Raw genomic sequence first — 230,686 nt, forward strand, 5'->3', positions numbered from 1 at the left:
TTTCAACACCCCGGAAGCCTACTCGGTGCTGTTCGACATGGCGCGTGAAGTCAACCGTCTGAAAAGTGAAGATGGTGCTTCAGCACATGCGCTGGCGTCTAAACTGCGCGAAATGGCTAACGTGCTGGGTATCCTGCAGCAGGATCCTGAGCTCTTCCTGCAAAGCGGCGCGCAGGTGAATGACGAAGAAGTTGCCGAGATTGAGCATTGGGTGAAGGCTCGTGCCGATGCACGCGCTGCCAAAGCCTGGGCAGAAGCGGATATCGCGCGTGACAAACTTAACGCGCTGGGTGTCATCGTCGAAGATGGGCCACAAGGGTCCAACTGGCGTCGAAAATAAACCGGAGAGGGCGAGCAATCGCCCTTTTTTATTATGGCGATTGAACAGATTCAGATCCGCGGCTTCCGCTCAATACGGAACCTGACGCTATCGCTTCAGCAGCTGAATGTGGTGAGCGGTCCCAACGGCTGCGGTAAATCCAACCTCTATAAAGCGGTGCGGTTGCTGCATGAGGCTGCCAGCGGTCGTCTGGCGCTGGCGCTGGCTGAAGAAGGCGGCATCCAGAAAGCGATGTGGGCAGGCGGTTTGCGCCGGGGCGATCGCCGACACGATCCAAAGCGACTGGAGCTGGCGGTGGTAATGGATGACATGGATTACCAGCTGGAGATTGGTTTTCCCGAGCCACTGTCGACCAGCCTGTTCAATCTGGATCCGCTGGTGAAGCAGGAACGGCTCTGGCTCAGCGGCCAGCGACGTCGTCCTTCTGCCTGCATCATGCAGCGCGAAAACCAGACCGCCTTTCTGCACAACGTTGAAGGTGAGCGCGTCGCCTATCCGGCGGTGTTGCATCCGGAGGAGTCGCTGTTTGGTCAGCTTGGCGAACCCCATCTTTATCCGGAGCTTTCGCAACTGCGCGAACGTCTGCAGCAGTGGCGCTTCTACCACGAGTTCGCGGTCTGGCCCGGCTCACCGATTCGTGCGCCGCAGATTGGCGTGCGTGCGCCGGTGCTCGCTCATGATGGCCGCAATCTGGCAGCGGCCTGGGCGACCATCGTGGAGCGTGGTCATTCAGAACTGTTGTTTGAGGTTATGGCGCAGGCGTTTCCCGACTGCCAGTTTGACGTCGAGGTGCAGAACGGCCGTTTTCAGATGCTGATGTCCCGTCATGGCATTCTGCGTCCGCTGGAGAGCGCGGAGTTTTCTGATGGCACGTTGCGGTTTCTTTGTCTGGTTGTGGCGCTGCTCAGCCCGCGTCCACCCGCCTTTATGGCACTGAATGAACCGGAAAACAGTCTGCATGAGGATTTGTTGCCTGCGCTGGCGCGGTTAATCGCCGAAGCCAGCGAGTACAGTCAGCTCTGGATCACCAGCCATTCACCCCGACTCGCAACGCTGATTGCGCAGCATACGGCGGTGAATCATATTGCACTGGAGCAACGGGAAGGGGAGACGCGTGTGAAGGAGGATGAACCGCTGTAATAGCGTCCCCGCAGGGACGCTCCGGAATTACTCGACCACAGTGATGCGGAAACCGGCAAATTCCACGGTCTGACCGGCTACGATCTTGCAGCGCTTACGGGTTTCAACCGCGCCATTCACCTTCACTTCACCCTCGGCAATCACGACTTTCGCCTGTGCACCGCTCTGAACCCAGCCTTCCAGCTTTAACAGGTCACACAGATCGACATGCGGGAATTTACCCAGTGAAAAACTTGTCATTTAAAAAACCTCTTTATCATGAAACTCTTCGCACGCCTGCAGCGTGTTTTGAATCAATGTTGCTACTGTCATTGGACCCACACCGCCTGGCACCGGGGTAATGTAAGATGCGCGCGCTGATGCGCTGTCATAGTCAACGTCGCCTACGACTTTGCCGCTCTCCAGACGGTTAATGCCCACGTCGATAACGATGGCACCGGGTTTGATCCAGTCGCCCGGAATAAAGCCTGGCTTGCCCACAGCAACGACCAGCAGATCGGCGTGCTCAATGTGATGACGCAGATCTTTGGTAAAGCGATGGGTAACCGTTGTCGTACAGCCCGCGAGCAAGAGCTCCATGCTCATCGGACGACCAACGATGTTGGATGCCCCGACCACCACAGCGTTCAGGCCATAAGTGTCAATGTTGTAGCGCTCCAGCAGCGTGACGATACCGCGTGGCGTGCAGGGACGCAGGGTTGGTGCACGCTGACACAGGCGGCCGACGTTATAAGGGTGGAACCCATCGACATCTTTGTCAGGCGTAATCCGCTCCAGCACTTTCACGTTATCGATGCCCGCTGGCAGCGGCAGCTGTACCAGAATGCCATCGATTTCATCATCCTGATTGAGCTTATCGATCAGCTCCAGCAGCTCAGCCTCGCGGGTGGTGGCAGGCAGATCGTAAGAGCGGGAGTGGAAACCAACCTCTTCACAGGCGCGGCGTTTGCTGGCCACATAGATCTGCGAAGCCGGATTTTCACCCACCAGAACCACTGCCAGACCTGGGGCACGTTTTCCGGCCGCCAGACGCTGCTTCACTTTTTCCGCAACCTCAACGCGCACCTGCTGCGCAATCGTTTTACCGTCAATAATTTTTGCTGCCATCAGAGAGGAAATCCACTGTGTTGTGTTGAATCGGGGAAGGGCGCTATTTTGTCAGAAGCGTGGGCTGCTGTCAGTTACAGTTTCAGCCGTGTATGCGCTTTCCGATGTTTTCGTCGCGACGATACCAGCCTGCATGCGTATGATATCTGCAGGACAATCCGGGGACGATGTAATGATTTGGATAATGCTTGCGACTCTGGCGGTGGTATTTGTCGCTGGATTTCAGCTGCTCACCGCGGGCTCACGCCACGCCGCCCAGCGGCTCAGCAAACGACTGCAGCTGCCACCGGTACAGGTGGAATCAATGATCTCTATGATGGGAAAAGAGGCCGCGAAAGAGTTTACCGACTATCTCAGCCACGATAATGAAACGCATCTGCATAATGGCGCAGCGGTACTGCTGATCTGGCAGGTGTTGATTGTTGATGGCAGCGAGGAGAACAGCCAGCGCTGGCATACGATTCTCAGTCGCGCCGGTTTTTCACCGCTTATCAGCCGCCAGCAGCTGCTACTCGCGCTGGGCTTTCTGCGCCAGCTGGAACCGGACAGTCAGGAACTGCACGCACTTCGTGAGCAATACAACGCGCGCTTCACATCACAAGGGATTGAGCTGGAAGGAGAATTGACCGGCAGCAGTAAACTCGTGTCGCTCAGCGAATGGCGCAGTCGTCACTGACGCCAATTGGTTATTCCCGCAGCACTTCGCTGCGGTGAAACGGCAAAAACGTTGACGTACCCGCTTCCCGACGTATAATCCGTGCCATCTCCATGCGCCCTTAGCTCAGTTGGATAGAGCACCGGCCTTCTAAGCCGTAGGTCACAGGTTCGAATCCTGTAGGGCGTACCAAATTCTCTCCTATTTTTTGCATACTGAGACTCTTTTTTCTCTATTGTCAGTTTGATACCTCAACATTTTACTCTTATTTATGTTCAAAAAACGAATTGCCCGCATTACTCGCATGGCTGTTTGGATAGGTTAGTATTTTTCTGTGCTTACGATCTGCTTATTGTGCATGCTGTTTTTTGCATATAGCATTTTAATATCATGCGCAATTGCATGGATATGATGTTTAGGCAGAGCCTTCTGAGGTGAGGAAACGTTGATACCAGTGCTGGCCAGGTAAGCAGGTTGGTTAGCATGTGTCTCGTTCACTGTGCTATATTTCGCACGTATCGCAACGTTATTCAGGATGAATCAGATGAACGAATTTGAGCAAGAACTCTATAATAACGGCTTCTCTGCTAAAGATATCGGTAAGCTCAAGAGCATCATTAAAAAAGACGAATCAAAAAAAGATACACTACAAAGCCTCGTTATTGATTTGAGTAAACGCTTCTGGGGCGGTGTCATTGCTCTTGTTATTTTGCTACTGATTGGACTGGATGGCATTTTCAATGCGGATGCTTCAAATGCCATTCCATATATTATTGTTCTGACGTTTGCATTTCTTGTGGTCTATTTTGTGACTCCTCTGAACCTCTCCTGGAAAGCTAACAGGTTTATCAGAAAAACCAGAGGTTAGTTTTGTGCAGGGCTATTTTGCATTTGGTATAGGTTCAAACCTACTCCAGCCCCCTTATAGGCTGCTCCAGCGCCTTTTAAGGCAAGTGCTGGTTTACTCATAACCTGAACCTTGCGGTAATAGTCTGTTGGCAGATATTTGTATAGCCGCCATGCTTCTGGCTTTAAAGTCAGTTTGAAAATGCCATAGTATGATGTTGTCAAATCAACTACCTGATAGGCTAACAAGCCGAGTCGCTTATCAAAACCAAAAAAATCTGCAACATTTTCATATTTATCTCTTATTGGGTTCGATGGGTGAGGCACACCGCTGAGTTTTCCTATGCTCTCAATCCCTGATCCCACTCCATTCATCACCAGGGTCGAACCCGCTACAACACCTAAAATATTACCTGTAGTGACAGAACCTACAATCAGACCGACACCAGCCACGATTTGCAAGCCACTTAACACCACGCCGATCCCATTGATGACATATCCAATGACCTTTTCATGGTCATGATAAAACTGCACGGAAGACGATACGACAGCTTCACCGGTCCTAAGCATTCTGTCCTGAATCTTGAGATGCTGACTTTCCTGCTTAAGATTCTGAATGCACTCCTGACACTGATCGTCAGAATTTGAAGTACGAATGGTATGGATCTGTAAACGAGCGAACTCGCGCACCTCATCCTGGAATTTCAGTTTTACAAGAGCATCCTTGAGGTGAAATTGAGAAAGTGAAGTAGCTATGTTAACTAAATGATTAGCTTCAAGATTTGCCATCGTCAGAAAGTAGTTTGAGAGTCTTTTTGTGTCCCAGTAGTTGTCCATAACAGTACCTCTGTAAAAACGTGGTCTCACTAAACGTGATTTTCAGATCCTAAAATAGCTGGAGTTGTATGGGATCACAAATTGAGGTGTGCAAGTTTTGCAATGCTGAGCAATTTATCGATGATTGACCTGCTGACCTGCTGACCTGCTGACCTGCTGACCTGCTGACCTGCTGACCTGCTGACCTGCTGACCTGCTGACCTGCTGACCTGCTGACCTGCTGACCATGAATAGTGATGTATTCATAAGTCACTGGAGAAGATCCTTTGAAGAAGTATTTTTCCTGCACACCAATCTTCAGTATTCTCCGCGAGACAGAAGCCGGTGTTTTGGCCCGGGAGCGCTGCCACAGGCTGTATACCGGAAGTCTCATCAGCTGCTAACCGTACTCAGGATTTCGGTCAACACACCATCAATATGTAGCCTGCATAAATTTATAAGGCAGAAGCTATTATAATCAGGGGTTAAAACTATTTTTTAAAATATACGAATATTTTTTAACGTGATTTTGTTCATTTTTATTCAGGAGCTGGCTGTAAAAATAACATATTCTTTTCATGTTGTATGATTTTCAATTCTTTGTTGCTGGTCATTTTTTCTGTGTAATCTGATTATACATGCTCGAAAGCTGTTCTTCAGTGAGTGATGCGCCAACCTTTATTTAACATTAATTTAAAGTTGGTTCATTTTTGATTGTGTCTTTGTTTAAGGTTCCTGAACTTAAAGGTGGTGTCAGGAAAAAAATTTAGTTACATTAGTTTCGCATTAACGAGATGATGAATGAAATTACATAATATGGATCCGGCTGGTAATAATGATTTTTTGGGTGGATGGCTGGTTTTTTATTAGGGCGTTTAAAGGAAGGTAATAAGCAGGTGATTTTTTTAATTATTCCTTTTATTCTTGCTCGCAGTGTGAAATTGCTTCGCTTAATACGATAGGTGAAGGTTTTGACGTTAACATGCTTTTTCAGGGCGAAGTGAGCTATTAAAGTTATCTGTTTAATTTTATCCTCTGGCTTGCGGGCATGATAAATGTCAGAGAACTAATACATGCTGGGACACCCACTGCAGTGGAACCAAATGTCCTCTTCAGGAATCTGATCATGTTAATAAACCAGAGCAAAGTGACAGCGAGGATTATGAACGTCAACACTGAGCGTGGGTAAAATTCAAAAGCGAGGTTAATACGCCGAATTCAACTTATTTGAGATGTCACCAAATTCCATTGTCTTTTCTATGGGGCTGTTTTTAGCTTGCTACCGATTTTGCTGGTGAACTGAGCGGATTTTTTAAATATTAAAAATCTAATTTTCTCTTGAGATCTTAATGTCTGTGAGTTTAATTCATGTCAGAAACCCAAAGTAAACTGGGCAAGGCCCGGCCGCCACGCGTGCATATTACCTATGACGTTGAAGTTGGTGGCGCGGAAACCCAGAAAGAGTTGCCACTGGTTATTGGTGTGATGGGCGAATTTTCGGATGAAAAAAAGCCCCTTCGTGAGCGACGCTTTGTTCAGATTGATAAAGACAATTTTAATGAAGTGATGCAGGGCATGAAGCCTGAAATCGAAATGCTGGTTGATAATGAACTGAATAATGACGATGGAAAGCTGTCGGTCGCACTGCGTTTCAATTCTATTGAGGATTTCGCTCCTGAAAATATAGCTCTACAGGTGGAGCCTCTGAAAAAACTACTTGAGCTGCGGGAGCAACTGAGTGATTTACGCAACCGTACAGCCAGTAATGATCGCCTGAAAGAACAACTGGCGGAACTGCTGGCCAATCAGCCTTCAGAAACGAAAGTTGATAATGTGGGAGAAGAGGCAGAATGAGTGCTGAGGAAATGCAGGCTGCAGTCACAGAGGCGGTCAGTGCCGATTACCTTGATCAGATAATTGACAATACCCAGGCTATCAGGCGTGAGTCTGATCGCAGCAAGCTGAGGTCTCAGCTTGACAGTTTCCTCAGTGAGGTGGCAACAGGCGCTGTTGTTGTAAGTAATGACCTGGTGGGTAGCATTGAGGAGCGCATCACAGTCATTGATGCCCTTCTTTCGGCGCAGATCAGCAAAATCATGCAGGCGCCAGCGTTTCAGAAAATGGAATCTTCGTGGCGGGGTCTGCAGAAGCTGGTTCAGAGCAGCGTTACGGAAAACACGAAAGTCCGGGTGTTGAATTGTACCAAAAAAGAGCTGATCCGCGATTTTAAATCTGCCTCTGATTTTGACCAGTCAGTCCTGTTCAAAAGCGTCTATGAGAGCGAATACGGCACTTTTGGTGGAGAGCCGTACTCCGCATTTGTGGGCGATTTTGAATTCGACGCCATGCCGGAAGATTTATATCTGCTGGAGCAGATTTCTCATGTTGCGGCGGCGGCTCACGCCCCTTTCCTCACGGCAGCGGATGCCGGCATGTTTGGTATGAATAACTTTCAGGAGATGCCGCGTCCCCGGGATCTCGGCAAGCTTTTTGACACGTCAGACTATATCCGCTGGCGTTCTTTCCGACAGAGCGACGACGCCCGCTACGTTGGACTCACACTTCCCCGGGTTATAGGTCGCCTGCCTTATGGTGCCAAAACAACACCAGTAGAGATGTTCAATTTCGAAGAGAAAATCGACGAGAGCCGTGAGGGAGCCTGCTATCTGTGGATCAATGCCGCCTATGAACTGGCCGGCCGAATGATTTCTGCTTTTGAAGATCATGGATGGTGTGCGGCTATTCGCGGTGTTGAAGGTGGTGGTCTGGTGAAGTCGATGCCGGTGTATAACTACATTTCGCATACCGGCGAGAAGGTATTGCAGTGTCCAACGGAAGTGGCTATCTCCGACCGCCGTGAAAAAGAGTTAGCAGACCTCGGGTTCATTCCTCTGGTGTACTGCAAAGGAACGGATTATGCCGCCTTTTTCGCTGTGCAGTCGGCAAATAAACCGCGGAAATATGACTCCAACCTTGCAAACGCGAATGCGCGGTTATCAAACCAGCTGCAGTACATTATGACCACATCAAGGTTTGCTCATTACCTTAAATCGATTGTGCGGGATAAAGTCGGCAGTTTTATGTCCAGAACAGAATGTCAGAACTTCCTGCAAAACTGGATTAATCAATATGTGGTGGGCTCTGACAATGTCGGCCTGCATATTAAGGCCAGCCATCCGCTGCGCGAAGCCCGGATTGAGGTAGTGGATGTCCCGGGATGTCCCGGAAGCTATCGTGCCGTGGCCTATCTGAGGCCTCACTTCCAGCTTGAGGGACTGACGATGTCGCTTCGGCTTGTAGCTGAATTACCTGCATCGGCAGGCTGATAAAAAACGTATTATAACCAGGAGAAGATATGTCCAGTGCAAGTAATCTATTTATGCAAATCGACGGTGTAAAAGGAATTGTAACTGATAAACAGTATAAACAGTGGATTGCTATCGGTCATGCATCAATGGGCGTGCATAGCCAGGCCAGTATTGATAATGGCAGTGGGCAACTGAATAGCAGCGGCGTGCATTTTGAAGATATTTCTATTGCGAAGGCGCTGGATGCCACATCAACCCAACTGGTTGATATGGTTGCGCAGGGAACCAACGTTAAAAAAGTGATTATTGCGCTGAACGTCAAAACTGACAATAAAGATAATGAAATTTGCCGCTGGGAATTTGAGAATTGCATTTTTACCAGCCATAACATCAGCCTGCATAATTCAAACGGTATACCTGATGAGCAGCTTGCCATGGTATTTGGCTCGGTTAAGTTCCAGACCAGTATGATTACGTCTGAAGGTTCAACCAGTAAACAGGGTCCTGTTGGCTGGAATCAAGTCACTAATACCAAACTTTAAGTTAAGCGGCAGCGCGCTTTATAGCGTGCTGCTTATGGGAACATTATGCTTTTACAGCTGCTGTCTGATGATAATCCTGTCGCCCAGGATGAAATCCCGGAAATTATTTCGGATGACGGGGTGCTCGCAGCGGAGCTATTGATGCTGCTCTCATCCAGGCCTCGGCACTACCACGTTTCAGACATGCCTGAAATATGTCAGTCGGTCATTAACTACGGTATCAGCGATGTGTTTCCGGGAGGGATATCCAGAAGTGATAGAAATATTATTCTTGAATCCCGCATTTTACGTGCGCTTCAGCTTTTCGAACCGCGTTTAAAAGACGTCATGGTGTCCGCCGGAAACGAAAGTTATGGATGCAGTTCCTTTATTATTGAGGCTGAAAAAAATAATGCTCCCATCCGTTTTTATCTGGAATGGGATGACGTCCTCAGCCATTTCTCATTACGTTAACAGTGGTTTCTGACATGCTGTCAAAGAAGTTGCTTTCTTATTATCAGAATGAGTTGAGCTATCTCAGAAAATACGGAAAACGGTTTTCCCGTCATTTTCCGAAGGTTGCCCGACGTCTTGGCATGTCAGATGGACTGTCCGAGGATCCGCACGTTGAGCGGATCATCGAGTCTTTTGCACTTGTTACTGCGCAAATTCAGCAGCGTCTGGATGAGGATATGCCTGAAGTAACCGAAGCTCTGCTGACCGTTCTGGCTCCTCAGTTTCTCCGGCCGTACCCGTCGGTATGTATTGTACAGATGCAGCCTGACAAAAGAATCAGCGGACTGACCACTGGCTGTGAGGTTGAGGCCGGGACAATGCTCTATACCCGACAATCAGAGGAGCATGTCTGCCATTTCAGGACGCTTTACCCGGTCATTATGGAGCCCATGACGCTTGAGGAAACAAGTCTCAGGTTTGATAACAGCACTCTGCGCTGGCAACTGGAATTACGGCTTCAGGTCTGGCCGGGAGCAATCCTGAATTCACCCTCACTGCGCTTTTATCTTAATGGCAGCAGTCTGGCAGTGAATATACTTTACACACTGATAAATGATGAGATTGAAGCCTTTTCACTGGTTTGCGGAGAAAAGCATTATTTACTTTCTGAATCTGATATTCAGGTCGTGGGATTTAACCGTGCAGAGAGTATTCTCGAATGCGATCCCCGTATATCACCGGTCTATGCTCTGCTTCAGGATTATTTTTATTTCCCTCAGAAGTTCCATTTTATTGATTTCAGCCTGCCCGCAGGACTCACTGTGACATCGAATGAGGTCATGTTGTTCAGGCTGCGTTTTCGCCAGTGCGCGATGGTTGCAATGCTGGATAAAATTGCTTGCTCGGTTGACCGACATTTTTTCCGGCTGCACTGTACGCCGGCAGTAAACCTTTTTCCAATGCGCGCTGAACCTCTGGTTCCGCACGATGATACTGCGGAATATCCTGTGAGACCCGATATCCGTCATGGTGATGCTATAGGAATATGGTCAGTGAACCGCGTTTGTGCCACGCACAAAACGGGTAATGAAATCAGCACAAGGGATATCGCGCCGCTGTTTGGTCTGTCGCATTCCGTTACAGGGGGAGAGCAGGGGACATACTGGCAGTGTATGCAGCGTGAAACCGTTGATGAAAGTGGCCCTGCAAACCGCCTGTTTATTGCTTTTTCCGACCGCGGTGAAAAGCCTCTGACGCCGAAGAATGACTTGATTAATATAGAACTGACCTGCTATGACCGGGATATACCCTCCAGCATACGCAATGGTAATCCTGAAGGGGATTTCGAGTCGGATCTGGCAGTAGCGGGAGTGACCATTACGGCACTCACGCGGCCCACGCGAACCGTCTCTCAGCAGGTAAAACAGGCTTCACGCTGGCGGCTCATCTCGCATTTATCCCTCAATCATATGCTCATCAGCGGCGATAACGGGGTTCAGGTCCTTAAAGAAACATTTGCGCTATATAACATTAATGATAATCCCGCTATTCAGCAGCTGATCGGATTAATCAAACATGTCGTTGTAACACCTGTGACCGCTCGTCTGGTGAGCAACGATCCCCTGTCAATGGCGCGTGGGGTTGAGATCTGTGTGACTTTCCAAAGTTCCGCCGCAGAAGAACCTGAGTATTTTCTATTCTGTCGTTTTATTGAGCACTTTCTTTCGCTTTATGCACCAGTAAACAGCTTTTCACAGGTCGTAACCTGCATCGAATTTCATCAGGAAAGCCGGCGAGTGTGGCCTGTGCGGAGCGGGAGGCTGTCGTGGATTTAAGTACGATTTTCAGCCGATATAACTTTTTCCAGCAGGTTCGCCTGATGTTGCGGCGCCTGAAGGAACGACCTGAGAGTAACGGAACAAAATCGCTGACCAGTGATATCAGTTTTGTATCGCCTCTTTCACTTGACGCTCCAGCAGGCGAAGTGGGTCAAATTATCAGAACGGAAGAGGGAGTATGGCAGGTTGAGGTTCTGATGTATGGAATGACGGGTGCTCTGGGAGCACTACCCACGACGTATACAGAATGGATGCTGGAGCGCTATTACCGATACGGTGATAAAACGGCGAAAGCATTTATTGATATCTTTAATAACAGATTGCATGCCCTGCGTTATCTGGCCTGGCTTAAATATCACTATTACGCCTCGTATGAGTTGAACAGTCAACGCCCTCTCAGCGAGGCGTTGCTGGGGCTGGCTGGCGTCATGCAGTCTGCTCCTGCGCTTCAGAATGAAGCCTTCGCAGGTCTTTTTATGCACCCTGTGCGGTCAGCCCTGAACCTTGAAACATGGCTGGAAAACCTTTTTTCCGTTCCCGCCCGAGTGCGTTCTTTCACCGGAGGATGGCTGAAGGTTCCTTCTGAGCAGTGTTGTCATCTTGGTCATGTCAGGCTGACTCTGGGACAGGCCCCTATGCTGGGTCAGATGCGCAGAGACAGGGCTTCCGGCTTTACAGTGGAATTGGGCCCGTTGCCATTAAGTCATGCGCCACAGTATCTGCCTGGCGGAAAATTCTATGCCGACCTGTTAAAACGCATTCGCGAATATGTTGGTCCCGGACTGGCATTCTCGGTCGAAATAATTACAAAACATGATCGCCACGGCGTCCCGGGGGGATGTCTCGGTGTGGATCTTTGTCTCGGGCAGCCCGGACCAGGTTTTCATCGTGTTTATTTACCCGTGTGCCGTGAACAGGAATAAATAAATGTTATCAGGTCAGGAAAAACGCTTTATCCGTTTTGTCGGACAGTCTGCATCGTCTCTGGTTCTGTTGTCCCTGGAAGGTAAAGAACAGTTGTCTGCGCCGTACGACTTCACAATCCGCTTTCGTTCAACACTGACATCGTCAGAAACGGCGAGTTTGCTGGGTGAGGAACTTGCCTGCCATGTTGGTTCAGGACAGCGCTCGCGTTATGTGCAGGGGGTCGTAACAGAAATGGAAGAAGAAAGCGATGACAGGGGGATCTGTACCTGGCACGCACGGTTACAGCCTCGCCTGGCTCTGCTGAAAATGGGCCGTAATCTGTCCGTATATCAGAATATAACGGTACCCGACCTGGTGTGTCGTTTGTTACGCGGGAATAACATCACCGATATTGACCTGCGGTTACATGGCAGTTATGCACCGCATGAATACTGTATTCAATACCGTGAATCGGACTTTGATTTTATCAGCCGACTTCTTGAGCAGGAAGGAATTTACTATTTCTTCTGCCAGACCAAAGATCGACATACGCTTGTCCTGGCCGATCATCCATCCGGTCACTACCGTGCAATAACACCTGAGCTGGCCTATCAGCCTGAAGCGGGAAAGGGTGAGGATGGCGGCATTTCGAGCTGGTCATCCCGTGTAAGTCTGGCAGTGTCTTCTGTTCATTATAAAGCGTTCAGTTTCGAACAGGCGGCTACCGCAGAGGGCGAATGTCTGTGTAATAACCTGGAATACAGTGCTCAGGGGATCAGTTTCGTTGATGCGTATGACCTGAGTGACCGGGAGACGCTGCAAAGCGCTGCACGGCTGAAAATGGAGCAGCTTGAAGCGCAGACCCGCTATGCGCATGCCCGCATTCAGGCATGGTGGCTAAGTTGCGGCGAGACGTTCTGTCTCACGTCGCTGCCTGATCAGGCAGGCGAATATATTATGCATTCCCTGACATTTCAGGCTGTCAGCAACCTGGATGATGGTTTACCCGATTTTAAGTGTAACGCGTCAGTTTTTGATACCGCCAGAGTGTGGCGGCCTGAGTGTGTCACGCCCGTACCTGACATACCCGGAGTACTTACGGCGACTGTGGTCGGTCCTGCCTCTGAAGATGTGCATACGGATGAGTACGGCCGCATAAAAATACAGTTCCCCTGGGACAGCGAAAATAAGAATGATGACAGCAGTTCCTGCTGGGTCAGGGTATCTCAGCCCTGGAGCGGCGCGCGCTTCGGTGCCATGTTCATCCCCCGCATCGGCAGTGAGGTGGTGGTTAGTTTCCTGCTCGGCAATCCTGACAATCCGCTTGTTACCGGCACCGTCTCCAACGGCAGGAACCTTCCTTTGCTTAACCTGCCCGGTGAGAAAGAACAGGCGGGATTTGTATCAAGAAGTTCTCTCAATGGTTCAGTGGAAGAGGGGCATCAGCTCCGTTTTGACGACAAAAAAGGAGAAGAAAAGCTAACTCTCGTCGCCCAAAAAGATATGGATGTGGTGGTCAAAAATAATCTGACGACGGCCGTTACTTCTGCGGTTAAAGAGACCATCGGCTCTGATCGCTCCACGGAAATCACCAAAGGAAACGATGCGCTCATTCTGCATCAGGGAAATTGTAACCTGACCCTGGAACAGGGAGATTTTAACACCCTCCTTCAACAGGGAAACATGGCGCTGGGTCTGCAGCAGGGGAATTACAGCCTGAAAATTAATGGTCACCTGCAGCAAAATCTGAAAGACGGAAGCCATTCACTCAGCATATCCGGGGGAGGCAGCACAATAAAGGCAGATAAGCGCTGTGTTATCGAGTCAACCCAGGCGGTTGAGCTGAAAGTGGGCAGCAGCAAAATCTCCATTACCCCGGCCGGAATAACGCTGAGCGGCACCACCATCAAAATTGAAGGGACAGCCACGGCAGAACTGGGTGGTGCAATGGTCACGATCAAAGGAAGCGGCATGACCCAGGTCAAAGGTGGCGTGGTCATGATTGGCTGAGGATGACAAAAATGACTGTGTCTAAGATTTTATCCCCGGAAGGGGTTGCAAAGATTCGGGATTCGGCGTCCTGGCATGAAAACATGCATAGCCTGCTGACCGCTTTGCACTGGGAAGACGCGCTTGGGTACTGGGTAAACGCGTGTACGGCTGAGAAATTGATTGCCTGGCTGCTACCGCATTCAGTCAGCACGCTGCCGCCGGGTGAATCCACCCATGCATTTGAAGCCGATATCAGTAACTGGCTTAAAACCTACGAGGATAACTACCGCTGGCGTATTTTTCATCAGGCTGAATCGCTGGGTTTTTCCACACCTGCAGGTGCTCTTGGCCTGGCGATTTTCTGGACGGGAAGCCTGACGCAGCCGGAATATGAAGCTGTATATGCTGACGAACATCTTACGCCCCTGATGCTCTGTACCGTGTTGCGACTCCTGAGCATCAGGCTTGCCGGACCCGATACGCCGGATTTTGGCGCACGGCAACTCTATTCTCTTTGGCTTCCGGTGCAGGAGAACGAATGATGGGACAGCCAGCAGCACGAGTCGGCGATATGCATATCTGCCCGATGGTCACTCCGGGAGTGCCGCCAATTCCTCATGTGGGAGGGGCGGTATCAACGCCCGGTACACCCACGGTGCTGATAGGCGGCGTGCCTGCAGCGACAGTGGGATCGCTTGCCATCTGTGTGGGGCCACCAGACAGTTTAGTGGCGGGAAGTACCTGCGTATTCATTGGTGGTAAGCCAGCGGCGCGTATGGGGGACATCTGTGCCCATGGTGGAACGGTTGTCGCAGGTTGCGTCACAGTGCTGATTTCATGAAAGGGCATAGGGATGAAAATTGATTTAGACGAGCTTCTCTTGCCCCTGCCCGGAGGGCAGCCAGCGGGCAGATGCATGGAATATGAATCTGTATATGAAGAGATCCGTCAGGCGCGTGAGAGCGATCCGGACTTTCTGCCACAGGACGAATGGCGGACACCCCTGCGTAAAGCCGACTGGCCAAAAGTAATACGTCTTAGCGCATCAATACTGCGTGAAACCAGTAAAGACTTGCAGGTCGCCTGTTGGCTGGTTGAAGGGACCAGCCAGCAATACGGGATTGTCGGTATCAGGGAAGGCCTTGCTTTTCTGCATCGTTTTGTTGCCCGTTACTGGGACAGTGGCTGGCCCAGGAAAGACGATGACGATGGCCTGTTGATTAGTCATGCCATCGTCAGCCGGCTTGATCGGCAACTGTCTGATCTGATTATTCAGCTTCCTTTGCTCAGTCAGCCTGAAAGCACGCTCGAATACTGGCGGAAGGTACTGGCTTATGAACATCAGGCGTCAATGGCTCCGGGTGAACGCGGCAGCGAGGATTTTTCAGCCGAAACGTTTCACCTTTGGGCCTCCCGGCAGTCAGCGGAAAAGTTAGCACGACTGTCTGATGAATTGTTACTGCTGTCAGTATGTCTTACAGATTTTGAAGCCACATATCAGACGCTGAATCCGCAAAAAGAAGGACCAGCACTAGGGCAGACAGCTCAGGGAATTAAAGACCTGCAGGCATTTTCACAACGACTGGCCGGGTTAGTGACACCAACCAGCGAAGATGTCATGTCGCTTAATGTTCTCGCACGGAATGACGAACAGCCTGTGTTAAAAACCAATGAGCTGGCTTCAGGATCAGGCAATCAGCAAATGTCTCGCGATCTGGCGATCACCCAGATGTTAACGATTGCTCATTTTTTTCGTCAGTCTGAGCCCTCGAGTCCGGTTCCATTTTTAATGGAGCGAGCTGCCCGCTGGGCTGACATGACGCTGACGGAATGGCTGGAAGAGATGCTGAGTGATAACAACACTCTTCAGGATATTAATAACGTGCTAACGGGGCCAGGGAAGGAATGATTATAAAAGGGAAAAATCTGTGCTGTTTCAGCCTGATATGGATGTTGTCAGGTTGTGCGGGACATCAGAGCAGTTTGCAAAATTCAGCGAAACCAGATCTGTCAGCGCCGTTTTCAGCTGGAGCCATTAGCGTAACGCTAAATGCCAGGCCTGACCTGAATCTGGTCAACGGCATGGCCAACAGTTGCACTATTTTAGTGCTTCAGGCTGCAAAAGCCGAAACGCTTGAACAGATACTCATCAATCCTGTGAAAGTAAAGAGCCTGTTTGCGGGGGCAGGAGTCGGGACGGATGCGGCAAACGGCCACGCAGTTTTACAGATTGATCGTTACACCATGATGCCGGGACAGACAACCACGTTGCATGTCGACAGGGCAATGCACACGCGATACATGGCGCTGATTGCAGGGTACTACCCATTCCCGGGTAAACAGCACCAGATCCAGGAAGATATTCCTGTAAGGAAATACAAGACAGGATGGCTGAATCCCGTCTGGCATCGCGAACTTTCACCATTATCTCTGGCAATCACGCTGGGAAGTGAGGGAATTATCAGCACACAGAAAAACGTTCAGAAAAGCCAGGCTCCGGATGTCAGCCTGCCTGACATTGATCTGACTGAGACAAAAAATAGCGGAGCAGATAAACAATGAACGCTGAAGAACAACAGATCTATTGGCATTCTGGACTTTATCTGCAACCTCAACATTTCCAGTCGCTCGATCTCCATTATGCATGGTTGCATGCCCGTCATCGGCAGCAGGCGCAACCTTATAACTACGGGATTAGTGAGATGTCTGTGAACAGGGCTGCTCTGAACGATTATGTCATGAGTGTTGATAGTATTCGTTTCTTTCTTCCGGGTGGAGATTATCTGACGTACCCCGGAAACTGTCGTATTCAAAAAAGAAACTTTCGTGATGCCTGGAAACTTCGCGATCATCCTTTAACGTTATGGCTGGCATTACCGCGGTTTGACGCTGCCCACTGTAATGTGACGTTGCCAGAAAAGGAAAACAGCCATGTGGTAACTCGCTGGCTGAGTATGGCAAACGCTCCTCTGATGAAAGACGTGCATGGTAGCGGTCCTGAAACTGAAGTAAACCGTATCTTATATAATGTTTTGTTGCTGACGAGCGAGGAAAAAGAGGCCGCAACCAACTGTGAATGCATCCCATTGGTAAGGTTGTGTCATGAGGGTGAGCAAGTGGTCTTTGATTCAATGTTTTCACCTCCTGCCGTTACGCTCTGTGGCAGCCCCTCACTGCATAAGCTCATTGAGAGCCTTGTGTTCGAAATCGGAGCCAGAACCCGGAAACTCGAAGAATATAAGCGTCCGGAACAGCTGGTCAGCCGTCAGGAACGGAGCGATCAGCTAATTCAACTGATGACTATGCGCTCTCTTAATCGCGCATTACCCGTGCTGAAAAATTACATGGCGGCTGCTCAGGTACATCCCTGGAGTATTTATAATTTACTGAGTCAGCTTGTCGGCGAACTTTCCTCATTCAGTGATTGTTGTAATTGTCTGGGAGAATGGAAAGGGGAGGAAAATATCGCCCTGTATTATGATCATGAAAAACTATTTGACTCATTTTATCGTCTGAGAACGACGTTAACTATGCTTATGAACAGCCTGGTGCTTGAAGACAGCACGTATATAAAGCTGAAAAATGAGAATGGCATATTTTGTGGAGAGATAACGAAAAATCAGGAACTGAAGAAAGGCGATGTTTTATTGTTATTACATACTTCGGAAAAAATCCTGAGCCAAAGTGGTCAGTTCAGTGCGGCAGGCTTTAAGCTTGCCTCGGGTAATACGATTGACGGATTGATTCGACATGCTTTGCCAGGGGTAGCGCTCACCGCCTGCGAAAATCCACCTCGGGGAGTGCCTGTTCGCAACGATTATTATTATTTTCACATACACCACAATTCTGACCAGTGGCGTTCTGTAGCTGAAAATGGGGAGGTTGCGTTTTATTTTCCTGAAATGCCGGATGACCTGGAAGTGCAGCTGGTTTTTACGGGGGCAGAATGAATTCTCTGTTAAATCATTATCTACCTGTGTTCAGTATGGGAATAAAGTTCAGTCTGACGCCCGAGGATTATCCTGACTGTAATCATTTCAGAAATGAGTGCATTACATTGCTGGATAAGGCTATGCTGAACTCAGAATTATTATACAGCCTGCAGGACTGTGAGGATTCACATTTTGCGGTGATTGTATGGCTTGATGAAATGGTATTAAAAACGTCACCGGACTGGGTAAATGAATGGCGCACCAGCATGCTGCAAAGTCAAAGGTTCCGGACGGCGATCGGGGGCGAGGAATTTTACACCCGTCTTGATAGAATTGATTTAGTGAATAAGGACCTGAGGCAGGTTTACCTTTTTTGTTTGCTCATGGGTTTCCAGGGGAAGTATGCTCATAAGAGGAGCGATGAATTACAGTTGCGTATCAGTGATGAAAGGAAATGTCTTCCAGATGAATGGCAGTCCTGGCCCGGTGTTGCGAGAATTATAGCAACGGACGTCGAATTAAATTCGCGCCAGTCTTTTCAGAGGTTGCGTTTTTTTCATAACAAAACATCATTGTTTTTATTTGGTGCTATTTTTTATCTGACAACTCTTTCAGGACTGCATCTGTTAATCCGGAACTAATATGTTAAAAAAGATAATTCCCGTTATAATCTGGGCGGTTTTGCTGTGCATTCTTTTCATCTTTTGCCTTTTCCTGTCAGTATGGATGGAAATATCTCTTGTTTACGCCATTGTTTTATGGTTTTTTTTTATTTTTTCTGTTTGTCTGGTTAGTCTGCTTCGGAAATCGTTATCCGCCTTGCAAAAACAGGATTATTTTCAGAAGCTTTTTTCCCGCCATGTATTTTCCCGTACAGAACGGATCCTGTATACACACTGGAGATCGGGCGTACGTAGATTAAAAAAAGCCAAAAGAATAAATAAGGTCTATCCCTGGTTTTTTATTACCGCAGCAGGCAACAGTCATTCAACCCTGCTGTCGGGGTCAGAGATGATGCCAGCTTCGGGATGTCGGGAAAATCGGGAGATCACGCCAGCCCGAACCCTGCGGTGGTGGTTTTTCCAGCCACTGTCATTTCTGGAACTGCCCGGACTATTTTCTGAGTCCGGATGTGTGAAAAAAGTCTGGAAACGAACTGCGAGCTGGTTTCATGCGGCTCCGCCGCCGGCCGGCGTTGTCGTCTGCATTTCTGTTACCGAATTGCTGAATCTTCGCGATGAGCCGCCTGTCATCAGGGGGAGGCGTATACGTGCTTGCCTGGAGCCGTTGCTGAATAAAACCAGAAGACGTTTGCCGGTTTATGTCCTGGTGACAGAGTGTGAAAATATCCCGGGATTCAGCCGCTGGATAAGTGCGCTATCACCAGAACAACAGCACCAGCCTCTGGGATATTTCTGGCTCACGCCTCCCGCGATTGATAGCCGTGATCCCTCATTCCTCAGTCCCCTTTTCGATGCCATGAGAGAGGGGCTAAATAACGTGCGTATCAGCATGTTTTCCGGAGCAAAGCCTGATGCTGATACACTTTTTCTGCTGGACATGCCTGAGCAGATGCAGTCGCTTCAGCCTGTATTGCATCAATATATTGCGTCCATCTGTGGGGATGATGTCAGTTCAGACTCTACGGTCCCGGCATTAGGCGGGATCTGGTTTACGGCAACAGAACCTGTTAGCAACACATCAAATGAGAGAAAGAGTTATTTTACAGGAGAGTTGTTTTCCAGAACGCTGCCATTTATCAGTAGCAACAGCAAAATATTATACACATGCCCTGTCCGCGGCTTTTTGAGCCGCTGGGGAACGCTTTTTATCGCGAGCATAGTTACATTTCTGCTGTTGATTAGCGCGACAATGACCTTTCATGTTGTTGATACCGATAAAAGCAGTGATGTAATTAGCTCTCTTTCTCAGCTGGAATCGATTGATGCTGCTCTTCAGCATCCGGTCCGCTATTTACCTTTCATAAGTGTGCTTTATTCCCGCCAGGCCGAGATTGAGGATAGGATATTATCCTATTCGGTGATTCATTATCAGGATGATCGCGAGGTTATCAGCCGTTACCACCAGGATTTCAAACTGGCCGTTCCGGAAAAACAACGTGAACTCATCATGGAACTTGCTCGTGCTGTTGTGGCAAAAGAAAGCCTTCTGAACGGCAACGCACTGGCTTCGTCATCAGGAAAGTCACCGATATCTCCTGCCCTGACAATGATGACTAGCGATATTTCCCTGACTCCACGCCAGAGTTTGCTGCTCCAGCGTGCACTTTTGTTGCGTAATGGAGGAGAACAACAGATATCCCGTTTAAGACGTTTACTGGGTGAACTTGTCAGTGACGATCCACAGTGGCGATGGCTGCTGGCATCAACTCAGCAGATTTCGCCTGTACGTTCGGGAAGCTTTTTTCCAGGAAGTGGTGACAAAGTTAGCATTGATGGCATCTGGACAGCGGAGGGGACGCAACAAATTTACCGCTGGCTGAAAGAGATTCACTACGCAGCAGGTAAAAAAATAGACTTACCCGCCTTGGCACGGTTTGAACAACGCCTGCCTGCACTACGTCAGTCGGCCTGGATTAAGTTTATTATACAGCTGAACAGACTGCCTGTTTCGGATCTGAGTGAGCAACAGTGGTCTGATATCTTGCTCAATATTGCCCAGGGAAACAGTCCTGCAACAGGCCTTGCGCGTATGGTAAATCAGCAGCTTGCAGACATCAGTCATGCTGACGCTTCGCCCTGGCTGTTACAGCTGCGAAAGCTGGTTGAATTGCAGACGAACAGTGTTTCAGGAACGCTGGTTCGACAGTTCAGTCAGCGCAAGCAGGAGCTGGATTTTGTCTTCGGGGAGTGGCTTAAAAAGGGCAAGGGCGCTCAGGTTATTACTGACGCGGGCTTACAGGCACAGTCGTGGACGGATTGGCAGAGCAGTTTACATTCTGCCGTATCAGATGCACTTAATTCGCCATCAGATACTCCCTTGCTGACGTCAGGTCTGTTTGCCCCTGTTCAGGGAAACGAAAACAATCCACTTCCTGCACTGAGTAAGCGTTTCACAGCATTGCGTAAAAACCTGATCTCTGTGACGCCAGATGCCGGTGTTGACGCGGTCTGGACACTGTATGGGCAGGATAAAAAATTGATAATCGCTCATGCCATGCAACAGAGTGGATGCTGGTTACAGCATCAATGGCAAAGCACGGTGCTATGGCCACTGGAGCAGAACGCCAGGCGAATAGACTATCCGGCACAACAGGCTCTCGCACACCAATATATTTCCTCCTTTATGCGTGATTCAGCAAAACATGTTCTCGCTATCGGTAAGAACGGTGCTGAAGCAGGCAAATTTGAAGGCCAGCATATAAAGCTGAGCCAATCGTTTATCTCCCTGATAAACGCGGAACTCAATCCCGATGATTTGCTGCCCATGCCTGAGCGGGATAAAACCCGTAAGGATGACAAATTAGCCCTGCTCAGAGCCCAGCAGAAAAGTCTCGAAGATAAGCAGAAACAGCTGGAGAGCACGCCCAGAGAACTGAGCCTGCATAGCCTGCCAGCCACAGTACCTGGTGGTGCCGGGCTAATGCCTGTCGGCACAAAACTTACTCTTTTTTGTGACGATCAACGCTGGGTACTGAAGAGTATGAACTTCGATGAACAGGCGCTTTTCAGATGGCGGCCGGGTCATTGCGGCCGGGTGGCACAGCTTATTCAGTTTCCCGGCTTCAGCCTTGAATATAACTACACAGGAGAGAGTGCCTGGCCAGATTTCCTCAACGATATAGCAGAAGGGCAGCACACTTATCAGGCGGAGGATTTTTCCGACCAGGCTGCATTATTGCGTGCGCAGGGTATTAAACAAATTATGGTTCGCTATCAGCCAGCCAGCCAGGCTGATGTTCAGGAGACCTGGCGGCAATGGCAGGCGCTTGAACACGCACTTGATGAGAATAATAGCGCGCAGCAAGCGTCTCTCATTCAATCCGGCGATGGACGCTTTTCTGAACCGCAAAAACACCTGCTTTCCCGCCTTCCTGCAAAAATTGCAAGTTGCCCCTGACCAGCTGTCGGATGAACTGTTCATTTAGTATAAAAATCAGGAAAAAAACATGAGTCAGTATTTGAAAAAAATTACGGAAGTCTTTTCTGCCGATGCGCGGCACTGCCTGAATGCGGCAGTGAGTCAGGCCGTTAGCCGGACTCACCATGAGGTGAGTGTTGAGCATTTACTGCTGGCGCTAATCACTACTCAGACGGTATTGCTTGAACAGCTGTGTCTGGGGGCGGGGCTCAGAGGGGACCAACTGGCAGACGCGCTGACGCATAGTCTGAACCAGCAGCGCAGCGGCAATACCTGTGGACCCGTACTGTCTGAGTCCCTTGTCCGGCATCTTGAGAAAGCATGGCTGCATGCCAGCATTTGCTGGCATCAGCGGCATCTTCCTGCCACGGCGTTTATTGGTTGTCTGCTTGCTGACCCGGACGATGTTACGTTGCCTCTTCCGACAGAGGTTCGTCAGGCACTGCATTGTGACGTGCTGAAGGCTGACGCACTCATGTCTGAATACTCAGGTACGGGCCAGAAAAAAGATAACACGGAAGAAGGTGTGCCATCTGGTGGGCCTGCATTGCTGAAATACACCCATAATCTGACTCAGAAAGCGCGCCGGGGAGAGCTGGATCCCGCTACAGGGCGTGAGAATGAAATCCGCCAGATGATAGATGTATTACTTCGTCGGCGTCAGAACAATCCAATCCTGACGGGTGAACCTGGCGTCGGTAAAACAGCACTGGTTGAGGGATTAGCGCAGCGCATCGTCAGCGGTACCGTACCAGACGCACTGAAAAAAATGGATATCATGTCACTTGATCTCAGCCTGTTACAGGCTGGAGCCAGCGTAAAAGGTGAATTTGAAAATCGGCTGCAAAGCCTGCTCTGTGACATTCAGTCACACCCCGTGCCGATCATTCTTTTTATTGATGAGGCACATATGCTGGTTGGAGCAGGAGGGACTGCGGGCCAGAACGATGCGGCCAACCTGCTAAAACCCGCCCTGGCAAGGGGAGAGTTACGCATGATCGGTGCTACCACGTGGTCTGAGTACAAAAAATATTTTGAAAAGGATGCTGCGCTTGCCCGCCGCTTTCAGATAGTCAGGGTGACGGAACCCGACCGGGACACGGCAATTAACATGCTGCGGTCGATTGTACCCGCCATCAGCAGTCATCATGGTATTCCAGTCCCTGATTCGGCAATCGTGGCTGCTGTTGAATTCTCTGCCCGTTATCTTCCGGGCCGGCAGTTGCCTGATAAGTCAGTCACGCTGCTGGATACGGCATGTGCCAGGGTGGCTTTATCCCAGAGCGACGAGCCACGAGAGATTGAAGATCTGAATGTCATGCTGAGGAATATCTCACTTGAGCGCCGTAGCCTCTCTCTGGACAGTGGATGTGCAACACGTATTGCCTGGCTGGATCAACGTAAAGCTGAAATCAAACAAGACCTGACCATTCTGACTCCGGTATGGAAAGAACAGCAGAGCCTGGTTGCCCGGATTGCTCAATGCCAAAATTCTGAGCAGCAAGCAAGCCTGCGGCAGAAACTGTCTGTAATGCACAAACAGCAACCTATGGTCTTCGAGCGTGTTGATGCGGCATGCGTTGCAGAAATTATTGCCGGGTGGACGGGGATTCCGGTGGAACAAATCCTGGAGCAAAAACAGGGGCCGCTGAATACTCTGTATGAACGTTTGTGCGAACGGGTTACCGGACAATCACATGCGCTTGAGGCAATTGTCCGGCAGATTCGAACCAGTCGGGCGGGTCTTGCCGATCCGTTAAAGCCAATGGGCGTCTTTATGCTGGCCGGACCTTCCGGGACAGGTAAAACAGAAACAGCACTGGCCCTGGCAGAAATGTTGTACGGCGGAAGTAGAGGGCTGATAACGCTGAATATGTCTGAGTACCAGGAGGCACACTCTGTCGCCGGCCTGAAAGGCTCTCCCCCTGGCTATGTCGGCTATGGACAGGGTGGCGTACTGACTGAGGCTGTGCGTCGACAACCCTATAGCGTTGTTCTGATTGATGAAGTTGAAAAAGCACACAGAGATGTGATCGAACTTTTCTATCAGGTATTTGACAAAGGGGTCATGGAGGACAGTGAAGGGCAAACTATCGACTTTCGCAACACCTTCATCATTCTGACCAGTAATCTGGCTGATGATGTAATTATGGCGGCAGGAGAAAAGGAATCTCCTGATATCAATGCATTAGTCCGCCAGATACGACCTGAATTCAGCCGCGTATTTCCAGCGGCGTTTATGGGGCGTCTGACCCTGCTCCCTTACTTACCGCTCAGTGCCCAGGCGCTTAATAATATTATCAACGCTAAGCTCAGAAAAATCAGCCTGCGCTTTTCTGGCAGAGACGGTGAGAAGAGATCTCTCAGTTACAGTCCTGCAGTAGTGAGGTATATCGCTGACCGCTGTCATGTCAGGCAAAGTGGCGCGCGTGATGTTGATACTGTAATCAATCAAAGCCTGTTGCCTTTGGTGACCGATTATTTGCTCGAAGCTGACGGCAGCGGAAACCTGCATATCCGGGTGCAGGTTACGGGAAAAGATCTTGCCATCGTTACAGATCGACAGAGTAAAAGAAAATGAACTCAGGCACTGGTTTTCAGGCGCTAAAAGTTAATAAAAAAGATCCGAGACAGAGCCCGGAGTTTCTTGAAATCAACTGGTCCATGCAGAATGCAGATATTCGCAGGATGAGTGAAAGTGAATGGAAAACGCTGGATAGCCAGTGCCGGGCATACTGGCGTAAGTATGGGTATGATTTGCAGAGTGGGTGTTGGTTCTGTCTGATGAGCTTAAAGCTGGACGGCTGGAGAGGTCTGGCGCAGGGACTCAATATCCTGGTTAGAGTATGGCGCGGCAAGGCATCCGAATATTGCTGGCCTCCGGTCGTCGATTCGGATCGACGACGATATCTGCTTGAATGGCTGAATACACACGTAGTGACCAGTATTTACCAGCTTGACTGTGATGATAATTTTACGGCCGTGGCCAGTAGTATTGCTGAAAGCATTGCACTGCTTTATGACGAAGCGGTGAAAACGGATGCGCGTTGCAGAAACTCTTTAAAAAATATGCATTATTTTCTTCAGGTTCGCAGTAAAGCATCTTCTTCTTTGATTTTAAGCCTTGCACATTTAAAAATTGATAAAGATATACGGCCAGAATTATCTCCGATCAATATTAAAACCAATTCCTCTGTCCAGGGGAGCAGCATAAAAAGAAAGCATCTTATTCAGGCTGGATGTGCAGGTATTATTGGCGGTATGTTGGCGACCATGCTGTTAATGTCCGGCATCAGATACATGGAAAAACCAGGAGTTACCGAAAAGCTTGCTGGGGTACTTCAGGATTTTCCGGGTGACGATGCACTGACAGCATTAGCATGGCAGGGGATAGATAAGGAAGAACTGGAAAGTCATCGTGATGAAATATTGCATAAGTCGGCGTCATTATTGACATGGATTGCGGATCGTCCAAACGATGAATTACTTCGCAAGGGCGATATTCTTGCTCAGCGTCTTGAAAATGCATGGCCTGATAATTCAGTCAGTCAGAAATGGAAGTATAAACTGCAGGCTAAGGCTAACATTTTACCCTCAACGTGGAACTACAAAGAGGTTACTGCCGATCTGGACGAATTTGATTTAAAACTGGCCAATGCAGAACAGAAAAAAGGAGGATATTTAACGATTTCTGAACTGAAAAGCTTTTCCTGGAAAATACGCAGAAAACTGGAAAGTTCAGGCGTACCACCAGAAGAACTGCTTAGATATTCAGCAGAGGATAAAGAAGGCAGCCGTAAAGAAATTCTGGAGTCTGTTGCAAAAACCTTGTCTGCTTTAAATGCTTTGTATGTATTGTCAGTGAACCAAAATGATAAGCCAGCACAAGAAAATCATTAAGTCCCAAAAGGATTATGCTCTTTAATGAACGTAATGTTTTTTCTGAAAAAATAAAGCTGATTTGATTTTGTTATTTTGAGGTGGCTGGCAACGCTAAGCTAGCATCACCCGTGTAAAATTATACTAAACATGAGATTTAAAATGATAAACTTTGATAGAAGTATTTCAAAGAAATGTTTAAAAAAATTCAGTGAGAGAACTCAGGTTAGAAACGAAAGAGAAAAGATTAATAGCGATATATTACGGGCGTGGGATTATGAATTAAATAAAAAAGCAAGACCAGATTTAATGATCGCACACTGTATCTCTTCCCGCGGAAGCGTTTCTGCCATTGGAAAAAAGAACACAAACTCACCTTTTTTAACAAAGACTGTAGAAGCGGTTCTATCATCATGGGATGTTATATCTGCCTGTTGTACAGGTGCAGTGACGAATTCTAACGGTATTATGAAAGGTCGGGTGCCTCTGGATATTCAACTCAATCTTCGTGTTCCGGTACAAAATATTTTGGGTACGCATCATAGTGATGTGAGATTCAATAATTTTTCAGGGCTTGAAGGTAATGTTCCGCATGGACGTGTTCTGGATAAAGCGGCATTGACCGAAAGTATTTTTAAAGGGATAGAAAGACCTAATGATCATGGTTTCAAAATGTCTGGTCCTTATAATATTTTACGTCATCCAAATGAATTCTTGAGAAAAATTTTTTCCAGTGCGGGTAATTATAACGAAATACTTCTTGTGGGGAAGACAGGCGTACGGATGTATATGGACTTCCCATGTACTGAAATGATAAAGCTAAGAGGGGTTTCATTCAGACCAAATTATCTTATAAAGCTTTTGATCAAAGGGGAATATGACGAAGAAACACTGTCAAAATTTGAAGAGGACATGGAGTTTATAAAAAAAATCCTCAGGGTTAATGCTAGTAACAGACTTCTATTTCCGATGGGAAGACATCCTGGGTTAAGAAGGCTTAATTTTTCATATCACATTGAAAAAGAAGGGTTTATAACAGTTGATGGTAGCTCTTATGTGCTTAGATGAAAGCTAAATTTTTAACATTTTACTGATTATTCGTAAGGTGCCGGGAGAATGTTCCTGCCAGCCCTGTTATCCGTTAATTAGTAAGGAGATACGTATGGATAAAAAAAAGTGTGTGGCCAGCAATCCATTGCAGGTAAACAAGGCATTGGAACTACAGGCATTGATTATGTGTTATTTCCCAAAATATACTAACTGCGAAGTTGAGTTTGAAGAATACAACTGGGATTTCGGGGGTAGTGATAATGTTATTCAGTCAAAAATAAGAAGTATGGCTATATCAAAAGGGTATTGTAAAAAGGATTTTATAGTGCGAAACCGGATGGTTGTAAAAAAAGAAAAAGCAATCAGCCCCATAAAAACCCTTCACAGGGCATTGGTAGCAACCTATGTTACTTCAGGTAATTACTATAATACGCCCTTAAGACGACGTCTCAATCCAGTTCAGCGGCTTGTGTCTGAACCACTTACCATGAGTATGGAGGATGTCATTGAAAAGTTCAGGCGTGAAAGCGAAGAAGCTGCCAGAGGTTATGGGTTTAGCCTTGATTTTACTGTAAGAAGCATGAGATTACAGGGCAGGTTGTCTGCGGGCTTTTCAACATTACTGCTTAAAAATCTGCTATTGGAAAGAAAAAGAAAAGGGACAACGTTTCGTGGCGTTCTGGCGTCATCACAGTTTGTGACTTTGCTCGATTATTACAGTCAGCATTCTACCGTTGTAACCACAGATCAATTTCTTTCCACTACCACATATCAGCTTGTTGCCAGAGAGTTTTCCGCAGGAAAATATGATTCCCGATCTGTTTCTGAAGGAGATAAAAAAGTTGTCTTTATCGTGGAGGGATACTCTGGTGCAGAAATATCAGCCTGGATTGATGAAGGTGAAGTGTTATATCCGCCAGAAGTTTATTTTCAGGTCTGTCCAGTAAATACTTATGAAAAAATACGTTATCTGGGTGCTACATACGGCGCGTTTATCTATAAATTAAAAGAGGTTCCTGCGCCAGATACCGATAAGGAAATACCCTTTTTAACAGATGTTCATAAATTGCAACGTTAAGGCATAATTTTAATAACATGTTTGATATCACACCTGAAAATGCTGGGGTTAAAACATACACTCCATAAATATCTTCTTTTGGTTTTTTAGCTTTTAAGAAGAATATGGCGGTGTTTTCAGGGTGAGGTTTCTCTTATTTTTTTCTGGTGGATGCTTTTATTTTTCTATAATATAAAAGGTAATGTTTATGTTAACAAGCACTCAATGTGATAAGTTAAAAAATATATTTAATCATCGTGCTAAAATGAAGACAATCAATTCATTTTTATCCTTACAAGAACCTGCTGGCCCAGAGCAAATCCTTGAGCTAAGGAGGTTGTCTGACAATGATTATTTTTTTGTCCCTGTGATGCCTGAAAGGAAAGTTAATATCCCGAAACCTCATGGGCGATTTTTATTTGTTATTCCCTCTTTCTCGCCAGGAAAGGTCTTCTGTGGCGTACCTGATGGTTACCGGACGTTTGCTTCTGATATTATCAAACCAATACAGGGCCATACTTCAATATGTCTTGATAAAGATGTGTTTTTTGCGGGTGAAGTGGATTTTATTAATGGTGTATTGAAAAGCTGGTCGAATAACAGTGGTCATTATATGCCAAAAGCAGAACTCATTGATATTAATTTTATTCCGGCAGTAAAATTACTCTTGCCTAAAAGTAAGTTTAATGAGATTTTTTGAAGTAATTTTTTGTTAATAATAGACATGTAATTTTTTAGACTACTGTTTTTTTTGAAAAGCAGGATGTCCAGGAGTGCCAGAAAGATTCATTCACTACAGAATCTGGCAAATGCCTGCAAATACCTCAGAATTGGTAAAGGAAATAGATCGTTCATTACGGTCTGGAAGAATGCGTTAGCAAAGATACCTGAACTCTAAAATTTTATGAACAAGGAGCACCCCATCATGGAAAGTCAGAGTCTTGTTGATATCGCTGAGGCCTTTCCTCAGTCAGCCATCGATCTCAAATATGCCACCGCTGACAACCTCACCGGTAAGCCGATCTATCGCGACGCGCGTTGTCTGCTGCACGTTGATGCGGCGAAAGCGCTGGCAAAATGTATCAATATCGCCGGTGTGGCGGGCTATAAGATGCTGATCCTCGATGCATATCGGCCACCTGCTGCGCAGGCTATTTTATGGCAGGCCTGTCCGAATCCTGACTATGTTGTGCCGCTTTCGCGTGGATCAAACCACAGTCGCGGAACGGCGGTAGACGTGACGCTGATCGATGAGCGCGGTGAGATCGTGGATATGGGCACCGGCTTTGATGAGATGAGTGAGCACTCTCATCCTTATCATCCTGCAGTGCCTGTTCCGGCACAGCGCAACCGACTGATGCTTAATGCCATCATGCTGGGCGGTGGCTTTAGCGGTATTGCAACCGAATGGTGGCATTTTGAATTGCCCGGTTCAGAGAACTATCCTCTGATTGACGGTGCGTTTCACTGTTATTCCTCGTCTCATGCTGAAAATATCAACATCTGAAGCGTTATAAACAGACGGGGTATAATGAGTGCAGGGAAATGCGTATCGCGCTGTTTAATATAAGCAGAGTGATTAAATAAAGGAGTTCGGGCAGGGCGGAATGACGTTTTCATTTACAGCGGTTTTCTGGAGTAATAAAAATAAGCCGTGGCAGGCGCCACGGCTAACGATTTATGCAGACTGCCACTCGCTTTCAACATCCGCTTTGGCTTTAGAGAGAATGACTTTATTGTCATCCACTTCTTTAACCCAGCTGAATGGGATAATGTGGTGCTTGCCGCCTGCTTCAGGGTCGCTTTTCGCCAGTTTAATTTTGTCGTCGCCTTCAAAATGGTCGACAATACCGACATGTTCGCCGTTTACATCAACAACCTGTGCGTGATCCAGAATCTCTGATTTATCTACCATGGTGGCTTAATCCTTATATTTGATGAGTTAAGTTGCCCTCAGACAAAACAAGCCTGGTAGTTAAATACGTTTTTAGCCAGGCGATTAACAAAATGAAATAGTTAAGTGCACTGGTCCTGGTCGATATTATTTCCCCTCATAAGTGTGTGAAAGAAAAATAAGCGAAACCGCAGATAAGGCGGATTTGTCTGTTGCATCAGGCATTCTGACCTGTTCATCTGCCACATCACTTTAATCAGATTAGCTGCGTGAGTCTGCCGCGCGTTTAACAACAAGGCTATGATAATCAGACCCATCGCCTTGCGGTAGAGCAACCTGATCGCGGGCGGTTTAACGTACAGAAAGGAGTCCCTATGACAGCAGTCAGTTCATTGACCACCGAAGGCGGCGTCTGGATTAATCAGCCGCCGGTACACAGTCTGGATGGCAATACGTTGCAGTTCGAAACCGCATTAAACAGTGATTTCTGGCAGCGCACCTGGTACGGCTTCGAACGGCACAGCGGCCACGCCTTTGGCTTCTGGGTAGAAAACGACTTCACCGTTCAGGTGCAGGTGAGGGCAGAATTCAGTCAGCTCTATGATCAGGCTGGTCTGTTCATTCAGGACAGTGAAACGCATTGGGTTAAAGCGGGTATTGAGTTCAACGATGACCAGCCCGCCATTGGCAGCGTGGTCACGCGTGAGTTTTCTGACTGGTCTACCGGCGTTTTTCCAGGCGATGCGCGTCAGTTCTGGATGCGAGCCACGCTGGAAAATGCCGCGCTGAGGATCCAGTACTCCACTGATGGAGAGATATGGCCGCTGTTGCGACTCTGCCCGTGGCCGGGTCAGGGGCGGCGTTTTGTCGGCGTGATGGGCTGCTCGCCCGAACGCGAAGGGCTGGCGGTTAGCTTTATGGATTTCGCGCTGACTCCGCCGCTCGGTAAAGCACTGCACGACCTGTCATAACCCTGGGCAGATTGCTTATCATCGCAGAATCGGCTTAATTGTCGGGTCAGAATTTGCGGTGACGCGTCGTCCATGCAGGACAACGCTTTTACAGGGAAAGCCATGCGTTGTTCCAACTTGTTGACCAGACTGCTGGTCATCTTCTGCTGTGCCGGATGGGCAGAGCAGGCCGCAGCCGATACCGTCTGGCTGAATAATGGCGACCGGCTGACGGGCACGATTCGTTATCTCAGTGACGGCAAGCTGGGTATAGAGACACAGTATGCCGGGACCGTCACGCTGGACTGGAATGCGGTCAGCACGCTCGCCAGCGAGAATCCGGTCAATGTCGAAAACAAACAGACCGGTGAGCATTATCAGGTGCGGCTCAGCTCGTCCGATCCCGGCTATGTCTGGGTTGAGCGCAACGAGCAGGAGCAGCAGGTCTCCCTCAGGCGTATTGACGAGTTTATGAAAGCCAAAGTACGCACCGATCAGCTCGCCTGGACCGGCAACATCGATGCGGGCGTCAAAGTCAAAAAAGCCTCGACCAAAACGGATGACTACAGTTTTGCGCTTAACACCAAACTCAACCAGGGAAAATGGCGGCATGACATCGGCGCGACCTTCAATCGCGAGCAGGAAAACGACAGCATCAACACCAGTAACTACAGCCTGCGCTATGCCTTTGATTACCTGGTCAGGGAGCAGTATTTCTGGCAGACCCGCGCGACCTACAAGCGCGACTGGGTTGAGAATCTCTCCCGGCAGGCGCTGATCGGGACCGGGCCAGGCTATCAGCTGTGGGACACTGAACTCAGCGCGTTCTCACTCTCATTGCTGGGCGGTGCCTTTGAGTATGGCTACAGCGATGACAGGGAAGAGCGACATTTTGGCGGCTCAGTACGCTGGAACTATCAGCGCTATTTGCTGGGCAAGTCGGTCACGCTTTACAGCAATGGCGACATCGGCCATTCGCTGGACGATGACGGGGTATTTATGCTGGATGCGGAAGTCGGAATGCGCTATAGCCTGACTTCCTGGTCAACCCTGCATATTGGCTATCATCGCAACCTGGTCAGCGGCATACCGGATACCCTGAATGAAGGCATCTTCTCCACCGGGCTTGGGCTAAAGTGGTAATCCGCAGATTGCGCAACGCCGCAGCAAATCCTTACGGTTTTTATCCGGTTACAGGCCCGGCATTAGCTAAGCTCCATGTACTGTCACAACAGGAATGCAGAAGATGATCGTAAGTAGCATGGTGTATCGTCCGGGATGCGCGGGCGAAGAGGTCCAGGTCGATGATATCAGTGAAGTGATTAAAGAGCCGGAGGCGTTTATCTGGCTTGGGCTGTGGCAGCCAGACGCTGAGTTTATGGCGAAGATTAAAGAGGAGTTTGGACTCCACGAACTGGCGGTTGAGGATGCGCTTAATGCCCATCAGCGACCTAAAATCGAACATTATGGCGACTCACTGTTTATTGTCGTGAAGACGGTGTGCGCTAAGGATGATACCTGCGAGCTGGGTGAGTCCCATTTCTTTGTTGGGAAAAAATTCCTGATCAGCATCCGTCACGGCGCATCGGAAAGCTACACCCCGGTGCGACAGCGGGCGTCTGAAAACCCGGCGCTGCTAAAATTTGGTCCGGCCTATCCGCTTTACTGCCTGCTCGATTTTGTCGTGGATCGGTATGCTCAACTCTCCACCTCACTGAATGAGCGGGTCGGGCAGATGGAGAACGATCTCTTTACCAGCGAATTCGACCGCAAGTCGGTGCAATCGGTTTACACCATGCGTCGTCATCTGCTGTCGCTGCGCAATGTGGCGCTACCGGTTGAAGAGATCTGCAATCAGCTGATTCACCTGCATGAAGATTTGATACCCCGTCCGCTGCGTGCCTATATCCGTGACGTACAGGACCATGCCCGCCATGTGGTAACTGACGCGGAAGATATGCGCGAGATGCTGACCAGCGCCATGCAGGTCAATCTGGCGCTGGTCACGGTGCAGCAGAATGAAGTGGTGAAAAAGCTGGCCGGCTGGGGCGCGATTCTGGTGATCCCGACAGTTGTATTCAGCATGTATGGCATGAACTTCGAGCACATGCCAGAGCTGAAGTCGCTGTATGGTTATCCGCTGGCTGTCGGGCTGACGCTGGTGGCCTGCGGCGGGCTGTGGGCCAGGCTGCGCCGCTCTGGCTGGTTGTAATCGTGACGGGTCAGGAGAGGGTGCATAAACGGTCATCCTGTTCCTGACCCGTGTTCTTTCGCTGTACCTGACGCAACTGCCCGTTTTTGCTGCGGGTCCACATGAAGATGCGCGGGATTGGTCCGGCAGAACAGGCAACAGACACCGCCACAAAGCGAACCCTTTGACGCTGCGCTTATTCTGCCGCTGCCCTTGTAATCCTGTCGATTTAGTTCAGACTCACTACTCCACTCATGTTTTATCATCAGAGCTGGCCTGACTATCAATCAGCGTTATGCTTTTACAGTCAGGATTAATGTGAATGAATTTACACGTTTTACCTTCTACCCCATCACCGGCTGGCATATCGGTCCTCTGAGTTCGCATCAGGCACTCGTCCTCAAATTCGGTTATATCGATCCCGACGCCCCGCGTGAACAGGGCCCGCAGGAGACGCTGTTCCTGGGGCTGACCATTGAAATGGCCAAAAAACTGGTTGCCAGTCTTTCCGAACATATCGACTACGCCGAAAAAATGGGCAACCAGCACTAGTTTCCATCCGGGAAGACGCCTGGCGGTTGGCATTCAGTAATCCATCGTCGGGTGCGCACACCGTTACGCTGCCGCCGCATTTAACCTACTGGCACCACCGCCGACAATAACGCTATCCACGCCACTCTACGCGACTGGCCTACGCTACGATTCACTGGCTGTCGCTGCGGGGTTCGTTTTCGTCTGATTGCAGCATAATGAGTCCTGTTTGAGTCAGCAGCGTCTGTGCCCGACGGGCCTCCACGCCTCTTTTGGACTATTGGTGATTAATCAGCAATAGTCCTGTTCTTTCATGGTGAACACACTTTTTTGTCATCCTGATGTCAAACCAGCGACAATAAGAAAGCAGGAACAGCATCCGACTGACCGGTCAACAACGTTGCCTGCGCGACGGTACGTAACCCGTTGAGTGCCATAAGTAACCATAAAGATCGTCTACACTGCTTAGGGTCTGTTCCACATTGAGGTGTTGCCATGACCGAACATGAATTCAGAAAATTGTTAGCCGAACAGGGCTTTGATGAGCCGCTGCTGGTTGAACGAGCAGCGTCAGCCCAGCTTGATAATCACGTCCATCCCTTTGAGGCGCTGGCACTGATTCTCAGTGGTGACATCACTATCAGTACTGAACAGGGCGACACGACGTATCATCCCGGTGAGACATTTCACCTGCAGCCGAATGAGCTGCATCGCGAGGCGTTTGGTCTGCAGGGCGTCAGTTATCTGGCGGGACGTAAATATGAGTAACGAGTATTAGCATGAAGGTTTCAGACGATCTCTTTATCCGGCTGGCGCGCTCACCGTTCCGCCAGCGTTTTCGCCTTGGACGCGCTGAATATGATTACGCCAACAGCAAAGGCGAGTCGGTAGTGAGGCAGCACGCCGCAGAGTTTGTGGAACAGCGCCTTGCGCCTGCCCAGCCTGAGAATGATGGCAAACAGACACCCATGCGCGGCCATCCGGTGTTTATCGCCCAGCACGCCACCGCGACATGCTGTCGTGGCTGTCTGAGTAAATGGCACAATATCGGACAGCATCAGCCGCTGAGTGCTGAGCAGCAGGTGTATGTGGTAACGGTGTTACTGGCGTGGATTACGCGACAGCTGGAACAGTCTGCGCCGCCTGTTCGCGTGACCCGAAATCAGCCTGAAAAAGACGACGATCCGCAGCTCGCGCTTTGGTAGTGGGCGAAAAATCTACAATCAATCACTTTTTCTGGTGAAAACTGGCCCTTTTTCATTCCTGGTTTATTCTTAAATCTTTCCTGGGAAGGCTATGCCAGGATTAAAACCTACACGGCAACGATGAATACAGAGGGAATTATGAAGAAATCAATTATTGCACTGTCTGCTATTTTGCTGGCCTCGCCAGTATTTGCTGCTACTACTACAGACAACACCGTTGCAGAAGCGCATAAAGGCGCTGATACCGCGAAAGAAAAACTGCATCAGACCCAGAACGAAGGCGAAGAGCTGAAGCTGAAGTCTGAGCACGACGCTGAAGGCAAGAGCCACACCACCGGTAGCAAAATCACCGAAGGTACACAGAAGGGCTGGCACAAAACCAAAGAAGGCACTGAGAAAGGCTGGGATAAAACCAAGCAGGGTGCTGAAGATCTGAAAAACAAAGCGACCAACTAATTCGCTGCTGTTTCAGAGTTAAAAAAAACCCACCGAAAGGTGGGTTTTTTTATGGCCTGACGCTGTCAGGGCTTATTCAAGGCTGCTTTCTCTCTCTGCGAGGCGACTAATGCTGAGACTTTGCTTTCCGTTTCTGCAGCCGCTTCCGCTGATGCCGCAGCCGCTTCTGCCGCGGCTTCTGCTGCTGCCTCGGCGGCGTCATCGGACTGTTTCTTGCCTTCTTCGATAAACTCTTCGTCGATGGCTTCGATATTCTCGCGGTTGTCGCGTCCGGAGAGGAGATTCCAGCAGGCGATAAACAGAGCAGCAATCACCGGACCGATAACAAAACCGTTAATGCCGTAGATTTCCATACCGCCCAGCGTGGCGATCAGGATCATGTAGTCAGGCATTTTGGTGTCTTTGCCGACCAGCAGCGGACGCAGGATATTATCCACCAGACCGACAATCACCACGAAGAAACCCACCAGGAACAGCCCTTTCCACAGTGCGCCAGTGGCGAAGAAGAAGATCGCCGCAGGCACCCAGATAATGGCGGAACCGACGGCCGGAATCAGGGAGAGGAAGGCCATCAGCGCACCCCACAGCAGGCTGCCGTCGATGCCGGTAAACCAGAAGGCCAACCCGCCGAGAATACCCTGAACGATACCGACTACCACCGTGCCTTTCACCGTCGCGCGCGCCACGGCGGCAAACTTCACCATCAGGTGATGCTTCACGTAGGTTGAAAGCGGCAGCGCTTCCAGAATCAGATGTACCAGATAGGAGCCATCTTTCAGCAGGAAGAACAGCAGATAAAGCATGATGCCAAAGCCGACGGTGAAGCTGAACGTCCCTTTACCGATGATAAAGGCGCTGCCCGCGACATACTGACCGCCCTTAAGGGCAAACGAGGAGAGCTTCTGCTGAATCTGCCCGGCGTTATCCAGATTGTTTTCAGCCAGAAAATGCTTCGCCCAGCGCGGCAGATGCTGCAACAGATCGGCGAAGACCACCGGGAACTGCGACGAGTTGGTCTGCAGCTTGTGATAGACGGCGTTGGTTTCAACCACCAGTGAGGAGGCAATGATCGCCAGCGGCGTAAACACAATCAGGCAAATACAGAGCAGGGTAATTAACGCCGCTACGCCATTACGATCACCCAGTCGATTACGAAGCCAGGTTTTCAGCGGATGGAAAATGACCGCCAGAATCGCTGCCCATAAAATCGACGAGAAATAGGGCGAAAGGACGTCAAAAAAAGCGACGGTGGCGATAGCCAGAATCAAAATGAAAAACCCGATGTTCAATCCTTTAAAACGCATGGAAAAACCTCATCTGGAACAAACGCTGATAAACCCGACGCGCAAATTTTCTGTGCCTGTCTTCGCCTATGCGAGGGCCTGGGACGCATTAACGGTCTGGCTTTGTTCTTAACACGCTGCTGGTGGCAGCATCATACTGGCTAACTATCTGAAAGGTCTGGCAGAAGTGATGAACGGATAATGTTCGTTCGCTGCGTGACTTCCGGTCGGTAGCAGGCTGCTTATGACTGCAGCGCGCTGAATCCTACATTAGCGTAGCGGTTTCGACCATTATTGGTAGGTCAGAGACTCATGTTCTCTGTGTATGCTGCCGATAATAGCGTTGACTGAGCAAAAAACAGGCAATAAGAAATGGGTAAACCGAGCGTTTTAACGGTGCTGCTGGCGCTGGCACTAACCGGCTGTGCCACCAAACAGTATCCTCAGGCGGCGGCGGTAACGCCGGAAGAGACGGCGACACTTAACTGCAGTGCACTGGATCAGGAACTCGTGAAAGCGCACAGCGTGCAGAGTGACATTGAGCAAACCGGCCAGTTTGATGCACTGACCGTACTGGGGTTTGTCGGCGATTTCGGGCTGGGTAATGGCATTGCGAAATACAATGCCAGCCAGAAGGCAGAACGGCGACTGAATCAGTTACAGTCGCTGAAAGCCGCGAAGTGCAGCCAGCGACTGTCGTAGCGGGCGGCTTAAAATCAGCCAACGGTTCCTGCGCGGACATGCTGCAGCCGGACATTTTCGGCTGCACGTTTACCTGCCAGAAACGCGTGATCCGAATTGTAATATTCCCACTCGCTGTAGCGACCCGACAGATGAATATCCTGAGTCAGCAGCCACTGACGGATCAGCGCCACGTTATCGCTTCGTGCATGGTCATAGACCACGTAGGCATAGGGCATATCAACCTCTGAAGCACAAAGCAGCGGATCGTCCGCAGTGATCATGCCGACCCTGATGCAATCCTGACGGCAGCGCTCAATCAGCGCATCGCCCTCCAGCGGCAGTGGGTTGGCCGCATTGTAGGTGATTTCGCAGGTTAAGCCGAATCCGCCCGGCGGATTGCAGTGTGGGCTGGCATTACCCTGCACAAAGATGCGGTGGAACAGCGTATCGCCAGGATAGTAAATCCAGTGCTTTTCGGTCAGATCAGCGCGACCAATGCCCAGATTCACACAGCGCACCGAAACAAACTGCAGCTGCTGCGCCGCCCGTTGCACACTCTCCGGCACCTCATCGCCCATCAGTTTAATCAGCTCAGGTAGCGGCATGGTGCTAATCAACTGCTCATAACGGTAGTGGCGACCATCCGCCAGCAGCGCAACATGCGCCTGCGAATAGATGCGGGTCAGCGTCGTATCCGTTTCCAGCGTACATTTCAGATGCGGCAGGAAGCCGGACATCAGTGCCTGGAAACCGCCGCGCAGCGGATAGCCAAATCGGGCGTTAGGGCCGACCGGTTTCGCCAGTGGTTGTAGTGCGCCATCGATGATCTGCGACAGATCGGGCAGTGGGACGCGTCCGCCCAGCCAGGAGGTTTCCATATCTGTCAGCGGCACTTTCCACAGCTTCTGGTTGTAGGGCAGGGCAAAGTGACGTGCGATGCCTTTACCCCAGGTTCGCATAATGAAGTGCTGGAAATCCTCTTCGCCTTCCACCATGCCGCTGCTGCTGCCCTCATCAGGAATCGCGCCATCCGCACAGCAATCCCGCCGCGCCCGCGCGCGATCCAGCGGCACGGCAGCTGTCGCCGTTGCGCCATAACGCGCCTCGATAGCCCCCAGCACGCACTCTTTTACCACCTCGACCGGCAAGCCGTGCAGCGCAGACTGGAACGGATAGCGGGTATACACGCCGTCACTGTAGACCCAGGCTTCACGTGCCTGCCAGTGCAGATTGTCGCCCAGCAGCATTTCATAGAGCTGCAACACATATGGGTCCTGCGAGAACATAATGTGACCAGCATAATCGAAGGTGAACCCCTGATCGTCAATCGAGCGGCACCAGCCGCCTGGGGTGCTATTTTTCTCCAGCAGTACGGCACCTTCGCCATAGTGATAACCGGCGCTCAGCCCGGTGGGTCCGGCTCCGATAATCAGGCACGGCACCGCATCGCTCTCCAGCATGGCCGGCGTTAAAGGTGTGACGTTAGCCTGTGCGCTGGCCTGACTGGCTGACTTCAGGGCAGGCTGACGTTGCGCGAGCGCCTGCTGGATCAGCCCATGTATCTGCTCAGCGGTGCGATCCCATGAGGTGGCATCCACTTTTGTCTGCATCCGTCCCATCAGCGCCAGCCGCTCAGCGGCACCCATCGCCATTGCCTGTTCACAAGCGGCAATAAACGCCGGGTGAGTTTCTGCTACTGCCACCTCCTCTGCGTAGTGGCGCGCCACATCGACAATCGCGGTACTGACAATCGGCAGCTGCGCCGCCATATATTCCAGCACCTTGGTAGGCGAGATGAAGCGGGTGGAGGCATTAATGGCGAACGGCATCAGACAAACATCCCAGCCTGCCAGAAATTGCGGCAGTGCCTGGTAGGGCTGCTGGCCGAGCCAGTGAATATTGTCGCGCTGTGGCAGGCTGGCGGGATCAATTTTTACTACCGGCCCAACCATAATGATCTGCCATTCGGGGTGGGTGTCTGCCAGCGTCGCAATCAGCGACAGGTCGATGCGCTCATCAAGCACGCCGTAGTATCCCAGACGCTGCGGTGGAATCGTATCCTGCAACGGATGACGATTAGTGCGATCGCGTGCCTGCTCAAAATGAACAGCATCGACACTGCTGGGAAAGCAATAGACCTGAGAATGTTTGTCACGCTTCGCTTCGTAAAGACTGGTGCCGCCGGTAAAGACCAGATCGGCGCGGGTCATCAGTGCCGATTCGCGCTGTTGCAACTGGCGCGGCGCATTCTGGAAGGCGGAAAGCTCATCCATACAGTCGTAAATTACCAGCGAGGGATCAAACGGCGTCAGCAGCGGCAGCGCCATCGGCGTATAGAACCAGATCAGCGGCTGTTCATCTTCCTCAAGAAGTGGCGCCAGCAGCAGCAACAGTGGCGCGATCTGGCTGTCATGAAAACCGGGCGCGTCGCTGTCGGTATGTGGCTGGATGACCGTGATGTTAGCGGCAGGTGAACTCTGATGCAGACCCGGTGGCCCCGACTGCCGGACCGGCTCCTCGACAAACAGCACGCGATAGTGCTGCGCCAGGCGTGTCAGAAGCTGCTGCGGACGCTGGAAAACAAATCCCCAGCGTAAATGGCTGAAAACAATGAGAACAGGTGGTTTCATGGTGTGCTCCTGACGTTGTAGTGGGGACTGAATATGCTGCAAAAAGCGCTGCGCCTGCCGTAAAGCGTCGGCATAAGGCTGCTGTAACTGGCGGGCGTAAGGATCCGGCCCCAGCAGATCGAGATCCCATAAACCGCTGCGGGTCCAGAAGGTTGTCTCTTCCCACAAGGGACGATCGAGGATCGGATAGAGGCAGATGCCGATCAGATCAACGCCTGCCAGCTGTGCCTGCGCTACCTGGGCGGTGATTTCGCTGATCCAGGCTCCACGTCCGCTGCCAACATGACTCGTTTCCGCCAGCAGAATGGGCCGCTGGTAACGCTGCCAGACTTGCTGCAGCATCTGATGCAGTGGCTGGCGGCGGTTGTCGCCCAGATGCCAGTAAAGGCGGAGGTTTGAGCCCTGTTCCCACTGGTTATCGTGGTAGTAATTCACGCCAATCAGATCGAGATAGCGGGGTGTGCCACCCAGCTCCGGGTTACGCCTGCCGCTAAGCATGTCCCACGCCTGATACTGGGTATCGCACATCTCACGTGCCAGCACGTCACTGGTGGGATCGGCAGGATCGGGCACGATATGGATCAGCGGATCGCAGTGCAGCAGACGGGCGCGCGGATCGGCCAGCCAGATCGCATCACAGGCGGCCAGAGTGGCGCGAACCAGTTGCTGCTTGGCAGCATCCGCCCGATCCGGCGCCGGAATCGCCTCACAGGCGAACAGCCCGACCGAGATGCCCCAACTGACAAAGGAGATTTCATTCATTGGGGAGTAGACCGGCGGCTGCTGATACCAGGGCGCCAGAAAGCGGGCCAGCGCACCGCAGAACGCAGCAAAGCGACTGATAAAATCGTGATCAAACAGGCTGACGCCAGCGGGCCAGCCGTAATGGCAGATTGTCCAGCTCAGCTGGATGCCCTGCTGCTCTGCGGCCCGCATCCGCGCAGCGACCGTCGAAAAGTCATAATGCCCATCGCGTTCACATAAGCGCCAGCCGACGCTTTCGCGTACCGTGCGAATAGAAAAGGGGGACAGCGCGGCATAATCCTCTGCTACACGTGCCTGATGCTGATTAAGATCGTTCATCGACAGCGCAATCCCGGCAGGATTGATATGGTCGGCACCTTCATAGCCGGCCTGCCAGAAACTGGTAAAAGGCGTCATGGCATCTCCCGAAAAAAAAGCAACACGTTTCTCTCTGACGAGCCGTCGTGAAACGGGTCAGGGCGTTACAGGTATGCATTGCAGACTGGTCGTTATGACCAGTCTGAACAGATGGGCGATCCTTGCCATAAGGCACAACCACTGAAGGACAGGCATCAGGTCCTGTGGCGGTCTGGACGAGAGATAGCAGGTATCTATGTGCGGCGCTATCGACAGGAAAAAGACTGACTTCTCTGAATGTTATCGGGTTTACGGAAGCCTTACTGGAAAGTATAGATGCGAGAGTGTGGTAATCAACTCATTGAAGTAAAAAGAAAAAAGCGTAGCGGTAAAAGAATTCCAGTCAGAAACAGGATGTTTTTTGGTTAAGTTTCATAATCTGTTTGATAAGCGCAACGTGAACAGCGTCAGCGCTATTTTCAGCTTTATTAACCTTTTCCTTCACATGCAGAGAGGTCAGACTCACCCGCTTTTACGTTACAGCTTCGCTTGCCTTTTGGCGGGCTGGCGACAAGATTTACTTATCACTGGCCTGAATCTGCGGGTCATCAACGGAGGGCTGCGATAATGCGCGTTCCCTTAAAACAGGATGTTTAGCAGACTATGTTCTCATTCGACTGGCACCGTTTCTTACTCAACGATCAACCGGCCACTTTTTTATTTGAGGTGGTGGCGCGGGTCCTGATCGCATATCTGGTGGTATTCACCTTTTTGAAAGTGTCTGGACGACGCGGCGTGCGCCAGCTGTCCCTGTTCGAACTGGTGGTCATCCTGACACTGGGCTCGGCATCGGGTGACGTCACATTTTACGATGATGTACCGGTGTTGCCGGTCATTATGGTGTTTGTGGTGCTTCTGGCCCTCTACCGCCTGACGACCTGGCTGACGGCACACAGCCCGCGCTTTTCACGATTTATTCAGGGCGACGTCATTACGCTGATTAAAGATGGGTTGTATGTGCTGGAAAGTCTGGATCGGCTGAATATTTCCGAAGATGAGTTCTTTATGGAGTTGCGGCAGAGCGGCGTGGAGCATTTGGGACAGGTCCGGCTGGCGCTGGTGGAGGTCGACGGTCAGCTTAGCCTCTATTTCTATGATGATAATGAGATGCGCGCCGGGCTAAGCATACTGCCGCCGGAGCATCGGCAGGATTACAGTACGGTGCCGATCAGCGCCCTTTACGCCTGCACGCATTGCGGGCAAACACAGAGGATAGAAGCCGGGCAGCCGGCCGTCTGTCCGCGCTGTCAGCGGCAGCGCTGGTCTGCGGCACTGAGCGTGCGTCGGCTGCATTAATGGCCCGTGCCTGCTTAACCTTTCCGGCTTGTCGCGTCAGTATCGCCCCGATGAGCACCGGCGAAACAGGCGCTGAGTGAGCGCTTTTGCTCTCCTTCGGCGGTGAAATTATCCGCGCTCAACCAGGCGTTCAGGGCGCGCTGAACGTCTGGCCATTCCCGATCAATCATCGACAGCCAGTCGGTATCCCGATTACGCTGTTTTCGCGTCATGACCTGACGAAAACGGCCCTCAAATCGAAACCCCAGCCGTTCTGCTGCGCGTCGTGACGCCACATTGGTTGAATCACAGCGCCACGCGACTCGCCGATACCCCAGCGAGAAAGCCTGTTGCAGCAGCAGAAAAATCGCCTCGCTGCCGATAACACTACGCTGCATCAGCGGCGACCAGGTGACGTGACCGATTTCAAGGGTGCCATGTTCGGGTTCAATGCTGGCGAAGCAGACCACACCGCAGGGCTGCTGATTCGGCGTGCAGACAGTGAAGGGTACCAGGGCTTTATCAGCAACTTTATCCGCAATCCAGCGCTGCATCTGCATCAGCGAAGCGGGCCGCTCTGCGCTCAGCCAGGTCCAGTCGCGATCATCCGGTGCCAGCATAAAGGCCTGTAACAGCGACGCCGCATGTTCCACGCTAAGCGGTAAAAGAAGGCAGTGCTGTCCCTGGAGAGGAACGCCGTGAGGTCTGGCGACCGGCTGCCAGTCGGGCAACGCTTCACCGACCGGCTGATCAAACTGATTGATGTTCACTGGCATCCTCCTGAAGGGAATAGGGACGGGAAGCGGGAAAACTTTCGAGCTGTACTGACGGGCTATCCTGAACCGCGAGTAAACCCGTCGCAGCTTGTTCCCGCTACCCACATAACTTTGCCTGTTACTGACAGAAAATGAAAACCCTTCAGGCAGCATAGCGACACCGAATTCATTGAGGTGTGCGTATGAAAGTGAGGCTGGCCAGTACATTACTGTTTTTGCTGTTATCGTTTGGCGCGTTTTCACAACAGGTGATCAGTGAAAGTCATCCCCATTCACGCAGTGCGCGACTGCTCGAGCAGGGGAGTCAGGTGGACACGGCGGATTCGCCGGATGAACATCTGCTGGAGCGGCGGGAGTGGCGAAGCAGTCTGGAGCGTAAGCCGTTTTGAAATGAATTCCCCGGCAGAGTTCTCTGCCGGGGAGCAGGGAATGTGGCCCTGCTGGTTCATGTGACTAAATGGTGGCCTGGGAGGCTGCCATGCCAGGCACCAGAATCACCTTGCGACACTCCTCTTCGCGTTTTGCGAAAATATCGTAGCCGCGTGCGGCATCTTCCAGCGGGAGATGGTGAGTTATAATCTCTTCCGGCGTCAGATGGCCCTGCTCAATCAGCTTCAGCAGGTCAGGCAGATAAGCATGGACATGCGTCTGTCCCATCTTAAAGGTCAGCCCTTTGTCGAAGGCATCGCCAAACAGAAAGCCGTGAATAAATCCTGCGTAGACGCCTGGCACGCTGACGATACCGCCACGTCGCACTGCAGCAATACACTGACGCAATGCTTTGCCGCTACTGCCTTCCAGCTTGAGATTGGTGAGCACGGTCTCAGTCATGCTGCCTTTTGCCTCAAACCCGACGGCATCAATTACGGCATCTACACCGCGATTGCCGGTACTGTGTTCGATAATCCAGCCAGCCGGATCATCAATTTCATCGAAATTAATCGGGATTACGCCGTAACGTTCGCGGGCAAAGTTTAAGCGGTAATTATTATGGTCAATCATGTAGATCTGTTCGGCACCCTGCTGGCGGGCGCAGGCAGCACTGAGCAGGCCAACCGGTCCGGCACCGAAAATTGCCAGGCTGGAGCCCGGCTTGACCTCAGCGTTTTTCACCGCCTGCCAGGCAGTGGGCAGAATATCCGACAGGAACAGCACTTTTTCATCCGACAGCACCGACGGCACTTTGAACGGGCCTGTATTGGCTTTGGGCACACGGACATATTCCGCCTGGCCGCCAGGCACACCGCCATAAAGCTTGCTGAACCCAAACAGCGCCGCAGGTGGCGTGATGTTTTTGCGGTTCAGGATGGCGCCTCGTCCGCTATTGGTATTTTCACAGGCGGCATACTGACTCATGAGGCAGAAAAAGCAGTCGCCACAGGCGATAACAAAAGGGATGACAACCCGATCGCCTTTGGCCACGGCGGTCACGGCGCTTCCGGTCTCAACCACTTCACCCATAAACTCATGACCAAAGATATCGCCATGCCCGGTCCCCGGGATTTTGCCGCGATAGAGATGCAGGTCTGAACCGCAAATAGCGGTAGCGGTCACACGCAGGATAATATCATCGGCGGCTTCCAGTCCCGGATCGGGCACGTTATCCACACTGACTTTATGGGGACCATGATAAGTTAATGCTTTCATCTCTTCATCTCCTGCTGACAAGGGAATGGTGGTCAGGCCAGAAAGCGTGACTACCCGCGGGAAAGACTCAGGGAACCTGAAATCGCAACCTGCCTGAAGTGTAGTAACCCTTTGAGGAGTAAGCAGAGCGGTGCATATGACTGACCTGTATCAGCCGGGCTGACAGGGCGGATGCAGCTGGATCGTAGCGACCGGGGCGGAGGCCGAATCGGGCTGCCAGCGGGCCAGATCGGCAAAGGCACGACGATAAACCGTATCGATCTGCGCCGGAACCTGTTCGATGTAGTGAAACGCATGCTCGCGTGTTTCACCGGTGAGATTCTGCAAATAGTGCCGTGCGTCATCCAGCGTGGGGATCTGGCCTTCCGTTCCCGCCATGCGGGCGGGCAGACCGGTCCAGATTAATCCTTCAATGCCTTTCGTCTGTGCCCACTCCGCCAGCGGTCCGGTTGCGTTCTCTGTCACCGTAATCATGCCGATGCCATCGACGCGGCTGTCCGGAATCGCCTCACGAAGGCGCAATGCACGGCAGGCGCTCTCCAGTGACGCCGTGTTTAACCAGGCCCAGAGTACCTGCACCGGTTTTGCGTTCAGACAGATTGCGGTCGAGAGTTCACCGCCGTCAGCGATGCGCACAAATTCAATCGGTACCGCAGGACCATCATGATGCCACGGACTGGCCACTGGCAGGTCGCCGGTTTTCCAGATTAACGATCCCCATCCCAGGCAGGCAATCTTCATTTTCATCTCCTTTGCATCTGTCGGCGTGATCGCGACAGCGTGAGGTAAAGCGTAGTCCGTTATGCTGAATCGTTGCAGGGATCACCTTTTTAAGGGGGTAAAACCGCCACATAAATGGCATGATCGCCGTGCAGTCGTCTTGCACGATATGACGGATTTTTGCGCAACACATGCGAGTTTATCTTCGTTACTTGAAGTTTTATCGTCATGTAGTGTAAAAAGTGGCGCACGCAATCGATTACCTAGGCGCGGGCGGATCAGCGTTACCCTTCACTGATCCGCTTGCAGCAGAGGCGGAGAGCGGGAGAGACCTTTTCCTGCCTGTTGGCTCAAATTAATGGCGGCTTTTAACACGGAAAATCTGATGAAAACCACGCAAACGGGCACGCTGGGTGCGCTTGAGAGTGACGTCGATACGGGATGGCGTAAAACCGACACCATGTGGATGCTGGGTTTATACGGCACGGCAATTGGCGCGGGTGTACTGTTCCTGCCAATTAATGCGGGTGTCGGCGGTCTGATCCCGCTGATCATTATGGCGGTGCTGGCTTTTCCGCTGACCTTCTTTGCGCACCGCGCTCTGACGCGCTTTGTGCTCTCCGGTAAAAATCCGGCCGGTGATATCACTGAAGTGGTCGAGGAGCATTTTGGCATCGGCGCGGGCAAGCTGATTACGCTGCTCTATTTCTTCGCTATCTACCCGATACTGCTGATGTACAGCGTGGCGATTACCAATACGGTAGAGAGCCTGATGGTGCATCAGCTTGGCCTGGTGCCACCGCCGCGTGTGCTGCTGTCGCTGCTGCTGATTGTCGGACTGATGACCATTGTGCGTTTCGGCGAGAAGATGATCGTGAAAGCGATGAGCGTGCTGGTTTACCCGTTTGTGGCGGTACTGATGCTGATGGCCTGCTACCTGATTCCACACTGGCACGGCGCGGCGCTGTCGACCCTTAACGTTCAGCCTGCGGGCAGCAGCCTGTGGATGACGCTGTGGCTGGCGATTCCGGTGATGGTCTTCTCGTTTAACCATTCACCTATCATCTCTTCCTTTGCGCTGGCGAAGCGCGAAGAGTATGGCGATGCCGCTGAGAAAAAGTGTTCGCGCATTCTGGCCTGTTCGCACCTGATGATGGTAGTGACGGTGATGTTCTTTGTGTTCAGCTGCGTGCTGAGCCTGTCGCCCGAAGATTTACACGCTGCCAAGGCGCAGAACATCACCATCCTTTCTTATCTGGCTAACCATTTTCAGGTGCCGATGATTGCGTGGATGGGGCCGCTGATTGCCATTGTGGCGATCACCAAATCATTCCTGGGTCACTATCTGGGTGCGCGCGAAGGATTTAACGGTATGGTCAATAAGGCGTTGCGCAGTCGCGGTAAGACCATCGCGCCAGCCAGACTGAATCGCCTGACGGCACTCTTTATGCTGCTGACCACATGGCTGGTGGCGACGCTGGACCCGAATATTCTCGGCATGATTGAGACACTGGGCGGACCGATTATTGCCATGATCCTGTTCCTGATGCCGATGTATGCCATCCAGAAGGTGCCCGCGATGCGTAAATACAGTGGTCACATCAGCAACCTGTTTGTTGTGTTGATCGGACTAATTGCTATCTCTGCAATCTTCTATTCGCTGGTGAAGTAACACGCAACAGGCGCATCTCAGTCACGCTGAGACGCGCCTGCTTTCCTGCCCGCCACTCGCCGTTCTTACTCTCCTCCTCCGCAATTCTGCGCCATCGCTTCGTGATTTCAGCCAGCAGTCGCGTTCCTGATCTTCTCTGCCAGTAGCATCCGGTCAGCAATTTTTACATTTGTTACGTATTCGCATGGTAAAGTAAACGCGAATAATTATTATTCCTTTATGGGACAGGAGAAAAATGAAAATCGGGATTGCTGCAGCTACCACACTTTTACTGTCAACGGCCTGTGCGGCTACCACCTATCCGGTCACCGTGACCGACATGGATGGCCAGAAAATTACGCTGCAAAAAGAGCCGCAACATGTAATTTTGCAGGATGGGCGCGACGTGATGTCGCTGGCACTACTGGATCGACAGAATCCGTTTCAGCGGGTTGTCGCCTGGAACAACCTGCCGAAAAAGCAGGACACTCAGACCTGGGACCTGCTGAAGCAGCGCTGGCCGCAGGCCGCATCCATTGTGGATATGGGCTTTAACGATCAGGGACAGGTCAATCTGGAGAGCGTGCTGGCTCAGCAGCCCGATATGATGATTGCCCAACTGCGTGCCAAACCGGCCCTGATGCAGTCAGGCGTGCTGGCGACCCTGAAAAATCTGCATATCCCGGTGCTGTTCCTGGATGATGAACTCCATCCAAAAGAGAATACCCTGAAGAGTGTGAAAGTGCTGGGCACCGTTCTGAACCGCGAAGCCGAAGCAAAAGCCTACGCAGATTTTTACCAGCAGCGCTGGGAGATGCTTCAGCAGAAGATTGCGCAGGTGCAGCACAAGCCGACAGTGTTTATTGAGCCAATTGCCGGCAACAGCGATAACTGCTGCTTTACCCACGGTCATAACGGCTGGGGCGCACTGGTAGAAGCGGTCGGTGGAAAAAATATCGGCTCAGCGTTACTGCCCGGCAGTTCAGGATTTGTGTCGCTGGAGAAGATTATCGCCATGAAGCCGGACGTCTACATCATGACCGGCTCTAAACGCCCGAACAGCAACGTGCTGCCGTTTGGCTACGGTGCCAGCCAGGCCGACGTGACCGCCACCTTTAACCGCCTGCAGAGCCGTACCGGTCTGGAGCAGATCGAACCGATAAAACAGAAGCGGGTGTATGGCGTTTATCACCATTTCTATAATCACCCTTACAACATTATCGGAATGGAAATTCTGGCAAAAGATCTCTATCCGGAGTTGTTCAGGGATCTGGATCCGACGGCTGATTATCACCACATTGTGACGCACTTTACCGGGTTACCGGACGCGCCAGTGATCCTCAGTACGCCATAACCGGATAACGCGTCAGAGAGCGATTCAGCATCCTGACGCATCTCAACGCTTAAACAGTCAGCCTGATGCGTGATTATCAGGCTGACTCTTTGATATCTGGATTACGTCAGGAAAGCTGTCCGGATATGACGCGTGTTAAGAAAGCGCTAAGCAAGCGTAATAGTGTGTAAGTTACCGGATTTTAAGACTTTTGAAGATGTCTCCCGCCACAATTATTGCCATCATGCCAATCAACGGTGCCTGAACAGCCGTTATTTTCGGAGGCAGTATCATGAAAAAAACAACACTTACGCTTATCGCTTCACTTTTGACATGCAGCACACTCTTTTCTCAGGCCTCACGGGCAGACGATCACGGAGACGCACCGCGTATGCCGGTACCACATCAGAATGATGATCATCGTCCTGACAATCGCGGTCCTGACCAGAATCGCGGCCGCGACAATCGCGATCATGATATGGGCAATCATCGCCCGGATCAGGATAACAAACGCCATGGCAGAGAGGGCCGCAATGAACGGGACCATTTCGCCTGGCAGGGGCACGACTTCCGTCGCGGCCATCCTGTTCCGCCAGAATATCGCGGTGACCATTATCGTGTAGCCGACTGGCATGAACGCGGTCTGCGTGAACCGCCACGTGGTTACCACTGGGCAAACATTGATGGCAACTATGTGCTGATTGCTGCCGCGACCGGGGTGATTACCGCGCTGGTGCTGAATAGCGCCCTGAACTGATTCCCGGGGGATGGCTCAGGCCATCCCTCTTTCTTTCCGTTTTGCTGCGCCAGCGGCTATCCTGAGACTCCACTCTGAAATTTCCTGTGTAAGGAGTCATGATGACGACGGTTAAGATGGTTGCGGTAGATATGGATGGCACGTTTCTGGACGATAACAAGCAGTATAATCGATCCCGTTTTCTCGACGGCTATCAGCAACTCACCGCCCGTGACATCAAATTTGTGGTAGCCAGCGGCAATCAGTATTACCAGCTCAAATCCTTCTTCCCGGAGATCGCCAGCGATATCGCTTTTGTGGCAGAGAACGGCGCATGGATTATTGATCGTGATGAGGAGCTGTTTTGCGGTGCCTTTGAACGACGTGATGTGGAAGCGGTCATCGACACTCTGCAAAACGGCAACTATCCCGGCCTGCGTTACCTGCTGTGTGGACGTGACAGCGCGTATTACTTCGAGGGCATGGAAGAGACCTGGCTTAAGAAGATGCGCCACTACTGTCACCGGCTGAAGCCGATTCATCATCTGAATGAGGTGCAGGATGACAGGCTGTTTAAGTTCGCACTGAATCTGTCTGACGATCACATAGAAGCACTGATGGCGGATATTGAGCGTTTGCATCAGGGCCGCGTGGCGGCGACCTCCAGCGGTCACGGTTCGGTAGATTTGATCGTGCCGGGAAATCATAAAGCGCACGGTCTGGATCTGCTGGCTCAACGTTGGAGGATTACGCACGATCAGGTGCTGGCCTTCGGCGATGGCGGTAACGATCTGGAGATGCTCAAACAGTCCGGCTTTAGTTTTGCCATGGGCAACGCGCCAGAGCGGGTAAAGCAGGCGGCGCGCTTTGAAGCACCCTCTAACAACGAGCAGGGCGTGCTGCAGGTGATTGAGCAGATGCTGGCAGGTGAGGGGCCTTTTAGCGCCAGAGAGGCTTAGCCTCGCGTCTCAGAGCGCGGATGCAACAGAATTGCGCTGAGCGGATGCCTGACCTGCCAGGGCTGGCAGGTCAGAATTGCCGGAACCGGGAAGCGAGATTCGCGTTGATCACGCCGTGATTTGCCAGGCCTGCGTAATCATCGTCTGCATCTGTTCGTGGCTGTAATTTACCAGCGAGTTTTTGCTGTTGGCACGCGCCAGAATCCACTCGACCTCGGTGCGGCTCAGTGTGGGGCCATCCTGCCAGAACGGGGTGATCGACTGCGCCTGCAGCCACTGCTTCAGAAACTGTGCCGGTGAATCCGTGGTTTCGCTGAAAAGTTGTGGGTGTAGCTCGGCCATCAGCTTTCGCTGCAGCGGCTGCTCGCTATCAGACAACAGATCCAGGAACGGAAACAGAAGCCGTCCGCATACTTCTCCGTGATGGAACGGTTTTATCGCCCCCAGTTCTCCCGCAATACCATGGATCACGCCGAGACCCGCACTGCTGAGACTGACACCTCCCAGCCACGACGCCATCATCATCGCTTCTCGTGCCTCATCACCAACCGCATCCTCGCGATTGAGTGCAGGCCAGGCCTGAATAAACTGACGCAGACCGGTCAGCGCCAGCTGTCGGGTGAAGAGATTGCCTTTGCTGGAGAGATACGCTTCGAACAGGTGGGTAAAGGCATCAATTCCGCAGGTCGCCAGCACAGAGTCAGGTGCACCTTTCAGCAGATCCGGGTCAAGAATCGCCACCTCTGGCACAAAGACCGGGTGGCGCAATGACGCTTTGATTTGAATGTCCTGCTGATCGGTTACCACCGCATTTTGCGTCACTTCACTGCCGGTCCCGGCAGTAGTCGGAACAGCAATCAGCGGCAACGTGATGGGCTGAACGGCGGTGTCACCCACTTTTTCCAGATAACGGGCGACAGGTAACGGATGCTGTACCATCGCACTGAACGCTTTCGCCGCATCCAGCACACTCCCTCCACCAATCGCGACTACCCGATCAACATGCCCGCGCCAGCGCGCAACCCAGCCATCAATTTCAGTGGGTGAGGCTTCATGGCTGACAATTTCGTAGCCAATAATGTGATCGTTGAGGCCAGCTTTCAGCCGGGCGTAGGCCGGGCCCTGCAGGAAAGATTGTCCGCAAAACAGCAGGGTAGGCTGTGAACGGGCGGCCAGCAGCGGCACCAGCTTATCCAGACTACCGCGGCCAAAAAGGGTTCGTTGATTACTGTACAGCTCACTCAGGTTCTCACTCACCAGTGCATCCTTTTTACATTTCACTAAAATCTGAGTGTAACGAAAAGCGCGGCGTCGACACTGGCAAACTTTCTGATAACGCATCGGCAAAAAGTTGATCACCTTCGCAAAACAGAAATTCACCGTCGGCGGGGTGATGCTTTCCTGCCGATGTTACCCTTAACATGTTATCGGTAACAGCGTTTGTCGGGATGTGTAAACATCTTACAAAGGCACTGTTTTGTCGCCCTACGGGGATCATGATAATAAATCGACACCGTATTCCGTTCGGTGCACAAGGTGGAGAAAAGCTATGCCATTACTCTATGTGGCGATCGGCGTCGCGCTACTGTTGCTGCTGATGATTCGCTTTAAGCTCAATGGATTTATCGCGCTGATCCTGGTGGCGCTGGCCGTCGGCGTGATGCAGGGCATGCCGGTGAATAAAGTTATTACCTCAATCAAAGCGGGTGTAGGTGGCACGCTGGGCAGCCTGGCGTTGATCATGGGCTTTGGTGCCATGCTCGGTAAACTGCTGGCCGATTGCGGCGGGGCGCAACGTATCGCGACCACCCTGATTGAGAAATTCGGCACAAAGCACATTCAGTGGGCGCTGGTGCTGACCGGTTTTATTGTCGGATTTGCGCTGTTCTATGAAGTCGGCTTTGTACTGATGCTGCCGCTGGTATTCAGCGTGGCGGCGTCGGCGCGTGTGCCGCTGCTCTATGTCGGGGTGCCGATGGCCGCTGCTCTGTCCGTGACGCACGGTTTCCTTCCGCCCCATCCGGGTCCAACCGCCATTGCCACGCTGTTTAACGCAGACATGGGTAAAACGCTGCTGTTTGGCACGCTGCTGGGTATCCCTACGGTGATTCTGGCAGGTCCGGTCTACGCACGTTTCCTGAAAAATATCGATAAACCGATTCCACAGGGGCTCTATAACCCGAAAACGTTTACCGAAGCGGAAATGCCCAGCTTTGGCGTGAGTGTCTGGACGGCACTGGTACCAGTGGTGCTGATGGCGCTGCGTGCCGTGGCGGAGATGCTGCTGCCAAAAGGCCACGTGCTGCTGCCCTATGCGGAGTTCTTTGGCGACCCGGTCATGGCGACCCTGATTGCGGTGCTGATTGCCATCTTCACCTTTGGACTGAATCGTGGCCGCACGATGGAACAGGTGATGGATACCCTGACCGACTCGATCAAAATCATTGCCATGATGTTGTTGATCATCGGTGGTGGCGGTGCCTTTAAACAGGTGCTGGTGGACAGTGGCGTAGATAAATATATCGCCAGCATGATGCACTCAACGCAGCTGTCACCCATCTTTATGGCGTGGTCGATTGCCGCAGTGCTGCGTATTGCGCTGGGCTCTGCCACGGTAGCAGCGATTACTGCCGGCGGTATTGTTGCACCGCTGATTGTTACCAGTGGCGCCAGCCCGGAACTGATGGTGATCGCCGTGGGGTCCGGCAGCGTGATCTTCTCTCACGTTAACGACCCTGGATTCTGGCTGTTCAAAGAGTATTTCAACCTGACGATTGGCGAAACCATTCGCTCCTGGTCTGCGCTGGAAACCATTATTTCGGTTTGTGGCCTGGTGGGTTGCCTGTTGCTCTCCTGGGTGATTTAACCTGTCGTCGCTGGCAAATCTGTCAGCGGCTCTCTGTTCTGACCGGGTGCACGACGTTAAAACTAAAATGGGCCGCAAGTGCGGCCCAGGCTGTCACTTAACTCTGACGCCTTAGTGAGGCGGTTCAAAACCGGCTTTCACCATCTCTTCCCGCAGCGCACGTGCAATTTCACGGTTGCCGCCAGTGACCGGGTAGATCACGTTATTCACCACATCATCAAGATAGTGCTCGTCAAACTCCTGCATAGAGAGCTGCGTGCCGCCTTCATCGTTGATGGCGAAAGAACCTCTGATGTGGTTACCGCTGTTTTTGGCCTTAAGGCTGTAGCGGCCCATGCTGGTATTAATCGTGCTCATAAGATCTCCTCGCGACTCATTTCAGTCTCATCACTATTGAGGCCTGCCTTGCCGCATAAATTTTAGCCAGGAGTATTCTTTAAAACGAAAAAAGAGTGCCGGTAAAAACTGGTGTTGCGATCGCTATCCCAGAAAGCAAATAAAGAGCAGGATTGGTGAACTTTTGACCAATTGAAGCCTGAGTGAAGCGGCGCGATAAATATTCCTGTCTATACTGCCTACAGGAAACGTGTCTAATCAGTGAGGGAAAAGGAAATGAAAATTATTCTGTGGATTATCGCGATTATCTTTATCGTCGGCCTGCTGACCCTGACAGGGGTGTTCAAACTGATTTTCTGATTTTTGTAAAAGCTTCAGCGATAACGGGCACCTAATCAGGTGCCCGAACTGTTTTCTGGCTGGCCAGCAGACACTGTGTAATGGGATCCATCGGCGTCGTGGGCAGCAGATCCTGGGAATCCAGGCATTTTTTACAGTTCGCACAGCGGGCACCATGAACGTTGTGCTCTTCCTCGTGATATTCCGTAAAAACGAATCGGGTGCTTCCGCACTGACTGCAGCGTATCTTCATCACCATCCTGTGCCTCACTCTCCTTTTCATTTGCCCGGAAGGAAGCTATCCCCTCACCGGTTAAGCGGACGTAATCTATTGCCGGGTAATATTATTCCGGCTCGCCATAAGAAAAGTAGTTGCTCATAACGTTAATTGTTTGTTGCCAGATGCGAATCCGGACACTAAAAAGCACTTCATTGATCTTTCTCAAGGTTTGCCTGCTTTTGGTGAAAATATCAGCAGGTGGCCTGCTCTCACTGGGGGCAATGGCACAGCAGTCTCAATATTGTCTGAGAAAAAGTCGTTTCGGCGGATAGGAATTTGCGATCAACTGCACATTAAATAACCAGACGCGTTATGGCGGCCTCCGGAAGCAGGGAAATCGGATTTTTATGCTGAGGTTTACTACCCGCGGGACGATAAAAAATAACGCTTTTGAGACGATCGTTATCAGTGATAACAGGAATACGTCTTAATAAGATTTTCCTGTTTAACCTCAAAACGTCACGGTGCTAAAGATCAAAAAGGTTTGCCTTTCCAGCAGGTTAGCGGAAGGCACAGGCCATACGTCTGATCCCTGCTGATGAGTGTTTCGCAAGTCGAAAAGCAGGAAAGTGTGATGCATGCACGGAAAGTCGATATTTATCACTTTTTCATCAAATCATGCTGGACAAATCCCTCAGCAATTGCTGTACTAGACCCCGACACAGTTTAGTGTCCATTTTTCATGTAAAGGTAATATAGATGTCTAAGATCAAAGGTAACGTTAAGTGGTTTAATGAATCTAAAGGATTCGGTTTCATTACTCCTGAAGATGGCAGCAAAGATGTATTCGTACATTTCTCTGCAATCCAGAGCAACGGCTTCAAAACTCTGGCTGAAGGTCAGCGCGTAGAGTTTGAAATCACCGACGGCGCTAAAGGCCCATCTGCTGCTAACGTTATCAGTCTGTAAGTTAACAGTCAGAATTCTAAAAACCCGCCTTATGGCGGGTTTTTTTATGGCTGTAATCTGCGCTTCATCCCTCACATCGTAACCTTCTGAATTGTCCCCAGGGGCGCACAAACTGCGCGGCGGTTCACAATAAATCCTCGTAACATATTTATAACAACCAGCTGTGCAGCTTTTTAGCCTGCGACGCTATATAACAGTGCTACAGAACCCGATGAGTGAGGAGACAGGATGAACATACGGCATGCGGAGTTGAGAGACAGTTTTGCGTTGAGTGCCTTGCTGAGTGAGTTAGGCTACGGCGGCACTGAAAGTTTCATTGAGCAGCGTCTGGCGCAGTTATGCAGCGATCCCAGTGAAGCGCTGTTAGTGGCTGAACTGGGCAGTCAGGTTCTGGGTTTCCTTTCACTTCATTTTATTCCTCAGCTGGCCCTGGCCGGTGATTTCGCCCGCATCAGTTACTTCTGTATTGCGGAAGGTGAGCGCAGCAAAGGCGTCGGCCAGCAACTGCTCCAATATGCCGAAACGCTGGCAGCCCGCCGTGGCTGCGATCGTATGGAAGTCCATTGCCATCAGTCACGGCTCAAGGCGAATCAGTTTTACGCGCGCGAGGGTTATGCTGAATCACCCTGTTATCTCATTAAAAATCTGCAAGCGGGTTAAATTCCCGTCCTGAGGCGATGACCAGTGCCTCGGCAATCATCTCCCGCTGTTCATCCCTGAGGCTGGCGACAGGGATTATTGCTAACCTGCTACCACAGCATTTGTTCTTTGCCAGCACTTTCTGCTTCCTATCTGGTTTCAGGACAGCATAAAAAGTTGTCCGACTGCTGATTAGCGCCGTTACCTCACGTGATGCAGACACTCTCTGCATACCCATCGGGACGGCGTCCACGCAGAACACGCACTGAAGCTGTTAGCGGTATTAAGGGCGGCGAGCGATAGCGCTTAGAGGCTATGGCGGTATAAAAGAAAACAGGATGACACTGCACTGGCTGTACAATGCCGAAGCACAGCGCAGGAATAAGCGGCGATCAGGTTCGTTTTAAAGAGAACAGACAACGATCGCCGGCTCTGGATGCGAGCATTCTCTGCAAGGGCTTAATCACTGATGAGTGACGCGGGAAGTGACACTTCTGGTCGCTGGGGGAGGAAAGAGATGATGAAAGTTGCACTGGGACAATTTGCGGTCAGCCGTGAATGGCAGGAGAACGCTGATAGCTGTCTGGCTCTGATGAAGCGGGCAGCAGAAGGAGAAGCGCATCTGCTGGTCCTGCCAGAAGCTGTTCTGGCGCGCGATAATACCGATCCCGATTTAGTGGTGAAAGCCGCACAGCCGCTGGATGGCCCTTTTATCACACAGTTGCTGGCTGCCAGTGAGCATAATGCGCTGACCACTATAATGAGCGTCCATGTCCCCAGTGACCAGCATAAAGCGCTCAATGTACTGGTGGCTATCCGCAACGGCGAAATTATTGCCACCTATGAAAAGCTGCATCTGTACGATGCATTTGCCGTGCAGGAATCGCAACGGGTCAATCCAGGCCATGTCATTCCACCGCTGATTGAGGTTGCGGGTATGAAAGTCGGATTAATGACCTGCTATGATGTGCGTTTCCCGGAACTGGCACGACGACTGGCGCTGGACGGTGCAGAAGTGCTTGTGTTGCCTGCCGCATGGGTGAAAGGCCCGCTGAAAGAGATGCACTGGGATTTACTGACCCGTGCCCGCGCGCTGGAGAACACCTGCTATATGGTGGCGGTGGGCGAGTGTGGCCCACGCAATATTGGCAACAGTCTGGTGGTCGACCCGCTGGGGGTAGCGGTGGCGAATGCCGCGGAGTCCCCGACACTACTGTTTGCTGAACTCGACCCGGAACGCGTCGTCTATGCCCGACAGATGCTGCCGGTACTAGAGAACCGGCGCTTTGCGCGTCCTGAACTCAAGTGATCTAAGGATAAAAATCCATGACGACAAAGCGAGCAAAACGCTGAGTGCTGGCACTTGTGCATACTTAATCGGCCTCTCTGAGATCTCACTCTGTTACAGATTCCAGTTGTCGCCGCAGGCAAACTGCGCGTAAATAACAGTCACCGTGATTTGAATAAGTTGAAAGGTTAAATATGGAAGGTATCAGTATTGCCAAGCTGCTGATTATCGGTGCGCTTATCGTACTGCTTTTTGGTACCAACAAGTTGCGCTCACTGGGCGGCGATCTGGGCTCCGCGATTAAGGGCTTCAAAAAAGCCATGAAAGACGAAGATACCAGCGCAACCCGAACAACCGCTGAAGACGTACCGGCAGAACGCGTCGTTCATAAAGATTAATCGGTTATTTGCTGAAAATAACTGTTACTTTTTATTTCAGGCAACGTCAGGCACGCATAAAAAAACCAGGCTGTTTCCAGTCTGGTTTTTTGTTTTTCAGGCTTCTGATAGCGGAGGCCGGCTTATTTCACTTCTTCGCCTTTGGCCTGCATATCCGCATGATAGGAAGAGCGGACAAACGGACCGCATGCGGCATGGGTGAAGCCCATCGCCATCGCTTCTTCTTTCATCTCATCAAATTCAGCCGGGCTGACGTAGCGCTGAACCGGCAGGTGGTGACGGCTCGGCTGCAGATACTGGCCCAGAGTCAGCATGGTGACACCGTGGCGACGCAGATCGCGCATCACTTCCACGATTTCGGCGTTGGTCTCACCCAGCCCAACCATCAGACCCGATTTGGTCGGGATATCCGGATGCGCTTCTTTGAACCGCTCCAGCAATTTCAGTGACCATTCGTAGTTAGCGCCCGGCCGCACCTGGCGGTAGACGCGTGGTACGTTTTCCAGATTGTGGTTAAACACATCCGGTGGCGTTGCGGTGAGAATTTCCAGCGCACGGTCCATGCGGCCACGGAAGTCCGGAACCAGTGTTTCAATTTTAATCGTGGGATTTTTTTCGCGAATGGCGCGGATACAGTCTGCAAAATGTTGTGCACCGCCATCACGTAAATCATCGCGGTCAACAGAGGTGATCACGACGTAGCGCAGGCCCATATCGGCAATCGTCTGCGCCAGTTTTGCCGGTTCGTTAGCATCAGGCGCATTAGGACGGCCATGTGCCACATCGCAGAACGGACAACGACGGGTACAGATAGCACCTAGAATCATAAAGGTGGCAGTACCGTGGTTGAAGCATTCAGCAAGGTTAGGGCAGGAGGCCTCTTCGCAGACTGAGTGCAGCCCGTTTTTACGCATCGCGGCTTTAATGCCCTGAATACGACTGGAGTCAGCTGGCAGCTTGATTTTCATCCATTCCGGCTTACGCAACATCTCCTGCCGTTCAACAGCCACGGTTTTCACCGGGATCAGCGCCATTTTGTCTGCGTCACGATATTTGACGCCGCGTTCCATCTGAATTGGTTTACTCATAAATCAGCAGGTTCCGGTCGGATTGCGATTTGAAAGCGTTCCCACTCAAACCGGGAAGGGGGCTTTCAACTTTATTTGAAAAAAGTGCAAAAATTATATCATCACATCGCCTGCGAAGCAGCCACAGTCAGCACGGATACGTTACATATTTGTAAATTCGCATTCTGCGTTAAGGCTTAACAGGGAGATCGCCTGATATCCATTCAACATTTTCATAACCTGACAGCCGCGCAAAGGCGCTGACCAGCGGAGAACGTACCTGCTCCGTTGTCACCTCTGGCTCAAAATTTTTCAACTGTGTCATGCTCATCCCGGCGTAACCACAGGGATTGATGCGCAGGAAAGGAGATAAATCCATGGCCACATTCAGCGCCAGGCCGTGAAATGAACAGCCTTTGCGGATGCGTAATCCCAGTGAACAGATTTTCTCTTCCCCGACATAAACGCCGGGGGCATCCGCGCGGGCGCGGGCGCTGACGCCGAACTCTGCCAGCGTCGCGATCACCGTCTCTTCCAGAATGGTCACCAGCTGGCGCACGCCGAGTTTACGGCGTTTCACATCGATGAGGACGTACATCACCTGCTGTCCCGGCCCGTGATAGGTCACCTGACCGCCACGATCGCTCTGCACCACCGGAATATCGCCTGGCATCAGCAGATGCTCCGCTTTTCCCGCCTGACCCTGCGTAAAGACCGGAGGATGCTCGACCAGCCAGATTTCGTCACGACTCTGGTCATCGCGCTGGTCGGTGTAGTGATGCATGGCGTCGGAGACAGATTGCCAGTCGCACAGACCGGACTGACGGACAAAGAGGGTTTCAACTGACAAAACGATAGCCCGCTAAAGGAAATAACGTTAAGAATAACGTCGGCAAACCGTCAGGCAGAGGCGCCTTGCCGACCCGTAAATTACAGGACCATCCGCACGATTTCGATGTTGCCCAGCTCTTCGTACAGGCGTTCAACCTGCTCGATGTGGGTGGCGGTGATAGTGATGTTTACGGAGTGATAGTTGCCTTTGCTGCTCGGCTTAACTTCAGGGCTGTAGTCGCCGGGCGCATGACGTTGCACCACTTCAACCACTTGATCAACCAGCTCCGGTTGCGCCAGACCCATTACTTTGTAGGTAAACGGGGTAGGAAATTCGAGCAGCTCATTCAGTTTGGTTTTCATATTAACTCCGGTGCATAAAAAACAGGCTCCCGCCTGAGCGGGAGCATCATAATATCCTGTAATGGGGGCAGAAGGGTGATTTTTCAATCACCCCTTACGCTTAACCGAACCAGTGATGGAACATCAGTTTGATGTAATCAACGATACGGCCAAAGAAACCACCCTCAGAAACTTCGTTCAGCACCACCAGCGGACGCTGTTCGATAGTTTTGCCATCCAGCTGGAAGTTGATGCTGCCCACAACCTGGTTTTTCTTCAGTGGCGCGTGCAGTTCTGTATTGGTCAGCACATAGCTGGCTTTCAGATCTTTCATACGGCCACGTGGAATGGTCAGGTAAGCATCTTTTTCCACGCCCAGTTGTACACGGTCATTATCACCGAACCAGACTGGCTCAGAAGCGAACTCTTTGCCTGCTTTCAGTGGCGCAACAGTTTCAAAGAAACGGAAGCCCCAGGTGAGCAGTTTCTTGCTCTCAGTTTCACGGCCTTTATAGGTATGACCGCCCATCACAGCGGAGATCAGGCGCATCTGGCCTTCGGTCGCTGACGCCACCAGGTTGTAACCGGCTGAGTTAGTATGACCGGTTTTGATCCCATCCACGTTCAGGTTGGTATCCCACAGCAGACCATTACGGTTCATCTGACGGATATTATTGAAGGTGAATTCTTTCTCTTTATAAACAGCATACTCTTCCGGTACGTCGCGGATCAGCGCCTGGCCGATCAACGCCATGTCGCGCGCGGAGCTGTACTGACCTTCCGCGTCCAGGCCATGAACGGTCCCGAAGTGGGTATTCTGCAGGCCAAGCGCTTTGACGTAGTTGTTCATCAGGTTAACAAAGGCATCCTGACTGCCAGCGACATAGTCAGCCATCGCAACGCAGGCGTCGTTACCGGACTGCAGGACAATGCCACGGGTCAGCTGTGAAACCGGCACGCGATCGCCTGGTTTCAGGAACATCAGCGAAGAACCTTTAAACACCGGGTTGCCGGTCGCCCAGGCATCCGGGCCGACGGTCACCAGATCATCCTGATGAATTTTGCCCGCTTTCACGGCCTGACCAATGACATAGCTGGTCATCATCTTGGTCAGACTGGCAGGATCGCGGCGTGCATCGGCGTTTTTCTCTGCCAGCACTTTGCCTGAGTTGTAGTCGATGAGGACATACGCTTCGGCATCAATGTCCGGCACGCCCGGAATCATGGTCTTGAGATTGACGTCATCAGCAATAGCAGCATGGCTGAGAGAGATAGCGATCAGTGATCCCACTGTCAGGCGTTTCAGTAAACGAGATGATTTCAGCGTGTTCATGTGTAGGACTACAACATCCGTGAGTTTGAGGTTAAAAATGTCACTCATCATAACCAATGCCAGATTTTCTGGCACCGGGCATGATGATTGGGTTGTTAGCAGACGTAACCTGCAGTGCTCTGAACCACGGTTCAGCGACGTGTGTTCGTAATAAATGACGCGGCCTGGCCTTCACTGCTCAGGCGCTGTTGCAGCGCAGCCGCTTCGGCGCGGGAGGCATAACCACCAAGCTGTACGCGATAGACATTGTTGCCCGCGTTTTCAACCTTGCCGGGCACACCATAACGCTGGCTCAGGCTTTTCATCATCTGCTGCGCACGCGCCGGATCGTTCAGCGCACCAACCTGCACCACATAGCCATCGGCGGAACCACTGCTGGCTGCAGGCGAGGCACTGGCTGCTGCGGGTGCGGAACTGGCAGGTGCGGCGGCTGGCGGCTCGTTACCTTCCAGTACACCGTTCGCTAATGGCTGGGGTGCGCCAAGAAAGCCGCTGCTCTGGACTGGCGCGCCCATGTTGTCACTGCTCTGCAGCGTGCTGTTGCTGATGGCTTCAACATTCTGTGCAGGCGGTTCAGAAGGGGCTGCACTGCCGCCGTTCATCACCGCGCCGCCACTCAGATCCGGGCGGGCAGGCAGAGAGTAGCTCTGTTTGGCTACCACGGTTCCGATGGTGCCGGGACCTGAGAGCGTGCCGTCGGGTGCGACCTTAATAAAGTCGACGCGTACCCGCGAATTATTAGAGATATTCAGGCGGTCACCGGCAGCCCGCGACAGGTCGATAATGCGTCCCGGCGTGTAGGGACCGCGATCGTTAACGCGCACCACAATCTGACGGCCATTCGCGATATTGGTCACGCGCACATAGCTCGGCAGCGGCAGAGTAGGGTGAGCCGCAGTCAGCGCATCGGGATCGTAAGCTTCACCGGTGGCGGTGCGGTTGCCCTGTGCCTCTTCGCCGTACCAGGTTGCCAGACCGACTTCGCTGTAGTTCGACGGATCTTTGATAATGCGATAATTTTTGCCGTTAACGCTGTAATCCTGGCTGGTGCCCGGATTGATTGGCTCATAACGTGGCTCAACGCCTGGAATCTCTACCACCGGTCCGTTGTAAGCCGGTTGCGGCGGCGCCGTATTTTGGGGTTCGGGCGTGGTACAGGCCGCCAGAACCAGTGATGCCAGTGCAACGCCAAGCCATTCCTTACGCATCTGCAGCCTCTTAGACACTTTTAGATAACATTTTTCGGTGAGTGTGGATCGACATCACAATGCCAAATCCCGCCATAAGCACGATAAGCGCGGAGCCGCCATAACTGACCAGCGGCAGCGGCACGCCAACTACCGGTAAGATACCACTAACCATGCCAATGTTAACGAAAACATAAACGAATAAAATCAGCATTAAACCGCCCGCCATAACACGGCCAAAGGTGGTCTGCGCCCGGGCTGCTACCACCAGTCCCCGCATGATCAGCAGCAGATAGAGGGCCAGCAGCAGCAGCACGCCGACCAGCCCTAACTCTTCGGCCAGGACCGCGAAGATAAAGTCAGTATGACGTTCCGGCAAAAACTCCAGCTGAGACTGGGTGCCCTGCAGCCAGCCTTTGCCGCGCAGTCCGCCCGAGCCAATCGCGATTTTCGACTGGATGATGTGATAACCGGCGCCCAGCGGGTCCGTTTCCGGATCGAGCAGCATCATGACGCGGTCGCGCTGATAGTCGTGCATCAGGAAGAACCACAGAATCGGGATAAAAGCGGCGACCAGCAGTACCGCCACGCTAATCAGTTTCCAGCTCATTCCCGAAAGGAAAAGCACAAACAGGCCCGAGGCGGCAATCAGAATCGAGGTGCCGAGATCGGGCTGTGCGGCCACCAGCAGAGTAGGCAGGAAGATCAGAATCAGCGCGATACCGGTATTTTTCAGCGTCGGCGGACAGACATCGCGGTTGATAAAGCGCGCCACCATCAGCGGCACCGCGATCTTGGCAATCTCCGAAGGCTGGAAACGCACAAAGCCGAGATCGAGCCAGCGCTGGGCCCCTTTACTGATCTGTCCAAAAGCATCCACTGCCACCAGCAGGATGACGCAGACAATATAGAGATAGGGCGCCCAGCCTTCATAAACGCGCGGCGGCACCTGCGCCAGCACAATCATGATCACCAGACCCATCGCGATCTGCCCGAGTTTACGCTCCATCATGCCAGGATCCTGTCCGCTGGCACTCCAGATCACCACGGCGCTGTAGGTCAGCAGCGCGAGAATGATCAGCATAAACATCGGATCGATGTGGATGCGCATCCAGATCGATCGTTTCTGCGGACTATCTTGCATCGACATGTTTATTCACCTTCATAACCGGGCGGCACAGGGGCGGCGTCCGGCAGAACTGTATTGTTATCACCCAACATAATGTGATCCAGAATCTGGCGCATGACGGTGCCGACAGCCGGACCGGCGCCACCGTTTTCCAGGATAATGGTCACAGCGACCCGAGGTTTGTCATAAGGGGCAAACGCGGTCATTAATTTATGGTCGCGTAATCGTTCAGCAATTTTATGGGCGTTATACGTTTCGTTCTCTTTCAGGCCGAAGACCTGTGCGGTACCGGACTTGGCGGCGATTTTATAGGGCGCATCAGCAAAACTCTTGTGCGCGGTACCATTAGGGCGATTCGCCACGCCGTACATGCCATCTTTGGCGATTTCCCAGAAGCCGGAATGGATATCACCAATCGGGGCCTCAGGCGGCTGACGATAGGGCACCAGGGTACGACCTTCGCGGGTAGCACGCAGCATATGCGGCACCTTGACGACACCGTCATTGATTAAAATCATCATCGCTTTGTTCATCTGCAGCGGGGTTGCCGTCCAGTAACCCTGACCGATCCCCACCGGAATGGTATCACCCTGATACCACGGCTTTTTAAACCGTTTCATTTTCCAGTCGCGGGTAGGCATATTACCGGCGCTCTCCTGCGGCAAATCGATGCCGGTACGGCTGCCATAACCAAATTTGTTCATCCACTCCGACAGGCGGTCAATACCCATGTCGTAGGCGACCTGATAGAAGAAGGTATCAGCAGACTCTTCCAGTGCTTTGGTGACGTTCAGACGGCCGTGGCCCCACTTTTTCCAGTCACGAAAACGCTTTTCTGAACCCGGAAGCTGCCACCAGCCGGGATCAAACAGACTGGTGTTACGGTTGATCACGCCCGCACTCATGGCAGAAACCGCGACATAAGGTTTGACTGTGGAAGCCGGTGGGTAAGCCGCCTGAATGGCGCGGTTGTAGAGCGGGCGGTTTTCATCTTCCAGCAGTCCACGGTAATCCTTACTGGAAATACCGTCGACAAATAAGTTGGCATCGTAGCTCGGCGTAGAGACCATGGCGAGAATTTCGCCGGTGCGCGGGTCGCTGACCACCACTGCTGCGCGACTTCCCGCCAGCAGAGTCTCGACATATTGCTGCAGTTTGAGATCGATCGTCAGATAGATATCACGCCCAGCCTGAGGTGACTCCTCATGCAACTGGCGAATAACGCGGCCACGATTGTTAACCTCTACCTCTTCAAAGCCGGTTTTGCCGTGCAGCAAACTCTCGTAATACGCTTCAATCCCCAGCTTACCGATATCGTGTGTTGCGGCATAGTTCGGCCATATGCCCTCTTTATCGAGGCGGGCAACGTCACGGTCGTTGATTTTTGACACGTAGCCGACGACATGCGTCAGCGTGGCACCGTAAGGATAGTAGCGGCGCTGATAACCTTTCACTTCCACGCCGGGGAAACGGTACTGATTAACCGCAAAGCGCGCCACCTGCACTTCATTCAGACCGGTTTTAACCGGGATAGAGGTGAAACGACGTGAGCGTTTACGCTCTTTCTGGAAATTCTCGAGGTCTTCATCCGTCAGCTCAAGAACCGGACGTAAGTTTTCCAGCGTCTGTTGCAGGTTATCGACTTTTTCCGGGACAAGTTCAGCCTGATAGATGGTGCGGTTCAGTGCCAGCGGGGTGCCGGTACGATCGTAAATTATGCCGCGACTGGGCGCGACAGGCACCAGTTTGATGCGGTTCTGGTTAGAGCGGGTGCTGTAATCATCAAAGCGAAGAATCTGCAGGTGGTAGAGGTTAACCACCAGAATTGACGAGAGCAGTAAGATACCGACGAAGGCGATAAACGCCCGACGGACAAAGAGTTTCTGTTCGGCGCTGTAATCGCGAAAGGCGTTGCTTTGTAATTTCATCCGCTACTTGTCATGTCTGATGTGGGCTGATCGGTCATTCACGATGATAAGGATGATTTGTCGTTATACTCCAGGCACGATACAGACTTTCGGCTACCAGCACGCGCACCAGCGGATGGGGCAACGTCAATGCTGACAGTGACCAGCTCTGTTCTGCCGCCGCTTTACAGGCGGGGGCCAGGCCTTCGGGCCCGCCAATCAGCAGGCTGACATCGCGACCATCAAGCTTCCAGCGTTCAAGCTGCTGTGCCAGCTGCGGGGTTTCCCACGGTTGGCCCGGAATATCCAGCGTGACGATGCGATTACCTTTGCCGACCGCCGCCAGCATCGCTTCACCCTCTTTTTCAAGAATGCGTTTGATATCAGCATTTTTACCGCGCTTACCTGCGGTAACTTCGATCAGCTCAAACGGCATATCTTTCGGGAAGCGGCGCAGGTATTCCATAAAACCGGTCTGCACCCAGTCAGGCATTTTGGTGCCGACGGCAACGAGTTGCAGTTTCACCGATTAGCTCCAGAGTTTTTCCAGCTCATACAGCTGGCGACTCTCTTCCTGCATCACATGCACGATGACATCGCCCAGATCAACCACGACCCAGTCTGCCGCGCTTTTACCTTCAATGCCTAATGGCATCAGGCCAGCTAAACGGGATTCCTGCTCAACGTGTTCTGCGATCGAAGTCACATGACGCGTGGAGGTACCGGTGCAGATGATCATGTAATCGGTGATGCTGGATTTGCCCTGAACGTCGATGGTAACAATGTCCTGGCCTTTAAGATCATCAATCTTATCAATAACGAACTCTTGGAGTGCTTTACCTTGCAAAAGGTTCCCCTTGGAATCTGGTAGTAACGAGCCGGCTGTAAGCCCGGAGAGTGCAGCCAAAAAATTAAGCGGCGCAGTATAGCATGCCCGGATCAGTCGCGATATAAGCCTTCGCGGTCGATATAGTCGATAACCGCAGCGGGTAAAAGGTCATCGCAGGGCTGATTTTGATGGCGACGGCGGCGAATTTCGGTCGCCGAAATATCATAGAGTGGGGTTTCCGCCAGCCAGATATGCCCCGCGGGCTGCTGATGCAGCTGCCGGATATCCTGAGCGACGTGTTGCTCAAGCCACGCCTGCATCTCTGGCGAGTCGAACCGGGTCGGATAGCCGGGACGCTGGCAGACCAGCAGATGGCAGAGTGACAGCAGATCCTGCCAGCGATGCCATTTGGACAGGCTCAGCAGGGAATCCTGACCAATGATAAAGGCCAGCGGCTGCTCTGCACTGCGTTCTGCGCGCCAGGCTTCCAGGGTGGTCACGGTCCAGGAGGGTGTGTCACGTTCCAGCTCCCGGGTATCAATTTCAAACAGCGGTAAGCCACGGATAGCGCAGCGCAGCATAGCAACCCGCTGAGACGCGCTGGCTTCCGGTTGTGGACGATGCGGGGGCACATTATTGGGCAGCAGCGTCACACGCCGTAAGCCGGTCTGCTGAGCCAGCGCTTCCACCGGGCGCAGATGGCCAAAATGGATCGGATCGAAGGTGCCACCAAACAGTGCGTGTAACTCAGACATGGGCAAAGCTCGTCGGAAAAGCGCGACTGCTGAGCAGCAGCGTCAGGGTTTGCAACTGCGGCCACACTGACTGACCATAATCCTGCTTCAGGGTGATCTCAATCTGACTCAGCAGATGGATGGCGCGTTGCAGACGGGTGGCATCCAGTCGCTGGAGTGCGTCGGTGAACAGCGCGCGGCGGTTTTGCCAGATACGCTGCTGATCCATCAGCGTGCGCAGTGGTTGCCGGGCCTGATGGCGTTGCAGATGCAACAGCGTCAGCAAATCGCGCTGCAGCGTACGCAGCAGAATCACGACTTCGCTCTCTTCTTTCTCCAGCTGATGCAGGATATGCAGCGCGCGACGACTTTTACCCGCCAGCAGGGCATCCACCCAGTGGAAGGGCGTGAAGTGCGCGGCATCACTGACTGCTTCTTCGACCCGTGGCAGTGTCAGCTTGCCGTCCGGCCACTGGAGTGAGAGCCGCTCCAGCGCCTGCGCCAGCGCCAGCAGATTACCCTCATAGCAGTAACACAGCAGCTGTACTGCCGCGTCATCCACGGATAATTTCAGCGCTTTCGCGCGATTTACCACCCAGCGTGGCAATTGTGCCTGCTCTGGCGTCTGGCAGGGCACGACAACCGCAGAGGCAGCCAGTGCCTTAAACCAGGCGCTGTTTTCCTGCGCTTTGGTCAGCTTTGGCATCCGGCAGATCAGCAGAATATCGGCGTGCAGCAGCTGAGAGAGCTTAACCAGCTGCTCGGCCATGGCGGCGTTGGGGCCATTCTCGGGGAATTGCAGTGTCATCGTCTGACGCTGTGCAAACAGACTCAGTGACTGGCAGCTGACGAACAGGCTCTCCCAGTCGGTCTGGGCATCCAGCGTAAAACTAAAATGTTCGTCGAATCCCTGTGTGGTTGCGGCGGCACGGATGGCATCCGCGCTTTCCTGCAACAGCAGCGGTTCGTTACCGGCTAACAAATAACAGGCGCGCAGCCCCTCACGGAGCTGCGCGCTGAGTTGCTCAGGATAAATCCTGATCATTGCAGGCTGGTAGCAGAGGAAGAGGGCGCTTCCTGTGAACCCTGACCCGGCACCGAAATCACTGACGCTGGCAGAGTATCTTTGCTGTTCATCTGCGCGGCATGCACCGACAGCAGCTTACGAACCAGCTGTTCAGCTGCACGCTGACGCATCTCCTGCGTAATCAGGTCCTGCTCGGCATCTTTTGCCAGCGCCGCATTCGGGTTATCGAAGAACGAACGATAAACCGTGGTGCTGATGGGATAGATACCTTTGCCCGGCAACAGCACCTGCGCAGTGAGGGTCATCACCAGCTGATACTCGGCAGTGGTGCCGCTGATAAAGACCGAGGCTGTGTTACGCCCTGACATTTCAGGACCCAGACGCAGTGTCGGAATATCGGTACGGGTCTGCTTGCTGTCTTCAACAATGGTGACATCGTTGATGCGCAGTTGCTGACGTACAGTACGTGCCAGCGGACCATAAGGATCGCCGGTTGAAACAATCAGGGTTTTCAGTTCGCTGGGCACCTGCGTGGTGCCGCGCGGATGAAAACCACAGCCAGCGGTGATCACCACCGCCAGCATGACAAACAGCCTGATAATCGGATGTCGCACAGTTCCTCCTGAACTTAACCTACGACCAGGTTAAGCAGTTTGCCCGGTACATAAATGACTTTACGGATAGTCACGCCGTCCAGGTACTTCGCCACCAGATGCTCCTGCGCAGCGCGTGCCTGAACCTGTTCCTGTGTTGCATCGGCGGGTACGGTGATTTTGCCGCGCACTTTACCGTTAACCTGTACCACCACCAGCAGTGAATCTTCAACCATAGCGGCTTCATCAGCAACCGGCCAGCTCGCTTCATCAATGGTGCCTTCGCCGCCCAGCGTCTGCCACAGAACATAGCAGGCGTGCGGGGTAAACGGATAGAGCAGACGGACGATAGCCAGCAGCGCTTCCTGCATCAGGGCGCGATCCTGCTCGCTCTCCTGCGGAGCGCGGGCCAGCTTGTTCATCAGCTCCATGATTGCCGCAATAGCGGTGTTGAAGGTCTGACGACGGCCGATATCATCCGCCACTTTGGCGATGGTTTTGTGCAGGTCACGACGCAGCGATTTCTGCTCGTCATTCAGGCTGTCCACATCCAGTGCCACGGTCGCACCCTGTGAGGTGTGCTCGTAGACCAGCTTCCAGACACGTTTCAGGAAGCGGTTAGCCCCTTCAACGCCCGATTCCTGCCACTCCAGCGTCATATCTGCTGGCGAAGCAAACATCATAAACAGACGTACGGTATCGGCGCCGTAACGCTCAACCATCAGCTGTGGATCGATGCCGTTGTTTTTCGACTTCGACATTTTGCTCATGCCCGCGTAGATCACGTCGCGGCCCTGCGTGTCGGTCGCTTTAATAATGCGGCCTTTCTCGTCACGCTCAACTTCAACGTCAACCGGGGAAACCCAGTTACGTTCGCCGTTGTTGCCCAGGTAGTAGAAGGCATCAGCAAGTACCATGCCCTGGCACAGCAGACGTTTTGCTGGCTCATTAGAGTTCACCAGGCCCGCGTCACGCAGCAGCTTGTGGAAGAAGCGGAAATACATCAGGTGCATGATGGCGTGTTCGATACCACCCACATACTGATCGACCGGCAGCCAGTAGTTTGCTGCGGCCGGGTCCAGCATGCCTTCCTTGTAGCTGGCGCAGGTATAACGCGCATAGTACCAGGAGGACTCCATAAAGGTGTCAAAGGTGTCCGTTTCACGCAGCGCTGGCTGACCGTTTACTGTGGTTTTCGCCCACTCCGGATCCGCTTTGATCGGGCTGGTAATGCCATCCATCACCACATCTTCCGGCAGGATAACCGGCAGCTGGTCTTCAGGTGTCGGCATCACAGTGCCATCTTCCAGCGTCACCATCGGGATAGGTGCACCCCAGTAGCGCTGACGGGAAACACCCCAGTCGCGCAGACGGTAGTTCACTTTACGTACGCCCACGCCTTTTGCCGCGAGTGAATCCGCGATAGCGTTAAAGCCAGTTGCGTGATCCATGCCGTTGAACTCACCCGAGTTGAACAGGGCGCCTTTATCCGTCATCGCCGCAGCGCTGACGTCAGGAATGGAGCCATCCAGGTTGAGTATGACCGGCTTGATCGACAGATCGTATTTAGTGGCAAACTCCCAGTCACGCTGGTCGTGTGCCGGAACCGCCATCACGGCACCGGTGCCGTATTCCATCAGGACGAAGTTGGCGACCCAGACCGGAAGCAGCTCACCGGTCAGCGGATGAATAACAGACAGGCCGGTCGCCATGCCTTTCTTCTCCATGGTCGCCATATCGGCTTCGGCCACTTTGGTATTACGGCATTCAGCAATAAAATCGGCCAGTGCCGGATTATTTACCGACGCCTGAGTCGACAGAGGATGGCCTGCTGCGACAGCCACATAGGTTGCGCCGATAAAGGTATCCGGGCGGGTGGTGTAGACAGTAACTTTCTCTTCGCTCTCTGCCACGTCGAAAGTGATTTCGACGCCTTCAGAACGACCAATCCAGTTACGCTGCATGGTTTTGACCTGTTCAGGCCACTCTTCCAGCGTATCCAGATCGTTCAGCAACTCTTCCGCATAATCGGTGATTTTGATAAACCACTGCGGGATCTCTTTACGCTCAACTTTGGTGTCGCAGCGCCAGCAACAGCCATCGATCACCTGCTCGTTCGCCAGCACCGTCTGATCGTTCGGGCACCAGTTCACTGCGGAGGTTTTTTTATAGACCAGGCCTTTTTCATACAGTTTGGTAAAGAACCACTGTTCCCAGCGGTAGTACTCAGGCTGGCAGGTGGCCAGTTCACGACTCCAGTCATAGCCAAAGCCCAGCAGTTTGAGCTGGTTTTTCATGTAGGCGATGTTGTCGTAAGTCCACGGGGCAGGTGCAGTATTGTTTTTAACCGCAGCGCCTTCTGCAGGCAGGCCGAAAGCATCCCAGCCAATCGGCTGTAGCACGTTTTTGCCGAGCATACGCTGATAGCGCGCGATTACGTCGCCGATGGTGTAGTTACGAACGTGACCCATGTGCAGGCGGCCAGAAGGATAGGGCAACATGGAGAGGCAATAGTATTTCTCTTTACCTTCCTGCTCAGTCACTTTAAACGTTTCGTTTTCATCCCAGTGCTGCTGCACACGGGATTCAATTTCTTCCGGGCGGTATTGCTCTTGCATGGCTGCCTGTGGTCCTTTATGAAAAACATTTTTCTGGCTCTAAGATCCGCATAGCATACCCATAAGGCCGCGTATCAACAACACTTCCCACTTTTGCTGGCACGATTTCTGCCGAAAGCGTCAGCCTCTTCACCCTTTTGTAATTCACTGTACAGACGACACGGCAAAAGCAACATTACGACTAAACTTAAGTCAGCGAGGGTCTGCATAAAGGAGAACAAAATGAATAAAGTGGCTCAGGAGTATCGCGAGTCGTTAGCCGTATTGACTGAACGTCTTCGTCAGGGCGATCGTAACCTTGATGAGCTGATTGCCGGGCGGCGAAGTCAGTTGCTGGTGCGCGATGATATGTCAGAAAGTGAGATTGACCAGGCGCTGCGTTCGGTGCGCCGTGATTTAGGCGAGTTTGCCCGCAGTTACAGCGATGCTGAAGAACCGCTGGCGGACTCACTGTTTATGCGCATTATCCGCGAGAGCGTCTGGAAAGAGCTGGCGGATATTACGGATAAAAGTCAGCTGGAGTGGCGTGAGGTCTTTCAGGATCTGCATCACCATGGTGTCTATCAGAGCGGTGAAGTGGTCGGTCTTGGCAATCTGGTGTGTGAAAAGTGCCAGTTTACCCGGGCAATCTATACGCCTGAGACCTTATCCCGTTGTCCGGAATGCGGCCACGATCAGTTCCAGCGTCAGCCTTTTGAACCCTGATAACAAACATTATGCGGGCCACATTGAGTGACCCGCATACGTTGTTTAGTGCAGAATTTTAGCGAGGAAATCTTTAGCGCGGTCAGACTGCGGATTATTAAAGAAGTCATCTTTGTTGGTGTCTTCGATAATTTTCCCTTCATCCATAAAGATCACGCGATTGGCGACTTTACGGGCAAAGCCCATCTCGTGTGTCACCACCATCATCGTCATCCCTTCCTGCGCCAGTTCAACCATCACATCCAGCACTTCATTGATCATTTCCGGATCCAGCGCGGAGGTCGGTTCATCAAACAGCATCGCAATAGGATCCATGCAGAGCGCACGCGCAATGGCTACACGCTGCTGCTGACCGCCGGAGAGCTGGCCAGGAAACTTCTCCGCATGGGCTGACAGTCCCACACGCTTCAGCAGCTTCAGCCCTTTATCGCGGGCCGCCGCTTTGTCTCGCTTCAGCACTTTTACCTGCGCCAGCACCAGATTGTTAATAATGCTCAAATGCGGGAACAGCTCGAAGTGCTGGAACACCATTCCGACCTGACTGCGAAGCTGCGCCAGATTGGTTTTTTTGTTGTTCACTTCGGTGCCGTTGACGGAAATCACACCCTGCTGAACGGGCTCAAGTCCGTTCACGGTTTTGATGAGCGTCGATTTACCGGAGCCGGACGGGCCGCACACTACCACCACTTCACCGGTTTTGACTTCGGTTGAGCAGTCGGTCAGCACCTGAAAGTGACCATACCACTTAGAAACATTTTTCAGGCTAATCATTTAAACCGTCCTTTTTCTTTTTAGATAGCTGACCAACAGCGATGCGCTCAGGCTGATAACGAAGTAGACCAGACCTGCAAACAGAACCATTTCAACCTGGGTGCCGTCGCGCTCACCGATAGTCGACGCGGTACGGAAGAAGTCCGCCAGGCTTAACACATAAACCAGAGAGGTATCCTGGAACAGCACGATACCCTGCGTCAGTAACAGCGGAACCATGGCCCGGAATGCCTGCGGCAGAATAATCAGTTTCATGGCCTGCCACTGCGTCATACCCAGCGCCAGCGCGGCATTCCCCTGGCCGCGTGAGATACTGATGATGCCGGCACGAATGATCTCTGAGTAGTACGCCGCTTCGAACAGTGAAAAGGCGACCATGGCTGAAATCAGGCGGATATCGGTTTTAGGCGACAGGCCCAGCACCTGTTGCAGGAAACTCGGCACCACCAGATAGAACCACAGCAGCACCATCACCAGCGGTACTGAGCGGAACAGGTTGACATAAATTTTGGCGAACCAGCTGATGGGCTTAAAGGTCGACAGACGCATTACCGCCAGCAGGGTGCCCCAAAGAATGCCGAAAACCACGGCGGTAATCGTGATCTTAAAGGTAATCACTAAGCCGTTAAGCAGATAGGGCAGGCTGGGCGCAATCGAACTCCAGTCAAAGTCGTACATTACTTGCCTCCCGCATTGCCTGGCAGCCGGACTTTGCGCTCGACCAGACTCATCAACAACATAATCACCAGGTTAATCGCGACGTAGGCCAGCGTAATGGCGGTAAAGGATTCATAGGCGTGAGCAGAATAGTCGAGCAACTTGCCCGCCTGTGCTGCCATATCCACCAGACCAATGGTGGAGGCGATAGCGGAGTTCTTGACCAGGTTCAGCATTTCCGAGGTCATCGGCGGAACAATCACGCGATACGCATTCGGCAGCAATACATAGCGGTAAGTCTGCGGCAGGGTTAATCCCATCGCCAGGCCAGCATTCTTCTGTCCACTCGGCAGTGACTGAATCGCCGCGCGCACCTGCTCGCAAACGCGGGCGGCGGTAAACAGGCCGAGACAGATCATGGAAGAGAGGAAGAACTGAATGTTGGGGTCCAGCTCAGACTTAAACCACATGCCGAGATTCTCGCCCACCAGCTCGGGCGCCACCAGATACCAGAAGAAGAACTGGACGATCAGCGGGATGTTACGAAACAGTTCGACATAGCAGGTGCCAATGGTCGACAACAGGCGATTCGGCACGGTGCGCAGAATGCCAAAAAATGAACCCACGCAGAAAGCGATAATCCAGGCGCAGCAGGAGACGGCTATCGTCACCTGAAAACCGGACCACAGCCAGCCGAGGTAGGTCGTGTTACCGAACGGGGCCTGTTCGAGAAATATGCCCCAGTTCCAATCGATACCCATAACGAGCTCCGGAAAAAAAGGGTAGCTAAGCTACCCTGAAGATTGATGAACGGCGTTTTATGTCCTGACGCAGGGGAACGACCCGTGTCAGTCTGTCTGTCCATGCCGCGGTTTCAGCAATCGAGAGGGCAGCCAGGCCGCCCTTGTTATACCCGCCGTCTTTCAGGCTGCATTTTGTTGGCTATGTATGTCCACGCACCCGAATCATCTACCTGAGTAAGTTCCCCGGGATGCATGCTCTCCTGCCGACTCAATGTGACCTGAAATCCATTGGGTATTTTTTTGTTAATTGAGTGCTTTGTCGTTTGGCGTTTTGAACAGCGCTTTCATGTCATCAGACAGCTCAAAGTTCATGTTCAGGTTCTTAGGCGGAATAGGCTTTTTGAACCAGGTATCGAACCATTTTTCTGCCTGACCCGACGTCTGGGCTTTGGCGATGGTTTCATCTACCAGCGCTTTGAACTGCGGATCATCTTTACGCAGCATGCAGCCATAGGCCTCTTTAGACTGTGGCGTGCCTAAAATTTCCCAGTTGTCCGGCTTTTTGGCTTTAGCGCGTTCGCCAGCCAGCAGGGCATCATCCATCATAAAGGCCACGGCACGGCCGGTTTCCAGCGTACGGAAGGAGTCGCCATGATCTTTGGCGCTGATGATGCGCATATCCAGTTTCTGTTCGTCGTTGAGTTTGTGCAGCAGCACTTCAGACGTGGTCCCTGAGGTTACCACCACGGTTTTGCCTTTCAGGTCGGCGAAATCTTTGATCGGGCCATCTTTCTTAACCAGCAGACGGGTGCCAATAACAAAAATGGTGTCAGAGAAAGCCGCCTGTTTCTGGCGCTCAAGGTTATTGGTGGTGGAGCCACACTCATAATCGTAGGTGCCGTTTTGCAGCAGTGGAATACGGTTTTGTGAGGTGATTGGAATCATTTTGACCTGCAGGTCAGGCTTATTCAGCTTCGCTTTGATGGCTTCCACAATGGCGTTTGAGTAATCCTGTGAATAGCCGACGACTTTTTGCTGGTTGTCATAATAAGAAAAGGGAACTGATGATTCGCGATGCCCGACCACAATGACACCATTGTCATTGATTTTCTTCAGGGTGCCGCTGAGATCTTCCGCCTGGGCCGCTCCCGCCGCTGCACCGATCAGCAGAAGAGATAATGCCACTTTGCGTAGTTGCATGTTCCAACTCCTTCGTATGAAAAAGGCACAGGATATAACCTGCGCTGATTATGATGGTGTGTCTGTTTTGTGCTGCGTTTCTGCTCATTCTGCGGATTAAATGGGCGCAGAAGAGTCACTAACATAGCTGATTGTTAACGCAATGAAACAAAAAAGTTTCTTTTTTGCGAGGTGATCCGCACCAAAAAAAGGCAAATTTCTCACGCTGCGCGTTTACGGTGCAGGAGGTGCGACAGTTTTGGTGCAATCCGCCTCGCGGCAGCGTCTGCAATCAGGCCGTTAGCGAAAAACAGTGAAACATTTTGCAATCATCGTGCCAGAAAGCGGTGCAGGGTGAGAAAGGCAGCAGAGTATGCGGTCAGGGAGTGGGAGTATCAGAAAATAACAAGGAGAAAAGGCGAAACTTGCACCTCGCACCGACGGCAGACAAACGTCAAGCGAGGGGAGCTTTCGCCTGTAGCAGCGCATCGCGGGCCATAGATGGCCCGCGATGCGCAAGGCAGGGATGGCGGTGTTTGCGTCTCTGCGTAAGGCGTTTACTCCCTGAGCACCGCGCGTTTTCAACAACCTCAGGCGAAGCATTCGCTTCGCCATGACGCCTCTGCGCTGTTATCGGCGTCGGCGCAGCAGGGCAATCAACGCCGCCAGCAGCGTCAGTGACCAGACAGGCCAGATGCCAGCCCGCGCGTACGGGGTTTCTCCCTGCGTAGGCGTAACTTTGCTGGTCAGGACATCGCGCGTAAATTGCGGCAGCATGGCTTCCACATCACCACTGGCATTCACCACTGCAGTTACGCCATTGTTGGTACTGCGCAACAGCGGACGACCCAGTTCCAGCGCCCGCATCCTCGCCATCTGGAAGTGCTGCCACGGGCCGATAGAGTGGCCAAACCAGGCATCGTTCGAAACGGTCAGCAGGAAGTTGGTGTCGGGATGGAAGTTGGCCCGCACCTGTTCACCCAGCACGATCTCATAACAAATGGCGCTGGTCAGGTTATAGCCCGCCACGCGGAGTTGCGGCTGGAGATAGTTGCCACGGCTGAACGCCGACATCGGCAGATCAAAGAACGGAGCCAGCGGACGCAGCAGATCGGCCAGCGGCACAAATTCGCCAAATGGCACCAGGTGATTTTTCTGGTAACGATTGCCGCTGAAGTAGTTGTACGGCGTCTTGCCACCCAGCACGATCACGGTGTTGTAATCGTGATAGCGGTTCTGCTCCAGTCGGGAGTCTACGATACCCGTGACCAGCGAACTGCCGCGTTCACGCAGTTCATCATCCAGTGAATGCAGGAACGGCTGCTGATTACTTTCCAGATCGGTAATCGCCGATTCAGGCCAGATAATAATCGGCGCTTTGCCCATGAGCGGCTGGCTCAGACCGTGATAAATGCGCAGGGTGTTGAGCAGTTGCTGCGGATCCCACTTCATCGACTGCGGGATGTTTCCCTGCACCAGCGCCACTTCGACGGCACGCTCGGGCATCGGCTGAACCCACTGGATATAGCGCAACGGCCACGGCAGGGCCAGCAGCAGCAATGCTGCGACCAGACTTCTGACGTTGCGCTGCTGCAGGGCATATGCCAGCAGGCCAGCCACCACCATCAGCAGGAAGGTCAGGGTCTCGACCCCCGCCAGCGGGGCCAGACCTTTTAACGGGCCGTCAATCTGGCTGTAGCCAAACTGCAGCCATGGAAAGCCGGTCAGCACCCAGCCGCGCAGGAATTCCGTGATCTGCCACAAAGCCGGTGCGGCCAGCGCCAGTCGCCACAGCGTTGTGCGCGGCCAGATGCGATTCAGTACACCGGCAAACAGCGCCGGGTAGATCGCCAGATACGCCGCCAGCAATGCCACGATAAAGACATTCACCGGGCCAGGCATGCCACCAAAGGTGGCGACACTGACGTAAACCCAGTTGATGCCGCTGCCGAATAAGCCCACTCCCCAGACAAAACCGATTGCCGCAGCCTGCGGACTTGAGCGGTTCAGGGTCAGGAGCTGTAAGCCGCACAGCGACAGCAGGGCGGCGGGCCAGAAATCGTAAGGAGAGAAGGCGAGGGTGCCCAGCGCACCCGTCATTAAAGCCAGCAGCAGGCGAACCCGCTGGCGCGGGTAGAGTGAGGCTAAAGCCATAGACTTATTCGTCTTCCAGTTGAGGTTGTGGCGAGTTTTCCGGAATGGTCACGTGAACCTGGATAATGCGGCGGCTGTCAGCCATTGCTACCTTGAACTGGTAACCCTCAATCTCAATGCTTTCACCGCGCGCGGGCAGATGGCCGAAGCCCTGCATCACCAGACCACCAATGGTATCGACTTCATCGTCACTGAACTGCGTGCCAAACAACTCATTGAAATCTTCAATGGCGGTCAGAGCGCGCACCGTAAAGGTGTGACGGTTGAGCTGACGGATATCACGATCTTCTTCATCGTCATACTCATCTTCAATCTCACCGACAATCAGCTCCAGAATATCTTCAATGGTCACCAGACCAGAGACACCACCAAACTCATCGATAACGATCGCCATGTGGTAGCGCTGGGAGCGGAACTCTTTCAGCATCCGGTCAACGCGCTTACTTTCAGGCACAACCACCGCAGGACGCAGGACTTTCTCAATGCTGAAAGGCTCAGATTCGCTGCTCATAAACGGCAGCAGATCTTTCGCCATCAGAATCCCTTCCACATGATCTTTATCTTCGCTGATCACCGGGAAGCGGGAATGGGCGGATTCGATAATGACATCCAGACACTCTTCGAGGCTCTGATTACGTTTCAGGGTGATCATTTGCGAGCGCGGGATCATGATGTCACGCACGCGCTGCTCCGCAATATCCAGAACCCCTTCGAGCATGTCGCGGGTGTCCTGGTCAATCAGCTCTTTGTTATTCGAGTCGCGGATCAGCTCCAGTAGCTCATCACGGCTTTTCGGTTCACCGTGAAAAAGTTGGTTGATCAACAGGGAGAAAAATCCCTTTTTACTACTGGGTGCATCGCTGTTTTGAGAATGGTCGTCGCTCATGGCGGTTTTTATAGATCTCTCTGGTGAGGAATAGGTGCTGTCAGCAAACCGTGCTGACAGCCGGATAGCCAGAATTCGGGATTCAGGCGTCTTCTTTCTCCGAAATGTACGGATCAGGATACCCAAGAGCAAGCATTATCTCGGTCTCCAGTCCTTCCATCTCGTCCGCTTCGTCGTCTTCAATATGGTCGTAACCCAGCAGATGCAGCGTGCCGTGTACCACCATATGCGCCCAGTGGGCTTCAACGCTTTTGCCCTGTTCTGCGGCTTCCTGCTCAACCACCTGGCGGCAGATGATCAGATCGCCCAGCAGAGGTAACTCGATGCCCGGTGGCGCTTCAAACGGGAAGGAGAGCACATTTGTCGGCTTGTCTTTGCCGCGATAAGTCAGATTTAACTCATGACTCTCCGCTTCATCGACCAGACGGACGGTGACTTCGCTTTCGGGCTGAAAAGGGGTAACAGCCGCGGAAAGCCAGCGATGAAACAGGCTTTCATCCGGCAGGTCCGCCGTGTTCTCACAGGCGACCTGCAGGTCGAGAATGACCTCACTCATTTGCTCTCCTGCGTGGCGCTCTGTGCAGCCAGTGCTTCACGTTTACGCTCTTCAGCCTGCTGATCGCGACGGGTCTGATCGGCCGCTTCCCAGGCTTCATAGGCGGTAACAATGCGGGCAACCACCGGATGGCGCACCACATCTTCACTGTGGAAGAAGTTAAAGCTAATCTCTTCAACGTCTGCCAGCACTTCAATGGCATGCCGCAGGCCCGACTTAACGTGACGTGGCAGGTCAATCTGGGTGACGTCGCCGGTAATTACCGCTTTGGAGTTAAAGCCGATACGCGTCAGGAACATCTTCATCTGCTCGATGGTGGTGTTCTGGCTCTCATCAAGAATGATAAACGCATCGTTCAGGGTACGGCCACGCATGTAAGCCAGCGGAGCCACCTCAATGACGTTGCGCTCCATCAGCTTTTCTACCCGCTCAAAACCGAGCATTTCAAATAGGGCATCGTAGAGGGGACGCAGATATGGGTCGACTTTCTGGCTCAGATCGCCAGGCAGGAAGCCGAGTTTTTCACCCGCTTCGACGGCAGGGCGCGTCAGCATGATGCGGCGAATCTCCTGACGCTCCAGGGCATCCACTGCGGCTGCCACCGCCAGATAGGTTTTACCGGTACCCGCCGGGCCGACGCCAAAGGTGATGTCGTGGTCGAGCACGTTAGCGATGTACTGCGCCTGGTTCGGCGTGCGCGGCTTAATCACACCACGCTTAGTCTTGATGTTGACCGCTTTACCGTACTCCGGCACGCTTTCGGCGGTTTGTTCCAGTACCCGGCTCTCTTTGATGGCCAGGTGAATCTGGTCAGGCTCAATATCCGGGATCTCACCACGCATCGGCGCGGTGTCGACATACAGGGTTTTCAGAATATCTGCGGCGGCATTGACGCACAGTGGACGTCCCACCAGCTTAAAGACATTGTCGCGACGATTGATCTCAATGCCCAGACGACGCTCAAGCTGTTTCACATTATCGTCGAAAGGCCCGCACAGGCTCATCAGTCGACGGTTATCAGCCGGTTCAAGGGCGATTTCACGAGTTTCGATATTCAAACGAATCCTTTGGGTCACTCAGGGCCAGTTATGGGATGTGTCTGACGCACCGTTGGGCTTAACCGTGTGCACCATAACGAAATTATTTATGCCGTAACGCCTGGGCGCAAGCTTAAGGAGAGATATTTGGGCGACACTTTCATAAACCAAGTGTCGCGGCGTGAAATTGGCGGCAACAACGCGCTGCGCGCTGCCGCCCGGTAGTGCAGGGATCACGGCTGGAACAGGCTCACGCCGATTTCGTTTTCTTTGCGGGTACGGGCAATCACAGAGGCCGGGCTTTCCGCCATACGCAGGCCCATCTCTTCTTCGGTACGCACCAGTTTGCCGCGCAGCGAGTTGGTGTAGACATCGACAATTTCAACATCCACAAAACGGCCAATCATCTCAGGCGAGCCTTCGAAATTAACCACACGGTTATTTTCGGTGCGGCCGGAAACTTCCATGACGTTCTTGCGGGAGATGCCTTCTACCAGAATACGCTGCACGGTGCCCACCATGCGGCGACTGATCGCCTGTGCCTGCTGGTTAATGCGGTCCTGGAGGATCCACAGACGCTGCTTTTTCTCCTCTTCGCTGACATCATCCGGCAGGTCAGCGGCTGGCGTGCCAGGACGGGCAGAGTAGACAAAGCTGAAGCTGACATCGAAATTGATCTCGGCGATAAGCTTCATGGTCTGCTCGAAATCCTGCTGCGTTTCACCCGGGAAGCCGATGATGAAGTCAGAACTGATCTCAATATCTGGCCGCGCCGCGCGCAGCTTGCGGATAATCGCCTTATATTCCAGCGCGGTGTGCGCACGCTTCATCAGCGTCAGAATACGGTCCGATCCACTCTGAACGGGCAGATGCAGGAAACTCACCAGCTCCGGGGTATCGCGGTAGACCTCGATAATGTCGTCAGTAAACTCAATCGGGTGGCTGGTGGTGAAACGAATACGGTCGATACCGTCGATAGCAGCGACCAGGCGCAGCAGCTCGGCGAAGGTACAGATCTCACCGTCAAAGGTGGCGCCACGATACGCGTTGACGTTCTGGCCAAGCAGGTTAACTTCACGCACACCCTGCGCCGCCAGCTGCGCGATTTCCAGCAAAATGTCATCGCTGGGACGGCTCACTTCCTCGCCGCGTGTGTAAGGAACCACGCAGAAAGTACAATATTTGTTGCAGCCTTCCATGATAGAAACAAAGGCTGTGGGACCTTCTGCGCGCGGATCCGGCAGGCGATCGAATTTCTCAATTTCCGGGAAACTGATGTCGACCACCGGACTTTTGGTGCCGCGCACGGTGTTAATCATTTCCGGCAGACGATGGAGTGTCTGCGGACCAAAAACGATATCGACGCAGGGAGCACGCTGGCGAATATGGTCCCCTTCCTGCGACGCGACGCAGCCGCCAACGCCGATAATGACATCCGGATTGCGCTCTTTGAGTTTTCTCCAGCGTCCCAGCAGGTGGAACACTTTCTCCTGCGCTTTTTCACGAATAGAACAGGTGTTAAGCAGCAGGATATCCGCCTCTTCAGGGACCTCGGTCAGCGTGTAGCCGTGCGTCGTGTTCAGCAGATCAGACATCTTGGATGAATCATACTCATTCATCTGACATCCCCAGGTTTTGATATGCAGTTTTTTTGTCATCGCGCTAGCCATTGATTCAGTGCAGTGAAGTGAGGGGCGCGTATTGTAATGCTTTGATGCTGTTGTGACCAGCCTGAGGGCTTTTCTGCCAGCCTTCGGGTTTTCCGGTACACTTTGCTCTATTCAGACCCGTGTTGCGCAGGCTGGCGGGAATAAGAGAGGGATATAAGCAATGCAGGATAATCAGTTTGATGTCGTGATTGTCGGCGGTGGCATGGTCGGTGCTGCGCTGGCCTGTGGACTGACACAGCAACATTTTCGCGTGGCGGTCATTGAGCGTGCCGAACCCGCTCCATTTGAGGCCGACAGCGATCCCGATTTGCGAATTTCAGCGATCGGATCCTCCTCGGTAGCGTTACTGAAGCAACTTAACGTCTGGCCGCGGGTAGACGCGATGCGCAGCGCGCCCTATCGGCGACTGGAAACCTGGGAGTGGCAAGCGGCGCAGGTAAGTTTTGATGCTGCCTCGCTGGGCTTACCTGAACTGGGTTTTATGGTTGAGAACAGCGTGCTTCAGCGGGCGTTGTGGGAGGAGATGCAGTCGCTGGGCGTGACCTGCTATTGTCCGGCCACGCTGGAAAATCTGCAGCCAGAAAATGGCGGCTGGCGCGTTGATCTTAACGACGGCGTGGCCTTACACACCCGGCTGGTGGTTGGCGCAGATGGTGCGAACTCACAGGTGCGGCAGATGGCCGGAATCGGGATTCATGGCTGGAGCTATGCGCAGTCCTGTTTACTGATCAGCGTGACCTGCGAACATCCGGCAGGAGATGCCACCTGGCAGCACTTTACGCCGCAGGGGCCGCGCGCCTTCCTGCCGCTGTATGGCAATCGCGCCTCACTGGTCTGGTACGACGCGCCTGCAAGAGTGCGTCAGCTGCAGACGATGCCGATGGCCCAGCTGGAAAAAGAGATTGCCAGCCACTTCCCGGCGCGGCTGGGACGTTTCAAAGCCCATGCGGCAGGGGGTTTTCCGCTGGTGCGTCGCCATGCTTCACGCTATGTCCTGCCAGGACTGGCGCTGGTTGGCGATGCCGCGCATACCATTAACCCGCTGGCCGGGCAGGGCGTGAATCTTGGCTATCGCGATATTGATGCGTTGATTGAGGTGCTGGTCAGCGCACGCGGTGCGGCGGAAGACTGGGCGTCAGAGCGGATATTGCAGCGCTATCACCGGCAGCGTCGTAAAGACAATATGCTGATGCAGGGCGGAATGGATCTCTTTTACTTTGCTTTCAGCAATCAGCTGGCACCACTGCGCTTCGCGCGTAATCTCGGACTGATTGCTGCCGAGCATTCCGGTGTCCTGAAGCGACAGGTATTACGATACGCACTGGGTTTATAGACCATTGCGCATTGAGGCTCGCCGCAGGGCGGGCCGGCAATCAGGAAGCGTGGAACGTTTCAGAAGGGACAAAAACAACAAAGCCCGCAAAAGCGGGCCTGGTTGTGCAATTTGGCTGGGGTGCAGGGATTCGAACCCCGGAATGCTGGTATCAGAAACCAGTGCCTTACCGCTTGGCGACACCCCAATAATGGTGTTTTTCAAATTGTCTTTGTATGGCTGGGGTGCAGGGATTCGAACCCCGGAATGCTGGTATCAGAAACCAGTGCCTTACCGCTTGGCGACACCCCAATTATATGGTGGCTACGACGGGAATCGAACCTGTGACCCCAGCATTATGAGTGCTGTGCTCTAACCAGCTGAGCTACGTAGCCTAATTGTACTGCATTTTTCAATGATGGCTGGGATACCTGGATTCGAACCAGGGAATGCCGGTATCAAAAACCGGTGCCTTACCGCTTGGCGATATCCCATTCGTCCGTTCTCAGCATACAAGAATCATCGAAATTGGCTGGGATACCTGGATTCGAACCAGGGAATGCCGGTATCAAAAACCGGTGCCTTACCGCTTGGCGATATCCCATCCACGCTGCCGAATAATGAAATGGTGCGGGAGGCGAGACTTGAACTCGCACACCTTGCGGCGCCAGAACCTAAATCTGGTGCGTCTACCAATTTCGCCACTCCCGCAAAAAAAGATGGTGGCTACGACGGGAATCGAACCTGTGACCCCAGCATTATGAGTGCTGTGCTCTAACCAGCTGAGCTACGTAGCCATCTTTTTTTCGCGTTACCTTCATCGGCGTTGCGGGGCGCATTATGCGGAGTTGACCAGACAGCGTCAACAAGTTTTTTACCGTTTTTTGCCAGATAATTGCTGTTTGACTGGCTTATAACCAGCCTGGCGGTTTATTCGGCAATTTTTCAGTGAATACAACGCTAATCGTAAAAAAAATGGGCCGCAGCGGGCCCATTCTGACGGCTCTCTGCCTGCTTATTTGTAAGCTGACTGATGCACACCGACGGCACGTCCGGATGGATCGTCCATGTTTTTAAACGCTTCATCCCACTCAATTGCTTTGGCAGAAGAGCAGGCGACCGATGGACCACCAGGCACACATTCTGCCGCGCTCGCTAATGGGAACAGCTCTTCGAAGATCTCACGATAAAGATACGCTTCTTTCGAACCTGGCGTGTTGAACGGGAAACGGAAGTGGGCGGTTGCCAGCTGCTGATCGCTGATTTGCTTCGCCGCGACTTCTTTCAGTGAGTCGATCCAGCTGTACCCCACGCCATCCGAGAACTGCTCTTTCTGACGCCACGCCACGCTCTCTGGCAGGTAAGAGGAGAAACATTCACGCAGAATGTGCTTCTCCATTTTACCGTTGCTGCCACACATTTTGTCGGCCGGGTTAATCCGCATCGCCACATCCAGGAATTTTTTATCCAGGAAGGGTACACGTGCCTCAACGCCCCAGGCTGACATCGCTTTGTTAGCACGGGCGCAGTCGAACATATGCAGCGCCTGCAGTTTACGCACGTTTTCTTCGTGGAACTCTTTGGCGTTTGGCGCCTTATGGAAATAGAGATAGCCGCCGAAGACTTCATCTGCGCCTTCGCCAGACAGCACCATCTTAATGCCCATCGCTTTGATTTTACGCGACATTAAGTACATCGGCGTAGAGGCGCGAATAGTAGTGACGTCATAAGTTTCAATGTGATAAATCACATCCCGAATCGCATCCAGTCCTTCCTGAACGGTGAAATGAATTTCGTGGTGCACGGTGCCCAGATGCTCCGCTACGGTTTTCGCCGCTTTTAAATCGGGTGAACCTTCCAGTCCGACTGCGAAGGAGTGCAGTTGCGGCCACCAGGCATCACTTTTGTCCTGATCCTCAACCCGCTTTGCTGCAAAACGCTTGGTCACAGCTGAAATGATGGAGGAGTCCAGACCGCCTGACAGCAGCACACCGTAAGGTACATCTGACATCAGGTGGCTTTTCACGGACTCTTCCAGCGCATGCTTCAGGCCAGCGGCGTCGGTGGTGTTGTGCTCAACGTTTTTGTATTCCATCCAGTCACGCTGCCAGTAACGACGGATTTCACCATCGGTGCTGGAGAGATAGCTTCCCGGCGGGAATTCTTTGATGGAACGGCAGGCTGGCACCAGCGCTTTCATTTCTGAAGCAACAAACAGGTTGCCGTGCTCATCGTTACCCATATAGAGCGGGATGATGCCAATGTGGTCGCGACCAATCAGCCAGGTTTTTTTAACGGTGTCATAGAGGATAAAGGCGAACATGCCTTCCAGCTCGTCGAGGAAATCGACACCTTTCTCCTGATAGAGCGCCAGAATGACTTCACAGTCAGAACCGGTCTGAAATTCGTAGCGATCGCTGAGTTCAGCGCGCAGTGCCTGATGGTTGTAAATTTCGCCGTTAACCGCCAGTACGTGGGTGTGATCGGCGTTGTACAGCGGCTGTGCGCCATTGTTAACGTCAACAATTGAGAGGCGTTCATGCGCCAGAATAGCATGATCATCGGCGAAGACGCCTGACCAGTCCGGGCCGCGATGACGCATTAAGCGTGAACATTCCAGCGCTTTTTTGCGCAGCTCAACAGGATCGGTTTTCAGATCCAGCACACCAAAAATTGAACACATAACTGACTCCTGAGCTCACCTTACGGCGATGTTATCTTTTACGTTTGTCCGGCAGCCTGTCGCTGCGTGATACATAAGAAAATGCGCTATTTAGTGTATTCAATGCAAGAGGAATCGTGATTTACTGATAAAAATATTGTTCACATGGCAATAATTTTGAATAAACGATAATTTAAACGTTGTTTTATTGATGGATCAGCAATGGAATGGCTTTTGTGAACAAAAAACAGGCAGTGAAACCCGCGGGAACAGGGGAAAAAAAGGGGGACGCATCACAGATTAGCCGGATGCGTCATAAGAGAAATGAATCAGAACAGGTCAATATCGGCAACAGAAGGGTAGATCCAGTCCGGGCGGAACGGCATAGCATCAATATCCGTCAGCGTGGAGACGCCAGAGAGAACCAGCACCGTCTCCAGACCCGCCTGAAAACCGGCCAGAATATCGGTTCGCAGATTGTCGCCAACAATGACCGTCTCTTCAGAGTGAGCCTGCATTTTGTTCAGCGCGGCGCGCATGATGTAGGGGCTGGGTTTGCCAACAACAAACGGGCGACGACCAGAGATTTTCTCGATACCCGCACAGAGCGCGCCACAGGCAGGAATAAAACCGCGCGCATGCGTATCCGGGTTAGTAGCAATGAAGCGAGCGCCGCTAGCCACGAAAAAAGCCGCTTTATGCATCATGTCCCAGTTAAACGAGCGTGTCTCACCGACAATCACGAAGTCGGGATTCACATCAGTAATCGTAAAGCCCGCTTTGTAGAGTTCGTGAATCAGCGCGCCCTCACCAATGACATAGGCCTTTTTGCCTTCCTGACGGCGCAGGAAATCGGCTGTGGCCATTGCCGAGGTATAGAAAACGGATTCAGGAACCTCAACACCGGCCGAGGCAAAACGGTTAGCCAGATCCTGCTCGGTTTGCGAGGGATAGTTTGTCAGCACCACCAGCGGCATCTCTTTGGCCAGAATGCGCTGTAAAAATTCCTGCGCGCCGGGAACGGCCGTGTTGTCGTGCATCAGCACGCCATCGATATCACAAATTACGCTTTTAATGGTCATAGTCAGATCCGATGTGGCCCGCCACAGCAGCGGGTTAGCTTAGTCTTCAAGAAGATGTTGCAGCAGAATGCCGTTAAGCATGGCACGTTTGGCGAGCGCAAACGCGCCAATGGCAGAACGATGATCCAGGGTGGAGCGCACAACCGGCAGATTTTTGCGAAAGGCGGCTAAGGCCTGGGTATTGATACAGCCTTCGATAGCGGGCAGCAGCACTTTTTCGGCCTCTGTGATCTCACCCGCCAGCACCACTTTTTGTGGATTAAACAGGTTGATTGCGATTGCGATCGCTTTGCCAAGATAACGGCCCACATGCTCGATCACTTCACACGCCAGCGCATCACCCTGATTGGCCGCTTTGCAGATATGAGACATCTGGCTCGCCTCCAGCGTCAGCGTGCTGGGATGGCCCTGACTCAACAGATGTCGCACCCGATTTTCAATGGCGCCGTTGGCGGCAATGGTTTCAAGGCAGCCAAAGTTGCCGCAGTGGCAGCGTTCACCAAGGGGATCGACCTGAATATGGCCGATCTCGCCGACGTTGCCGTTGCTGCCAAGAAAGATATGGCCGTTAGCAATAATGCCGGCACCGGTGCCACGGTGTAAGCGCACCAGAATTGAGTCTGCACAGTCGCGGCTTGCACCGAAGTAGTGCTCGGCCAGGGCCAGACTGCGGATATCGTGGCCGACAAAGCTCGTGACGTTGAAACGTTTTTTCAGGCTGGCGACCAGCGGCCAGTGGCTGACGGAAATATGCGGCATATAGCGGATGACGCCGTTAATCGGATCGACCAGCCCTGGCAGGATAACGGAAATCGCGATCAGCTCGCGTATTTTGCGCTGGTGCTGCTCAATGAAGCTGCTGATAGCGTTAAACAGCGCATGTTCCAGCGTCTCCTGAGTGCGCTCCGGCAGGGCGTAATCTTCCTGTGCCAGTGATTTACCACTGAGGTCGAACAGGGTCAGGGTGGCATCATTGCGTCCGAGACGGACGCCGATGGTATGGAAATGGCGGGTTTCAGTAATAATCGAAATGGCGCGGCGACCACCGGTAGAGGCCTGCTGGTCTACCTCTTTGATCAGGCCGCGCTCAATCAACTGGCGGGTAATTTTGGTGACACTGGCGGGGGCAAGCTGACTGAGTTCAGCAATCTGAATGCGCGATATCGGCCCCTGTTGATCAATCAGCCGGTAAACCGCTGCGCTATTGAGTTGCTTAACAAGATCGACATTTCCTATTTGTGACTGGCCGCCAGTGGTCATTCAGTGCTTACTCGCTCAGGACGTCGTCTCCGTTGACAAACGTCTTAATGATTTTAAAGTCGCGCGTAAACACAGTCAGGTTCGCGATTTTTCCTGCTTCGATCGAGCCCAACTGCCTTTCCACGCCCATCGCCCGTGCCGGGTAAAGTGATGCCATGCGCAACGCTTCATCCAGTGCGATACCCACATGCTCGACGCTGTTTTGTACCGCTTCGATCATCGTCAGGGCAGAACCACTTAATGTGCCGTTTTCGTCGACACAAAGCCCATCACGATAATAGATTGTTTTGCCTGCAAAAATAAACTCGCTGATGTCAGCACCAGCGGGGGCAGTGGCATCCGTTACCAGCACCAGTTTGTCGCCTTTAATGCGCTTTGCATTCCGTACGTTAGCGTAATGTACATGTAAACCATCCGCAATAATGCCGCAGTATACATCAGGTGAATCAAACAGCGCACCGATAAGCCCGGGTTCACGGCCGGCAAATGCCGGCATGGCGTTGTAGAGGTGCGTTGCGAAACGCACGCCAGCAGAAAAACCCGCTTTCGCCTCTTCATAAGTCGCATTCGAGTGACCCGCTGAAACGATGATTCTGGCGTCTGTCAGCTGACGAATCACCTCGCTGCCGGCGTTTTCCGGTGCCAGCGTGACTTTGGTGATGACGTCTGCGTTGTCACAAAGATACTGCACCATCGCAGCATCCGGCAGGCGAATCAGCGCCGGATCGTGGGTGCCTTTTTTCGCCTTACTCAGCCAGGGCCCTTCCAGATGCAGACCCAGGGCCTGATGCTGATGTTTCTGCAGATAGGCGCGCATGGTTTCAATCGCACGCTTCATCAGGGCATCGCTGCTGGTAATCAGCGTCGGTAAAAAGCTGGTGCAGCCAGACTTCTCATTGGCGCGCTGCATCGTTTCCAGGGTTTCGATACTCAGTGCATCCAGGCTGTCATTGAACTGCACACCGCCGCAGCCGTTGAGCTGAAGATCGATAAAACCTGGCGCAATCATCGCGCCCGCCATATCCCGCTGCTCAATATTGGCCGGGAGCGATTCACGCGGGCAGACGCGTGCAATAAGCCCGTCAGCCACCACGACGGCATGATTGTCCAGAACCTCATGGCCACTGTAAATTCGACCGTTTACTAATGCGTACATCTCTTTTCTCCCGTCCTGGCCTGCTGTCACTCAGCGTAACAGCAGGGCACGACAATGTTCTGTTACACGCCTTTCATATTTTCCGCTTCCATTTCGCGGAAATATTTCACGGTTTTCACTTTCAGTTCCATGGTGGCGGGTTCATCACAGACCACCACCGATTTGGCATGCAGCTGCAGACAGCTGATTGTCCACATATGATTCACGTTGCCTTCGACCGCCGCCTGCAGTGCCTGCGCTTTAACATGGCCGGTAACCAGAATCATCACTTCTTCTGCATCCAGCAGCGTACCGACGCCCACGGTAAGGGCATATTTAGGCACCTGATCAACATCGCCGTTAAAGAAGCGAGAGTTTGCCACGCGGGTGTCATGCGTCAGGGTTTTAATGCGGGTACGGGAGGCCAGTGAAGAAGCCGGCTCGTTAAAGGCGATATGACCGTCGTTACCGACACCGCCCATAAACAGGTGAATTTTACCCAGCGTGCGAATTTTCTCTTCGTACTGACGACATTCTGCGTCAATATCCGGCGCATTACCATTCAGCAGGTTGATATTTTCCGGTTGAATATCAACGTGATCAAAGAAATTGCGATACATGAAACTGTGATAGCTTTCCGGATGCTCTTTCGGCAGGCCAACATATTCGTCCATATTGAAGGTGACGACATGCTTAAAACTGACCTGGCCCGCTTTGTGCATATCAATCAGGTGCTTGTACGCCTCCAGGGGTGTACCGCCGGTCGGCAGACCCAGAACAAAAGGTTTATCCGCCGTCGGATTAAATGCATTGATGCGGTTAACAATATGTCGGGCGGCCCATTTGCCTACCTGGGTTGGCGTCGCTAAAGGAATCAGTCTCATGTTTCACCTCATTAGAAAATGGAAAGGGGATCGCTAAACCGTTGCGTTACTCATCAGCCTGAGCAGATTTTCTATTCTCGCCACGGGCGGAGCGCAATTCAATATTTCGGATCATAAAATAAGTTTGCAGTCATTGCCAGATGTTGCCGTATGACACGATGTTTTTTAGTGATAAAAATCACATCTGGCAGGGTTTTAATTTGCGAAGCGAATTAATTTATTATTACACTTCGCTGCGTGATATGAAGTGTATTAACGATCTTTGCAGCTGACACAACAACATTAAGCAGCGCAAAGCGACAAGTCAGGCTCATAGGGGGAAGGGTTATGTTAGGTTACTTACAAAAGGTGGGGCGTGCACTGATGGTGCCGGTCGCTACCCTGCCAGCAGCAGCAATACTAATGGGGGTTGGCTACTGGATTGATCCAGACAGCTGGGGTGCAGGCAATGCGCTGGCTGCCTTACTGATCAAATCAGGTTCTGCCATCATTGAGCACATGTCAGTCCTGTTTGCGATTGGTATCGCCTATGGCATGTCAAAAGATAAAGATGGTGCGGCAGCCCTGACCGGCTTTGTCGGATTCCTGGTGGTCACCACGCTTTGCTCACCGGCCGCGGTGGCCATGATTCAGAAAATTCCTTTAGCTCAGGTACCTGCAGCGTTTGGCAAAATTGAGAATCAGTTTGTCGGTATTCTGGTCGGTATCCTGTCAGCAGAAGTCTATAACCGCTTCAGCCATGTTGAGCTGCCTAAAGCGCTCTCCTTCTTCAGCGGACGGCGGCTGGTGCCGATTCTGGTTTCGTTCCTGATGATCTTCGTCGCTTTTATCCTGATGTACATCTGGCCAGTTGTGTTTAACGGCCTGGTCAGCTTTGGTGAACACATCCAGAAGCTGGGCTCTGTCGGTGCCGGCATCTATGCCTTCTTCAACCGCCTGCTGATTCCGGTCGGTCTGCATCACGCGCTGAACTCCGTGTTCTGGTTTGACGTTGCAGGTATTAATGACATTCCTAAATTCCTTGGCGGTGCGCAGTCACTGGCTGACGGAACCGCAACCGTAGGGATTACCGGTCGTTATCAGGCGGGCTTTTTCCCGATTATGATGTTTGGTCTGCCGGGTGCAGCACTGGCTATCTACCACTGTGCGCGTCCAGAGAACCGCGTCAAAGTGGGGAGTATTATGCTGGCTGCTGCGTTTGCTGCCTTCTTTACGGGTATCACCGAACCGCTGGAATTCTCCTTTATGTTCGTGGCGCCGGTGCTCTATCTGATCCACGCCGTTCTGACCGGTCTCTCTGTCTTTATCGCTGCCAGTATGCACTGGATTGCCGGATTTGGTTTCAGCGCCGGGCTGGTGGATATGGTGCTGTCGACCCGTAATCCTCTCGCGACACACTGGTACATGCTGATTCCGCAGGGGCTGGTCTTCTTCGCTATCTACTATGTCGTGTTCCGCTTCACGATTAAAAAATTCAACCTGATGACGCCAGGCCGTGAGCTGGCGGTTGACGGTGATGAAAGTGATGGTTACGACGTCAACGTGGATAAAACCGACAATGGTGAAACGGCGACTGAATCACTGGCGCGCCGTTACATCGGTGCAGTGGGTGGTTCAGAGAACTTAACCAGCATCGATGCCTGTATCACCCGTCTGCGTCTTAATGTGAATGATTCCGCTCAGGTTAATGAAGGTGTGGCGAAGCGTCTTGGTGCGTCCGGCGTGATTCGTCTTAACAAACAGAGCGTGCAGATCATCGTGGGCACCCAGGCAGAAAGCATCGCCTCGGCCATGAAAAAAGTGCTGACCAAGGGTCCGGTTGCTGCAGCGACAGCCAGCAGCGCACCGACTGAGCCGGCTGTAGCACCGCAGGCGGTGCTGAACAGTGAGAAGCGTGTCATCGCAACCCTGCTGGCACCAGTCAGCGGTGAAGTCGTGGCACTGGATGATGTGCCGGATGAAGCCTTCGCCAGCAAAGCGGTGGGTGACGGTCTGGCGATCAAACCCAGCGACAAATGGGTCGTGGCACCGATAGCGGGTACGCTGGTTAAAATCTTCAACACCAATCACGCCTTCTGTCTGGAAACGGAGAATGGTGTAGAGATTGTGGTGCATATGGGGCTGGATACCGTAGCGCTGGAAGGTAAAGGCTTTACCCGTCTGGCAGAAGAGGGGGCCAGCGTGGTCGCCGGTCAGCCGGTGCTGGAGATGGACCTTGAATTCCTGAACGCGAACGCCCGCTCAATGGTGAGTCCGGTCGTGGTCAGTAACAGCGATGACTTCGCAGGGCTGACATTACTGGCTCGCGGCCAGGTGGTAGCCGGTGAAACCCCGCTATACGAAGTGAAAGGCTAATCCCCGCAACAGAACCCCACGGGCAGGAAGCGATTCCTGCCTTTTTTGTTTTAAAGGCTTAACAAACGGTTGTTTCCCTCAGACGCTTTGTGGATCATACTCCGTTACTTCGTGGTACAAATCACCCGTTATTCGTATTGAGGATTTTTGAGATGAGTGAGGCTGAAGCCCGCCCAACTAACTTTATTCGTCAGATCATTGACGAAGATTTGGCGAGCGGTAAGCACAGCAGCGTGCATACCCGTTTCCCGCCAGAGCCCAATGGCTATCTGCATATTGGTCATGCGAAATCGATCTGTCTGAATTTTGGCATCGCCCAGGATTATCAGGGGCAATGCAACCTGCGTTTCGACGATACCAATCCGGTTAAAGAGGATATGGAATTTGTTGAATCCATTAAGCGTGACGTCCAGTGGCTGGGTTTTGAGTGGAGCGGTGAGGTCTGTTACTCATCAAACTATTTTGATCAGCTCTACAATTATGCCATCGAGCTGATTTCTAAAGGTCTGGCTTACGTTGATGAACTCAGTCCGGATGAGATTCGCGAATATCGCGGCACCCTGAAAGAGCCTGGCAAAAACAGCCCTTATCGCGATCGCAGCGTGGAAGAGAACCTGGCGCTGTTTGAGAAAATGCGCAACGGTGAGTTTGCCGAAGGCAGCGCCTGTCTGCGTGCCAAAATCGACATGGCCTCTAGTTTCATCGTGATGCGTGATCCGGTGCTGTACCGCATCAAGTTCGCAGAACACCACCAGACGGGTAACAAGTGGTGCATCTATCCGATGTATGACTTTACCCACTGCATCTCCGATGCGCTGGAAGGCATCACGCACTCACTGTGTACGCTGGAGTTTCAGGACAACCGCCGTCTCTATGACTGGGTGCTGGATAACATCACCATTCCGGTTCATCCGCGCCAGTACGAGTTCTCGCGTCTGAATCTGGAGTATGCGGTGATGTCGAAACGCAAACTCACTCAGCTGGTGACCGAGAAGCACGTAGAAGGCTGGGACGATCCGCGCATGCTGACCGTTTCAGGTCTGCGTCGTCGCGGTTACACCGCAGCCTCTATCCGTGAGTTCTGCCGTCGTATTGGCGTGACCAAACAGGATAACATCGTGGAGATGGCCTCGCTGGAATCCTGTATTCGCGATGATCTTAACGAGAATGCACCACGTGCCATGGCGGTGCTCGATCCGCTAAAAGTGGTGATCGAAAACCTGCCAGCGGGTCACAGCGAAACCCTCACCATGCCCAATCATCCGGGTAAGCCGGAGATGGGCACGCGTGAAGTGCCGTTCAGCCGCGAGATCTGGATCGACCGTGCAGATTTCCGTGAAGAGGCGAACAAGCAATATAAACGTCTGGTGCTGGGCAAAGAAGTTCGCCTGCGCAACGCCTACGTGATTCGTGCTGAGCGAATTGCTAAAGATGAAGCGGGCAACATCACCTGCATCTATTGCACCAGCGATGTTGATACGCTGAGCAAAGATCCTGCTGATGGCCGTAAGGTCAAAGGCGTGATTCACTGGGTCTCTGCCGATCACGCGCAGCCTGCTGAGTTCCGTCTGTATGACCGCCTGTTCAGCGTGCCAAACCCGGGTGCGGCTGAGGACTTCCTGGCGGTAATCAACCCTGAGTCACTGGCGATTAAACAGGGCTTTGTGGAACCGAGCCTGCGCGATGTAGAACCGACCACACCGTTCCAGTTTGAACGTGAAGGTTATTTCTGCGCCGACAGCGTTTACTCTACGCCCTCGCAGTTGGTATTCAACCGTACCGTTGGTCTTCGTGATACCTGGACGAAAGCCGGCGAATAACGTGTTGAGGCTGACCTCATAAAATGACAAAAGGGCGATTTATCGCCCTTTTTTATTGTCCCTATTTCGACCATTACCGACGTTTGTTCTGAACTAACTGCAATCCATTAAATGCCATACTGTGAGAGAAATCTGAGTTTAAAAAAATTAATCAATTTCAGGATGTGAATTAGCAGCTTTCAGGTAGGCTATGCGCTCTCAGAGGTTGCACAGCGGGTTACAGAAGGAAAAAATATGACCATTCTCGCCCAGGAAGCCAAACACAGTGTCGTCGTTTTACATCAGCTCATTGAACGTATTTTTAATAAGCCCGCCGGATCAGACGACAGTTTTGAGCTGCTGATGTCCTATTTTCATCCTGAATTCCGCATGGTGACCCCTAAAGGCAAAGAGTACAATCTGAACGAGGTCGAGGATCTTTTCCGGCAGTTGCAGGGGCAGCGGGAAGGGATGCGCATTGCCACCTGCGAACATGTGATCCTCTCTCATCATGATAAAGAGATCACCGTGCAGTATCGCGAAATGCAGATGATGAATGGCAATAACAATAGCCGCATCTCGCTGGCCATTCTCGATTGCAGTAGCTCTATTCCGCGCTGGCGTTATCTGCAGGAGACGCTGGTCGCCTGACTGACAGCAGACATCAGACGAAAAAAAACCGGTGAATTCACCGGTTTTTTTATTTCAGCTCGCGTTACTGGTCGTGCAGGGTTTCATTTTCCCGGCAATCGCCCAGTGTGCAGTGTCCGTAAAGATAGAGGCTGTGGTTAGTGAGCTTGATGCCGTGGCGGGTTGCGATTTCACGCTGACGCGTTTCGATAGACTCGTCGCTGAACTCAATAACCTTGCCGCAATCCAGGCAGATCAGGTGATCGTGATGATGCTGCTGCGTCAGTTCGAAGACCGATTTGCCGCCTTCAAAATTGTGGCGCGTCACAATACCGGCGTCATCGAACTGGTTAAGCACACGGTAAACGGTAGCCAGTCCAATCTCTTCGCCGATATCAATCAGGCGTTTATACAAATCTTCCGCACTGACGTGATGGCACTCAGGTTCCTGAAGCACTTCCAGAATTTTCAGTCTGGGCAGTGTCACTTTCAGGCCAGCCTTCTTTAATGCGGTGTTGTTGTCAGTCATGCGGATTTTGTCCTGTTACTAATATTCACTTTTGTGGCTTGTCGCCTTGAATGTCGATCTACACTCATTCTCATTTGCGTCTCATTATAGAACTGAAGCGATGAAATGAAAACCAGAGGGCGTGCCTGAATCATCATGGGCTGCTGGGGAGGCGTCACCGGGCCGGGGAGAATTCTGGCAGATGTCTGTTTGTACATCGCTTAGTCTTGCCGCGTGAGAAAATAAGCGGAAGATCGATGCGGGTATTCTACAGATTAAACGGAGAAAGTTAAAAAAATGTGGCTATTATTTCTATAGGAATTTCCATTACCTCAATGTGAGCTGGCGCTCACATTGAGTCAGACACCATCACGCTTCGATGATCTCTTTCAGTTGCAGTTCATCAAAAATCTGCTTAACCCACTGATCAACACGCTGGTTAGTCAGTTCAGGCTGACGATCTTCGTCGATAGCCAGACCCAGGAAGTGGGTATCATCCGCCAGACCTTTTGAGGCTTCGAAATGGTAGCCCTCAGTTGGCCAGTGTCCGACAATCACGGCACCGTGTGGCTCAATAATGTCGCGGATAGTGCCCATCGCATCACAGAAGTACTCTGCGTAATCTTCCTGATCGCCGCAGCCAAACAACGCCACCAGCTTGCCATTAAAGTCGATCTCTTCCAGCGTCGGGAAGAAGTCATCCCAGTCGCACTGTGCTTCACCGTAGTACCAGGTTGGAATACCCAGCAGCAGGATATCAAATGCTTCCAGATCTTCTTTTGTGCTTTTCGCGATGTCATGCACTTCTGCAACGTCTGAACCCAGCTGTTTCTGGATCATTTTTGCAATGTTTTCGGTATTACCGGTATCGCTGCCAAAGAAGATGCCTACGAGTGCCATGAGTAAAATAACCTCTTAAATCCTGATGATGAGATGTGTGCCGCAGCACATTTCAGCGAATAATAGCAGACGAGAGAAAACCGGTGAACGGTTAAAGCCCCGACATTTGCTCCTGCGTGCGATTTGCCCGCATCAATCCAGTTTGAGCTGCGCCAGCAGCATCTGTTCAATCAGTTCGCTGCGGCTGAGATTACGCTGTTCTGCCAGCGTATTAAGTGCATCGACGGCTTCACTGTTCATTTTCAGTTCGACACGACGAAGTCCGCGTCCTTTGTCACGTTTAAGCTGGTTGCGCTTGTTGATGCGCAGCTGTTCATCACGCGAAAGCGGACTGGTTTTGGGTCGACCGGGGCGGCGCTCATCAGCAAAGAGATCGAGCGTCGTGCGGTCAGTCTGTTCTTTTGCCATGGCTTAGTAAAACTGAATGGGGGCGGGCGCCAGACACTCACCGCGCAGATTATAAATTATTGGCCATTGCCGCAGCAAAACTGACCAGCGGCAAAATTTTAGCGCGCCATCATACTTCACGCGTACTCCCGACGCCAATCCTAAACTTTTACCGCCATCTATTTGCTTTTAAAGCGCAAAAAAACGACGAATGCTGCGCAAAACGGCATCAGGTTTCTCTGCATGAACCCAGTGCCCGGCGCCGCCAATGACATGTGCCTGAGCCGCCGGAAACTGTTGAAGTAACACGTCGCGGTAGCGGTTATCCAGATAGCTTGAGTCGCCGCCACGAATAAACAACGCGGGATGATCCCAGGCAGGAACCGGCTGCCAGCCAGAAATCGTGGTGTAGTTATCCCACAGTACCGGCACATTGAAGCGCCACTCACCCTCCTGAAATGACTTCAGCAGAAACTGGATAACCCCTTCTTCATCAATCAGCGTGCGCATAATGCGGGCTGCCTCGCTGCGGGATGAAACGCCCGCATCAGTGACGGCACGAATACCGGCAAAAATCTCATCGTGGCGGCGGGTCTGGTAGTCCACCGGTGCGATATCGATCATCACCAGTCGCTCAATGCGATCCGGCACCAGCGCGCTCATGGTCATCGCGATTTTACCGCCCATCGAGTGACCGATAACCGCGACGCGTTCGATGCCCTGTGCATCCAGCGTGTCGACCATATCCTGCGCCATTACAGCGTAGTTCATCTCGTCGGATCGTGGCGAAAGACCGTGGTTACGGACATCAACCTGCAGCAGGGGACCGGCATCTTTCAGCCCGCGCGCCAGCACACCAAGGTTATCCAGGCTGCCAAACAGACCATGGATAAGGAGGATGGGCAGGGAATCAGGAGGGGATTGTTCAGTTTGCAGACGGGCGTTCAAAATCATAGCAAAGTTCTTAAGTTTGAGACCTGAGCTTAGGTTATCATGGTTTCACCTTTTCAGGTGCGCCGGTTCCGGTGGCATTAGGACATATTCTGACTTTTGCCCGTAAACCGTTTGATTGCTAACAACCCGCCTGAATTTAACTTTATAATCCTGATGTTAGAACCCACACACCTTTTGAATTGCCTGACTATACTCAGTGCTTTTCAGGAAACAGGTGGTTCTGTCATGAGAAAGAACCGTACGGAATAAGATGAAAACGATTGAAGTTGACGAAGAGCTCTACCGTTATATTGCCAGCCATACGCAACACATTGGTGAAAGCGCATCCGACATTCTGCGTCGTATGCTGAAATTCACGGCCGGTCAGACTGCACCTGCTTCGCCTGCTCAGCCAGCGTCAAAAGAGGCAGCGAAAGAGTCCCAGGCCTCTGTGGGTTCCCGCCCGCAGGATCGTGTTCGCGCGGTGCGTGAGCTGCTGCTTTCCGATGAATATGCGGAGCAGAAGCGGGCGGTGAATCGCTTTATGCTTATTTTGTCAACGCTCTATCGTCTTGATACCGCAGCCTTTGCTGAGGCTACTGCATCGCTGCAGGGGCGTACCCGCGTCTATTTTGCAGGCGATGAGCATACGCTGTTGCAGAATGGCACCCATACTAAGCCGAAGCATGTGCCCGGCACGCCGTACTGGGTGATCACCAACACCAATACTGGTCGTAAATGCAGCATGGTTGAACACATCATGCTCTCGATGCAGTTCCCTGCGGAACTGACCGAGAAAGTTTGCGGCACCATTTAAAAACTTAAGCGTCAGGGAGCAGCGCCAATGGCCAATCACCCACGTGCCGGGCAACCCGCCCAGCAGAGCGATTTGATTAACGTTGCACAATTAACGTCACAATATTATGTCCTGCAGCCCGATGTGGCGAACCCGGAACATGCGGTGAAATTTGGCACCTCTGGCCATCGCGGCAGTGCAGGGCGCCAGAGCTTCAACGAGATGCACATTCTGGCCATCGCTCAGGCAATTGCCGAAGAGCGTAAAAAGAACGGCATCACCGGACCTTGCTACGTCGGTAAAGATACTCATGCGCTGTCAGAACCGGCGATTCTGTCTGTTCTGGAAGTCCTGGCGGCGAACGGCGTTGATGTGATTGTTCAGCAGGATAATGGCTATACGCCAACCCCTGCGATTTCCAACGCCATTCTTGAGCACAATAAAGCGGGTGGCCCGCTGGCAGATGGTATCGTCATCACACCTTCGCATAACCCACCGGAAGATGGCGGCATTAAGTACAATCCACCTAACGGTGGACCGGCGGATACCAACGTCACTAAAGTGGTGGAAGATCGCGCTAATCAGCTGATCAAAGATGGGCTGAAAGAGGTGAAACGTCTGCCACTTGAACAGGCTATGGCGAGCGGTCACGTGGTCGAGAAAGATCTGATCCAGCCTTACGTTGAAGGTCTGGCAGAGATTATCGATTTCCCGGCAATTCAGAAAGCTGGCCTGAAGCTGGGTGTTGATCCACTGGGCGGTTCAGGTATTGCTTACTGGCAGCGTATTGCTGAGCATTACAAGCTGGATCTGACGCTGGTAAACGATGCAGTCGATCAGACCTTCCGCTTTATGCATCTGGATAAAGATGGCGTTGTGCGCATGGACTGTTCGTCCGAAAGCGCAATGGCAGGCCTGCTGGCTTACCGCGACAAGTTCGATCTGGCGTTCGGCAACGATCCCGATTATGACCGTCACGGCATCGTGACCCCGGCGGGTCTGATGAATCCAAACCACTATCTGGCGGTTGCGATCAACTATCTGTTCCAGCATCGTCCACAGTGGGGCCAGGATGTTGCCGTGGGTAAAACCCTGGTGTCCAGCGCCATGATTGACCGTGTGGTCAACGACATTGGTCGCAAGCTGGTGGAAGTGCCGGTTGGTTTCAAATGGTTTGTTGATGGTCTGTATGACGGCAGCTTCGGTTTCGGCGGTGAAGAGAGCGCGGGCGCTTCATTCCTGCGTTTCGACGGCACGCCGTGGTCAACGGACAAAGATGGCATCATCATGTGTCTGCTGGCGGCTGAAATTACAGCGGTGACCGGTAAAAATCCGCAGCAGCATTATGATGAACTGGCTGCGCGTTTTGGCGCACCAAGCTACAACCGTCTGCAGGCATCCGCCACTTCAGCGCAGAAAGCTGCACTGTCGAAGCTGTCACCAGAGATGGTGAGCGCGGATACGCTGGCGGGTGATCCTATCACCGCGCGTCTGACGGCGGCACCAGGTAACGGTGCCTCAATCGGCGGTCTGAAAGTGATGACGGAGAATGGCTGGTTTGCTGCCCGTCCTTCAGGCACCGAAGATGCCTACAAAATCTACTGTGAAAGCTTCCTGGGCGCAGAACATCGCGAGCAGATTGAGAAAGAAGCCGTAGAGATTGTCAGTGAAGTGCTGAAAAACGCCTGATAAGTCAGGATGAGAAAAGGCGCCTCTGGCGCCTTTTAGATTGCTGACAAATTCTACCCCGGTTAGTTGCGGGATCGTGCCAGCACAGGAAACAGGGTCAGATCGGAAAGACGCAAAAGCCGTCATCCATGACACGCTCGGCCCACGCCATCCATGGCGTGGGACGCTTTCCTCCTCTGACCCTGTTCCCTGTGCCTCGGGTTTATCCGTTGCGGTCAGATTTAGTATGATTTGAGTTTGTTTGCAGTCATGAAAGGCGCCTCTGGCGCCTTTTTTATGGCATAAAACGGTAGCCGATCCCGGTTTCGGTCAGCAGATGGGCAGGTTGTGTCGGATTCGCTTCCAGCTTCTGGCGCAGATGGCCCATATAGATGCGCAAATAGTGGCTGTGCTCCACGGCATTGGGTCCCCACACCTGGCTCAGCAGCTGTCGCTGTGTCAGCACCTTTCCGGCGTTATTCAGCAGAATACTCAACAGACGAAATTCTATTGGAGTGAGGTGAATCTCATTGCCGCCGCGCTGCACCCGCCGTGCGGCGAAATCGACACTGACGTCGGCAAAGTGAACTCTGGCATCAGGTTGCTGGCCACTATGACGACGCAGCGCAACCCGGACGCGCGCCAGCAGTTCGCCAATACCAAAAGGTTTGGTCAGATAGTCATCCGCGCCTGCATCCAGTGCGGCGATTTTATCCTGCTCATCGCTGCGCGCTGACAATACAATTACCGGGATGGCGCTCCACTGGCGCAGGTCACGGATAAAATCGGTGCCATCCCCATCTGGCAGGCCAAGATCGAGGATCACTAAATCGGGCTTACGGGTTGCCGCTTCAATCAGTCCGCGCTGCAGCGTATCGGCATCAAACACCTTAAGATCTTCATTTTCCAGCGCCAGCCGGACAAAGCGACGGATCTCTTTTTCATCTTCAACGATCAAAACCGTGGTCACGCAATACCTGCCTTGGATAGGGGCCGAACTACCATTTTATCAATATTACAGGCTGCCGTCCGTGAGCTTCACCTTCCGGGCGTTTAAACCCTCATGTAACCAGACGATAACTTATCTGTAACTTAATTACAGGCTGATTCTTAAACCGTGTAAATAGCGGCAAATAAGTGGTCAGACGAGTAGTAAAATTACACAACCTGGCGTAAAGTCAGACACAGATCACATTCAAACACTTTTGCTTACCGGGAGGAGAACCATGTATCAGGCTTATCCACGTTACAAAATTATCGCGCGTCGTACGCTGGTGGTTTTTCTCGGCGTGCTGGCGCTTCCTGTCATGCTGTTTCGACAGGACCGGGCACGTTTCTACAGTTACCTGCACCGTGTCTGGTGCAAGACCAGCGCAAAGCCGGTCTGGCTGGCGCAGTCTGAAGCCGGTGGTGGCGCGTTCTGGTAAGTCGTACTGCCACAAAACAGGCCTGGTCAATTGACCGGGCTTTTTTTTGCGTTTTTTCTGAGTATAAGCAGATCTGAACCGCGTTTTCCTCCTTTATTCCTGACCATTTTGCGCTACACTTAAACCTCTACAAGATTTCTGAGGTTGTACAAGTATGAGCAAAAAAATCCCCGTTGGAATCAGTGCATGCCTGCTCGGCGACCGCGTCAGATTTGATGGTGGGCACAAGCGTCTTACTTTTGCGACCGACGATCTTACCCCGTTTGTGCGTTTTGAACCGATCTGTCCGGAAATGGCGATCGGTTTGCCAACGCCGCGCCCGGCATTACGCCTGGTAAAGCAGGGCGACGATGAGCTGCATCTCTGCTTCAGCAAAGATGGTGGAGAAGAGGTCACCACGCAGATGCGTGACTGGTCTGCCGAGCGGGTAAAATCGCTGCATCATCTCTGCGGCTATATTCTGTGCGCCAAGTCCCCCAGCTGCGGCATGGAGCGTGTGCGGGTCTATGAGCCTGACAACAATAACAACCGCAAAGTGGGCACTGGTATTTTTGCTGAATTCCTGCAGCGCGAAATGCCCTGGCTGCCGCTGGAGGAAGATGGTCGTCTGCACGATCCCGCTCTGCGTGAGAACTTTATTGGTCGTATCTGCGCGCTGCACGAGTTCAATCAGATGTGGGAAAATGGCCTGACCCGTCAGGCTTTAATCGCCTTTCACAGCCGCTACAAATTGATGATGCTGGCACATTCGCAGGAGAAGTATCGCGAACTGGGACCGTTTGTCGCCTCAATGAGCCAGTGGGAGTCGCTCGACGCCTTTGCCTTCGAGTACCGCAATCGTATGATGGAACTGATGTCACGCCCCGCCTCACGTCGCAATCACACCAATGTACTGATGCATGTGCAGGGCTACTTCCGCACCCATCTGAGCTCACCGCAGCGCCAGGAGCTGGCAACCCTGATTGACCGCTATCGTCAGGGCACACAACCCTTGCTGGTGCCGATCACCATTCTTAAGCACTACATGGCCGAATACCCGCATCCGTGGCTGGCCCAGCAACGCTATTTTGATCCCTATCCCGAAGCCTTGTGCTTACGCTACGGACAATAATTCAGGAGGAGTATGACCACCCATCTGGTCTGGTTGCGTAACGATTTACGCATCAACGACAACCTGGCGCTGCACGCCGCCTGCCGCGACAGCGATGCAAAAGTGATTGCGCTCTACCTCTCCACGCCAGAACAGTGGCAGCAGCATGACATGTCCCCAAAACAGGCGGCGTTTATTCACGCCAGTCTGCTGGAAGTCCAGAGCGCCCTGGCTGAGCGGGGCATTCCACTTCACTATCAGGCCTGTCATGCCTTCAGCGACAGTATTGATGCGCTGGCAGAATTCTGCGAAAAGCAAAAGGTCGATCAGCTTTTCTACAACTATCAGTATGAGGTCAACGAGCGCCAGCGCGATGCCCGGGCTGAAAAGCGTCTTGATGATGCGGGCGTCATTTGTCAGGGTTTTGATGACAGCCTGTTGCTGCCGCCCGGCAGCGTGCAGAGCGGCGACCGCTCGATGTATAAGGTTTTTACGCCGTTTAGCAAAGCGTTTGTCCGCCGTTTGCAACAGAGTCTGCCGGAGTGCGTGCCAGCGCCGAAACCGCGTGAAGGCTCGCCGCTGAAAGTCACCCCGATTCCTGCTTTTGACTACCCGACCGAGGCTTTTGATGAGGACTTGTTCCCGGCAGGCGAAGCAGCTGCGCTGAAACGTTTACGTCATTTCGCCACTAAACCGGTTATCGATTATCCTGCGAAGCGTGACCTGCCGGCGCTGGATGCCACCAGCCGTTTGTCGGTTTATCTGGCGACCGGCGTGCTGTCACCCCGCCAATGCCTGCATCGTGTGTTGCATGAGCATCCCGATGCACTGGACAACAGCCGCGCATTTACCTGGCTGAACGAGCTGATCTGGCGTGAGTTCTACCGCCATCTGCTGGTTGCCTACCCGGCGCTTTGTCGGCATCAGCCGTTTATCGACTGGACGCGTAACGTTGAATGGCAGCGTAACGACGCACACTTTGACGCCTGGAAAGCGGGTAGAACGGGTTACCCGATTGTCGATGCGGCGATGCGTCAGATGAAGGCGCTGGGCTGGATGCACAATCGCTTAAGAATGATCACAGCCAGTTTTCTGGTCAAAGATCTGCTGATCGACTGGCGTGAAGGCGAACGCTATTTTATGCAGCAACTGCTCGATGGTGATCTGGCCGCGAACAACGGCGGCTGGCAGTGGGCAGCATCGACGGGCACTGACGCGGCTCCCTATTTTCGCATCTTTAATCCGACGACACAGGGCGAGCGCTTCGACGAGAAGGGGGATTTTATCCGCCACTATCTGCCGGAACTGGCCGACGTCCCTGACAGCGATATTCACCAGCCCCACGTCTGGGCGGAGAAGCATCACAAGAAACTCGATTATCCGGCACCAATCGTGGATCATAACGCCGCCCGTAAAAAGACATTAGATGCCTTTGAGCGCGCCAAAAGCGCCGCCTGAGGCCTCGAAGGAGCCTGAATGAACCATTACGAATTAGAGACGCTGATCAATCAGCACCTCGACAGCCACAGCTTTAGTGACTACGCCCCCAACGGTTTGCAGGTTGAGGGACGCAGCCAGGTCAAAACGATTATCACCGGCGTGACGGCCTGTCAGGCACTGCTGGACGAGGCGGTGGCACGTCAGGCCGATGCGATTATTGTCCATCATGGCTATTTCTGGAAAAGTGAACCGGCCGCGATTAAAGGTATGAAGCGTCGTCGTCTGCGCACTCTGCTGGCTAATGATATTAATCTCTATGGCTGGCACCTGCCGCTCGACGCGCATCCTGAACTGGGCAACAACGCCCAGCTGGCAAACTTGCTGGATATTGAAATAAAGGGTGAAGTGATGCCGCTGGTGTTCTGGGGTGAGCTGGCTGAGCCGATCTCCGGTGAGCAGCTGGCACGTCGAATCGGTGACCGACTGGGACGTGAACCGCTGCATTGCGGAGACAACGCGCCCGCGCTGATTCGTCGTATCGCCTGGTGCAGCGGGGGTGGCCAGGGCTTTATCGACCAGGCCGCTGCCGCAGGCGTCGATGCTTATATCACCGGAGAAGTCTCTGAACAGACCATTCACAGCGCACGTGAGCAGGGGCTGCACTTCTTTGCTGCAGGCCATCACGCTACCGAGCGCGGCGGCGTAAAAGCGCTGGGCGAGTGGCTGGCGCAGCACCACGAGCTTGATGTGACTTTCATTGATATTCCCAATCCTGCCTGATCCCCTTCCCAGGTCCTGTGCGCCTGCGCAGGACCTAAATCTATTGACACTTCCCTGTCACTTTCGCATAACTATTTGCTTTATGTAGATAAGCCATCGGCTGATTCGGGCATCCGGCACGGTCAGCCGGTCGCGATCTCAACTGAGCGGGAGGTAGCTGTTGCAACGAGCACGGTGTTATTTATTGGGTGAACGCGCTGTCGTGCTGGAGCTGGAACCCCCGGTCTCACTGGAGAGTCAGCAACGTATCTGGGGACTTAACCAGCGATTGCAGTCCTCTGCGAGCGTGCTGGAGGTCATTCCCGGCATGAACAACATTACCTTGATTTTGCGTGATCCCCAGCAGAGTGCGCTGGATGCGATTGAGCGACTTCAGCGATGGTGGGAAGAGAGTGAAGCGCAATTACCTGAGTCGCGTCTGGTAGAGATCCCGGTGATCTACGGCGGTGAGGCCGGTCCCGACCTGACGGCGGTGGCTGAACATGCCGCGCTGACGCCTCATCAGGTGGTTGAGCTGCACAGCAGCAGCGAATACGTCGTGTTTTTTATTGGCTTTCAGCCGGGTTTCCCCTATCTGGGCGGACTGGATCCGCGCCTGCACATTCCGCGTCGTAGTGAGCCCAGGGTGGCCGTGCCCGCGGGATCCGTGGGTATCGGTGGCAGCCAGACCGGCGTCTACCCTCTGGCGTCGCCCGGCGGCTGGCAGTTGATCGGCCAGACACGCACCGCGCTGTTTGATCCGCTGCAGCAACCGCCCACGCTGCTCCGTCCGGGTGACAAAGTGCGCTTTGTGCCGCAACAGGAGGGCGTATGTTAAACATTCTGCGGGCCGGGCTGGCGGCCACTATTCAGGATGCGGGTCGATACGGCTGGCGTCAGTTCGGTATCAGCCCCGGCGGTGTGCTGGATTATCCCGCCATGTTCACCGCCAACGTACTGGTAGGCAATGCGCCCGACAGCGCGGTGCTGGAGATGGTGCTCGGCCAGTTCAAAGCAGAGTTTACCCGCGACGGCTGGTTTGCGCTGACGGGTGCAGGCTGTCATGCGGAGCTGGACGGCCAGCCGGTCTGGACGGGTTGGCGCACGCCAGTGAAACGCGGACAGGTCCTGTCGCTGGCGATGCCGCAGCGTGGTATGCGCAGCTATCTGGCGGTGCAGGGTGGTTTTGACATCCCCGCGGTGCTTGGCTCTGCCAGTACCGACCTGAAAGCAAAATTTGGCGGATTTCATGGGCGCGCCTTGCAGGATGGCGATCAGGTCCCGCTGGGGAAACCGACGCGTCAGTTCGACCGCAAAGTCGGGGTACGACAACTGCTGTGGGGCAACCGCATTCGCGCCTTGCCTGGTCCGGAGTATCACGAATTCAGTCCCGAAGCGCAGCAGGCGTTCTGGCGCACCGCATGGAAACTCAGCCCGCAAAGTAACCGGATGGGATACCGGCTGGAAGGACGTGAGCTTAAACGTGAGCGCCCGCGCGAGCTGCTGTCACACGGCGTGATGCCAGGTGTGATTCAGGTGCCGCCGAACGGACAGCCCATCGTATTGATGGCGGATGCCCAGACTACCGGTGGTTATCCGCGCATCGCTTCTGTTATCGAAGCCGATCTTTATCACCTGGCGCAAATCCGTCTGGGTGAGCCGATTCACTTTATTCACTGCACCCTGCCGGAAGCGATGCTGGCCCGTCAGCATCAGCAACGCGCTCTGGACCAGATGAAATGGGGACTCAATGAAAATTGATTTAAACGCCGACCTGGGTGAGGGCTGCGCCAGCGATGAAGCGCTGCTGCAACTGGTGAGCTCTGCCAACATCGCCTGTGGCTTTCACGCCGGTGATGCACAGACCATGCTGCAGTCGGTGCGCTGGGCAAAGGCATCCGGCGTCGCCATCGGGGCGCATCCCGCCTTTCCCGATCGCGAGAACTTTGGCCGCAGCGCCATGCAGTTGCCGCCGGAAACGGTCTATGCCCAGATGATCTATCAGATTGGCGCGCTGAAAAGTCTGGCAGAAAGTGAGGGCGCGCGCCTGGTGCATGTTAAGCCACACGGCATGCTCTATAACCAGGCTGCATCTGACCCGGTGCTGGCTGATGCCATTGCCCGCGCCATCAGGGCGGTGGACAGCCAGCTGATTGTGGTCGGGCTGGCGAATAGCGAATCGATCCGTGCTGCGGCGCATTACGGTTTACACACGCGGGAAGAGGTGTTTGCTGACCGTGGCTATCTCAGCAGCGGTGCGCTGGTGCCGCGCAACCAGCCGGGCGCGCTGATTGAGAATGAACAGCAGGCTATCGATCAGACACTGACAATGGTACGGCAGGGCAAAGTGAAAAGTATCACCGGAGAATGGGTGGCGGTGAACGCGCAGACTGTCTGCTTACATGGCGACGGCGAGCATGCCCTGCAGTTTGCACAGCGGTTACGTGATGCGTTTGCCGACCAGCAGATTCGTGTCACCAGCGCCTGAATAATCACACTTAGCCCGGCTTATGCCGGGTTTTTTAACTCGGGGAAAATCCATGGAAACTGCAGTGAATCTCTGGCCACTACTGGGCATTGCCGCGATCATCGTCGGCTTCGTATTACGTTTTAATCCGGTGCTGGTGGTGATTGTCGCCGGATTTGTCACCGGTCTGGCTGCGATGATGCCGCTGGCGGACATTCTGGAAAAACTCGGCGCAGGGTTTCTTAACACCCGGAACCTGCCGCTGATTCTGCTGCTGCCACTGGCGGTCATTGGCCTGCTGGAACGTCACGGGCTAAAAGAAAGGGCGCAGGCGTGGATTGCTCAGATTAAAACCGCCACCGCCGGACGGCTGCTGATCGTCTACCTGTTTGTGCGTGAAATTACTGCGGCGCTGGGGTTAACCAGTCTTGGCGGACATCCGCAGATGGTGCGTCCGTTACTGGCACCGATGGCGGAGGGCGCCACAGAAAATCGCTATGGCGAGATCTCGCCTGAACTGCGCCATAAGCTGCGCGCCATGTCAGCGGCGACCGATAACGTCGGCCTGTTCTTTGGTGAAGATATCTTCGTGGCATTTGGCGCGATTATCTTTATGCACAACTTTATGCAGGCGTCGGCCGGGATTCAGACTGAGCCGCTGCACATCGCCTTATGGGGCATTCCGACTGCCGTTGCTGCGTTCCTGATCCATTCAGCGCGTCTGGTTCGTCTGGATCGTCAGCTGGCACGTGAGCTGCAGCAGCTCAACAGCCAGGCGCTGAAAGCCAAAGGAGGCCAGTAATGTTTCAGCAACAATATCTGATGTGGCTGGCGGGCATTATCCTGCTGGTGGTGGCTATCCTCTCATGGCGTGACCGCGCTAATCCGCGTCGCTTTACCACCGGACTCTTCTGGGCCTTATATGGCCTGGTTTTTCTGGTCGGTGACTGGACGACGGTGCTGATGAGCAGCCTGATGGGCTCGGACGCGGCGGGCACCCGAATGCTGCACATCACCATCGGTGTCATTGTGGTGATCATGGCGCTGATTGCGGGTTTAGGGGGTGTCCGGCTGGGTCGTTATCATCAGCGCACTAATGAAGAGAAACAGGCAAGCGCACAGCGTCTGCGGAATAAGCTGTTTCTGCCTGCACTGGCGATTCCGGTTGTGACCGTGGTCGGTGTGCTGGCGTTCAACAATATTCCTGGGTTGCAGGATGCGGTGTTCGGTCCCGGTAATCACGCCACGCTGGTGACATTGTTTTCAATGATGGCCGGCTGTGTGATTGGCTGGCTGGTGGCGTTAAAACTGACCCATGAAAAACCGGTACAGTCGATGCAGGAGACCCGTCGCCTGCTGGATTCAATTGGCTGGGCGTTTATCCTGCCGCAGATTCTCGCCACCCTGGGACTGCTGTTTACCGCCGCGGGCGTAGGCAGTGCTATTTCGCATCTGACTGAAACCTGGCTGGCGGTGGATAACCGCTTTATCGCCGTCACCGTCTATGCCGTCGGGATGGCCCTGTTAACCATGGTCATGGGTAACGCGTTTGCGGCATTTCCGATTATTACTGCAGGCGTTGGCATTCCGATTCTGGTGCTGCAGCACGGCGGAAATCCGGCGGTAATGGCGGCGATTGGTATGTTCTCCGGTTACTGCGGCACGCTGATGACACCGATGGCGGCCAACTTCAATATTGTTCCGGCGGCGCTGCTGGAGCTGCCCGATCGTAACGCGGTCATTAAGGCTCAGATTCCAACCGGTGTGCTACTGTTAATCGTTAACATTTTCCTGCTCTATTTCCTGATGTTTCTGTGAGGCTGCATGAAAACTGTCCTGATGACCGCTTTTGAACCCTTTGGCGGTGAAACGATTAATCCCTCGTGGGAAGCGGTGCGCGCGCTGGAAGGCAAAAAGATTGGCGGAGCGACGATCGTCATCCGACAGCTGCCGGTGGTATTCAGTGAGGTACTTAATGTGCTGAATCAGGCACTGGAAGAGGTTAAACCGGACGCGGTAGTGTCAGTCGGGCAGGCGGGCGGTCGCAGCGACATTACCGTGGAACGTATCGGTATCAATGTCGATGACGCCCGCATCCCGGACAACGCCGGCCAGCAGCCTGTAGACGAACCGATTGTGGCAGGCGGCCCGGCAGCCTATTTTTCCCGTCTGCCCATCAAAGCGATTGTGGCGGCAGTGCGCGACGCGGGGATCCCCGCGTCGGTCTCACAGACCGCCGGGACCTTTACCTGCAATCGGGTGATGTATGGCCTGCTGCACTGGCTTGAGCAGCAAGGGAGTCCGGCGCGGGGTGGCTTTATTCATATTCCTTACCTGCCTGAACAGGCCGCGAAACATCCTGGTGCGCCGAGCATGGCGGTCGCGACCATTATTCAGGCGCTGGAGATTGCGGTGAAGGTGACGCTGGAGACCGGCGAAGATATTAAACAGGCTGGCGGCGCCACCCATTAAGAGGAAGAACGATGCCAGAAGGACCGGAAATTCGCCGCGTGGCGGATAAGCTTGAAGCCGCCATTGTGGGTGAGCCCTTAACGGAAGCGTGGTTTGCGTTTCCTCAGCTCAAGACCTATGAACCTTCACTGATTGGTGAGCAGGTGCAGGCGATTGAGACGCGGGGTAAAGCGCTGCTGACTCATTTCAGCAATGGTCTGACGCTCTACAGTCATAACCAGCTTTATGGTGTCTGGCGCATTGTGAAACCCGATACCGAACTCAATACCACGCGTCAGTTGCGGGTGCGGCTTGCTACAAAGGGTAAAGCGATTCTGCTTTACAGCGCGTCAGATATTGAACTGCTTAACGCTGATACGCTGGCGGCACATCCGTTTCTGACCCGCATCGGACCGGATGTGCTGAACAGCGCGCTGACGGTTGAAGAGGTGCGAGAGCGGCTGCTGTCACCCCGTTTCCGGCGGCGTCAGTTCAGTGGTCTGCTGCTGGATCAGGCTTTTCTGGCCGGGCTGGGAAACTACCTGCGTGCCGAGATTCTCTGGCTGACGCAGCTGCTGCCAAATCATCGGGCGCAGGATCTCAGTGACGATCAGCTGACTGCTTTCAGCGAGGCGCTGCTGTCAGTGCCGCGTCATGCCTATCGGATGCGTGGAACCATGAAGAAATATCATGAGGAAGCGGCGTTTCAGTTTGAGGTGTTTCATCGGCAGGGCAAAGAATGCCGGCGCTGTGGCACGGTGATTGAGAAGGGCACGCTGTCATCACGGCCGTTTTACTGGTGTCCGGGGTGTCAGAGATAGACAGTAAAGTCAAAAGGGTAAAATGCTCTTACGGCTGACAGAGCCAGGCCCGTGTGAATCTTATAGCAATAAAATAGCTTAACGCGCAGGGAGCATGGTCAGAGGAGGAAAGCGTCCCGCGCCATGGACAAAAACGCCGGGAGCGTTTTTGAACAACGCAAAGCGTTGGCCCGGAAACGGGCGCACCTCTCGGATGAGGTGCGTAATCGCGCGTGCCGAGCGGCCAGGGAGGGTTTAAGCGACTTTCCGATCTGACCGTGTTTCATGTGCAGGCGCGGTATCAAAACCAACTGCCCTGTCTTTAAAACAGCATAAGGCGGAGAGATCTCCGCCCTCCGAATCTTACTTCTTCAGCTGTGAACTGAATTCGCGCTCGGTATAACCGGTGTAGAGCTGACGCGGACGGGCAATCTTCATGCCTTCGTCGTGCATCTCTTTCCAGTGTGCAATCCAGCCAACAGTACGGGCCATCGCGAAGATCACCGTAAACATGGAGGATGGAATACCCATCGCTTTCAGAATGATACCGGAGTAGAAGTCCACGTTTGGATAGAGTTTACGCTCGATAAAGTACGGGTCGTTCAGCGCAATGTGTTCCAGCTCCATCGCCACTTCCAGCAGGTCATCCTTCATACCCAGCTCATTCAGCACTTCATGGCAGGTATCGCGCATTACGGTCGCACGTGGATCGTAGTTTTTATACACGCGGTGACCAAAGCCCATCAGACGGAATGAGTCATTTTTGTCTTTGGCGCGCTTAACAAATTCCGGGATGTGCTCGACGGTGCTGATCTCTTCCAGCATACGCAGGGTCGCTTCGTTGGCACCGCCGTGCGCCGGTCCCCACAGGGAGGCGATCCCGGCAGCGATACAGGCAAACGGGTTCGCGCCGCTTGAACCGGCGGTACGTACGGTCGACGTCGAGGCGTTCTGCTCATGGTCAGCATGCAGGATCAGAATGCGGTCCATGGCGCGTTCCAGGACCGGATTCACTTTGTACTCTTCGCACGGGGTAGCAAACATCATGTGCAGGAAGTTACCGGCATAGGAGAGGTCGTTGCGAGGATAAACAAATGGCTGGCCGATAGAATATTTGTAACACATTGCTGCCATGGTCGGCATTTTGGAAAGCAGACGGAATGCCGCGATTTCGCGGTGGCGCTCAATGTTTACATCCAGCGAATCGTGGTAAAACGCAGCCAGAGCACCCGTAACACCGCACATAACCGCCATCGGATGTGAGTCACGACGGAAGCCGTGGAACAGGCGGGTAATCTGCTCATGAATCATGGTGTGGCGGGTAACAGTGGTGCGGAACTCATCAAACTGTTTCTGGTTCGGTGCTTCGCCATTCAGCAGAATGTAGCAGACTTCCAGATAGTTAGAGTGGGTCGCCAGCTCAGAAATAGGGAAACCACGGTGTAGCAGGATACCTTCATCACCATCAATAAAGGTGATGGCAGATTCGCAGGACGCAGTAGACGTAAAACCGGGATCGAAGGTGAACAGGCCACTTGAACCCAGAGCGCGGACATCAACCACATCCTGGCCCAGCGTACCTTTCAGCACGTCCAGTTCAATAGATGTTCCATCTTGCAGGGTTAGCGTTACTTTTTTATCTGTCATTTTCGTCTCCATAGCGCCTTATGTAGGTAAGGATCTTTAGACACCTGAAACGCGTTCATGTTGCGGTTGGCAAAACTACACAGTATCACTCTGCGGGGATAAAGCGGGTGCAGGGTACAGAGTGAGCGGCGCGTTCCCAGCGGGAACCGGTGAGCCATGGACATGCTGCATATCGCGGTTGTTAAAGATCCGGTCAGGACATAACTTCTTGGTAACCAATAACCTGATGCTTTTTAAAGCTCATTATCGCAATGTTACATAACTTGCGCTTAGGGGAAAGTGTATCCCCATAACTTTTGTGCATCATAGGAATTTATAGGCTTAGTTTGTAACTGAATTGTTGAACTATTGTCAAATCAGATAATTAAAATTGTATCAATTGTGAAAATCGTGAGTATGATCACTGTTCTACCTAAAATATACCAAAGAGTTTGTAGGGGAATTGTAATCAGAATGTGATCCTCCTATACTCCAGGCAGGTCTCCGGAACACCCTGACACCAGGAGCCACCCAGCGTTTACTACCGCGTCAATTAACACTGGATGTTGCTTTATTGGTGACGGTTAAAGTCTGCCACGCGTTGTGATTAGACTCCGCCTCAGGTCCGGAGGAAGCAAAATAAAAAAGAGCTGTGTGGGCAAAACCGTGAAAAAACAAAGACCTGTCAACTTGGATCTCTCGACGATCCGGTTTCCCGTTACTGCAATAACGTCCATTCTTCACCGCGTCTCCGGCGTAATCACATTGGTTGCTATTGGCATCCTGCTGTGGCTACTCGGTCTCTCTCTCTCTTCTCCTGAAGGTTTCCAGCACGCTGCATCCATCATGGACGGCTTCTTCGCGAAGTTCATCATGTGGGGCATTTTAACGGCGCTGGCCTATCACGCGGTGAGCGGGATTCGTCATATGTTGATGGATTTTGGTTATCTGGCCGAAACGCTGGAATCAGGTAAGCGTTCCGCTCATATGACTTTTGTGATCACTGTCGTGCTGGCAATTCTGGCGGGAGTCCTCGTATGGTAAGCAATGCATCCGCGTTGGGTCGCAACGGCATTCAGGACTGGCTGCTGCTGCGGGCAACGGCAATCCTCATTACGCTCTACATCGTCTACATCCTCGGTTTCGTTGTGATGACAGACACGCTGACCTATGACCTGTGGCGTGGCTTCTTCGCGTCCGCATTCACCAAAGTGTTCACGCTGCTGACGCTGTTCTCCATTCTGGTCCACGGCTGGATCGGGATGTGGCAGGTGTTAACAGACTACGTCAAATCGCTGCCGGTTCGCTTGCTGTTGCAGTTTGTGATTGTCGTGGCGCTGTTGTGGTATGCGATTTATGGCTTTGTTGTGGTGTGGGGTGTGTAAATGAGTTTGCCAATCAGAGAGTTCGATGCCGTGGTAATCGGCGCAGGTGGCGCAGGAATGCGGGCCGCACTGCAAATCTCCCAGGGCGGCCAGACCTGCGCTCTGTTATCTAAAGTTTTCCCGACCCGTTCCCACACAGTATCTGCGCAGGGCGGTATTACCGTTGCGCTGGGTAATACCCATGAAGATAACTGGGAATGGCATATGTACGACACCGTCAAAGGGTCCGACTACATCGGTGACCAGGACGCGATTGAATATATGTGCAAAACCGGCCCGGAAGCGATTCTGGAACTGGAGCACATGGGCCTGCCTTTCTCGCGTCTGGAAGATGGTCGTGTTTATCAGCGTCCGTTTGGTGGTCAGTCGAAGAATTTCGGTGGCGAGCAGGCGGCACGTACCGCGGCCGCAGCTGACCGTACTGGTCACGCGTTGCTGCACACGCTTTATCAGCAGAACCTGAAAAACAAAACCACCATCTTCTCTGAGTGGTATGCACTGGATCTGGTGAAAAATGCCGATGGCGCAGTCGTTGGATGTACCGCAATCTGCATCGAAACCGGCGAAACCGTTTATTTCAAAGCGAAAGCGACCATTCTGGCAACCGGCGGCGCAGGCCGTATTTACCAGTCCACCACCAATGCGCATATCAACACCGGTGACGGCGTCGGTATGGCACTGCGTGCGGGCGTGCCGGTGCAGGATATGGAGATGTGGCAGTTCCACCCAACCGGTATCGCCGGTGCGGGCGTGCTGGTCACAGAAGGCTGTCGTGGTGAAGGCGGCTATCTGCTGAACAAACATGGCGAACGCTTCATGGAGCGTTATGCGCCGAATGCCAAAGATCTGGCGGGCCGCGACGTGGTTGCGCGTTCAATGATGATTGAGATCCGTGAAGGTCGCGGCTGTGATGGCCCGTGGGGTCCGCATCTGAAGCTGAAACTGGATCACCTCGGTAAAGAGGTGCTTGAGTCACGTCTGCCAGGCATCCTTGAGCTGTCTCGCACCTTTGCCCATGCCGATCCGATTAAAGAGCCGATTCCGGTTATCCCAACCTGTCACTACATGATGGGCGGTATTCCGACCAAAGTGACCGGTCAGGCACTGCGCGTGAATGAGCAGGGCGAAGATGTGGTAATTCCAGGCCTGTTCGCCGTCGGTGAAATTGCCTGCGTATCGGTCCATGGTGCCAACCGTCTGGGCGGTAACTCACTGCTCGACCTGGTGGTCTTTGGTCGTGCGGCGGGTCTGCATCTGCTGGAAAGTATTCAGGAGCAGGGCGACCTGCGCGATGCTTCTGAAGATGAAATCGCCGTGGCGATGGCGCGCTTCAACCGCTGGGAAAACAATACTACCGGTGAAGATCCGGTTGAGATTCGTAAAGCGCTGCAACGCTGCATGCAGAACAACTTCTCTGTATTCCGCGAAGGCGACGCAATGGCGCAGGGTCTGGAAGAGTTGAAAGAGATTCGCGAGCGTCTGAAGTCAGCGCGTCTGGATGACCGCTCACCAGATTTCAATACGCAGCGTATTGAGTGCCTTGAGCTGGATAACCTGATGGAGACGGCTTTTGCCACGGCGGTAGCGGCTAACTATCGCACCGAGAGCCGCGGTGCACACAGTCGCTTCGACTTCCCGGATCGTGATGATGAAAACTGGCTGTGCCACAGTCTTTATGTCCCGGAAACCGAAAGCATGACGCGCCGTGAGGTGAACATGCAGCCGAAACTGCGCGCGGCGTTCCCGCCGAAAGTGCGTACCTACTAATTTCGGAGACGATCATGAGACTTGAGTTTTCAATTTATCGCTACAATCCGGACGTCGATGACAAGCCGCGCATGCAGGATTACACCCTGGAGTCGGAAGACGGTCGCGACATGATGCTACTGGATGCGCTGATTCGCCTGAAAGAGAAAGATCCAACGCTGGCGTTTCGTCGCTCCTGCCGCGAAGGCGTCTGCGGCTCTGATGGCCTCAACATGAACGGTAAAAACGGACTGGCCTGTATTACGCCCGTCTCGGCATTGGGCAACGGCAAACAGAAAATTGTTATCCGTCCGCTGCCAGGTTTACCGGTAGTGCGTGACCTGGTCGTAGACATGAGCCAGTTTTATGCACAGTATGAGAAAATTAAGCCTTTCCTGCTGAATGATGGCGAGAACCCGCCAGCACGTGAGCATCTGCAGTCACCGGATGAGCGCGAACACCTGGATGGTTTGTATGAATGTATTCTCTGTGCCTGCTGCTCAACCTCATGCCCATCTTTCTGGTGGAACCCTGAGAAGTTCATCGGTCCTGCTGGCCTGCTGGCAGCATACCGCTTCCTGATTGACAGCCGCGACACGGAAACCGAAGCGCGTCTCGACAATCTGAATGATGCTTTCAGCGTATTCCGCTGCCACAGCATCATGAACTGTGTGAGTGTCTGTCCGAAAGGGCTTAACCCGACGCGCGCCATCGGCCATATCAAGTCGATGCTGCTGCAGCGCGGCGCATAAGTTATCTCCGCCGGGAACCTCAGGTTCCCGGTGTTTTACGGAAGCCTCTGTAAGCGCGGTGACTACCACGTTTACAAAGGTTCCCTTACGGGCCACGCGCGCTGCGCAAAGTGCTCGTATCGCTGAACTCACTACGGCAAACCGCGAAAGCGGCAACAAATGAAACCTCAAAAAAGCATAGCAATGCTTAAGGGATCACAATGCAGAACAGCGCGATGAAGCCCTGGCTGGACTCTTCCTGGCTGGCCGGCGCGAATCAGTCTTACATAGAGCAGCTCTATGAGGATTTCCTGACCGATCCTGACTCTGTCGATGCAGTGTGGCGCTCGATGTTCCAGCAGTTACCGGGCACCGGAATGAAACCTGAGCAGTTTCACTCCACCACACGTGAGTACTTCCGTCGCCTGGCGAAAGATGCATCTCGTTACACCTCATCTGTCTCCGATCCGGAAACCAACTCCAAGCAAGTGAAAGTGCTGCAGCTGATTAACGCGTTTCGTTTCCGCGGTCATCAGCATGCCAATCTTGATCCGCTCGGCCTGTGGAAACAGGACCGTGTCGCCGATCTCGATCCCGCTTTTCACGACCTGACCGAGGCCGATTTTCAGGAAAGCTTTAACGTAGGTTCATTTGCCATTGGCAAAGACACCATGAAGCTGGCCGATCTCTTCCAGGCGCTGACGCAGACTTACTGCGGCTCGATTGGTGCAGAATATATGCACATCAACAACACCGATGAAAAACGCTGGATCCAGCAGCGTCTTGAGTCGGTTGCGGGCCGTGCAGCGTTCAGCAACGAAGAGAAAAAAGGTTTCCTGAAAGAGCTGACTGCGGCAGAAGGGCTGGAAAAATACCTTGGGGCGAAATTCCCGGGTGCCAAACGCTTCTCGCTGGAAGGCGGCGATGCGCTGGTTCCGATGCTGCGCGAAATGATTCGTCACGCCGGCAAGAGCGGTACCCGTGAAGTGGTACTGGGTATGGCGCACCGTGGTCGTCTCAACGTGCTTATCAACGTGCTGGGCAAAAAGCCGCAGGATCTGTTCGACGAGTTCGCCGGTAAGCATAAAGAACATCTGGGCACCGGTGACGTGAAGTACCACATGGGCTTCTCCTCTGACGTGGAAACCGAAGGCGGCCTGGTTCACCTGGCGCTGGCGTTTAACCCGTCACACCTGGAGATCGTCAGCCCGGTGGTTATGGGTTCTGTGCGTGCCCGTCTGGATCGTCTGGATGAGCCAGCCAGCAATAAAGTTTTACCGATCACCATTCATGGTGATGCGGCCGTGATTGGTCAGGGCGTGGTTCAGGAAACCCTGAACATGTCACAGGCGCGCGGTTATGAAGTGGGTGGTACGGTTCGCATCGTTATCAACAACCAGGTTGGCTTTACAACGTCCAACCCGAAAGATGCGCGTTCTACCCCTTACTGCACCGACATCGGCAAAATGGTGCTGGCACCGATTTTCCATGTCAATGCTGACGATCCGGAAGCGGTCGCGTTTGTGACCCGTCTGGCGCTCGATTACCGCAACACCTTTAAGCGCGATGTGTTTATCGATCTGGTCTGCTATCGCCGTCATGGTCATAACGAGGCGGATGAGCCAAGTGCGACCCAGCCGCTGATGTATCAGAAAATCAAAAAACACCCGACGCCGCGCAAAATCTACGCCGACCGTCTGGAAGGTGAAGCCGTTGCCACGCAGGAAGATGCGACCGAAATGGTCAATCTCTACCGTGACGCGCTGGATGCGGGCGAGTGCGTGGTGCCGGAATGGCGTCCAATGAGTCTCCACTCCTTTACCTGGTCACCTTACCTGAATCATGAGTGGGATGAGCCTTATCCGGCGCAGGTCGACATGAAACGTCTGAAGGAACTGGCGCTGCGTATCAGCCAGGTGCCTGAAGAGGTGGAAGTGCAGTCGCGTGTTGCCAAGATTTATAACGACCGTCGTCTGATGGCTGAAGGCGAAAAGGCCTTCGACTGGGGCGGCGCGGAAAATCTGGCCTACGCCACGCTGGTTGATGAAGGTATTCCGGTTCGCCTGTCGGGCGAAGATACCGGTCGCGGTACTTTCTTCCACCGTCATGCGGTGGTTCATAACCAGGCGAACGGCTCAACCTATACTCCTCTGCATCATGTGCACAGTGGTCAGGGTCAGTTCAAAGTGTGGGACTCCGTGCTGTCAGAAGAGGCGGTACTGGCCTTTGAATATGGCTACGCCACCGCAGAGCCGCGCATCCTGACCATCTGGGAAGCGCAGTTTGGTGACTTCGCCAACGGTGCACAGGTTGTTATTGACCAGTTCATCAGTTCCGGTGAGCAGAAATGGGGCCGTATGTGTGGCCTGGTGATGCTGCTGCCGCACGGTTATGAAGGTCAGGGCCCGGAGCACTCCTCTGCGCGTCTGGAGCGTTATCTGCAACTTTGCGCTGAGCAGAACATGCAGGTTTGCGTGCCGTCTACACCCGCACAGGTTTACCATATGCTGCGTCGTCAGGCGCTGCGCGGTATGCGTCGTCCACTGATTGTGATGTCACCAAAATCTCTGCTGCGCCATCCGCTGGCTATTTCCACGCTGGATGAACTGGCGAATGGCAGCTTCCAGCCTGCGATTGGTGAAGTCGATGATCTGGATCCGCAGGGCGTTAAACGCGTCGTACTGTGCTCCGGTAAAGTGTATTACGACCTGCTTGAGCAGCGTCGTAAAAATGAGCAGACCGATGTGGCTATCGTGCGCATCGAACAGCTTTATCCGTTCCCGCATCAAGCGGTTCAGGAAGCATTGAAAGCGTATTCTCACGTACAGGATTTTGTCTGGTGTCAGGAAGAGCCACTGAATCAGGGCGCCTGGTACTGCAGCCAGCATCATTTCCGTGAAGTTGTGCCATTTGGTGCCACTTTACGTTATGCAGGCCGCCCGGCCTCCGCCTCACCGGCCGTGGGTTACATGTCCGTACACCAACAACAGCAGCAAGACCTGGTTAATGACGCGCTGAACGTTAATTAATTAAAAGGAAAGATAATGAGTAGCGTAGATATTCTCGTTCCCGACCTGCCTGAATCGGTTGCCGATGCCTCAGTGGCAACCTGGCACAAAAAACCAGGCGATGCAGTCACTCGCGATGAAGTGCTGGTCGAAATCGAAACCGATAAAGTGGTGCTGGAAGTACCAGCCTCTGCTGACGGTATCCTGGAAGCCGTTCTGGAAGATGAGGGTGCCACTGTTACCTCCCGCCAGATCCTGGGTCGTCTGAAAGAGGGCAATAGCGCCGGTAAAGAGAGCAGCGCGAAGTCTGAAAGCAAAGAGTCTACCCCGGCTCAGCGTCAGACTGCGTCACTGGAAGAAGAGAGCAACGATGCGCTCAGCCCGGCTATCCGCCGCCTGATTGCAGAGCACAATCTCGACGCCTCTCAGATTAAAGGCAGCGGTGTTGGCGGACGTCTGACCCGTGAAGATGTTGAAAAACACCTGGCCAACAAGCCGCAGGCTGCTAAAGCGGCAGCACCTGCTGCTGATGCGGCTACCGCGCAGCAGCCAGTGGCTAACCGCAGCGAAAAACGCGTGCCGATGACGCGTCTGCGTAAGCGCGTTGCCGAGCGTCTGCTGGAAGCGAAGAACAGCACCGCGATGCTGACCACCTTCAACGAAATCAACATGAAGCCCATCATGGATCTGCGCAAGCAGTATGGTGAGGCGTTCGAGAAGCGTCACGGTGTGCGTCTGGGCTTTATGTCCTTCTACATCAAAGCGGTTGTTGAAGCGCTGAAACGCTATCCGGAAGTGAACGCTTCTATCGATGGAGAAGATGTGGTTTACCACAACTACTTCGACGTCAGCATTGCGGTCTCTACACCACGTGGTCTGGTTACGCCAGTCCTGCGTGACGTTGATGCGCTGAGCATGGCGGACATCGAGAAGAAAATCAAAGAGCTGGCAGTGAAAGGCCGTGACGGCAAGCTGACAGTGGAAGATCTGACCGGCGGTAACTTCACCATTACCAACGGCGGCGTCTTTGGTTCACTGATGTCTACCCCGATCATCAATCCACCGCAGAGCGCCATCCTGGGCATGCACGCCATCAAGGATCGCCCGATGGCGGTCAATGGTCAGGTTGTAGTGCTGCCAATGATGTATCTGGCGCTCTCCTACGACCACCGTCTGATCGATGGCCGTGAATCAGTTGGTTATCTGGTTGCAGTGAAAGAGATGCTGGAAGATCCGGCGCGCCTGCTGCTGGATGTCTGATTTTCACCGGGCGCGCCTGGCGCGCCCAACCTCAATACTCTTTTCAGACCTGAATGGATAGAACATCATGAACTTACACGAATACCAGGCGAAACAACTGTTTGCACGGTATGGCATGCCTGCACCAACGGGTTACGCCTGTACTACACCACGTGAAGCGGAAGAAGCTGCCTCTAAAATTGGCGCAGGCCCGTGGGTAGTTAAATGTCAGGTTCATGCCGGTGGCCGCGGTAAAGCGGGCGGTGTGAAAGTAGTTAACAGCAAAGAAGAGATTCGCGCCTTTGCTGAAAACTGGCTGGGCAAACGCCTGGTGACCTATCAAACAGATGCAAACGGCCAGCCGGTAAACCAGATTCTGGTTGAAGCAGCGACCGATATCGACCAGGAGCTCTATCTGGGCGCTGTGGTCGATCGCGCAACGCGTCGCGTCATTTTCATGGCGTCGACTGAAGGCGGTGTGGAAATTGAAAAAGTGGCGGAAGAGACCCCGCACCTGATCCATAAAATGGCGCTGGATCCGCTGACCGGTCCGCAGCCTTACCAGGGCCGTGAGCTGGCATTCAAACTTGGCCTGACTGGCAAGCTGGTTGGTCAGTTCACCAAGATCTTCATGGGTCTGGCGACACTGTTCCTGGAGCGCGATCTGGCGATGGTTGAGATCAACCCGCTGGTGATTACCAAGCAGGGCGACCTGATCTGCCTGGACGGTAAACTGGGTGCCGATGGCAATGCCCTGTTCCGTCAGCCAGAACTGCGTGAAATGCGCGACCCAAGCCAGGAAGATCCACGTGAAGCACATGCGACACAGTGGGAACTGAACTATGTTGCGCTGGAAGGCAACATCGGTTGTATGGTTAACGGCGCAGGTCTGGCGATGGGTACCATGGACATCGTTAAGCACCATGGCGGTCAGCCAGCCAACTTCCTTGATGTCGGCGGCGGCGCGACCAAAGAGCGCGTAACCGAAGCCTTCAAAATCATCCTGTCTGACGATGCGGTTAAAGCCGTTTTCGTTAACATCTTCGGCGGTATCGTACGCTGTGACCTGATTGCCGACGGCATCATCGGCGCAGTGGCTGAAGTGGGTGTGAACGTGCCAGTAGTGGTACGTCTGGAAGGTAACAACGCCGAGCTGGGCGCCCAGAAACTGGCGGACAGCGGTCTGAACATCATTGCAGCAACCAGCCTGACAGACGCCGCACAGCGTGTTGTTGCTGCCGCGGAGGGTAAATAATGTCCATTCTGATCGACAAAAACACCAAAGTCATTTGCCAGGGTTTCACCGGTGGCCAGGGGACTTTCCATTCTGAGCAGGCGCTGGCTTACGGCACCCAACTGGTTGGCGGCGTGACGCCAGGCAAAGGCGGCACGACTCACCTCGGCCTGCCGGTGTTCAATACCGTGCGCGAAGCCGTAGAAGTGACGGGCGCAACTGCCACCGTGATCTATGTCCCCGCACCATTCTGTAAAGATGGCATCCTGGAAGCGATCGAAGCGGGCATCAAACTGATCATCACCATCACCGAAGGTATTCCGACCCTGGATATGCTGACCGTGAAAGTGAAGCTGGATGAAGCAGGCGTGCGGATGATCGGTCCAAACTGCCCGGGTGTTATCACCCCTGGCGAATGTAAGATCGGCATCATGCCGGGCCACATTCACCAGCCGGGCCGCGTTGGTATCGTATCGCGTTCAGGTACGCTGACCTATGAAGCGGTTAAGCAGACCACTGACATCGGCTACGGCCAGTCAACCTGCGTCGGCATCGGCGGTGACCCGATCCCAGGCTCTAACTTCATCGACATTCTGAAAATGTTCCAGGATGATCCACAGACTGAAGTTATCGTGATGATCGGTGAGATCGGCGGTAGCGCTGAAGAAGAAGCCGCAGCCTTCATTAAAGAGCACGTGACCAAACCGGTTGTGGGCTATATTGCTGGCGTAACCGCGCCAAAAGGCAAGCGTATGGGCCATGCAGGCGCCATCATTGCCGGTGGTAAAGGCACAGCAGATGAGAAATTTGCTGCGCTGGAAGCGGCAGGCGTGAAAACCGTTCGCAGCCTGGCTGATATCGGTGATGCAGTTAAAGCCGTATTACCGGCCAAATAAGTCAGCGTCATCTGAAACTAAGCCACCTTCGGGTGGCTTTTTTTATGTCCGTTATCAACGGGCATAATGCTGGCAGTGAAAGCGAAGAATACGTTGTTAAATAACCTGCTCACCGTTTATCACGTTAAGAAAAAGTGGCAAAGGTAAACTATTTCTTCACGTCTTATTTCATTAATGACAATTTTTTAACAGGAAACTGACCCAGCTCTATCTGGAAACTTATTACGTTAATCCAGATCAATAAATCACGTTTTATATCCAACTATATCTCTGGCAAAGCGCAACGCTAAGGGCGTAAATTGCGCTGCATCAATCCAGCCTTTTACACAAATTTTCATACGACTGCTCAACCCGGGATGACACCCACTTTTCTCCTGTTAAAGCAGCCGTTAATAAAGCGCTGATTGACATTTTTCAGAGCTGCTTCATTCGTTACTCGCCTTTTCGGGCAGCTCACAGACCTGTTCTGCTGGTAATAAAAAACTGGAATCAATAAACAGTCGTTCCTGACTCCGATTACGTTCGATCTGATCGCGCGCGTGACGGAGACAAAGCGAGGAGCAAGGAGTCCTTATGTTAGATATCGTCGAGCTGTCGCGGTTACAGTTTGCCTTAACGGCGATGTACCATTTTCTGTTCGTCCCTTTAACGCTGGGTATGGCGTTTCTGCTGGCGATCATGGAAACGGTCTATGTCCTGAGCGGTAAACAAATTTATAAAGATATGACGAAGTTCTGGGGCAAGTTATTTGGTATTAACTTTGCGCTGGGTGTCGCTACCGGACTGACCATGGAATTTCAGTTCGGGACAAACTGGTCATATTACTCTCACTACGTCGGCGATATCTTCGGCGCGCCGCTCGCCATTGAAGGTCTGATGGCGTTCTTCCTGGAATCGACCTTTGTCGGCCTGTTCTTTTTTGGCTGGGATCGGCTGGGTAAAGTGCAGCACATGGCGGTGACCTGGCTGGTCGCCCTGGGCTCGAATATGTCTGCGTTGTGGATTCTGGTCGCCAACGGCTGGATGCAGAACCCTATCGCTTCAGAGTTCAACTTTGAAACCATGCGCATGGAGATGGTCAGCTTCTCAGAGCTGGTGCTGAACCCGGTGGCACAGGTGAAATTCGTTCACACCGTCGCGGCCGGTTACACCACAGGCGCGATGTTTATCATGGGCATCAGTGCCTGGTACATGCTGAAAGGCCGCGACTTCGCCTTTGCTAAACGCTCGTTCGCTATCGCGGCCAGCTTTGGCATGGCGGCGGTGCTGTCAGTGATCGTGCTGGGTGATGAGTCTGGTTACGAAATGGGTGACGTGCAGAAAACCAAGCTGGCCGCGATTGAAGCGGAGTGGGAAACCCAGCCAGCGCCAGCGTCCTTTACCCTGTTTGGCTTGCCCGATCAGGCCACTCAGGAGAACCGGTACGCCATTCAGATCCCCTGGCTGCTGGGCCTGATCGTCACCCGATCCACGGATACGCCGGTGACGGGCCTGAAAGAGTTAATGGCACAGCATGAGGTGCGCATCCGGAACGGCATGAAAGCCTACGCCTTGCTGAATGAACTGCGCGGTGGCAGTCAGGATCAGGCGGTACGGGACGCGTTCAACAGTCACAAACAGGATCTCGGTTACGGTCTGCTGCTGAAACGCTATACCGATAATGTGGCGGATGCGACAGAAGCGCAGATCAAACAGGCGACGCAGGACTCTATCCCGCGTGTTGCCCCGCTTTATTTCGCCTTCCGTATCATGGTGTTGTGTGGTGTTCTGCTGCTGGGCATTATCGCGCTGGCGTTCTGGAGCGTGTTGCGTAACCGCATCGGTAAAAATCGCTGGTTACTGAAAGCGGCGCTGTTTGGTATCCCGCTGCCGTGGATCGCAATCGAATCCGGCTGGTTCGTCGCGGAATATGGTCGTCAGCCCTGGGCTATCGGTGAAGTTCTGCCGACTGCGGTGGCGAACTCTTCTCTGACTGTAGGCGATCTGTTGTTCTCGATGATCCTGATTTGCGGACTCTACACGCTGTTCCTGGTGGCTGAGATGTACCTGATGTTCAAATTCGCCCGCCTTGGGCCGAGCAGCCTGAAAACCGGGCATTATCATCATGAGCAGATCACGGCAACCACGCAGCCGGTTCGGGGATAAGGAGAGCGACCATGTTTAATTATGAAGTTCTGCGCTTTGTCTGGTGGCTGTTGATTGGCGTGCTACTAATCGGCTTTGCTGTCGCAGATGGTTTTGATATGGGCGTCGGCATGCTGACGCGCATTCTGGGTCGCACCGATACTGAGCGTCGCATTATGATTAACAGTATCGCCCCGCACTGGGACGGCAACCAGGTCTGGCTTATCACTGCCGGTGGCGCACTGTTTGCCGCCTGGCCGATGGTCTATGCGGCGGCCTTTTCTGGCTTCTACGTGGCCATGATTCTGGTGCTCGCCTCGCTGTTCTTCCGTCCGGTTGGCTTCGATTACCGCTCGAAGATTGAAGACAACCGCTGGCGCGGTGCCTGGGACTGGGGCATCTTCATCGGCAGCTTCGTGCCGCCGCTGGTCATTGGCGTGGCGTTTGGCAACCTGTTACAGGGCGTGCCGTTCCATGCCGATGAGTATCTGCGTCTGTTCTACACCGGCAACTTCTTCCAGCTGCTGAATCCGTTTGGCCTGCTGGCAGGTGTGGTCAGCGTAGCGATGATTCTGGCTCAGGGCGCAACCTATCTGCAGATGCGCACCACGGGCGAACTGCATCTGCGTTCACGCACCGCAGCACAACTTGCCGCCCTGGTGATGATGGTCTGCTTCATCCTGGCCGGTGTCTGGGTGAAATATGGTATTGATGGCTATGTGGTGACCAGCACGATGGATCACTTTGCTGCCTCTAACCCACTGGGTAAAACGGTAGTGCGTGAGGCAGGTGCCTGGATGGTCAACTTCCAGAACCATCCTGTGCTGTGGCTGTTCCCGCTGCTGGGCGTGGTGTTGCCGCTGCTGACCATACTTTGCTCGCGGGTTGAGAAGGGCGCCTGGGCATTCCTGTTCTCTTCACTGACGCTGGCCTGCGTCATCATGACCGCCGGCATTGCGATGTTCCCGTTCATCATGCCATCCAGCACCGTGCCGGGTACCAGCCTGACGATGTGGGATGCAACGTCCAGCCTGCTGACGCTGCAAACGATGACCGTTGCCGCCGCTATCTTTGTTCCAATCATTCTGATTTACACCACCTGGTGTTACTGGAAGATGTTTGGTCGTATTACCAAAGAGCATATTGAAAGCAACAGTCACTCACTCTATTAATTAAGGAGAAGTCGCATGTGGTATTTTGCCTGGATTCTCGGCACGTTGCTGGCCTGTGCCTTTGGTATCGTGACCGCGCTGGCGATTGAACACGTTGAAGCGCAGGATGAGTCTCACTGATGCGTACGCCAATTCGGATGCTGTATGATCTGATGGATAAGGGCCCGTTACGGGCCCTTTCACTGCTGCTGGCGCTGCTGGCGGCTGGCGGCGTGATGTGGGACCCGACCCGCTTTGCTAAACACGCGGGTCAGCTGCCTGCGCTGCAGGGTCTGGTGCTGATCTGGGCGGTCTGCAGTGGTGTGATTCACGGTACAGGCTTCCGGCCACAGCAAACCCGATGGCAGGCGCTGTTTAGCCCGTTACCCGCCATGCTGGTGTTATTTATCGCGCTTTACCGTTTTTACCTGTAACACCCCACCTCACCAGCGCTGTCAGTGAATATTTGTCAGCGTCTGGTCAATTAATCTTCCTGAAATCGTTCCATTTGTTACCGAGCGATAATTATTTTCGCCTGGCTCTGACGAGCCATTCCCAACCCCAATTCTCTTGCGTATAGTAGCAACGTTTAAAACGAGGCCGGGATGTAGAGTGAGTACAACGCTGTTTCGCTGGCCGGTTCGGGTCTACTACGAAGATACTGATGCCGGTGGTGTGGTTTATCACGCCAGCTATATCGCTTTTTATGAACGAGCACGTACCGAAATGTTGCGACAGCACCATTTCAATCAGCAGACGCTGTTAGAACAGCAGATCGCTTTTGTGGTACGGCGCATCACGGTGGACTATCTTGCAGCGGCGCGTCTTGATGACCTTCTGGAGATCCAGAGCGAGGTCACCTCAATGACTCGGGCTACCATGACGTTCACTCAGCGTATCGTGAATACTGAAGGCAAAGTGCTCAATGAGGCAGAGGTCCTGATTGCCTGCATTAACCCTCATCTAATGAAGCCGATTGCGCTTCCCAAGTCTATTGTCGCGGAGTTCAAGCAGTGACTGACATGAACATTCTTGATTTGTTCCTGAAGGCGAGCCTTCTGGTCAAACTTATCATGTTGATTTTGATCGGCTTTTCTATTGCCTCCTGGGCCATCATTATTCAGCGCACACGTATTCTGAATGCGGCGGGAAGAGAAGCTGAGGCATTTGAAGACAAATTCTGGTCCGGCATCGAACTCTCCCGACTGTATCAGGAGAGCCAGGAGCGTCGGGAAGAGCTGGGCGGCTCGGAGCAGATTTTCTACTCCGGCTTTAAAGAGTTCGCCCGACTGCACCGCGCTAACAATCATGCGCCGGAGGCAGTTATTGATGGTGCAAGCCGTGCGATGCGCATCTCAATGAACCGTGAGCTGGAAGCGCTGGAAAACCACATTCCGTTCCTCGGTACTGTCGGTTCAATCAGTCCCTATATCGGGCTGTTCGGTACTGTCTGGGGGATCATGCACGCCTTTATCGCGCTGGGCGCGGTGAAGCAGGCAACACTGCAGATGGTGGCACCGGGTATCGCTGAAGCATTGATTGCAACCGCAATCGGTCTGTTTGCGGCAATTCCGGCGGTAATGGCGTACAACCGTCTGAACCAGCGCGTCAACAAACTGGAGCAGGGCTACGACAACTTCATGGAAGAGTTCACTGCCATTCTGCATCGCCAGGCTTTCTCCAGCGATAGCGCTAAGTAAATAGAGGTTAATGATGGCCAGAGTACGTGGTCGCAAACGCCGCGACCTGAAGTCGGAAATCAACATCGTTCCGCTACTGGACGTCCTGTTGGTGCTGCTGCTGATCTTCATGGCAACGGCACCCATTATTACCCAGAGCGTGGAAGTGGATCTGCCTGATGCGACCGACTCTAAAACCGTTTCCAGCGATGATAATCCGCCGGTAATTGTTGAAGTGGCGGGCGTGGGGCAGTACAGCCTGGTCGTGGATCACGATCGTATGGATCAGCTCCCCCCCGAGCAGGTGATCAGCGAAGCGCAGCGTCGACTGGAAGCAAATCCTAAGACGGTGTTTTTGATCGGGGGCGCGAAAGAAGTGCCTTACGATGAAATCATTAAAGCGCTCAACCTGCTGCACCAGGCGGGTGTTAAATCTGTCGGTTTGATGACGCAGCCGATTTAAAATCGAACCGTTTTTTGGGAACCGAGTGTGTCGAAGGCAACCGAGCAAAACGAGAAGTTAAAGCGCGCGATAATCATTTCGGTGATTCTGCATATCGTGTTGATCGCGCTGCTGATTTGGAGCTCGTTTAATGAGCACGTTGACCCCAGCAGTGCGGGTGGCGGTGGCAGCGATATTGATGCTGTGATGGTCGATCCCGGTGCCGTCGTGAGTCAATACAATCGTCAGCAGAACCAGCAAAGCGACAGCCAGCGGGCTGAGCAACAGCGTAAAAAGCAGGCGCAGCAGCAGGCAGAAGAGCTGCAACAGAAACAGGCTGCTGAACAGCAGCGTCTGAAAGCGCTGGAAAAAGAGCGTTTAGCCGCGCAGGAAACCGCGAAAGAAGAGGCTAAACAGCAGGCTGAGCAGCAGAAAGCGGCAGAAGACGCCGCGAAACAGGCTCAGGAACAGCAGAAAACGGCCGAAGCGGCAGCAGCTAAAGCCAAAGCCGATGCGAAAGCCCAGGCGGATGCCCAGGCCAAAGCGACCGCCGAGCAGGCAAAGCAGGCCGCGGCTGAAGCAAAGAAGCAGGCTGATCAGCAGGCGAAAGCCGCTGCTGCCGCTGCGGCAAAAGAGAAAGCCGTTGCGGAAGCGAAGGCAAAGTCTGAAGCGGATGCAAAAGCGGCGGCTGAGGCCAAAGTGAAAGCGGCTGCGGATGCCAAAGCTAAAGCCGCCGAAGAAGCGAAAGAGAAAGCCGCAGAAGCGAAAGAAAAAGCTGCTGAGGCAGCAAAAGAGAAAGCCGCTGAGGCTGCTAAAGAAAAAGCCGAAGCCGCCAAAGAAGCTGCCAAAGAGAAAGCAGAGGCGGCAAAAGAGGCCGCTAAAGAGAAGGCCGAAGCGGCTGCTAAGGCGAAAGCCGATGCGGCTGCCAAAGCGAAGGCTGAGGCTGCCGCTAAAGCCAAAGCAGATGCGAAGGCGAAAGCTGACGCCGATGCGGCCAATGACAGCGATGTTGATGATTTGCTGGGTGGACTCACTTCCGGTAAAAATGCACCGAAAAGCGGCACATCAGGTGGCGCAGCGGGGCAGGGCAACCAGAAGAAAGCGGGGGCATCGGGCGCTGAGATCAACTCCTACATGGGTCAGGTGGTGAGTGCGATTCAGAGCCGATTCTACGATGCCGATCTGTATCGCGGAAAAACCTGTGATTTGCGGATTAAACTTGCGCCTGATGGCTTGTTGATTGATGTTAAGTCAGAGGGTGGTGATCCCGCGCTCTGCCAGGCCGCGATTGCTGCTGCCAAACAGGCACGTATTCCGAAGCCGCCTTCTCAGGCGGTCTACGAAGTGTTTAAAAACGCCCCGATGCGTTTTAAACCGCAATAATGCAGTCACGGTCGGCAAGTTGATCTATGTTTAGCTTGCCGTACTTATGTTGTACTCGTGGTTTCCAGGAACAGTGCCAATTATCGTGGACTGAGGTTCAGATAAGGGAGATAAAATGAAGCAAGCTCTTCGCGTTACGTTAGGCTTTTTTATCCTGCTGTGGGCAGCCATGCTGCATGCAGAAGTTCGAATTGAGATCACCCAGGGTGTGAATACCGCGCGCCCGATTGGCGTGGTGCCGTTTAAATGGGCCGGTTCTGGTGCCGCGCCGGAAGATGTTGGCGGCATCGTGGCGGCTGACCTGCGCAACAGTGGCAAATTCAATCCACTGGATCGCTCACGTCTGCCACAGCAGCCAACCAGCGCGCAGGAAGTGCAGCCTGCCGCCTGGAGTGCACTCGGCATCGACGCCGTAGTCGTCGGTCAGGTCGCGTCTAACCCGGATGGCAGCTATCAGGTCTCTTACCAGCTGGTTGACACCGGCGGTGCGCCGGGTACAGTGCTGGCACAGAACTCATATAAAGTGACAAAGCAGTGGCTGCGCTATGCCGCTCACACTGCCAGTGACGAAACGTTCCAGAAGCTGACAGGCATTAAGGGCGCTTTCCGCACCCGCATCGCCTATGTCGTGCAGACCAACGGTGGTCAGTTCCCTTATGAACTGCGCGTCGCTGACTACGATGGCTATAACCAGTTCGTCGTGCATCGTTCACCACAGCCACTGATGTCGCCAGCCTGGTCTCCGGATGGCAGCAAAGTGGCCTACGTGACCTTTGAAAGCGGCAAGTCCGCGCTGGTGGTCCAGACGCTCTCTAACGGTGCCATCCGTCAGGTTGCCTCATATCCGCGTCACAACGGTGCTCCGGCATTCTCGCCAGATGGTTCTAAGCTCGCTTTCGCACTCTCTAAAACCGGTAGCCTGAACCTCTATGTGATGGATCTGGCGTCAGGTCAGACGCGTCAGGTGACGGATGGTCGTTATAACAGTACTGAACCGACCTGGTTCCCGGACAGCCAGACTCTGGCTTATACCTCCGATCAGGCGGGTGCCCCTCAGATTTATAAAGTCGGTATTAATGGCGGCACGCCACAGCGTATTACCTGGGAAGGCGGTCAGAACCAGGATGCGGATGTGGCAACAGATGGTAAATCTATGGTGATGATTAGCACCAACGGTGGTGCTCAACACGTCGCCAAACAGGATCTGGAAACGGGAGCCGTTCAAACGTTAACGGACACGTTCCTGGATGAAACGCCGAGCCTGGCACCAAATGGCACAATGGTAATCTACAGCTCTACTCAGGGTATGGGTTCCGTGTTGCAGTTGGTTTCAACCGACGGCCGTTTCAAAGCGCGTCTTCCGGCAACTGATGGACAGGTAAAATTTCCTGCCTGGTCGCCGTATCTGTAATGTCTGACACTTCAGACATCGCAAACAATAAACAATAATGGGATTTTTGAAATGCAACTGAACAAAGTGCTGAAGGGTTTGATGCTGGCTCTGCCGGTTCTGGCAGTAGCGGCTTGTAGCTCACACAAAAACAACAACAATGACCAGACTGGCATGGGTGCTGATGGCGCTTACGGTGCAAATTCTGGCATGAACGGCAACGGCGGCAACATGTCTTCTGACGAGCAGGCTCGTCTGCAGATGCAGCAGCTGCAGCAGAACAACATCGTGTACTTCGGTCTGGACAAATATGACGTTCAGTCTGATTACGCACAGATGCTGGATCAGCACGCAACTTTCCTGCGCAGCAACCCATCATACAAAGTGACCATCGAAGGTCATGCGGATGAGCGCGGTACGCCGGAATACAACATCGCCCTGGGCGAACGTCGTGCTAACGCCGTTAAGATGTACCTGCAGGGTAAAGGCGTGTCGGCTGATCAGATGTCTATCGTTTCTTACGGTAAAGAGAAGCCAGCCGTTCTGGGTCATGACGAAGCAGCGTATTCTAAAAACCGTCGTGCCGTTCTGGTCTACTAAGAGAATCACATGGTTAGTAACTTCAGACGTCATCTGTTGAGTCTGTCGTTACTGATTGGCGTAGCGGCCCCCTGGGCCGCTAATGCCCAAGCGTCAATCAGTAGCGTTGGCTCCGGCTCGGTCGAAGACCGTGTCACCACTCTTGAACGAATCTCTAATGCCCAGGCACAGCTGATGCAGCAATTGCAGCAGCAGATGAGCGATAACCAGCGTGATATTGATGCGCTGCGTGGGCAAATCCAGCAAAACACGTATCAGTTGAATCAGGTGGTTGAGCGGCAGAAGCAGCTTTACCAGCAGATTGACACGCTGAGCAGCGCCAGCAGCAACGGCGGGCAACAGGCAGCCGGCAGCGATGCCGCAGCAGATACAGGCGCCGCAGCAACCGCAGGCGCGGCAGCATCAACGGAGAGCGCACCTGCGCAGACCGGCGATGCGAACAGCGATTACAATGCGGCTGTGGCGCTGATTCTGGAGAAGAAACAGTATGACCAGGCGATCAGCGCGCTTCAGGCGTGGGTAAAACGTTACCCTGATTCGACCTATCAGCCGAATGCGAATTACTGGCTGGGTCAGCTGAACTACAACAAAGGCAAAAAGGACGACGCGGCGTATTATTACGCCACGGTAGTGAAAAACTATCCGAAGTCGCCGAAAGCTGCAGAAGCGTTGTTGAAAGTGGGTGTGATCATGCAGGAGAAAAAAGACACGGCGAAAGCCAAAGCGGTCTTCCAGCAGGTGATCAAACTTTATCCAGACACTGAATCTGCTAAACAAGCTCAGAAACGTCTGAGCGGTCTGTAATTTGTCCGGTTCAGACCAGATATCGTGTGATTTCTGGTCTTGCCGTATGAAAGGTAAGCAACTGAAGCGTTTAGCAGAAATAAGAGTTGCGCTACCCCGCTAAATCAGTAATATATGCCGCCGTTGCCGGGACACATTGAAAAGTGTCTGGTAAGCCTGAAGATGGGTCGTTAGCTCAGTTGGTAGAGCAGTTGACTTTTAATCAATTGGTCGCAGGTTCGAATCCTGCACGACCCACCATCTCCTTCAGACGCGCTTTTACCGCGCAGTTTCAAGAAGAACACTTCAGCATTGCTTCACAACCTAAGTTGGGTCGTTAGCTCAGTTGGTAGAGCAGTTGACTTTTAATCAATTGGTCGCAGGTTCGAATCCTGCACGACCCACCATCTTATCTCAGCCGCCTGGTGCGCTGAACGGTTGTAAGCCCCCAGCGGGTCGTTAGCTCAGTTGGTAGAGCAGTTGACTTTTAATCAATTGGTCGCAGGTTCGAATCCTGCACGACCCACCAATTAAGAAAGAAGCGCCTTTTGGGCGCTTTTTTCGTTTCCGGGGCACGGGCGTTACCGTGCAGGGTGAGAACCTGCAGCAGGTTCGACTGAATCGCCCGGTGATTCAGGCTGATGCGTCAGCATCACCCGGAGGGCGAGGCCCTGGAAGGGCCGAAATCCTGCACGACCCACCAATTAAGAAAGAAGCGCCCTTTGGGCGCTTCTTTCGTTTCTGCTGTATCACAGACTCGCGTTGAATGTAAAAAGCCAATGGCGTTTAAGGTGTTGTGAAGTCTGACCTGGATTGCTGTGAGATCGAGACTGCTTAGGGAACACGGTCAGATCGGAAAGACGCAAAAGCCGTCATCCATGACCTGCTCGGCCCGCGCCGTCCTGGCGCGGGACGCTTTCCTCCTCTGATCCTGTTCCCTGCGCATCGAACTTATTCGTTGCTGGAAGATTCAGTCGGGTGCGAGTCTGTAATCAGTCAGGAAGAGGCTCTGCATTTTTAGTTTCTGCGATACCGACTATGCAGGTCAGGGCAGACAATCCGCATCCTTACATTGACCGTCACGGCTTTTTCTTCACCTTCGCCACTGCCAGGCTCTCCCAGATATGCATCACCGCATAGCTGCGCCAGGGACGCCAGGATTGCGAGCGCGCTTCTGCTTCTTTAGATGACATGCCGCCCAGGTTATTACGGATGGCAATGTCCTCTTTGGGAAAAGCATCCGGCCAGCGCAGGGCGCGCATCGCGATATAGTGCGCGGTCCAGGGACCAATGCCCGGCAGGCTGACCAGCTTTTTTATTACCTCATCAGGCGGCTGCGCGGCACTGAGACGCAGATCGCCGCTGGCGCAGGCGGTGGCAAAGGCGATGATGGCGCGGGAGCGGGCAGCGCTGACGATGCCCATCGGCGCAACGTCATCCACCGTCAGCGCTGCGATGCGTTCAGGAAGCGCGGTGTAGCGGGTCAGGTCGGCAAAGGGCGTTTCACAGGGCTCGCCAAAGGCGGCGGCAAATCGGCTGCTGACTGTGGTGGCGGCTTTGACGGTCACCTGCTGGCCGATAATAGCGCGCACGCCAAGTTCAAAAGCGTCGAAGGCGCCCGGCACACGCAGACCAGGATGTGCAATCAGGCTGGGTGCCAGCAGCGGGTCCTGAGCCAGACAGGCGGCGATACGCTGCGGCTGCGCGTCCAGGTCAAACAGATCGCGCAGGCGGCGCAGCAGCAGCGGCAGAACCGGCGTCAGTGAGGTTGAGAGCGTCACCTGCAGCGCGTTCTTCTGCGGCAGATGGGACACACTGACCCAGCCCCGAAAACGTCCCAGCGCCACGGTACGTCGCCAGCAGCCATCTTCCACTGCCTCAACTTCCTTCATCAGGTGTGTCTGCAAAAACCAGAGCATCGCCGCCCAGTCGTAGGGCGGGCGATAGGCCAGCCGCAGCGTCACACGGTCGCCGGGCTGCGCACGCTTCGCGCCGGTATCCTCGCGACGCAGCGCGCTTGGCGTCATGCGGTAGCGAGCCTGGAAAACATCATTAAAACGGCGCAGACTGCTGAAGCCACTGGCGTAGGCGACCTCCGTGACCGGCAGTTGTGTTTCTGTCAGCAACTGCTTGGCCAGCAGCATACGCCGTGTCTGCTTCAGCTCCAGTGGTGAGACGCCGAGTTCATGTTGCACGATACGGCGCAGCTGACGCAGGCTGAGACTGAACTCAGCGGCAATCGCCTCCAGACCTTCGCGCTCCTCCAGCATCCCTTCCTCAATGCGCTGAATCAGCTGCTCCGCCACGCGATGCGGCTGATCGACAGGCGCATTGCCGGGAGCCAGCTCAGGCCGGCAGCGCAGGCAGGGGCGAAAGCGCGCTTTCTCCGCCGCCTCGGCGCTGCTGAAGAAAAGACAGTTTTTCTGCATCGGCGCTTTGACCGGGCAAATTGGGCGACAATAGATACCGGTTGAGGTCACGCCCACAAAGAAAACGCCGTCGAAGCGGGTATCACGTGAGGTCAGCGCCTGATAGGCAATGTCGGGATCGAGCATGGCATTTCTCCGGTAAATAAGCGCAGCCTACAGGGGGGAATCCCGGCAGACTGGCTGTTTTCGGACAGCACAACAGTTTATAACCATGACCGAAAACAGCCAGTCAGGCTTATGAAAAGTGCGATACTGAACGACGGAACCGTGACGGGAGAATTACCATGTACTACTTCAAGCAGATAGTTACCCCGGTGGGCGAGCTGAAGCTGGTCGCCAGCGATATCGGCCTGGCGGGGATTTTGTGGGAAAACGACGATCCAAAACGCACCCGGTTTTTACCTCAAACGCGCAATGACGATCATCCCATTCTGATCGAAACCGCGCGTCAGCTCAGCGAGTACTTTACCGGTGCGCGACGCTGTTTTGCGTTGCCGTTCGACATGGTCGGCACCGACTTTCAGAAAAAAGTCTGGCAGGCGCTGGTGGCGATACCGTTTGGTGAGACGCGCAGCTACAGCCAGATTGCACGGGAGATCGGCCATCCGCAGGCGGTGCGGGCGGTCGGCGCGGCCAACGGCCGTAATCCACTTTCCATTGTCGCACCGTGCCATCGCGTGATCGGTGCCAACGGCAAGCTGACCGGCTTTGCGGGCGGCCTGGAGACCAAAGCTTTCCTGCTGGCACTGGAAGCGCCGCAGAAAACGCTGGTGCTGGCAGATGAAACGCAGCCGGGCAGGGTCGGTGCTGTAACGCAGGCAGAGTAAAAATCTCACGACACAGTGTGGCTTTTCCGCTATCGTGTTTAGCATATAAAACACGACGGCGTATTCATCGCCAAAATTCGCCTTCTCAGGTGATTTTCGTTAATTAGACAAAACGAGAGCTGTGTCATGAGTGTAATGTTCGATCCTGAAAGCGCCGTTTATCCTTTTCCACCGAAACCCGCCCGCCTGAGTGACGATGAGAAGACGTTTTACCTTGAGAAAATCAAAGCGCTGCTGAAAGCGCGAAACGCGGTGATGGTGGCGCACTATTACACCGATCCGGAAATTCAGGCGCTGGCGGAAGAGACAGGCGGCTGCGTCTCCGACTCGCTGGAAATGGCGCGTTTCGGCAGCAATCATTCGGCGACCACACTGCTGGTGGCGGGCGTGCGCTTTATGGGTGAAACCGCCAAAATCCTCAGCCCCGAAAAAACCGTGCTGATGCCGACCCTGCAGGCGGAGTGCTCACTGGATCTTGGCTGTCCCATTGAAGAGTTTAACGCCTTCTGTGATGCGCATCCCGATCGCACTGTGGTGGTCTATGCCAATACCTCGGCGGCCGTCAAAGCCCGCGCCGACTGGGTGGTGACCTCCAGTATTGCGGTAGAGCTGATTGAGCATCTCGACAGTCTGGGTGAAAAGATCATCTGGGCACCGGATCGTCACCTTGGCCGCTACGTCACCCGGATGTCGGGCGCAGATGTGCTGTGCTGGCAGGGCGCCTGCATTGTGCATGACGAGTTCAAAACCCAGGCGCTGCAGCGCATGAAAGCGCTCTATCCCGATGCGGCGGTGCTGGTGCATCCTGAGTCACCGCAGGCGATTGTCGATCTGGCAGACGCGGTAGGCTCGACCAGCCAGCTGATTCAGGCGGCGAAATCCCTGCCGCATCCGCAGATGATTGTGGCGACCGACCGCGGCATCTTCTACAAAATGCAGCAGGCGGTGCCGGATAAAGAGCTGCTGGAAGCGCCGACCGCCGGTGAAGGGGCAACCTGCCGCAGCTGCGCGCACTGTCCCTGGATGGCAATGAACGGCCTTAAAGCCATCGCAGAGGCGCTGGAGTCGGGTGGGGTGGAACATGAGATTCAGGTGGATGAGACGCTGCGAGAGGCGGCGTTACTGCCGCTTAATCGCATGCTATCCTTTGCGGCGGAACTTAAACTCAATGTGAAGGGCAACGCTTAAGCGTTCCCGGACAGGTGCTCTGCATGGACTTCTTCAGCACACATAATATTCTGGTTCATATTCCTCTGGGTGCCGGAGGCTACGATCTCTCATGGATTGAGGCCATTGGCACGCTGGCGGGCTTACTCTGTATCTGGTTTGCCAGCCTGGAAAAAATTATTAACTATCCGTTTGGCCTGATTAACGTCACGCTGTTTGCGGTGATCTTCTTTCAGATCCAGCTCTATGCCAGCCTGCTGCTGCAGCTCTTCTTCTTTGCCGCCAATCTCTATGGCTGGTACGCATGGAGCCGACAGACCGAAGATCATCAGGCGGCGCTGAAAATCCGCTGGCTGCCGCTGCCTAAAGCGCTGGCCTGGACAGCAGGGTGTGTGATTGCGATTGCGCTGATGACCCTCTATATCGATCCGGTGTTTGCGCTGTTAACCCGTGCGGCGGTAACGCTGATGAACGGTCTGGGCCTGTCGGTGGCGATGCCTGCGCTGCAGCCGGATGCCTTCCCGTTCTGGGATTCCTGTATGATGGTGCTGTCTATTGCCGCGATGGTGCTGATGACGCGCAAATATGTGGAGAACTGGCTGCTGTGGGTCATCATCAACGTGATTAGCGTGATGATCTTCGCCCGCCAGGGTGTCTATGCGATGTCGCTGGAGTATGTGATTCTGACGCTGATTGCGCTGAACGGATCACGTATGTGGATCCGCAGCGCGCGGCAACAGGGTTCCCGCGCGCTGTCAGCTCAGTGAGTGTGCTTGTCGCCTTTAACATGGTCATGATCGTGGTCGTGAGAATGACTGTGGTCATGGCCGGTGGCAGCCGCACTGCCTGAGCCGAGTTCACACTCGGCACCAGCGCAGGGCTGGTACTCCATCTGCACTGTCGCGTGCGCGATCTGATAGTTCTCGCGCAGATAGTCGTGAATGCGATGCAGCAGCGCATCATGATCGTAAGGCGGGATCACCTGCGCATGCAGCGTCAGCATCGGCTTTTCGCCTACCTGCCACAGATGCACATGGTGAATATTACGCACCTCGGCGATGTTCAGGGTGAGATCCCGTGTCAGCTTGTTCACATCCAGTGAATGCGGTGCCCCTTCCAGTAACTCCTGCAGACTCTCACGCAGCAGCGACCAGGCGCTGCGTAGCACCAGCAGTGACACCAGCAACGACAGTATCGGGTCGATGGGCGTCCAGCCGGTCAGCATTATAATTACTGCCGCCACAATCGCGCCCACTGAACCGAGCAGGTCACCCATCACATGCAGCGCCGCGGCCCGCACGTTGAGGTTCTTCTCTCCGCTGCCATGATGCAGCAGCCAGAACGAGAGCAGATTGGCCAGCAGGCCGCCGATCGCGATTCCCAGCATCAGTCCGCCGGTCACCGGTTGCGGGTCGGCAAAGCGGCGCACTGCTTCCCAGACGATCAGCGCAGTAATGCCGAGCAGTGCAATGGCGTTAATAAATGCGGCTACCGTGGTCAGACGCAGCAGGCCAAAGGTGTGACGTGCATTGGGTTTACGGCGTGAGAAATGGACCGCCAGCAAGGCCATCAGCAGTGCGGCGGCATCGGTCAGCATATGCCCGGCGTCCGCCAGCAGCGCCAGTGAACCAGAGAGCCAGCCGCCAATGACTTCAGCAACCATGAAGACGACGGTCACCCCGAAGGCGGCCGCCAGACGCGTGCGATTACTATCCTGCCCGCTATGAGTGTGGGTATGTGCCATAAGTTTCCAGTTTTTTCAGTAACCTGTTTGCTAATAATATCAGTAATTGCCACGTCTCAGACGGGTCCTGATGCTGTTTTACCTGCTCCGTCAATTGCTGGCTGAGCTGCGCGCCATGCTCCAGCCCCACCAGTAAAAAGCTTCCTTTCATCCTGTGTGCCGCCTCAGCGAACGGCGTCCAGTCCGCACGATCATGCGCCGCCTGCATCGCAGCCAGATCCTGCGTGACCGTGTTGTGCAGCGTCTGGCTCAGACGGTTGAGGAATTTGTCATTCTGCTGTGCCAGTTGCCACAGATTGTCATCCAGTGACGCCAGCGGATCGTCCTGCCACGCCTGCTGCCACTCTGCCAGCAACGCGCTGAGATCGCCTAACTGCACCGGTTTGATCAATACCCGCTCCCGCTCCTCAAGCGAGCGCGACAGCAGCTGCGCATCAGCCGAGCAGAGTACCCGCATCGCCTGCCGTCTCCGCTGGCGGTCACGCCGACGCAGTATCCGCAGCAGCAGCGTGCCGTCGGGACGCGGCATCATCTGGTCGATAAACAGCAGGTCATAAGGTTGCTGCGCATCGGCCTGCAGCAGCGCACGTCCCTGCTCAAAGATGTCAGCCTGAATGGCAAAGCGTGCCAGCTGCTGCTGCATCACCAGCAGGTTAGTCGGGTGGTCATCCACAATCGCCACCCGCAGCTGCGGAAAACCGGGCAGGGCGGATTCGTCCACGTGGTTTGCTGGCGTGCAGATCTCAAGCGGCAGCGTCACAGTGACCTGAGTGCCGAGCCCCGGTTCTGAGGCGAGCCGGATATCGCCGCCCATCCGCAGCACTATTTCGCGGCAGATAAACAGCCCCAGGCCGCTGCCCTGCACCGAAACTGATTTTCCGGACGGCGCCTGATACCAGGGATCAAACAACTTCTGCTGTTCCTCCGATGGGATACCGCTGCCGCTGTCGCTCACTGTGAGAATCAGCTGTTGATCCTGGGCAGCCAGGGTCAGGCGAATCGTGCCGTGACGCGTAAATTTCAGCGCATTGGTCATCAGGTTGTTGATCACCTGCTGCAGGCGATCGGCATCGATGAGCACCGTGTCAGGCAGCGGCGTCAGCGCCTCGACAATCAGACGCGGCCCGTCACCGCGCATTAACGGGTGATAAAAGTGCTGCTGCTGGCTGAGCCATTGCGCCAGCGCCAGTGGACGGGGTGCCAGGGTAAAACTGTTGCTCTCAATGCGGGCATGGTCCTGCAGGTCATTCAGCAGCGTCAGCAACGATTGAGCGCTGCTGTGAAGCAGCGTCAGGTTCTGGCTGCTGTGCTGCTGTTTTTCCAGCTCAAGCAGCCCCAGGATAGCCTGCATCGGCGTGCGCAGCTCATGACTGACGGTTGCCAGAAACTGGCTTTTCATCGCATTGGCATGCTCTGCCTGTTCACGCTGCTGACGCTCGCGGCGTTGTTGCCAGTAACGGCGTGCCAGCAGCAGCAACAGCAGCACAATGGCCGCACCGGCCACCGCCAGCACCATCATTGGCAGCGAACCCATTGCCATCACGCTACCGGGCTGCGGCGGGGTAGACCAGCTGTCGCGCATCTGGCTCTGGGTATCGGCCGGGATCTGCTGCAGAGCGCGATCCAGCAGCGTACGCAGCACCGCCTGGTCGGGTGTGACACCCAGCGCGATGGGCCAGGCGATGTCGCTGGCGGCAAAGGCCAGGTGGATGCGCGCATCATCGCGGCTGGCAATACGCCAGCGGGCGGAAAGCACATTATCGACCAGCACATCGATCTGCCCTTTTGCCAGCGCGTCATAAAGGCTATTACGGTCGGCAAACTGCAGGGGCTGCAGATCCGCAGGCAACAGACGCAGCGCCAGGTCATCCTGCAATACACCAATCCGTTTGCCGCGCAGGTCGCGCCAGTGCGCCAGCGTGTCAGACTGGATGCTGTAGATGCCCCACAGCGCTCGCCACACCGGCAGCGACGTACTCTGCATCGCATCGCCGTTCAGCGGCTGCATCAGCTGCAGCATCGCCTGCTTTTGCTCAATCAGGGTGCGTGCCTGACGGGGATTGCTGACCCATACCGGCTCAAACTGCAATCCTGTGCTCTGTGCTATCGCTTTCAGCAAGTCCACGCCATAACCTCTGGCGGTGCCGCTGGCATCGCGGTAGCTCCAGGGATAGTTGTCCGGTTCGGCGGTGTAAGTAACGCGCGGATGATCGGCGATCCAGGCGCGTTCAGCGGGGCTGAGCATCAGGGTCTGCGTATCCTGATAGCGCGGCAGGTTACTGCTCCAGCGCGCCTGTAGCGTGTTCATCAGTTCCGCTGGCAACTGACGCAGGCTCTGATTAATCCAGCTGATAAGCTGAGGATCACGTGCCACCGCGCGCAGGTTGAGCTGTCCGGCCTCGATGTGAGAGGCGATCTGGTAAATCTGGCCCTGCTGAAGCTGGCTTAACAAAAAACCGGCGCTGGTCTCATCCGCCACCACATAGTCATTCTGCTGATTGAGCAGGGTGTAGAGCGCCTGCAGATCGCTGCTGTAGCGTCTGAAGCTGTGGCGGGCCGCCAGCGCGGGCGGCAGTTGGGCCAGCGTGCTGTCGCTGATCGCCAGTTGGGCATTCTGGCTGTTAAACATCACGGCACGCTGGTTTTGCTGATTGCGGTAGACACGCAGCGGGCTGCTGTACCAGTTATCGCTGCTCAGGGTGCCGGCGGGCAGGGGCGTGACCCACATGCCCAGCGCGAAATCAATCTGGCCGCTGCTCAGTGCCTGCATGAGATGCGGCTGATCGCTGTACAGGTTGAGGGTGAACTGCGCGCCGGTCAGCTGTCGCAGCGCGGAAAGATAGTCGGCATTGATGCCATAGAGGTCATTGCCGATGCGCATTGTCCAGGGCGCGTGGTTCTCTTCCAGCAGGCCAACGCGCAGAATTTTGCCCTGCATGGTTTCCGCGTGCGTCACCGGCAGCATCATCGGCAGATTGACGCTGCTCACCGGACGCACCTCAGCCAGCGCGGAGCCGCACAGCAACAGCAGCATCAGCAGAAAAACTCTCACTGCTGTGCCTTCCACAGATCGGCCAGTTCTACCACCGAGCGGGCGCCGGTTTTTTCCAGAATATTTTTCTTATGGGTGCTGACCGTTTTATTGCTGATGTGCAACTGGGCAGCAATTTGCAGATTAGACAGCCCGCTGGCCAGTAGGGCCAGAATCTGACGCTCTTTCTGGGTTAACGGGAGTTCAGGCTCATCATCCATCTCCGGGAAAGCCGTCTGTCCGCCGAGCACGGCAAGGATAGCGCTGAGCAACTGCGCCATACGCTGGCTTTTCACCACATAACCGGCGGCACCCAGCGCCTGAGCGCGCCGCACATAGTGGCGGGTCTGCTGCGCGGAGTAGATGAGGACCGGGCAATCGGGTCGATGGATCTTCAGGCGACGCAGGAACTCCAGCCCATCACTATCCGGCAGGCCGATATCCAGCACGATAATGTCCAGTGACTGCTGAAGCAGGGGACGGGCGGCTTTTTCACTGCTGGCAGAGAGGAGCTGAACCGGAATAGGTGACTGGCTCAGGGCGGCTTCAAGTGCCACTTCAACCAGCGGATGATCGTCTATCAGAAGCAAAACAGCCATGAAGGATTCCCTGTAAATTTCACAGGATTAGCATAGCGGAAGAGTGGGGCAGAGGGGAGAAAAACCCGGAGAGCCGAAGCGCGCCGGGTTAAACAGAATTACTGGGTGGTGCCGTCGGTTTTGGTATCTACGTCACCGCCGCCCACTTTAGTCTGAACTTTTTTATTAATGTTCGGACATTTGCCATCTTTACACTGGGCGTTCTGGTCCATTTCATTAGCAGACATATTTCCATTGCTGGTGGTGCTGCCAGAGGTTGCAGGATTGGTGTCATTGCCAGTGTTATTAATTTTGTTGTTATCGACTTTATTTGGCGGCAGATTTTCGTTCGCTCCGCCCGCTGCTGCACCTGCACTGGCTGCCTGGTTAGCTGTACCATTGTTGCTGCTGCTGTCCGCAGCCAGTACCGCACCGCTGCTCAGTGTCATTGCTGCTGTCAAAAAAACTAAGGCAAACTTTTTCATCATTATACTCCCGTTAATAAATGAAGTTGCTTTAAGCCCAGAGGTGCAATTTCGGGTAATAAAATCCCTGACGAAATAAAATTCGCCGGTTGGCTTAAACAGGGTGATTAAATCTGGTAAGCGGGATGTTCCTCAGTGCTTACCAGTAAAAAGTCTAGTCGCTAACCTGATTAATGCAAATATGACCCGCACATTTAACCCGCAGCGGGAATTTACACCCCTGGCGCTTCGGGCTACATTGGGCAGGTTGTGTCCGGCGGGCGGCGGGCCAGAAATAAAATGGAATCAGTATGAATTACCAGAACGATGACTTACGCATCAAAGAGATTAAAGAGCTGTTACCTCCGGTTGCGCTGCTCGAAAAATTCCCGGCGACCGATCGTGCTGCACAGACCGTTTCACAGGCCCGTCAGGCGATTCATCAGATCCTGCAGGGCAAGGATGACCGCCTGCTGGTGGTGATTGGACCCTGCTCCATTCATGACACACACGCGGCGAAAGAGTATGCCGATCGCCTGCTGGCGCTACGTGATGAGCTGAAAGGCGAGCTGGAAGTGGTGATGCGGGTCTATTTTGAAAAGCCGCGCACCACGGTGGGCTGGAAAGGGCTGATCAACGATCCGTATATGGACAACAGCTATCAGCTCAACGACGGTCTGCGTCTGGCGCGTAAGCTGCTGCTGGACATTAACGACAGCGGTTTACCGGCGGCGGGCGAGTTTCTGGATATGATTACCCCGCAATACGTGGCTGACCTGATGAGCTGGGGCGCGATTGGTGCGCGTACCACAGAATCTCAGGTTCACCGTGAGCTGGCATCGGGTCTATCCTGTCCGGTGGGTTTCAAAAACGGCACCGATGGCACCATTAAGGTCGCGATCGATGCGATTAACGCGGCAGGTTCGCCACACTGTTTCCTGTCAGTGACGAAGTATGGTCACTCCGCGATTGTTGAAACCAGCGGCAACGGTGATTGCCATATCATTCTGCGCGGCGGAAAAGAGCCAAACTACAGCGCGCAGCATGTGGCTGAGGTCAAAGAGGGTCTGGCAAAAGCGGGTCTGCCACAGCAGGTGATGATCGATTTCAGCCATGCCAACAGCAGCAAACAGTTCCAGCGTCAGATGGTCGTGGCAGACGATGTTGCACAGCAGCTGATTAACGGTGAGCAGGCGATTGTCGGTGTGATGATTGAGAGTCATCTGGTGGAAGGTAACCAGAGCCTGGAGAGCGGCGAGCCGCTGGTCTATGGCAAAAGTGTTACCGACGCCTGCATTGGCTGGGAAGATACCGACAAGGTGCTGCGTCAGCTGGCGGCAGCGGTTAAACAGCGCCGCGGCTGATTTGCCTGGCCAGACGTTGTCATCAATAAAAAAGGCCAGACTTTCGTCTGGCCTTTTTGCCTTTCAGCGAGAAATTACTTCGCTTTACCCTGATTCGCAACGGCTGCAGCTTTCGCGGCGATCTCGTCCTGGTCGCCCAGGTAGTAGCGTTTCAGCGGTTTGAAGTTTTCATCGAACTCATACACCAGCGGTACGCCGGTAGGGATGTTCAGTTCGAGGATTTCATCTTCGCTCAGGTTATCCAGATATTTTACCAGTGCACGCAGTGAGTTGCCGTGTGCGGCAATGATCACTTTCTCACCGCTTTTGATGCGCGGCAGAATGGTGTCGTTCCAGTAAGGGATAACGCGGTCGATGGTCAGCGCCAGGCTTTCGGTGGTTGGCAGCTGCTCTGGGGTCAGTTTCGCGTAACGCGGGTCATGGCCCGGGAAGCGCTCATCTGAACGATCCAGCTCTGGCGGGGTGACGGCAAAGCCGCGACGCCACTGCTTAACCTGCTCGTCGCCATATTTGGCGGCAGTTTCAGCTTTATCCAGACCCTGCAGCGCACCATAGTGACGCTCGTTCAGACGCCAGGTTTTCTCAACCGGCAGCCAGGCCTGATCCAGCTCATCCAGCACATTCCACAGCGTATGAATGGCACGCTTCAGTACGGAGGTGTAAGCAAAATCAAAAACAAAGCCCTCTTTCTTCAGCAGCTGACCTGCTGATTTGGCTTCGCCACGACCTTTCTCAGAAAGGTCAACATCATACCAACCGGTAAAGCGGTTTTCGTTGTTCCACTGGCTTTCGCCGTGTCGCACCAGAACCAGCTTAGTTACAGCCATAGCTTAACTCCTTAATACTGTGATGTTTCTGTGAGATTGGAAACCTGCTGCTGCCCGCCTGATACACGAGCTGATTGCGCCATACCATAACGGAAAAGCGGGCAGCGCGTAAGCCTGTGTGTGACGCACTGCGCGTTTTTCAGCCGGAGGCTCAGCGTGGCGTGAAGCGATAACGCGTCACCGATTCCCAGCGATCTCCCGGCTGCAGCCAGCAATCAGGCTGAGGCCACTCAGCGTGATTAGGCGAATCCGGTAAAAATTCACTCTCCAGCGCAATGCCCTGAAAGGCATTATAGCTCGCCTGCTCACGGGCACGGGTGCCCGCCAGATAGTTACCGGAGTAGAACTGCAACGCCGGGGCCGAGGTAGTCACGCTGAGCTGTAATTTTCCATCTTCTGACCAGAGTTCTGCCGCAGGCTGACTCTCGTCGCCGGCGCTGTTCAGCAGAAACGCGTGGTCATAGCCCTTTACTGCACGCTGGTCGTCATCTGCCAGGAAATCCTGCGCCACGACTTTAGCGTTGCGGAAATCAAAGCTGGTATCGGCGACCGCTTTTAGCGGCGCATTCGGAATGCCTTCGCTGTCGACCGGTAAATACTGGTCGGCGTGCAGTTGTAAGCGATGCTGGCGGACATCGCCATGATGCGCATCAAGATTAAAGTAAGCATGGTTGGTCAGATTGACCGGGCAGGACTGATCGCAACGCGCTTCATAACTGATGCTCAGGCAGTTCTGATCATCCAGCTGATAGCGCACGTCAGCAATCAGATTGCCCGGATAGCCCTGATCGCCATCCGGTGAATCGATGCGGTAATGCACTTCGCTGTCAGACTGACTGACAATTTGCCAGCGGCGTTTATCAAAGCCTTCCGGTCCGCCATGCAGCTGATGTACGCCCTGGTTAGGCACCAGCTGACGGTTAAGTTTATTGAGTTTTGCGCCAGCGATGCGGTTAGCGTAGCGGCCCACGGTGGCGCCCAGATAGGCATCCTGGTGCAGATAGTCAGAGGGCGTGGCGCAGCCGAGCAGCGCTTCACGCACCGTGCCATCCTGCATCGGTACGCGGGCAGAGAGCCAGGTCGCCCCCCAGTCCATAAAAGTTGCCAGCATGCCGTTGGCATTGCGCAGCACGGTTATGCGCCACGGCTGACCGTCGGGCGCATGGGAGTTGACATCATTCAGCATTGGCCGGCTCCTTCAGAGGCTTTACAGACGTAGAAGGTCTCTTTGATGCCGGTCGCGGCTTCATACTGTTCTGCCACGGCGGCTTTAACCTGATCGATGAGGTCCAGTGGCATCAGTGCCACGATGCAGCCACCAAAGCCGCCGCCGGTCATACGGACGCCGCCGCGCTCACCAATCTGCGCTTTCACGATCTCAACCAGCGTATCGATCGGCGGCACGGTGATTTCGAAATCGTCACGCATTGAGGCGTGAGAGTCGGCCATCAGCTGGCCCATACGGGTCAGGTCGCCCTGCGTCAGCGCATCGGCGGCTTCCAGGGTACGGGCGTTCTCGGTCAGAACGTGACGCACGCGTTTGGCGACCTGTGGATCGAGCTGCGACTGTGCCGCTTCAAACTCGGCCAGTTCAACGTCACGCAGCGCTTTCTTATTGAAGAAACGCGCGCCCGCTTCACACTGCTCGCGGCGGGTGTTGTATTCGCTGCCGACCAGCGTACGACGGAAGTTGGAGTTGATGATCACCACCGCGATATCTTCCGGCATCGACACCGGACGGGTGCCCAGGGTGCGGCAGTCGAGCAGCATAGCGTGATCTTTCTGGCCCAGTGCGGAGATCAACTGGTCCATGATGCCGCAGTTACAGCCAACGAACTGGTTCTCCGCTTCCTGACCATTAACGGCGATGGCTGCGCCATCCAGCGGCAGGTTATAGAGCTGCTGTACCACGGTGCCGACCGCCACTTCCAGCGAGGCCGATGAGCTGAGGCCCGCCCCCTGTGGCACATTGCCGCTGATCACCATGTCGATGCCGCCGAAATCGGCGTGACGCTTCTGCAGATGTTTCACCACGCCACGCACATAGTTGGCCCACATCGGTTCCTGCACGCTGACAATCTCTTCATCCAGCGAGAACGTGTCCTGCGCATTCTCATAATCGGCAGCGACCACGCGAATCTGGCGATCGTCACGGCGGGCACAGGCGATGACCGTCTGATAATCGATAGCGCACGGCAGCACGAAGCCGTCGTTATAGTCAGTGTGCTCGCCAATCAGATTAACGCGGCCCGGTGCCTGAATGGTATGGGTGGCAGCGTAGCCAAATGCGTCAGAAAAAAGCTGCTGCGTGATGGTTTTTAAGCTCATTGTTGTGCCTCACGGAAGTGAACGTCGCTGACAGAACGCAGACGTTCCGCCGCCTGTTCCGCCGTTAAATCGCGTTGGGTTTCGGCCAGCATTTCATAGCCAACCATAAATTTACGCACCGTTGCTGAACGCAGCAGCGGAGGATAGAAGTGAGCGTGCAGCTGCCAGTGATCGTTGGCTTCGCCATTAAACGGCGCGCCGTGCCAGCCCATTGAGTAGGGGAAGGAGCACTGGAACAGATTGTCGTAGCGGCTGGTCAGCAGCTTAATGGCTTTTGCCAGGTCGGCGCTCTGGGCTTCGCTGAGGTCCGTCAGCTGTTTAACGTGCGCTTTCGGCAGCAGCAGCGTTTCAAACGGCCAGGCCGCCCACCACGGCACCACGGCCAGCCAGTGTTCGGTTTCCACCACGGTGCGGCTGCCATCCTGCTGCTCACGGGCCAGATAATCGACCAGCATCGGCGAGCCATGTTTAGCGAAATAGTCGCGCTGATGATCATCTTCACGCTGCGCTTCATTTGGCAGGAAGCTGTTGGCCCAGATCTGACCGTGCGGATGCGGGTTGGAGCAGCCCATCGCCGCGCCTTTGTTCTCAAACACCTGCACCCACGGGTAGTGCTGACCCAGATCGGCGGTCTGCGCCTGCCAGGTGCGCACCACTTCCTCCAGCGCGCTCAGTGACATCTCCGGCAGCGTTTTACTGTGATCGGGCGAGAAGCAGATGACCCGACTGGTGCCGCGTGCGCTTTCACAGCGCATCAGGATATCGTCGCTCTCGGGCGCGTCAGGCGTGTCGGTCATCAGTGCGGCAAAGTCGTTGGTAAAGACGTACGTGCCCGCATAGTCCGGGTTTTTATCGCCGGTAATGCGGGTATTTCCGGCACACAGGAAGCAGTCCGGATCGTGCGCCGGTAAAGTATTGACCGCCGGGGTTTCCTGCGCGCCTTGCCACGGACGTTTGGCCCGATGAGGTGAAACTAAAATCCATTGATCAATCAGTGGATTGTAACGGCGATGCGGGTGATCGACCGGGTTGAATTTGTCCATGTGAGATCCTGGTAAGCGTCAAAAGCCAAAGAGGCATCGGTAAAAAGTAGCACATCAGCGCGCCCGAAAGCGTGATCAAGTCTGGATAAATGGTATCGTTTACACAAGCTGAATATTCTTATTTCGAGGCATTGTGTGCGGTTATGCGGCGTTAAAGACGGTGCTGAATGGTAGCGCTTACACCGATGTGCTTTAAAACGCCGCGGTAGCGGCGTTGAAGGACGTGATGTGAAAGCTTTAGCGCACCGTTTCCTGCTGAAAAACGTAGCCGCCATTATCGGGAACAAAGCTCAGGCGATGTGTGATACAGGCGGGCGCATCTTCAGCGTGATGCGAAACGAACAGCAACTGAGTCCGCCCTTCGCCAATCAGCACATCCACAAAGCGCCGCACCAGCTGGCGGTTAATCGGGTCCAGTCCCTGAAGTGGCTCATCCAGAATCAGCAGCGTCGGATGCTTAACCAGTGCGCGGGCAATCAGCACCAGTCGCTGCTGTCCCCAGGAGAGTGAGTGGAACGGCGCATCGCCCAGCCGGTTATCCATTCCCAGCAGCGTCAGCCATTGCTGTGTCAGCGCTTTTTGCCGGTCAGATGCCGCCTGATAGAGACCGATAGAGTCGAAGAAGCCCGACAGAATGACCGTTCGCACATTGGTGCTGACGCGGTAATCAAGATGCAGGCTGCTGCTGACATAGCCAATATGCTGTTTGATCTCCCAGATGGTTTCGCCGCTGCCGCGACGGCGCCCAAACAGGGTTAAATCATTGCTGTAGCCCTGCGGGTGATCGCCGGTCACCAGGCTGAGCAGGGTCGATTTTCCGGCACCGTTTGGTCCGATGATCTGCCAGTGTTCGCCGGCGTTGACCTGCCAGTTCAGCCCCTGAATCACCGGCTGATCGTTGTAGGAGACGGTGCCGTTGCGCAGAATAACGCGCGGGGCATCATCTGTCAGTGAGGGTAACTGATCCGGCGCATCCGCCTCGGGTAACGCCATTCCCATCAGCTGTTCACTGTGCGCCAGCTGTGCCACCAGTGCTTCCGTTAAAATGGCCTGGCGCGGCCCGCTGTGGGTGAGGGTACATTCTGCCAGTACGCCAACCTGCTGAATGAAATCGGGAATGTCGTCAAAGCGATTGAGCACCAGCACCAGGGTAAACGCGGGATGCTGCAGGCTGCGCAGCGTGTCGGTCAGGCTGGCGCGTGACGCCACATCCAGTCCGTCAAATGGCTCATCCAGAATCAGCAGATCGGGCTCGCTCATCAGCGCCTGGCAGAGCAGGGTTTTACGGGTTTCGCCGGTGGAGAGATATTTGAAGCGACGGGACAGCAGCGGTTCAATGCCAAACTGCCGGGCAAGCTGTTTGCAGCGATCGGGCTGCTGCACCTCCGCCTGAATCACCTCTGCCACGGTCAGTCCGGTATCTTCTTCGCCTTCGCTGAGCATATCGGTGTTGTTACGCTGCCACTCCTGCGCCACCAGTGTCTGTAACTGCTCCAGCGACAGCCGGACCGGCCGTCTGAAATCGCTGCTGACGGAACCGGCCAGCGGTGGCAGTTCACCGGAAAGCGCGCGCGCCAGAGAGGATTTACCGCTGCCGTTGGCACCGACAAAAGCCCAGCTTTCGCCGCGCTGCAGTTCCACCTGATTCAGGTTCAGTGTCCGTGTATCGCTAAGATGAAACGTGCCTTGCAAAATCTGCAATGAAGCCATGATCTGTTCCATTTTCTGCATCGTGTTACTGAGTTGTAACCATTGCCCGTAATGAAGTCAAATCAACGGCTAGAGCAGGGTAGCGACAATGGCATTTTCCGCGTTAAAGCTGGCAATCACAGCGTCGCCTGGCTGAAGCTTCAACTGCTGCAGCTGATCGTGACTCAGGGTGGCGCACAGGGTTTCGCCGCTGGCAAGCTGCATCAGCACTTCGCTCATCTGCTCACCGGGCTCGATGGCACTGACGGTGGCTGGAAGCTGATTATCTTCTTCCGCGGCGTCACGGCTGATACGGATCCACGGGGCTTTAATCAGTACCAGCACCTCTTTACCTGCCGCCAGTTGCAGACGATCGGCGCTGCGCTGGGTCAGCGCCACATTGAGCTGTGTGACGCCATCAGCAAGCTGAATCATAAGATGCTGGACCACCTGCTGCGCATCGTTGCTGATCACGGTGCCAAACAGTTGATTGCGGGCGCTGGTCTGCAGAGAGAAGCGGGCGATGGCCGCCAGCAGACTGTCGAGCGGCAGCGTATCCTGCTGCAGGGCATCGAACGCTTTCTGCTGAATCTGTTCCATCAGCTGAAACAGCTGTATCAGGCGTTCACCGTAGCGGGTCAGCGTGGCGCCACCGCCGCCTTTACCGCCCGTTGCCCGCGCCACCAGCGTTTCATCCGCCATCTGGTTCATCTCATTAATGGCATCCCAGGCACTTTTGTAGCTGATGCCCGCCAGCTTCGCCCCCTGACTGATCGATCCGGTCTGTTGCACGCGCTTCAGCAGCTCAATACGCCGGGGATCGGCAAACAGTTTCTGTTGTAAACGGATATGAAGGGACAGTTCGGCTTCCATGACAGCTCCGGCAAAGGGTTAAGGCGAAGGCCGATGATAGCGGCGTTTTGTGACCAAAGTAAAAGCACGAAAAGGGCTGCGCAAAATTTTCCTGACCCGTTACAATCACTTTTTTGTTAGCAGAGTGAGACTCTCCATGCTGGAATTACTGAAAAGCCTCGCCTTCGCCGTCCTGATGGTGCCTGTGGTGATGGCGCTGATGCTGGGTATGATTTATGGCCTGGGTGAAGTGTTTAACGTCATTTCTAAAATTGGTCATCGCGAAAAATCCTCAGCCCGTTCGCATAATTAATTGCTGCCACGCCCGCCATTGTCGCGGGCGTGGTCGTTATTATTCCTCTCTGATTTAACCTTTTGTTCCTCCTGCCGATAATTTACTGAACCTCCCGGTCATTGCGTTATATTATCCACTACACAACGTATAGCCGGAGAACATCATGTCATTGAATTACACTCGCTGGGGCGCAGCGGCGCTGATCACTGTTTCGCTGGCCGGGCAGGCTGTGGCCGCCGATAACATTACCGTGTTTGCCGCAGCGTCACTGACCAACGCGATGCAGGATATTGCCAGTCAATACAAGCAGGAAAAAGGGGTGACGGTGGTCTCTTCATTCGCCTCATCGTCAACGCTGGCGCGCCAGCTGGAGCAGGGTGCGCCTGCCGACCTGTTTATCTCTGCCGATCAGCAGTGGATGGATGATGCGGTGGTGAAAAAAAGCGTGATCACCCGCACTCGCTACACGCTGCTGGGCAACGATCTGGTGCTGATTGCACCACGCAGTGCGCCAGCTAAAGCGGTGACGCTGGACGCAAAGACCGACTGGAAAACACTGCTGCACGGTGAACGTCTGGCGGTTGGCGATCCGGACCATGTTCCGGCCGGCATCTACGCCAAAGAGGCGCTGCAAAAGCTGGGCGCCTGGGAAAGCGTTGCGCCTGTGTTAGCGCCAGCCAATAATGTGCGTGCGGCACTGGCGCTGGTGGAGCGAAACGAAACACCTTATGGCATTGTCTATGGCTCGGACGCTGTTGCCAGTGACAACGTGCAGGTGGTCGGGCGTTTTCCGGCAAAGAGCCATAAACCGGTGGAATATCCGATGGCGATCGTGAACGAGCACGACAATGCGACTGTTAAAGCGTTTTATGATTATCTGAAAGGACCGCAGGCCGCGGCTATCTTCAAACACTACGGATTCACACCGACGAAATGATACTCAGCGATCCCGAATGGCAGGCGGTACTGCTTAGCCTTAAAGTCTCTGGCATAGCCGTGCTGGGCAGTCTGCCGTTTGGCATCCTGATGGCCTGGATTCTGGTGCGCTGCCGTTTTCCCGGCAAAGCGCTGCTCGACAGCCTGATCCACCTGCCGCTGGTGCTGCCGCCGGTGGTGGTGGGTTATCTGCTGCTGATTAGCCTGGGCCGGCGCGGCATCATTGGCGAAAAGCTTTTTGACTGGTTCGGTTTCAGCTTTGCTTTCAGCTGGCGTGGCGCCGCACTGGCGTCTGCCGTCATCGCCTTTCCGTTGATGGTGCGTGCCATCCGGCTGGCGCTGGAGGCGGTGGATATCCGGCTGGAGCAGGCGGCCCGCACGCTGGGTGCCGGGCGCTGGCGGGTCTTTTTCACTATCACGCTGCCGCTGACGCTGCCTGGCGTGATTGTCGGGACGGTGCTGGCGTTTGCCCGTTCGCTGGGTGAATTCGGGGCCACCATCACCTTTGTTTCCAATATTCCCGGCGAGACGCGCACGCTTCCGCTGGCGATGTTTACCCTGATAGAGACTCCCGGTGCAGAGGGCGCGGCGGCGCGCCTGTGCGTTATCGCTATCGTGCTGGCGCTGGCGTCACTGCTGGCGTCGGAATGGCTGGCTCGCGCAGGCCGTAAGCGGATGGGAAGCTGATGCTATCACTTAACTTTATGCAGCAGCAGGGCGATCACCAGTTGGAGGTTGACCTGCAGATCCCGGCCAAAGGGATCACCGCTATTTTTGGTGTTTCCGGTGCCGGTAAGACGTCCCTGATTAACGCGATTAGCGGGCTGACCCAGCCGCAGCGCGGGCGGATCCAGCTTAACGAGCGTCTGCTGTTTGATGCGGAGCAGAAAATTGCGCTGCCGCCTGAAAAACGACGCATTGGTTACGTGTTTCAGGATGCGCGGCTGTTCCCGCACTATCGGGTTCGTGGCAACCTGCAATACGGTATGGCGCCGGCAATGAAAGCGCAGTTCGACAGCCTGGTGTCGCTGCTGGGTCTGGAGGCGTTGCTGCCGCGCTTTCCGCTGTCGCTGTCTGGCGGGGAAAAGCAGCGGGTCGCGATAGGCCGTGCGCTGTTGACCGCACCGGACATGCTGCTGCTGGATGAGCCGCTGGCGTCGCTGGATCTGCCGCGCAAACGTGAACTGATGCCGTATCTGCAAAAACTGGCGAAACAGGTAGATATTCCGATGCTTTACGTTTCTCACAGTCTGGATGAGATCCTGCATCTGGCGGATAACGTGCTGGTGCTGGATGCGGGCAAGGTCAAGGCCTTTGGTCCGCTTGAGCGGGTCTGGAGCAGCAGCGCGATGCGGCCGTGGCTGCCAGTAAGCGAACTGACCAGCGTACTGCGGGTGCTGGTGCTTGAGCAGCATCCCGACTATCCAATGACCGCGCTGTCGCTGGGCGACCAGCATATCTGGGTCAGCCGGGTGAATCAGCCGGTGAAAACGCCACTGCGTATTCGCATCGCCTCTTCTGATGTCTCGCTGGCGCTGCAACCGCCGCAACACAGCTCCATCCGCAACATTTTACCTGCACAGGTGGTAGAACTGCTGGAGGTCGGCGATCAGGTGGAAGTGAAGCTGCGTATTGGTATCAGCGAGCTCTGGGCGCGCATTACGCCGTGGGCGCGTGATGAACTGGGCATCCGGCCGGATCAGTGGCTCTATGCCCAGATCAAAAGCGTCTCCGTGACGCCCTGATTACAACACGTACTGACGGAGGGTATCGGCAATACCGGTTTCAAGGTTGGTGCCGATCACCCGCTTCGCCCGCGCTTTGATCGCGTCGTCGGCATTGCCCATCGCCACACCCAGCCCGGCCGTTTCCAGCATGCTGAGATCGTTGTAGTTATCTCCGAATGCGATCACATCAGACATGTCCAGCCCCAGTGATTCAACCCACTGCGCCAGCCGTTTGCCTTTGCTATTGCCGCCTTTCGCAATATCCACCTGATCGTGCCATGACCATTCGCAGGCCAGACCCAGCTCCGCTTCGGCGCGGGTGGCGAACTGCTGCAGTTCCTCATGATTGTCGTGCGACAGGGCAAACTTCCAGATCGAACCGGCGTCACGCGCCGCCTGCGCTAAGTCGGGCACCTGAATGAACAGCGGACGCTGATGAGCAGGCAGTGATTCGGCCCACTTCAGTGTGCGCATCACGTGACCGGTCGGCGTCTGATAGAGCATTGCATCATCCACGTAGAGCAACCCGTGAATACGCTGCTGGTCCAGCATCTCAATGACCTGTAACGCCAGTTGCGGGTCCATGGGATCGGACGCCAGCACCTTTTTTGCCTGGTAATCATACAGGTAGGTACCATTACAGCAGATTGCGGGGGTATCCAGCTGTAACGCCTGATAAAAAGGATGAATAGCGCAGTGATGGCGTCCGGTGACGATAGCGACATGAACGCCCGCCTGTCGGGCCTGGTTTAACACATCGATTGACTGCGGCAGAATCGTCTTGGCTGGGGTCAGCAGCGTGCCGTCGAGGTCGAGGGCAATTACACGGTAGCTCATTAATCCTCACGTTTTTCCAGGTTTGCAGGGGCTGAAGTCTACACCTGACCACGGCCCGGAGACAAAAAACAGGGCACAAATGATTCCAGCGTAGGGCAATAAAACGCGCTACAGTGATTCAAAGATCATGACAAGGCAGCAAAAAAGGAGAATGCATGAAACAGGTTGTTTACACCGCCAGTCCCGAGAGCCAGCAGATTCACGTCTGGCAGATGAATGATGAGGGTGCGCTGACGTTGCTTCAGGTGACCGATGTCGCCGGCCAGGTTCAGCCGATGGTGGTGAGTCCGAAACGCGATTTTCTCTATGTCGGCGTGCGTCCCAATTTTCGCGTGCTGGCGTTTAAGATTGCCGCTGATGGCACGCTGACCGAAGCGGGTCAGGCACCGTTGCCCGGCAGTCCGACCAACATTTCCACCGATCGTGAGGGCCGGTTCCTGTTCTGCGGCTCCTACAATGATGCCTGCGTCAGCGTCAGCCCCATTGGCGATGACGGCATTCCGCAGGCTCCGCTGCAGGTGATCAACGGTCTGGATGGCTGCCACTCGGCCAACATCGACACTGACAATAAGACCCTGTATGTGCCGGCACTGAAGCAGGATCGTATCTGTCTGTTCTCGCTGGGCGCTGACGGTCAGCTGACGCCGCGTAAGCAGGCGCAGGTCACGACAGTAGAAGGCGCTGGCCCGCGCCACATGCAGTTCCATCCGGGCGGTCAGTTCGCTTATTGCGTAAATGAGCTCGACAGCACGGTTGAGGTCTGGGCATTAAATACGGGTGAAGGTGAAGCCGAAAGCGTGCAGACGCTGGATATGATGCCACCGGACTTCACCGGTACGCGCTGGGCTGCGGATATTCATCTGACGCCGGATGGCCGTTTCCTCTACGCCTGCGATCGCACCAGCAGCACCCTGGCGGTGTTCAGCGTCAGCGAGCTGGGTGACGAGCTGACCCTGGAAGGGTTCCAGCCGACAGAAACGCAGCCGCGTGGATTCAATATCGATCACAGCGGACGCTATCTGGTGGCGGCGGGACAGAAATCGCATCACATCGAAGTCTATGCGATTAGCGAACCAAAAGGGCTGTTACAGCCGCTGGGACGTTATGCAGTTGGGCAGGGCCCGATGTGGGTCGTGATTCATCAGTTGCAGGCGTAACGCACCACGAAAAATGCCTCTCCCGGGCGGGAGAGGCGTGGCTGCCAGCTGTGAGATCCTGCAGACACAGGGAACAGGGTCAGATCGGTAAGACGCAAAAGCCGCCATCCATGGCATGCTCGACCCGCGCCATCCCTGGCACGGGACGCTTTCCTCCTCTGACCCTGTTCCCTGCAATTTAAGCTAACGCGTTGCTGCCAGATCATTCAGCTTTAGGCTTGTCAGTGGTCAGTCTTACTGAATTACTGATAATTCACGGTCAGCGAGGCGCTCGCCAGTGCGTGGAAATGCACATTAAAGCCGACCATTGCGCCGCTGGCGCCTTCATCCACCTCAATCGTCTCCACATCCAGCGCATGTACGGTGAAAATGTAGCGATGGGTTTCACCCTGCGGCGGCGCCGCGCCACCGTAGCCCGCCTGACCGAAATCGGTACGGGTCTGAATTGCGCCTGCTGGCAGTGACGCTTTGCCAGAACCGGCACCCTGTGGCAGTGACGTGGTGCTGGCCGGAATATTCGCCACCACCCAATGCCACCAGCCTGAACCGGTCGGCGCATCAGGATCGTAGCAGGTCACCACGAAACTTTTGGTGCCTTCCGGCGCCGCTTCCCAGGCAAGATGGGGAGAGATATTCTCGCCCTGATAACCCATGCCGTTGAAAACATGCTTTTCAGGCATCTTCTCGCCGTCATTAAAATCCTGACTAAAAATGCGCATCACATCTCCTCAATTGTCGATGAATAGCCTTTCATCATAACCAAAAGCGCCACCAGTGCCAGCGGTCAGCCCGCTTCAGGCAGCAAAATGTTGCGAATGTTCCAGCGCGCCGCCTATCGCCTGCACCAGCTGACTCAGTGCCTGTGGCGTGATGATGTAGGGCGGCATCAGGTAGATCAGACGACCAAATGGCCGGATCCAGACGCCCTGTTCGACAAAGAACTGCTGCAGCGCCGCCATGTTGACCGCCAGATGCGTTTCCACCACGCCAATTGCGCCCAGCACGCGCACATCAGCCACCTGCGGTGAGTTGCGTAGCGGCAGCAACTCAGCGCGCAGCTGCTGTTCGATGGCGGCCACCTTATGCTGCCAGTCTCCTTCCGCCAGCATGGTCAGGCTTTCTGCCGCGACCGCGCAGGCCAGCGGGTTGCCCATAAAGGTCGGGCCATGCATGAAACAGCCTGCCGCGCTGCGACTGATGGTGTCGGCCACGTCACGGGTGGTCAGCGTCGCCGCCAGCGTCATCATGCCGCCGGTCAGCGCTTTACCGACGCAGAGTATATCCGGCGTGATGTCCGCGTGTTCACAGGCGAAGAGTTTGCCGGTGCGACCAAAGCCGGTTGCGATCTCATCGGCGATCAGCAGCACGCCATAGCGATCGCAGGCTTCCCGCACCTGCTGCAGATAGCGTGGATGGTAGAAACGCATCCCGCCCGCTCCCTGTACTATTGGCTCCAGAATCACCGCCGCCAGCTGCCGGTGATACTGTTCAATCAGGCGGGCGAAATCATCGAAATCGCGCTCATCCCACTCATCATCAAAACCGCAGGCGGGAGCCGCCGCAAAGTGATGCTCGGGCAGATAGCCGCGCCACAGGCTGTGCATTGAGTTATCGGGATCGCACACCGACATCGCGGCAAAAGTATCACCGTGATAGCCGCGCTTCAGCGTCAGGAACTGCTGGCGGGTTTCGCCCCGACCCAGCCAGTACTGCAGCGCCATTTTCATCGACACTTCCACCGCCACCGAGCCGGAATCGGCCAGGAAAACACACTCCAGCGGCTCAGGCGTTATCGCCACCAGCTGACGGCAGAGCGCCACCGCCGCCGGGTGGGTAATGCCGCCAAACATCACGTGCGACATCTGTGTGACCTGCTCCGTCAGCGCCCGGTTCAGGCGGGGATGGTTATAGCCGTGGATCGCCGCCCACCATGATGACATCCCATCTACCAGCTCACGGCCATCGGCCAGTTGCAGCTGAAAACCCTGCGCGGTAACAACCGGATAGCAGGGCAGTGGATTCTGCATTGAGGTGTAGGGATGCCAGATATGCTGGCGGTCAAAACGGGCATCATCTGAGGAAAAAACAGGGGTAGTCATCGGAGTTGTAAACCAAAATAAAAAAATATAGTTTACAAGTATACCCCTGCTTTTCGTCGGGATGACACCCTTTTCTGGAGTAAGTAATGGCTCAACGCTGGACAATTGCACAGGCACAAGCGCTGTTTGATCAACCTTTTCTCGAACTGATGTTTCAGGCGCAACAGGTGCATCGTCAGCACTTCGACCCGCGCCAGGTGCAGGTCAGTACCCTGCTGTCGATTAAAACCGGTGCCTGTCCGGAAGATTGCAAATACTGCCCGCAGAGCGCGCGCTATAAAACCGGCCTGGAGTCGGAGCGTCTGATGGAAGTGGAAGAGGTGCTGACCTCCGCGCGTCAGGCCAAAGCCGCTGGTTCAACCCGTTTCTGCATGGGAGCCGCGTGGAAAAACCCGCACGAGCGCGATATGCCTTACCTGGAAAAGATGGTCGAAGGCGTGAAGGCGATGGGCATGGAAACCTGCATGACGCTGGGCACGCTCAGCGACGACCAGGCGCAGCGCCTGGCGGGCGCGGGCCTCGATTACTACAACCATAACCTCGACACCTCGCCGGAATTCTATGGCTCCATCATCACCACCCGCAGCTATCAGGAACGTCTGGATACGCTGGGTAAAGTGCGTGACGCCGGGATCAAAGTCTGTTCGGGCGGCATCGTTGGCCTGGGCGAAACCGTGAACGACCGTGCAGGTTTGCTGGTGCAGTTAGCCAACCTGCCGACACCACCGGAGAGCGTGCCGATCAACATGCTGGTGAAAGTGAAAGGTACACCGCTGGCGGATAACGATGACGTCGAACCATTCGATTTTATCCGCACCATCGCGGTGGCGCGGATCATGATGCCGACCTCGCATGTGCGTCTCTCCGCGGGCCGCGAGCAGATGAGCGAGCAGACCCAGGCGATGTGCTTTATGGCCGGGGCGAACTCGATTTTCTACGGCTGCAAACTGCTGACCACACCGAATCCGGAAGAGGATAAAGACCGCGTGCTGTTCCGCAAACTGGGGCTGAACCCGGAACATACTCACACCCAGCATGGCGATCAGCAGCAGGAACAGCAACTCAGCGAGCAGCTGTTTCATGCCGACACTGAACAGTTTTACAACGCGGCACTGTAATGAGCTGGCAGCAACGACTCCGGCAGGGGCTGGCGCAGCGCCGTGCGGCTGATGGCTGGCGGCAGCGTCGGGTTATTGATGAGCAATCGACCCGCACACTGCAGAGCGGTGGCCGCCGCTATCTCCATTTCTCCAGCAATGACTATCTCGGCTTAACCCGCCATCCGGCGGTGATTGCCGGCTGGCAACAGGGTGCGGTGCTGGCAGGTGCAGGGGCGGGCGCTTCAGGGCATGTCACCGGTTATCACCGTCAGCACGCCCATCTTGAGGCGCAACTGGCCGACTGGCTCGGCTATGACTGTGCGCTGCTGTTCATCTCTGGCTTTGCCGCCAATCAGGCGGTGATTCATCTGCTGAGTGAGAAAAACGATCGTATCCTGGCCGATAAGCTCAGCCATGCCTCGCTGCTCGACGCTGCCAGCCACAGCCCGGCGCAGCTGCGTCGTTTCAGTCACAACGCACCTGAGAGTCTGGCGGCGCGGCTCGCATTACCCTGCGAGGGGGAAACGCTGGTTGTGACCGAGGGCATTTTCAGCATGGATGGTGACAGCGCGCCGCTCGCTGCACTGGCGCAACAGACGCGCCAGGCTGAGGGCTGGCTGCTGGTGGATGATGCGCACGGCATCGGTGTGGTGGGTGAGCAGGGGCGCGGCAGCTGCTGGCTGCAGGGCGTTAAACCGGAACTGCTGGTGGTCACTTTTGGCAAAGCCTTTGGCGTCAGCGGTGCCGCGCTGCTCTGTGATGCGGAGACTGCCGACTATTTCCTGCAGTTCAGCCGGCATCTGATCTACTCCACCGCGATGCCCGCCGCGCAGGCTGTTGCACTGCAGGCGGCGCTGCAGGTCATTCAGCAGGGCGATGCATTGCGCCAGCAGCTGCAGCAGAACATCCGGCATTTCCGGCGCGGCGCAGCCTCACTGCCGTGGCAACTGATGAACTCAGAGAGTGCGATCCAGCCGCTGCTGGTGGGTGAAAATAGCGATGCGATGACCCTCTCTCAGCGTCTGGCTGAAGCGGGCTGCTGGGTCAGCGCCATCCGGCCGCCCACCGTGCCGCCGGGAACGGCACGGCTGCGCATTACCCTGACGGCGGCACATCGCCCGGAAGATATCGATCGGTTACTGGAGGTGCTGCATGACGCTGCGGATTGATAAGCAGGCGGTTGCACGCGCTTTTGGCCGGGCGGCCAGCCATTACGACGCCCATGCGGCGCTGCAACGCCTTAGCGGCGATGCGCTGCTGGCTCTCGCACCGGCTCACAGCGGGGTTCAACTGCTGGATGCCGGATGTGGCACCGGCTGGTACAGCAGGCTGTGGCGCGAACGCGGCAAACAGGTGACGGCACTGGATCTCTCGCCACAGATGCTGCAACAGGCGCGGGATAACGACGCGGCGCACTGCTATCTGGCGGGCGACATCGACGCGCTGCCGCTGGCGGATAACAGCATCGACCTGGTATGGAGCAACCTGGCGGTGCAGTGGAGTGAAGATCTGCCCGGCGCGCTGCGCCAGTTCCGGCGGGTGCTGCGACCCAATGGCACGCTGCTGTTTTCCACGCTGGGCCACGGTTCGCTGCAGGAGGTTCATGAAGCCTGGTCTCATCTGGATGCGTTGCCGCACGCCAATCGCTTTCTTAGCGAGCCGCAGATTGCAGCGGCCTGCCAGGCAGAGCAACTGCGTTGCAGCTCAGAGGAGGTGACGCTGCATTTCCCCGATGCGCTCAGCGCCATGCGATCCCTGAAGGGGATTGGGGCAACCCATCTGCATCAGGGCCGCGACGGGCAGATACTCACCCGGCAACGTCTTAACCAGTTAGAGGCGCACTGGCCGCGCGATCGGCACGGTTATCGCCTGAGTTACCATTTAATTTATGGAGTCACGTTTTCATGAAACGGTTTTTTATTACCGGCACCGACACTGAAGTCGGTAAAACTGTCGCCAGCGGCGCACTGTTGCAGGCAGCAACTGCCGCAGGCTTTCGCTGTGCGGGCTATAAGCCGGTTGCGTCGGGCTGTGAGATGACGCCAGAGGGGATCCGCAACAGCGATGCGCTGGCGTTGCAGCGATTCAGCAGTGTGCCGTTAACCTATCAGCAGGTGAATCCGCTGGCGTTTATGGAACCCACCTCGCCGCATATCGTCAGCGCTGAAGAGGGCAGACCGATTACCCATCTGGCCCTGTCAGCCGGTCTGGCGGCGCTGGAGCCACTGGCGGACTGGATTCTGGTGGAGGGCGCGGGCGGCTGGTACACGCCGCTGTCAGAGACACACACCTACGCAGACTGGGTAGTCAGGGAAAAGCTGCCCGTGATTCTGGTGGTGGGAATTAAGCTCGGCTGCATCAACCACGCGATGCTCACCGCAGAGGCGGTGCGGGCGCGTGGCCTGCCGCTGGTGGGATGGATCGCCAACACCGTGGAACCGCCTGGCAAACGCTATCCGGAGTATCTCACCAGCCTGAAAAACCGACTGCCTGCGCCCTGTCTGGGCACAATTCCGTATCTTACCGATGCGGCGCAGCAGGCGTCATGTGGTCACTACCTGACGCTTCCGGCGTAAGCCTCAGGCCACCGTCAGCCACTTATCGACGGTGTGGTCATCCAGCTGTTCCATGCTGCCCTGCGCCACATTGCGACCGCGGTGCAGCAGCAGAAAATAGTCTGCCACGCGACGGATCAGCGACAGTCGCTGTTCAAGGAGCAGGATGGTCAGCCCGTAGTCGAGATTAAGACGACGAATCAGGTTGCCCATCTCCTCTTCCAGCCACGGCGACATCCCGTCAGTCGGCTCATCCAGAATCAGCAATTTGGGCTGCAGCACCAGTGCGCGCGCCAGGGCCAGCTGTTGCTGTTGATCGATCGGCAGATCGCCGCTGCGCTGCTGTCGCAGTGAATAAAGCGCCGGAAACAAATCAAATACCATTTCGGGAATGGCGCGATGGCGATCACGCTGGCTGGCCCCCGCCAGCAGGGCAATCAGCAGGTTATCTTCCACGCTCATCTGCGTAAAAATATGGCGGCCCTGTGGCACATAGCCAATGCCCATCTGTGCCCGCTGTTCAGCGGGCTGCAGCAGCAGATCTTCCGGCGGTGAGCCATCCTCTTTCCAGGAGATAGAGCCGCTGTTAATCGGCAGTCTGCCCATGATGCAGTTGACCAGCGTGGTTTTCCCCATGCCTTGACGACCCAGAACGCCCGTGCAGGTGCCAGGTGCCAGATCCAGATCCACATCCCACAGAATATGGTTCTGACCGTAAAATTGATTGACCGAACGTAGACTCAGCATCTGACACTCTCCTTCCCGATCATTAGCCTGATTGCATCCGCTCTCTGTCGTCTGGCAAACAAGTCTTCAGCAACAGCTGTCTCGCTATTGCAGCACAGTGCGCGTGAAGCGCGTTGACGCCAGTCACTCCTGCAATTCTCAGGCCAGATCTAAAAACGGTCCTGATTCCGGCCGGGATGCCATGTTTAAGGGGTAAAAGTTGAGAAAAACTTATCAATTCCCCACGGTGGTCACGCCGCTGCACTTTTGCAGTGCCTCGGGGCGCTGTTTCTGGTGCAGACGGTGTGTTAAGAGGCAATAAGTCTGATTAAGAATCTTAGTGGATTGATGAAAATTTGCGTGATACATCAGGTGGACGATGAAAAATGCAGAATATTCCGTCAGCGGCTGACGCGAAATTTAACGCAAAAAAAATTATTTTCGAGGCGATGAAGGAGCAGGGAAAAATTATACAAAGCTGATGGCGGCGGGGCTGCCATCACTTATCCACCATTCCTGTGGATAACCTTGTGTATTAGGTAATGAAAACCAGTTGGAAGCGAGGAAATACGCGGCCTGGTAACATTATGACGAGAATCTGGCCTTGTGGCATAAAGTAAATTAAATCAGTAGGTTATCAAAAAACAAGCCTGCGAATTATCTGTCAGGTAATCGAACTGTAATTTTGTGACGCTCTATTGACAAATGTTAAATCTGATCCGGGTCTGGGGATAACATTGCGCAACAGACTTGGTGCTATCACTACCACGTCGCCAGTTCAAAAAGTCTCATTGTGCTGACGTTAACAATGCATCATTACTGTTTTTATATCCAGTATTATTTTCTGGCAAAATCACCATAGCAGAGTAAAATAAGTGCCTGCCCGCCGACTTCTCCAGCAGGAACTGCATTCATGACCAAAGCCTTTAAATTGAATTCCGCCTTCAAACCTTCGGGCGATCAGCCTGAGGCGATTCGTCGCCTGGAAGAGGGGCTGGAGGATGGACTGGCCCATCAGACCTTATTGGGTGTGACGGGTTCTGGTAAGACCTTTACCGTCGCCAACGTGATTGCCGACCTCAACCGCCCGACAATGGTGCTGGCCCCGAACAAGACGCTGGCCGCTCAACTTTATGGCGAGATGAAAGAGTTTTTCCCGGATAACGCCGTCGAGTTTTTCGTCTCTTACTACGATTATTACCAGCCTGAAGCCTATGTGCCGAGCTCGGACACTTTTATTGAAAAAGATGCATCGGTTAACGAACACATTGAGCAGATGCGTCTCTCGGCTACTAAGGCGCTGCTGGAGCGGCGCGACGTTATCGTCGTCGCGTCGGTTTCGGCAATCTATGGTCTGGGCGATCCCGATCTCTATCTGAAAATGATGCTGCACCTCACCCGCGGCATGATTATTGATCAGCGTAGCATCCTGCGCCGCCTGTCAGAATTGCAATACACCCGTAACGATCAGGCGTTTCAGCGCGGTACTTTCCGCGTGCGTGGTGAAGTGATCGATATTTTCCCGGCAGAGTCGGACGATATTGCGCTGCGCGTTGAACTGTTTGATGAAGAGGTGGAGCGTCTGTCGCTGTTTGACCCGCTGACCGGCCAGATCGATTCCGTGGTGCCGCGTTTTACCATTTACCCCAAGACGCACTATGTCACGCCACGTGAGCGCATTCTGCAGGCAATGGAAGATATCAAAGTCGAGCTGGCGGACCGCCGCCGGGTGCTGCTTGAGAATAATAAGTTGCTGGAAGAGCAGCGCATTACCCAGCGTACCCAGTTTGACCTGGAGATGATGAGCGAACTGGGCTACTGCTCTGGCATCGAGAACTACTCGCGGTATCTTTCTGCACGCGGACCGGGCGAAGCCCCGCCGACACTGTTTGATTATCTGCCGGCGGATGGCCTGCTGGTAGTGGATGAGTCACACGTCACCATTCCGCAGATTGGCGGCATGTACAAAGGTGACCGGGCGCGTAAAGAGACGCTGGTTGAGTATGGCTTCCGCCTGCCGTCGGCGCTGGATAACCGTCCGATGAAGTTTGAAGAGTTTGAAGCACTGGCGCCGCAGACCATCTATGTTTCTGCCACGCCGGGCAAATATGAGCTGGAAAAATCGGGCGACGAAGTGGTCGATCAGGTGGTACGTCCTACCGGCCTGCTGGACCCCATCATTGAAGTGCGCCCGGTCGGGACGCAGGTCGACGATTTGCTGTCAGAAATCCGTCAGCGCGTGGCAATCAACGAACGTGTGCTGGTCACGGTGCTGACCAAACGCATGGCTGAAGATCTCACCGAGTATCTGACGGAGCATGGCGAGAAGGTGCGTTATCTGCACTCCGATATCGACACTGTGGAGCGTATGGAGATTATTCGCGACTTACGTCTGGGGGAGTTTGATGTGCTGGTGGGCATCAACTTACTGCGTGAGGGGCTGGATATGCCGGAAGTCTCTCTGGTCGCGATTCTGGATGCGGATAAAGAGGGCTTCCTGCGTTCTGAACGATCGCTGATTCAGACCATTGGTCGTGCGGCGCGTAACATCAACGGTAAGGCGATTCTTTACGGCGATAAAATTACGCCGTCGATGGCACGCGCCATTGAAGAGACCGAGCGTCGCCGTGAGAAGCAGCAACTGCACAACGAGCAAAACGGCATTGTGCCGCAGGGGCTGAACAAGAAGATCACCGATATTCTGGAACTGGGTAACAACATAGTGAAAACCCGCGGCAAAGCGAAACCGGCACGTCCTGGCGAAGCCCAGGCACTGGCCGATTTCAAGCTGCTAACGCCGCAGGCTCTGCAGAGAAAGATTCACGAGCTGGAAGGGCAGATGCAGCAGCACGCGCAGAACCTGGAGTTCGAACAGGCTGCAAATGTGCGTGATCAGCTGCATGAGCTGCGAACGCTGTTTATTGCGGCCTCGTAGCGCCGTCAAAGCCCTGAATGGCGTGTTCCAGCGCCACCCGTAATAGCTGGCGGTCGTGACGATATTTGATGTCGGCGGCCTCCAGCGGTTCACGGACAATCAAACGGTTTTCAATGCCCTCTGTTGCCACTGACGGGCCGACCACCACCGCATCAATGACTCGCTTGCCAATGTAACGCTCCATCATCTGAAGCTTATCAGCCACAGACAGACTGGCGGCAGCGGGACTGAGCTCACGGCCCAGATTGCCGATAAACACCATGGTGGCGGGCGTGCGACGCAATGCCTGCGCCATCTCTTCCATCAGCAGAATCGGCATCAGGCTGGTGTAAAAACTGCCTGGACCAATCAGGATCAGATCCGCGTCACCTATCGCCTGTAATGCTTCCCGTGTGGGCTGGACATTGGGATGCAGCATCAATTCCTGTGGCGGCTGTTTCATCTCGTCAATGGCGGTTTCACCGTAAACCATATTACCTTCGGCATCCATCGCCACCAAATCCACCGGCTGTTCTGACATCGGGATTAAAAAGGCATCCACTTTCAGCAGGTTGCGGATGATATTAATCGCTTCAAGCGGACGTACGCTCAAATGATCCAGCGCCCGCAGCATGAGGTTACCGAGATTGTGTCCGGCCAGTTCGCCGTTACCGGCAAAGCGATACTCAAACATCGCTGAGGCGACGCTGGGTTCCGCAATCAGCTGGTTGAGGCAGTTACGCATGTCGCCCCAGGCGATCCCGCCTTCGGAGCGGCGAATACGGCCGGTTGATCCACCGTTGTCGGTGGTGGTGACGATACCGGTGAGACGCGAGCCCAGCGGGGAAAGGGCAGACATCACGCGGCCTAAACCGTGTCCGCCTCCCAGTGCCACAACGCGATCAAGATCGGCCAGTGTGCGATTCATACTTCTCCTTAAAATCCGTTCGCGTGGCGAGGCTCTAAACGCTAAGCCCGCGCGGATGACATGCGTCAAAATCTGGATCGCATTTTAACGTATCCTGTCGCTAACATGCGGTGAAAATTCGATATGTATAAGAATATATAGCGAAAAGAGCACATGGAAGAGTGGCGAAATACACGCTACCATCATGCTTACCGCGCTGATCAACGGGTCAGCGTACACTCAAGCCTGAATGCCTAAGTCTGCGGATAGGGGGTTCAGGCCGTAGCCATCGAGCTGCCAGGGTGCAGGAAGAAATGACTGCATCTCCCAATCTGGAAAGGTGTTCTGGTGTCACAATTTACTGATGCATACGCGCGTAAGTTCTATTACCTGCGCCTGTCGGTCACGGATGTCTGTAATTTCCGCTGTACCTACTGCCTGCCTGACGGCTACAAACCGCAGGGAATTCGTAACAAAAGCTTTCTCTCTCTGGATGAAATCCGCCGTGTCACGCGGGCCTTCGCCGCTGCCGGCACCGAAAAAGTGCGGCTGACCGGCGGTGAGCCGTCGCTGCGCCGTGATTTCACCGACATCATTGCGGCGGTCCGTGAAAACGCTTCTATCCGCCAGATCGCGGTGACCACTAACGGCTACCGGCTGGCGCGTGATGTGAAGCAGTGGCGCGATGCGGGTTTAACCGCACTTAACGTCAGCGTCGACAGTCTGGATGCCCGTCAGTTTCACGCTATTACCGGTCAGGATAAATTCCATCAGGTGATGAGCGGCATCGATGCCGCGCTGGACGCCGGTTTTCGCCAGGTCAAAGTCAATAGTGTGCTGATGCGCGATCTCAACAGCCGTAATCTGGCGACGTTCCTCGACTGGATCCGCACCCGCCCGATCCAGCTGCGTTTTATCGAACTGATGGAAACCGGCGACGGCGGCACGCTGTTCCGCGAGCAGCACGTTTCCGGCATGGTGATCCGCGATCAACTGATCGCCCAGGGCTGGCAGCGCCGCGAAAGTGGACGCAGTGACGGGCCGGCGCAGGTCTTTTACCATCCCGATTATGTCGGCGAGATTGGCCTGATCATGCCTTACGCCAAAGATTTCTGTGCCAGCTGCAACCGTCTGCGCGTCTCAGCGCACGGTAATCTGCACCTGTGCCTGTTTGGTGACGGCGGCGTACCGCTGCGCGACCTGCTGGCGTCCGATGAGCAGCAGGCCGAACTGCAGGCGCGCATTGCCAGCAGCCTGGGGCAGAAAAAGCAGACCCACTTCCTGCATCAGGGCAACACCGGCATCACACAGAATCTCTCATACATTGGCGGCTAATTTCAGGAGGAAGTATGGGTAAACCAGCCAGCGAATTTCAGGCATTGCAGATGGCGGTGATGACGGTGTCAGATCGCCGCGATGCCAGCAACGATACCTCCGGCGACTACCTGCGCGAGGCGGCAGCAGAAGCGGGCCATGAGGTGGTTGATCACGCCATCGTGCCGGATAATCTCTACCGCATCCGCGCCACCGTGTCGCGCTGGATCGCCAGTGAAGATGTACAGGTGGTGATTATTAATGGCGGCACCGGCTTTAACCTGAAAAACAGCACCCCGGAAGCCCTGCTGCCACTGTTTGATCGCGAGATTGACGGCTTTGGCGAACTGTTCCGGATGGTCTCCTATGAAGAGATTGGCGGTTCAACATTGCAGTCGCGCGCCGTTGCCGGTCTGGCTAACGGGACGCTGATTCTGGCTGTGCCGGGATCAACCAGCGCCTGCCGTACTGCCTGGGAGCGGATTATTGCTGACCAGCTTGATGCGCGCACCGCGCCCTGTAATTTTGTCTCACATCTGAAGAAACGGTAAGAACGGTAAGTATGTCTCAACTCACACACATTAACGCCGCGGGCGAAGCGCACATGGTGGATGTCTCCGCCAAGGCTGAAACCGTGCGCGAAGCGCGGGCAGAAGTGCTGGTGCTGATGCAGCCTGAAACGCTGCAGATGATTATGGAAGGCAGCCACCACAAAGGGGATGTCTTTGCCACGGCGCGCATCGCCGGGATTCAGGCAGCAAAACGCACCTGGGAGCTGATTCCGCTCTGTCATCCGCTGATGCTGAGCAAAGTGGAAGTGAATCTGGAAGCGGAACCGGATCATAATCGGGTTCGCATTACCACGCTCTGTCGCCTCACCGGCAAAACCGGCGTCGAGATGGAAGCGCTGACGGCCGCCTCGGTTGCCGCCCTCACCATCTACGACATGTGCAAAGCGGTACAGAAAGATATCGTCATCGATCAGTTGCGTTTAATCAGCAAGAGCGGCGGTAAAAGCGGCGATTTCCAGGCGGTCGCGCATGATTAAGGTGCTGTTTTTTGCCCAGGTGCGTGAGCTGACCGGCACGGCATCACTTGAGGTCGGTGCTGATTACCCGGATGTGGCCACGCTGCGCAGTGCGCTGGCCGACCGCAACGATCGCTGGGCGCTGGCGCTGGAGTCAGGCAAACTGCTGGCGGCGGTCAATCAGACGCTGGTGCCGATGACGCATCCGCTGCACGCCGGGGATGAAGTCGCCTTTTTCCCGCCCGTGACCGGAGGCTGAGATGGAAACGCAGATTCGCGTTGGCCCTGCACCCTTTGATATGGCGGAAGCGTATCGCTGGCTGGCGGCCTGTGATGAAGATGGTGCGGTGGTAACCTTTACCGGCAAAGTCCGCAACCACAATCTGGGTGATAACGTGGCGGCGTTGATGCTGGAGCACTATCCCGGCATGACCGAAAAAGCGCTGCAGGAGATTGTGGATGCGGCGCGCGAACGCTGGCCACTGCAGCGGGTTACCGTGATTCATCGCGTCGGCGAACTGTTTCCCGGCGATGAAATCGTGCTGGTGGGTGTGACCAGTGCGCATCGCAGCAGCGCCTTTTCTGCCGCAGAGTTCATCATGGATTACCTGAAAACCCGCGCCCCCTTCTGGAAGCGTGAAGCGACTGAGCAGGGCGATCGCTGGGTGGACGCCCGCGACAGCGATCACCAGGCAGCTCAGCGCTGGGACTAAGGCGGCGTTAATGGCTCAGCGGGCCAGACCCTTTTCGCCCGCTGAGTCTCCTCTGTGTATCCACACGCCACTGCCAGAAAACACGCTTATCACGTCGCTTAAGGCTGCTTTAGCTGCTCCGCCGGGCCAAACCCGGTCTGGCCGTGGCTGTGTTCACCACCGCCAGTGGTGCGCTTCAGCTGAATAACCTGACCCTTTTCCCAGGCATTGGCGCCCGGTGCCGCCGGATGCGCTACGATATCCGCTCGTTCGGCACGGATCTGTTTACTGTCGACGTCAAAGCGGCGATCGCGGTCTGCCAGCAGTCGCGAATCCATCTGACCATCCGCTGTAAAGCCCATCATCAAGGCCGGAATGCCAATTGGCAGCGTTTTATCACGATCCGTGTGCCAGGTGTGCCAGGTCTTTCCGTAGGTGTTCGCGATGCGTGTCATCAGGGCATGGTCGGCGGCGGCGGGTAAGCCCGGCGCAATCAGCGTGCCCGATTTCACCTCATACTGATGGCTGTGCCACAGTTTCTTCTCTTCCGGCGGCAGGGTCTTAAACAGCCGTTCGCTGATAATGTACTCCACGCCCATCAGCCGTGCGTCGCGCGTATTGCCGTCGTAAATCACCGCCTGCATCACATCGTCGTTCAGCACGGTGACATAGTGGTGCGCCTCCATCTGACCGTTCCTGTCGCCGTTATAAAAATGGAAGCCATCGAGATAGGTGTTAATGGCGTCGATAGGCGGACGTGACTGCATCACGCTGGCACCCGTCTCCAGCACCTTAAGCGAGGAGGAGGTGGGCGCGCCCGGTGACTGCACCTGGGCAGGCGTATTATTGGCGCCGCAGCCGGTTAATAACAGGCTGAAGGCCGCAACAGGCCAGAGTTTAAACATCGTAAGTTCCTTTAACGTTAAAAAAGGTAACCTTAGTTCAGTTCTCGCCTGCCTGCGAAACGCTGGCAATGGTAGAGTAGGGCTTTCGTTCATTCTGAGGACAGGCATGTCATCCACCCCGATTCTGCAACGTCTGACACTGGTCGCCGCGCTGGTGCTGGTGGGTTGTAGCAGCAAGAAAACCCCTGAGGCGCCCGTGCGGCAGCCCGAAGATGTCAAAGCGCAGATCCAGCGACTGCTGCCGTCTCACGTCAGTAATAAAGCCGCATGGAGCGACGACATCTACACCACCTTCCGCACGCAGCAGATCGATCCCAGCGCCAGTAATCTCTGCGCAGTCATCGCCGTAGCGGATCAGGAGAGCAACTTCAGCGCGGAGGCCGCCGTACCGGGCCTGCCAAAAATTGCCTGGGGCGAGATCAACCGCCGTGCGGCGCAGGTGCATGTGCCGGCCTTCCTGGTGCGCACCGCACTGCTGATCAGGTCGCCGACCGGGGAAAGTTACGCGGCCCGTCTGGACAAGGTGCGCAGTGAAAAAGATCTCAGCGCTATCTTTGATGACCTGATCGACATGGTGCCGATGGGCCAGACGCTGTTCGGTAATCTCAACCCAATCCACACCGGCGGGCCGATGCAGGTCAGCATTGCGTTTGCCGAAGCACACGCCAAAGGCTACCCGTGGCCGATCGATGGCACCATCCGCCGCGAAGTCTTTACCCGTCACGGCGGAATCTACTTCGGCACTATGCATCTGCTCGGCTACCCGGCTGACTACAGTCAGCCGCTCTACCGCTTTGCCGATTACAATGCGGGCTGGTACGCCAGTCGCAATGCGGCCTTCCAGGCGGCGGTGTCACGCGCCACCGGCATGAAGCTGGCGCTGGATGGGGATCTGATTCTTTATGGATCGGATGCGGCAGGGGGAACTGAACTCGCGGTGCGCACACTGTCGAAGCAGATCGACATGAGCAACAGCGATATTCGCCGCGATCTGGAGAAAGGGGAAAAAGCGTCGTTCAGCGACAGTGAACTCTGGAAACAGGTCTTTACCCTGGCGGACAAAATGGCGGGTCGCAAACTCCCGCGTGAAATGCTGCCGGGCATCAAGCTGGAAAGCCCGAAAATCACCCGTAATCTGACCACGGCGTGGTTTGCGCAGCGTGTTGACAGCCGCTATCAGCAGTGCCTGTCGCGCCGTTAAGCGGCATGTTGTGGCGCAGTTGAGCTGAGCTGTGCCACACTTAGCCTCTGGCATGTCTCCCGGTTGGGAGCGCATCTGTTCATCCGTCTAACAAGAGGTGCATCATGGACCGATATCCAAGAAATGATTCCATCGTTCAATCCGCATCTCGCGGTTTACAAGCCTATATGGCGCAGGTTTATGGCTGGATGACCTGTGGTCTGTTACTGACCGCGTTTGTCTCCTGGTATGCTGCGCGCACGCCTGCAGTGATGGAGATGGTGTTTGCCAATCGCATCACTTTCTTCGGGCTGATTATCGTGCAGCTGGCACTGGTCTTTTTCCTGTCAGGTATGGTGCATCGCCTGAGTGGGGCAGTGGCTACCGGACTGTTTATGCTCTATTCGGCCCTCACCGGCTTGACCATGGCGAGTATCTTCCTGGTTTACACCTACTCCTCCATCGCCAGCACCTTCTTTGTTACGGCGGGGATGTTTGGTGCGATGAGCTTCTACGGCTACACCACCAAACGCGATCTGAGCCGTTTTGGCAGCCTGCTGTTTATGGCGCTGATTGGCATTGTACTGGCGTCGCTGGTGAACTTCTGGCTGAAAAGCCCGGCGCTGATGTGGGCGATTACCTATATCGGCGTGGTGGTGTTCGTGGGATTAACGGCGTATGACACGCAGAAGCTGAAAAATATTGGTGAGCAGATCGATGCCCGCGACACGGAGAACCTGCGTCGCTACTCGATTATGGGTGCACTGACGCTCTATCTCGACTTCATCAACCTGTTCCTGATGCTGCTGCGGATTTTCGGCAACCGCCGTTAAGTCAGTGAGTCATTAGCAGGGAGGCGCATTATCTGCGCCTCCCTTTTTTTACGACTTCTGCAATTTCTGTTCGTTCTTCTGACGCAGATGCTTCGCCCGACTCTCCAGCCCCAGATAGAGCACCAGCGCTAACAGCAGCGGCAGGATAAAGTAGAGCACGCGATACGCCAGCAGGCCCGCAATAATGGTGCCATGCGAGACGTGCTGACCGCTGAGCAGCGCCAGGAAAACCGCTTCCAGCACGCCAATACCCGCCGGAATATGCACGATTACGCCCGCGATACTGCTGATCAGCAGCACGCCCAGCACCATCGGATAGCCTGTGTCACGTCCCAGCAGCAGCCAGATAATCGCGCCCATCACCATCCAGTTGGCGCAGGACACTGCGAACTGCAGCAGCGCCATGCGCAGCGAAGGCAGCTGCAGCGTCTGGCCTTTTACCGTCCAGCGCCGCTGCTTTGAGAAAGCGCAGGCCCAGAGATAAACCGCCACCAGTACCAGCAGAACCCCGCCAATCAACCGCAGTGTGGTCTCGCCGATAAACCAGCCGCTGGGGATCGAGACCATGCCGGCACTGAACACCACGCCCGCCAGCAGAATATAGCCCAGCCAGTTGGTCGCGATGCTCAGGGAGAAGATGCGGGTGATGGTGCCGCTATCGAGACCGAGTCTGGAGTAAAGCCGGTAGCGCATCGCCACACCGCCGACCCAGGTGCTCAGCGTCAGGTTAAAGGCATAACAGATAAACGACACCAGCATCACCTGACGCTTCGCCAGTTTGTGGCCGCAGTAGGCGCGGCCAATCAGGTCATAGCAGCCATACACCAGGTAACTCAGCACCACCAGTCCGGCGGCGGTCAGCACCACAAAACGGTTGTAATTAACGATGACGTTATAAACATCTTCCCAGTTCACTTTGCGGGCATAAACCACCAGCAAAACCACCACCGCGATGAAAAACAGTACGGTGAGGATTTTTTTCGCCAGTTGCCAGCGTGGATGTTTTTTTGCCATCAGGATTTTGCTCCCGGATTATCAGCTTCAACGCGATCCTGCGTTTCCATTTCAGGTTGTACCGGCGGACTCACCTGAGCCAGCAAGGGCGTATGCGCCGGAAGCCAGCCCGCGATGGCCGGGAAATGGCGCAGGAAGTGAAACACCACCACGCTTTTACTCAGTTGCCACCAGTTTCGCGGTGGCAGGTGCTCCTCCTGGACGCGCTTGCAATCGTTGGCCAGCAGCGCTTCGAGGTTGTCACGCAGCGTCTGATTAAAGGGATGATCGTGAATGATCAGGTTGGCTTCCAGGTTTAAAGAGAGGCTGAGCGGATCGAGATTGCTGGAGCCGACGGTGGCCCAGTGATCGTCTTTTACAGCAATCTTGCCGTGCAGCGGACGACGAATATATTCATACACTTCGACGCCGCCATCGACCAGATAGTTATAGAGCAGCTCCGCACCCACTTTTACTATCGGCATATCTGGCTCGCCCTGAACGATCAGGCGTACCCGGACGCCACGCTGTGCGGCATTACGCATCTCACGCAGCAGCCGGTAGCCAGGAAAGAAGTAGGCGTTGGCAATAATGACATCCCGCTTCGCCTCGCGCAGCATCTCAAGATAATGCACTTCGATGTCGTCGCGATGCTCGTCGTTATCGCGATAGACATAGAGCACCTGGGCATCGCCAGGTGTAGCGTTCACTGCCGGACGATGAGAACGCGAGCCCCACCAGCGGCGGGTAGGCTGCTCGCTGCCAATCGCCTGTTGCAGATAGCGGGCAATATCGGCCACAACCGGGCCTTTGACCTGCACTGAGTAATCCTGTTTTGCCTCCGGGCCATAATCGGTGTTGTGTTCAGCCGAAAAGTTGATGCCGCCCACAAAGGCGACGACATCATCCACCACCACGGTTTTGCGGTGCAGACGGCGAAATACGTTGGTGCGCATCCCCATCACCAGCGGACGGGGATCGTAATAGATGAAACGTACGCCCGCGCTGGTCAGGCTGTTCACAAATTTATCTGAGAGTTCAGCGGAGCCATAACCATCGACCATCACTTCAACCCGCACGCCGCGCTGTGCCGCAGCCAGCAGCTCACGGTGCAGAGCGTTGCCTACCTCATCCTCAAACAGAATAAAGGTTTCGATTAATACCGTGCGTTCTGCCCGCTGAATCGCGCCAAAGACGCGCGGGAAAAACGCTTCGCCATTTTCCAGCAACAGCAGCCGGTTGCCTTCCTGCCAGCTAAAATTCATAGGTGGATCTCCACGGCCAGCGGTGCATGGTCCGACAGATGTGACCAGGGTTTACGTGGCAGTGCCCACGGATGACTGACCGTGGCGTTGCGCACATAGATGCGGTCAAGTCGCAGGATCGGGAAGCGTGCCGGAAAGGTCCGCGCCGGGCGTCCGGTTTTCATGCTGAATACCTCTTTCAAACCCGCACCCTGTTTTAAAATTGAGTTAGCGCGTCGCTGCCAGTCGTTGAAATCACCCGCCACGACGACCGGTGCGTCGGGCGGCAGCGAGTTAACCATTTCACATATTTTCTTCATCTGCGCGTGACGATGCGCTTCTTTCAGGCCCAGATGTACGCAGATGACATGCAGCGTGCCGTGCGGTTCCGGCAAGGCAATCTGGCAGTGCAGCATGCCGCGATTTTCACTGCCTGCCACCGAGATATCCCGGTTTTCATATTCGGTGATGGGGAAGCGTGACAGCACCGCATTGCCATGATGTCCCTCCGGATAGACCGCATTTCGCCCATAGGCGAAATCGTTCCATATGGTGTCGGCCAGAAACTCATAATGCGGAGAATCGGGCCACGCCTCATGATTAAGGGCGTGGATAGCATGCGTGCCCATTACCTCCTGGAGAAAGACCACATCCGCCTCTGTTGCGCGAACGGCGTCGCGTAATTCGGGCAGGATGAATCGGCGATTAAACGGGGCGAAACCCTTATGTGTATTGATCGTCAGGACTTTTATTGAAAATCCTTGCGTGTTTTGTGGCATACTCGCGACGCACTCCTTTTCATCATCATCAGAATCAAAGTGTAGTCTTTGTCACAAATGGGTGGTGAAAGAGGGCAATAATTAGGGCGTTATCCGAAAATTGTTTTACATTGAGGAAATCGTTTCCGGCTTCTGCCGGTAGCACTTGGGCGACCTGTTGGGTCTGCCAGGAGAACTGAATGAAATGGTCTAATCGTATTCAAATCATCACGGGTCAAACGTTATTGCATATTGCTATGCATTTACTGGTGATCGCTGCGCTGATCTGGGGCTGGAAGCACAAGGCTCTGGTTGATGTCTGCAGTACGCTGGTGGCGATGTATGCACTGGTTTTTGTTGCCATGCTGGTAACACAGCGCATCCCACGTTTACGTACTCTCGGCGATTATCTTGAAGAAGCGACCACCACTTACTACTTTGGCGCTGCCATGATGACACTGTTCCTGGTGTCGCGAATTTACCACAACAACCTGCTGCTGGCCTGTCTCGGCGTAGTGATGTTGCTGGGTCCGGCGCTGGTCTCGCTGCTGGCGAAAGAGCCGCCGCGGCGAATCGAAAACAAACGTAGTTAAGTTGAAGGCCACCGGAAGGTGGCCTTCCTGTTTTCAGGCTATTAAGTTGTGTCAGTAAATGTGAGCTATCTCGCACACTGTCTATAAAGCTGATACACTCGCTCGCTTACGCATCGTAGTTTGTGCCCTTTTCACGCGTCAGCCCCAGCTGGCGTCATTATCCCTCTGAAAACTACACCGTGAATCACGGCCAGAGCGGACCGGAGTAAATCACGTAATGTCTTTTGACTCTCTCGGCCTGAGTGCCGATATTTTGCGCGCGGTCGCCGAACAAGGCTACAGCGAACCTACACCTATCCAGCGCCAGGCGATTCCTGTGGTGCTGGCTGGCCGCGATCTGCTGGCGAGTGCCCAGACCGGCACCGGCAAAACGGCCGGCTTTACTTTACCCCTGTTACAGAAACTCTCAGCCACTGCCACGCCAATCCGCGGTCGTCGCCCGGTGCGCGCCCTGATCCTGACCCCAACCCGTGAACTCGCGGCGCAGGTCGGTGAAAACGTCAGCGACTACAGCAAGTATCTTTCGCTGCGTTCGATGGTGGTGTTTGGTGGTGTCAGCATCAATCCCCAGATGGTCAAGCTGCGTGGCGGCGTTGATATTCTGGTCGCAACACCAGGTCGCCTGCTGGATCTGGCGCAACAGAATGCCGTTGACCTGTCACAGGTCGAAGTTCTGGTGCTGGATGAAGCGGACCGCATGCTGGATATGGGCTTTATCCATGATATCCGTCGTGTGCTGGCGCGCCTGCCGGCGAAACGTCAGAACCTGCTGTTCTCTGCCACCTTCTCTGATGAGATTAAAGGTCTGGCTGAGAAACTGCTGACCAATCCGGAAATGATTGAAGTGGCTCGCCGCAATACCGCCTCTGAGCAGGTTGCGCAGCAGGTCGCTTTCGTTGATAAGAAGCGCAAGCGTGAACTGTTGTCGCAGCTGATTGGCGAAGGTAACTGGCAGCAGGTGCTGGTCTTCACCCGTACCAAACACGGCGCGAACCACCTTGCCGAGCAACTGGGCAAAGATGGCATCAGTGCTGCAGCCATTCATGGCAACAAGAGCCAGGGTGCACGTACCCGTGCGCTGGCCGACTTTAAGTCAGGCGGCATTCGCGTGCTGGTTGCGACCGATATCGCGGCCCGTGGCCTGGATATTGAAGAGCTGCCACACGTCGTGAACTACGAGCTGCCTAACGTCGCCGAAGATTATGTTCACCGTATTGGCCGTACAGGTCGTGCAGCCGCGACCGGTGTCGCACTGTCGCTGGTCTGCGTCGATGAGCATAAACTGCTGCGTGATATTGAGCGTCTGCTGAAGCGTGAAATCCCGCGTCTGGCCGTTGAAGGTTATGAACCCGATCCGAGCATCAAAGCGGAGCCGATCATTAATGGTCGTCAGCAGCAGTCTCGCGGCGGTGCAGGTGGCGGCGGCCGGGGTCGTGGTCAGGGCGGACAGGGTGCAGGCGCATCGCGTTCATCTTCATCCGGCGACAAGCGTCCTCAGGCGCGTCGTCAGAGCCAGGCCGCGCCTCAGGGCGATAAGCCCGCGTCGCGTCCACGTCGTCCGGCAGCCGCGAAGCGTACCGGTAACGTCTGAGTATGAGGGTTTTACTGGCGCCGATGGAGGGCGTGCTGGATTCACTGGTGCGCCAGCTGTTATCGGAAGTGAACGACTACGATCTCTGCATCACTGAGTTTTTGCGCGTGGTCGATCAACTGCTGCCGGTAAAATCTTTCTACCGTCTCTGCCCCGAACTGCATAACGCCAGCCGCACGCCTTCAGGCACGCGGGTGCGTATGCAGCTGCTGGGGCAGCATCCCGAATGGTTAGCCGAGAACGCCGCACGCGCGGTGGAGCTGGGTTCCTGGGGTGTTGATCTCAACTGTGGGTGTCCCTCTAAACTGGTCAACGGCAGCGGAGGCGGCGCGACCCTTCTTAAAGATCCCGATCTGATTTATCGCGGCGCGAAAGCGATGCGTGAAGCCGTCCCTGCGGATTTACCGGTAACGGTAAAAGTGCGGCTCGGCTGGGATTCCAGTGCCCGCAGTCTGGAGATTGCCGATGCGGTTCAGCAGGCGGGAGCCAGCGAGCTGACGGTGCATGGGCGGACCAAAGAAGAAGGCTATCGCGCAGAGGCGATCAACTGGCAGGCAATTGGCGAGATTCGTCAGCGGCTGCGCATTCCGGTGATTGCCAACGGCGAGATCTGGGACTGGCAAAGCGCGCAAAATTGTATGGCAGTGACGGGCTGCAGTGCGGTAATGATTGGCCGTGGTGCACTGAACATCCCCAACCTGAGCCGGGTGGTGAAATACAACGAACCACCGATGTCCTGGACGGATGTGGTGCGGTTACTGCAGAAGTACAGCCGGCTGGAGAAGCAGGGCGATACCGGCCTCTATCACGTGGCGCGTATCAAACAGTGGCTGGGTTATCTGCGCAAAGCCTATGGCGAAGCCGATGGCTTATTCAGTGAAATCCGCGCGTTAAAAAACTCCGGCGATATTGCGCAGGCAATCGATCGTCACGCGATTGTTCACGGTTTGTGATAAAAAATCAGGCGACCCCTTCGCGACCTGACGGTATAGTGGGCAAAATTTCCTATACCACTAGCCTGCTATGTCTGACACCGCTGTACTGAGCAACAGCCAGCTCAACAAACGAATCCTCTCCGTTATTATCTTCACTTTCTTCTGTTATCTCTCCGTCGGACTGCCGCTGGCCGTACTGCCGGGCTTTGTCAACAATCATCTTGGCTTCAGCTCCTTTATTGCCGGACTGATTATCAGCATTCAATATTTTGCGACGCTGCTCAGTCGTCCGCAGTCGGGCCGTCTGGCCGATCGGCTGGGGCCAAAACGGGTGGTGATGCTGGGACTGCTCTGCTGCGGCATGAGCGGGGTGCTGACTATCGTGGCCGCAATGCTGAGCAGCTGGCCGTGGCTGAGTCTGGCGCTGCTGGCTATCGGGCGACTGTTTCTCGGGGTAGGCGAAAGCTTCAGCAGCACGGGCTCTACGCTGTGGGGCATGAATATCGTCGGGCCGTTGCAGACCGCGCGCGTCATCTCCTGGAACGGTGTCGCCACGTATCTGGCGATGGCTGTGGGTGCACCGCTGGGCGTGCTGCTCAACAATCAATTTGGCATGAGTGGATTTGCCGGACTGATTGCGCTGATGGGCGTCGCCGGTTATCTGATGGCCAGCCGCAAACCGTCGGTCACCGTCAGCGTCGGCGAGCGCATTCCGTTTCACCGCGTCTTCTCCCGCGTCTGGCTTTATGGTCTGGCGCTGGGCTTCGGCACGATCGGTTTTGGCGTCATCGCGACCTTTATTACCCTCTATTTTGCCAGTCGTGACTGGCAGGGCGCAGCCTATGCGCTAACGCTGTTCAGCCTGGGTTTTGTGCTGGTGCGGCTGGGGTTTGGTCGCTTTATTACCCGCTTTGGTGGATTGCATGTGTCGCTATTCTCTTTTCTGCTGGAGTGTCTGGGACTGCTGATTATCTGGCAGGCGGATAGCGCCTGGCTGGTGGGCGTGGGCGCATTCCTGACCGGCAGCGGTTTTTCGCTGGTCTTTCCGGCGCTGGGTGTTGAGGCGGTAAAAAGGGTTGAGCGTCAGGATCAGGGCTCGGCGCTGGGAACCTATTCCGCTTTCCTCGATCTTGGGCTGGGTTTAACCGGCCCGGTGGCGGGACTGTTTATCGGACACTGGGGAATGCAGTCGGTTTATCTGGCTGCTGCGATGATGGTGCTGGGCGCATTACTGATTACGCTGCGGCTCTATGGGCAACAACGGCTCAGCGCCTGATTATGGTCAGCATTGGCTCACCCCCTGACTGGTGGTGAGCCAGAGATGCATCAGAAATGGGTAAACAGCCAGTAGAGCAGGGCGGAAAGCAGAATAGAAACCGGCAGTGTTAATATCCAGGCGACAGCCAGATTACGCAAGGTTGAAAACTGCAGACCTGAGCGGTTGGCCGCCATGGTGCCTGCCACGCCAGACGACAGCACATGTGTAGTCGACACCGGCAGGCCAAAGCCATCCGCTGCGCCTATCGTCATCATCGCCACCAGTTCGGCGCTGGCACCCTGCGCATAGCTCAGGTGCGTTTTCCCAATTCGTTCTCCCACTGTCACCACAATTCTGCGCCAGCCCACCATGGTGCCAAGACCCAGCGCAATCGCCACCACCACTTTCACCCACATCGGGATAAAGCGGGTGGCGCTGTCGAGTTCCGCTTTCACCGCCTTAAGGTTGCGTTCCGTCTCCTGTGGCATTGCAACTTTCGTGTTTTGCAGATGCTTAATCGACTCTGAGGCCAGATACATCTGGTTGCGGGTGTTGGTCACCGCCTGAGCAGGAATATTGTCCATGGAGCCGTAACGGCGAATCTGATCGCCTACCTCGTTCAGCGTCCTCGCCAGCGCCGGCAACACATCGGCATTCATCTGGTTACTGCCGACAAAGCCGGTCAGCACGTCGCGGGCCGCCGGCGGGTTCGCCGTCGCCGGTTGCAGCTGCAACAGCTGATGCGCGGTCACTTCAGTCAGCGCGGCTACGCGTGGGATCTGATCGGCAGGCAGCGATCGGTTGAGGGCGTAGGCGATCGGCATGGTACCGACCAGGATCAGCATAATCAGCCCCATCCCTTTCTGCCCATCGTTGGAGCCGTGCGCAAATGAGACGCCGGTACAGGTCAGGATTAGCAGGCCACGAATCCAGACCGGTGGTGGTTGATCGCTTTTTGGCGCCTGATAAAGCTGCCGATTGCGGATAAAGATCTTCATTACCCAGAGCAACAGCCCGGCGCAGACAAAGCCGACCACCGGTGACAGTAGCAGAGCGTAGCCCACCTTCAGCGCCTGATCCCAGTCTACGCCGCTCACACCGCTGCGCCCGTGCAGCATGGCGTTGGCAACCCCGACGCCAATAATCGAGCCAATCAGGGTATGCGACGACGACGACGGCAGGCCGAAATACCAGGTGCCGAGATTCCAGATAATGGCGGAGAAAAGCAACGCATAGACCATGGCGAAGCCGTTGCCGCTGCTGGCCTGCAGGATCAGCTCGACCGGCAGCAGCGAGATAATGCCAAATGCAACCACGCCGCTGGAGAGCAGCACGCCCATAAAGTTACAGAAACCGGACCAGACCACCGCGACGCCGGGCGTGAGCGAGTGAGTGTAAATCACTGTAGCAACTGCATTGGCGGTATCGTGGAAACCGTTGACGAACTCAAAGCCGAGCGCAATCAGCAACGCCAGTCCCAGCAGAAAGAACGGCAGATAGCTGGTGACCGGCATATTGGTCTGTTCGACGTCATTGACCAGGTTGAGTCCGGCGAAGGCCAGTCCGGCGACCAGCAGAATAAAAAATAGCGGCTTGCTGAAGCGACTGCCCTTGCCGTTGAAATCGGGCCGTCCCTGGGCTGATGAGGAGGAGAGACTGTTTTCGCTCATGGTGTACCTCATATGGCTGATGCCGGATGCTGATATGCATCGGGTTAACGGAGTGTGATACGCGCTTTATATGACAGATTAATGATGGTCACGTGGGGAAGGAGAGGAGAAATATTCGTCAATTTGCCTTTATGCAGGCAATAAAAAAGCCAGCGACAGGCGCTGGCTTCAGAAGGCAGAGTGACAATTACGAGCTGGTATTTGCCGCTGCTGCTGGCGCTGCAGGTGTTACCGGCGCGGCAGGTGCAGCTGGCTCAGTGGCTGGCTGCTGCGGCTGCTGCGGCTGAGTAGCATCGCTGCTTGCACCCTGTGGCGTTACCGGCGTCATTGGCTCTTCCTGAGGAGCAGCCTGTGAATTTTCGGGTACCGGAACAGGCGCAGTCTGGACATTGTTTTCCACACCATTCACTTTTACTGGCATACCGGTACGGCTCTGAATCGCGGCATTAACCTGATCCTGATTCACGCTGGCATCAACCACAATTTTGCTCACGGCCTGAGTCAGGGTAATCGGCACCAGCTCACGTGAGTTGAACTGCTCTTCAGTGGTCGACAGTGGGTTATGCACTTCCACATAACGTGAACCGTCCGGCTCTACAGTCGCTTTCACGGGCTGATCAACGAACTGTACGCGTGTGCCAACCGGCACATTCTGATACAGCCATTTGATATCGTCAGCACGCAGACGCACACAGCCATGGCTCACGCGCAGGCCGATGCCGAAGTTGGCGTTGGTGCCGTGAATCGCATAGAGACGACCAATGTAAAGCGCGTAAAGGCCCATTGGGTTATCCGGGCCTGCCGGGAACACCGCTGGCAGCGTTTCGCCGCGAGCCGCGTAGTCCGCATGCATACCTTTGGTTGGCGTCCAGGTCGGGCCATCTTTCTTACGTTCTACCGCGGTAGTCCAGCTGATCGGCGTATCTTTACCCAGTTCACCGATACCAATTGGCAGAACCACGACGGTTTTGCTGCCCTTCGGGTAGTAGTAAAGACGCATCTCCGCGCTGTTAATCACAATGCCTTCACGCGGTGCGTCAGGCAGGATCAGCTGCTGTGGGATGATCATTTTGCTGCCAGCCTTTGGCAGATAAACGTCAACGCCCGGATTGGCTTCCAGCATATTGCTGAGGCCCATCTGGTACTGTGCCGCAAAAGCTTCCAGCGGCAGTTTGCTGTCTTCAGGAACAGTAATTTCGATATTTTCCCCGATCAGACGGCTGTTGGCCGGCGGCAACGGGTAAACCACAGCAAAGGCTGACTGGCTGAACGCCGCCAGAGCCAGTGCGATTGAAGCGAAAGCGCGAATGATTTTCATATTTTACAATTCTTTATCGCCATATTTCAGGCTGTTCAGTGTGTCGAATTCATGCTGGCCAATGTGACCTGCTGCGCATTATATGTTCATTAAACTGACGTTGTGAATCGGGATTTTAACCTCCCTGCAATACTTTACGTAATTTCAGCGCGGATGTTAGCGCATTTCCGTGAATCAGGAGGGTAAAAATGGGGCTTTCCGGGGTTACCACCGATTAAGGTTGCCACTGCGTCTGTTCGCCACTGAGTTTGCGGTTCAGGAAAAAGGCGGCACTGATCAACGCCAGATGTGTCAGCGCCTGCGGTGTATTCCCCAGCGCATGGCCGTGACTGTCAAACTCCTCGGCATAAAGGCCCAGCGGATTGGCGTAGCTCAGCAACTTCTCGAATTCAAAATGCGCCTCCTGAATCCGCCCTGCGCGTGCCAGACATTCGACATACCAGAAAGAGCAGGCGCCAAACGAGCCTTCCGATCCTTTAAGACCGTCGGCGGGCGTCTCATGCGTATTGTAACGCCTCACCATACCATCACTGACCAGGTTGGCTTTGATCGCATCCAGTGTGGCAATCCAGTCCGGATCGGTGGCACCAACAAAGCGTACAAGCGGCATCAGCAGCATGGAGGCGTCAAGGTATTCGCCATGCCGGGTCGAAGAGAAGTGACCGCGTTCGCTGTTCCAGAAGTTCGCCCAGATATCTTCGCGGATCTCACGGCGTGCCCGATCCCAGCGCTCGTAAGGCATCGGCAGGGATCGCTTCATGCCGAGACGCAGCGCACGATCCATCGCTACCCAGCACATCAGACGTGAATGCAGGAAATGCTCCGGTTCGCCGCGCATCTCCCAGATACCGGCATCGGGCTGATCCCAGTTATCGCTTAGCCAGTCGATCATTTTGACCACATGTTGCCAGCCGCGCTGAGAGATCGCCTCGCCATATTTGTTGGCCAGATAGACCGCATCCATCAGTTCGCCATAGATATCGAGTTGCGTCTGCTGCCAGGCATCATTGCCGATGCGCACCGGTCGGGAGTCGGCATAGCCGGAGAGATTCAGTAATTCCATCTCATGCAACTCAGTGCCGCTGTCGAGACGGTACATCACCTGCAGGCGCATCTCATCATGATGGCTGTTTTCAACGCAGCGACCCACCCAGTGAGTAAAGTGTTTAGCTTCATCGATATAACCCAGCCGCATCAGCGCATACATGCTGAAGGACGCGTCGCGGATCCAGGAGGCGCGATAGTCCCAGTTGCGTTCGCCACCCAGTTCTTCAGGCAGACCAAACGTTGCCGCCGCCGCAATGGAGCCGTGCTGATACGAAGTCAGGAGCTTCAGGACCAGCGCCGAACGCTGCACCATTTCACGCCAGCGTCCCTGATAGGTGCTGTGGCTGCTCCAGTGTCGCCAGTAATTCAGTGTCTCTTCAAAGCAGTGTTCAGTGGCCAGCGCTTCGATATGCGCATCATCCACGCTGCCAAATTCGAACTGCGCATATTCGCCGGGCTGTAACGTGAAGTGGGCTGTCGCACTCTCATCCTCCAGCGTCATCACCACCGAGGCTGCAAGGCGCAGCGACGGCTGGCCCTCAGCATGAAAGTCGATACAGCCATTATGCGCTTCTGCACGGGTCTGCGCCCGGGCATAGTCGTGGCGGGGCGAACAGCGCATCTGAAAGGTGGCACTGCCGCGGACCATTTTGAGCCGACGGATCAGGCGCGGCATCTTATCCCTGTCATCACAAATCGGCATGTAGTCGGTGATTTCTGCCACGCCTTCATCATCCAGCCAGCGGGTCTGCAGGATGTTGGTGTCGGGCAGGTAGAGTTGCTGACGTCGTGCATTGGGCCAGTCAGGAGCCAGAGAGAAAAGTCCGGCGTCATCGCTATCGAGCAGGGCGGCAAAGACCGACGGGCTGTCAAGTTCAGGCCAGCAAAGATAATCAATGGTGCCGTCATTGGCGATCAGCGCACAGGTGCGCAAATCGCCAATGACACCGTGGTCTTCAATCTTACGTTTTACCTTACTCATTCTCATCTCCCTGTCAGTGTCCCTGCTAACTATAGCTGAGCTATTCGATGCGGCTTCGGTTGGGCACAGATGGTTAACGTAAGGTTGAATAAGGCAGGGAAGGGAAAGCGCGTAGAACAGGGAAGGTGAAACTGACGACGTGGTCAGCAGGGTGCCCGGGCGCTGATGCGTGTCTGGCGACCCTGCTGACGTTCACTGCCAGTGACGCCTGCTGGCAACGGCGTTGTTTATTTCATTTATTCCTGATCGGCCCGACGGTTATGCCAGCGGCGGATGAACCAGCGCAGCACAAAGGCAAAGATGACCGCGCCCACCAGCCACAGCAGATGTTTCAGATGCTGATCGAGTTTGTGCAGCCACGGCGCGATGATGCCACCCGCGAAATAGCCGAGGGTCACGAAAATCACGGCCCAGATGGCCGCTCCGATAACGTTAAGAATGAAAAATTTCATTGGATTAAGGCGGCTGGCACCGATAATAATTGGGCCAATCAGCCGGAAGCCATACATAAAACGCACGCCAATCACAAACAGGCTGGGACGGCGTTTAATCAGTCGGTTCGCCTTGACCACTTTATCCTGATGCTTTTTAAAGCGGCGCAGGATGCGCGTGCCCCAGCGGCGGCCTACCCAGTAGAGCAACTGATCGCCGACAATGCCGCCACTCATCGCGGCCAGCACCACGCCCACGTAATGCAGCAGCCCCTCATGCGCGGCCACGCCGCCCAGCAATGTAAATGTTTCCCCTTCGGCAATACAGCCAATAAAAAGTGCCAGATAGCCGTACTGTGTAATTAATGCGTTGATATCCAGATGCAAAATGACTCTCCCTGTGCATTGGGTGATGGTTTCTTTCAGTCTATACGCGATTTGGCCTCCCTTCCGCCCGTGCACGATGGAGGGGTTTATTTACGCTGTTTTTTTGTCCGGTCACCACGAAAGTTTTACTGCCGTTTATACTTGAGAAGACGCTGCCCCCAAAGACGCATGCATCACCGGGCGGCCCATCGCATCAGAGGAGTGACTGTATGAACCATGTCTGGGGACTTCTGGCGCATCCGAACCAGGAAATGCGTCATATCAAGCAAGAGAATGAAAGCGTATCGCACCATTACACCCATCATGTTCTGCTGATGGCGGCGATCCCGGTGATCTGCGCCTTTATCGGAACAACTCAGCTGGGCTGGAATCTGGGCGACGGGCAATATGTGCAACTTAACCTGGCGACCGGGATCGGGCTGGGCATTCTGTTCTATCTGATTATTCTGGGTGGCGTGGCGGTAATGGGACGCGTGATTCACTGGATGGCGCGGGATTACCCTCAGCGTCCCGGCGTTCAGCGCTGTACGGTCTTTGCCGGTTACGTCGCTACGCCGCTGTTCCTGAGCGGACTTGTCGCACTCTATCCGCTGGTCTGGCTCTGTGTGCTGGCAGGTGCGCTGGCGCTGCTTTACACCGGCTATCTGCTCTATATCGGCATCCCCCTGTTTCTGAATATCGACCGCGAAGAGAGTCTGCGCTTTTCCGGCTCAACGCTGGCCATCGGCGTGCTGGTATTTGAAGTGTTACTGGCATTAACTGTCGTGCTGTGGGGATATGGACCGCATCTTTTCTGATAGAACGCTGCCGCCGCTCTGGCGGCAGTTCTCTTTTTACGCCCGGAAACAATCTCACCAGGAAATTTCTTAACCTTACGCGTATGATACCGCTGCCAGCCCGCGCTGCGAGTTTACTGAGGCGGGCGGCCTGTGTCGGTCTGACACAGTACATCTTCATAACCGGGTTTTTTTCTACGATGCCTGCAAAAATTCGTTTTACTCTGCTTTCGCTGGCGCTGCTCGTTTCAGGGCAGATTGTTTCACTTCCGGCGCAGGCGACTACCACACTGTCGCAACTTGCGCCTATCGCTCAGCCGCAGATCGCCTCTGGCAGTGCGATGATTGTCGACCTCACCACCAATAAAGTGCTCTTTTCCAGCCATCCGGATCGGGTCAGGCCTATCGCGTCGATCACCAAGCTGATGACGGCGATGGTCGTGCTGGATGCGCATCAGCCGATGAACGAGATGATACCTGTCGATATCAGCCAGACGCCGGAAATGCGTGGTGTCTTCTCACGCGTGAAGCTCAACAGTCAGATCAGCCGCCGTAATATGATGCTGCTGGCATTGATGTCCTCGGAAAACCGTGCTGCTGCCAGTCTCGCGCACGCCTATCCGGGCGGTTATAACGCCTTTATCCGGGCAATGAACGCGAAAGCGCGATCGCTGGGCATGAAACAGACCCGCTATGTCGAGCCGACCGGTTTGTCGACGCAAAACGTCTCAAGTGCACAGGACCTGGTTAAGTTGCTCAAAGCCACACGGGAATATCCGGAGCTGGGCGCGCTTAGCACCACGAAAGAAGAGACGGCGGTTTTTGCTCATCCGAGCTATGCGCTGCCGTTCCGCAACACCAACCATCTGGTCTATAAAAATGACTGGCATATTCAGCTGACCAAAACCGGTTACACGGATGAGGCAGGCCACTGCCTGGTGATGCGTACCATGATTAATAATCGTCCGGTGGCGCTGGTGGTACTGGATGCCTTTGGCAAATATACCCACTTCGCCGACGCTAACCGTCTGCGTAGCTGGATCGAGACCGGTAAAGCGGCACCGGTCCCTGCGGCCGCACTGGCTTATAAAAAACAGAAGTCGGGCCAGGTCGCCAGCAATGGTGCCAGCAGTGCCGGCGTCGAGTAAAAATAGCCGACATGTTGTATTGCGCGACAGGCATTGCCTGCAGGCTGAGCAGGATGCCAGAATAGAATGTGGTCAGAGGCTTCAGGCCCTTTTTTGCCTCTGACCGCCCGGAATCAGCCCCAAAAAATGCCCGTTATTCCTATATTGCCCTCCCTTGCAAAGCCCTACACTACGCGCGACTGGCGAGGGAAGATCGCCTGATTTAAGCTGCCGGAATCTTACTCATATGTTTATACGATCCTTTTTTGCATTGTTAATGCTGGCGCTGGTGGGGTTTGCCCCGGCGCTGGCGCTGGCCGCGGATAATACGGCCACGCCTGCTCAGGAACAGGATGCGCCACCGAAGCTGAATGCTGCGGTGGAACTGCCGAAAATGCAGAAGATCCTCGATAAAATTAAAAGTCAGGTCTCCGTCGATGCCGGCGAAAACAAGCTGACACAGCTGAATGAAATGGCGCTGGAACTCTCTGGCAGTGCCGATACGCTCGGGCAGGCGCTGGTACCCGATCGCCAGCAGGTCGATGCACAGCTGGGTGTACTTGGCCCGGCCCCGAAAGCCGACAGTGGGGTGAAAGAAACCCCGGAAGTGACACGCAAGCGTAACGCGCTTGAGAGCCAGAAAGGCAAACTCGACGACCAAATCAAACAGGCAGAAGGGATTAAAAATGGCGCGCTGATGCTCTCCTCGCAGATTGTTAACCTGCGTCGTGATCAGCTGAAAAGCCAGCTGGCGTTGAACTCCGGCAGCATCCTTGGTGCACGCTTCTGGTCACCGTTGCTCAATAGCCAGGATCTGGATGGTGAGAAGATTGGTGAGTTCCTGCAGGAGTTGCAGGATACCGCGGCACTCTCATGGGAGCCGGGCTGGCGCGTGGGCAGTGTCTTCTGGCTGCTGGCGGCATTGCTGGTGATGACGGTCGGTCGTCGCTACAGTGAAGAGTTTCTGGCCTGGGTCAGCATTAATAAACTGCCGGAAGGGAAGCTACGTCGTAGTTTCCTGGCGGCAGCGGTAGCGCTGACTACGCTGGCGGCTGTTGTCCTCACCTTTAACTTTCTCTCTCTGGCCTTTACCCGCCGGGATGAGGTCTCTGAAAACGTTCAGGACTTTGTTGATCGTCTGGTGCAGCTAAGCGTCTTTTGTGGCCTGATTGCCGGACTGGGGCGCGCATTCCTCTCTACCCGCAGGCCCAGCTGGCGCTTACCGGCTATCTCCAATGAAGTGGCGATGGCATTAAAGCCGTTTCCACCCATCACCGCTGTGCTGGTGTTTATCTTCCAGACGGTCGAGGCGTTTAACTACAGCGTCGGCACCAGTCTGAATACCACCATTTTTGCCAACGGCCTGACGGCACTGTTGATTGGCAGTACTGCACTGGCGATCAGCATGCGCACCAACCGCGTACGCCGTCGCCTGACCCAGGCGGGCACACCGCCGGAAGCACGCTCAACGCTGGTCGGGCTGATTCAGATGGGCCTGACGCTGACCGCGGTTGCCATCCTCGTGTCGCTGCTGATCGGTTACGTTACGCTGGCGCGCTTCCTGAGTTATGAAGTGATCTGGTGCGGTCTGCTGTTTGGTTCGTTCTACTTCCTGAGTCACCTGCTCAAGGATGGTTGTGAGAGTCTCTTTTCGACCAGTAATGCCACCGGTCGACGCATTCAGAGTTCACTTAACATCAATGAGCGTCATTTGCAGCAAACGGCTACGCTGCTGACGGCCATCGGTAAAACCTTCCTGGTGCTGGTGGTGGCGCTGGCGCTGGTCAACGGCACCTTTGCCTCTTCAACGCCGATTGAGCTGCTGCAAAAAGTCATTGAGTTCTGGGGCGGTAAAGGCCTTGAATCCCTGAACATCGTGCCAGCGCATATGGTGAATGCGATAATTTGCCTGATTGTCGGCATCTATGTGCTGCGATCGGTGCGTCGCTGGCTTGATACCGATTTCCTGCCCAAAACCACCATGGATGTGGGGATGCGGGTGTCGCTGGTGACGCTATTCAGCAACATTGGTTATGTGCTGATCATTCTGCTGACCCTGTCGATTATGGGGCTGCAGTGGAACAAGCTGGCCTGGATCGTCAGTGCGTTGTCGGTTGGTATCGGTTTTGGCTTACAGGAGATCGTGAAAAACTTTATCTCCGGTCTGATTCTGTTGACCGAGCGGCCAGTCAAAGTCGGCGATCTGGTGAGCATCAGCGGCATCGAAGGGGATATTCGCCGGATTAATGTGCGTGCCACGGAAATTCAGCTGGGCGACAAATCCACCGTGATTGTGCCGAACTCGCAGTTTATCTCGCAGAATGTGCGCAACGCGACAATGGGTAATGCGCAGGGTGTGGTCACCATTACGCTGACCTTCCCGCTAAATATCGATCCGGTAAAGGTGCGCGATATTCTGCTGGAAGTTTATAACGAAAACGAACGTATTCTGGAAACACCTGAGCCATCGGTTTCGTTTAAAGATCTGACCCAGCAAGGGATTGTCCTGAGCGTCACCGGTAATGTTGCCGGTCAGCGGCAGATAGCAGGAGCGAAGAGCGATCTGCTGTTCGATATTCTGACGCGTCTGCGTAAAGAGGGCATTCTGCTCTCCACTCCGCAGACCATGATTATTGAGCGCCGTCAGCAGATAGCAGATGTGGAGCCGGTACCCGAAGAGAAGCTGGTTTAAAAGAACCCGTTTCAGAGGTGAAAGGGCCGACGTCTGTCGGCCTTTTTTATGTCCAAAACACGGGCTTTTAAGCCTGTTTTCTCACTCCCGCTGACTACAACGTTTCCTCACGGCTGGTGCGCTGGCCATCGCTGCTCACCGACCGAATGGCGACAGTACCGTTGACCTGCGGCGGTCTGTTGGCGTCGTAGCGCTGCCAGTTCTCACCCTTGTCCAGGCTGTATTCCAGCGTAATGCCAGGCAATGCCACGTTCATCAACAGAATACCATCAGCAATTTTTGCTCCCGGTACGGGCAGGCGATAATCAATACCCGCTTTATCCAGTTTTGCCAGTTCCCGTTGTCCCAGCAGGTTGGCAAATCGCTGCCAGTCGTTCAGAAGCGCCTTCTGATCAACAAGTTGTGTTTTGCCACCGGTATACTCCTCACCCGGCTGATAGTCCCGCTCCCAGCTGGCGCGGTGCCAGCTGCGTTCTGCGACTGAAAGGAGGCGAGGATAGTTCATGTACTCCATTTGATCGTCAGTGCGCACGGTCTCGCTCCACAGCTGGGCCGAAATACCATAAGCCCCTTTCCAGGGTTTCGCGGATTTGGCGCTGAAAACGTTACCGTCGCGATCTACCGAAGTTTCAGCATTCTGCGGCAGGTTGTCCGGTGCGAAGCCAAAGATTTTTCGCTCATCGTTGAAGCGAGTGCCCCAGTAATAGCCGCGCTCCAGTGGGTTAACTTCATACGGGAAGTCCAGATAGAGGTAGTCAGGGCTGGAGATGACTACGTCGTACCCTTTCTGTGACCAGTCACCGGCGCTGTCAAAACCGCCCCAGTAGAGGGTATCCCAGAAGTTGACTGCGACACGCGGCGTCGCGAACTCTCCGGCATGTTTGACATCTTTCAGGCCATCCTGCCAGGCCTGCATTTTGCCAATACCGTGCCGGTTCACGATTTCGTTCACGGTCAGGGCAAAATAGCTCGGCAGATGGGCCAGATCTTCCACTTTGCCGCTTTTCACCAGTGCCTGACAGGCCTGTGATTTTGCCCATGGCAAATCTTCGCGGCTCAGGTCTTGCAGACCGGTACCCGGTTTTGGACTGTTTTTGTCAGAGTAGCCTGCGCCCAGCCGGATATTCTTCGCTTCATCACCGCCAAAATGCCAGACGCTGAGTGGCTGGCCTGCCTCCTGGTGCATCGCCTTGATTTCACCAATCACTTTGTCCACGAAGCGTTGTGAACTTTCAATGCAGGGGTTGAGATAGCTGGTACGGTCGTAAAACTGCACTGAGGTGGTGTTGGAGTTATCGGTCGGATCGATCAGGCGCCAGGCGTTAGCCTCGTCAGGTTTCCCCTCCTTCATCAGCCGCTGATAGCGCGCTTCCATTGAGATGACCGCCGCCCGGGCATGGGCGGGTATGTCAATTTCCGGGATGACCTGAATGTGGCGCGCCTGCGCATATTTAACAATCTCTATATAGTCAGCGCGACTGAAATAGCCGCTGCCATTGTTATCACTGAAGGGGCCGGAACCCAGTTGCGGCAGCAGACACTTTTGTTCGGAAAGATCATGACAGCGTTTCGCACCCACTTCCGTGAGTTCCGGTAGGCCGGGAATCTCAATCCGCCAGCCTTCATCATCACTGAGGTGGAAATGGAAACGGTTCATCTTCCACGATGCCATCTGATCAAGCTGTCGCATCACCGCCTGTTTACTGTGGAAGTTACGGGCAACGTCAAGGAAGGCACCGCGATAAGCAAAGCGCGGCGCATCATGGGCTTCCAGCGTGGCAATCCGTGGCGCGCCCTCTGAGGGGACCAGTGACAGAATCGACATCAGACCGTAGAACGCACCGGCAGCGTCGTAGCCGACTATGCTCGCACGGCGGGAAGTAATATCGAGGTCGTATGCGCCCGATATCGCTTTTTTGCCGCTAAAGTGACCCGGTTTGACCTGCGTGTTAATAGCGAATCCATCAGGCGATTCTTTGAGGCCAAGCAGTGCCATACGCTGTCTCACTGCCTCAGCGGTTTCACGGCTCAGTCCAGTCAGTGACAAGGTGACGCCACGGCTGAGATCGGTATCCTGCGAACGAAGTTTAACGTCCAGCGGCGTGGGTGTGATTTGCCCCCGCAATGCTGAGGCTGGCAGGGTGGCGACATCGCTGTTTTTCTCAAACCGGCTGACAGGCTGCATCAGGACGTTATTGTCATCGGCACTGCGTCGCCAGTGGTTATCCAGCGGCAATACAAACTGGCTGGGATCTTCGTAGTCAGTGCTGGCAATGATTTTTGGCGTCGCCTCACCGGAGGTGACATACCAGCGCGGCATCACATCAGTCACGAACAGTTGCCAGTATTCGTTAACGATGGGGATCTGCACTGATTCGCCCGCGCCAATACCCGTGAATTTCTCTGTTGGCTCCAGTCGCGTTAAGTCTCCGACCAGATGCGTCAATGTAAACTGATCGTTATCGACCCGCAGCGTCTGGCGGATGTTGCTCATGTAGATGGCCCAGTTTTTGTCGGTCAGTGCAGGGCCGTTATTGGTCAGCGTGATAATGGCGCGGTTACAGGAGGCAAAATCGGCGCCTAACGCGGCGCAATCTGTACCGTGCAGTCCCGCCTGGTTGTCTGTTACCTGATAGGTCACGCCAAACTGGCTGATTTGATCAACCACCTTCTGCCCTGACGAGCTGGCGTGGCCTGTGGCGGTAACGCTCAGCAGAGTGAGCGCGATAAGGCTTAACTTGAACATGTTGATTCATCCTTAATGGTGAAAATAGTTCCGAAAGTCCGCAGGGCGTCAGAACAGCGTAAACGGCGCGATAACAATAAATTTGATGTCCTTCTCGTCCTGGAAAATGTTGTTGTATCCATTGCTGAAGCTGGGCAGGTCGCTGTGATTTTTGTAGCGGGTATAGTGAAGATGGAACTGGGTGTCTTTGGCCCGGCCCTGCTGGATTTGATAGATCAGATCAAGGTTCCAGGCCGACTCTCTCAGTCGCTGACTCTGGTCAACGGTGGGGAGCGTGGCGGGTTTTGCATCCCAGCCCCAGACGTAAGATGCGCCGGCTTTCCAGCCCGTCAGCTGCCACGGCGATAAATCGAGCATCGCGCCTGCAAAGATCGCTTTTTCACCATTGGCGTTCCAGTCAGAACGCGAATCCCACCAGATATCCATTCGTCCGTTGGAGGTGGCGTAGCCCGGCGTCATGCGCTGCAGGAAAAAGCCCTGATTCCCTTCAGCTTTAACCCAGCTGCCTTCAAGTCGGAGATCCACCGGGCCGACGGTATAACCGACGGTGATCGCCTGTAACCAGGCCAGGCCATCATAGACATCACGCGGGTTTGCGGCGCCCCCCGAGACTTTGTCGCGTGCGCCATAAAACTGATAGCTGGTGCGCAGTTCGTTACCACCTGGGCTGGCAGACCAGGATGCTTTGGCAAAATATTGATCCATATAATGTGCGGCCTGACCAAATGCACCTTCAAGCACCAGATTATTTTTGAAGTCATATTTCATGCCGAATGAATGCAGGTAGCTGACAGGCGTTTTATTATCAGCCTGCCGGAAATCATATAAATCACGATACCAGGGGGCTTTATATTTATCGGTCCACATCCAGGAGAGTGATAATGCGCCTGCTTGCTGGAAATCATAAAGTGCACCCGCTTCAAATCCGCGATAGGTGCCGGGCAGGAAACTCCAGTGAGGCGCAATCAGTGTCTGTCCGGTTGGCTGGATATAACCCGCGCGTAACCAGTAGTCGTTATGTTTTAATTTCAGTGCGGCTTTATAAACCGATGCGCCACTGCTGTCGCCATTCCATTTTTCATTCCAGCGGGAATGCGATTTACTGAAGCCAATTTCATTGGGTGCGGCGGGACCGCTATTGGAAAGTTCAACGGCGCCAAACACGGCGAGGTCCATGCCAATCCAGTCCCCGGCATAGCCGGACTGATAGTCGAGGTTACTGTTGAGTGAAGTATGGTGTAAATTAGCCTGGTACTCTCCCTGATGCTGACTGGCGGGATCGCTCTCTTTTCGGTCTCGCTGTCGCTGCCAGTAAAAAACATTTCCTGTCAGCGTTGAGTCGTCAAAAAATCCGGCAGCATAGGCTGGCGTTGATGACATTGCCGTTACGCCTGCTGACAGCGCTATTATTTCCATCAATACTAATGTGTAGTTTTTTTTAGACATGGAAGATCCTGCCCTGAGGTAAATTAATATTTGTGGTTTTTTATTTTTGTGTCGTGAATATATTTTTCGCGACGCGAATTATCAATTGGCAGGGTGGTTTTTTGTGAGGCGTTGCGCATAACCCAGAGACATAAAATAATGTGGGTTCAATATGGGAGGATGGATTAATTTTTTATTAAAATATTATTAGCAGACAAGGTAAGGGCAATCGGTAATCAGGGAAAGCAGTCAGGCTGGATTAAGTGATGACTATTTCATTAACTGAATAACCAAATAGTCTGCAGGTTTTATGGGGTCTGCTGGTTCGGCTGTTTTGAACGTCAGCCTGCAGAGAAGGGCAGGCTGACAGATAACAGCGAGTTAAACCTGTTTCACCGCCCAGCCTTTTTGCTTGCTGGTTTTGCCAATGCCGGGATTGAAGCTGTTAGTCGGATCGAGCCGGCGATAGAACGCCGCCAGTTGCGGTTTCGCCTGATAGAGATGCCCAACGTTATGTTCAGCGGGATATTCCGCGCCGCGCGCCTGAAGGATCTCCAGCATCTGCGCTTTCAGCGCGTGCACATCGACCCCTTTTCTGACGATGTAATCCTGATGGAAGACATGACAGAAGAAGTGACCATAGTAGAGGCGATGGCTTAAAGATGCGCGAATCTCATCGGGCAGAGTTTCAAACCAGTCCGCATCGTTGCGACGCAGGGCGATATCCAGCGCCAGAATATCCTCGACCTCATCGGCATGCACCGCGTGGTAGCGCACGGCCGCACCTGCCGCCGCGAAGCGATGCAGAAAGGCGTGCGCACCTTCTTTGCCTTCACACTCAAAGAACTCGCCGCCGCCTTCGCGGAAGTAGTCACGCAGGAACTGACGCGCTTCTGCCACGCCGTCGCCCGACATCTTCAGCATCAGATGATGTTCATATTTATCGCGATACTGCTTCATGCGTTTGGGCAGATGCGCCGGAAACAGTTTACTCAGGCGCTGCAGCAGGCGATCGCTGAAGTGCGGTTTAACGAAGGAGAGCTTGTTCAGCCAGGCATCAATCCGCCCCTTCAGCGTGAAAAACAGCGGCATCTTATCGGTGCCCAGCTTGTCGATCATCAGGAAGGTGTCTTTGCCATAGACTTCCGCAATGTCATAGATGTCGCGGTGCATATATTCGCCCGCCACCGGCAAATGAGTAAAATGCGCCAGCATGTGACGGCGGATATCGTTGAGCACAGCGGGTTCGTTAGTGCCGATGTAAAACACCTGCTGCTGCGGTTCAGTGGGGAAGGTATCAAGTCGCACCGCGAAGACCGCCAGTTTCCCGGCACAGCCGGATGCTTCGAACAGACGACGCGCATCAGCGTTGTAACGCGCTGGCGTATCGGCATCAACTTCACGCACCCGGTCTGCATATTCATGATCGGAAGCGTGACGGCCATCGTGCTGCACATCTTTAGGCTGCCAGCGATCGTCATCCAGTCGCCCCAGAATCTCTTCCGGCGACGTTCCCAGATCGATGCCGAGATGGTTAACCAGCTTCAGTCTTCCCTGTGCATCAATCTGAGCAAACAGGGCCATTTCGCTGTAGGCCGGGCCGCGCTTAATCAGCGATCCGCCGGAATTATTGCAGATGCCGCCCAGCACCGAGGCACCAATACAGGAGGAGCCAATCACCGAGTGAGGCTCGCGCCCCAGCGGCTTCAGCGCTTTTTCCAGCTGATAGAGTGTACTGCCGGGGAACGCCAGCACCTGCTGGCCACTGTCAATCAGCTGAAGCTTATCGAGTCGCAGGGTACTGACGATCACCAGCGGGCGATCGTAATCGTCGCCATGCGGCGTTGACCCTTCGGTCAGGCCGGTATTGGCCGCCTGCATCAGGATGATGACATCCGCATTCACCAGCGTTTGCAGTACCCGCCAGAGCTCCAGCAGCGTACCAGGAAACGCCACGGCCAGCGCGTCACCTTCGCCGGAGCGAAAGCCTTTGCGATAGCGGGCGGTCTGTTCAGGTTCTGTCAGCAGATGAGAGGGGCCGACCAGGCGGCGCAGGTCAGAAAGCAGGGCAGAGGTTTGTGTCATGAGCAATTCCCTTGTCTTATCAGTGCGTCCTAACTGTAGCACGTCAACTGACCACAACGCAGTGTGACCCTGACCGCTACCTGCTATTCTCATCTTGTGGCACACTGCCGCCTGTTAATTCGATATTGCGCAGTTACTTAAGAGAACCCAACCTGATGAAATGGATTTGCTCTGTTAGTCTCGCTGTCTCCCTCGCGATGCAACCCGCTTTAGCTGAGACAGTGCAAGGTAACCACCCGATGACCGAACAGGCGCGGGATGCCTTCGTTAACCAACTGCTTAAAAAAATGACGCTGGACGAGAAAATCGGCCAGCTGCGTTTAATCAGCGTCGGACCTGATAATCCGAAAGAAGTGATTCGCGACATGATTCAGAAGAGTCAGGTTGGCGCGATCTTTAATACTGTGACCCGTCAGGATATCCGCGCGATGCAGGATCAGGCGATGCAGCTCAGCCGCCTGAAAATCCCGCTGTTTTTCGCCTACGACGTTATTCATGGCCAGCGCACCATTTTTCCTATTCCTTTAGCCCTGGCGTCGAGCTGGGATCTGGATGCGGTGAAAGAGGTGGGGCGCGTCTCCGCCTATGAAGCGGCCGACGATGGGCTGAATATGACATGGGCACCGATGGTGGATGTCAGCCGCGAACCGCGCTGGGGTCGTGGTTCCGAAGGTTTCGGTGAGGATACGTATCTCACCAGCGAAATGGGTCGCAGCATGGTGCAGTCGATGCAGGGAAAAAGCGCGGCCGATCGCTACAGCGTAATGACCAGCGTGAAGCATTTCGCACTCTATGGCGCAGTGGAAGGGGGACGCGACTACAACACCGTGGACATGAGTCCGCAGCGTATGTTCCAGGACTATCTGCCGCCCTACAAAGCCTCACTGGATGCGGGCAGCGGCGGCGTGATGGTGGCGCTCAACTCCATCAATGGCGTACCGGCCACGGCAGACAGCTGGCTGCTGAAAGATCTGCTGCGTGATAAGTGGAAATTCAAAGGCATCACCATCAGCGATCACGGTGCGATTAAAGAGCTGATCAAACATGGCGTCGCCAGCGATCCGCAGGAAGCGGTGCGCATCGCCCTGAAGTCGGGCGTCGATATGAGCATGAGCGACGAATATTACAGCAAGTATCTGCCTGCGCTGGTGAAGAGCGGCGACGTTACCATGGCTGAAATTGATGATGCGGCACGGCATGTGCTTAACGTCAAATATGACATGGGCCTGTTTAACGATCCCTACAGCCATTTAGGTCCGAAAGAGAGTGACCCGCAGGATACCAATGCGGAAAGCCGTCTGCATCGGGCTGAAGCGCGCGACGTCGCGCGTAAAAGCATCGTGTTGCTGAAAAACCGTCTGGAAACGCTGCCGCTGAAAAAATCGGGCACCATTGCCCTGATTGGTCCGCTGGCAGACAGTCAGCGCGACATTATGGGCAGCTGGTCTGCGGCGGGCGTGGCGAAGCAATCCGTTTCGCTGCTGCAGGGCATGCGCAATGCCACCGAAGGCAAAGCGACGCTGCTGTATGAGAAGGGCGCGAACGTCACCGACAACAAAGGGATTCAGGACTTCCTGAACCTCTATGAGCAGGCTGTTTCTGTTGATACGCGTTCACCGCAACAGATGATTGATGACGCGGTCGCTAAAGCGAAGCAGGCCGATGTGGTGGTCGCCGCCGTGGGTGAAGCGCAGGGTATGGCGCACGAAGCCTCCAGCCGCAGCGATCTGGTGATCCCGCCGAGCCAGCAGAAGCTGTTAGCCGCGCTCAAAGCTACCGGTAAGCCGCTGGTGATTGTACTGATGAACGGCCGCCCGCTGTCGATAGTGAACGAAGATCGCATGGCTGATGCCGTGCTGGAAACCTGGTTCAGTGGCACCGAAGGTGGCAACGCCATCGCCGATGTGCTGTTCGGTGACTATAACCCATCGGGCAAACTGCCGGTCTCCTTCCCGCGTTCAGTGGGTCAGATTCCGATCTACTACAACCATCTGCCAACTGGCCGGCCTTACAACTTTGCGAAGCCGAACAAGTACACCTCGCACTACTATGATGCGGTTAACGGCCCGCTCTATCCGTTTGGTTACGGCCTGAGCTATACCACGTTCACCGTGTCGCCGGTAAAAATGTCTTCACCGACCATGCCGCGTAATGGCAGCATTGAGGCCAGCGTAACGGTAACTAACAGCGGTAAGCGTGATGGTGCGACGGTGGTCCAGATGTATCTGAACGATCCGGTCGCCTCTATCAGCCGTCCGGTGCAGGAGCTGCGTGGTTTCAAACGCATCATGCTGAAAGCAGGCGAGTCGCAAACCGTGACCTTTAAGATCGACGTCGATGCGCTTAAATTCTGGAACCAGCAGATGCAGCATGTTGCCGAGCCAGGCAAATTCAACGTGATGATTGGACTCGATTCCGTGCGTACTCAGGATGCGCAGTTCAACTACCAATAACCGTCAGCCTTTCCCCTGAATGCAGGGGAAGGTGATGCGGCGCGTCGTGAGCGTCCTGCTACCGCGCGTCGCATCATATCCACTATCAGAGCCGCTATGATTAATCTGCGTGACCGCATTCAGCAGCAGGTCTTCCGCCTTAATGGTCTGTCGATGAATGAATTTGACCTCTCTCAACCGCCAGGCGATCCCGGCCTGTATGGCCCGGACAGCGTGATCTGGCGCGTCCACGGTGATTTCACCTCCATGATGTGCGGCGGGATCAGCGCGCTGCTGTTGCAGATGCTGCATCCAGCGGCGCTGGCGGGCGTCTGGGATCACTCCAATTTCCGCGAAGATATGATGGGCCGCCTGCGGCGCACCAGTCAGTTTATCGCCGTGACCACCTACGGGAATTCGCAGGATGCCCGGACGCTGATTGAGCGGGTGAAACGCATTCATCTGAAAGTCAGCGGCGTCGACAGCGAAGGCAAACCTTATGCCGCCAGCGATCCACATCTGCTGACCTGGGTGCATGTGGCGGAGACCAGCCGTTTTCTGGCGGCGCATCTGCGCTACAAAAATCCGCAGCTCAGCCGCGCCGAACAGGATCAGTACTATCAGGAAGCGGCGCAGATTGCCGAGGCGCTGGGCGCGGAGAAGGTGCCGAAAAGCGTTGTTGATGTGGCGGATTACCTGCAACAGATGCGAGCAGAGCTGCGCTTTGATGAGCGTACCGCCGAAGTGACGCGATTGCTGATGAACGCCCCTGCACCGAGCTGGCAGGCGAAACCAGTGATGAAAATCATGCTGAAATCAGGCTTCGGGTTAATGCCAGCCTGGGCGCAGGCGATGTCCGGTAGAGAAATCGGCCGCTTTGAGCAGGCGATCATTGACCAGAAGATTAATGCCATCGCGTTGGGGTTGAGATGGTCGATTCAGCGCGGAGCGTGGTATCGGGCAATGGTGCGGATGGGGAGAGATCCGCACTGAGGTGACTGGTATCTGTTTTACTCGTTTTTTAAGTAAGTCAGATGGTTAAGTTTTACCAGCATAACGACGCGGGTTCAGTGCTTTAAAAGTAACCCTACAGGCGCTTTTATGGCTTCCCGCAGAACCGAAAATGTCACGCGAGAGCAAGCAGCGTTTCCTGAAGCTATGACCACGAAAAAGCAGGTTATGCTCTGACGTTTATAGTCTGTTCAGGCTTCTGCATGTCTTACACTCATAATCTTTTGTACAGCAGTTTCAACAATTGATCGTTCCGGGCCAGCCATAAAGCTTACAGGCTGAGACAGATTATGGCTGTTTCTCCAGGCCTGGTTTCCAGCAAAGGATAAGTTGGGCATATCCGTGAGCGGTTATAATAAGTATTTTCTTTTGACTAACGACTCTGGGGGAAAAGTGTTTTCTGACAGCAAGAACATTCCGATACTTAATTCTCTGACCGGCTATCAGCTCTCCCGCTTGCATACTTTTGAGTGTGTTGCACGGCGATTATCATTTGCGCTTGCTGCCGAGGAGTTATTCGTTAGCCCAAGCGCGGTGAGCCATCGTATCAGCCAGCTTGAAAAAGAACTGGGTTTCAGCTTGTTTTACAGGCTCCATCGTAAAATAGCTCTCACGCCTGAAGGAGAACGGATGCAATGGGCACTAAAAAATTCTTTTAATCTTTTAAATCAAGAGGTTAATTACATAAGGAATAGCGGGCTTACAGGTGATCTGACTGTTTATTCACATCCGTCTATCGTTCAGTGCCTTCTTCTTCCTCATCTTAATAAGTTTATAGAACAGAATCCTGCCGTTCAGCTGAAGATTCTGACCGGACTTGAAGCTATTAATCTGGCTAATCGGGGAGTAGACCTGGCAATATACTTCGGAAAACCTTCGTTTTCTGAAAGCTATACAGAAGAGATCTTCATGAAAGAAGCCATAACGCCGGTCTGTACTCCGCGGTATGCCAGAAATCATGGTCTTTATAACAATCCCGAAAAACTGTCAGATTGTATCTTTCTGCACGATCGTTTTAACTCAGGTGAAAATGAATGGGCAAATTGGACAAGTTTTTTTCAGCTGGATATTGATACTGATCTAAAAGGAATATCCTTTGACCGTTCTGATTTGGCTCTGATTGCAGCTTCCCGGCATCTTGGTATTGCGATGGGAAGAATTAATCTTGTCCAGGAATGGACGGAAAGAGGAGAATTAATTTTTCCTTTCCCGGGCATGCTGATGCCCGTAGAGCACTGTTACTTCAACTGCATAATATCCGACAGGCAGTGGCCAAAAATCATGGCTTTTAAGCGATTCCTGAGTTGTCTGCCTGATGTATATTAATATTTTTTTTTAGCCCAGGTGTCGGGGCTATACCAGGAAATAAGATTGCACCTGAAGATTTTTCCATGTTTAAAATAATCGATATGTGACCTGGTTTCGTTCCATGCTATTGCTGTATCGTCGCCAAATCGAAGTATCTCAATACGTTGATTTTTTGCAAGACTAAACCATTTTCTATTTCTCATGATTTCAAAGCTGGCATTGTCACTCAATGTGATGAGAGGCGCACCGTGAGAGTAATTTGTTACCTGAATCATAATGTTATTACCTCCAGTGCAGTTTATATTATAACTTAAAATATCGTAATTCATTCTACTGACTTATTTTTTGAATGCTGTTGATGCGTTTTTACTGTAATAAAAAGCAGGCCAATAATAAGCAGCACTGTGCCAGCAATAAAGTTGGCCTGAACTTTTTCATGCAATATTATTATGCCCGAAAGTATTCCGAAAAAAGGTGTCATAAATGTCAACATTGAAAGTGAGGCTACCTGATAATTTCGCAGCAGGCTGAACCACACAAGATAACTGATTACTGAAACAATTAATGTCTGGAATATCAGGCTTCCATATGCCACTGTACCTGGCTTGAAATGATAACCATCATTAAAGAGCGATATGGTCATTAGAATGATAAATGCACCTGAAAGCTGATACAGCAGGGTCTGTTTGGCTGAGCACACAGAAAGTGGCGTTGTACGTATAACTACGGTAGTGCATCCCCAGGCCAGGCCAGCAAGTAGTCCGCACAAATCGCCATAATTAATGCTGTCAAAGCCAGCATGAGCGACTGTATTGATCATGCTTACCACCAGCCCAAAAAATGCAATCATCACACCAAACCACTGTCGGGCAGTAAGTTTTTCTTCGGCAGAAAAAATATGCAAGCCTACAGCCGAATAGAGTGGAGCAGTATAAAGAAGTACCGCCATATGCGATGCGCTGGAGTAGCGTAGTCCTTCAGAAAGAAAAAAAAATTCCAGCGCAAAGAGGACTCCTGCACAAACGCCTGCGAAGAGTGTTATTTTCTCCATTGAAAATTTTTCTCCTTTAATCTTTGCATAAACGTATATTACTAATGCCGCGAGACCGGATCGCATAGCAATCTGCAGAGTGAGTGAAACCTCTTTTTCGGCAGCCTTGATTGCAACCTGCTGTAGTCCCCATACAAAGCAGATGAGCGTCATGATCATGATCGCTTTGCTGTTTAAACGTAAACGCATAATATTTTCTTTAACTCCAGGCTATAGACGATATCAGGCGTGTCCGGATATCATAATTCGTTTGTATGAACGAAAAATTGTGAGTTTTTTATTTTTAGCGCTGATTCATGATGGTGCGTTATATTTTTAACATCTTTCCGGTATGGATATTCGCGTTTCTTTTTCCGCTTTCGGGTTATTTCATTTTTCCTGCAGTGTTACGGGGGAATAGGGTAATTGTTAATGGTATTATTATTGAAAATATTAGCGTTCAGGATGCGCAGAATGACATTCTGCAATACAGGTCGGGGATTGCAAAACTACTATAATCAGATGTGCCGGATTCAACCTTCCGCTTTGGTTACATGGATTTAGTTCGATAGGGATATTTAACGTTTTTTTGCCTTAAGCTTCAAATGATATATATCATGCTTTACATGATATGAATTCATCTCAAGGGTAATATCATTTCTTTGAGGATTTCCGAGCTATTTGAAAAAAGGATGCAGTTAGCCACAGCTGATTTTTTATGATTGATATTTGCTCAGTTTCTGCATAGGAACATCAGGCAGTCGGATTTACGCATAGGGCCGGTCATTATCGATGCAAACAGACGCTATTCTTTTAGAAAGCCCTGTATGGTTTTATGATTAGCATGAGGCGATGATCGTCTCATCCTGTGTTAAAACCTTAGTCTTTTTTTAAATCGCATCGCTCTGGAATTTCACACTGTTTATCCGGGTCGTGTAAAAGTGTTTTTGTTACAAGAATCCTTCATCAGCTCCTCGCTCTACATCATCCTGAGATGCACTTTGAGACTATTACCCTTGTCTCATATCGCCGTAGCCAGGATCCTGCTCTATTCTCGGGGAAAATGGATTCCTCCAGGCTTTGTCGAGGCACTATGACGTACAAATCCCTGATTGCTGAAGTCCACAATCAGCAGCGCACACTGACCGCGATTGTCGAACAGGATGAGCGCACTGCCTATTTTTACATCTGGCCAACCGACCTGTTCCGCAGTCAGTATGCTGTGCGCGGCTGCTGGCTAAGAAATCTGCTGTCTGCACCGGCGCAGGAAGATCGCGAGGCAATGGAGCAGGGCATAGCGCCGCTGCTCAGCGCAGAGTATTGCCGTAATCTGGAAGCGGAACCCGCACTGGACCCGGCCGGTCTGCAGATCCTGTGGGAGCCTTCTGATGATGGTGCAGCACTGTGGTATTACGGCCAGCTGCTGGCTGTCATCCCTGGCTGGAGCCTTTATCAGGAAAAGCAGGTGAGCTTCTCTGCGGGCTGCATTAAAAAGAACCGGCTGACGGCTCCGCTGGGGTCGGCATCGACCAATGACTACTATGCCCGTGCGGAGCATCAGCGTCAGTTCTGGCGTGAATGGCACGACGGCAGCGAGTGGGATAAGGTCCAGCAGGATCTCATGGCCTGCTATCAGGCACGCTTCGGGGAGTCGGTGAAATATTACGCGATTGATCAGGGTAGCTGGCCGCCAATGGCAATCTCGCAGCACTGGCATCAGGGCGTCTGGTATTTCCTGACGCTTGGCATGAGTATCCGGCCCATGCCGCAGGTCGATTATCTGTTTGATGAGCTGGCACCGCAGTATCGACGTATCGAACTGGGTATGGCGGTTGACGGTGAAATCATGACGGAAGGCAATGCGGTGCAGATGGCCAGCGCATTGGCGGAATTTGTACATCTGCCCTGGGCGCGTCTCACCTGGCTGGGCGAGGGCCATACGCTGGCGTCAGAAGTGGCACCGGTCGGCTTTGAAAGCTTCCTGCTGGCGAATGAACTGGCAACCGAAAAAGGGCAGTTCACGCTGCCCAAGCGTGATGGCGATCGCCCGACGCTGCTCTGGACAACGCCGATTACTGAAGCGGAGCGGCAGTTCGCGCAGGCCGATGAACACGGCGGCCAGAAGTTACGGGAGTTGTTAACAGCAGACGGTAACGATCACGTTTTCCGTCCACGCCAGCAGGTGGTCGATTCGCCAGAGTAGCTCAGCAATGACGCGCCTGTAGACACTTTCCCCGGCGGCTGTCGGGGAGGTGATAGTCCCGGAGTGAAATTAAATTTCACATAAATCATACATTTCTTAAATATGTGATCCCGCCCATCTCAAGTTCCCCTTAAGCGAGCCGTTAACCCGAATAAGGCAATCGCGCCGTACCAGGGGCAGGGGCATGAAGATGTTCAAAACAACACAATCCCGCTTTACCGCAACAATGATCGCATTCTTTGTTGCGCTTTTACTCGTTACAGTCTGGGTGATTAATCAGTTCGTCGCACCACAGCTCGTCGACAGCGAAAGCCGTCTGGTTCGCTATCAGGTTGATTCACTGGCCTCTGGCATCGTTGAACAGATGAACCGCGTGCAGGCTCAGCAGCGTGCGATTACCGAAGCGGCCTCCGTTATGGACAGCGCGACTATCGACACCCTGTTACCGACGCTGGTAAACCAGTATCAGGACAGCAATGTGTTTGGTGGCGGTATCTGGCCACTGCCAAACCGTCGTGATCCGGCCAAAGAGAAAGACAGCAGCTTCTTTGCCCGTAATGCCAGCAATGAACTGCAGGTCAATACCTACTGGAACTCCGACGCCGCCGACAAATACTGGGAGCAACCCTGGTATAAAGATGGCATGGCTGCTGCAAAAGGGCAGTGTGCCTGGGCTAAAGCCTATCAGGATGCCGCCAGTCCGCAGCCGCGTACTAACTGTGCTATGGCCATCTACAAAAATGGCACGGCCTGGGGTGTTGCCACTATCGACGTCACGCTGGGGTTCTTTAATCAGCTGGCGAAGCAGATGGGTGAAACCATTCATGGCAACGTGCTGATTGTTGAAGCCGACGGCAAAGTCGTGGGCAATGGCGCGCTGGTCAATGCCGCACCGAAGCTGGAGAACCTGGCTGAAGTGCAGATGCCGATGGCAGCACCGCTTAAAGCGCTGCTGAACGGTGTTGGCAGCCAGCCGCTGGAAACCACCTATGACAGTAGCGAAGGCGAGCAGACCCTGTTCGTTCAGGCGATTCCCGGCAGCCCGTGGTATCTCGCCAGTAGTCTGCCGACCAGCCTGCTGAAAGCGCAGTCGCATAACATGCTGACCCGACTGGGCCTGGTGCAGATTCCTCTGGCGGTAATCCTGCTGCTGGTGTCGCTGGGATTTGTCCGCGCCATGATGAAACGTCTTAACGTGCTGAACAGCAACATTGAAGCGCTCTCGACGGGTGGCGCCGATCTGACCCAGCGTCTGCCAGCCAGCAACAGCCCGGAGTTCAACGCCGTTGCGCAGAGCTTTAACCAGTTCATCAGCTATCTGCAGGGCCTGCTCCAGCAGGTGGGTGACAGCGCGCTGGCGATCACCGCCGCGTCGCGGGAAATTGCCAGCGGCAACGCCAATCTCTCGTCCCGTACTGAAGATCAGGCCAGCTCGATTGTCGAAACGGCTGCGTCGATGGAACAGCTGACCGGCACCGTCCGTCAGAATGCCGACAACGCGACGCATGCTAACCAGCTGGCGGCCGATGCCTCACAGGTAGCCGCGCGTGGCACCGAAGTGGTCCGTCAGGTGGTCACCACCATGGGTGAGATTCATCACTCGTCCCGTAAAGTGGTCGATATCATCAGCGTAATCGACAGCATCGCATTCCAGACCAATATCCTGGCGCTGAACGCCGCAGTCGAAGCTGCACGTGCCGGTGAACAGGGTCGTGGGTTTGCGGTCGTGGCATCGGAAGTGCGTAACCTGGCACAGCGTTCAGCTAACTCGGCACGAGAGATTAAAAAGTTAATCGAAGAGTCAGTGGCGAACATTGATACCGGCAGCGCGCTGGTGGAACAGGCGGGTCAGACCATGGATGAGCTCATGCAGGGCGTGAGCAGTGTGACCACCCTGATGAGCGAAATCATGTCAGCCAGCCGTGAGCAGAGCATGGGTATCGAACAGGTCAACGTGGCAATTACCCATCTGGATGGCACCACACAGCAGAACGCCGTGCTGGTGGAGCAGGTTTCCGCTGCCGCGCAGGCGATGGAATCACAGAGTACCCAGCTTGAGCGGGTTGTTCAGAGCTTCCGACTGTAATTCTCTTCCAGGCCAGCCTTGCTGGCCTGATTTCCCCTCTGCTTCATCCGCTTATCTCTGACGGACCTGGGTAAAAAATCCGCGATGATCCGCCCAAACTGCGCATTCTGTGCCAGAATAGTTGGGAATAATCTCAAGGAAACGCCATGTCTGCTATTGAAGTTATCCTCGTTGACCACCTCGATCGTCCCACCGGCAAAATGGAAAAGCTGGAAGTGCATGAAAAAGGATTGCTGCACCGCGCGGTGACGGTCTACATCTTCAATTCCCGGCAGGAGCTGTTATTGCAGCGGCGCGCCAGCGATAAGTATCATTGTGGTGGTTTATGGAGTAACACCTGTTGTGGCCATCCTTATCCCCATGAATCGACCCGCGACGCCGCCGAGCGCCGTCTGCGTGAAGAGATGGGTATGACAGTGGCACTGACGCCGGTGTTTGAACTGAGCTATAACCTGAAGCTGAGCAATGGCCTGACAGAGCATGAATATGGTCATGTCTTTTTTGCGATCTGTGACAGCCTGCCGCAGCTTAATCCTCAGGAAGCGGATGCCTTTGATTATCGTCCGATGGCGATGATCGAGCAGCAGATGCAGCAGCAGCCACAGCAGTTCACGCCGTGGTTTTTGCATACCTTCCCGCGTATCCCGGATTATCTGGAGCAGTTTCCATTTCCGGCTGTCACGGCATAAAAAAACCGCACTAAGGTGCGGTCAGACGGTTTGAAATTCACAGCGATGGGCGCAAACGTCCATCGCAAAGCATCGCGGGCCAGGGATGGCGTCTTTTGCATCTTTGCAGAGGACGTTTGTTCCCTGAGCCTGCGTGCGCGCCACGCCTGGAATGTTGTTTAACGCGGCAGCTCAAAATCCTCCGCATCCACATCATAGCCCGACGGCTCCCAGCGGATGGCCAGCAGCGCCAGAAGACCGGCCAGCGGCGCCAGGAAGATCACCCAGAACACGCCAGTGCCCAGCGCCGCGACCAGCACCGGAAACAGAAACAGCGAAACGGTTGAACTGCCGCGCATCAGTGTCTGGTTGAAGCCCACGCCCACGCCGCGCAGTGAAGTGGGATAGCTGAGTGAGGCAAACGTCATGGTGTGCGAGCCAGGCCCGAATCCCTGACCAAACAGGAACAACGCCAGCATGGCGATAGCCATTGCTGCCTCCTGACCGCCTTCCGGGCGACCAATCAGCGCCAGCCCAAGCAGCGCCACACACTGACAGCCATATCCCGCCACTGACATCTTCCACGCACCCAGACGCGGCACCAGTCGCACCGCCAGAATCCCGCCAACAAAGGCAAACAGCAGATTCAGTGCCAGCGACACCAGAATGGTGGTGAGCATCGACTGAGCAAAGAAGCTGGAGATAATCACCGGCAGTCCAAACGCCACAGCGTTATAGGCAAACGACGAGGCGATAGAGGTAATGGTCGCCAGCAGCGTACGGCGGCGATAGACGCCCTGCAGCAGCGCACCATAGTTACGCCAGCTTGCCTTACGCACCGGCGTGGCAGCGGTCAGTGCGGCGTCGGACGCGACCTGAGCGTTGATATTCCACGCACTGCGTAAAATCGCCGCGGCCCCTTTCAGGTCGCCCTGATTAGCTGCCCACACCGGGGATTCGCTCATGTAACGGCTGCGGATAGCGATGATGACAATCGCCGGAACGGCGCCAAAACCGAGGATCAGCCGCCAGAGCCAGTCGGTGTGACTTTCGGGCAACACCGCATAGAGCAGCAGCACCAGCAGATAAGAGATGCTGATTGCTGCGTACCAGGTCGGACACCACATCGCCACGCTGGCCGCTTTATTCCCCTTACCGCGCAGCTTTGAAAACTCCGCCAGAAAGGCCATCGCCACCGGCAGATCGATCCCGACGCCCAGCCCCATTACGAAGCGCGCGCCAGCCAGCACATATTCATTGGGCGCAAATGCACAGGCGATAGCCGCCACCACGAAAAAGAACATATCGGCCATGAAGACCCGATAACGGCCAATTTTGTCGGTGAGATAGCCGCCAATCAGCGCGCCGATAATCGCCCCGAAGGTAATGGCCGAGGCGACCATGCCGGTGCCGGCTGGGGTGAGATTAAACTCGCGTGTGATGTCTTTGATGCCAAAGGCCAGCGCACCCAGGTCGTAGGCGTCGAGAAAAACGCCTCCCAGCGCAATCGCCACCACAATGCGGGCATTATTACGGGCGCTGTCGCCGCTGTTGACTAATCGGGAGACGTCAGCTGCGCTACGAATCCACTGTGTTTCGCCACCGGGCGAACTCCCTGCTGTTGCCACATGGGCGGAAGAAGTCAGATCGGACATGATGTTATGTATCTTTTATTTTAAACAGATTACCGAGGATAGCCGTTTAGACGCCCAGACGTAAATTCATTTCAGTTATATAAGATAATATTATAATCCCAAATCGTTATTAATTTTCGATAAAGTCCGCTGCATCACCGCTATGCCAGGCTACGCTTTTAAAGCAGATAATTTATCGCTGCACGCCTTGCCAGCAACACTCTCAGCGGCAGGAGAGCAGCCTGCACCCTCAGGCGCATGACGCCTTGTAAGTCATCACGCACTCACGAAACACAAAAACAACACGCGAAAATGCGATAAGGAAAAGGCCATGGTCAGAGTTCGGGGTTGGATGGGCGTCAGCGCGTTGCTGCTTAGCATGGGGATGGCACACGCGGCCGATCCTGTGCGGGTCGGCTCAAAAATTGATACCGAAGGATCGCTGCTGGGCAATGTGATTCTTCAGGTGCTGGAAAAGCATGGGGTAAAAACTGTCAATAAAATCCAGCTCGGCACGACCCAGGTCGTCCGTGGCGCCATTACGGCGGGCGAACTCGACATCTACCCGGAATACACCGGCAACGGCGCATTCTTCTTTAACGATGAAAAAGACAGTGCCTGGAAAAATGCCGGCGCAGGCTACGAAAAGGTGAAGAAACTGGATGCGGAGAAAAACCATCTGGTGTGGCTGACACCGGCTCCGGCCAACAACACCTGGACCATCGCCGTGCGTAAGGACCTGGCGGAGAAGAACCAGCTTACCTCGCTGGCCGATCTCAGCGCTTTCCTGAAAAAAGGAGGTACCTTCAAACTGGCGGCCTCAGCCGAATTTATCGAACGCAGCGATGCCTTACCGGCCTTTGAAAAAGCCTATGGCTTCGACCTTAAGCAGGATCAGCTGTTGTCTCTGGCGGGTGGCGATACCGCTGTCACCATCAGCGCGGCAGCACAGCAGACGTCGGGCGTGAACGCGGCGATGGCCTATGGCACCGACGGTCCGGTGGCGGCACTGGGCCTGCAGACGCTCAGCGATCCTAAAGGCGTACAGCCGATCTATGCGCCGACGCCGGTGATCCGCGAATCGGTGCTGAAAGCCTACCCACAGATTGCCGACTGGCTGAAGCCGGTCTTCAGCGCGCTTGATGAGAAGACGCTGCAACAGCTCAATGCGAAAATCGCGGTCGACGGTCAGGATGCGAGCAGCGTAGCGACTGAGTGGCTGCAGCAGAAAAAGCTGCTGTAACCGATGCTGATAGCGCGGGACGCGATACGCCGCCCGGCTCAGCAGCCGGTAGCATTGTTGCTGCTGACGCTGTTGAGTCTGGCGCTGGTGACCTTGCCGTTTCTTAACTTCGCTCCTAACCGGCTGGTGGCGGGTGAACCGCTGATGAGCTGGCAGGTCAGCAGCGCCGGGCTGTTACTGCTGCCGCTGATGATGCTGTGGTTGCTGCTGTGGCGTCAGCCTGGGCGTACTACGCTGATACTGGCCCTGCTGGCGGCAGAGCTGCTGCTGGCCGCCATGCTCTGGCTCAGCGGTCATCAGGCGACACTACTCAGTCAGCAGGGCAGCCGTCTGCCACGAACCAGCTTTGCCAGTGGCTTATGGTGCAGTGGTGCACTCATTCTGCTGCTGATTACCGATCAGGTGCGTCAACTCACTTCCCATCGGCTGGCTCAGCTGCTGCTCAATCTGCAGGTCTGGCTGTTGCCGCTGTTGCTGCTGTTCAGCGGCCAGCTCAGCGATCTCTCCCTGCTGAAAGAGTATGCCAACCGTCACGCGGTGTTTGATGCGGCACTGAGCCGTCATCTCACTCTGCTGGTGGGTACAGTACTGCCAGCCTTAATGTTTGCACTGCCGCTGGGCGTCACGCTTTTCCGGCGGCCTGACTGGCAAGGCAGTGTGTTTGGCGTCCTTAATGTTATTCAGACAGTGCCGTCAGTGGCGCTGTTTGGTCTGCTGATTGCGCCACTGGCCGGACTGGCGCAGCATTTTCCGTGGCTCAGTGACTGGGGCATTAGCGGCATCGGCATGGCTCCAGCCTTGATCGCGCTGGTGCTCTACGCCCTGTTGCCGCTGGTGCGCAGCGTGGTGGTGGGCTTGCAACAGGTGCCGCAGGAGGTGCGCGAAAGCGCGCGCGGCACGGGCATGAGTGGCTGGCAGCAGTTTGTCGCGGTGGATGTACCGCTGGCGCTACCGGTCTGGCTGGCGGGCCTGCGGGTCGTCGTGGTGCAGACGCTGGGCATGGCGGTGGTTGCGGCATTGATTGGCGCGGGCGGCTTTGGCGCGATTATTTTCCAGGGGCTGTTAAGCAGCGCGCTTGATTTGGTATTGCTTGGGGTGATCCCGGTGATTGCGCTGGCGGTCGTCATCGATGCGCTGTTCCGCCTGCTGATCTCACTGCTGGAGAGAGAAGATGATTGAGTTTGATAGCGTTTGCCGCGCGTTTAACGGCAAGGCGGCGGTGAAAGATCTGTCGCTGCAGGTGGCAAAAGGGGAGTTCTGTGTACTGCTCGGCACTTCCGGCTCCGGCAAATCGACCACCCTGAAGATGATTAACCGGCTGGTGGAGTATGACAGTGGTGAAATCCGCTTTGCCGGTGAGTCGATTCGCCAGCTCGATGCCCGCTCGCTCAGGCAACGCATGGGCTATGCGATTCAGTCGATAGGGCTGTTTCCACACTGGACGGTGCGAAAGAATATTGCCACGGTGCCGGTGCTGCTGGGCTGGTCCGGAGCAAAGATCAACGAACGCATCACGACGCTGCTGGCGCTGCTCAATCTCGACGAGCGCCTGCTGAATCGTTATCCGCATCAGCTCTCAGGCGGTCAGCAGCAACGTGTCGGCGTGGCGCGTGCGCTGGCGGCTGATCCGGAGGTCCTGCTGATGGATGAGCCGTTTGGTGCGCTTGATCCGGTGACGCGCGGCGTGCTGCAACAGGAGATGCTGCGTATTCATCGCCTGTCGGGGCGAACCATCGTGCTGGTGACGCATGATATCGACGAAGCACTGACGCTGGCGGACCGCATTGTGCTAATGGATAACGGTGAGATTGTTCAGCAGGGCAGGCCGGTTGAGTTGCTGACCCAGCCGAAAAATGATTTTGTGCGCGACTTCTTTGGCCGCAGCGAAATGGGCGTACGGCTCTTGTCGCTGGAGCAGGTGGGTAATGCCGTGCGACGCGGCGAGTGGCTGGCGGGTGAACCGATTGCTGCAGGGCTGACGCTGCGCGACGCCCTGTCGCAGTTTATTGCACGGGGCACAGACAGACTCCCGGTCATTGACGATCAGGAGCAGCCGCTGGGCGTGCTCTACTTTGGCGACCTTCTGCGACAGCGCGAGGCATTAACATGCGCAGGCTAAGGGATCCGCTGTTGTGGCTGGTACTGCTCTATGGCGCGCTGCTGACGCTAATGCCTTTGAGTGGGCCGCTGTTCCATCTCTGGTTTCCGGAGCTGGCCCGGCCACTCTATCAACAGGAGAGTTTCTGGCAGTTGACGCTGGCGCATCTGTTTCTGGTGATCACCGCCAGCCTGCTGGCGATCGTCATCGGCATTGGCAGTGGCGTGCTGGTAACCCGGCGGGCAGGGCGTGCGTTCCGGCCGCTGATAGAAACTATCGTGGCAGCGGGCCAGACTATTCCGCCGGTAGCCGTGCTGGCCATTGCGGTGCCGGTGATGGGCTTTGGTGCCTGGCCTGCCGTGGTGGCACTGCTGCTCTACGGTTTACTGCCGATTTTACAGGGAACCCTGGCGGGCATTGATAGCGTACCGTCCAGCAGCCGGGAGATCGCTATTGGCGTAGGCATGAGCAACTGGCAGCGGCTGTGGCAGATTGAGCTGGCGCTGGCTGCGCCGGTGATCATTGCCGGGATACGCACCTCGGTGATCATCAACATCGGTACCGCGGCCATCGCCTCAACGGTCGGGGCAAAGAGTCTCGGGTCGCCAGTGATTATCGGCCTAAGCGGCTTTAATACCGCCTACGTGATTCAGGGAGCGCTACTGGTGGCGCTGCTGGCGATAGTGAGCGACCGCCTCTTTGAGCGCCTGCAACGTCGGCTTAGCGTGAGTGAACGATGAGAGAGTATCCCACCAGCATGAGACCGCTGGTGCCGCCAACCGCCATAATAAAAAACAGCGTGGCGAAAAAGGCTTTTTTGACATTCATGACGGAAACCTGAACTTGTTAACAGTGAGGCGGGGATAATAGCGCGCGCAAGGCAGCAGGCAAAGCGCCCGGCGTGCGTTTTTTGTTATCAGCCGGGTTCATGTAACCGCACGGCATAGCCCTGTTCCTGCCAGTGTGACAGCTGTTCCTGCTGGCGACGGGTTAATTTTTTACCGGTAAATACAAACATATTCATGCCAGGAAAAAGTTCAGGACGCGGGACATCAAGCGGTTCAGCCAGCACATCAATCCGCCAGCCATGCTGTGAAAGACGCCAGCCTTCCAGCCAGATACGGGTACGATCGTCGGTACCCCAGCCAATGATCAGCGCATCTTTTCCCGATTTTTTGCGGCTGCCGGTCAGACAGAAAGCGACATAGTCGATCAGCAAACCATCCAGCAGGCTGCACATGGTTCGGGCAGTATTCTGGTCCAGACTCAGTTTCTGGCGTACAGGCATGAAAACGTGATCAATTAGCGCATCAATCGGATGTTCGCGACCAATCGCAGCAATTTTGTTACGCAGTTTAGCGGGTCTGACATGACGTAATACGCTGATTAGCTCATCCTGCAGTGTGGTCCAGCCATCGTGTGCATCAACATCGCCACCTTCCAGCAATGCCTTTACTTTACCGACCGGCACGCCGCTTTCAATCCAGCGCATGATCTCTTCAATACGCTGCACATCCTCTTCATCAAACTGACGATGTCCGCCTTCGGTACGTTGCGGCTTCAGTAAGCCATAACGACGCTGCCAGGCGCGCAGGGTAACTGGGTTTATGCCACAGCGCTCGGCGACGTCACCGATACTGTATAAGGTCATAAATTCCTCTTTCGATTGGTCTGAGTGTAATTACCATAACGAAGCAAACTAAGTTGTACAATACATTTCTCAATGTACAACTTGACTGATACGGCCCTTTTCAGCTATATCTCATTTGAGAGAATGTTTCCCATAAGTGAGAAAAGTAATGTCTGAGCTGAATACTGAGCAACGACTGGCTGTGAGGCTGTCAGAGTTACGCCTGCAACGCGGCTGGTCGCTGGATGAACTTGCGGTGGCCACGGGCATCAGTCGTGCGACATTATCGCGCATTGAGCGAGGCGAGACCAGCCCTACGGCTGCACTGCTTAACCGTCTGTGTGTCGCCTACGGATTAACGATGTCACGCCTGCTGAGTGAGGTGGAGGAGGAGTCCAGTTTGCTGGTCACCAGCCAGCATCAGCCGGTGTGGCAGGATGAGGCCAGCGGATTTATTCGCCGCAATATATCCCCTCCTGCACTTCATTTCAGATGCGAACTGGTTGAGGGCAGGTTACGGCCTGGTGCGCGTATCGATTACGATTCACCACCCATCCAGGGACTGGAGCAGCATATCTGGCTGCGTGAGGGCGGTCTCACCGTCACGATGGGATCTCAGGCGTGGACGTTGCAGCCAGGTGACTGTTTACGTTTTCATCTGACAGGAAAATCGGCTTTTGAGGCGCACCTGACCGACGGCGCGCGCTATCTACTGGTGGTGGCGAAACCATGATTGAGTACGTAACCCTCAGCGCCACCCAGGCGCAACAGAATCTGGCCGAACTGACCCATGTTTTACAGGGCTGTGTGGCAGATGGGGCCAGCGTCGGGTTTATTGATGCTGAAGACAGTGAGGTGATGACGCGATTCTGGCAGCAGCGAATCATCAGCATCACAGGCGGCGACAGCGAGTTAATCGTGGCGCGTCAACAGGGTCGCATTGTGGCGACGGTGATGATCAATAGCAGCGGCATGCCAAACGGCCGCCACCGGGCGGAGATCAGCAAACTGCTGGTGCATCCGCAGGCACGCCGACAGGGCATCGCCCGTGAACTGATGCAGCGCGCCGAGCAGCGGGCGCGCGAGCGCGTCAAAACCCTGCTGGTGCTGGATACGCGCAGCGGCGATGTCGCCAGCGATCTCTATCGCTCGCTGGGCTGGCAGGTAGCGGGATCGATCCCGTTTTATGCGGAATCCACCGCAGGCGTGCTGGACGCCACCACCGTAATGTACAAAGTGCTGGCGTAAATCACCGCCGCCGGGCACGCACTGAAATTTACGACAGCGCACGAAAAATTCGGCGTGAAAGCTGACGCCGCCGGGATACTGTGTAAAAATACAGGCCATATTTTCAGTGTGGTAACGCAAATCATGGCCCTGACAGCCGCAGTAAAAAGCCAGATAGCGCAATGGTATAAAGCGCTTCAGGAGCAGGTGCCTGATTTCATCCCGCGAGCGCCGCAGCGCCAGATGATTGCCGAAGTGGCAAAATGCCTGGCCGGTGACGATTCGCGCCATCTGGCGGTTGAAGCGCCGACCGGCGTGGGTAAAACTCTTTCTTATCTGATCCCAGGCATTGCGGCCAGCCGCGCCCAGGAAAAGCAGCTGGTCATCAGCACCGCCAATGTGGCGTTGCAGGATCAGATCTTCACCAAAGATCTGCCGCTGTTGAAGAAAATCATCCCCGACCTCACCTTTACCGCTGCTTTTGGCCGCGGGCGCTATGTCTGTCCGCGCAATCTGGCGGCGATGGCAGCCGACGCCGATCAGCAGGGCGATCTGCTGCTCTATCTGGACGATGATGCGGTCAGCAGCACCAAAGAGGAACAGACGCAGTGTGGCCGCTTACAAAAATCCCTGGATCGCTATCAGTGGGATGGCCTGCGCGATCACAGCGAAGAGAACGTCAGCGACAGCCTGTGGCAGCGCCTTTCTACCGATAAAGCAAGCTGCCTGGGCGCGCACTGCCACTGGTATCGTGAATGCCCGTTCTTTGTGGCGCGACGCGAAATCGAGCAGGTGGATGTGGTGGTGGCGAATCATGCGCTGGTGATGGCGGCGATGGAGAATGAGTCGGTGCTGCCACCGGCTAAAAACCTGATGCTGGTGCTGGATGAAGGGCACCATTTGCCCGACGTAGCCCGCGATGCGCTGGAGATGAGTGCCGACATTACGCCGGGCTGGAGCAGCCTGCAACTTGACCTGTTTATCAAGCTGGTTGACAGCATCATGACGCAGATGCGGCCAAAATCGCCGCCGCCGCTGGCTAACCCTGAGCGGCTGAAAGCACACTGTGATGAGCTGCGCGAACTGCTGACCGTGACCGCGCAGGCGCTGAATCCGCTGCTGCCACCGCATAACCAGCCGGGCGAATTTCGCTTTGTGCTGGGTGCGCTTCCGCAGGAGCTGCTGGATCTCTGTGCCCGGCTGTTCAAACTCAGCGACGCGCTGCGCGGTTTGAGCGAAGGCCTGATCAATGCACTCAGTGAGCAGACTGGCAAGGTGGACGTGGTGCGATTGCATCGCAATCTGCTGCAGCTCAATCGTCAGTTTGGCTGGTTCGAGTCGGTGAGCAAATTGTGGCGGCTGGCGGCGATGGAAAAAGCGTCTGGCGCACCGGTATCGAAATGGATCACCCGCGAGCTGCGCGAAGGTCAGGCGCATCTGCTGTTTCACTGCGCCGGTATTCGCGTCAGCGATCAGCTGGAAAAGCTGCTGTGGCGCAAAATCCCACATGTGGTGGTCACCTCTGCCACACTGCGATCGCTCAACAGTTTCAACCGCCTGCAGGAGATGTCGGGACTCAGCGAAAAAGCAGGCGATCGTTTTGTGGCGCTGGACTCGCCGTTTAACCATGTAGAGCAGGGCAGGCTGGTGATCCCGCAGATGCGCTTCGAGCCGCTGATGACGCACGAAGCGGAGCACATTGCGGAGATGGCCGGTTTCTTCCGTCAGCAGATGGCGGAGAAAAAGCACAAAGGCGTGCTGGTGCTGTTTGCCAGCAACCGGGCCATGCAGCAGTTTGTCGCCTGTCTGCCTGACCTGCGGCTCTCGATGCTGGTGCAGGGCGATCAGCCGCGCAGCCGGCTGGTCGATTTGCATCGCCAGCGCGTCACCAAAGGGGAAACCAGTATTCTGATTGGCCTGCAGTCCTTTGCCGAAGGGCTTGATCTGAAGGGCGATCTGCTGAGTCAGGTGCATATTCACAAAATCGCTTTTCCCCCGGTGGACAGTCCGGTAATTTTGACCGAAGGCGAGTGGCTTAAAAGCCTGAAGCGTTATCCGTTTGAGGTGCAGAGCTTACCCAGCGCCTCATTCACCCTGATTCAACAGGTCGGGCGCCTGATTCGCAGCCATCAATGTTATGGCGAAATCGTTATTTACGACCGTCGTCTGCTGAGCAAATCCTACGGCAGTCGGTTATTAGCCGCGTTGCCGATCTTCCCGATTGCGCAGCCGGAAACGCCAGAGCCGGAAGCGATACCGGCCACCGTGGCGCCAAAAAACACGGTGCGAAAACGACGTCCCACGCGGCGCTAAGCCGCGCACTTAACCGGAAGCGAGTGATGGAACTGAATAAAATCATTAAAGAGATTGGTCGCGGTAAAAATCATGCCCGCGACATCGATTTTGATACCGCGGTGACGCTGTATGGCGCAATGCTGGCGGGCGAGGTGCCGGACCTGGAACTGGGCGGCATCCTGATTGCGCTGCGTATCAAGGGCGAAGGCGAAGACGAGATGCGCGGCTTTTATCAGGCGATGCAGGCACAGATGATGCAGCTGCGAGCGCCAGAAAACCGGCCGATGCCGATCGTCATCCCCAGCTACAATGGCGCGCGCCGCCAGGGCAATCTGACGCCGTTGCTGGCGTTGCTGCTGGTGAAACTCGGCTTCCCGGTGGTGGTACATGGCGTCAGCGACGACGCGACGCGTATCACCAGTGAGGCGGTGTTTGCCGCACTGGGTGTAACACCTGTCACCACCGCAGAGTTGGCGCAGGCGAAACTCGACCAGGGCGAACTCGTTTTTATCACTATCGATCACCTCTGCCCGCCAATGGCGAAACAGCTCTCACTGCGCTGGCGGATGGGCGTCCGTAACAGCGCACATACGCTGGCAAAACTGGCAACCCCGTTTGCAGAGCGTGCGGCGCTGCGGCTGTCGAGCGTGTCGCATCCGGAGTATGTGCCGCGCGTGGCGAAATTCTTCAGTGACATTGATGCGCCAGCGATACTGCTCAATGGCACCGAAGGGGAAGTCTATGCGAATCCGCAGCGCTGCCCGGCGATCAGTATGATTCAGGGCGCAGGCGTGGAAGCGGAAGTGTGGGTCGAGCGTCAGCCTGAAGTGGCGGTTGAACTGCCGGCGGACAAGACGGCAGAGGTGACGGCGCGCTGGATTGATGAGGTGCTGAATCAGCAGCGCCCGGTGCCTGCGTCACTGCGATTGCAGCTCGCCTGCTGCCTGCGCGCCAGCGGCCAGTGCGACTCGCTGGCGGCGGCCGGGCAGCAGATTGCCGCTGCCGGATACTGAGTCAGGCGGCTGGCAGCGCCTGTTCAACCAGGTTCTGCCAGAAACGGATGCCAATCGGCAGCAGCGCGTCGTTGAAATCATAGCGAGCGTTATGTAGCGGCGCGGAGGGCGTCTCGCCATCCGCGCCCAGCCAGAAGTAAGCGCCGGGACAGGCTTCCATCATGCAGGCAAAATCTTCTGATGCCATCGACGGATTGACCTGCCAGTGAACCTGTTCTGCGCCCAGCGTTGCCAGCGCCACGTCGCGCACCTGCTCAGCCGGGGCCGCATGGTTAGCCGTGACCGGATAGCCCGGCAGCCAGTTAATCTCGCCGCTGACGCCAAACGGACGTGGCAGAGTCGTCACAAACTCATCAATCAGTCCGCGTACTTTTTCGCGCACGCTGGTCTGCAGGCAGCGCACTGTGCCGCGCAGCATAATCTGTTCCGGAATCACGTTGATCGCTTCACCCCCGTGGATCTGCGTTACACTGACCACCGCAGAGGCAAGGGGCGAGAGCCGACGGGAGGGAATCGTCTGCAGCGCCAGAATCAGCTCGGCCGCTACCACCATCGGATCGGCGCCACTTTCTGGCATCGCCGCATGGCAGCTTTTACCGTGCAGGGTAATTTCGAATGAATCCAGCGATGCCATCATTGCGCCAGGATTAACAGCCAGTGACCCCAGCGGCAGCCCCGGCCAGTTGTGCATCGCGTAGATCGCATCCATCGGAAAGCGCTGGAACAATCCCTCTTCCACCATTTTGCGCGCCCCGCCCAGATTCTCTTCGGCAGGCTGAAAGATGAAATGCACCGTGCCGCTAAACTGACGCGTGGCAGCCAGCTGTCGGGCGGCGGCCAGCAGGATAGCGCTGTGACCATCGTGGCCGCAGGCGTGCATGACGCCAGGCGTCGAAGATCGCCACTCAGCGTCGCCTTTCTCTGTAATCGGCAATGCATCCATATCCGCACGCAGCCCGATAACCGGACCGGGACCGTTTTCCAGCGTACCGATGACTCCTGTTCCCGCCAGACCACGAAACACCTGCAGCCCCGCCCGCGCTAATTCTTCAGCAATAAACTGGCTGGTTTGCTGTTCCTGGTAACCTAATTCGGGGTGGCGATGAAACTCACGGCGCCAGTGCAGGGCGTCTTCAAGCAGGGCAGGGGAAAGGGTCATGCAGCGTCGCGCTCCATACAGAATGAGAAGATTTCACTTTAGTGATTGGGTGGCGCGGCGTCTATCGCTGTCGGGACTAAATATGGCTATAGGCTAAATCAAAATGGAATAAGTAATAAGGAAGTGATTTCAGAGAGGGGTTTCACAATGGAAAAGTCAGAAAAACGGGGCAGGCCACAGCGCGCCCCGTGTAGTGAACAATATCAGACTATTTTTGCATTGGCAGGTTCAGGCCGTGCTCTGCAGCACAGCTCTGCGCCAGCTCATAACCTGCATCGGCGTGACGCATGACACCGGTGGCCGGGTCATTCCATAACACACGACCCAGACGCGCATCGGCTTCTTTGCTGCCATCGGCAACAATCACTACGCCAGAGTGCTGCGAGAAGCCCATGCCAACACCGCCGCCGTGATGCAGGCTGACCCAGGTCGCGCCGCCCGCGGTATTCAGCAGCGCGTTAAGCAGCGGCCAGTCAGAGACCGCATCCGAGCCATCTTTCATCGCTTCGGTCTCGCGGTTTGGTGAGGCAACTGAACCGCAGTCGAGATGGTCGCGGCCAATGACCACCGGCGCTTTCAGCTCGCCGTTGCGCACCATTTCATTGAACGCCAGACCGGCAAGGTGTCGCTCGCCCAGTCCCAGCCAGCAGATACGTGCCGGCAGGCCCTGAAAAGCGATGCGCTCCTGCGCCATATCAAGCCAGCGATGCAGCGTTTTGTGGTGCGGGAACAGCTCCTTGAGTTTGGCATCGGTCTTGTAGATATCCTCCGGGTCGCCTGACAACGCCACCCAGCGGAACGGGCCTTTGCCTTCACAGAACAGCGGACGGATATAGGCCGGTACAAAGCCAGGGAAGTCGAAGGCGTTGCTGACACCCTCATCCAGCGCTACCTGACGGATGTTGTTGCCGTAATCCACGGTCGGAATACCCATATGACAGAAGTCGAGCATCGCCTGGACGTGAACCGCCATAGAGGCACGCGCGGCTTTCTCAACCGCTTTCGGCTGTGAAACGCGCGCCTGTTGCCAGCGCGCCAGATCCCAGCCAATCGGCAGATAACCATTTATTGGGTCATGTGCCGACGTCTGGTCGGTCACGATGTCCGGCTTCGGCCCGCCCGCCCGGGCGCGTTTCACCAGCTCTGGCAGGATTTCAGCGGCATTGCCCAGCAGCCCGACTGAAATCGCTTTTTTCGCAGCAGTGGCTTCGCTGATGATGGCCAGCGCTTCGTCCAGCGTGGTGGCTTTGTAGTCTACGTAGCGGGTACGCAGACGGAAATCGATGCGTGACTCCTGGCACTCAATCGCCAGTACGCAGGCACCGGCCAGCACACCCGCCAGCGGTTGCGCGCCGCCCATGCCGCCCAGCCCGGCGGTGAGAATCCAGCGTCCGCTGAGGTCGTTGTTATAGTGCTGACGTCCCGCTTCCACAAAGGTTTCATAGGTGCCCTGCACGATGCCCTGTGCACCGATATAGATCCAGGAACCGGCGGTCATCTGGCCGTACATCATCAGGCCCGCTTTATCCAGCTCGTGGAAGTGATCCCAGGTCGCCCAGTGTGGCACCAGATTAGAGTTCGCCAGCAGGACGCGCGGCGCATCCGCGTGGGTGCGGAAGATGCCGACCGGTTTGCCGCTCTGGATCAGCAGCGTCTCATCCGGTTGCAGCGCCCGCAGCGAACGCAGGATCTGCTCGAAGCATGCCCAGTTTCGCGCTGCTTTACCGATGCCGCCGTAAACCACCAGATCTTCCGGCCGCTCGGCCACATCGGGATCGAGGTTGTTCTGAATCATGCGGTAAGCCGCTTCAATCAGCCAGTTAGCGCAGTGCAGTGTGGTGCCATGTGGCGCACGAATTTCACGTGCCACAGCCTGAGAAAGAGTTTCGCTCATAAGAGATTCCTTAATTCAAGAAGTTGGGCGCATGCTCGGCAGCAGCGCGGTCAATGCCTGAGGCCAGTCAGCGCGACTTGCCCACTGACGCATGGCCTCGATATCGGGTGCCAGCAGGCGATCTTCCTCAAGGAAAGCGACCTGCTCGCGAATGGTGTCGATGGCCTGCTCAATCAGCACAGAGCTTTTCAGCGGCCGGTTAAATTCAATACCCTGCGCGGCGGCCATCGCTTCAATACCGACCACCGCGGCGCTGTTAAAGCACATGCTGCCGAGACGGCGGGCGGCATAGGTCGCCATTGAGACGTGATCCTCCTGGTTAGCGGAGGTCGGCAGACTGTCTACGCTGCCCGGATGGGCCAGCGATTTGTTCTCAGAGGCGAGCGCGGCGGCGGTGACCTGGGCGATCATAAAGCCAGAGTTCACGCCACCGTCACGCACCAGGAAAGGCGGCAGGCCAGATAAGCCGCTGTCCAGCAGCAGCGCCAGGCGCCGCTCGGAGATGGCGCCGACTTCAGCAATGGCCAGCGCCAGGATATCTGCGGCAAAGGCCACGGGTTCGGCGTGGAAGTTGCCGCCGGAGATCACATCGCCGCTGTCGCTGAACACCAGCGGGTTGTCCGAGGCTGCGTTTGCTTCGATTTCCAGAATCCGCGCCGCGTGGCTGAAATTGTCCAGGCAGGCACCCATCACCTGCGGCACGCAGCGGATGGAGTAGGGGTCCTGCACGCGGCCGCAATGGGTATGCGACTGCAGAATTTCACTGCCCTCTATCAGAGCGCTGACGGCGGCGGCGACCGCAATCTGGCCCTGCTGACCACGCGCTTTATGAATACGGGCGTCGAACGGTTTCAGCGAGCCTTTGATCGCCTCCAGCGAGAGCGCACCCGCCATCAGACCGGCAGCAAACAGATTTTCACCTTCAAACAGGCCACGCAGCGCCAGCGCAGTCGAAACCTGGGTGCCATTGAGCAGCGCCAGTCCTTCTTTTGGACCGAGCACAAACGGCGACAGGCCGACGCTTGCCAGTCCTTCTGTGGCCGGGATCAGCTTACCAGCGAGCCGTACCTGACCTTCACCCAGCAGCATCAGCGACATGTGCGCCAGCGGCGCCAAATCGCCAGAAGCCCCGACAGAGCCTTTTTCCGGGATGCAGGGCATCACACCCGCGTTAAACAGGGCAAGCAGCGCCTCAACGAGTTCGATTCGCACGCCAGAGTGACCGCGCGCCAGACTGATGATTTTGGTTGCGACCACCAGCCGGGTGACATTGTCGGGCAGCAGATCGCCCAGTCCGACGCTGTGTGACAACACCAGATTACGCTGCAGATCCGCCAGCCGGCTGGCCGGAATTTGGGTCTGCGCCAGTTTGCCGAAGCCGGTATTAATGCCATACACCACGTTACCGGAGGCGACAATGGCATCTACGGTTTGCTGCGCCGCTGCAATCGCCTGACGCGCACGCTCATCGAGACTTAATGTGACATTACCCTGATAGATAGCGCGTAATGTGGCGAGGTCCACCTCGCCTGGCACCAGGCGCAATGCCTGAAACGAACCTGACATAGCCTACTCCTGTCGATACAAGTGTGCTGGTGTGGCGAAGCTGCTTCCCTTGCCCTGAACCAGCGGGATAATTCGAGTGAAACATAAGCATTAAATCTTGTCTATGCTTGTCTATACAATCAAGCAAAAGAAGCAAAGGACGTGCCAGGCCGATCACAAAAATCGAATCTCCCTATGCTGCGGGTCGGGTGTTTAGCATGTGGGAGAAGCTGCACCATCAGGATGCGGAGGCTGCACCATCGGAGCATCGCGTGCTCTGCTGGATGTATATACATTCACGCAGTGAGACAGTAAACTCAGGGGACTTTCAGCATAAGGAACAGCAAATGGTTGAGCATACGGCACTGGCACAACTGGCGGCGGCAATGAGCGATGAACCCGCACCGATCTATCAGCGGGTGAAACAGGCCATCGTCAGCCAGATTCGTGAAGGGTTGTGGAAAGCGAATCAGCGTGTGCCATCAGAAAGTGAACTGGTCAATGAACTGGGCGTCAGTCGCATGACCATTAACCGGGCGCTGCGTGAGCTCACCAGTGAGGGATTTCTGGTGCGGATGCAGGGTGTCGGGACCTTTGTGGCGGAGATGAAAGGGTACACCGCCATGCTGGAGGTGCATAACATCGCCGATGAGATTGCCCAGCGAGGTCATCAGCACAGCGCAAAAATCCTTACCATCGGTCAGAACAAAGCCGATCCCGAGCAGGCGGCCGTACTGGGTCTCACTACCGGGCAGACGCTCTTCCATTCGCTGATTGTGCACTACGAAAACGATCTGCCGGTGCAGCTGGAGGATCGTCTGGTCAATCCCCTGGTCGCGCCCGACTACCTGACGCAGGATTATGAGAAGATGACGCCGTACACCTATCTCATGCGGGTCGCGCCGCTGACGGCGGGTGAGCACATCGTTGAAGCGGTGCTGCCCGATGCGCGTCAGCGTAAGCATTTGTCGCTGGATGAGCACGAACCCTGCCTGCTGATTCGCCGTCAGACCTGGAGCGACACGAAAATCGTGACCTATGCGCGATTGCTCTATCCCGGCTCACGTTACAAACTGCTGGGCCGCTTCAGAGGACACGGTTAAGTCGGGTAAACAGCAGCCGGGCATCCGTGTCACACGGGCTGAGTTGTGTCTCATCATCGACCCACCACGTCCCCTGTTGCGCGCTCAGCTTTTCTCCGTCAGCCGTCTGCCATGCGCCAGCCAGCACCCAGGCGACGCCATGCAGCGCGCTGACCTCTGTGGTCACCACCTCCACCGTTGCCTGCCATTCACCACGTCGCGTCATGATATTAAAATCTTCGCTGACGCTGCCCTGCAGTTGTGCCGTTAAGGCGAGTTCGCCGGCAAACGCCCACGGCTTTTGCGGCGTCAACAGATGCTGCACGCCGGGCGCGGTTAACAACACCGGATCGCCGTGCAGCAGGGTGATAACCCGATCAATCTCCGGAAAGGGAGAGAAGGGGCCATCCTGCGCCAGGGTCGCAATACTGGCGCGCCAGCCAAAGCGATCTGCGCCGGGCGGGAAACTAATAATCTCACGGGTCTCACCGCCACCGTTGCGCCAGCGGCTGACTGCCAGATCGGCATATGCGAACCGGGCGATCATCGCAGCGCCGCCATTGCCTGAGCAAAGCGTGCGGCACACGCTGTCTGGTGCGGATGCACGCCATCTTTCACCACGGCTTTACCTGCAACATAGACGTCGCGAATCTGATCGCGCTGTCCGGCAAACAGCCAGCGGTTCATTACGGCGTGTGATTCCACGCTGCCGAGCCATGCCTCATCACGCAGCACCAGCCAGTCAGCACGTTGTCCCACCGCCAGCGTACCCTGCTGAATGCCGCACGCCTGCGCACCCCCTGCTGCAGCCTGTTGCCAAAGCAGATCGCCTACCGAGGGCTGGTCAGGCAGGGTGATTCGGTTGCGGCGCTGGTCGCGCAGGCGCTGCGCATACTCCAGCCAGCGCAGCTCTTCCTGGGTGCTCAGCGAGACGTGACTGTCGGAGCCAATGCCCCAGCATCCGCCCTGCGCGATATACTCCACCGCCGGAAAAATGCCGTCACCGAGGTTGGCTTCGGTGGTCGGGCAGAGACCCGCCACCGCACCGCTGCGGGCAAGGCGTGACAGTTCGCTCTCATCCAGATGCGTGGCGTGGATCAGACACCAGCGCGTATCCACGTTAAAGCGGTTAAGCAGCCAGGCAACCGGCCGTTCGCCGCTCCACGCCAGTGAATCATTGACCTCTTTCTGCTGTTCAGCCACATGGATATGGACCGGCAGCCCAGGATCGCTGGCCGCCAGCACGTCGTGCATCTGACTTTCACTTACTGCCCGCAGCGAATGGAAACAGAGGCCACGATTCAGCAGTGGCCGCTGCTGCTGCCACTCCTCCAGCCGCGCCTGCTGTTGCAGATACTGGTCGGTCTGCTGGATAAAACGTTTCTGACCCGCCGTTGCAGGCTGACTGCCAAAGCCGCTGTAGCTGTAGAGCACCGGCAGCAGGGTCTGACCGATACCGGCGATCTCCGCCGCCTCGATCAGCTGTTGCAGCATCGCATCATCACCATAGGGTGCGCCGCTGGGGTCGTGATGCAGATAGTGAAACTCCGCCACCTGGGTGTAGCCGCCCTTCAGCATTTCGATGTAGAGCAGGGCGGCAATATCACCCACCTGCCGGGGTGTCAGGCGCTGCACCATGCGGTACATCAAATCCCGCCAGGTCCAGAAGCTGTCCTGAGGATCGCCCGCGACTTCTGCCAGCCCCGCCATGGCACGCTGAAAGGCGTGCGAGTGCAGGTTGGCGATCGCCGGAATTACCTCGCCGTTGAGCTGGACAGCATTCTCCGCATGGCTATCCGGAGCAATGGCATCGATAAAACCCGCCTGATTAACTGTGATACGAACCTGCTGCTGCCAGCCCTCTGCCAGCAGTGCACGCGGGGCAAAAAAAGTTACCATGGTTGATCCTCTCCGGATGTGGTTGTATATACATATACATACTTTGAGGCACAGTGTAAACGGTGGAGGCTTAGGCAGCGATGGCAGAAGAGATGCGTGTAGATACGGTATGGACCGGGGCCGACCTGGTTACCATGCGTGACGGAAAGTACCATCTGATTCCGCAAGGCGCGCTGGTGGTGCGGGCAGGTAAACTGGTATGGGTGGGCCCGCAGGCGGAGATGCCCGCGTTCGTCGCCGATCAGCATCATCAACTGCCAGGCGGCATCGTGACGCCTGGGCTGGTGGATTGTCATACCCATCTGGTGTTTGGCGGCGACCGCAGTCAGGAGTTTGAACAGCGCCTGAATGGCGTCAGCTACGCAGAGATCGCCGCGCAGGGCGGCGGCATTCTCTCCACCGTGCGCGCCACCCGCGCGGCCACGGAAGAGGAGCTGGTAGCGTCGGCTCGCTGGCGGCTCGATCGGCTGCTGGCCGAAGGCGTCACCACCGTGGAGATTAAGTCCGGCTATGGTCTGGATGAAGAGAGCGAACTGCGGATGCTGCGGGCGATTCGCCAGCTGGGAGAGAGCGTGTCCGCCGATGTGCGTGCCACCTGTCTGGCAGCACATGCCTTTCCGCCGGAGTTTAAGCACGACCCGGATAGCTGGGTCGATATCATCTGCGATCGACTCCTGCCGCAGGTGAAGGCGCTGGGGCTGGCGGATGCGGTGGATGCGTTCTGTGAGCATCTCGCCTTTTCCCCTGCGCAGGTGGCGCGGGTGTTTGACCGGGCGGTGGCGCTGGGTATGCCGGTGAAATTGCATGCGGAACAGCTTTCGGCACTGGGGGGCGCAGCACTGGCGGCGCGCTACGGCGCACTCTCTGCGGACCATCTTGAATACGCCACGGAAGAGGATGCCAGGGTGATGGCAGAGCATGGCACCGTCGCGGTGCTGCTGCCTGGTGCGTTTTACCTGCTGCGTGAGACCCAGCGCCCGCCGGTGGAAAGCTTCCGGCGACATGGGGTACCGATGGCACTGGCCAGCGATGCGAATCCTGGCACCTCGCCTGCGCTGTCGCTGCGTCTGATGCTCAATATGGGTTGCACGCTGTTTGGCATGACACCGGAAGAGGCGCTGGCGGGCGTCACCCTGTGGGGAGCAAAAGCGCTGGGGCTGGCTGACAGTCACGGCTCGCTGGAGGCGGGAAAAGTGGCAAACTTCGTGCACTGGCCGCTGGCTCGTCCCGCGGAACTGGTTTACTGGCTGGGTGGTGAGCTGCCCTGTACCGTTATTTATCGTGGAGAACCACAATGAACCCTTTCTATTTCACCCAGGGCAGCCTGCCGCTGCTGGTCAGCATTCCTCACGCCGGGACCGACCTGACACCCGACGTGGAGGCTGGATTAAGTGAGGCCGCGCGCGGCCTGCCTGACACCGACTGGCATATCCCGCTGCTGTATGATTTTGTGCGTGACCTCGGGGCCAGCGTGTTAATTGGCCGCTACTCCCGTTTTGTGGTTGATCTTAACCGTCCGCCCGATAACCAGCCGCTCTACACGACGGCCACCACTGGCCTGTTCCCGGAAACGCTGTTCGACGGCACGCCGACCTTTGCGCCAGGTAAAACGCCTGATGCCACGGCGCGTCAGGGCTACATCGATCAGATCTGGCAGCCTTATCATCAGCAGATTCAGCAGGAGCTGGCGCGGCTTAAAGCGCTGCATGGTTATGCGCTGCTGTTTGATGCTCACTCCATCGCCAGCGAAATTCCCCGCCTGTTTGAGGGCCGTCTGCCCGATATCAATGTTGGCACCAACGACGGTGCAAGCTGTACACCTGCCATGAGCGCGGCGATTGAAGCAGTATGCAGCGCACAGAACGACTACAGCTGGGTGATTAACGGACGCTTTAAAGGCGGCTACATCACCCGCGCTTATGGACAGCCGCAGCAGCATATTGAAGCCGTCCAGCTGGAGCTGGCGCAGCTCAACTACATGGATGAGATGCCTCCTTACGCCTGGCAGCAGGCGCGTGCCGCTCAGTTACAGAAAGTGCTGAAGGCGATGATTCATGCCATGCTGGCGCAGGCTAAACCGCAGTAAATCAGCGATGCGCCACGCCGGTGCAGCGCTGCGCTAATCGGGTGCAGGTGAGGGCAGCCTGTGTGGCTGCTCCCTTGCTACCGCCTCCATTCTTCGCTTTTTCAGAGCTGGCATAACCTTTGCTTGGTTGTATGTACAAGTACTGCAGTGCGTGCTCTATCTGAATAAATTCCGTCTGGCTCACAAAATGAAAAAGCCGGCAATGAACTGCGTTGCGTTAACTTGTATATACATGACATATCATCTTGTGGGGTTTATGTTAAATCTCATCAGGGCGATCACCAGGCCGCTACTTCAGGAGAACCGTATGACACACCCTCTGACTCTTCGTCGTTTATGTCTTACTACGCTGGTTTCCAGTCTGCTGCTCTGTGGCGTCAGCGCCCAGGCTAAAGAGTGGAAGTCGATCACCATTGCCACTGAAGGCAGTTATGAACCCTGGAACCTCACCCTGCCGGGCGGCAAGCTGGGCGGTTTCGAACCGGAGCTGATGGCGGATCTCTGCCAGCGCATGGCGATCCAGTGCAAGCTGGTGGTGCAGAACTGGGATGGGATGATCGCCGGACTGAATGCCGGAAAATATGACGTCATCATGGATGCGATTGTGATTACGCCCGACCGCAAAAAAGTGGTGAATTTCACCGTGCCTTACGCCTCAACACCCGCCACCTTTATCACGGTAAAAGGGTCACTGCTGCCCGCTGACAGCAAGATCATCAAACTCACTGACGATGAAAAAACCATTGAGCCTGCCATCGCACCCCTGAAAGCAGCGCTGAAGGGCAAAACGATTGGTATCGCCTCTGGCACGGTCTATACGCCGTTTATCGACAAATACTTCAAAGGGGTGGCGGATGTGCGTGAATACACCAGCTCAGCCGATGCGATTCTTGATTTGCAGGCCGGACGCATTGATGCGGTGTTTGACGATGTGACGTTCGCGCAGTCGATGCTGGCACGACCGGATAACCGCAACCTCAGTTTCAGCGGTCCTCAGCTGGGCGGCCCAATCTGGGGTGAGGGCGAGGCGATGGGTGTACGCATGGCCGACAACGATCTGAAAGCCCGACTGGATCAGGCGATTAAAGCCGCGCTGGCCGATGGCACAGTGAAAAAGCTGAGTGAGAAGTGGTTCAAAACTGACGTCACACCCTGAGTGAGGTAACTGATGATAAGCCTGCTGAGTTTTGGCCCGGACGGCTGGGGACGGTTGATTCTGAGTGCCACGCTGACCACGTTGCTGCTGTCGTTTTGCGCGCTGCTGGTCGGCGCGGTGGTGGGATCGGGCGTGGCCGCCGCAAAGTTATCCCCGCACCGGGCGGTACGCTGGCTGGGTGAAAGCTACTCGGTGATCTTTCGGGGTATCCCTGAATTGCTGGTGATCTACCTGTTCTACTTCGGTGGATCGGGACTGATCACGCAGATCGGACAACTGTTTGGCGCAGACGGTTTTATCGAAGCGCCGCCGTTTCTGATCGGGGCATTGGCGATCGGGCTTATCTCCGGCTCTTACCAGGCGGAAGTCTATCGTGCCGCGCGGCTGGCTCTGGCGAAAGGGGAGATCGAAGCCGCCGTCGCCATTGGCATGCCGCGCTGGCGCATCCGGCAACGTATCCTGTTGCCGCAGGTGGCGCGCTATGCGCTGCCCGGCCTGTCTAACGTCTGGCAGATGAGCCTGAAAGATTCCGCGCTGGTATCGGTGACCGGCATTGTCGAGCTCATGCGGGCCAGCCAGATAGCAGCCGGTTCTACCCGGGACTACTTCTCCTTTTACCTGGTGGGCGGTGCCTGTTATCTGCTGCTGACGCTGCTGTCGAATCGCGCCTTTCTGCGCGCCGAATCCCGTCTGGGTCGCGCCTGGCAAAGCCGCACCGCTGCACAGCATTAAGGAGAGTTATGATTGATTTTGCGTTCCTTACTGACACCTTCCTGAAACTCAGCGCGGCGCTGCCGGTCACGCTCGGCCTGTTTATCAGCGCCTTTCTCTGCGGGGGCGTGCTGGCGGTCGGTATTCTGGCGCTGCGCATGAGCCGCTGGCGGCTGCTGAGTGCATTCGCCCGCGGCTACATTCTGGTGTTTCGCGGCTCGCCGCTGATGATTCAGTTGTTCCTGATCTACTACGGGCTGGGACAGTTTGGGGTGATCCGCCACAGCGTCTTCTGGCCGTTTCTGCGTGAGCCTTTTACCTGCGCGGTGCTGGCCCTGTCCCTCTGTACCGCCGCCTACACGGCGGAGATCCTGCGCGGCGCGTTGCTGGCGGTCCCGCCCGGTCAGGTGGAAGCGGGGATGGCATGCGGCATGTCGCGCGGCCTGCTGCTGCGGCGCATTATCGCACCGGTGATGCTGCGTTATGCGCTGCCTGCGTACTCCACCGAAGCGATTCTGCTGGTGAAATCAACCGCGCTGGCGAGTCTGGTGACGGTGTGGGATGTCACCGGGGTCGCGCAGCAGATTATCCAGCGTACTTACCGCACCATGGAGGTGTTTCTCTGTGCAGCGGCGATCTATCTGATCCTCAACTTCATCATTGTTCAACTGTATGCCCTGCTGGAGCGGCGTCTGACACCGGTTCATAAACCGGAAAAAAAGCCGTTACCGGCCGCTAAGCCGATCCCCGGAGGAGAAAAAAATGTCTGAACTGCCACCCGTCACGCTGTCGGCCAGCGATATCCATAAATCCTTTGGCGCGATGGAGGTGCTGAAGGGCATCTCGCTGCAGGCGCATCAGGGCGATGTCATCTCTATTCTCGGTGCCAGCGGCTCCGGTAAAAGTACGCTGCTGCGCTGTATCAACCTGCTGGAGACGCCTGATTCTGGCGTCGTCAGCGTGGGCGGTGAAACCATTGAGATGAAGCGTCATGCACGCGGGCACCAGCTGGCGGCTAACCCGCGTCAGATTGAACGGCTGCGTTCCCGGCTGGGGATGGTGTTTCAGAGCTTTAATCTCTGGTCGCATCTCACCGTACTGCAAAACGTTATTGAAGGGCCGCACTATGTGCTGAAGCGCGATAAAAAAGCCTGCATCGCTAAGGCAGAACAGCTGCTGGATCGGGTTGGCCTGCTGAATCGCAAAGACTTCTATCCCGCTCAGCTTTCGGGCGGCCAGCAGCAGCGGGTGGCGATCGCCCGCGCGCTGGCGATGGACCCGGAGGTGATGCTGTTTGATGAACCGACATCGGCACTGGATCCGGAACTGGTGGGTGAGGTGCTGAAGGTGATGCGCAGCCTGGCCGAAGAGGGGCGCACCATGCTGGTGGTCACGCACGAGATGGGCTTTGCCCGCAACGTCTCAAACCGGGTCGTGTTTATGCATCAGGGCACGATTGATTGTCAGGGCACGCCAGAGGCGATGTTCGGCGAGGCGGGATCGGCGCGCTTTAAGCAGTTTATTTCCAGTCATCATCAGGTGGAGCCGGTGGTATGAGCGACGTCATGAGTCAGACGCGGGTCTGGGGCGATGGTCCGCTTAAATGGCAGGAGCTGGTGCAGGTCGCCCGGCATGGCGCGACTCTGATGCTAAGCGACAGCGCCTGGCAGCGAATTGCCCGGAGTCGTGAAATCGTCGGCAACATCGTCGCGGCGGGGCAGGTAGCCTACGGCATTAATACCGGATTAGGGGCGTTGTGCAACATTACTCTTTCCGAAGATGAACTGAGCCAGCTGTCGCGCAATACCTTACTGAGCCATGCCTGTGGTGTCGGGCCGGTGCTGAAAAAAGCGGAGGTCCGCGCCATTCTGTGTGCCGCGATTGCCAACTACAGTCATGGCAAATCGGGTGTGTCAGTGGCGCTGGTGCAGCAGCTGCTGGCGCTACTGAATCTGCAGATTACCCCTCAGGTGCCGTCTCAGGGATCGGTGGGCTATCTGACCCACATGGCGCATATCGGTCTGGCCCTGATTGGCATCGGCGAGGTGGAGTGGCACGGCGAAATCATGTCCGCGCAGCAGGCGCTGGCCCAGGCGGGCTTAGCGCCTTACCGGCCAGGTGCCAAAGAGGGACTGAGCCTGGTCAACGGCACGCCTTGCATGACCGGCTTAGCCTGCCTGGCGCTGGACGATGCCGGGCGTCTGCTGGACTGGGCGGATGTGACAGGCGCAATGAGTTTTGAAGCGCTGCGCGGTCAGCTGGTGGCGTTTGATCCAGAGGTGCTGGCACTCAAGGCCAGCCCGGGAATACAGCGCAGTGGTGAACGTCTGCGCCAGTTGCTGAGAGACAGCCCGCTGCTGAACGCGAGTGTCGGCATCCGCACTCAGGATGCGATGAGTCTGCGGTCGATGCCGCAGGTGCACGGCGCCTGCCGCGATCAGTTTGATCACGCCGCACGTCAGGTGGAGACTGA

General features: G+C 54.7%; 212 protein-coding genes, 11 tRNA genes, 1 other RNA gene and 1 riboswitch (2 of these 225 only partly in view). Of the genes, 136 read left to right on the plus strand and 88 right to left on the minus strand.

Annotated features, from left to right (window positions below; all coding sequences use genetic code 11):
* Both cysS and AC6I77_RS04715 read left to right on the plus strand, forming a co-directional pair.
* Window positions 1–340: the 3' portion of a cysteine--tRNA ligase gene (gene cysS, locus AC6I77_RS04710; RefSeq protein ID WP_039659117.1), read on the plus strand. The gene continues 1,046 nt to the left of window position 1, outside the view; the window shows 340 of its 1,386 coding nt (coding positions 1,047–1,386); its start codon lies beyond the left edge, outside the window; the stop codon is at window positions 338–340.
* A gap of 33 nt (window positions 341–373) precedes the next feature.
* Window positions 374–1,480 carry an AAA family ATPase gene (locus AC6I77_RS04715; RefSeq protein WP_003849451.1) on the plus strand — a complete coding sequence of 369 codons (1,107 nt, stop codon included), beginning with the start codon at window positions 374–376 and terminating at the stop codon, window positions 1,478–1,480.
* A 27-nt stretch (window positions 1,481–1,507) separates the two neighbouring features.
* Here the strand turns inward: AC6I77_RS04715 and ybcJ are convergent, their stop codons facing one another.
* Both ybcJ and folD read right to left on the minus strand, forming a co-directional pair.
* Window positions 1,508–1,720 (minus strand): ribosome-associated protein YbcJ, encoded by a 213-nt coding sequence (gene ybcJ, locus AC6I77_RS04720; RefSeq protein WP_003849455.1) that lies wholly within the window; start codon window positions 1,718–1,720, stop codon window positions 1,508–1,510.
* Window positions 1,721–2,587 (minus strand): bifunctional methylenetetrahydrofolate dehydrogenase/methenyltetrahydrofolate cyclohydrolase FolD, encoded by an 867-nt coding sequence (folD, locus tag AC6I77_RS04725; RefSeq protein WP_003849457.1) that lies wholly within the window; start codon window positions 2,585–2,587, stop codon window positions 1,721–1,723.
* Between the two features lie 172 nt (window positions 2,588–2,759).
* Between folD and AC6I77_RS04730 the strand changes: the two genes are divergently transcribed.
* From AC6I77_RS04730 to AC6I77_RS04740, 3 genes are all read left to right on the plus strand, one after another.
* The gene (locus AC6I77_RS04730; RefSeq protein ID WP_008924930.1) at window positions 2,760–3,263 is read left to right on the plus strand and encodes a DUF1198 family protein; all 504 of its coding nucleotides are present in this window, start codon (window positions 2,760–2,762) and stop codon (window positions 3,261–3,263) included.
* Window positions 3,264–3,357: 94 nt separating this feature from the next.
* Window positions 3,358–3,434: transfer RNA gene (locus AC6I77_RS04735), tRNA-Arg, on the plus strand.
* 352 nt (window positions 3,435–3,786) lie between these two features.
* Window positions 3,787–4,110 (plus strand): hypothetical protein, encoded by a 324-nt coding sequence (locus AC6I77_RS04740; RefSeq protein ID WP_008924965.1) that lies wholly within the window; start codon window positions 3,787–3,789, stop codon window positions 4,108–4,110.
* Here the strand turns inward: AC6I77_RS04740 and AC6I77_RS04745 are convergent.
* Complete coding sequence (locus AC6I77_RS04745) at window positions 4,107–4,925, minus strand: DUF4225 domain-containing protein (protein WP_337028030.1); 819 nt, start codon at window positions 4,923–4,925, stop codon at window positions 4,107–4,109. The genes AC6I77_RS04740 and AC6I77_RS04745 overlap by 4 nt on opposite strands.
* Window positions 4,926–5,679: 754 nt before the next feature.
* Window positions 5,680–5,961, minus strand: coding sequence for an IS1 family transposase (locus AC6I77_RS04750; RefSeq protein WP_078804315.1), 282 nt, complete (start codon window positions 5,959–5,961; stop codon window positions 5,680–5,682).
* 311 nt (window positions 5,962–6,272) lie between these two features.
* On the opposite strand from AC6I77_RS04750, the gene tssB reads away from it, so the two are divergent.
* From tssB to ddpX, 20 genes are all read left to right on the plus strand, one after another.
* Window positions 6,273–6,758 carry a type VI secretion system contractile sheath small subunit gene (gene tssB / locus AC6I77_RS04755; protein WP_003854105.1) on the plus strand — a complete coding sequence of 162 codons (486 nt, stop codon included), beginning with the start codon at window positions 6,273–6,275 and terminating at the stop codon, window positions 6,756–6,758.
* The gene (gene tssC / locus AC6I77_RS04760; RefSeq protein WP_052250630.1) at window positions 6,755–8,230 is read left to right on the plus strand and encodes a type VI secretion system contractile sheath large subunit; all 1,476 of its coding nucleotides are present in this window, start codon (window positions 6,755–6,757) and stop codon (window positions 8,228–8,230) included. Before tssB ends, tssC begins: the two co-directional genes overlap by 4 nt.
* 29 nt (window positions 8,231–8,259) lie before the next feature.
* Complete coding sequence (locus tag AC6I77_RS04765; RefSeq protein WP_008924967.1) at window positions 8,260–8,754, plus strand: Hcp family type VI secretion system effector; 495 nt, start codon at window positions 8,260–8,262, stop codon at window positions 8,752–8,754.
* 45 nt (window positions 8,755–8,799) lie between these two features.
* Window positions 8,800–9,207 (plus strand): GPW/gp25 family protein, encoded by a 408-nt coding sequence (locus tag AC6I77_RS04770; protein WP_003854098.1) that lies wholly within the window; start codon window positions 8,800–8,802, stop codon window positions 9,205–9,207.
* Window positions 9,208–9,221: 14 nt separating this feature from the next.
* Window positions 9,222–11,024: a type VI secretion system baseplate subunit TssF gene (gene tssF, locus AC6I77_RS04775; RefSeq protein WP_039659122.1), complete on the plus strand. Its 1,803-nt coding sequence runs from the start codon at window positions 9,222–9,224 to the stop codon at window positions 11,022–11,024.
* On the plus strand, window positions 11,015–11,950 hold the full coding sequence (gene tssG / locus AC6I77_RS04780; protein ID WP_008924969.1) for a type VI secretion system baseplate subunit TssG: 936 nt from the start codon (window positions 11,015–11,017) through the stop codon (window positions 11,948–11,950). Before tssF ends, tssG begins: the two co-directional genes overlap by 10 nt.
* A gap of 4 nt (window positions 11,951–11,954) precedes the next feature.
* Complete coding sequence (locus AC6I77_RS04785; protein WP_497816738.1) at window positions 11,955–13,943, plus strand: type VI secretion system Vgr family protein; 1,989 nt, start codon at window positions 11,955–11,957, stop codon at window positions 13,941–13,943.
* Window positions 13,944–13,954: 11 nt separating this feature from the next.
* The gene (locus AC6I77_RS04790; protein WP_008924971.1) at window positions 13,955–14,467 is read left to right on the plus strand and encodes a DUF6931 family protein; all 513 of its coding nucleotides are present in this window, start codon (window positions 13,955–13,957) and stop codon (window positions 14,465–14,467) included.
* Window positions 14,467–14,766: a PAAR domain-containing protein gene (locus AC6I77_RS04795; RefSeq protein ID WP_181162220.1), complete on the plus strand. Its 300-nt coding sequence runs from the start codon at window positions 14,467–14,469 to the stop codon at window positions 14,764–14,766. The genes AC6I77_RS04790 and AC6I77_RS04795 overlap by 1 nt, the downstream gene beginning before the upstream one ends.
* A 12-nt stretch (window positions 14,767–14,778) precedes the next feature.
* Window positions 14,779–15,834, plus strand: a complete 1,056-nt coding sequence (gene tssA, locus AC6I77_RS04800; RefSeq protein WP_039659123.1) for a type VI secretion system protein TssA — start codon at window positions 14,779–14,781, stop codon at window positions 15,832–15,834.
* The gene (locus tag AC6I77_RS04805) at window positions 15,831–16,487 is read left to right on the plus strand and encodes a type VI secretion lipoprotein TssJ (protein WP_039659126.1); all 657 of its coding nucleotides are present in this window, start codon (window positions 15,831–15,833) and stop codon (window positions 16,485–16,487) included. Before tssA ends, AC6I77_RS04805 begins: the two co-directional genes overlap by 4 nt.
* Window positions 16,484–17,875 carry a type VI secretion system baseplate subunit TssK gene (gene tssK, locus AC6I77_RS04810; protein WP_497816739.1) on the plus strand — a complete coding sequence of 464 codons (1,392 nt, stop codon included), beginning with the start codon at window positions 16,484–16,486 and terminating at the stop codon, window positions 17,873–17,875. Before AC6I77_RS04805 ends, tssK begins: the two co-directional genes overlap by 4 nt.
* Window positions 17,872–18,498: a DotU family type IV/VI secretion system protein gene (locus AC6I77_RS04815; RefSeq protein ID WP_008924976.1), complete on the plus strand. Its 627-nt coding sequence runs from the start codon at window positions 17,872–17,874 to the stop codon at window positions 18,496–18,498. The genes tssK and AC6I77_RS04815 overlap by 4 nt, the downstream gene beginning before the upstream one ends.
* A gap of 1 nt (window position 18,499) precedes the next feature.
* Window positions 18,500–21,937 carry a type VI secretion system protein gene (locus tag AC6I77_RS04820; RefSeq protein WP_039659128.1) on the plus strand — a complete coding sequence of 1,146 codons (3,438 nt, stop codon included), beginning with the start codon at window positions 18,500–18,502 and terminating at the stop codon, window positions 21,935–21,937.
* A gap of 49 nt (window positions 21,938–21,986) precedes the next feature.
* Window positions 21,987–24,539 (plus strand): type VI secretion system ATPase TssH, encoded by a 2,553-nt coding sequence (gene tssH, locus AC6I77_RS04825; protein WP_039659129.1) that lies wholly within the window; start codon window positions 21,987–21,989, stop codon window positions 24,537–24,539.
* Window positions 24,536–25,858, plus strand: a complete 1,323-nt coding sequence (locus tag AC6I77_RS04830) for a VasL domain-containing protein (RefSeq protein WP_105099424.1) — start codon at window positions 24,536–24,538, stop codon at window positions 25,856–25,858. Before tssH ends, AC6I77_RS04830 begins: the two co-directional genes overlap by 4 nt.
* A 141-nt stretch (window positions 25,859–25,999) precedes the next feature.
* Complete coding sequence (locus AC6I77_RS04835; RefSeq protein WP_140033625.1) at window positions 26,000–26,905, plus strand: hypothetical protein; 906 nt, start codon at window positions 26,000–26,002, stop codon at window positions 26,903–26,905.
* A gap of 94 nt (window positions 26,906–26,999) precedes the next feature.
* Window positions 27,000–27,965, plus strand: coding sequence for a hypothetical protein (locus AC6I77_RS04840; protein WP_140033624.1), 966 nt, complete (start codon window positions 27,000–27,002; stop codon window positions 27,963–27,965).
* Window positions 27,966–28,152: 187 nt separating this feature from the next.
* Window positions 28,153–28,644 carry a hypothetical protein gene (locus tag AC6I77_RS04845; protein WP_140033623.1) on the plus strand — a complete coding sequence of 164 codons (492 nt, stop codon included), beginning with the start codon at window positions 28,153–28,155 and terminating at the stop codon, window positions 28,642–28,644.
* A gap of 225 nt (window positions 28,645–28,869) precedes the next feature.
* A complete protein-coding gene (ddpX, locus tag AC6I77_RS04850) occupies window positions 28,870–29,451 on the plus strand; it encodes a D-alanyl-D-alanine dipeptidase (protein WP_140033622.1) in 582 nt (193 codons plus the stop codon).
* Between the two features lie 171 nt (window positions 29,452–29,622).
* On the opposite strand, the gene AC6I77_RS04855 is transcribed toward ddpX, so the two are convergent.
* Window positions 29,623–29,859: a DUF2171 domain-containing protein gene (locus AC6I77_RS04855; protein ID WP_003854080.1), complete on the minus strand. Its 237-nt coding sequence runs from the start codon at window positions 29,857–29,859 to the stop codon at window positions 29,623–29,625.
* Between the two features lie 353 nt (window positions 29,860–30,212).
* Here AC6I77_RS04855 and AC6I77_RS04860 point away from each other — a divergent pair, with 353 nt between their 5' ends.
* From AC6I77_RS04860 to AC6I77_RS04890, 7 genes are all read left to right on the plus strand, one after another.
* Entirely contained in the window at window positions 30,213–30,809 is a 597-nt protein-coding gene (locus AC6I77_RS04860) for a DUF1349 domain-containing protein (protein WP_078804180.1), read from the plus strand.
* 102 nt (window positions 30,810–30,911) lie between these two features.
* Window positions 30,912–31,931, plus strand: coding sequence for a DUF481 domain-containing protein (locus AC6I77_RS04865; RefSeq protein WP_008924985.1), 1,020 nt, complete (start codon window positions 30,912–30,914; stop codon window positions 31,929–31,931).
* Window positions 31,932–32,034: 103 nt separating this feature from the next.
* Window positions 32,035–33,000, plus strand: a complete 966-nt coding sequence (locus tag AC6I77_RS04870) for a magnesium and cobalt transport protein CorA (RefSeq protein WP_140033621.1) — start codon at window positions 32,035–32,037, stop codon at window positions 32,998–33,000.
* Window positions 33,001–33,297: 297 nt separating this feature from the next.
* Window positions 33,298–33,531 (plus strand): BssS family protein, encoded by a 234-nt coding sequence (locus AC6I77_RS04875; RefSeq protein WP_003854071.1) that lies wholly within the window; start codon window positions 33,298–33,300, stop codon window positions 33,529–33,531.
* A 474-nt stretch (window positions 33,532–34,005) separates the two neighbouring features.
* Window positions 34,006–34,278, plus strand: coding sequence for a cupin domain-containing protein (locus AC6I77_RS04880; RefSeq protein ID WP_003854069.1), 273 nt, complete (start codon window positions 34,006–34,008; stop codon window positions 34,276–34,278).
* 11 nt (window positions 34,279–34,289) lie between these two features.
* Entirely contained in the window at window positions 34,290–34,715 is a 426-nt protein-coding gene (locus AC6I77_RS04885) for a DUF4186 domain-containing protein (protein WP_140033620.1), read from the plus strand.
* A 138-nt stretch (window positions 34,716–34,853) separates the two neighbouring features.
* On the plus strand, window positions 34,854–35,171 hold the full coding sequence (locus AC6I77_RS04890) for a KPN_00521 family repetitive protein (RefSeq protein ID WP_140033619.1): 318 nt from the start codon (window positions 34,854–34,856) through the stop codon (window positions 35,169–35,171).
* A 65-nt stretch (window positions 35,172–35,236) separates the two neighbouring features.
* Here the strand turns inward: AC6I77_RS04890 and AC6I77_RS04895 are convergent, their stop codons facing one another.
* Complete coding sequence (locus AC6I77_RS04895; protein WP_003854064.1) at window positions 35,237–36,475, minus strand: AI-2E family transporter; 1,239 nt, start codon at window positions 36,473–36,475, stop codon at window positions 35,237–35,239.
* A 351-nt stretch (window positions 36,476–36,826) separates the two neighbouring features.
* Between AC6I77_RS04895 and AC6I77_RS04900 the strand changes: the two genes are divergently transcribed.
* On the plus strand, window positions 36,827–37,156 hold the full coding sequence (locus AC6I77_RS04900) for a hypothetical protein (protein ID WP_003854059.1): 330 nt from the start codon (window positions 36,827–36,829) through the stop codon (window positions 37,154–37,156).
* Between the two features lie 14 nt (window positions 37,157–37,170).
* Here the strand turns inward: AC6I77_RS04900 and AC6I77_RS04905 are convergent, their stop codons facing one another.
* On the minus strand, window positions 37,171–40,929 hold the full coding sequence (locus tag AC6I77_RS04905; protein WP_337028008.1) for an NAD(P)-binding protein: 3,759 nt from the start codon (window positions 40,927–40,929) through the stop codon (window positions 37,171–37,173).
* Between the two features lie 603 nt (window positions 40,930–41,532).
* Between AC6I77_RS04905 and AC6I77_RS04910 the strand changes: the two genes are divergently transcribed.
* On the plus strand, window positions 41,533–42,225 hold the full coding sequence (locus AC6I77_RS04910; RefSeq protein ID WP_003854056.1) for a YetF domain-containing protein: 693 nt from the start codon (window positions 41,533–41,535) through the stop codon (window positions 42,223–42,225).
* Window positions 42,226–42,239: 14 nt separating this feature from the next.
* On the opposite strand, the gene AC6I77_RS04915 is transcribed toward AC6I77_RS04910, so the two are convergent.
* The gene (locus AC6I77_RS04915) at window positions 42,240–42,974 is read right to left on the minus strand and encodes a GNAT family N-acetyltransferase (RefSeq protein WP_003854055.1); all 735 of its coding nucleotides are present in this window, start codon (window positions 42,972–42,974) and stop codon (window positions 42,240–42,242) included.
* Between the two features lie 188 nt (window positions 42,975–43,162).
* Between AC6I77_RS04915 and AC6I77_RS04920 the strand changes: the two genes are divergently transcribed.
* Window positions 43,163–43,369 (plus strand): hypothetical protein, encoded by a 207-nt coding sequence (locus AC6I77_RS04920; RefSeq protein ID WP_003854053.1) that lies wholly within the window; start codon window positions 43,163–43,165, stop codon window positions 43,367–43,369.
* A gap of 64 nt (window positions 43,370–43,433) precedes the next feature.
* On the opposite strand, the gene AC6I77_RS04925 is transcribed toward AC6I77_RS04920, so the two are convergent.
* Together AC6I77_RS04925 and AC6I77_RS04930 are read right to left on the minus strand one after the other, a co-directional pair.
* Window positions 43,434–44,627, minus strand: coding sequence for a zinc-dependent alcohol dehydrogenase (locus AC6I77_RS04925; RefSeq protein WP_003854051.1), 1,194 nt, complete (start codon window positions 44,625–44,627; stop codon window positions 43,434–43,436).
* Between the two features lie 150 nt (window positions 44,628–44,777).
* Window positions 44,778–45,368, minus strand: a complete 591-nt coding sequence (locus tag AC6I77_RS04930) for a hypothetical protein (RefSeq protein WP_003854049.1) — start codon at window positions 45,366–45,368, stop codon at window positions 44,778–44,780.
* Window positions 45,369–45,732: 364 nt separating this feature from the next.
* Here AC6I77_RS04930 and AC6I77_RS04935 point away from each other — a divergent pair, with 364 nt between their 5' ends.
* The 4 genes from AC6I77_RS04935 (at window position 45,733) to AC6I77_RS04950 (ending at window position 50,026) form a co-directional block, all read left to right on the plus strand.
* On the plus strand, window positions 45,733–47,019 hold the full coding sequence (locus AC6I77_RS04935) for an HAAAP family serine/threonine permease (protein WP_003854047.1): 1,287 nt from the start codon (window positions 45,733–45,735) through the stop codon (window positions 47,017–47,019).
* Between the two features lie 235 nt (window positions 47,020–47,254).
* Complete coding sequence (locus AC6I77_RS04940) at window positions 47,255–48,352, plus strand: ABC transporter substrate-binding protein (protein WP_078804186.1); 1,098 nt, start codon at window positions 47,255–47,257, stop codon at window positions 48,350–48,352.
* Between the two features lie 271 nt (window positions 48,353–48,623).
* Window positions 48,624–49,088, plus strand: a complete 465-nt coding sequence (locus AC6I77_RS04945) for an RcnB family protein (RefSeq protein ID WP_078804187.1) — start codon at window positions 48,624–48,626, stop codon at window positions 49,086–49,088.
* 101 nt (window positions 49,089–49,189) lie between these two features.
* Window positions 49,190–50,026 (plus strand): Cof-type HAD-IIB family hydrolase, encoded by an 837-nt coding sequence (locus tag AC6I77_RS04950; protein ID WP_110411591.1) that lies wholly within the window; start codon window positions 49,190–49,192, stop codon window positions 50,024–50,026.
* A gap of 108 nt (window positions 50,027–50,134) precedes the next feature.
* Here AC6I77_RS04950 and AC6I77_RS04955 read toward each other — a convergent pair whose 3' ends face one another.
* Window positions 50,135–51,283: an iron-containing alcohol dehydrogenase gene (locus AC6I77_RS04955; protein ID WP_039659295.1), complete on the minus strand. Its 1,149-nt coding sequence runs from the start codon at window positions 51,281–51,283 to the stop codon at window positions 50,135–50,137.
* A gap of 292 nt (window positions 51,284–51,575) precedes the next feature.
* Here AC6I77_RS04955 and gntT point away from each other — a divergent pair, with 292 nt between their 5' ends.
* Window positions 51,576–52,892: a gluconate transporter gene (gntT, locus tag AC6I77_RS04960; protein WP_003854041.1), complete on the plus strand. Its 1,317-nt coding sequence runs from the start codon at window positions 51,576–51,578 to the stop codon at window positions 52,890–52,892.
* A gap of 111 nt (window positions 52,893–53,003) precedes the next feature.
* Here gntT and AC6I77_RS04965 read toward each other — a convergent pair whose 3' ends face one another.
* A complete protein-coding gene (locus AC6I77_RS04965) occupies window positions 53,004–53,249 on the minus strand; it encodes a hypothetical protein (RefSeq protein ID WP_003854040.1) in 246 nt (81 codons plus the stop codon).
* Between the two features lie 255 nt (window positions 53,250–53,504).
* On the opposite strand from AC6I77_RS04965, the gene AC6I77_RS04970 reads away from it, so the two are divergent.
* The 5 genes from AC6I77_RS04970 to tatE all read left to right on the plus strand — a co-directional run bounded on the left by AC6I77_RS04970 (window position 53,505) and on the right by tatE (window position 57,081).
* Entirely contained in the window at window positions 53,505–53,588 is an 84-nt protein-coding gene (locus AC6I77_RS04970) for a small membrane protein YohP (protein WP_019105993.1), read from the plus strand.
* Between the two features lie 958 nt (window positions 53,589–54,546).
* Window positions 54,547–54,756, plus strand: coding sequence for a transcription antiterminator/RNA stability regulator CspE (gene cspE, locus AC6I77_RS04975; RefSeq protein ID WP_006118399.1), 210 nt, complete (start codon window positions 54,547–54,549; stop codon window positions 54,754–54,756).
* 228 nt (window positions 54,757–54,984) lie between these two features.
* Window positions 54,985–55,416 (plus strand): GNAT family N-acetyltransferase, encoded by a 432-nt coding sequence (locus AC6I77_RS04980; RefSeq protein WP_003854037.1) that lies wholly within the window; start codon window positions 54,985–54,987, stop codon window positions 55,414–55,416.
* 499 nt (window positions 55,417–55,915) lie between these two features.
* Window positions 55,916–56,704 (plus strand): deaminated glutathione amidase, encoded by a 789-nt coding sequence (locus tag AC6I77_RS04985; protein WP_033763063.1) that lies wholly within the window; start codon window positions 55,916–55,918, stop codon window positions 56,702–56,704.
* Between the two features lie 173 nt (window positions 56,705–56,877).
* Complete coding sequence (gene tatE, locus AC6I77_RS04990; RefSeq protein ID WP_003854033.1) at window positions 56,878–57,081, plus strand: twin-arginine translocase subunit TatE; 204 nt, start codon at window positions 56,878–56,880, stop codon at window positions 57,079–57,081.
* 122 nt (window positions 57,082–57,203) lie between these two features.
* Here the strand turns inward: tatE and lipA are convergent, their stop codons facing one another.
* The 13 genes from lipA to leuS all read right to left on the minus strand — a co-directional run bounded on the left by lipA (window position 57,204) and on the right by leuS (window position 70,678).
* Window positions 57,204–58,169 carry a lipoyl synthase gene (gene lipA, locus AC6I77_RS04995; protein ID WP_003854032.1) on the minus strand — a complete coding sequence of 322 codons (966 nt, stop codon included), beginning with the start codon at window positions 58,167–58,169 and terminating at the stop codon, window positions 57,204–57,206.
* 169 nt (window positions 58,170–58,338) lie between these two features.
* Window positions 58,339–58,998, minus strand: coding sequence for a lipoyl(octanoyl) transferase LipB (gene lipB, locus AC6I77_RS05000; RefSeq protein ID WP_008924997.1), 660 nt, complete (start codon window positions 58,996–58,998; stop codon window positions 58,339–58,341).
* Window positions 58,999–59,078: 80 nt separating this feature from the next.
* Window positions 59,079–59,342: a DUF493 family protein YbeD gene (gene ybeD / locus AC6I77_RS05005; RefSeq protein ID WP_003854030.1), complete on the minus strand. Its 264-nt coding sequence runs from the start codon at window positions 59,340–59,342 to the stop codon at window positions 59,079–59,081.
* 100 nt (window positions 59,343–59,442) lie between these two features.
* Window positions 59,443–60,654 (minus strand): D-alanyl-D-alanine carboxypeptidase DacA, encoded by a 1,212-nt coding sequence (dacA, locus tag AC6I77_RS05010; protein WP_003854029.1) that lies wholly within the window; start codon window positions 60,652–60,654, stop codon window positions 59,443–59,445.
* Window positions 60,655–60,785: 131 nt separating this feature from the next.
* Entirely contained in the window at window positions 60,786–61,862 is a 1,077-nt protein-coding gene (gene rlpA / locus AC6I77_RS05015) for an endolytic peptidoglycan transglycosylase RlpA (protein WP_497816740.1), read from the minus strand.
* A gap of 10 nt (window positions 61,863–61,872) precedes the next feature.
* Window positions 61,873–62,985: a peptidoglycan glycosyltransferase MrdB gene (gene mrdB, locus AC6I77_RS05020; RefSeq protein WP_033743010.1), complete on the minus strand. Its 1,113-nt coding sequence runs from the start codon at window positions 62,983–62,985 to the stop codon at window positions 61,873–61,875.
* Window positions 62,986–62,993: 8 nt separating this feature from the next.
* Window positions 62,994–64,898, minus strand: coding sequence for a peptidoglycan DD-transpeptidase MrdA (gene mrdA / locus AC6I77_RS05025; RefSeq protein ID WP_003854026.1), 1,905 nt, complete (start codon window positions 64,896–64,898; stop codon window positions 62,994–62,996).
* 34 nt (window positions 64,899–64,932) lie between these two features.
* Entirely contained in the window at window positions 64,933–65,403 is a 471-nt protein-coding gene (gene rlmH / locus AC6I77_RS05030) for a 23S rRNA (pseudouridine(1915)-N(3))-methyltransferase RlmH (protein ID WP_008103678.1), read from the minus strand.
* A gap of 3 nt (window positions 65,404–65,406) precedes the next feature.
* Window positions 65,407–65,724, minus strand: coding sequence for a ribosome silencing factor (gene rsfS / locus AC6I77_RS05035; protein WP_003854023.1), 318 nt, complete (start codon window positions 65,722–65,724; stop codon window positions 65,407–65,409).
* 92 nt (window positions 65,725–65,816) lie between these two features.
* A complete protein-coding gene (nadD, locus tag AC6I77_RS05040; protein ID WP_497816741.1) occupies window positions 65,817–66,461 on the minus strand; it encodes a nicotinate-nucleotide adenylyltransferase in 645 nt (214 codons plus the stop codon).
* Window positions 66,454–67,485 (minus strand): DNA polymerase III subunit delta, encoded by a 1,032-nt coding sequence (holA, locus tag AC6I77_RS05045; RefSeq protein ID WP_003854017.1) that lies wholly within the window; start codon window positions 67,483–67,485, stop codon window positions 66,454–66,456. The genes nadD and holA overlap by 8 nt, the downstream gene beginning before the upstream one ends.
* Entirely contained in the window at window positions 67,482–68,081 is a 600-nt protein-coding gene (gene lptE / locus AC6I77_RS05050; RefSeq protein WP_003854016.1) for an LPS assembly lipoprotein LptE, read from the minus strand. Before lptE ends, holA begins: the two co-directional genes overlap by 4 nt.
* A 14-nt stretch (window positions 68,082–68,095) precedes the next feature.
* On the minus strand, window positions 68,096–70,678 hold the full coding sequence (gene leuS, locus AC6I77_RS05055) for a leucine--tRNA ligase (RefSeq protein WP_140915983.1): 2,583 nt from the start codon (window positions 70,676–70,678) through the stop codon (window positions 68,096–68,098).
* Between the two features lie 222 nt (window positions 70,679–70,900).
* Between leuS and AC6I77_RS05060 the strand changes: the two genes are divergently transcribed.
* Complete coding sequence (locus AC6I77_RS05060) at window positions 70,901–71,383, plus strand: zinc ribbon-containing protein (RefSeq protein WP_003854013.1); 483 nt, start codon at window positions 70,901–70,903, stop codon at window positions 71,381–71,383.
* 45 nt (window positions 71,384–71,428) lie between these two features.
* On the opposite strand, the gene AC6I77_RS05065 is transcribed toward AC6I77_RS05060, so the two are convergent.
* From AC6I77_RS05065 to miaB, 9 genes are all read right to left on the minus strand, one after another.
* Window positions 71,429–72,154, minus strand: a complete 726-nt coding sequence (locus AC6I77_RS05065; RefSeq protein WP_003854011.1) for an amino acid ABC transporter ATP-binding protein — start codon at window positions 72,152–72,154, stop codon at window positions 71,429–71,431.
* Entirely contained in the window at window positions 72,155–72,832 is a 678-nt protein-coding gene (gene gltK / locus AC6I77_RS05070) for a glutamate/aspartate ABC transporter permease GltK (RefSeq protein ID WP_003854008.1), read from the minus strand.
* Window positions 72,832–73,572, minus strand: coding sequence for an amino acid ABC transporter permease (locus AC6I77_RS05075; RefSeq protein ID WP_003854005.1), 741 nt, complete (start codon window positions 73,570–73,572; stop codon window positions 72,832–72,834). The genes gltK and AC6I77_RS05075 overlap by 1 nt, the downstream gene beginning before the upstream one ends.
* Window positions 73,573–73,857: 285 nt before the next feature.
* The gene (locus AC6I77_RS05080) at window positions 73,858–74,754 is read right to left on the minus strand and encodes an amino acid ABC transporter substrate-binding protein (protein WP_003854004.1); all 897 of its coding nucleotides are present in this window, start codon (window positions 74,752–74,754) and stop codon (window positions 73,858–73,860) included.
* Window positions 74,755–75,363: 609 nt separating this feature from the next.
* Window positions 75,364–76,887 (minus strand): apolipoprotein N-acyltransferase, encoded by a 1,524-nt coding sequence (gene lnt / locus AC6I77_RS05085; RefSeq protein WP_008925003.1) that lies wholly within the window; start codon window positions 76,885–76,887, stop codon window positions 75,364–75,366.
* A 4-nt stretch (window positions 76,888–76,891) separates the two neighbouring features.
* A complete protein-coding gene (corC, locus tag AC6I77_RS05090) occupies window positions 76,892–77,773 on the minus strand; it encodes a CNNM family magnesium/cobalt transport protein CorC (protein ID WP_039659162.1) in 882 nt (293 codons plus the stop codon).
* Window positions 77,774–77,855: 82 nt separating this feature from the next.
* Window positions 77,856–78,329: an rRNA maturation RNase YbeY gene (gene ybeY / locus AC6I77_RS05095; protein ID WP_039659164.1), complete on the minus strand. Its 474-nt coding sequence runs from the start codon at window positions 78,327–78,329 to the stop codon at window positions 77,856–77,858.
* Window positions 78,326–79,387 (minus strand): PhoH family protein, encoded by a 1,062-nt coding sequence (locus AC6I77_RS05100; protein ID WP_013357113.1) that lies wholly within the window; start codon window positions 79,385–79,387, stop codon window positions 78,326–78,328. The genes ybeY and AC6I77_RS05100 overlap by 4 nt, the downstream gene beginning before the upstream one ends.
* 212 nt (window positions 79,388–79,599) lie before the next feature.
* Window positions 79,600–81,024: a tRNA (N6-isopentenyl adenosine(37)-C2)-methylthiotransferase MiaB gene (gene miaB / locus AC6I77_RS05105; protein WP_003853992.1), complete on the minus strand. Its 1,425-nt coding sequence runs from the start codon at window positions 81,022–81,024 to the stop codon at window positions 79,600–79,602.
* Window positions 81,025–81,196: 172 nt separating this feature from the next.
* Between miaB and ubiF the strand changes: the two genes are divergently transcribed.
* Window positions 81,197–82,369: a 3-demethoxyubiquinol 3-hydroxylase gene (gene ubiF / locus AC6I77_RS05110; RefSeq protein WP_003853990.1), complete on the plus strand. Its 1,173-nt coding sequence runs from the start codon at window positions 81,197–81,199 to the stop codon at window positions 82,367–82,369.
* A gap of 112 nt (window positions 82,370–82,481) precedes the next feature.
* On the opposite strand, the gene AC6I77_RS05115 is transcribed toward ubiF, so the two are convergent.
* From AC6I77_RS05115 to nagB, 12 genes are all read right to left on the minus strand, one after another.
* A tRNA-Gln gene (locus tag AC6I77_RS05115) sits at window positions 82,482–82,556 on the minus strand.
* 29 nt (window positions 82,557–82,585) lie between these two features.
* Window positions 82,586–82,660: transfer RNA gene (locus tag AC6I77_RS05120), tRNA-Gln, on the minus strand.
* A gap of 6 nt (window positions 82,661–82,666) precedes the next feature.
* A tRNA-Met gene (locus tag AC6I77_RS05125) sits at window positions 82,667–82,743 on the minus strand.
* Window positions 82,744–82,767: 24 nt separating this feature from the next.
* Window positions 82,768–82,842, minus strand: a tRNA-Gln gene (locus tag AC6I77_RS05130).
* A 35-nt stretch (window positions 82,843–82,877) separates the two neighbouring features.
* Window positions 82,878–82,952 (minus strand) — tRNA-Gln (locus tag AC6I77_RS05135).
* Window positions 82,953–82,974: 22 nt separating this feature from the next.
* Window positions 82,975–83,059, minus strand: a tRNA-Leu gene (locus tag AC6I77_RS05140).
* Window positions 83,060–83,068: 9 nt separating this feature from the next.
* Window positions 83,069–83,145, minus strand: a tRNA-Met gene (locus AC6I77_RS05145).
* 218 nt (window positions 83,146–83,363) lie between these two features.
* Window positions 83,364–85,031 carry an asparagine synthase B gene (gene asnB, locus AC6I77_RS05150; protein WP_003852788.1) on the minus strand — a complete coding sequence of 556 codons (1,668 nt, stop codon included), beginning with the start codon at window positions 85,029–85,031 and terminating at the stop codon, window positions 83,364–83,366.
* A 308-nt stretch (window positions 85,032–85,339) separates the two neighbouring features.
* A complete protein-coding gene (locus tag AC6I77_RS05155; RefSeq protein WP_078804195.1) occupies window positions 85,340–86,092 on the minus strand; it encodes an HAD-IIA family hydrolase in 753 nt (250 codons plus the stop codon).
* A gap of 39 nt (window positions 86,093–86,131) precedes the next feature.
* Window positions 86,132–87,352 (minus strand): DNA-binding transcriptional regulator NagC, encoded by a 1,221-nt coding sequence (gene nagC, locus AC6I77_RS05160; protein WP_003852792.1) that lies wholly within the window; start codon window positions 87,350–87,352, stop codon window positions 86,132–86,134.
* 7 nt (window positions 87,353–87,359) lie between these two features.
* The gene (gene nagA, locus AC6I77_RS05165; RefSeq protein ID WP_039659169.1) at window positions 87,360–88,508 is read right to left on the minus strand and encodes an N-acetylglucosamine-6-phosphate deacetylase; all 1,149 of its coding nucleotides are present in this window, start codon (window positions 88,506–88,508) and stop codon (window positions 87,360–87,362) included.
* A gap of 62 nt (window positions 88,509–88,570) precedes the next feature.
* Window positions 88,571–89,371 carry a glucosamine-6-phosphate deaminase gene (nagB, locus tag AC6I77_RS05170; RefSeq protein ID WP_003852796.1) on the minus strand — a complete coding sequence of 267 codons (801 nt, stop codon included), beginning with the start codon at window positions 89,369–89,371 and terminating at the stop codon, window positions 88,571–88,573.
* A gap of 327 nt (window positions 89,372–89,698) precedes the next feature.
* Here nagB and nagE point away from each other — a divergent pair, with 327 nt between their 5' ends.
* The 3 genes from nagE (at window position 89,699) to AC6I77_RS05185 (ending at window position 94,176) form a co-directional block, all read left to right on the plus strand.
* Window positions 89,699–91,726, plus strand: a complete 2,028-nt coding sequence (gene nagE / locus AC6I77_RS05175) for an N-acetylglucosamine-specific PTS transporter subunit IIBC (RefSeq protein ID WP_078804196.1) — start codon at window positions 89,699–89,701, stop codon at window positions 91,724–91,726.
* 152 nt (window positions 91,727–91,878) lie between these two features.
* Window positions 91,879–93,546 (plus strand): glutamine--tRNA ligase, encoded by a 1,668-nt coding sequence (gene glnS, locus AC6I77_RS05180; RefSeq protein WP_008925009.1) that lies wholly within the window; start codon window positions 91,879–91,881, stop codon window positions 93,544–93,546.
* Window positions 93,547–93,780: 234 nt separating this feature from the next.
* Window positions 93,781–94,176: a hypothetical protein gene (locus tag AC6I77_RS05185; protein WP_154925913.1), complete on the plus strand. Its 396-nt coding sequence runs from the start codon at window positions 93,781–93,783 to the stop codon at window positions 94,174–94,176.
* 64 nt (window positions 94,177–94,240) lie between these two features.
* Here AC6I77_RS05185 and fur read toward each other — a convergent pair whose 3' ends face one another.
* The 4 genes from fur to ybfF all read right to left on the minus strand — a co-directional run bounded on the left by fur (window position 94,241) and on the right by ybfF (window position 96,904).
* Entirely contained in the window at window positions 94,241–94,684 is a 444-nt protein-coding gene (fur, locus tag AC6I77_RS05190) for a ferric iron uptake transcriptional regulator (protein WP_003852805.1), read from the minus strand.
* Between the two features lie 348 nt (window positions 94,685–95,032).
* Entirely contained in the window at window positions 95,033–95,563 is a 531-nt protein-coding gene (gene fldA, locus AC6I77_RS05195; RefSeq protein WP_003852808.1) for a flavodoxin FldA, read from the minus strand.
* A 132-nt stretch (window positions 95,564–95,695) separates the two neighbouring features.
* Window positions 95,696–95,971: a LexA regulated protein gene (gene ybfE / locus AC6I77_RS05200; RefSeq protein ID WP_003852811.1), complete on the minus strand. Its 276-nt coding sequence runs from the start codon at window positions 95,969–95,971 to the stop codon at window positions 95,696–95,698.
* A gap of 168 nt (window positions 95,972–96,139) precedes the next feature.
* Window positions 96,140–96,904, minus strand: coding sequence for an esterase (gene ybfF / locus AC6I77_RS05205; protein ID WP_003852814.1), 765 nt, complete (start codon window positions 96,902–96,904; stop codon window positions 96,140–96,142).
* Window positions 96,905–97,154: 250 nt separating this feature from the next.
* Here ybfF and seqA point away from each other — a divergent pair, with 250 nt between their 5' ends.
* A complete protein-coding gene (seqA, locus tag AC6I77_RS05210; protein ID WP_008925010.1) occupies window positions 97,155–97,700 on the plus strand; it encodes a replication initiation negative regulator SeqA in 546 nt (181 codons plus the stop codon).
* Window positions 97,701–97,727: 27 nt separating this feature from the next.
* Window positions 97,728–99,368, plus strand: coding sequence for a phosphoglucomutase (alpha-D-glucose-1,6-bisphosphate-dependent) (pgm, locus tag AC6I77_RS05215; RefSeq protein ID WP_008925011.1), 1,641 nt, complete (start codon window positions 97,728–97,730; stop codon window positions 99,366–99,368).
* A gap of 274 nt (window positions 99,369–99,642) precedes the next feature.
* On the opposite strand, the gene kdpE is transcribed toward pgm, so the two are convergent.
* Window positions 99,643–100,317 carry a two-component system response regulator KdpE gene (gene kdpE, locus AC6I77_RS05220; RefSeq protein WP_003853190.1) on the minus strand — a complete coding sequence of 225 codons (675 nt, stop codon included), beginning with the start codon at window positions 100,315–100,317 and terminating at the stop codon, window positions 99,643–99,645.
* Between the two features lie 256 nt (window positions 100,318–100,573).
* Between kdpE and AC6I77_RS05225 the strand changes: the two genes are divergently transcribed.
* The 11 genes from AC6I77_RS05225 (at window position 100,574) to nei (ending at window position 109,802) form a co-directional block, all read left to right on the plus strand.
* The gene (locus AC6I77_RS05225; protein ID WP_003853189.1) at window positions 100,574–100,774 is read left to right on the plus strand and encodes a YbfA family protein; all 201 of its coding nucleotides are present in this window, start codon (window positions 100,574–100,576) and stop codon (window positions 100,772–100,774) included.
* Window positions 100,775–100,928: 154 nt separating this feature from the next.
* On the plus strand, window positions 100,929–101,885 hold the full coding sequence (locus AC6I77_RS05230; RefSeq protein ID WP_008925012.1) for a YbgA family protein: 957 nt from the start codon (window positions 100,929–100,931) through the stop codon (window positions 101,883–101,885).
* A gap of 12 nt (window positions 101,886–101,897) precedes the next feature.
* On the plus strand, window positions 101,898–103,322 hold the full coding sequence (gene phrB / locus AC6I77_RS05235; RefSeq protein WP_497816742.1) for a deoxyribodipyrimidine photo-lyase: 1,425 nt from the start codon (window positions 101,898–101,900) through the stop codon (window positions 103,320–103,322).
* 18 nt (window positions 103,323–103,340) lie between these two features.
* The gene (locus tag AC6I77_RS05240; protein ID WP_008925014.1) at window positions 103,341–104,084 is read left to right on the plus strand and encodes a type 2 GTP cyclohydrolase I; all 744 of its coding nucleotides are present in this window, start codon (window positions 103,341–103,343) and stop codon (window positions 104,082–104,084) included.
* Between the two features lie 160 nt (window positions 104,085–104,244).
* The gene (gene pxpB / locus AC6I77_RS05245) at window positions 104,245–104,901 is read left to right on the plus strand and encodes a 5-oxoprolinase subunit PxpB (RefSeq protein ID WP_008925015.1); all 657 of its coding nucleotides are present in this window, start codon (window positions 104,245–104,247) and stop codon (window positions 104,899–104,901) included.
* Complete coding sequence (gene pxpC, locus AC6I77_RS05250; protein ID WP_078804198.1) at window positions 104,895–105,824, plus strand: 5-oxoprolinase subunit PxpC; 930 nt, start codon at window positions 104,895–104,897, stop codon at window positions 105,822–105,824. Before pxpB ends, pxpC begins: the two co-directional genes overlap by 7 nt.
* Window positions 105,814–106,551 (plus strand): 5-oxoprolinase subunit PxpA, encoded by a 738-nt coding sequence (gene pxpA / locus AC6I77_RS05255; RefSeq protein WP_008925017.1) that lies wholly within the window; start codon window positions 105,814–105,816, stop codon window positions 106,549–106,551. Before pxpC ends, pxpA begins: the two co-directional genes overlap by 11 nt.
* Window positions 106,552–106,603: 52 nt before the next feature.
* On the plus strand, window positions 106,604–107,332 hold the full coding sequence (locus tag AC6I77_RS05260) for a DUF969 domain-containing protein (protein ID WP_008925018.1): 729 nt from the start codon (window positions 106,604–106,606) through the stop codon (window positions 107,330–107,332).
* Window positions 107,332–108,348, plus strand: a complete 1,017-nt coding sequence (locus tag AC6I77_RS05265; protein WP_008925019.1) for a DUF979 domain-containing protein — start codon at window positions 107,332–107,334, stop codon at window positions 108,346–108,348. The genes AC6I77_RS05260 and AC6I77_RS05265 overlap by 1 nt, the downstream gene beginning before the upstream one ends.
* A gap of 6 nt (window positions 108,349–108,354) precedes the next feature.
* Window positions 108,355–109,002, plus strand: coding sequence for a pyroglutamyl-peptidase I (gene pcp / locus AC6I77_RS05270; RefSeq protein ID WP_497816743.1), 648 nt, complete (start codon window positions 108,355–108,357; stop codon window positions 109,000–109,002).
* An 11-nt stretch (window positions 109,003–109,013) separates the two neighbouring features.
* Window positions 109,014–109,802 (plus strand): endonuclease VIII, encoded by a 789-nt coding sequence (gene nei, locus AC6I77_RS05275; protein ID WP_497816744.1) that lies wholly within the window; start codon window positions 109,014–109,016, stop codon window positions 109,800–109,802.
* Between the two features lie 342 nt (window positions 109,803–110,144).
* Here nei and AC6I77_RS05280 read toward each other — a convergent pair whose 3' ends face one another.
* Window positions 110,145–111,428 (minus strand): citrate synthase, encoded by a 1,284-nt coding sequence (locus tag AC6I77_RS05280; RefSeq protein ID WP_003853167.1) that lies wholly within the window; start codon window positions 111,426–111,428, stop codon window positions 110,145–110,147.
* A 633-nt stretch (window positions 111,429–112,061) separates the two neighbouring features.
* On the opposite strand from AC6I77_RS05280, the gene sdhC reads away from it, so the two are divergent.
* The 23 genes from sdhC (at window position 112,062) to AC6I77_RS05395 (ending at window position 131,901) form a co-directional block, all read left to right on the plus strand.
* Window positions 112,062–112,451 (plus strand): succinate dehydrogenase cytochrome b556 subunit, encoded by a 390-nt coding sequence (gene sdhC, locus AC6I77_RS05285; RefSeq protein WP_033742984.1) that lies wholly within the window; start codon window positions 112,062–112,064, stop codon window positions 112,449–112,451.
* The gene (gene sdhD / locus AC6I77_RS05290) at window positions 112,445–112,792 is read left to right on the plus strand and encodes a succinate dehydrogenase membrane anchor subunit (protein ID WP_008925023.1); all 348 of its coding nucleotides are present in this window, start codon (window positions 112,445–112,447) and stop codon (window positions 112,790–112,792) included. The genes sdhC and sdhD overlap by 7 nt, the downstream gene beginning before the upstream one ends.
* The gene (gene sdhA / locus AC6I77_RS05295; protein ID WP_033762880.1) at window positions 112,793–114,559 is read left to right on the plus strand and encodes a succinate dehydrogenase flavoprotein subunit; all 1,767 of its coding nucleotides are present in this window, start codon (window positions 112,793–112,795) and stop codon (window positions 114,557–114,559) included.
* Window positions 114,560–114,573: 14 nt separating this feature from the next.
* Window positions 114,574–115,290, plus strand: a complete 717-nt coding sequence (locus AC6I77_RS05300) for a succinate dehydrogenase iron-sulfur subunit (RefSeq protein WP_003853156.1) — start codon at window positions 114,574–114,576, stop codon at window positions 115,288–115,290.
* Between the two features lie 200 nt (window positions 115,291–115,490).
* Window positions 115,491–118,298: a 2-oxoglutarate dehydrogenase E1 component gene (sucA, locus tag AC6I77_RS05305; protein ID WP_003853155.1), complete on the plus strand. Its 2,808-nt coding sequence runs from the start codon at window positions 115,491–115,493 to the stop codon at window positions 118,296–118,298.
* A gap of 15 nt (window positions 118,299–118,313) precedes the next feature.
* Complete coding sequence (odhB, locus tag AC6I77_RS05310) at window positions 118,314–119,537, plus strand: 2-oxoglutarate dehydrogenase complex dihydrolipoyllysine-residue succinyltransferase (RefSeq protein ID WP_003853153.1); 1,224 nt, start codon at window positions 118,314–118,316, stop codon at window positions 119,535–119,537.
* Window positions 119,538–119,604: 67 nt separating this feature from the next.
* On the plus strand, window positions 119,605–120,771 hold the full coding sequence (sucC, locus tag AC6I77_RS05315; RefSeq protein WP_003853151.1) for an ADP-forming succinate--CoA ligase subunit beta: 1,167 nt from the start codon (window positions 119,605–119,607) through the stop codon (window positions 120,769–120,771).
* Window positions 120,771–121,646 carry a succinate--CoA ligase subunit alpha gene (gene sucD / locus AC6I77_RS05320; protein ID WP_438477136.1) on the plus strand — a complete coding sequence of 292 codons (876 nt, stop codon included), beginning with the start codon at window positions 120,771–120,773 and terminating at the stop codon, window positions 121,644–121,646. Before sucC ends, sucD begins: the two co-directional genes overlap by 1 nt.
* A 573-nt stretch (window positions 121,647–122,219) precedes the next feature.
* Entirely contained in the window at window positions 122,220–123,791 is a 1,572-nt protein-coding gene (gene cydA / locus AC6I77_RS05325; protein WP_033762878.1) for a cytochrome ubiquinol oxidase subunit I, read from the plus strand.
* 11 nt (window positions 123,792–123,802) lie between these two features.
* Window positions 123,803–124,942 (plus strand): cytochrome d ubiquinol oxidase subunit II, encoded by a 1,140-nt coding sequence (cydB, locus tag AC6I77_RS05330; RefSeq protein WP_033762876.1) that lies wholly within the window; start codon window positions 123,803–123,805, stop codon window positions 124,940–124,942.
* Window positions 124,943–124,957: 15 nt separating this feature from the next.
* Window positions 124,958–125,062, plus strand: a complete 105-nt coding sequence (gene cydX / locus AC6I77_RS05335) for a cytochrome bd-I oxidase subunit CydX (RefSeq protein ID WP_008925027.1) — start codon at window positions 124,958–124,960, stop codon at window positions 125,060–125,062.
* Complete coding sequence (gene ybgE, locus AC6I77_RS05340; RefSeq protein ID WP_497816745.1) at window positions 125,062–125,355, plus strand: cyd operon protein YbgE; 294 nt, start codon at window positions 125,062–125,064, stop codon at window positions 125,353–125,355. The genes cydX and ybgE overlap by 1 nt, the downstream gene beginning before the upstream one ends.
* Before the next feature lie 178 nt (window positions 125,356–125,533).
* Window positions 125,534–125,938, plus strand: coding sequence for a tol-pal system-associated acyl-CoA thioesterase (gene ybgC, locus AC6I77_RS05345; RefSeq protein WP_003853144.1), 405 nt, complete (start codon window positions 125,534–125,536; stop codon window positions 125,936–125,938).
* On the plus strand, window positions 125,935–126,621 hold the full coding sequence (gene tolQ, locus AC6I77_RS05350) for a Tol-Pal system protein TolQ (RefSeq protein ID WP_003853142.1): 687 nt from the start codon (window positions 125,935–125,937) through the stop codon (window positions 126,619–126,621). Before ybgC ends, tolQ begins: the two co-directional genes overlap by 4 nt.
* Window positions 126,622–126,634: 13 nt before the next feature.
* Window positions 126,635–127,063 (plus strand): colicin uptake protein TolR, encoded by a 429-nt coding sequence (gene tolR, locus AC6I77_RS05355; RefSeq protein WP_003853140.1) that lies wholly within the window; start codon window positions 126,635–126,637, stop codon window positions 127,061–127,063.
* A gap of 27 nt (window positions 127,064–127,090) precedes the next feature.
* The gene (tolA, locus tag AC6I77_RS05360; RefSeq protein ID WP_497816746.1) at window positions 127,091–128,425 is read left to right on the plus strand and encodes a cell envelope integrity protein TolA; all 1,335 of its coding nucleotides are present in this window, start codon (window positions 127,091–127,093) and stop codon (window positions 128,423–128,425) included.
* Window positions 128,426–128,540: 115 nt separating this feature from the next.
* Complete coding sequence (gene tolB / locus AC6I77_RS05365) at window positions 128,541–129,836, plus strand: Tol-Pal system beta propeller repeat protein TolB (RefSeq protein ID WP_003853138.1); 1,296 nt, start codon at window positions 128,541–128,543, stop codon at window positions 129,834–129,836.
* A 51-nt stretch (window positions 129,837–129,887) separates the two neighbouring features.
* Window positions 129,888–130,415: a peptidoglycan-associated lipoprotein Pal gene (gene pal, locus AC6I77_RS05370; protein WP_003853135.1), complete on the plus strand. Its 528-nt coding sequence runs from the start codon at window positions 129,888–129,890 to the stop codon at window positions 130,413–130,415.
* Between the two features lie 9 nt (window positions 130,416–130,424).
* Complete coding sequence (gene cpoB / locus AC6I77_RS05375; RefSeq protein WP_003853134.1) at window positions 130,425–131,219, plus strand: cell division protein CpoB; 795 nt, start codon at window positions 130,425–130,427, stop codon at window positions 131,217–131,219.
* 164 nt (window positions 131,220–131,383) lie between these two features.
* A tRNA-Lys gene (locus AC6I77_RS05380) sits at window positions 131,384–131,459 on the plus strand.
* Between the two features lie 70 nt (window positions 131,460–131,529).
* Window positions 131,530–131,605, plus strand: a tRNA-Lys gene (locus tag AC6I77_RS05385).
* A gap of 46 nt (window positions 131,606–131,651) precedes the next feature.
* A tRNA-Lys gene (locus AC6I77_RS05390) sits at window positions 131,652–131,727 on the plus strand.
* A 43-nt stretch (window positions 131,728–131,770) separates the two neighbouring features.
* A non-coding RNA gene (locus tag AC6I77_RS05395) (RtT sRNA) lies at window positions 131,771–131,901 on the plus strand.
* A 376-nt stretch (window positions 131,902–132,277) separates the two neighbouring features.
* On the opposite strand, the gene AC6I77_RS05400 is transcribed toward AC6I77_RS05395, so the two are convergent.
* Entirely contained in the window at window positions 132,278–133,753 is a 1,476-nt protein-coding gene (locus tag AC6I77_RS05400; RefSeq protein WP_039659187.1) for an AlkA N-terminal domain-containing protein, read from the minus strand.
* Between the two features lie 158 nt (window positions 133,754–133,911).
* On the opposite strand from AC6I77_RS05400, the gene AC6I77_RS05405 reads away from it, so the two are divergent.
* The 3 genes from AC6I77_RS05405 (at window position 133,912) to pnuC (ending at window position 136,388) form a co-directional block, all read left to right on the plus strand.
* A complete protein-coding gene (locus AC6I77_RS05405; RefSeq protein ID WP_003851910.1) occupies window positions 133,912–134,454 on the plus strand; it encodes a methylated-DNA--[protein]-cysteine S-methyltransferase in 543 nt (180 codons plus the stop codon).
* A gap of 126 nt (window positions 134,455–134,580) precedes the next feature.
* Window positions 134,581–135,642: a quinolinate synthase NadA gene (nadA, locus tag AC6I77_RS05410; protein ID WP_497816747.1), complete on the plus strand. Its 1,062-nt coding sequence runs from the start codon at window positions 134,581–134,583 to the stop codon at window positions 135,640–135,642.
* 23 nt (window positions 135,643–135,665) lie between these two features.
* On the plus strand, window positions 135,666–136,388 hold the full coding sequence (gene pnuC, locus AC6I77_RS05415) for a nicotinamide riboside transporter PnuC (RefSeq protein ID WP_008925033.1): 723 nt from the start codon (window positions 135,666–135,668) through the stop codon (window positions 136,386–136,388).
* Here the strand turns inward: pnuC and zitB are convergent.
* The 4 genes from zitB to AC6I77_RS05435 all read right to left on the minus strand — a co-directional run bounded on the left by zitB (window position 136,382) and on the right by AC6I77_RS05435 (window position 141,462).
* Complete coding sequence (zitB, locus tag AC6I77_RS05420; RefSeq protein WP_497816748.1) at window positions 136,382–137,365, minus strand: CDF family zinc transporter ZitB; 984 nt, start codon at window positions 137,363–137,365, stop codon at window positions 136,382–136,384. The genes pnuC and zitB overlap by 7 nt on opposite strands.
* On the minus strand, window positions 137,343–140,399 hold the full coding sequence (locus tag AC6I77_RS05425) for a hybrid sensor histidine kinase/response regulator (RefSeq protein ID WP_497817213.1): 3,057 nt from the start codon (window positions 140,397–140,399) through the stop codon (window positions 137,343–137,345). The genes zitB and AC6I77_RS05425 overlap by 23 nt, the downstream gene beginning before the upstream one ends.
* A 14-nt stretch (window positions 140,400–140,413) precedes the next feature.
* Entirely contained in the window at window positions 140,414–140,995 is a 582-nt protein-coding gene (locus AC6I77_RS05430; RefSeq protein WP_008925036.1) for a response regulator transcription factor, read from the minus strand.
* 98 nt (window positions 140,996–141,093) lie between these two features.
* Complete coding sequence (locus tag AC6I77_RS05435; RefSeq protein WP_167518472.1) at window positions 141,094–141,462, minus strand: YbgS-like family protein; 369 nt, start codon at window positions 141,460–141,462, stop codon at window positions 141,094–141,096.
* Between the two features lie 287 nt (window positions 141,463–141,749).
* Here AC6I77_RS05435 and aroG point away from each other — a divergent pair, with 287 nt between their 5' ends.
* Window positions 141,750–142,802: a 3-deoxy-7-phosphoheptulonate synthase AroG gene (gene aroG / locus AC6I77_RS05440; RefSeq protein WP_003851896.1), complete on the plus strand. Its 1,053-nt coding sequence runs from the start codon at window positions 141,750–141,752 to the stop codon at window positions 142,800–142,802.
* A gap of 74 nt (window positions 142,803–142,876) precedes the next feature.
* Here aroG and gpmA read toward each other — a convergent pair whose 3' ends face one another.
* The 6 genes from gpmA to modE form a co-directional block, all read right to left on the minus strand.
* Complete coding sequence (gpmA, locus tag AC6I77_RS05445) at window positions 142,877–143,629, minus strand: 2,3-diphosphoglycerate-dependent phosphoglycerate mutase (protein ID WP_003851893.1); 753 nt, start codon at window positions 143,627–143,629, stop codon at window positions 142,877–142,879.
* 151 nt (window positions 143,630–143,780) lie between these two features.
* Window positions 143,781–144,815, minus strand: a complete 1,035-nt coding sequence (gene galM, locus AC6I77_RS05450; RefSeq protein ID WP_003851891.1) for a galactose-1-epimerase — start codon at window positions 144,813–144,815, stop codon at window positions 143,781–143,783.
* Complete coding sequence (gene galK / locus AC6I77_RS05455; RefSeq protein WP_182630000.1) at window positions 144,809–145,957, minus strand: galactokinase; 1,149 nt, start codon at window positions 145,955–145,957, stop codon at window positions 144,809–144,811. Before galK ends, galM begins: the two co-directional genes overlap by 7 nt.
* Window positions 145,954–147,000 carry a galactose-1-phosphate uridylyltransferase gene (gene galT, locus AC6I77_RS05460; RefSeq protein ID WP_003851887.1) on the minus strand — a complete coding sequence of 349 codons (1,047 nt, stop codon included), beginning with the start codon at window positions 146,998–147,000 and terminating at the stop codon, window positions 145,954–145,956. Before galT ends, galK begins: the two co-directional genes overlap by 4 nt.
* Before the next feature lie 237 nt (window positions 147,001–147,237).
* A complete protein-coding gene (modF, locus tag AC6I77_RS05465; RefSeq protein ID WP_140915811.1) occupies window positions 147,238–148,710 on the minus strand; it encodes a molybdate ABC transporter ATP-binding protein ModF in 1,473 nt (490 codons plus the stop codon).
* A gap of 69 nt (window positions 148,711–148,779) precedes the next feature.
* A complete protein-coding gene (gene modE / locus AC6I77_RS05470; protein ID WP_003851884.1) occupies window positions 148,780–149,562 on the minus strand; it encodes a molybdenum-dependent transcriptional regulator in 783 nt (260 codons plus the stop codon).
* 136 nt (window positions 149,563–149,698) lie between these two features.
* On the opposite strand from modE, the gene AC6I77_RS05475 reads away from it, so the two are divergent.
* The 4 genes from AC6I77_RS05475 (at window position 149,699) to modC (ending at window position 152,517) form a co-directional block, all read left to right on the plus strand.
* Window positions 149,699–149,854: an AcrZ family multidrug efflux pump-associated protein gene (locus AC6I77_RS05475; RefSeq protein ID WP_008925042.1), complete on the plus strand. Its 156-nt coding sequence runs from the start codon at window positions 149,699–149,701 to the stop codon at window positions 149,852–149,854.
* 145 nt (window positions 149,855–149,999) lie between these two features.
* Window positions 150,000–150,773, plus strand: coding sequence for a molybdate ABC transporter substrate-binding protein (gene modA / locus AC6I77_RS05480; protein WP_039659203.1), 774 nt, complete (start codon window positions 150,000–150,002; stop codon window positions 150,771–150,773).
* Entirely contained in the window at window positions 150,770–151,459 is a 690-nt protein-coding gene (gene modB / locus AC6I77_RS05485; protein ID WP_008925044.1) for a molybdate ABC transporter permease subunit, read from the plus strand. Before modA ends, modB begins: the two co-directional genes overlap by 4 nt.
* Entirely contained in the window at window positions 151,459–152,517 is a 1,059-nt protein-coding gene (modC, locus tag AC6I77_RS05490) for a molybdenum ABC transporter ATP-binding protein ModC (RefSeq protein WP_003851877.1), read from the plus strand. The genes modB and modC overlap by 1 nt, the downstream gene beginning before the upstream one ends.
* Here the strand turns inward: modC and AC6I77_RS05495 are convergent, their stop codons facing one another.
* Window positions 152,518–153,336 carry a pyridoxal phosphatase gene (locus AC6I77_RS05495; protein WP_003851875.1) on the minus strand — a complete coding sequence of 273 codons (819 nt, stop codon included), beginning with the start codon at window positions 153,334–153,336 and terminating at the stop codon, window positions 152,518–152,520.
* 155 nt (window positions 153,337–153,491) lie between these two features.
* Here AC6I77_RS05495 and pgl point away from each other — a divergent pair, with 155 nt between their 5' ends.
* The gene (pgl, locus tag AC6I77_RS05500; protein ID WP_497816749.1) at window positions 153,492–154,493 is read left to right on the plus strand and encodes a 6-phosphogluconolactonase; all 1,002 of its coding nucleotides are present in this window, start codon (window positions 153,492–153,494) and stop codon (window positions 154,491–154,493) included.
* 242 nt (window positions 154,494–154,735) lie between these two features.
* Here the strand turns inward: pgl and AC6I77_RS05505 are convergent, their stop codons facing one another.
* Both AC6I77_RS05505 and bioA read right to left on the minus strand, forming a co-directional pair.
* Complete coding sequence (locus AC6I77_RS05505) at window positions 154,736–155,212, minus strand: kinase inhibitor (protein WP_438477132.1); 477 nt, start codon at window positions 155,210–155,212, stop codon at window positions 154,736–154,738.
* 75 nt (window positions 155,213–155,287) lie between these two features.
* A complete protein-coding gene (gene bioA / locus AC6I77_RS05510) occupies window positions 155,288–156,592 on the minus strand; it encodes an adenosylmethionine--8-amino-7-oxononanoate transaminase (RefSeq protein WP_438477131.1) in 1,305 nt (434 codons plus the stop codon).
* Window positions 156,593–156,678: 86 nt separating this feature from the next.
* Between bioA and bioB the strand changes: the two genes are divergently transcribed.
* Genes bioB through bioD form a run of 4 tightly spaced genes read left to right on the plus strand, consistent with a single transcriptional unit; the run spans window position 156,679 to window position 160,268 of the window.
* The gene (gene bioB / locus AC6I77_RS05515; RefSeq protein WP_003851866.1) at window positions 156,679–157,710 is read left to right on the plus strand and encodes a biotin synthase BioB; all 1,032 of its coding nucleotides are present in this window, start codon (window positions 156,679–156,681) and stop codon (window positions 157,708–157,710) included.
* A complete protein-coding gene (gene bioF, locus AC6I77_RS05520) occupies window positions 157,710–158,861 on the plus strand; it encodes an 8-amino-7-oxononanoate synthase (protein ID WP_497816750.1) in 1,152 nt (383 codons plus the stop codon). The genes bioB and bioF overlap by 1 nt, the downstream gene beginning before the upstream one ends.
* Window positions 158,845–159,600, plus strand: coding sequence for a malonyl-ACP O-methyltransferase BioC (gene bioC, locus AC6I77_RS05525; protein WP_497816751.1), 756 nt, complete (start codon window positions 158,845–158,847; stop codon window positions 159,598–159,600). The genes bioF and bioC overlap by 17 nt, the downstream gene beginning before the upstream one ends.
* Complete coding sequence (gene bioD / locus AC6I77_RS05530) at window positions 159,597–160,268, plus strand: dethiobiotin synthase (protein WP_497816752.1); 672 nt, start codon at window positions 159,597–159,599, stop codon at window positions 160,266–160,268. The genes bioC and bioD overlap by 4 nt, the downstream gene beginning before the upstream one ends.
* Window positions 160,269–160,271: 3 nt before the next feature.
* On the opposite strand, the gene AC6I77_RS05535 is transcribed toward bioD, so the two are convergent.
* Window positions 160,272–160,994: an ABC transporter ATP-binding protein gene (locus AC6I77_RS05535; protein WP_003851859.1), complete on the minus strand. Its 723-nt coding sequence runs from the start codon at window positions 160,992–160,994 to the stop codon at window positions 160,272–160,274.
* Window positions 160,995–161,886: 892 nt separating this feature from the next.
* On the opposite strand from AC6I77_RS05535, the gene uvrB reads away from it, so the two are divergent.
* Window positions 161,887–163,908, plus strand: coding sequence for an excinuclease ABC subunit UvrB (gene uvrB, locus AC6I77_RS05540; RefSeq protein WP_497816753.1), 2,022 nt, complete (start codon window positions 161,887–161,889; stop codon window positions 163,906–163,908).
* Here the strand turns inward: uvrB and AC6I77_RS05545 are convergent.
* Window positions 163,892–164,815 carry a gluconeogenesis factor YvcK family protein gene (locus AC6I77_RS05545; RefSeq protein ID WP_003851850.1) on the minus strand — a complete coding sequence of 308 codons (924 nt, stop codon included), beginning with the start codon at window positions 164,813–164,815 and terminating at the stop codon, window positions 163,892–163,894. The two genes, uvrB and AC6I77_RS05545, sit on opposite strands and share 17 nt — an antisense overlap.
* Window positions 164,816–165,019: 204 nt before the next feature.
* Window positions 165,020–165,153: riboswitch (molybdenum cofactor riboswitch) on the plus strand.
* Here AC6I77_RS05545 and moaA point away from each other — a divergent pair.
* From moaA to moaE, 5 genes are all read left to right on the plus strand, one after another.
* The gene (moaA, locus tag AC6I77_RS05550; RefSeq protein ID WP_039659215.1) at window positions 165,143–166,129 is read left to right on the plus strand and encodes a GTP 3',8-cyclase MoaA; all 987 of its coding nucleotides are present in this window, start codon (window positions 165,143–165,145) and stop codon (window positions 166,127–166,129) included. Its footprint overlaps the riboswitch before it by 11 nt.
* 14 nt (window positions 166,130–166,143) lie before the next feature.
* A complete protein-coding gene (gene moaB / locus AC6I77_RS05555) occupies window positions 166,144–166,659 on the plus strand; it encodes a molybdenum cofactor biosynthesis protein B (RefSeq protein WP_008925052.1) in 516 nt (171 codons plus the stop codon).
* Window positions 166,660–166,670: 11 nt separating this feature from the next.
* Entirely contained in the window at window positions 166,671–167,156 is a 486-nt protein-coding gene (gene moaC / locus AC6I77_RS05560) for a cyclic pyranopterin monophosphate synthase MoaC (RefSeq protein WP_008925053.1), read from the plus strand.
* Window positions 167,149–167,394, plus strand: a complete 246-nt coding sequence (gene moaD / locus AC6I77_RS05565; RefSeq protein WP_003851844.1) for a molybdopterin synthase sulfur carrier subunit — start codon at window positions 167,149–167,151, stop codon at window positions 167,392–167,394. Before moaC ends, moaD begins: the two co-directional genes overlap by 8 nt.
* Before the next feature lies 1 nt (window position 167,395).
* The gene (gene moaE, locus AC6I77_RS05570) at window positions 167,396–167,848 is read left to right on the plus strand and encodes a molybdopterin synthase catalytic subunit MoaE (RefSeq protein ID WP_008925054.1); all 453 of its coding nucleotides are present in this window, start codon (window positions 167,396–167,398) and stop codon (window positions 167,846–167,848) included.
* Window positions 167,849–167,946: 98 nt separating this feature from the next.
* Here the strand turns inward: moaE and AC6I77_RS05575 are convergent, their stop codons facing one another.
* The gene (locus AC6I77_RS05575) at window positions 167,947–168,732 is read right to left on the minus strand and encodes an OBAP family protein (RefSeq protein WP_008925055.1); all 786 of its coding nucleotides are present in this window, start codon (window positions 168,730–168,732) and stop codon (window positions 167,947–167,949) included.
* Between the two features lie 106 nt (window positions 168,733–168,838).
* On the opposite strand from AC6I77_RS05575, the gene AC6I77_RS05580 reads away from it, so the two are divergent.
* Together AC6I77_RS05580 and AC6I77_RS05585 are read left to right on the plus strand one after the other, a co-directional pair.
* Complete coding sequence (locus AC6I77_RS05580) at window positions 168,839–169,933, plus strand: DUF1615 domain-containing protein (RefSeq protein WP_078804202.1); 1,095 nt, start codon at window positions 168,839–168,841, stop codon at window positions 169,931–169,933.
* A 104-nt stretch (window positions 169,934–170,037) separates the two neighbouring features.
* Entirely contained in the window at window positions 170,038–170,745 is a 708-nt protein-coding gene (locus AC6I77_RS05585; RefSeq protein WP_078804203.1) for a Bax inhibitor-1/YccA family protein, read from the plus strand.
* A 48-nt stretch (window positions 170,746–170,793) separates the two neighbouring features.
* Here the strand turns inward: AC6I77_RS05585 and AC6I77_RS05590 are convergent, their stop codons facing one another.
* Genes AC6I77_RS05590 through AC6I77_RS05600 form a run of 3 tightly spaced genes read right to left on the minus strand, consistent with a single transcriptional unit; the run spans window position 170,794 to window position 173,761 of the window.
* Entirely contained in the window at window positions 170,794–171,759 is a 966-nt protein-coding gene (locus tag AC6I77_RS05590) for a lysylphosphatidylglycerol synthase domain-containing protein (protein WP_003851834.1), read from the minus strand.
* Complete coding sequence (gene clsB / locus AC6I77_RS05595) at window positions 171,759–173,003, minus strand: cardiolipin synthase ClsB (RefSeq protein ID WP_003851832.1); 1,245 nt, start codon at window positions 173,001–173,003, stop codon at window positions 171,759–171,761. The genes AC6I77_RS05590 and clsB overlap by 1 nt, the downstream gene beginning before the upstream one ends.
* Window positions 173,000–173,761 carry an endonuclease/exonuclease/phosphatase family protein gene (locus AC6I77_RS05600; protein WP_003851831.1) on the minus strand — a complete coding sequence of 254 codons (762 nt, stop codon included), beginning with the start codon at window positions 173,759–173,761 and terminating at the stop codon, window positions 173,000–173,002. Before AC6I77_RS05600 ends, clsB begins: the two co-directional genes overlap by 4 nt.
* Before the next feature lie 179 nt (window positions 173,762–173,940).
* Here AC6I77_RS05600 and AC6I77_RS05605 point away from each other — a divergent pair, with 179 nt between their 5' ends.
* The 4 genes from AC6I77_RS05605 (at window position 173,941) to AC6I77_RS05620 (ending at window position 178,135) form a co-directional block, all read left to right on the plus strand.
* Window positions 173,941–174,333, plus strand: coding sequence for a YbhQ family protein (locus tag AC6I77_RS05605; protein ID WP_003851829.1), 393 nt, complete (start codon window positions 173,941–173,943; stop codon window positions 174,331–174,333).
* Between the two features lie 217 nt (window positions 174,334–174,550).
* Window positions 174,551–175,924 carry an ATP-dependent RNA helicase RhlE gene (gene rhlE, locus AC6I77_RS05610; protein ID WP_003851827.1) on the plus strand — a complete coding sequence of 458 codons (1,374 nt, stop codon included), beginning with the start codon at window positions 174,551–174,553 and terminating at the stop codon, window positions 175,922–175,924.
* Window positions 175,925–175,926: 2 nt separating this feature from the next.
* Entirely contained in the window at window positions 175,927–176,877 is a 951-nt protein-coding gene (gene dusC / locus AC6I77_RS05615; protein WP_003851824.1) for a tRNA dihydrouridine(16) synthase DusC, read from the plus strand.
* 70 nt (window positions 176,878–176,947) lie between these two features.
* The gene (locus AC6I77_RS05620; protein ID WP_497816754.1) at window positions 176,948–178,135 is read left to right on the plus strand and encodes an MFS transporter; all 1,188 of its coding nucleotides are present in this window, start codon (window positions 176,948–176,950) and stop codon (window positions 178,133–178,135) included.
* Between the two features lie 50 nt (window positions 178,136–178,185).
* On the opposite strand, the gene AC6I77_RS05625 is transcribed toward AC6I77_RS05620, so the two are convergent.
* The 4 genes from AC6I77_RS05625 to AC6I77_RS05640 all read right to left on the minus strand — a co-directional run bounded on the left by AC6I77_RS05625 (window position 178,186) and on the right by AC6I77_RS05640 (window position 183,952).
* Window positions 178,186–179,787, minus strand: coding sequence for an inorganic phosphate transporter (locus tag AC6I77_RS05625; protein ID WP_003851818.1), 1,602 nt, complete (start codon window positions 179,785–179,787; stop codon window positions 178,186–178,188).
* A 187-nt stretch (window positions 179,788–179,974) separates the two neighbouring features.
* Window positions 179,975–181,105 (minus strand): L,D-transpeptidase family protein, encoded by a 1,131-nt coding sequence (locus AC6I77_RS05630; RefSeq protein ID WP_078804205.1) that lies wholly within the window; start codon window positions 181,103–181,105, stop codon window positions 179,975–179,977.
* Between the two features lie 214 nt (window positions 181,106–181,319).
* Window positions 181,320–183,134, minus strand: a complete 1,815-nt coding sequence (locus AC6I77_RS05635; RefSeq protein ID WP_039659229.1) for a glycoside hydrolase family 15 protein — start codon at window positions 183,132–183,134, stop codon at window positions 181,320–181,322.
* Between the two features lie 236 nt (window positions 183,135–183,370).
* Entirely contained in the window at window positions 183,371–183,952 is a 582-nt protein-coding gene (locus AC6I77_RS05640; protein ID WP_039659231.1) for a DedA family protein, read from the minus strand.
* A 209-nt stretch (window positions 183,953–184,161) separates the two neighbouring features.
* Between AC6I77_RS05640 and AC6I77_RS05645 the strand changes: the two genes are divergently transcribed.
* The 3 genes from AC6I77_RS05645 (at window position 184,162) to AC6I77_RS05655 (ending at window position 188,547) form a co-directional block, all read left to right on the plus strand.
* Complete coding sequence (locus AC6I77_RS05645) at window positions 184,162–184,749, plus strand: Yip1 family protein (RefSeq protein WP_008925064.1); 588 nt, start codon at window positions 184,162–184,164, stop codon at window positions 184,747–184,749.
* A gap of 179 nt (window positions 184,750–184,928) precedes the next feature.
* Window positions 184,929–185,876, plus strand: coding sequence for a D-alanyl-D-alanine endopeptidase (gene pbpG / locus AC6I77_RS05650; RefSeq protein ID WP_003851808.1), 948 nt, complete (start codon window positions 184,929–184,931; stop codon window positions 185,874–185,876).
* 226 nt (window positions 185,877–186,102) lie between these two features.
* Window positions 186,103–188,547 carry a DUF3772 domain-containing protein gene (locus tag AC6I77_RS05655; protein WP_039659233.1) on the plus strand — a complete coding sequence of 815 codons (2,445 nt, stop codon included), beginning with the start codon at window positions 186,103–186,105 and terminating at the stop codon, window positions 188,545–188,547.
* A 94-nt stretch (window positions 188,548–188,641) separates the two neighbouring features.
* Here the strand turns inward: AC6I77_RS05655 and AC6I77_RS05660 are convergent, their stop codons facing one another.
* The 3 genes from AC6I77_RS05660 to dld form a co-directional block, all read right to left on the minus strand.
* Entirely contained in the window at window positions 188,642–191,293 is a 2,652-nt protein-coding gene (locus AC6I77_RS05660; protein ID WP_039659235.1) for a beta-N-acetylhexosaminidase, read from the minus strand.
* 48 nt (window positions 191,294–191,341) lie between these two features.
* Complete coding sequence (gene chiP / locus AC6I77_RS05665) at window positions 191,342–192,739, minus strand: chitoporin ChiP (protein WP_039659236.1); 1,398 nt, start codon at window positions 192,737–192,739, stop codon at window positions 191,342–191,344.
* 360 nt (window positions 192,740–193,099) lie between these two features.
* Complete coding sequence (gene dld / locus AC6I77_RS05670) at window positions 193,100–194,803, minus strand: D-lactate dehydrogenase (protein ID WP_003851802.1); 1,704 nt, start codon at window positions 194,801–194,803, stop codon at window positions 193,100–193,102.
* A 155-nt stretch (window positions 194,804–194,958) separates the two neighbouring features.
* Here dld and bglX point away from each other — a divergent pair, with 155 nt between their 5' ends.
* From bglX to dsdC, 3 genes are all read left to right on the plus strand, one after another.
* Window positions 194,959–197,256: a beta-glucosidase BglX gene (bglX, locus tag AC6I77_RS05675; RefSeq protein WP_033762571.1), complete on the plus strand. Its 2,298-nt coding sequence runs from the start codon at window positions 194,959–194,961 to the stop codon at window positions 197,254–197,256.
* Window positions 197,257–197,352: 96 nt separating this feature from the next.
* On the plus strand, window positions 197,353–198,228 hold the full coding sequence (locus AC6I77_RS05680) for an oxygenase MpaB family protein (protein ID WP_008925071.1): 876 nt from the start codon (window positions 197,353–197,355) through the stop codon (window positions 198,226–198,228).
* A 411-nt stretch (window positions 198,229–198,639) separates the two neighbouring features.
* Window positions 198,640–199,572, plus strand: coding sequence for a DNA-binding transcriptional regulator DsdC (gene dsdC / locus AC6I77_RS05685; protein WP_140033586.1), 933 nt, complete (start codon window positions 198,640–198,642; stop codon window positions 199,570–199,572).
* A 307-nt stretch (window positions 199,573–199,879) separates the two neighbouring features.
* Here dsdC and AC6I77_RS05690 read toward each other — a convergent pair whose 3' ends face one another.
* A complete protein-coding gene (locus tag AC6I77_RS05690; RefSeq protein WP_039659237.1) occupies window positions 199,880–200,794 on the minus strand; it encodes a DMT family transporter in 915 nt (304 codons plus the stop codon).
* 883 nt (window positions 200,795–201,677) lie between these two features.
* On the opposite strand from AC6I77_RS05690, the gene AC6I77_RS05695 reads away from it, so the two are divergent.
* From AC6I77_RS05695 to idi, 3 genes are all read left to right on the plus strand, one after another.
* Window positions 201,678–202,787: a suppressor of fused domain protein gene (locus tag AC6I77_RS05695; RefSeq protein ID WP_039659241.1), complete on the plus strand. Its 1,110-nt coding sequence runs from the start codon at window positions 201,678–201,680 to the stop codon at window positions 202,785–202,787.
* Between the two features lie 190 nt (window positions 202,788–202,977).
* Window positions 202,978–204,873 (plus strand): methyl-accepting chemotaxis protein, encoded by a 1,896-nt coding sequence (locus tag AC6I77_RS05700; RefSeq protein WP_497817214.1) that lies wholly within the window; start codon window positions 202,978–202,980, stop codon window positions 204,871–204,873.
* A 146-nt stretch (window positions 204,874–205,019) separates the two neighbouring features.
* A complete protein-coding gene (gene idi, locus AC6I77_RS05705) occupies window positions 205,020–205,562 on the plus strand; it encodes an isopentenyl-diphosphate Delta-isomerase (protein ID WP_008925075.1) in 543 nt (180 codons plus the stop codon).
* A 158-nt stretch (window positions 205,563–205,720) separates the two neighbouring features.
* Here the strand turns inward: idi and AC6I77_RS05710 are convergent, their stop codons facing one another.
* Window positions 205,721–207,196 (minus strand): MFS transporter, encoded by a 1,476-nt coding sequence (locus AC6I77_RS05710; RefSeq protein ID WP_003851786.1) that lies wholly within the window; start codon window positions 207,194–207,196, stop codon window positions 205,721–205,723.
* Between the two features lie 310 nt (window positions 207,197–207,506).
* Here AC6I77_RS05710 and osmF point away from each other — a divergent pair, with 310 nt between their 5' ends.
* Genes osmF through AC6I77_RS05730 form a run of 4 tightly spaced genes read left to right on the plus strand, consistent with a single transcriptional unit; the run spans window position 207,507 to window position 211,256 of the window.
* The gene (gene osmF / locus AC6I77_RS05715; RefSeq protein WP_003851785.1) at window positions 207,507–208,418 is read left to right on the plus strand and encodes a glycine betaine ABC transporter substrate-binding protein OsmF; all 912 of its coding nucleotides are present in this window, start codon (window positions 207,507–207,509) and stop codon (window positions 208,416–208,418) included.
* A gap of 3 nt (window positions 208,419–208,421) precedes the next feature.
* On the plus strand, window positions 208,422–209,597 hold the full coding sequence (locus tag AC6I77_RS05720) for an ABC transporter permease (RefSeq protein WP_497816755.1): 1,176 nt from the start codon (window positions 208,422–208,424) through the stop codon (window positions 209,595–209,597).
* Window positions 209,590–210,537, plus strand: coding sequence for an ABC transporter ATP-binding protein (locus AC6I77_RS05725; protein WP_008925077.1), 948 nt, complete (start codon window positions 209,590–209,592; stop codon window positions 210,535–210,537). The genes AC6I77_RS05720 and AC6I77_RS05725 overlap by 8 nt, the downstream gene beginning before the upstream one ends.
* On the plus strand, window positions 210,525–211,256 hold the full coding sequence (locus AC6I77_RS05730; protein WP_003851780.1) for an ABC transporter permease: 732 nt from the start codon (window positions 210,525–210,527) through the stop codon (window positions 211,254–211,256). Before AC6I77_RS05725 ends, AC6I77_RS05730 begins: the two co-directional genes overlap by 13 nt.
* Here the strand turns inward: AC6I77_RS05730 and AC6I77_RS05735 are convergent.
* Together AC6I77_RS05735 and AC6I77_RS05740 are read right to left on the minus strand one after the other, a co-directional pair.
* Entirely contained in the window at window positions 211,237–211,344 is a 108-nt protein-coding gene (locus tag AC6I77_RS05735; protein ID WP_008925078.1) for a YohO family small membrane protein, read from the minus strand. The genes AC6I77_RS05730 and AC6I77_RS05735 overlap by 20 nt on opposite strands.
* Before the next feature lie 88 nt (window positions 211,345–211,432).
* On the minus strand, window positions 211,433–212,167 hold the full coding sequence (locus tag AC6I77_RS05740; RefSeq protein WP_003851779.1) for a MerR family transcriptional regulator: 735 nt from the start codon (window positions 212,165–212,167) through the stop codon (window positions 211,433–211,435).
* 148 nt (window positions 212,168–212,315) lie between these two features.
* On the opposite strand from AC6I77_RS05740, the gene AC6I77_RS05745 reads away from it, so the two are divergent.
* The 4 genes from AC6I77_RS05745 (at window position 212,316) to ybiB (ending at window position 216,681) form a co-directional block, all read left to right on the plus strand.
* Window positions 212,316–212,879 carry an XRE family transcriptional regulator gene (locus tag AC6I77_RS05745; RefSeq protein ID WP_003851776.1) on the plus strand — a complete coding sequence of 188 codons (564 nt, stop codon included), beginning with the start codon at window positions 212,316–212,318 and terminating at the stop codon, window positions 212,877–212,879.
* Window positions 212,876–213,394: a GNAT family N-acetyltransferase gene (locus AC6I77_RS05750; RefSeq protein WP_003851775.1), complete on the plus strand. Its 519-nt coding sequence runs from the start codon at window positions 212,876–212,878 to the stop codon at window positions 213,392–213,394. Before AC6I77_RS05745 ends, AC6I77_RS05750 begins: the two co-directional genes overlap by 4 nt.
* A gap of 123 nt (window positions 213,395–213,517) precedes the next feature.
* Window positions 213,518–215,686, plus strand: coding sequence for an ATP-dependent DNA helicase DinG (dinG, locus tag AC6I77_RS05755; RefSeq protein WP_003851773.1), 2,169 nt, complete (start codon window positions 213,518–213,520; stop codon window positions 215,684–215,686).
* A gap of 26 nt (window positions 215,687–215,712) precedes the next feature.
* Window positions 215,713–216,681: a DNA-binding protein YbiB gene (gene ybiB, locus AC6I77_RS05760; RefSeq protein WP_039659248.1), complete on the plus strand. Its 969-nt coding sequence runs from the start codon at window positions 215,713–215,715 to the stop codon at window positions 216,679–216,681.
* A gap of 1 nt (window position 216,682) precedes the next feature.
* On the opposite strand, the gene AC6I77_RS05765 is transcribed toward ybiB, so the two are convergent.
* The 3 genes from AC6I77_RS05765 to hutH all read right to left on the minus strand — a co-directional run bounded on the left by AC6I77_RS05765 (window position 216,683) and on the right by hutH (window position 221,300).
* On the minus strand, window positions 216,683–217,840 hold the full coding sequence (locus tag AC6I77_RS05765) for a M20 aminoacylase family protein (protein WP_039659250.1): 1,158 nt from the start codon (window positions 217,838–217,840) through the stop codon (window positions 216,683–216,685).
* 208 nt (window positions 217,841–218,048) lie between these two features.
* Window positions 218,049–219,734, minus strand: coding sequence for a urocanate hydratase (hutU, locus tag AC6I77_RS05770; protein ID WP_003851765.1), 1,686 nt, complete (start codon window positions 219,732–219,734; stop codon window positions 218,049–218,051).
* A 15-nt stretch (window positions 219,735–219,749) separates the two neighbouring features.
* Window positions 219,750–221,300 carry a histidine ammonia-lyase gene (gene hutH / locus AC6I77_RS05775; RefSeq protein ID WP_039659252.1) on the minus strand — a complete coding sequence of 517 codons (1,551 nt, stop codon included), beginning with the start codon at window positions 221,298–221,300 and terminating at the stop codon, window positions 219,750–219,752.
* Window positions 221,301–221,626: 326 nt separating this feature from the next.
* Here hutH and hutC point away from each other — a divergent pair, with 326 nt between their 5' ends.
* A complete protein-coding gene (gene hutC / locus AC6I77_RS05780; protein WP_039659254.1) occupies window positions 221,627–222,382 on the plus strand; it encodes a histidine utilization transcriptional repressor HutC in 756 nt (251 codons plus the stop codon).
* Here the strand turns inward: hutC and AC6I77_RS05785 are convergent.
* Window positions 222,366–222,908, minus strand: coding sequence for a HutD/Ves family protein (locus tag AC6I77_RS05785; protein WP_008925086.1), 543 nt, complete (start codon window positions 222,906–222,908; stop codon window positions 222,366–222,368). The genes hutC and AC6I77_RS05785 overlap by 17 nt on opposite strands.
* Window positions 222,905–224,260 carry a formimidoylglutamate deiminase gene (locus AC6I77_RS05790; protein ID WP_497816756.1) on the minus strand — a complete coding sequence of 452 codons (1,356 nt, stop codon included), beginning with the start codon at window positions 224,258–224,260 and terminating at the stop codon, window positions 222,905–222,907. The genes AC6I77_RS05785 and AC6I77_RS05790 overlap by 4 nt, the downstream gene beginning before the upstream one ends.
* 80 nt (window positions 224,261–224,340) lie before the next feature.
* Here AC6I77_RS05790 and hutI point away from each other — a divergent pair, with 80 nt between their 5' ends.
* The 7 genes from hutI to AC6I77_RS05825 form a co-directional block, all read left to right on the plus strand.
* Entirely contained in the window at window positions 224,341–225,558 is a 1,218-nt protein-coding gene (gene hutI, locus AC6I77_RS05795) for an imidazolonepropionase (RefSeq protein ID WP_039659260.1), read from the plus strand.
* Window positions 225,555–226,346, plus strand: coding sequence for an N-formylglutamate deformylase (gene hutG / locus AC6I77_RS05800; RefSeq protein ID WP_008925089.1), 792 nt, complete (start codon window positions 225,555–225,557; stop codon window positions 226,344–226,346). The genes hutI and hutG overlap by 4 nt, the downstream gene beginning before the upstream one ends.
* 307 nt (window positions 226,347–226,653) lie before the next feature.
* Window positions 226,654–227,502: a transporter substrate-binding domain-containing protein gene (locus tag AC6I77_RS05805; protein ID WP_008925090.1), complete on the plus strand. Its 849-nt coding sequence runs from the start codon at window positions 226,654–226,656 to the stop codon at window positions 227,500–227,502.
* Between the two features lie 12 nt (window positions 227,503–227,514).
* On the plus strand, window positions 227,515–228,234 hold the full coding sequence (locus AC6I77_RS05810; RefSeq protein WP_003851749.1) for an ABC transporter permease: 720 nt from the start codon (window positions 227,515–227,517) through the stop codon (window positions 228,232–228,234).
* Between the two features lie 8 nt (window positions 228,235–228,242).
* On the plus strand, window positions 228,243–228,983 hold the full coding sequence (locus AC6I77_RS05815; protein WP_008925091.1) for an ABC transporter permease: 741 nt from the start codon (window positions 228,243–228,245) through the stop codon (window positions 228,981–228,983).
* Window positions 228,976–229,770, plus strand: coding sequence for an ABC transporter ATP-binding protein (locus AC6I77_RS05820; RefSeq protein WP_497816757.1), 795 nt, complete (start codon window positions 228,976–228,978; stop codon window positions 229,768–229,770). Before AC6I77_RS05815 ends, AC6I77_RS05820 begins: the two co-directional genes overlap by 8 nt.
* A gap of 8 nt (window positions 229,771–229,778) precedes the next feature.
* Window positions 229,779–230,686: the 5' portion of an HAL/PAL/TAL family ammonia-lyase gene (locus tag AC6I77_RS05825; RefSeq protein WP_497817215.1), read on the plus strand. 598 nt of this gene lie beyond the right edge of the window; the window shows 908 of its 1,506 coding nt (coding positions 1–908); it begins with the start codon at window positions 229,779–229,781; its stop codon lies off the right edge, out of view.

This window comes from Pantoea sp. X-Soil-ISGK-259 (assembly GCF_059730705.1).

Bases quoted from the DNA above. Each gene is read 5' to 3' on its own strand.
- AC6I77_RS04715 (WP_003849451.1), top strand. From the start codon at position 374: ATGGCGATTGAACAGATTCAGATCCGCGGCTTCCGCTCAATACGGAAC.
- ybcJ (WP_003849455.1), bottom strand. From the start codon at position 1,720: ATGACAAGTTTTTCACTGGGTAAATTCCCGCATGTCGATCTGTGTGAC.
- folD (WP_003849457.1), bottom strand. From the start codon at position 2,587: ATGGCAGCAAAAATTATTGACGGTAAAACGATTGCGCAGCAGGTGCGC.
- AC6I77_RS04730 (WP_008924930.1), top strand. From the start codon at position 2,760: ATGATTTGGATAATGCTTGCGACTCTGGCGGTGGTATTTGTCGCTGGA.
- AC6I77_RS04740 (WP_008924965.1), top strand. From the start codon at position 3,787: ATGAACGAATTTGAGCAAGAACTCTATAATAACGGCTTCTCTGCTAAA.
- AC6I77_RS04745 (WP_337028030.1), bottom strand. From the start codon at position 4,925: ATGGACAACTACTGGGACACAAAAAGACTCTCAAACTACTTTCTGACG.
- tssB (WP_003854105.1), top strand. From the start codon at position 6,273: ATGTCAGAAACCCAAAGTAAACTGGGCAAGGCCCGGCCGCCACGCGTG.
- tssC (WP_052250630.1), top strand. From the start codon at position 6,755: ATGAGTGCTGAGGAAATGCAGGCTGCAGTCACAGAGGCGGTCAGTGCC.
- AC6I77_RS04765 (WP_008924967.1), top strand. From the start codon at position 8,260: ATGTCCAGTGCAAGTAATCTATTTATGCAAATCGACGGTGTAAAAGGA.
- AC6I77_RS04770 (WP_003854098.1), top strand. From the start codon at position 8,800: ATGCTTTTACAGCTGCTGTCTGATGATAATCCTGTCGCCCAGGATGAA.
- tssF (WP_039659122.1), top strand. From the start codon at position 9,222: ATGCTGTCAAAGAAGTTGCTTTCTTATTATCAGAATGAGTTGAGCTAT.
- AC6I77_RS04785 (WP_497816738.1), top strand. From the start codon at position 11,955: ATGTTATCAGGTCAGGAAAAACGCTTTATCCGTTTTGTCGGACAGTCT.
- AC6I77_RS04790 (WP_008924971.1), top strand. From the start codon at position 13,955: ATGACTGTGTCTAAGATTTTATCCCCGGAAGGGGTTGCAAAGATTCGG.
- AC6I77_RS04795 (WP_181162220.1), top strand. From the start codon at position 14,467: ATGGGACAGCCAGCAGCACGAGTCGGCGATATGCATATCTGCCCGATG.
- tssA (WP_039659123.1), top strand. From the start codon at position 14,779: ATGAAAATTGATTTAGACGAGCTTCTCTTGCCCCTGCCCGGAGGGCAG.
- AC6I77_RS04805 (WP_039659126.1), top strand. From the start codon at position 15,831: ATGATTATAAAAGGGAAAAATCTGTGCTGTTTCAGCCTGATATGGATG.
- tssK (WP_497816739.1), top strand. From the start codon at position 16,484: ATGAACGCTGAAGAACAACAGATCTATTGGCATTCTGGACTTTATCTG.
- AC6I77_RS04815 (WP_008924976.1), top strand. From the start codon at position 17,872: ATGAATTCTCTGTTAAATCATTATCTACCTGTGTTCAGTATGGGAATA.
- AC6I77_RS04820 (WP_039659128.1), top strand. From the start codon at position 18,500: ATGTTAAAAAAGATAATTCCCGTTATAATCTGGGCGGTTTTGCTGTGC.
- tssH (WP_039659129.1), top strand. From the start codon at position 21,987: ATGAGTCAGTATTTGAAAAAAATTACGGAAGTCTTTTCTGCCGATGCG.
- AC6I77_RS04830 (WP_105099424.1), top strand. From the start codon at position 24,536: ATGAACTCAGGCACTGGTTTTCAGGCGCTAAAAGTTAATAAAAAAGAT.
- AC6I77_RS04835 (WP_140033625.1), top strand. From the start codon at position 26,000: ATGATAAACTTTGATAGAAGTATTTCAAAGAAATGTTTAAAAAAATTC.
- AC6I77_RS04840 (WP_140033624.1), top strand. From the start codon at position 27,000: ATGGATAAAAAAAAGTGTGTGGCCAGCAATCCATTGCAGGTAAACAAG.
- AC6I77_RS04845 (WP_140033623.1), top strand. From the start codon at position 28,153: ATGTTAACAAGCACTCAATGTGATAAGTTAAAAAATATATTTAATCAT.
- ddpX (WP_140033622.1), top strand. From the start codon at position 28,870: ATGGAAAGTCAGAGTCTTGTTGATATCGCTGAGGCCTTTCCTCAGTCA.
- AC6I77_RS04855 (WP_003854080.1), bottom strand. From the start codon at position 29,859: ATGGTAGATAAATCAGAGATTCTGGATCACGCACAGGTTGTTGATGTA.
- AC6I77_RS04860 (WP_078804180.1), top strand. From the start codon at position 30,213: ATGACAGCAGTCAGTTCATTGACCACCGAAGGCGGCGTCTGGATTAAT.
- AC6I77_RS04865 (WP_008924985.1), top strand. From the start codon at position 30,912: ATGCGTTGTTCCAACTTGTTGACCAGACTGCTGGTCATCTTCTGCTGT.
- AC6I77_RS04870 (WP_140033621.1), top strand. From the start codon at position 32,035: ATGATCGTAAGTAGCATGGTGTATCGTCCGGGATGCGCGGGCGAAGAG.
- AC6I77_RS04880 (WP_003854069.1), top strand. From the start codon at position 34,006: ATGACCGAACATGAATTCAGAAAATTGTTAGCCGAACAGGGCTTTGAT.
- AC6I77_RS04885 (WP_140033620.1), top strand. From the start codon at position 34,290: ATGAAGGTTTCAGACGATCTCTTTATCCGGCTGGCGCGCTCACCGTTC.
- AC6I77_RS04890 (WP_140033619.1), top strand. From the start codon at position 34,854: ATGAAGAAATCAATTATTGCACTGTCTGCTATTTTGCTGGCCTCGCCA.
- AC6I77_RS04895 (WP_003854064.1), bottom strand. From the start codon at position 36,475: ATGCGTTTTAAAGGATTGAACATCGGGTTTTTCATTTTGATTCTGGCT.
- AC6I77_RS04900 (WP_003854059.1), top strand. From the start codon at position 36,827: ATGGGTAAACCGAGCGTTTTAACGGTGCTGCTGGCGCTGGCACTAACC.
- AC6I77_RS04905 (WP_337028008.1), bottom strand. From the start codon at position 40,929: ATGACGCCTTTTACCAGTTTCTGGCAGGCCGGCTATGAAGGTGCCGAC.
- AC6I77_RS04910 (WP_003854056.1), top strand. From the start codon at position 41,533: ATGTTCTCATTCGACTGGCACCGTTTCTTACTCAACGATCAACCGGCC.
- AC6I77_RS04920 (WP_003854053.1), top strand. From the start codon at position 43,163: ATGAAAGTGAGGCTGGCCAGTACATTACTGTTTTTGCTGTTATCGTTT.
- AC6I77_RS04925 (WP_003854051.1), bottom strand. From the start codon at position 44,627: ATGAAAGCATTAACTTATCATGGTCCCCATAAAGTCAGTGTGGATAAC.
- AC6I77_RS04930 (WP_003854049.1), bottom strand. From the start codon at position 45,368: ATGAAGATTGCCTGCCTGGGATGGGGATCGTTAATCTGGAAAACCGGC.
- AC6I77_RS04935 (WP_003854047.1), top strand. From the start codon at position 45,733: ATGAAAACCACGCAAACGGGCACGCTGGGTGCGCTTGAGAGTGACGTC.
- AC6I77_RS04940 (WP_078804186.1), top strand. From the start codon at position 47,255: ATGAAAATCGGGATTGCTGCAGCTACCACACTTTTACTGTCAACGGCC.
- AC6I77_RS04945 (WP_078804187.1), top strand. From the start codon at position 48,624: ATGAAAAAAACAACACTTACGCTTATCGCTTCACTTTTGACATGCAGC.
- AC6I77_RS04950 (WP_110411591.1), top strand. From the start codon at position 49,190: ATGACGACGGTTAAGATGGTTGCGGTAGATATGGATGGCACGTTTCTG.
- gntT (WP_003854041.1), top strand. From the start codon at position 51,576: ATGCCATTACTCTATGTGGCGATCGGCGTCGCGCTACTGTTGCTGCTG.
- AC6I77_RS04965 (WP_003854040.1), bottom strand. From the start codon at position 53,249: ATGAGCACGATTAATACCAGCATGGGCCGCTACAGCCTTAAGGCCAAA.
- AC6I77_RS04970 (WP_019105993.1), top strand. From the start codon at position 53,505: ATGAAAATTATTCTGTGGATTATCGCGATTATCTTTATCGTCGGCCTG.
- cspE (WP_006118399.1), top strand. From the start codon at position 54,547: ATGTCTAAGATCAAAGGTAACGTTAAGTGGTTTAATGAATCTAAAGGA.
- AC6I77_RS04980 (WP_003854037.1), top strand. From the start codon at position 54,985: ATGAACATACGGCATGCGGAGTTGAGAGACAGTTTTGCGTTGAGTGCC.
- AC6I77_RS04985 (WP_033763063.1), top strand. From the start codon at position 55,916: ATGAAAGTTGCACTGGGACAATTTGCGGTCAGCCGTGAATGGCAGGAG.
- tatE (WP_003854033.1), top strand. From the start codon at position 56,878: ATGGAAGGTATCAGTATTGCCAAGCTGCTGATTATCGGTGCGCTTATC.
- lipA (WP_003854032.1), bottom strand. From the start codon at position 58,169: ATGAGTAAACCAATTCAGATGGAACGCGGCGTCAAATATCGTGACGCA.
- ybeD (WP_003854030.1), bottom strand. From the start codon at position 59,342: ATGAAAACCAAACTGAATGAGCTGCTCGAATTTCCTACCCCGTTTACC.
- dacA (WP_003854029.1), bottom strand. From the start codon at position 60,654: ATGAACACGCTGAAATCATCTCGTTTACTGAAACGCCTGACAGTGGGA.
- rlpA (WP_497816740.1), bottom strand. From the start codon at position 61,862: ATGCGTAAGGAATGGCTTGGCGTTGCACTGGCATCACTGGTTCTGGCG.
- mrdB (WP_033743010.1), bottom strand. From the start codon at position 62,985: ATGCAAGATAGTCCGCAGAAACGATCGATCTGGATGCGCATCCACATC.
- mrdA (WP_003854026.1), bottom strand. From the start codon at position 64,898: ATGAAATTACAAAGCAACGCCTTTCGCGATTACAGCGCCGAACAGAAA.
- nadD (WP_497816741.1), bottom strand. From the start codon at position 66,461: ATGTCTGAGTTACACGCACTGTTTGGTGGCACCTTCGATCCGATCCAT.
- holA (WP_003854017.1), bottom strand. From the start codon at position 67,485: ATGATCAGGATTTATCCTGAGCAACTCAGCGCGCAGCTCCGTGAGGGG.
- leuS (WP_140915983.1), bottom strand. From the start codon at position 70,678: ATGCAAGAGCAATACCGCCCGGAAGAAATTGAATCCCGTGTGCAGCAG.
- AC6I77_RS05060 (WP_003854013.1), top strand. From the start codon at position 70,901: ATGAATAAAGTGGCTCAGGAGTATCGCGAGTCGTTAGCCGTATTGACT.
- AC6I77_RS05065 (WP_003854011.1), bottom strand. From the start codon at position 72,154: ATGATTAGCCTGAAAAATGTTTCTAAGTGGTATGGTCACTTTCAGGTG.
- gltK (WP_003854008.1), bottom strand. From the start codon at position 72,832: ATGTACGACTTTGACTGGAGTTCGATTGCGCCCAGCCTGCCCTATCTG.
- AC6I77_RS05075 (WP_003854005.1), bottom strand. From the start codon at position 73,572: ATGGGTATCGATTGGAACTGGGGCATATTTCTCGAACAGGCCCCGTTC.
- AC6I77_RS05080 (WP_003854004.1), bottom strand. From the start codon at position 74,754: ATGCAACTACGCAAAGTGGCATTATCTCTTCTGCTGATCGGTGCAGCG.
- lnt (WP_008925003.1), bottom strand. From the start codon at position 76,887: ATGGCTTTAGCCTCACTCTACCCGCGCCAGCGGGTTCGCCTGCTGCTG.
- corC (WP_039659162.1), bottom strand. From the start codon at position 77,773: ATGAGCGACGACCATTCTCAAAACAGCGATGCACCCAGTAGTAAAAAG.
- ybeY (WP_039659164.1), bottom strand. From the start codon at position 78,329: ATGAGTGAGGTCATTCTCGACCTGCAGGTCGCCTGTGAGAACACGGCG.
- miaB (WP_003853992.1), bottom strand. From the start codon at position 81,024: ATGACAAAAAAACTGCATATCAAAACCTGGGGATGTCAGATGAATGAG.
- ubiF (WP_003853990.1), top strand. From the start codon at position 81,197: ATGCAGGATAATCAGTTTGATGTCGTGATTGTCGGCGGTGGCATGGTC.
- asnB (WP_003852788.1), bottom strand. From the start codon at position 85,031: ATGTGTTCAATTTTTGGTGTGCTGGATCTGAAAACCGATCCTGTTGAG.
- AC6I77_RS05155 (WP_078804195.1), bottom strand. From the start codon at position 86,092: ATGACCATTAAAAGCGTAATTTGTGATATCGATGGCGTGCTGATGCAC.
- nagC (WP_003852792.1), bottom strand. From the start codon at position 87,352: ATGACCACTGGCGGCCAGTCACAAATAGGAAATGTCGATCTTGTTAAG.
- nagA (WP_039659169.1), bottom strand. From the start codon at position 88,508: ATGTACGCATTAGTAAACGGTCGAATTTACAGTGGCCATGAGGTTCTG.
- nagB (WP_003852796.1), bottom strand. From the start codon at position 89,371: ATGAGACTGATTCCTTTAGCGACGCCAACCCAGGTAGGCAAATGGGCC.
- nagE (WP_078804196.1), top strand. From the start codon at position 89,699: ATGTTAGGTTACTTACAAAAGGTGGGGCGTGCACTGATGGTGCCGGTC.
- glnS (WP_008925009.1), top strand. From the start codon at position 91,879: ATGAGTGAGGCTGAAGCCCGCCCAACTAACTTTATTCGTCAGATCATT.
- AC6I77_RS05185 (WP_154925913.1), top strand. From the start codon at position 93,781: ATGACCATTCTCGCCCAGGAAGCCAAACACAGTGTCGTCGTTTTACAT.
- fur (WP_003852805.1), bottom strand. From the start codon at position 94,684: ATGACTGACAACAACACCGCATTAAAGAAGGCTGGCCTGAAAGTGACA.
- fldA (WP_003852808.1), bottom strand. From the start codon at position 95,563: ATGGCACTCGTAGGCATCTTCTTTGGCAGCGATACCGGTAATACCGAA.
- ybfE (WP_003852811.1), bottom strand. From the start codon at position 95,971: ATGGCAAAAGAACAGACTGACCGCACGACGCTCGATCTCTTTGCTGAT.
- ybfF (WP_003852814.1), bottom strand. From the start codon at position 96,904: ATGATTTTGAACGCCCGTCTGCAAACTGAACAATCCCCTCCTGATTCC.
- seqA (WP_008925010.1), top strand. From the start codon at position 97,155: ATGAAAACGATTGAAGTTGACGAAGAGCTCTACCGTTATATTGCCAGC.
- pgm (WP_008925011.1), top strand. From the start codon at position 97,728: ATGGCCAATCACCCACGTGCCGGGCAACCCGCCCAGCAGAGCGATTTG.
- AC6I77_RS05225 (WP_003853189.1), top strand. From the start codon at position 100,574: ATGTATCAGGCTTATCCACGTTACAAAATTATCGCGCGTCGTACGCTG.
- AC6I77_RS05230 (WP_008925012.1), top strand. From the start codon at position 100,929: ATGAGCAAAAAAATCCCCGTTGGAATCAGTGCATGCCTGCTCGGCGAC.
- phrB (WP_497816742.1), top strand. From the start codon at position 101,898: ATGACCACCCATCTGGTCTGGTTGCGTAACGATTTACGCATCAACGAC.
- AC6I77_RS05240 (WP_008925014.1), top strand. From the start codon at position 103,341: ATGAACCATTACGAATTAGAGACGCTGATCAATCAGCACCTCGACAGC.
- pxpC (WP_078804198.1), top strand. From the start codon at position 104,895: ATGTTAAACATTCTGCGGGCCGGGCTGGCGGCCACTATTCAGGATGCG.
- pxpA (WP_008925017.1), top strand. From the start codon at position 105,814: ATGAAAATTGATTTAAACGCCGACCTGGGTGAGGGCTGCGCCAGCGAT.
- AC6I77_RS05260 (WP_008925018.1), top strand. From the start codon at position 106,604: ATGGAAACTGCAGTGAATCTCTGGCCACTACTGGGCATTGCCGCGATC.
- AC6I77_RS05265 (WP_008925019.1), top strand. From the start codon at position 107,332: ATGTTTCAGCAACAATATCTGATGTGGCTGGCGGGCATTATCCTGCTG.
- pcp (WP_497816743.1), top strand. From the start codon at position 108,355: ATGAAAACTGTCCTGATGACCGCTTTTGAACCCTTTGGCGGTGAAACG.
- nei (WP_497816744.1), top strand. From the start codon at position 109,014: ATGCCAGAAGGACCGGAAATTCGCCGCGTGGCGGATAAGCTTGAAGCC.
- AC6I77_RS05280 (WP_003853167.1), bottom strand. From the start codon at position 111,428: ATGACAGATAAAAAAGTAACGCTAACCCTGCAAGATGGAACATCTATT.
- sdhD (WP_008925023.1), top strand. From the start codon at position 112,445: ATGGTAAGCAATGCATCCGCGTTGGGTCGCAACGGCATTCAGGACTGG.
- sdhA (WP_033762880.1), top strand. From the start codon at position 112,793: ATGAGTTTGCCAATCAGAGAGTTCGATGCCGTGGTAATCGGCGCAGGT.
- AC6I77_RS05300 (WP_003853156.1), top strand. From the start codon at position 114,574: ATGAGACTTGAGTTTTCAATTTATCGCTACAATCCGGACGTCGATGAC.
- sucA (WP_003853155.1), top strand. From the start codon at position 115,491: ATGCAGAACAGCGCGATGAAGCCCTGGCTGGACTCTTCCTGGCTGGCC.
- odhB (WP_003853153.1), top strand. From the start codon at position 118,314: ATGAGTAGCGTAGATATTCTCGTTCCCGACCTGCCTGAATCGGTTGCC.
- sucC (WP_003853151.1), top strand. From the start codon at position 119,605: ATGAACTTACACGAATACCAGGCGAAACAACTGTTTGCACGGTATGGC.
- sucD (WP_438477136.1), top strand. From the start codon at position 120,771: ATGTCCATTCTGATCGACAAAAACACCAAAGTCATTTGCCAGGGTTTC.
- cydA (WP_033762878.1), top strand. From the start codon at position 122,220: ATGTTAGATATCGTCGAGCTGTCGCGGTTACAGTTTGCCTTAACGGCG.
- cydB (WP_033762876.1), top strand. From the start codon at position 123,803: ATGTTTAATTATGAAGTTCTGCGCTTTGTCTGGTGGCTGTTGATTGGC.
- cydX (WP_008925027.1), top strand. From the start codon at position 124,958: ATGTGGTATTTTGCCTGGATTCTCGGCACGTTGCTGGCCTGTGCCTTT.
- ybgE (WP_497816745.1), top strand. From the start codon at position 125,062: ATGCGTACGCCAATTCGGATGCTGTATGATCTGATGGATAAGGGCCCG.
- tolR (WP_003853140.1), top strand. From the start codon at position 126,635: ATGGCCAGAGTACGTGGTCGCAAACGCCGCGACCTGAAGTCGGAAATC.
- tolB (WP_003853138.1), top strand. From the start codon at position 128,541: ATGAAGCAAGCTCTTCGCGTTACGTTAGGCTTTTTTATCCTGCTGTGG.
- pal (WP_003853135.1), top strand. From the start codon at position 129,888: ATGCAACTGAACAAAGTGCTGAAGGGTTTGATGCTGGCTCTGCCGGTT.
- cpoB (WP_003853134.1), top strand. From the start codon at position 130,425: ATGGTTAGTAACTTCAGACGTCATCTGTTGAGTCTGTCGTTACTGATT.
- AC6I77_RS05400 (WP_039659187.1), bottom strand. From the start codon at position 133,753: ATGCTCGATCCCGACATTGCCTATCAGGCGCTGACCTCACGTGATACC.
- AC6I77_RS05405 (WP_003851910.1), top strand. From the start codon at position 133,912: ATGTACTACTTCAAGCAGATAGTTACCCCGGTGGGCGAGCTGAAGCTG.
- nadA (WP_497816747.1), top strand. From the start codon at position 134,581: ATGAGTGTAATGTTCGATCCTGAAAGCGCCGTTTATCCTTTTCCACCG.
- pnuC (WP_008925033.1), top strand. From the start codon at position 135,666: ATGGACTTCTTCAGCACACATAATATTCTGGTTCATATTCCTCTGGGT.
- zitB (WP_497816748.1), bottom strand. From the start codon at position 137,365: ATGGCACATACCCACACTCATAGCGGGCAGGATAGTAATCGCACGCGT.
- AC6I77_RS05425 (WP_497817213.1), bottom strand. From the start codon at position 140,399: ATGCTGCTGTTGCTGTGCGGCTCCGCGCTGGCTGAGGTGCGTCCGGTG.
- AC6I77_RS05430 (WP_008925036.1), bottom strand. From the start codon at position 140,995: ATGGCTGTTTTGCTTCTGATAGACGATCATCCGCTGGTTGAAGTGGCA.
- AC6I77_RS05435 (WP_167518472.1), bottom strand. From the start codon at position 141,462: ATGATGAAAAAGTTTGCCTTAGTTTTTTTGACAGCAGCAATGACACTG.
- aroG (WP_003851896.1), top strand. From the start codon at position 141,750: ATGAATTACCAGAACGATGACTTACGCATCAAAGAGATTAAAGAGCTG.
- gpmA (WP_003851893.1), bottom strand. From the start codon at position 143,629: ATGGCTGTAACTAAGCTGGTTCTGGTGCGACACGGCGAAAGCCAGTGG.
- galM (WP_003851891.1), bottom strand. From the start codon at position 144,815: ATGCTGAATGATGTCAACTCCCATGCGCCCGACGGTCAGCCGTGGCGC.
- galK (WP_182630000.1), bottom strand. From the start codon at position 145,957: ATGAGCTTAAAAACCATCACGCAGCAGCTTTTTTCTGACGCATTTGGC.
- galT (WP_003851887.1), bottom strand. From the start codon at position 147,000: ATGGACAAATTCAACCCGGTCGATCACCCGCATCGCCGTTACAATCCA.
- modF (WP_140915811.1), bottom strand. From the start codon at position 148,710: ATGGCTTCATTGCAGATTTTGCAAGGCACGTTTCATCTTAGCGATACA.
- modE (WP_003851884.1), bottom strand. From the start codon at position 149,562: ATGGAAGCCGAACTGTCCCTTCATATCCGTTTACAACAGAAACTGTTT.
- AC6I77_RS05475 (WP_008925042.1), top strand. From the start codon at position 149,699: ATGCTGGAATTACTGAAAAGCCTCGCCTTCGCCGTCCTGATGGTGCCT.
- modA (WP_039659203.1), top strand. From the start codon at position 150,000: ATGTCATTGAATTACACTCGCTGGGGCGCAGCGGCGCTGATCACTGTT.
- modB (WP_008925044.1), top strand. From the start codon at position 150,770: ATGATACTCAGCGATCCCGAATGGCAGGCGGTACTGCTTAGCCTTAAA.
- modC (WP_003851877.1), top strand. From the start codon at position 151,459: ATGCTATCACTTAACTTTATGCAGCAGCAGGGCGATCACCAGTTGGAG.
- AC6I77_RS05495 (WP_003851875.1), bottom strand. From the start codon at position 153,336: ATGAGCTACCGTGTAATTGCCCTCGACCTCGACGGCACGCTGCTGACC.
- pgl (WP_497816749.1), top strand. From the start codon at position 153,492: ATGAAACAGGTTGTTTACACCGCCAGTCCCGAGAGCCAGCAGATTCAC.
- AC6I77_RS05505 (WP_438477132.1), bottom strand. From the start codon at position 155,212: ATGCGCATTTTTAGTCAGGATTTTAATGACGGCGAGAAGATGCCTGAA.
- bioA (WP_438477131.1), bottom strand. From the start codon at position 156,592: ATGACTACCCCTGTTTTTTCCTCAGATGATGCCCGTTTTGACCGCCAG.
- bioB (WP_003851866.1), top strand. From the start codon at position 156,679: ATGGCTCAACGCTGGACAATTGCACAGGCACAAGCGCTGTTTGATCAA.
- bioF (WP_497816750.1), top strand. From the start codon at position 157,710: ATGAGCTGGCAGCAACGACTCCGGCAGGGGCTGGCGCAGCGCCGTGCG.
- bioC (WP_497816751.1), top strand. From the start codon at position 158,845: ATGACGCTGCGGATTGATAAGCAGGCGGTTGCACGCGCTTTTGGCCGG.
- bioD (WP_497816752.1), top strand. From the start codon at position 159,597: ATGAAACGGTTTTTTATTACCGGCACCGACACTGAAGTCGGTAAAACT.
- AC6I77_RS05535 (WP_003851859.1), bottom strand. From the start codon at position 160,994: ATGCTGAGTCTACGTTCGGTCAATCAATTTTACGGTCAGAACCATATT.
- uvrB (WP_497816753.1), top strand. From the start codon at position 161,887: ATGACCAAAGCCTTTAAATTGAATTCCGCCTTCAAACCTTCGGGCGAT.
- AC6I77_RS05545 (WP_003851850.1), bottom strand. From the start codon at position 164,815: ATGAATCGCACACTGGCCGATCTTGATCGCGTTGTGGCACTGGGAGGC.
- moaB (WP_008925052.1), top strand. From the start codon at position 166,144: ATGGGTAAACCAGCCAGCGAATTTCAGGCATTGCAGATGGCGGTGATG.
- moaC (WP_008925053.1), top strand. From the start codon at position 166,671: ATGTCTCAACTCACACACATTAACGCCGCGGGCGAAGCGCACATGGTG.
- moaD (WP_003851844.1), top strand. From the start codon at position 167,149: ATGATTAAGGTGCTGTTTTTTGCCCAGGTGCGTGAGCTGACCGGCACG.
- moaE (WP_008925054.1), top strand. From the start codon at position 167,396: ATGGAAACGCAGATTCGCGTTGGCCCTGCACCCTTTGATATGGCGGAA.
- AC6I77_RS05575 (WP_008925055.1), bottom strand. From the start codon at position 168,732: ATGTTTAAACTCTGGCCTGTTGCGGCCTTCAGCCTGTTATTAACCGGC.
- AC6I77_RS05580 (WP_078804202.1), top strand. From the start codon at position 168,839: ATGTCATCCACCCCGATTCTGCAACGTCTGACACTGGTCGCCGCGCTG.
- AC6I77_RS05585 (WP_078804203.1), top strand. From the start codon at position 170,038: ATGGACCGATATCCAAGAAATGATTCCATCGTTCAATCCGCATCTCGC.
- AC6I77_RS05590 (WP_003851834.1), bottom strand. From the start codon at position 171,759: ATGGCAAAAAAACATCCACGCTGGCAACTGGCGAAAAAAATCCTCACC.
- clsB (WP_003851832.1), bottom strand. From the start codon at position 173,003: ATGAATTTTAGCTGGCAGGAAGGCAACCGGCTGCTGTTGCTGGAAAAT.
- AC6I77_RS05600 (WP_003851831.1), bottom strand. From the start codon at position 173,761: ATGCCACAAAACACGCAAGGATTTTCAATAAAAGTCCTGACGATCAAT.
- AC6I77_RS05605 (WP_003851829.1), top strand. From the start codon at position 173,941: ATGAAATGGTCTAATCGTATTCAAATCATCACGGGTCAAACGTTATTG.
- rhlE (WP_003851827.1), top strand. From the start codon at position 174,551: ATGTCTTTTGACTCTCTCGGCCTGAGTGCCGATATTTTGCGCGCGGTC.
- dusC (WP_003851824.1), top strand. From the start codon at position 175,927: ATGAGGGTTTTACTGGCGCCGATGGAGGGCGTGCTGGATTCACTGGTG.
- AC6I77_RS05620 (WP_497816754.1), top strand. From the start codon at position 176,948: ATGTCTGACACCGCTGTACTGAGCAACAGCCAGCTCAACAAACGAATC.
- AC6I77_RS05625 (WP_003851818.1), bottom strand. From the start codon at position 179,787: ATGAGCGAAAACAGTCTCTCCTCCTCATCAGCCCAGGGACGGCCCGAT.
- AC6I77_RS05630 (WP_078804205.1), bottom strand. From the start codon at position 181,105: ATGAAAATCATTCGCGCTTTCGCTTCAATCGCACTGGCTCTGGCGGCG.
- AC6I77_RS05635 (WP_039659229.1), bottom strand. From the start codon at position 183,134: ATGAGTAAGGTAAAACGTAAGATTGAAGACCACGGTGTCATTGGCGAT.
- AC6I77_RS05645 (WP_008925064.1), top strand. From the start codon at position 184,162: ATGAACCATGTCTGGGGACTTCTGGCGCATCCGAACCAGGAAATGCGT.
- pbpG (WP_003851808.1), top strand. From the start codon at position 184,929: ATGCCTGCAAAAATTCGTTTTACTCTGCTTTCGCTGGCGCTGCTCGTT.
- AC6I77_RS05655 (WP_039659233.1), top strand. From the start codon at position 186,103: ATGTTTATACGATCCTTTTTTGCATTGTTAATGCTGGCGCTGGTGGGG.
- AC6I77_RS05660 (WP_039659235.1), bottom strand. From the start codon at position 191,293: ATGTTCAAGTTAAGCCTTATCGCGCTCACTCTGCTGAGCGTTACCGCC.
- chiP (WP_039659236.1), bottom strand. From the start codon at position 192,739: ATGTCTAAAAAAAACTACACATTAGTATTGATGGAAATAATAGCGCTG.
- dld (WP_003851802.1), bottom strand. From the start codon at position 194,803: ATGACACAAACCTCTGCCCTGCTTTCTGACCTGCGCCGCCTGGTCGGC.
- bglX (WP_033762571.1), top strand. From the start codon at position 194,959: ATGAAATGGATTTGCTCTGTTAGTCTCGCTGTCTCCCTCGCGATGCAA.
- AC6I77_RS05680 (WP_008925071.1), top strand. From the start codon at position 197,353: ATGATTAATCTGCGTGACCGCATTCAGCAGCAGGTCTTCCGCCTTAAT.
- AC6I77_RS05690 (WP_039659237.1), bottom strand. From the start codon at position 200,794: ATGCGTTTACGTTTAAACAGCAAAGCGATCATGATCATGACGCTCATC.
- AC6I77_RS05695 (WP_039659241.1), top strand. From the start codon at position 201,678: ATGACGTACAAATCCCTGATTGCTGAAGTCCACAATCAGCAGCGCACA.
- AC6I77_RS05700 (WP_497817214.1), top strand. From the start codon at position 202,978: ATGTTCAAAACAACACAATCCCGCTTTACCGCAACAATGATCGCATTC.
- idi (WP_008925075.1), top strand. From the start codon at position 205,020: ATGTCTGCTATTGAAGTTATCCTCGTTGACCACCTCGATCGTCCCACC.
- AC6I77_RS05710 (WP_003851786.1), bottom strand. From the start codon at position 207,196: ATGTCCGATCTGACTTCTTCCGCCCATGTGGCAACAGCAGGGAGTTCG.
- osmF (WP_003851785.1), top strand. From the start codon at position 207,507: ATGGTCAGAGTTCGGGGTTGGATGGGCGTCAGCGCGTTGCTGCTTAGC.
- AC6I77_RS05720 (WP_497816755.1), top strand. From the start codon at position 208,422: ATGCTGATAGCGCGGGACGCGATACGCCGCCCGGCTCAGCAGCCGGTA.
- AC6I77_RS05725 (WP_008925077.1), top strand. From the start codon at position 209,590: ATGATTGAGTTTGATAGCGTTTGCCGCGCGTTTAACGGCAAGGCGGCG.
- AC6I77_RS05730 (WP_003851780.1), top strand. From the start codon at position 210,525: ATGCGCAGGCTAAGGGATCCGCTGTTGTGGCTGGTACTGCTCTATGGC.
- AC6I77_RS05735 (WP_008925078.1), bottom strand. From the start codon at position 211,344: ATGAATGTCAAAAAAGCCTTTTTCGCCACGCTGTTTTTTATTATGGCG.
- AC6I77_RS05740 (WP_003851779.1), bottom strand. From the start codon at position 212,167: ATGACCTTATACAGTATCGGTGACGTCGCCGAGCGCTGTGGCATAAAC.
- AC6I77_RS05745 (WP_003851776.1), top strand. From the start codon at position 212,316: ATGTCTGAGCTGAATACTGAGCAACGACTGGCTGTGAGGCTGTCAGAG.
- AC6I77_RS05750 (WP_003851775.1), top strand. From the start codon at position 212,876: ATGATTGAGTACGTAACCCTCAGCGCCACCCAGGCGCAACAGAATCTG.
- dinG (WP_003851773.1), top strand. From the start codon at position 213,518: ATGGCCCTGACAGCCGCAGTAAAAAGCCAGATAGCGCAATGGTATAAA.
- ybiB (WP_039659248.1), top strand. From the start codon at position 215,713: ATGGAACTGAATAAAATCATTAAAGAGATTGGTCGCGGTAAAAATCAT.
- AC6I77_RS05765 (WP_039659250.1), bottom strand. From the start codon at position 217,840: ATGACCCTTTCCCCTGCCCTGCTTGAAGACGCCCTGCACTGGCGCCGT.
- hutU (WP_003851765.1), bottom strand. From the start codon at position 219,734: ATGAGCGAAACTCTTTCTCAGGCTGTGGCACGTGAAATTCGTGCGCCA.
- hutH (WP_039659252.1), bottom strand. From the start codon at position 221,300: ATGTCAGGTTCGTTTCAGGCATTGCGCCTGGTGCCAGGCGAGGTGGAC.
- hutC (WP_039659254.1), top strand. From the start codon at position 221,627: ATGGTTGAGCATACGGCACTGGCACAACTGGCGGCGGCAATGAGCGAT.
- AC6I77_RS05785 (WP_008925086.1), bottom strand. From the start codon at position 222,908: ATGATCGCCCGGTTCGCATATGCCGATCTGGCAGTCAGCCGCTGGCGC.
- AC6I77_RS05790 (WP_497816756.1), bottom strand. From the start codon at position 224,260: ATGGTAACTTTTTTTGCCCCGCGTGCACTGCTGGCAGAGGGCTGGCAG.
- hutI (WP_039659260.1), top strand. From the start codon at position 224,341: ATGGCAGAAGAGATGCGTGTAGATACGGTATGGACCGGGGCCGACCTG.
- hutG (WP_008925089.1), top strand. From the start codon at position 225,555: ATGAACCCTTTCTATTTCACCCAGGGCAGCCTGCCGCTGCTGGTCAGC.
- AC6I77_RS05805 (WP_008925090.1), top strand. From the start codon at position 226,654: ATGACACACCCTCTGACTCTTCGTCGTTTATGTCTTACTACGCTGGTT.
- AC6I77_RS05810 (WP_003851749.1), top strand. From the start codon at position 227,515: ATGATAAGCCTGCTGAGTTTTGGCCCGGACGGCTGGGGACGGTTGATT.
- AC6I77_RS05815 (WP_008925091.1), top strand. From the start codon at position 228,243: ATGATTGATTTTGCGTTCCTTACTGACACCTTCCTGAAACTCAGCGCG.
- AC6I77_RS05820 (WP_497816757.1), top strand. From the start codon at position 228,976: ATGTCTGAACTGCCACCCGTCACGCTGTCGGCCAGCGATATCCATAAA.